This is a genomic window from Xenorhabdus szentirmaii DSM 16338 (genome assembly GCF_002632585.1).
Classification (GTDB): Bacteria; Pseudomonadota; Gammaproteobacteria; order Enterobacterales; family Enterobacteriaceae; genus Xenorhabdus; species Xenorhabdus szentirmaii.
This window is the reverse complement of record NZ_NIBV01000001.1, coordinates 722,674-934,842: the sequence shown is the minus strand read 5'-3', so window position 1 is coordinate 934,842 and position 212,169 is coordinate 722,674. Positions and strand designations below refer to the sequence as shown.

General features: G+C 42.9%; 175 protein-coding genes, 3 tRNA genes, 3 rRNA genes and 2 pseudogenes (1 of these 183 only partly in view). 96 read left to right on the top strand and 87 right to left on the bottom strand.

Annotation, left to right across the window (positions count from 1 at the left end; genetic code table 11):
• The 11 genes from Xsze_RS22595 to cml all read left to right on the top strand — a co-directional run.
• Positions 1 to 571 (top strand): transposase (locus Xsze_RS22595; RefSeq protein ID WP_244590061.1); only part of this gene is annotated, 571 nt, incomplete at its 5' end.
• A 213-nt stretch (positions 572 to 784) separates the two neighbouring features.
• Positions 785 to 2,170, top strand: a complete 1,386-nt coding sequence (glmU, locus tag Xsze_RS04400; RefSeq protein WP_038240072.1) for a bifunctional UDP-N-acetylglucosamine diphosphorylase/glucosamine-1-phosphate N-acetyltransferase GlmU — start codon at positions 785 to 787, stop codon at positions 2,168 to 2,170.
• 222 nt (positions 2,171 to 2,392) lie between these two features.
• Positions 2,393 to 4,222 carry a glutamine--fructose-6-phosphate transaminase (isomerizing) gene (gene glmS, locus Xsze_RS04395; RefSeq protein ID WP_038239732.1) on the top strand — a complete coding sequence of 610 codons (1,830 nt, stop codon included), beginning with the start codon at positions 2,393 to 2,395 and terminating at the stop codon, positions 4,220 to 4,222.
• A 473-nt stretch (positions 4,223 to 4,695) separates the two neighbouring features.
• Entirely contained in the window at positions 4,696 to 7,803 is a 3,108-nt protein-coding gene (locus Xsze_RS04390; RefSeq protein ID WP_038239734.1) for a type I restriction endonuclease subunit R, read from the top strand.
• Complete coding sequence (locus Xsze_RS04385; RefSeq protein WP_038239737.1) at positions 7,797 to 9,434, top strand: HsdM family class I SAM-dependent methyltransferase; 1,638 nt, start codon at positions 7,797 to 7,799, stop codon at positions 9,432 to 9,434. The genes Xsze_RS04390 and Xsze_RS04385 overlap by 7 nt, the downstream gene beginning before the upstream one ends.
• Positions 9,424 to 10,683 carry a restriction endonuclease subunit S gene (locus Xsze_RS04380; RefSeq protein WP_051462458.1) on the top strand — a complete coding sequence of 420 codons (1,260 nt, stop codon included), beginning with the start codon at positions 9,424 to 9,426 and terminating at the stop codon, positions 10,681 to 10,683. Before Xsze_RS04385 ends, Xsze_RS04380 begins: the two co-directional genes overlap by 11 nt.
• Entirely contained in the window at positions 10,683 to 11,225 is a 543-nt protein-coding gene (locus Xsze_RS04375; protein WP_176553641.1) for a hypothetical protein, read from the top strand. The genes Xsze_RS04380 and Xsze_RS04375 overlap by 1 nt, the downstream gene beginning before the upstream one ends.
• A gap of 3 nt (positions 11,226 to 11,228) precedes the next feature.
• Positions 11,229 to 12,065, top strand: coding sequence for a hypothetical protein (locus Xsze_RS04370; protein WP_038239741.1), 837 nt, complete (start codon positions 11,229 to 11,231; stop codon positions 12,063 to 12,065).
• A gap of 251 nt (positions 12,066 to 12,316) precedes the next feature.
• Positions 12,317 to 12,622 (top strand): type II toxin-antitoxin system TacA family antitoxin, encoded by a 306-nt coding sequence (locus tag Xsze_RS04365; RefSeq protein ID WP_038239744.1) that lies wholly within the window; start codon positions 12,317 to 12,319, stop codon positions 12,620 to 12,622.
• Positions 12,603 to 13,145, top strand: a complete 543-nt coding sequence (locus tag Xsze_RS04360; protein ID WP_038239746.1) for a GNAT family N-acetyltransferase — start codon at positions 12,603 to 12,605, stop codon at positions 13,143 to 13,145. The genes Xsze_RS04365 and Xsze_RS04360 overlap by 20 nt, the downstream gene beginning before the upstream one ends.
• 317 nt (positions 13,146 to 13,462) lie before the next feature.
• Positions 13,463 to 14,656: a CmlA/FloR family chloramphenicol efflux MFS transporter gene (gene cml / locus Xsze_RS04355; RefSeq protein ID WP_038239749.1), complete on the top strand. Its 1,194-nt coding sequence runs from the start codon at positions 13,463 to 13,465 to the stop codon at positions 14,654 to 14,656.
• 103 nt (positions 14,657 to 14,759) lie between these two features.
• On the opposite strand, the gene Xsze_RS04350 is transcribed toward cml, so the two are convergent.
• Positions 14,760 to 15,392 (bottom strand): LysE family translocator, encoded by a 633-nt coding sequence (locus Xsze_RS04350; RefSeq protein WP_038239750.1) that lies wholly within the window; start codon positions 15,390 to 15,392, stop codon positions 14,760 to 14,762.
• 98 nt (positions 15,393 to 15,490) lie between these two features.
• The gene (locus tag Xsze_RS04345; protein ID WP_209435294.1) at positions 15,491 to 16,426 is read right to left on the bottom strand and encodes a LysR family transcriptional regulator; all 936 of its coding nucleotides are present in this window, start codon (positions 16,424 to 16,426) and stop codon (positions 15,491 to 15,493) included.
• A 194-nt stretch (positions 16,427 to 16,620) separates the two neighbouring features.
• Between Xsze_RS04345 and Xsze_RS04340 the strand changes: the two genes are divergently transcribed.
• Positions 16,621 to 18,072 carry a flavin-containing monooxygenase gene (locus tag Xsze_RS04340; protein ID WP_038239752.1) on the top strand — a complete coding sequence of 484 codons (1,452 nt, stop codon included), beginning with the start codon at positions 16,621 to 16,623 and terminating at the stop codon, positions 18,070 to 18,072.
• 109 nt (positions 18,073 to 18,181) lie between these two features.
• Here the strand turns inward: Xsze_RS04340 and Xsze_RS23090 are convergent, their stop codons facing one another.
• Positions 18,182 to 18,316 (bottom strand): hypothetical protein, encoded by a 135-nt coding sequence (locus Xsze_RS23090; protein WP_280113409.1) that lies wholly within the window; start codon positions 18,314 to 18,316, stop codon positions 18,182 to 18,184.
• Between the two features lie 1,320 nt (positions 18,317 to 19,636).
• Between Xsze_RS23090 and Xsze_RS04330 the strand changes: the two genes are divergently transcribed.
• The gene (locus Xsze_RS04330; RefSeq protein ID WP_407078817.1) at positions 19,637 to 20,449 is read left to right on the top strand and encodes a DUF817 domain-containing protein; all 813 of its coding nucleotides are present in this window, start codon (positions 19,637 to 19,639) and stop codon (positions 20,447 to 20,449) included.
• Between the two features lie 44 nt (positions 20,450 to 20,493).
• On the opposite strand, the gene Xsze_RS04325 is transcribed toward Xsze_RS04330, so the two are convergent.
• Positions 20,494 to 21,054, bottom strand: coding sequence for a rhomboid family intramembrane serine protease (locus tag Xsze_RS04325; RefSeq protein WP_038239758.1), 561 nt, complete (start codon positions 21,052 to 21,054; stop codon positions 20,494 to 20,496).
• 358 nt (positions 21,055 to 21,412) lie between these two features.
• On the bottom strand, positions 21,413 to 22,360 hold the full coding sequence (locus Xsze_RS04315) for a hypothetical protein (protein WP_038239760.1): 948 nt from the start codon (positions 22,358 to 22,360) through the stop codon (positions 21,413 to 21,415).
• A gap of 107 nt (positions 22,361 to 22,467) precedes the next feature.
• On the opposite strand from Xsze_RS04315, the gene Xsze_RS04310 reads away from it, so the two are divergent.
• The gene (locus Xsze_RS04310; protein ID WP_038239762.1) at positions 22,468 to 22,710 is read left to right on the top strand and encodes a hypothetical protein; all 243 of its coding nucleotides are present in this window, start codon (positions 22,468 to 22,470) and stop codon (positions 22,708 to 22,710) included.
• Here the strand turns inward: Xsze_RS04310 and Xsze_RS23185 are convergent.
• The 3 genes and pseudogenes from Xsze_RS23185 to Xsze_RS22580 all read right to left on the bottom strand — a co-directional run bounded on the left by Xsze_RS23185 (position 22,686) and on the right by Xsze_RS22580 (position 30,567).
• Positions 22,686 to 27,628 (bottom strand): annotated as a pseudogene (locus tag Xsze_RS23185) (DNA repair ATPase). The gene Xsze_RS04310 and the pseudogene Xsze_RS23185 sit on opposite strands and share 25 nt — an antisense overlap.
• A gap of 175 nt (positions 27,629 to 27,803) precedes the next feature.
• Entirely contained in the window at positions 27,804 to 30,017 is a 2,214-nt protein-coding gene (locus Xsze_RS04300; RefSeq protein ID WP_038240079.1) for a flotillin family protein, read from the bottom strand.
• A 184-nt stretch (positions 30,018 to 30,201) separates the two neighbouring features.
• Complete coding sequence (locus tag Xsze_RS22580; RefSeq protein ID WP_244431827.1) at positions 30,202 to 30,567, bottom strand: hypothetical protein; 366 nt, start codon at positions 30,565 to 30,567, stop codon at positions 30,202 to 30,204.
• Between the two features lie 669 nt (positions 30,568 to 31,236).
• On the opposite strand from Xsze_RS22580, the gene Xsze_RS04290 reads away from it, so the two are divergent.
• The 3 genes from Xsze_RS04290 to asd all read left to right on the top strand — a co-directional run bounded on the left by Xsze_RS04290 (position 31,237) and on the right by asd (position 33,033).
• Positions 31,237 to 31,494: a type B 50S ribosomal protein L31 gene (locus Xsze_RS04290; RefSeq protein WP_038239764.1), complete on the top strand. Its 258-nt coding sequence runs from the start codon at positions 31,237 to 31,239 to the stop codon at positions 31,492 to 31,494.
• Positions 31,495 to 31,543: 49 nt separating this feature from the next.
• Positions 31,544 to 31,684, top strand: a complete 141-nt coding sequence (gene ykgO / locus Xsze_RS04285) for a type B 50S ribosomal protein L36 (protein ID WP_038239766.1) — start codon at positions 31,544 to 31,546, stop codon at positions 31,682 to 31,684.
• Between the two features lie 230 nt (positions 31,685 to 31,914).
• Positions 31,915 to 33,033, top strand: coding sequence for an aspartate-semialdehyde dehydrogenase (gene asd, locus Xsze_RS04280; protein ID WP_038239768.1), 1,119 nt, complete (start codon positions 31,915 to 31,917; stop codon positions 33,031 to 33,033).
• 467 nt (positions 33,034 to 33,500) lie between these two features.
• Here asd and Xsze_RS04275 read toward each other — a convergent pair whose 3' ends face one another.
• Both Xsze_RS04275 and Xsze_RS04270 read right to left on the bottom strand, forming a co-directional pair.
• On the bottom strand, positions 33,501 to 34,136 hold the full coding sequence (locus Xsze_RS04275) for a LysE family translocator (protein ID WP_038239769.1): 636 nt from the start codon (positions 34,134 to 34,136) through the stop codon (positions 33,501 to 33,503).
• A 3-nt stretch (positions 34,137 to 34,139) separates the two neighbouring features.
• Positions 34,140 to 35,369, bottom strand: a complete 1,230-nt coding sequence (locus Xsze_RS04270) for an ATP-grasp domain-containing protein (protein WP_038239771.1) — start codon at positions 35,367 to 35,369, stop codon at positions 34,140 to 34,142.
• Between the two features lie 127 nt (positions 35,370 to 35,496).
• Here Xsze_RS04270 and Xsze_RS04265 point away from each other — a divergent pair, with 127 nt between their 5' ends.
• The 6 genes from Xsze_RS04265 to Xsze_RS04240 are packed head-to-tail and all read left to right on the top strand — an operon-like array spanning position 35,497 to position 42,901.
• Positions 35,497 to 36,708, top strand: coding sequence for a PLP-dependent cysteine synthase family protein (locus Xsze_RS04265; protein ID WP_244431828.1), 1,212 nt, complete (start codon positions 35,497 to 35,499; stop codon positions 36,706 to 36,708).
• A complete protein-coding gene (gene argG, locus Xsze_RS04260) occupies positions 36,698 to 37,879 on the top strand; it encodes an argininosuccinate synthase (RefSeq protein WP_038239773.1) in 1,182 nt (393 codons plus the stop codon). Before Xsze_RS04265 ends, argG begins: the two co-directional genes overlap by 11 nt.
• A gap of 1 nt (position 37,880) precedes the next feature.
• Positions 37,881 to 38,684, top strand: coding sequence for a dimethylarginine dimethylaminohydrolase family protein (locus Xsze_RS04255; protein ID WP_038239775.1), 804 nt, complete (start codon positions 37,881 to 37,883; stop codon positions 38,682 to 38,684).
• Between the two features lie 11 nt (positions 38,685 to 38,695).
• Positions 38,696 to 40,390: a carbamoyltransferase family protein gene (locus tag Xsze_RS04250; RefSeq protein WP_038239777.1), complete on the top strand. Its 1,695-nt coding sequence runs from the start codon at positions 38,696 to 38,698 to the stop codon at positions 40,388 to 40,390.
• A gap of 41 nt (positions 40,391 to 40,431) precedes the next feature.
• Positions 40,432 to 41,589 (top strand): MFS transporter, encoded by a 1,158-nt coding sequence (locus Xsze_RS04245; RefSeq protein ID WP_244431829.1) that lies wholly within the window; start codon positions 40,432 to 40,434, stop codon positions 41,587 to 41,589.
• 16 nt (positions 41,590 to 41,605) lie between these two features.
• Positions 41,606 to 42,901 (top strand): ATP-grasp domain-containing protein, encoded by a 1,296-nt coding sequence (locus Xsze_RS04240; protein WP_038239781.1) that lies wholly within the window; start codon positions 41,606 to 41,608, stop codon positions 42,899 to 42,901.
• A 2-nt stretch (positions 42,902 to 42,903) separates the two neighbouring features.
• On the opposite strand, the gene Xsze_RS04235 is transcribed toward Xsze_RS04240, so the two are convergent.
• From Xsze_RS04235 to dnaA, 5 genes are all read right to left on the bottom strand, one after another.
• Positions 42,904 to 43,608: a helix-turn-helix transcriptional regulator gene (locus tag Xsze_RS04235; protein WP_051462459.1), complete on the bottom strand. Its 705-nt coding sequence runs from the start codon at positions 43,606 to 43,608 to the stop codon at positions 42,904 to 42,906.
• 567 nt (positions 43,609 to 44,175) lie between these two features.
• Positions 44,176 to 46,590 carry a DNA topoisomerase (ATP-hydrolyzing) subunit B gene (gyrB, locus tag Xsze_RS04230; RefSeq protein ID WP_038239783.1) on the bottom strand — a complete coding sequence of 805 codons (2,415 nt, stop codon included), beginning with the start codon at positions 46,588 to 46,590 and terminating at the stop codon, positions 44,176 to 44,178.
• An 18-nt stretch (positions 46,591 to 46,608) separates the two neighbouring features.
• On the bottom strand, positions 46,609 to 47,700 hold the full coding sequence (gene recF / locus Xsze_RS04225; protein ID WP_038239785.1) for a DNA replication/repair protein RecF: 1,092 nt from the start codon (positions 47,698 to 47,700) through the stop codon (positions 46,609 to 46,611).
• A 32-nt stretch (positions 47,701 to 47,732) separates the two neighbouring features.
• Positions 47,733 to 48,833: a DNA polymerase III subunit beta gene (gene dnaN, locus Xsze_RS04220; protein WP_038239787.1), complete on the bottom strand. Its 1,101-nt coding sequence runs from the start codon at positions 48,831 to 48,833 to the stop codon at positions 47,733 to 47,735.
• A 4-nt stretch (positions 48,834 to 48,837) separates the two neighbouring features.
• Entirely contained in the window at positions 48,838 to 50,226 is a 1,389-nt protein-coding gene (gene dnaA / locus Xsze_RS04215; RefSeq protein ID WP_038239789.1) for a chromosomal replication initiator protein DnaA, read from the bottom strand.
• A gap of 731 nt (positions 50,227 to 50,957) precedes the next feature.
• On the opposite strand from dnaA, the gene rpmH reads away from it, so the two are divergent.
• The 5 genes from rpmH (at position 50,958) to mnmE (ending at position 54,792) form a co-directional block, all read left to right on the top strand.
• Positions 50,958 to 51,098 carry a 50S ribosomal protein L34 gene (gene rpmH / locus Xsze_RS04210; protein WP_000831330.1) on the top strand — a complete coding sequence of 47 codons (141 nt, stop codon included), beginning with the start codon at positions 50,958 to 50,960 and terminating at the stop codon, positions 51,096 to 51,098.
• Positions 51,099 to 51,116: 18 nt separating this feature from the next.
• Positions 51,117 to 51,476 carry a ribonuclease P protein component gene (rnpA, locus tag Xsze_RS04205; RefSeq protein ID WP_071991809.1) on the top strand — a complete coding sequence of 120 codons (360 nt, stop codon included), beginning with the start codon at positions 51,117 to 51,119 and terminating at the stop codon, positions 51,474 to 51,476.
• Positions 51,440 to 51,697 carry a membrane protein insertion efficiency factor YidD gene (gene yidD, locus Xsze_RS04200; protein WP_038239797.1) on the top strand — a complete coding sequence of 86 codons (258 nt, stop codon included), beginning with the start codon at positions 51,440 to 51,442 and terminating at the stop codon, positions 51,695 to 51,697. Before rnpA ends, yidD begins: the two co-directional genes overlap by 37 nt.
• Before the next feature lie 2 nt (positions 51,698 to 51,699).
• Positions 51,700 to 53,343 (top strand): membrane protein insertase YidC, encoded by a 1,644-nt coding sequence (gene yidC / locus Xsze_RS04195; RefSeq protein ID WP_038239799.1) that lies wholly within the window; start codon positions 51,700 to 51,702, stop codon positions 53,341 to 53,343.
• A gap of 84 nt (positions 53,344 to 53,427) precedes the next feature.
• Entirely contained in the window at positions 53,428 to 54,792 is a 1,365-nt protein-coding gene (mnmE, locus tag Xsze_RS04190) for a tRNA uridine-5-carboxymethylaminomethyl(34) synthesis GTPase MnmE (RefSeq protein ID WP_038239801.1), read from the top strand.
• An 83-nt stretch (positions 54,793 to 54,875) separates the two neighbouring features.
• On the opposite strand, the gene fdoI is transcribed toward mnmE, so the two are convergent.
• Genes fdoI through fdnG form a run of 3 tightly spaced genes read right to left on the bottom strand, consistent with a single transcriptional unit; the run spans position 54,876 to position 59,500 of the window.
• Complete coding sequence (fdoI, locus tag Xsze_RS04185) at positions 54,876 to 55,517, bottom strand: formate dehydrogenase cytochrome b556 subunit (protein ID WP_038239803.1); 642 nt, start codon at positions 55,515 to 55,517, stop codon at positions 54,876 to 54,878.
• The gene (gene fdxH / locus Xsze_RS04180) at positions 55,514 to 56,440 is read right to left on the bottom strand and encodes a formate dehydrogenase subunit beta (protein WP_038239805.1); all 927 of its coding nucleotides are present in this window, start codon (positions 56,438 to 56,440) and stop codon (positions 55,514 to 55,516) included. Before fdxH ends, fdoI begins: the two co-directional genes overlap by 4 nt.
• Before the next feature lie 12 nt (positions 56,441 to 56,452).
• Positions 56,453 to 59,500, bottom strand: coding sequence for a formate dehydrogenase-N subunit alpha (gene fdnG, locus Xsze_RS04175; protein ID WP_084616296.1), 3,048 nt, complete (start codon positions 59,498 to 59,500; stop codon positions 56,453 to 56,455).
• A gap of 150 nt (positions 59,501 to 59,650) precedes the next feature.
• Between fdnG and fdhD the strand changes: the two genes are divergently transcribed.
• From fdhD to Xsze_RS04150, 4 genes are all read left to right on the top strand, one after another.
• Positions 59,651 to 60,505 (top strand): formate dehydrogenase accessory sulfurtransferase FdhD, encoded by an 855-nt coding sequence (fdhD, locus tag Xsze_RS04165; RefSeq protein WP_038239812.1) that lies wholly within the window; start codon positions 59,651 to 59,653, stop codon positions 60,503 to 60,505.
• A gap of 294 nt (positions 60,506 to 60,799) precedes the next feature.
• A complete protein-coding gene (locus tag Xsze_RS04160; RefSeq protein WP_038239815.1) occupies positions 60,800 to 61,513 on the top strand; it encodes a Slam-dependent surface lipoprotein in 714 nt (237 codons plus the stop codon).
• A 146-nt stretch (positions 61,514 to 61,659) separates the two neighbouring features.
• A complete protein-coding gene (locus Xsze_RS04155; RefSeq protein WP_038240085.1) occupies positions 61,660 to 63,195 on the top strand; it encodes a surface lipoprotein assembly modifier in 1,536 nt (511 codons plus the stop codon).
• Positions 63,196 to 63,334: 139 nt separating this feature from the next.
• On the top strand, positions 63,335 to 64,519 hold the full coding sequence (locus Xsze_RS04150; protein ID WP_038239819.1) for an MFS transporter: 1,185 nt from the start codon (positions 63,335 to 63,337) through the stop codon (positions 64,517 to 64,519).
• 40 nt (positions 64,520 to 64,559) lie between these two features.
• Here the strand turns inward: Xsze_RS04150 and Xsze_RS04145 are convergent, their stop codons facing one another.
• Complete coding sequence (locus tag Xsze_RS04145) at positions 64,560 to 65,324, bottom strand: GNAT family N-acetyltransferase (RefSeq protein WP_038239822.1); 765 nt, start codon at positions 65,322 to 65,324, stop codon at positions 64,560 to 64,562.
• Positions 65,325 to 65,852: 528 nt separating this feature from the next.
• Here Xsze_RS04145 and Xsze_RS04140 point away from each other — a divergent pair.
• From Xsze_RS04140 to tolA, 4 genes are all read left to right on the top strand, one after another.
• Complete coding sequence (locus Xsze_RS04140; protein WP_038239824.1) at positions 65,853 to 66,593, top strand: Slam-dependent surface lipoprotein; 741 nt, start codon at positions 65,853 to 65,855, stop codon at positions 66,591 to 66,593.
• A gap of 90 nt (positions 66,594 to 66,683) precedes the next feature.
• Complete coding sequence (locus Xsze_RS04135; protein WP_038239826.1) at positions 66,684 to 68,150, top strand: surface lipoprotein assembly modifier; 1,467 nt, start codon at positions 66,684 to 66,686, stop codon at positions 68,148 to 68,150.
• Between the two features lie 59 nt (positions 68,151 to 68,209).
• Positions 68,210 to 71,176, top strand: a complete 2,967-nt coding sequence (locus Xsze_RS04130; protein WP_038239829.1) for a TonB-dependent receptor domain-containing protein — start codon at positions 68,210 to 68,212, stop codon at positions 71,174 to 71,176.
• Between the two features lie 17 nt (positions 71,177 to 71,193).
• Positions 71,194 to 72,030 carry a cell envelope integrity protein TolA gene (gene tolA / locus Xsze_RS04125; RefSeq protein WP_038239831.1) on the top strand — a complete coding sequence of 279 codons (837 nt, stop codon included), beginning with the start codon at positions 71,194 to 71,196 and terminating at the stop codon, positions 72,028 to 72,030.
• 37 nt (positions 72,031 to 72,067) lie between these two features.
• Here the strand turns inward: tolA and Xsze_RS04120 are convergent, their stop codons facing one another.
• From Xsze_RS04120 to Xsze_RS04110, 3 genes are all read right to left on the bottom strand, one after another.
• Positions 72,068 to 73,498, bottom strand: coding sequence for a DUF3999 family protein (locus tag Xsze_RS04120; protein WP_038239833.1), 1,431 nt, complete (start codon positions 73,496 to 73,498; stop codon positions 72,068 to 72,070).
• Positions 73,495 to 76,452, bottom strand: coding sequence for a DUF2339 domain-containing protein (locus tag Xsze_RS04115; protein ID WP_244431830.1), 2,958 nt, complete (start codon positions 76,450 to 76,452; stop codon positions 73,495 to 73,497). The genes Xsze_RS04120 and Xsze_RS04115 overlap by 4 nt, the downstream gene beginning before the upstream one ends.
• 348 nt (positions 76,453 to 76,800) lie before the next feature.
• Positions 76,801 to 78,870: a plasmid pRiA4b ORF-3 family protein gene (locus Xsze_RS04110; RefSeq protein ID WP_038239835.1), complete on the bottom strand. Its 2,070-nt coding sequence runs from the start codon at positions 78,868 to 78,870 to the stop codon at positions 76,801 to 76,803.
• A 271-nt stretch (positions 78,871 to 79,141) separates the two neighbouring features.
• Here Xsze_RS04110 and fdhE point away from each other — a divergent pair, with 271 nt between their 5' ends.
• The 4 genes from fdhE (at position 79,142) to Xsze_RS04090 (ending at position 85,384) form a co-directional block, all read left to right on the top strand.
• Positions 79,142 to 80,092 (top strand): formate dehydrogenase accessory protein FdhE, encoded by a 951-nt coding sequence (gene fdhE, locus Xsze_RS04105; protein WP_038239837.1) that lies wholly within the window; start codon positions 79,142 to 79,144, stop codon positions 80,090 to 80,092.
• A gap of 18 nt (positions 80,093 to 80,110) precedes the next feature.
• Entirely contained in the window at positions 80,111 to 81,502 is a 1,392-nt protein-coding gene (selA, locus tag Xsze_RS04100) for an L-seryl-tRNA(Sec) selenium transferase (protein ID WP_038239840.1), read from the top strand.
• Between the two features lie 141 nt (positions 81,503 to 81,643).
• Complete coding sequence (gene selB, locus Xsze_RS04095) at positions 81,644 to 83,545, top strand: selenocysteine-specific translation elongation factor (protein ID WP_038240089.1); 1,902 nt, start codon at positions 81,644 to 81,646, stop codon at positions 83,543 to 83,545.
• A 189-nt stretch (positions 83,546 to 83,734) separates the two neighbouring features.
• The gene (locus Xsze_RS04090) at positions 83,735 to 85,384 is read left to right on the top strand and encodes an LTA synthase family protein (RefSeq protein ID WP_038239842.1); all 1,650 of its coding nucleotides are present in this window, start codon (positions 83,735 to 83,737) and stop codon (positions 85,382 to 85,384) included.
• Between the two features lie 190 nt (positions 85,385 to 85,574).
• Here the strand turns inward: Xsze_RS04090 and Xsze_RS04085 are convergent, their stop codons facing one another.
• On the bottom strand, positions 85,575 to 86,231 hold the full coding sequence (locus tag Xsze_RS04085) for a helix-turn-helix transcriptional regulator (RefSeq protein ID WP_038239844.1): 657 nt from the start codon (positions 86,229 to 86,231) through the stop codon (positions 85,575 to 85,577).
• Between the two features lie 93 nt (positions 86,232 to 86,324).
• Here Xsze_RS04085 and Xsze_RS04080 point away from each other — a divergent pair, with 93 nt between their 5' ends.
• The 4 genes from Xsze_RS04080 to Xsze_RS04065 all read left to right on the top strand — a co-directional run bounded on the left by Xsze_RS04080 (position 86,325) and on the right by Xsze_RS04065 (position 90,310).
• On the top strand, positions 86,325 to 87,737 hold the full coding sequence (locus tag Xsze_RS04080; RefSeq protein ID WP_038239846.1) for an MFS transporter: 1,413 nt from the start codon (positions 86,325 to 86,327) through the stop codon (positions 87,735 to 87,737).
• Between the two features lie 249 nt (positions 87,738 to 87,986).
• Positions 87,987 to 88,385: a DUF350 domain-containing protein gene (locus tag Xsze_RS04075; RefSeq protein WP_038239848.1), complete on the top strand. Its 399-nt coding sequence runs from the start codon at positions 87,987 to 87,989 to the stop codon at positions 88,383 to 88,385.
• A gap of 24 nt (positions 88,386 to 88,409) precedes the next feature.
• On the top strand, positions 88,410 to 89,252 hold the full coding sequence (locus Xsze_RS22575; protein ID WP_071991810.1) for a DUF1190 domain-containing protein: 843 nt from the start codon (positions 88,410 to 88,412) through the stop codon (positions 89,250 to 89,252).
• Positions 89,159 to 90,310: a glutathionylspermidine synthase family protein gene (locus Xsze_RS04065; RefSeq protein WP_244431831.1), complete on the top strand. Its 1,152-nt coding sequence runs from the start codon at positions 89,159 to 89,161 to the stop codon at positions 90,308 to 90,310. Before Xsze_RS22575 ends, Xsze_RS04065 begins: the two co-directional genes overlap by 94 nt.
• 96 nt (positions 90,311 to 90,406) lie before the next feature.
• Here the strand turns inward: Xsze_RS04065 and Xsze_RS04060 are convergent, their stop codons facing one another.
• The 5 genes from Xsze_RS04060 to Xsze_RS04040 all read right to left on the bottom strand — a co-directional run bounded on the left by Xsze_RS04060 (position 90,407) and on the right by Xsze_RS04040 (position 94,684).
• The gene (locus Xsze_RS04060; RefSeq protein WP_038239852.1) at positions 90,407 to 91,039 is read right to left on the bottom strand and encodes an SMI1/KNR4 family protein; all 633 of its coding nucleotides are present in this window, start codon (positions 91,037 to 91,039) and stop codon (positions 90,407 to 90,409) included.
• Between the two features lie 209 nt (positions 91,040 to 91,248).
• Positions 91,249 to 91,785: a hypothetical protein gene (locus tag Xsze_RS04055; RefSeq protein WP_038239854.1), complete on the bottom strand. Its 537-nt coding sequence runs from the start codon at positions 91,783 to 91,785 to the stop codon at positions 91,249 to 91,251.
• Positions 91,786 to 92,049: 264 nt separating this feature from the next.
• Positions 92,050 to 92,517: a Panacea domain-containing protein gene (locus Xsze_RS04050; RefSeq protein WP_038239855.1), complete on the bottom strand. Its 468-nt coding sequence runs from the start codon at positions 92,515 to 92,517 to the stop codon at positions 92,050 to 92,052.
• Positions 92,510 to 93,508: a hypothetical protein gene (locus Xsze_RS04045; protein WP_038239857.1), complete on the bottom strand. Its 999-nt coding sequence runs from the start codon at positions 93,506 to 93,508 to the stop codon at positions 92,510 to 92,512. Before Xsze_RS04045 ends, Xsze_RS04050 begins: the two co-directional genes overlap by 8 nt.
• 312 nt (positions 93,509 to 93,820) lie before the next feature.
• Complete coding sequence (locus tag Xsze_RS04040; protein ID WP_038239860.1) at positions 93,821 to 94,684, bottom strand: YicC/YloC family endoribonuclease; 864 nt, start codon at positions 94,682 to 94,684, stop codon at positions 93,821 to 93,823.
• 127 nt (positions 94,685 to 94,811) lie between these two features.
• Here Xsze_RS04040 and rph point away from each other — a divergent pair, with 127 nt between their 5' ends.
• Together rph and pyrE are read left to right on the top strand one after the other, a co-directional pair.
• On the top strand, positions 94,812 to 95,558 hold the full coding sequence (rph, locus tag Xsze_RS04035) for a ribonuclease PH (protein ID WP_038239862.1): 747 nt from the start codon (positions 94,812 to 94,814) through the stop codon (positions 95,556 to 95,558).
• Positions 95,559 to 95,655: 97 nt separating this feature from the next.
• Entirely contained in the window at positions 95,656 to 96,297 is a 642-nt protein-coding gene (gene pyrE, locus Xsze_RS04030; protein ID WP_038239865.1) for an orotate phosphoribosyltransferase, read from the top strand.
• A gap of 260 nt (positions 96,298 to 96,557) precedes the next feature.
• Here the strand turns inward: pyrE and slmA are convergent, their stop codons facing one another.
• The 3 genes from slmA to coaBC all read right to left on the bottom strand — a co-directional run bounded on the left by slmA (position 96,558) and on the right by coaBC (position 98,981).
• Positions 96,558 to 97,157, bottom strand: a complete 600-nt coding sequence (slmA, locus tag Xsze_RS04025; protein ID WP_038239867.1) for a nucleoid occlusion factor SlmA — start codon at positions 97,155 to 97,157, stop codon at positions 96,558 to 96,560.
• Between the two features lie 158 nt (positions 97,158 to 97,315).
• A complete protein-coding gene (dut, locus tag Xsze_RS04020) occupies positions 97,316 to 97,774 on the bottom strand; it encodes a dUTP diphosphatase (protein WP_038239870.1) in 459 nt (152 codons plus the stop codon).
• Entirely contained in the window at positions 97,752 to 98,981 is a 1,230-nt protein-coding gene (gene coaBC / locus Xsze_RS04015; RefSeq protein WP_038240091.1) for a bifunctional phosphopantothenoylcysteine decarboxylase/phosphopantothenate--cysteine ligase CoaBC, read from the bottom strand. The genes dut and coaBC overlap by 23 nt, the downstream gene beginning before the upstream one ends.
• A 253-nt stretch (positions 98,982 to 99,234) precedes the next feature.
• On the opposite strand from coaBC, the gene radC reads away from it, so the two are divergent.
• From radC to Xsze_RS03975, 7 genes are all read left to right on the top strand, one after another.
• Positions 99,235 to 99,927 carry a RadC family protein gene (radC, locus tag Xsze_RS04010; RefSeq protein WP_051462461.1) on the top strand — a complete coding sequence of 231 codons (693 nt, stop codon included), beginning with the start codon at positions 99,235 to 99,237 and terminating at the stop codon, positions 99,925 to 99,927.
• A 245-nt stretch (positions 99,928 to 100,172) separates the two neighbouring features.
• Positions 100,173 to 100,409 (top strand): 50S ribosomal protein L28, encoded by a 237-nt coding sequence (rpmB, locus tag Xsze_RS04000; protein ID WP_038239873.1) that lies wholly within the window; start codon positions 100,173 to 100,175, stop codon positions 100,407 to 100,409.
• Between the two features lie 11 nt (positions 100,410 to 100,420).
• Entirely contained in the window at positions 100,421 to 100,588 is a 168-nt protein-coding gene (gene rpmG, locus Xsze_RS03995; protein ID WP_010847629.1) for a 50S ribosomal protein L33, read from the top strand.
• Between the two features lie 169 nt (positions 100,589 to 100,757).
• Complete coding sequence (locus tag Xsze_RS03990; protein ID WP_038239876.1) at positions 100,758 to 101,876, top strand: glycosyltransferase family 4 protein; 1,119 nt, start codon at positions 100,758 to 100,760, stop codon at positions 101,874 to 101,876.
• Positions 101,877 to 102,094: 218 nt separating this feature from the next.
• On the top strand, positions 102,095 to 103,084 hold the full coding sequence (locus Xsze_RS03985) for a glycosyltransferase family 9 protein (RefSeq protein WP_038239879.1): 990 nt from the start codon (positions 102,095 to 102,097) through the stop codon (positions 103,082 to 103,084).
• A 16-nt stretch (positions 103,085 to 103,100) separates the two neighbouring features.
• Positions 103,101 to 104,204, top strand: a complete 1,104-nt coding sequence (locus tag Xsze_RS03980) for a glycosyltransferase family 4 protein (protein ID WP_038240095.1) — start codon at positions 103,101 to 103,103, stop codon at positions 104,202 to 104,204.
• The gene (locus Xsze_RS03975; RefSeq protein ID WP_038239881.1) at positions 104,204 to 105,382 is read left to right on the top strand and encodes a glycosyltransferase family 4 protein; all 1,179 of its coding nucleotides are present in this window, start codon (positions 104,204 to 104,206) and stop codon (positions 105,380 to 105,382) included. Before Xsze_RS03980 ends, Xsze_RS03975 begins: the two co-directional genes overlap by 1 nt.
• 81 nt (positions 105,383 to 105,463) lie before the next feature.
• Here the strand turns inward: Xsze_RS03975 and rfaL are convergent, their stop codons facing one another.
• A complete protein-coding gene (rfaL, locus tag Xsze_RS03970) occupies positions 105,464 to 106,708 on the bottom strand; it encodes an O-antigen ligase RfaL (RefSeq protein WP_038240099.1) in 1,245 nt (414 codons plus the stop codon).
• A gap of 115 nt (positions 106,709 to 106,823) precedes the next feature.
• On the opposite strand from rfaL, the gene mutM reads away from it, so the two are divergent.
• Positions 106,824 to 107,633 (top strand): bifunctional DNA-formamidopyrimidine glycosylase/DNA-(apurinic or apyrimidinic site) lyase, encoded by an 810-nt coding sequence (gene mutM, locus Xsze_RS03965; protein WP_038240101.1) that lies wholly within the window; start codon positions 106,824 to 106,826, stop codon positions 107,631 to 107,633.
• A gap of 64 nt (positions 107,634 to 107,697) precedes the next feature.
• Here mutM and coaD read toward each other — a convergent pair whose 3' ends face one another.
• The 6 genes from coaD to rfaQ form a co-directional block, all read right to left on the bottom strand.
• Positions 107,698 to 108,183 carry a pantetheine-phosphate adenylyltransferase gene (coaD, locus tag Xsze_RS03960; RefSeq protein WP_038239883.1) on the bottom strand — a complete coding sequence of 162 codons (486 nt, stop codon included), beginning with the start codon at positions 108,181 to 108,183 and terminating at the stop codon, positions 107,698 to 107,700.
• A 1-nt stretch (position 108,184) separates the two neighbouring features.
• Entirely contained in the window at positions 108,185 to 108,955 is a 771-nt protein-coding gene (locus Xsze_RS03955; protein WP_038239885.1) for a glycosyltransferase family 2 protein, read from the bottom strand.
• Entirely contained in the window at positions 108,955 to 110,232 is a 1,278-nt protein-coding gene (waaA, locus tag Xsze_RS03950) for a lipid IV(A) 3-deoxy-D-manno-octulosonic acid transferase (RefSeq protein ID WP_038239887.1), read from the bottom strand. Before waaA ends, Xsze_RS03955 begins: the two co-directional genes overlap by 1 nt.
• 102 nt (positions 110,233 to 110,334) lie before the next feature.
• Positions 110,335 to 111,438, bottom strand: a complete 1,104-nt coding sequence (locus Xsze_RS03945; RefSeq protein WP_038239889.1) for a glycosyltransferase — start codon at positions 111,436 to 111,438, stop codon at positions 110,335 to 110,337.
• The gene (locus tag Xsze_RS03940; protein WP_038239891.1) at positions 111,438 to 112,565 is read right to left on the bottom strand and encodes a glycosyltransferase family 4 protein; all 1,128 of its coding nucleotides are present in this window, start codon (positions 112,563 to 112,565) and stop codon (positions 111,438 to 111,440) included. The genes Xsze_RS03945 and Xsze_RS03940 overlap by 1 nt, the downstream gene beginning before the upstream one ends.
• Positions 112,565 to 113,632, bottom strand: coding sequence for a putative lipopolysaccharide heptosyltransferase III (gene rfaQ / locus Xsze_RS03935; RefSeq protein ID WP_038239893.1), 1,068 nt, complete (start codon positions 113,630 to 113,632; stop codon positions 112,565 to 112,567). The genes Xsze_RS03940 and rfaQ overlap by 1 nt, the downstream gene beginning before the upstream one ends.
• Before the next feature lie 200 nt (positions 113,633 to 113,832).
• Between rfaQ and Xsze_RS03930 the strand changes: the two genes are divergently transcribed.
• On the top strand, positions 113,833 to 114,795 hold the full coding sequence (locus Xsze_RS03930; RefSeq protein WP_038239895.1) for a polysaccharide deacetylase family protein: 963 nt from the start codon (positions 113,833 to 113,835) through the stop codon (positions 114,793 to 114,795).
• A 566-nt stretch (positions 114,796 to 115,361) separates the two neighbouring features.
• Positions 115,362 to 116,252, top strand: coding sequence for a GNAT family N-acetyltransferase (locus Xsze_RS03925; protein ID WP_038239897.1), 891 nt, complete (start codon positions 115,362 to 115,364; stop codon positions 116,250 to 116,252).
• Here Xsze_RS03925 and rfaC read toward each other — a convergent pair.
• The 3 genes from rfaC to rfaD are packed head-to-tail and all read right to left on the bottom strand — an operon-like array spanning position 116,232 to position 119,209.
• Positions 116,232 to 117,209: a lipopolysaccharide heptosyltransferase RfaC gene (rfaC, locus tag Xsze_RS03920; protein WP_038239899.1), complete on the bottom strand. Its 978-nt coding sequence runs from the start codon at positions 117,207 to 117,209 to the stop codon at positions 116,232 to 116,234. The genes Xsze_RS03925 and rfaC overlap by 21 nt on opposite strands.
• The gene (gene rfaF, locus Xsze_RS03915; protein ID WP_038239900.1) at positions 117,209 to 118,261 is read right to left on the bottom strand and encodes an ADP-heptose--LPS heptosyltransferase RfaF; all 1,053 of its coding nucleotides are present in this window, start codon (positions 118,259 to 118,261) and stop codon (positions 117,209 to 117,211) included. The genes rfaC and rfaF overlap by 1 nt, the downstream gene beginning before the upstream one ends.
• Before the next feature lie 9 nt (positions 118,262 to 118,270).
• Positions 118,271 to 119,209 carry an ADP-glyceromanno-heptose 6-epimerase gene (rfaD, locus tag Xsze_RS03910; RefSeq protein ID WP_038239902.1) on the bottom strand — a complete coding sequence of 313 codons (939 nt, stop codon included), beginning with the start codon at positions 119,207 to 119,209 and terminating at the stop codon, positions 118,271 to 118,273.
• Between the two features lie 235 nt (positions 119,210 to 119,444).
• On the opposite strand from rfaD, the gene kbl reads away from it, so the two are divergent.
• Both kbl and tdh read left to right on the top strand, forming a co-directional pair.
• Positions 119,445 to 120,641, top strand: a complete 1,197-nt coding sequence (kbl, locus tag Xsze_RS03905; RefSeq protein ID WP_038239904.1) for a glycine C-acetyltransferase — start codon at positions 119,445 to 119,447, stop codon at positions 120,639 to 120,641.
• Positions 120,642 to 120,650: 9 nt separating this feature from the next.
• Positions 120,651 to 121,676, top strand: coding sequence for an L-threonine 3-dehydrogenase (tdh, locus tag Xsze_RS03900; RefSeq protein WP_038239906.1), 1,026 nt, complete (start codon positions 120,651 to 120,653; stop codon positions 121,674 to 121,676).
• On the opposite strand, the gene Xsze_RS03895 is transcribed toward tdh, so the two are convergent.
• A complete protein-coding gene (locus Xsze_RS03895; protein ID WP_244431832.1) occupies positions 121,673 to 122,644 on the bottom strand; it encodes a divergent polysaccharide deacetylase family protein in 972 nt (323 codons plus the stop codon). The two genes, tdh and Xsze_RS03895, sit on opposite strands and share 4 nt — an antisense overlap.
• 198 nt (positions 122,645 to 122,842) lie before the next feature.
• Complete coding sequence (envC, locus tag Xsze_RS03890; RefSeq protein ID WP_038240106.1) at positions 122,843 to 124,156, bottom strand: murein hydrolase activator EnvC; 1,314 nt, start codon at positions 124,154 to 124,156, stop codon at positions 122,843 to 122,845.
• Between the two features lie 341 nt (positions 124,157 to 124,497).
• Between envC and Xsze_RS03885 the strand changes: the two genes are divergently transcribed.
• The 4 genes from Xsze_RS03885 to cysE all read left to right on the top strand — a co-directional run bounded on the left by Xsze_RS03885 (position 124,498) and on the right by cysE (position 127,338).
• The gene (locus Xsze_RS03885; protein WP_038239908.1) at positions 124,498 to 124,935 is read left to right on the top strand and encodes a rhodanese-like domain-containing protein; all 438 of its coding nucleotides are present in this window, start codon (positions 124,498 to 124,500) and stop codon (positions 124,933 to 124,935) included.
• Positions 124,936 to 125,007: 72 nt separating this feature from the next.
• Positions 125,008 to 125,478, top strand: a complete 471-nt coding sequence (gene secB / locus Xsze_RS03880; protein ID WP_038239910.1) for a protein-export chaperone SecB — start codon at positions 125,008 to 125,010, stop codon at positions 125,476 to 125,478.
• Complete coding sequence (gene gpsA, locus Xsze_RS03875; protein WP_038239911.1) at positions 125,478 to 126,491, top strand: NAD(P)H-dependent glycerol-3-phosphate dehydrogenase; 1,014 nt, start codon at positions 125,478 to 125,480, stop codon at positions 126,489 to 126,491. The genes secB and gpsA overlap by 1 nt, the downstream gene beginning before the upstream one ends.
• 25 nt (positions 126,492 to 126,516) lie before the next feature.
• On the top strand, positions 126,517 to 127,338 hold the full coding sequence (cysE, locus tag Xsze_RS03870) for a serine O-acetyltransferase (RefSeq protein ID WP_038239913.1): 822 nt from the start codon (positions 126,517 to 126,519) through the stop codon (positions 127,336 to 127,338).
• 206 nt (positions 127,339 to 127,544) lie between these two features.
• Here cysE and trmL read toward each other — a convergent pair whose 3' ends face one another.
• The 5 genes from trmL to Xsze_RS03845 all read right to left on the bottom strand — a co-directional run bounded on the left by trmL (position 127,545) and on the right by Xsze_RS03845 (position 132,316).
• Entirely contained in the window at positions 127,545 to 128,048 is a 504-nt protein-coding gene (gene trmL, locus Xsze_RS03865; protein WP_038239915.1) for a tRNA (uridine(34)/cytosine(34)/5-carboxymethylaminomethyluridine(34)-2'-O)-methyltransferase TrmL, read from the bottom strand.
• Between the two features lie 526 nt (positions 128,049 to 128,574).
• Complete coding sequence (locus Xsze_RS03860; protein ID WP_038239917.1) at positions 128,575 to 129,342, bottom strand: hypothetical protein; 768 nt, start codon at positions 129,340 to 129,342, stop codon at positions 128,575 to 128,577.
• 71 nt (positions 129,343 to 129,413) lie between these two features.
• A complete protein-coding gene (locus Xsze_RS03855) occupies positions 129,414 to 131,030 on the bottom strand; it encodes a DUF6056 family protein (RefSeq protein ID WP_038239919.1) in 1,617 nt (538 codons plus the stop codon).
• Positions 131,023 to 131,946 (bottom strand): glycosyltransferase family 2 protein, encoded by a 924-nt coding sequence (locus Xsze_RS03850; RefSeq protein ID WP_038239921.1) that lies wholly within the window; start codon positions 131,944 to 131,946, stop codon positions 131,023 to 131,025. The genes Xsze_RS03855 and Xsze_RS03850 overlap by 8 nt, the downstream gene beginning before the upstream one ends.
• A gap of 4 nt (positions 131,947 to 131,950) precedes the next feature.
• Complete coding sequence (locus Xsze_RS03845; RefSeq protein WP_038239924.1) at positions 131,951 to 132,316, bottom strand: GtrA family protein; 366 nt, start codon at positions 132,314 to 132,316, stop codon at positions 131,951 to 131,953.
• Between the two features lie 844 nt (positions 132,317 to 133,160).
• On the opposite strand from Xsze_RS03845, the gene Xsze_RS03840 reads away from it, so the two are divergent.
• Positions 133,161 to 133,604, top strand: coding sequence for a helix-turn-helix domain-containing protein (locus tag Xsze_RS03840; RefSeq protein WP_051462464.1), 444 nt, complete (start codon positions 133,161 to 133,163; stop codon positions 133,602 to 133,604).
• A gap of 193 nt (positions 133,605 to 133,797) precedes the next feature.
• Here the strand turns inward: Xsze_RS03840 and Xsze_RS03835 are convergent, their stop codons facing one another.
• From Xsze_RS03835 to cpxR, 13 genes are all read right to left on the bottom strand, one after another.
• Positions 133,798 to 134,751 carry a DMT family transporter gene (locus Xsze_RS03835; protein WP_038239927.1) on the bottom strand — a complete coding sequence of 318 codons (954 nt, stop codon included), beginning with the start codon at positions 134,749 to 134,751 and terminating at the stop codon, positions 133,798 to 133,800.
• A 97-nt stretch (positions 134,752 to 134,848) separates the two neighbouring features.
• On the bottom strand, positions 134,849 to 135,808 hold the full coding sequence (locus tag Xsze_RS03830) for an NAD-dependent epimerase/dehydratase family protein (protein ID WP_038239930.1): 960 nt from the start codon (positions 135,806 to 135,808) through the stop codon (positions 134,849 to 134,851).
• A 42-nt stretch (positions 135,809 to 135,850) separates the two neighbouring features.
• The gene (locus Xsze_RS03825; RefSeq protein ID WP_038239932.1) at positions 135,851 to 137,308 is read right to left on the bottom strand and encodes an oligosaccharide flippase family protein; all 1,458 of its coding nucleotides are present in this window, start codon (positions 137,306 to 137,308) and stop codon (positions 135,851 to 135,853) included.
• A 1-nt stretch (position 137,309) separates the two neighbouring features.
• Entirely contained in the window at positions 137,310 to 138,467 is a 1,158-nt protein-coding gene (locus Xsze_RS03820; RefSeq protein WP_051462465.1) for a glucosamine inositolphosphorylceramide transferase family protein, read from the bottom strand.
• Between the two features lie 222 nt (positions 138,468 to 138,689).
• The gene (locus Xsze_RS03815) at positions 138,690 to 139,499 is read right to left on the bottom strand and encodes a glycosyltransferase (protein WP_209435295.1); all 810 of its coding nucleotides are present in this window, start codon (positions 139,497 to 139,499) and stop codon (positions 138,690 to 138,692) included.
• Positions 139,500 to 139,561: 62 nt separating this feature from the next.
• Positions 139,562 to 140,683 (bottom strand): adenylyltransferase/cytidyltransferase family protein, encoded by a 1,122-nt coding sequence (locus Xsze_RS03810; protein WP_051462466.1) that lies wholly within the window; start codon positions 140,681 to 140,683, stop codon positions 139,562 to 139,564.
• A gap of 12 nt (positions 140,684 to 140,695) precedes the next feature.
• The gene (locus tag Xsze_RS03805; RefSeq protein ID WP_038239936.1) at positions 140,696 to 141,721 is read right to left on the bottom strand and encodes a sulfotransferase; all 1,026 of its coding nucleotides are present in this window, start codon (positions 141,719 to 141,721) and stop codon (positions 140,696 to 140,698) included.
• Positions 141,721 to 142,191 (bottom strand): glycerol-3-phosphate cytidylyltransferase, encoded by a 471-nt coding sequence (gene tagD, locus Xsze_RS03800; protein ID WP_038239938.1) that lies wholly within the window; start codon positions 142,189 to 142,191, stop codon positions 141,721 to 141,723. Before tagD ends, Xsze_RS03805 begins: the two co-directional genes overlap by 1 nt.
• Positions 142,192 to 142,207: 16 nt before the next feature.
• Positions 142,208 to 143,284 carry an EpsG family protein gene (locus Xsze_RS23290; protein WP_038239940.1) on the bottom strand — a complete coding sequence of 359 codons (1,077 nt, stop codon included), beginning with the start codon at positions 143,282 to 143,284 and terminating at the stop codon, positions 142,208 to 142,210.
• Entirely contained in the window at positions 143,274 to 144,362 is a 1,089-nt protein-coding gene (locus Xsze_RS03790) for a glycosyltransferase (protein ID WP_038239943.1), read from the bottom strand. Before Xsze_RS03790 ends, Xsze_RS23290 begins: the two co-directional genes overlap by 11 nt.
• The gene (locus Xsze_RS03785; RefSeq protein ID WP_038239946.1) at positions 144,359 to 145,522 is read right to left on the bottom strand and encodes a CDP-glycerol glycerophosphotransferase family protein; all 1,164 of its coding nucleotides are present in this window, start codon (positions 145,520 to 145,522) and stop codon (positions 144,359 to 144,361) included. The genes Xsze_RS03790 and Xsze_RS03785 overlap by 4 nt, the downstream gene beginning before the upstream one ends.
• A 781-nt stretch (positions 145,523 to 146,303) precedes the next feature.
• Positions 146,304 to 147,680, bottom strand: coding sequence for an envelope stress sensor histidine kinase CpxA (gene cpxA, locus Xsze_RS03780; RefSeq protein ID WP_038239948.1), 1,377 nt, complete (start codon positions 147,678 to 147,680; stop codon positions 146,304 to 146,306).
• On the bottom strand, positions 147,677 to 148,369 hold the full coding sequence (gene cpxR / locus Xsze_RS03775) for an envelope stress response regulator transcription factor CpxR (RefSeq protein WP_038239951.1): 693 nt from the start codon (positions 148,367 to 148,369) through the stop codon (positions 147,677 to 147,679). The genes cpxA and cpxR overlap by 4 nt, the downstream gene beginning before the upstream one ends.
• Positions 148,370 to 148,521: 152 nt before the next feature.
• Here cpxR and Xsze_RS03770 point away from each other — a divergent pair, with 152 nt between their 5' ends.
• The 4 genes from Xsze_RS03770 (at position 148,522) to Xsze_RS03755 (ending at position 151,857) form a co-directional block, all read left to right on the top strand.
• Positions 148,522 to 149,031, top strand: coding sequence for a Spy/CpxP family protein refolding chaperone (locus Xsze_RS03770; RefSeq protein WP_038239953.1), 510 nt, complete (start codon positions 148,522 to 148,524; stop codon positions 149,029 to 149,031).
• Positions 149,032 to 149,408: 377 nt separating this feature from the next.
• Positions 149,409 to 149,687, top strand: a complete 279-nt coding sequence (locus Xsze_RS03765; RefSeq protein WP_038239955.1) for a hypothetical protein — start codon at positions 149,409 to 149,411, stop codon at positions 149,685 to 149,687.
• Between the two features lies 1 nt (position 149,688).
• Positions 149,689 to 149,994 carry a type II toxin-antitoxin system RelE/ParE family toxin gene (locus Xsze_RS03760; protein WP_038239957.1) on the top strand — a complete coding sequence of 102 codons (306 nt, stop codon included), beginning with the start codon at positions 149,689 to 149,691 and terminating at the stop codon, positions 149,992 to 149,994.
• Between the two features lie 543 nt (positions 149,995 to 150,537).
• Positions 150,538 to 151,857, top strand: coding sequence for a phage tail protein (locus Xsze_RS03755; protein WP_038239958.1), 1,320 nt, complete (start codon positions 150,538 to 150,540; stop codon positions 151,855 to 151,857).
• 597 nt (positions 151,858 to 152,454) lie between these two features.
• Here Xsze_RS03755 and Xsze_RS03750 read toward each other — a convergent pair.
• Complete coding sequence (locus Xsze_RS03750; RefSeq protein WP_143707571.1) at positions 152,455 to 152,700, bottom strand: hypothetical protein; 246 nt, start codon at positions 152,698 to 152,700, stop codon at positions 152,455 to 152,457.
• Positions 152,701 to 153,080: 380 nt separating this feature from the next.
• Here Xsze_RS03750 and Xsze_RS03745 point away from each other — a divergent pair, with 380 nt between their 5' ends.
• From Xsze_RS03745 to Xsze_RS03725, 5 genes are all read left to right on the top strand, one after another.
• The gene (locus Xsze_RS03745) at positions 153,081 to 153,722 is read left to right on the top strand and encodes a lysophospholipid acyltransferase family protein (RefSeq protein ID WP_038239963.1); all 642 of its coding nucleotides are present in this window, start codon (positions 153,081 to 153,083) and stop codon (positions 153,720 to 153,722) included.
• Complete coding sequence (locus tag Xsze_RS03740) at positions 153,719 to 154,663, top strand: phosphatidate cytidylyltransferase (protein ID WP_038239966.1); 945 nt, start codon at positions 153,719 to 153,721, stop codon at positions 154,661 to 154,663. The genes Xsze_RS03745 and Xsze_RS03740 overlap by 4 nt, the downstream gene beginning before the upstream one ends.
• A gap of 30 nt (positions 154,664 to 154,693) precedes the next feature.
• A complete protein-coding gene (fieF, locus tag Xsze_RS03735; protein ID WP_038239968.1) occupies positions 154,694 to 155,593 on the top strand; it encodes a CDF family cation-efflux transporter FieF in 900 nt (299 codons plus the stop codon).
• Positions 155,594 to 155,798: 205 nt separating this feature from the next.
• Positions 155,799 to 156,776: a 6-phosphofructokinase gene (gene pfkA / locus Xsze_RS03730; protein ID WP_038239970.1), complete on the top strand. Its 978-nt coding sequence runs from the start codon at positions 155,799 to 155,801 to the stop codon at positions 156,774 to 156,776.
• Positions 156,777 to 157,073: 297 nt separating this feature from the next.
• On the top strand, positions 157,074 to 158,039 hold the full coding sequence (locus Xsze_RS03725) for a sulfate ABC transporter substrate-binding protein (RefSeq protein WP_422645797.1): 966 nt from the start codon (positions 157,074 to 157,076) through the stop codon (positions 158,037 to 158,039).
• A 79-nt stretch (positions 158,040 to 158,118) separates the two neighbouring features.
• On the opposite strand, the gene tpiA is transcribed toward Xsze_RS03725, so the two are convergent.
• Together tpiA and Xsze_RS03715 are read right to left on the bottom strand one after the other, a co-directional pair.
• Positions 158,119 to 158,886, bottom strand: a complete 768-nt coding sequence (gene tpiA, locus Xsze_RS03720) for a triose-phosphate isomerase (RefSeq protein WP_038239974.1) — start codon at positions 158,884 to 158,886, stop codon at positions 158,119 to 158,121.
• Between the two features lie 151 nt (positions 158,887 to 159,037).
• Positions 159,038 to 159,658 carry a DUF1454 family protein gene (locus Xsze_RS03715; RefSeq protein WP_038240112.1) on the bottom strand — a complete coding sequence of 207 codons (621 nt, stop codon included), beginning with the start codon at positions 159,656 to 159,658 and terminating at the stop codon, positions 159,038 to 159,040.
• A 58-nt stretch (positions 159,659 to 159,716) separates the two neighbouring features.
• Here Xsze_RS03715 and Xsze_RS03710 point away from each other — a divergent pair, with 58 nt between their 5' ends.
• On the top strand, positions 159,717 to 160,163 hold the full coding sequence (locus Xsze_RS03710) for a DUF805 domain-containing protein (protein WP_038239976.1): 447 nt from the start codon (positions 159,717 to 159,719) through the stop codon (positions 160,161 to 160,163).
• On the opposite strand, the gene fpr is transcribed toward Xsze_RS03710, so the two are convergent.
• A complete protein-coding gene (gene fpr, locus Xsze_RS03705) occupies positions 160,164 to 160,910 on the bottom strand; it encodes a ferredoxin--NADP(+) reductase (protein WP_038239978.1) in 747 nt (248 codons plus the stop codon).
• A gap of 321 nt (positions 160,911 to 161,231) precedes the next feature.
• On the opposite strand from fpr, the gene emrD reads away from it, so the two are divergent.
• Entirely contained in the window at positions 161,232 to 162,419 is a 1,188-nt protein-coding gene (gene emrD, locus Xsze_RS03700) for a multidrug efflux MFS transporter EmrD (RefSeq protein ID WP_038239981.1), read from the top strand.
• 89 nt (positions 162,420 to 162,508) lie between these two features.
• On the opposite strand, the gene glpK is transcribed toward emrD, so the two are convergent.
• Together glpK and Xsze_RS03690 are read right to left on the bottom strand one after the other, a co-directional pair.
• The gene (gene glpK, locus Xsze_RS03695) at positions 162,509 to 164,032 is read right to left on the bottom strand and encodes a glycerol kinase GlpK (RefSeq protein WP_038239983.1); all 1,524 of its coding nucleotides are present in this window, start codon (positions 164,030 to 164,032) and stop codon (positions 162,509 to 162,511) included.
• Positions 164,033 to 164,116: 84 nt separating this feature from the next.
• The gene (locus Xsze_RS03690; protein WP_038239985.1) at positions 164,117 to 164,914 is read right to left on the bottom strand and encodes an MIP/aquaporin family protein; all 798 of its coding nucleotides are present in this window, start codon (positions 164,912 to 164,914) and stop codon (positions 164,117 to 164,119) included.
• A gap of 315 nt (positions 164,915 to 165,229) precedes the next feature.
• On the opposite strand from Xsze_RS03690, the gene zapB reads away from it, so the two are divergent.
• The gene (gene zapB / locus Xsze_RS03680; RefSeq protein WP_038240000.1) at positions 165,230 to 165,472 is read left to right on the top strand and encodes a cell division protein ZapB; all 243 of its coding nucleotides are present in this window, start codon (positions 165,230 to 165,232) and stop codon (positions 165,470 to 165,472) included.
• A gap of 75 nt (positions 165,473 to 165,547) precedes the next feature.
• Here zapB and rraA read toward each other — a convergent pair whose 3' ends face one another.
• The 7 genes from rraA to priA form a co-directional block, all read right to left on the bottom strand.
• On the bottom strand, positions 165,548 to 166,060 hold the full coding sequence (rraA, locus tag Xsze_RS03675; protein WP_038240114.1) for a ribonuclease E activity regulator RraA: 513 nt from the start codon (positions 166,058 to 166,060) through the stop codon (positions 165,548 to 165,550).
• Between the two features lie 108 nt (positions 166,061 to 166,168).
• Positions 166,169 to 167,086 carry a 1,4-dihydroxy-2-naphthoate polyprenyltransferase gene (locus tag Xsze_RS03670; RefSeq protein ID WP_038240003.1) on the bottom strand — a complete coding sequence of 306 codons (918 nt, stop codon included), beginning with the start codon at positions 167,084 to 167,086 and terminating at the stop codon, positions 166,169 to 166,171.
• 177 nt (positions 167,087 to 167,263) lie between these two features.
• A complete protein-coding gene (gene hslU / locus Xsze_RS03665; protein ID WP_038240005.1) occupies positions 167,264 to 168,595 on the bottom strand; it encodes an ATP-dependent protease ATPase subunit HslU in 1,332 nt (443 codons plus the stop codon).
• A gap of 11 nt (positions 168,596 to 168,606) precedes the next feature.
• Positions 168,607 to 169,137, bottom strand: a complete 531-nt coding sequence (gene hslV, locus Xsze_RS03660) for an ATP-dependent protease subunit HslV (protein ID WP_038240007.1) — start codon at positions 169,135 to 169,137, stop codon at positions 168,607 to 168,609.
• 159 nt (positions 169,138 to 169,296) lie between these two features.
• Positions 169,297 to 170,118 (bottom strand): cell division protein FtsN, encoded by an 822-nt coding sequence (gene ftsN / locus Xsze_RS03655; protein WP_038240009.1) that lies wholly within the window; start codon positions 170,116 to 170,118, stop codon positions 169,297 to 169,299.
• Positions 170,119 to 170,188: 70 nt separating this feature from the next.
• Entirely contained in the window at positions 170,189 to 171,211 is a 1,023-nt protein-coding gene (cytR, locus tag Xsze_RS03650; protein ID WP_038240011.1) for a DNA-binding transcriptional regulator CytR, read from the bottom strand.
• Positions 171,212 to 171,470: 259 nt separating this feature from the next.
• Entirely contained in the window at positions 171,471 to 173,666 is a 2,196-nt protein-coding gene (gene priA, locus Xsze_RS03645) for a primosomal protein N' (RefSeq protein ID WP_038240014.1), read from the bottom strand.
• A gap of 209 nt (positions 173,667 to 173,875) precedes the next feature.
• On the opposite strand from priA, the gene rpmE reads away from it, so the two are divergent.
• Positions 173,876 to 174,091, top strand: a complete 216-nt coding sequence (gene rpmE, locus Xsze_RS03640; RefSeq protein WP_038240017.1) for a 50S ribosomal protein L31 — start codon at positions 173,876 to 173,878, stop codon at positions 174,089 to 174,091.
• Between the two features lie 84 nt (positions 174,092 to 174,175).
• Here rpmE and metJ read toward each other — a convergent pair whose 3' ends face one another.
• Entirely contained in the window at positions 174,176 to 174,493 is a 318-nt protein-coding gene (gene metJ / locus Xsze_RS03635; RefSeq protein ID WP_038240019.1) for a met regulon transcriptional regulator MetJ, read from the bottom strand.
• Positions 174,494 to 174,849: 356 nt separating this feature from the next.
• Between metJ and metB the strand changes: the two genes are divergently transcribed.
• The 3 genes from metB (at position 174,850) to ppc (ending at position 181,368) form a co-directional block, all read left to right on the top strand.
• On the top strand, positions 174,850 to 176,010 hold the full coding sequence (gene metB, locus Xsze_RS03630) for a cystathionine gamma-synthase (protein ID WP_038240021.1): 1,161 nt from the start codon (positions 174,850 to 174,852) through the stop codon (positions 176,008 to 176,010).
• A 9-nt stretch (positions 176,011 to 176,019) separates the two neighbouring features.
• Entirely contained in the window at positions 176,020 to 178,455 is a 2,436-nt protein-coding gene (locus Xsze_RS03625; protein ID WP_038240023.1) for a bifunctional aspartate kinase/homoserine dehydrogenase II, read from the top strand.
• A gap of 276 nt (positions 178,456 to 178,731) precedes the next feature.
• On the top strand, positions 178,732 to 181,368 hold the full coding sequence (gene ppc / locus Xsze_RS03620) for a phosphoenolpyruvate carboxylase (protein ID WP_038240025.1): 2,637 nt from the start codon (positions 178,732 to 178,734) through the stop codon (positions 181,366 to 181,368).
• 132 nt (positions 181,369 to 181,500) lie between these two features.
• On the opposite strand, the gene Xsze_RS03615 is transcribed toward ppc, so the two are convergent.
• The 7 genes from Xsze_RS03615 to argE all read right to left on the bottom strand — a co-directional run bounded on the left by Xsze_RS03615 (position 181,501) and on the right by argE (position 189,186).
• Positions 181,501 to 181,995: a hypothetical protein gene (locus tag Xsze_RS03615; protein WP_038240028.1), complete on the bottom strand. Its 495-nt coding sequence runs from the start codon at positions 181,993 to 181,995 to the stop codon at positions 181,501 to 181,503.
• Positions 181,996 to 182,290: 295 nt separating this feature from the next.
• Positions 182,291 to 183,976: a WD40 repeat domain-containing protein gene (locus Xsze_RS03605; protein WP_038240033.1), complete on the bottom strand. Its 1,686-nt coding sequence runs from the start codon at positions 183,974 to 183,976 to the stop codon at positions 182,291 to 182,293.
• A gap of 4 nt (positions 183,977 to 183,980) precedes the next feature.
• Complete coding sequence (gene ribA, locus Xsze_RS03600; RefSeq protein ID WP_038240035.1) at positions 183,981 to 184,598, bottom strand: GTP cyclohydrolase II; 618 nt, start codon at positions 184,596 to 184,598, stop codon at positions 183,981 to 183,983.
• A 43-nt stretch (positions 184,599 to 184,641) separates the two neighbouring features.
• Positions 184,642 to 185,643 carry a formylglycine-generating enzyme family protein gene (locus tag Xsze_RS03595; protein ID WP_051462467.1) on the bottom strand — a complete coding sequence of 334 codons (1,002 nt, stop codon included), beginning with the start codon at positions 185,641 to 185,643 and terminating at the stop codon, positions 184,642 to 184,644.
• Positions 185,644 to 185,700: 57 nt separating this feature from the next.
• Positions 185,701 to 186,438, bottom strand: a complete 738-nt coding sequence (locus Xsze_RS03590; RefSeq protein WP_038240039.1) for a class I SAM-dependent DNA methyltransferase — start codon at positions 186,436 to 186,438, stop codon at positions 185,701 to 185,703.
• A gap of 442 nt (positions 186,439 to 186,880) precedes the next feature.
• A complete protein-coding gene (metF, locus tag Xsze_RS03585) occupies positions 186,881 to 187,768 on the bottom strand; it encodes a methylenetetrahydrofolate reductase (RefSeq protein WP_038240041.1) in 888 nt (295 codons plus the stop codon).
• Positions 187,769 to 188,028: 260 nt separating this feature from the next.
• Positions 188,029 to 189,186 (bottom strand): acetylornithine deacetylase, encoded by a 1,158-nt coding sequence (argE, locus tag Xsze_RS03580; protein WP_038240043.1) that lies wholly within the window; start codon positions 189,184 to 189,186, stop codon positions 188,029 to 188,031.
• Positions 189,187 to 189,295: 109 nt separating this feature from the next.
• Here argE and argC point away from each other — a divergent pair, with 109 nt between their 5' ends.
• The 5 genes from argC (at position 189,296) to oxyR (ending at position 194,858) form a co-directional block, all read left to right on the top strand.
• Positions 189,296 to 190,300, top strand: a complete 1,005-nt coding sequence (gene argC, locus Xsze_RS03575; RefSeq protein ID WP_038240045.1) for an N-acetyl-gamma-glutamyl-phosphate reductase — start codon at positions 189,296 to 189,298, stop codon at positions 190,298 to 190,300.
• A 67-nt stretch (positions 190,301 to 190,367) separates the two neighbouring features.
• Positions 190,368 to 191,141: an acetylglutamate kinase gene (gene argB / locus Xsze_RS03570; RefSeq protein ID WP_038240047.1), complete on the top strand. Its 774-nt coding sequence runs from the start codon at positions 190,368 to 190,370 to the stop codon at positions 191,139 to 191,141.
• Positions 191,142 to 191,158: 17 nt separating this feature from the next.
• Complete coding sequence (locus tag Xsze_RS03565; RefSeq protein WP_038240050.1) at positions 191,159 to 192,370, top strand: argininosuccinate synthase; 1,212 nt, start codon at positions 191,159 to 191,161, stop codon at positions 192,368 to 192,370.
• An 80-nt stretch (positions 192,371 to 192,450) separates the two neighbouring features.
• Positions 192,451 to 193,824: an argininosuccinate lyase gene (gene argH / locus Xsze_RS03560; protein WP_038240051.1), complete on the top strand. Its 1,374-nt coding sequence runs from the start codon at positions 192,451 to 192,453 to the stop codon at positions 193,822 to 193,824.
• Between the two features lie 116 nt (positions 193,825 to 193,940).
• Positions 193,941 to 194,858 carry a DNA-binding transcriptional regulator OxyR gene (gene oxyR / locus Xsze_RS03555; RefSeq protein ID WP_038240053.1) on the top strand — a complete coding sequence of 306 codons (918 nt, stop codon included), beginning with the start codon at positions 193,941 to 193,943 and terminating at the stop codon, positions 194,856 to 194,858.
• Here oxyR and sthA read toward each other — a convergent pair.
• Positions 194,850 to 196,247, bottom strand: a complete 1,398-nt coding sequence (gene sthA, locus Xsze_RS03550; protein ID WP_038240055.1) for a Si-specific NAD(P)(+) transhydrogenase — start codon at positions 196,245 to 196,247, stop codon at positions 194,850 to 194,852. The genes oxyR and sthA overlap by 9 nt on opposite strands.
• 207 nt (positions 196,248 to 196,454) lie before the next feature.
• Between sthA and fabR the strand changes: the two genes are divergently transcribed.
• Both fabR and Xsze_RS03540 read left to right on the top strand, forming a co-directional pair.
• Positions 196,455 to 197,117: an HTH-type transcriptional repressor FabR gene (fabR, locus tag Xsze_RS03545; protein WP_038240057.1), complete on the top strand. Its 663-nt coding sequence runs from the start codon at positions 196,455 to 196,457 to the stop codon at positions 197,115 to 197,117.
• 21 nt (positions 197,118 to 197,138) lie between these two features.
• Positions 197,139 to 197,516: a YijD family membrane protein gene (locus Xsze_RS03540; protein WP_038240059.1), complete on the top strand. Its 378-nt coding sequence runs from the start codon at positions 197,139 to 197,141 to the stop codon at positions 197,514 to 197,516.
• A gap of 66 nt (positions 197,517 to 197,582) precedes the next feature.
• Here Xsze_RS03540 and trmA read toward each other — a convergent pair whose 3' ends face one another.
• On the bottom strand, positions 197,583 to 198,686 hold the full coding sequence (trmA, locus tag Xsze_RS03535; RefSeq protein WP_038240061.1) for a tRNA (uridine(54)-C5)-methyltransferase TrmA: 1,104 nt from the start codon (positions 198,684 to 198,686) through the stop codon (positions 197,583 to 197,585).
• Positions 198,687 to 198,870: 184 nt separating this feature from the next.
• On the opposite strand from trmA, the gene btuB reads away from it, so the two are divergent.
• The 6 genes from btuB to rrf all read left to right on the top strand — a co-directional run bounded on the left by btuB (position 198,871) and on the right by rrf (position 206,872).
• Positions 198,871 to 200,685, top strand: a complete 1,815-nt coding sequence (gene btuB / locus Xsze_RS03530; protein ID WP_038240067.1) for a TonB-dependent vitamin B12 receptor BtuB — start codon at positions 198,871 to 198,873, stop codon at positions 200,683 to 200,685.
• On the top strand, positions 200,630 to 201,493 hold the full coding sequence (gene murI, locus Xsze_RS03525; RefSeq protein WP_038240070.1) for a glutamate racemase: 864 nt from the start codon (positions 200,630 to 200,632) through the stop codon (positions 201,491 to 201,493). The genes btuB and murI overlap by 56 nt, the downstream gene beginning before the upstream one ends.
• 366 nt (positions 201,494 to 201,859) lie before the next feature.
• A 16S ribosomal RNA gene (locus Xsze_RS03520) occupies positions 201,860 to 203,402 on the top strand.
• A gap of 84 nt (positions 203,403 to 203,486) precedes the next feature.
• Positions 203,487 to 203,562: transfer RNA gene (locus tag Xsze_RS03515), tRNA-Glu, on the top strand.
• Positions 203,563 to 203,757: 195 nt separating this feature from the next.
• A 23S ribosomal RNA gene (locus tag Xsze_RS03510) occupies positions 203,758 to 206,667 on the top strand.
• A gap of 89 nt (positions 206,668 to 206,756) precedes the next feature.
• Positions 206,757 to 206,872 (top strand): 5S ribosomal RNA (rrf, locus tag Xsze_RS03505).
• Together the 16S, 23S and 5S rRNA genes with 1 tRNA gene alongside form the textbook arrangement of a ribosomal RNA operon.
• A 122-nt stretch (positions 206,873 to 206,994) precedes the next feature.
• On the opposite strand, the pseudogene Xsze_RS03500 reads toward rrf, so the two are convergent.
• Positions 206,995 to 208,416: pseudogene (locus Xsze_RS03500) on the bottom strand (IS1182 family transposase).
• A gap of 227 nt (positions 208,417 to 208,643) precedes the next feature.
• Here Xsze_RS03500 and murB point away from each other — a divergent pair.
• Both murB and birA read left to right on the top strand, forming a co-directional pair.
• On the top strand, positions 208,644 to 209,684 hold the full coding sequence (gene murB, locus Xsze_RS03495) for a UDP-N-acetylmuramate dehydrogenase (RefSeq protein ID WP_038242186.1): 1,041 nt from the start codon (positions 208,644 to 208,646) through the stop codon (positions 209,682 to 209,684).
• Positions 209,681 to 210,640 carry a bifunctional biotin--[acetyl-CoA-carboxylase] ligase/biotin operon repressor BirA gene (birA, locus tag Xsze_RS03490; RefSeq protein WP_038242188.1) on the top strand — a complete coding sequence of 320 codons (960 nt, stop codon included), beginning with the start codon at positions 209,681 to 209,683 and terminating at the stop codon, positions 210,638 to 210,640. The genes murB and birA overlap by 4 nt, the downstream gene beginning before the upstream one ends.
• 37 nt (positions 210,641 to 210,677) lie before the next feature.
• Here birA and coaA read toward each other — a convergent pair whose 3' ends face one another.
• Together coaA and Xsze_RS03480 are read right to left on the bottom strand one after the other, a co-directional pair.
• Positions 210,678 to 211,628 carry a type I pantothenate kinase gene (coaA, locus tag Xsze_RS03485; protein WP_038242191.1) on the bottom strand — a complete coding sequence of 317 codons (951 nt, stop codon included), beginning with the start codon at positions 211,626 to 211,628 and terminating at the stop codon, positions 210,678 to 210,680.
• Positions 211,629 to 211,810: 182 nt separating this feature from the next.
• A complete protein-coding gene (locus Xsze_RS03480) occupies positions 211,811 to 212,032 on the bottom strand; it encodes a hypothetical protein (RefSeq protein ID WP_038242194.1) in 222 nt (73 codons plus the stop codon).
• Positions 212,033 to 212,066: 34 nt separating this feature from the next.
• Between Xsze_RS03480 and Xsze_RS03475 the strand changes: the two genes are divergently transcribed.
• Together Xsze_RS03475 and Xsze_RS03470 are read left to right on the top strand one after the other, a co-directional pair.
• A tRNA-Thr gene (locus Xsze_RS03475) sits at positions 212,067 to 212,142 on the top strand.
• Between the two features lie 16 nt (positions 212,143 to 212,158).
• Positions 212,159 to 212,169 (top strand) — tRNA-Tyr (locus Xsze_RS03470); it runs 74 nt beyond the window's last position.

Below are 212,169 nucleotides of genomic sequence, written 5' to 3'. Positions count from 1 at the left end.
CATTTGCCACCTGACCCTGCAACTGGGGCTCACCCCGGTCATCAGCTATCGTCGCCCAAACAAAGGCCCTAATACGTTCCAAAAGAAACAGTTTATTTATGACTCGCAACACGATTGCTATACCTGCCCGCAGGGCGAAAAGCTGATTTATACCACCACCGACCGCCAGGGATACCGCCATTACCAAACAGCCGCCGGCATTTGCCAGAACTGTCCACAGCGGTCGGCTTGTACACGGGCTAAAAAGGGAAAAACCATCACGCGGCACCTCTGGGAAACGAGCAAAGAAAAGGCTCAATACATTCGGTTAACGCCGTGGGGCAAAAAAATGCATAAGCGACGAAAAGAAACGATAGAGCGCAGTTTTGCGGATGCCAAACAGCATCACGGGCATCGTTACGCCCATTTTCGCGGGTTGCTGAAAGTGCAGATACAGTGCCTATTGGCGGCCACCGCGCAAAATATCAAGAAGATAGCGTTACTGGTGGCCACGCTTTGTTGGTTTTATCTGGGGTTCAGCCGTGAATGTAGTCGATCAACCATCCCATCACGTTCTGGAAAAGGGGAATAACGGGCATGAATCAGAAAAAAAACGAAGAGGAGGGTTGATAATGGAGACGGCAATGGTATGGTTTCAACGCGGTTTGTCAGCAGTCTGAAGCCAGTTAGTGAAAACTAACTGGCTTTTTTGCTTTTATTGCATTTTTGCGTTGCGAAATATGTGGCAATTTATTTTGCAAACGAGTTTACTTTCATACTTAAAATTGGAATTGTCAGGTTTCTTATGTCTATTATCTCAAACAGTCACAGTGCTAAAAGTGTCGTTCTCCTTGCCGCAGGAAAAGGAACCCGCATGTACTCTGCTCTTCCCAAGGTTTTGCACTTGCTGGCAGGTAAGCCGATGGTTCAGCATGTCATTGACACAGCAATGGAACTGGGTACCCAAAATGTTCATCTCGTCTACGGACATGGTGGTGACTTGATGAAACAAACACTTTCCAACCAAAATTTAAATTGGGTACTGCAAGCTGAACAGCTTGGAACAGGCCATGCCATGCAACAGGCAGCACCGCATTTTGCCGATGATGAAGATATCCTGATCCTCTACGGTGACGTACCTTTGATTGCCAAAGACACTTTAGAGCGTTTAATTGAAGCTAAACCAGAAGGCGGTATTGGCTTACTGACGGCGATTTTGGATAACCCCACGGGATATGGCCGCATCATCCGCGAAAACAGTGAAGTTACCGGCATTATCGAACAGAAAGATGCCACGGAAGAACAGCGTAAAATCAACGAAATTAACACCGGTATTTTAGTTGCGAATGGCGGAGACTTGAAACGTTGGTTATCCGGGCTGGAAAACAACAACGCACAAGGTGAATATTATCTTACTGATATTATTGCACTGGCACATAAAGAAGGTCGTCAAATCAAGACTGTGCATCCAAGCCGTTTAAGTGAAATGGAAGGCGTTAACAATCGCCTGCAACTTTCGGCATTGGAGCGAATTTATCAGTCTGAACAGGCTGAGAAACTCTTGTTGGCTGGGGTAATGCTACTCGATCCGGCACGTTTTGACTTACGTGGAACACTGGAGCATGGCCGTGATGTTGTGATTGATACTAATGTGATTATCGAAGGTCATGTGACATTGGGAAGCAACGTTCATATCGGTTCTGGCTGTATCCTGAAAAATTGCGTTATTGGTGATGGTGCAATAATTAGCCCTTATACCGTCATTGAAGATTCAGAGCTTTCAACTGAATGTACCGTCGGGCCTTTTGCACGTTTACGGCCGGGTACCAAACTGGCTGAAAAAGCTCACGTTGGCAATTTTGTTGAAATGAAAAAAACCTCACTGGGCAAAGGCTCTAAAGCGGGCCACCTGACTTATCTGGGTGATTCAGAAATTGGTGCGAACGTGAATATTGGTGCAGGAACCATTACCTGCAACTATGATGGTGTAAACAAATTCAAAACCATCATTGGTGATGATGTCTTTGTGGGTTCCGATACTCAATTTGTTGCACCTGTGACGGTAGCGAAAGGAGTGACCATTGGTGCAGGAACAACAGTCACAAAAGATGTGGCTGAAAATGAGCTGGTTATCAGCCGAGTGAAACAAACACATATTAAAAACTGGCCACGACCAGTTAAGAAAAAATAAATAAGATATACCCATAAAAAAATCCCCAATAGATTTCAGGTTGCGGCGCGGCGGTCAATGAACGAAGCCAACAACGCTGCGGCTTGAAAGATGAAGGGGATAACCCCCAATCTCTACAAAGCTCGGGGGCGGCAAACGCCATAACGCGAGTTGCTGTAAAACAATCAGGTTGTGCGACATAAAAGGGGCGTTTTAATCGCCCTGCTTTTAGGAATAAAACACATGTGTGGAATAGTTGGTGCTTGTGCACAACGAGATATTGCAGAAATACTGATCGAAGGTCTTCGTCGTCTGGAGTACCGTGGTTATGACTCTGCGGGCATAGCTGTCGTTGACAGTGAAAACCGCATGACTCGTCTGCGTGAAGTCGGCAAAGTGCAAATGCTGGCGGATGAAGCAGACAAACATCCCGTCATTGGTGGTACAGGGATTGCCCATACCCGTTGGGCGACTCACGGAGAGCCTAATGAGCGCAATGCTCATCCTCATGTTTCTGAACATATCGCCGTCGTGCATAATGGCATTATTGAAAACCACGAAGAACTGCGTGAAGAATTAAAAGCGCGTGGTTATATCTTCTCTTCTGATACGGATACAGAAACCATTGCCCACCTTGTGCATTGGGAACAACAACAAGACGGCTCACTGCTGGAAGTGATCCAGCGTGTGATCCCGCAATTGCGCGGTGCTTATGGCACTGTCATTATGGATAGCCGTAACCCTGACGTGCTGGTGGCTGCGCGCTCTGGCAGCCCATTGGTTATCGGCCTTGGTGTCGGTGAAAACTTCCTGGCCTCTGACCAACTGGCGTTACTGCCAGTAACCCGCCGTTTTATCTATCTGGAAGAAGGTGATATCGCAGAAATCACGCGCCGCACGGTTCGCATTTTTGATGTGAACGGCGAAGCCGTTGAACGTGAGCAAATTGAATCCAACGTTCAGTACGATGCCGGTGACAAAGGTGTTTATCGTCACTACATGCAGAAAGAGATTTACGAACAACCGATGGCTATCAAGAGCACATTGGAAGGCCGTTTCAGCAACGGTCAGGTCAACCTGTCAGAACTGGGCGCTAACGCGGCAGAACTGCTGTCTCAGGTTGAGCACATCCAAATCGTTGCTTGCGGAACCTCTTATAACGCGGGCATGGTTTCACGTTACTGGTTCGAATCATTGGCGGGAATTCCATGTGACGTAGAAATCGCTTCTGAATTCCGTTACCGCAAGCCAGCACGCCGTAAAAACAGCCTGCTGATCACCTTGTCCCAATCGGGTGAAACGGCAGATACCTTGGCCGCCCTGCGCTTATCCAAAGAACTGGGCTACCTGACTTCGCTGACCATCTGTAACGTCGCAGGTTCCTCTCTGGTGCGCGAATCCGAATTTGCCCTGATGACCAAAGCCGGCGCTGAAATCGGCGTAGCCTCTACCAAAGCCTTCACGACCCAGTTAACCGTACTGTTGATGCTGGTGGCTTACATGGGACGCCTGAAAGGTGCTGATGCAGCATTGGAGCATGACATAGTTCATGCCCTGCACGCCCTGCCAAGCCGCATTGAAAGCATGTTGTCCAAAGACAAACTGATCGAAGCATTGGCGGAAGACTTCTCTGAAAAACACCACGCCCTGTTCCTCGGCCGCGGCGATCAATACCCGATCGCAGTTGAAGGTGCGCTGAAACTGAAAGAGATCTCCTACATTCACGCAGAAGCCTATGCTGCGGGTGAACTGAAACACGGCCCATTGGCGCTGATTGACGCGGACATGCCAGTGATCATCGTTGCACCAAACAACGAATTGCTGGAAAAACTGAAATCCAACATTGAAGAAGTCCGCGCCCGTGGTGGTGAGCTGTACGTCTTCGCGGATCAGGATGCCGGTTTCACCAACAGCGAAAACATGAAGATCATCCCCCTGCCACACGTAGAAGAACTGATCGCCCCGATCTTCTATACCGTTCCTCTGCAATTACTGTCTTACCATGTTGCTTTGATCAAAGGTACGGATGTGGATCAACCGCGTAACTTGGCGAAATCAGTGACGGTGGAATAAGGTTGGTTTTTTTAAGGTAATTGATTAACCCTTAAGTATATAAAATTGAAGTTTCCTAAATCCGGTTATGCAAAACATAGCCGGATTTTTTTATGTTCTTTGTGGTGATTTACAGGATATATATGGGTTTTGATTTTTATAAATTAAATGTCATATAAATCAATTAATAATGTGATTTCATTTGTTTTTTTATATTTTAAACCAGCAATTAGTCGGGATTTAAACATACAAATAGACGGAACTACAGCCAGCAATTGGACGGAGTAACCTCTAGCAAATAGTTAGCGTTGAACTCGAAAATTAAATCTGCCTTATTACCGATATGTGTTACTTTTTTATTTTATATCTTTCAATTAATTAGATATTGAACGATGAATTTATAATATATTAGGAAATTAGTTGTAATTTTTAACTATGGCAGGTGAGTTATCACTAATGCTTACTTATAAAATTAAAATAATCAAAGGCATATAATGAAATTCAACGAAGATTCCCGTGTAAAAATCCCCGTTATCTTGCACTTGATGAGATTAGGTTATCGCTATTTGTCACTTAAGAACCAGACTTGGGATGTAGCAACAAATATCTTTCCTGAGCTCTTTAGTAACGCGATTACCCGTATTAACAACGGCATTGAAGACGATGAAGTCTATCGTTTGCTCGAAGATGTAAAACTGCTGCTCGATAATGACGATCTTGGACGTGCTTTTTTTGAGCGCCTGACAGATCGCTCAAATACCAAGCTGCTCGATTTTGAAGATTTTAACAATAATAGTTTCCATGTTGTCACTGAGTTAACTTGCCAGAATGGTGATGAGGAATTCCGCCCAGACATCACGCTATTAATAAACGGTATGCCATTGGTATTCATTGAAGTGAAGAAGCCAAACAATCGTGAAGGCATCTTGGCGGAACGTGATCGTATCAATAAACGTTTTCGGAATCCAAAGCTTAAGCGGTTTGCCAATATCACCCAATTCATGATTTTTTCCAATAACATGGAATATGATGATGGTGATCCTGAGCCGATTCAGGGGGCATTCTACGCAAGTAGTTCATACCATGAGCCAATATTTAATTACTTCCGTGAAGAGGAAGTGCTGAATCTTACCGCACTACTTAAGTCGCTATCGGATGATGACGAGATCAATGTACTAAAAGACAATAACCTTGAAGTTATTCGTTACAATCCAGAGTTCCTGACGAATAAAGACCCAAATCGCCCAACCAACCGTATTTGTAGCTCTTTGCTCAGTAAAGAGCGCCTTGCTTTTATACTGCGTTATGCGTTGGCTTATGTGTCTGAAACGGATGGGCTACAAAAGCACATCATGCGTTATCCACAACTGTTCGCGACGAAGGCAATCGAACATAAGTTAAGCCAAGGAAGTAAAAAAGGTATTATCTGGCATACCCAAGGTAGCGGCAAAACAGCATTAGCGTTCTACAACGTCCAATTTTTGACGGATTATTTTCAAAAACGGCAGATTATTCCAAAATTCTACTTTATCGTTGATCGTCTGGATTTGTTGCAACAGGCGCAGCGCGAGTTTACTGCCCGTGGCCTGATGGTACACCTCATCAATACCCGTGAGGACTTTGCGCGTGACATCAAAGCCATGCAGGTGATCCACAACCATTCTGGTAAACCGGAAATCACCGTCGTTAATATACAAAAATTTCAAGATGATCCTGATGTGGTTTCGACTAAAGACTACAATATAGCGATCCAGCGAGTCTATTTCTTAGATGAAGTGCACCGTAGCTATAATCCAAGAGGCAGCTTTCTGGCAAATTTAAGTCAGTCAGACACCAATGCCATTAAAATTGGTCTGACAGGGACGCCATTATTGGGAGACGATTACAATTCTCGCGCCTTGTTCGGCGATTATATCCACAAATATTATTACAATTCTTCCATTGCTGATGGTTACACTCTGCGCTTGATCCGTGAGGAAATTGCCACCAACTACAAAATGACGCTGCAAAAAGCATTGGAAGAAGTTGAAATAAAAATGGGTGATGTAGACCGCAAAGAGGTTTATTCCCATCCAAGTTTTGTGGAGCCGATGCTCAACTACATCATTACTGACTTTGAGAAAAGCCGTGGTGCATTAAATGATGCCAGCATCGGTGGCATGGTTATCTGCGATAGCGCTGAGCAAGCTAAGCAGATGTTTGAAATATTTAATGCGGTTTATGCCGAAAAACCTTTGCTGCCTAAAAAAGAAGCTGTTCGCGTACTGGAAATGGCTGAACCTCAGATAACGTCTTATGGTGAGTCGCTCAAACAGGCGCAAAAAGTCAAAAGCGCAGCGCTCATTCTTCATGATATCGGCACTAAAGAAGAGCGTAAAAACTGGGTGGAGGATTTCAAGGCCGGCAAAATTGACTTCTTATTTGTCTACAATATGTTGTTGACTGGCTTTGATGCCAAGCGTCTGAAAAAACTATATCTTGGGCGCATTATCCGTAAACACAATCTGTTGCAGGCACTGACTCGGGTTAACCGAACTTATAAAGACTTCCGCTACGGCTATGTCGTGGACTTTGCCGATATCCGCAAAGAGTTTGATGCAACCAACAAAGCCTATTTTGAAGAGTTACAATCAGAATTAGGTGACGAAATGGAACACTACTCACACCTGTTTAAATCTCAGGAAGAGATAACGCAGGAAATTGAAAATATCAAAGATGTGTTGTTCCGTTTCGAGACTGAAAATATGGAAGTATTCTGTGATCAAATCAATCAGATTCAGGACAGGGAAACTGTACTGGCACTGAAAAAAGCACTGGCTGATGCCAGAAGCCTGTATAACCTTATTCGTCTGCAAGGTGAATACCGTTTTATAAATGAGCTGGATTTCGCCAGACTGAATATACTTTATCGTGAAACCAGTAACCATCTGGAGCTACTTAACCTCAAGCAGGACTTGGAACAAGGTACGGACACCAGCAACTTGCTAAACCGCGCGCTGGAAGATGTGATCTTCAAGTTTGTAAAGATTGGTGAAGAAGAGCTGGTCATCGCCGACAAACTAAAAGATACCCTGCGCCAGGCTCGCGAAGCGTTGGCCGATAACTTTGATCAGCAAGATCCCAAGTTTATCAGCTTAAAAGAGGAGCTTGAGCGTTTGTTTAAGAAAAAGAACTTAAGCGCAGTGACTCAGGATGAAATGGTGGCTAATATTAACGCCCTGAACAAAATTCATGTTCGCATTAAGGAGCTGAATCGTCAGAATAACCAACTGTGTCAGAAGTATCATGGTGACACCAAATACACCCGTATTCATAAACGCCTGCAAGAACGCCAGCGGGATAAAAGTGACATTAGCGAATCTGAACGTAAGATTTTTATTGCGTTGATGAATGTAAAACAGGATGCCGATGAGCAAGTGCTCAATAACAACCAAATTTTAAATCATGAAATTTATTTTGGACGTCAGATGATGCGGCAGGTGTACAAGCGCTTTATAAATGAACAACAGATTGAATTGAGTAATGATGCTTTACATTTTGTTAATCAATTAGTTGTAACAGAATACTTGAAAGAATTTCATACAGGAAGTAGTACGTGGTAGAAGTTAAATTTAGAAAAGAAACAAAGGATTTGATCGACAGCCTGAAAAGCATTTGTGCCAACTATGGACTTGGCAATGACGGTAATGAATTTAAAATTATTACCCAAGTTTTTCTGTACAAATTTTTAGTCGACAAGTTCGCCTTTGAAGCGAAAAAGATCAATAAAGATATTGCGCGAGCTGAAAATGGGGAAGCGATGCTGGCGCAAATGAGTGAAGACGATTTAGATGATTTGCAAAACCAAATGGGTGGTGATACTGCATGTCTGGAGCCGGTATACTTTATCAGCCGTTTGTCCAGCCGACAAAATGAGCCTAATTTTGCCAAGATGTTTGACGATACCCTGATGGGTATCGCTGCCATCAATAACGATGTGTTCGCAGTGAAAACTGATGGTGGTGCGAAAGTGGTGCTATTTGACCGCATTAGTCAATATGTTGCTGATGAATCCAAGCGGGATGACTTCTGCCGCGCCATCATCAACCAGTTGGGGAAATTCAGCTTTGAGCGCATTTTTACCCAAAAATTCGATTTTTACGCCACCATCTTTGAATATTTGATTAAAGACTACAACAGTAACGCTGGTGGCAAATATGCCGAGTATTACACGCCCCATGCTGTAGCGCGGATTATGGCCGCCATACTGGTGCCGGAAGAACAGCGAGGTGTTGTTCGTAATGCCAGTTGTTATGACCCGTCTGCGGGTTCAGGTACCTTGTTGATGAACCTCGCCCATGCTATTGGCGAAGATCGTTGCAGCATCTATACACAGGATATTTCACAAAAATCTTCCAGTTTGTTGCGGCTGAACCTGATCCTGAACAATCTGGTGCTTTCTATTCCCAATGTCATTCAGGGGAATACGCTACTGCATCCGTACCACAAAGATGGTAAAGAATTAAAGCGCTTTGACTATATTGTCTCTAATCCTCCATTCAAAATGGATTTTAGTGATTATCGTGATGATCTGGATAGCAAAGAGAATAAAGCACGTTTCTTTGCTGGAATTCCAAAGATTAAAGCTAAATCTAAGGACAAAATGGAAATCTACCAATTGTTCTTACAGCACATCATTTACTCGCTAAAACCTGATGGTAAAGCGGCAGTAGTGGTACCGACGGGGTTTATTACTGCTCAATCAGGTATTGATAAAGGGATTCGAGAATATCTGGTCAAGCACAAAATGCTGGCGGGTGTAATCTCTATGCCATCGAATATTTTTGCGACCACCGGGACTAACGTCTCTATCCTGTTTATTGATGCCAGCAATAAAGATAAAGTAGTGTTGATTGATGCTTCGAATTTGGGTGAAAAAGTCAAAGACGGTAAGAACCAGAAAACCGTTCTTACGCCAGAGGAAGAGCAGCAAATTATTGATGTTTTCAATAAAAAATGGACAGAGGACGATTTCTCTGTAGTTGTTGGTTATGACGAAATTGCTGCAAAAAACTACAGCTTAAGTGCTGGTCAGTATTTCGATGTCAAAATTGAGTATGTGGATATTACCCCAAAGCAGTTTGCTGAGAAGATGCAAACATTTACCAATAATCTGGATAATATGTTTAACCAATCACGAGAACTGGAAACTGAAATTAAAAAGCAGTTGGCAGGGTTGAAGTATGACTACTAATCTCTGGCCAAGGGTAAAGATATCTAATTTATGCGAGCTTATTGTTGATTGTGTAAATAAAACAGCTCCGAGCGTTGACTATGAAACCCCCTACAAAATGATTAGAACTCCGAATATCAAAAACGGAAAAATTAACTTAGCTGGTTGTCGTTTCGTCGAAAAAGAAATATTTCAAAAATGGATTCGACGCGCAACTGTAGAAAGGGGCGATGTTTTGCTAACTCGCGAAGCTCCAATGGGGGAAGTAGGATATGTTAATTTCGAAGATACTGTATTTCTTGGCCAGAGAATAATGCAGTACAGAGTTAACCCTCAAAAGTTAGATTCAGACTATCTTCTATACGCATTTCTATCACCAGATTTACAATCTCAGTTTCGTCGGCATGATAGTACTGGGTCTATAGTTAGTCATATTAGAGTTCCTGACTGCTCAGAGTTTGAGATAAACACGCCACCTATAAATGAACAAAGGAAAATCTCAAAAGTATTGAGGAAAATTGATGACAAAATCGAACTCAATAACAGCATCAATTCTGAACTGGAATCAATGGCCAAGACCCTGTACGACTACTGGTTTGTACAGTTCGATTTCCCCGATGCTAATGGTAAACCTTACAAAAGTTCAGGTGGTAAGATGGCCTACAACCAGATTCTGAAACGGGAGATACCGGAGGGGTGGGTAGTGACCACAGTTGGTTCAATTGGCAAGACTGAATTAGGGGGAACGCCATCAACAGCAATAGAAGAATACTGGAAAAATGCAGACATTCCATGGTTGAGTTCGGGAGAAATGGCCTCTTTTCCGATCATAACATCCGAACAGAAGATTACTCAGGCAGGAATTGATAACTCGGCGGCTGTTTTGCTACCTAAAGGAACTGTGGTAATTTCCATTGTTCGTTATATTCGTCCTTCGATATTGGGTATCGATGCTACAACGAACCAATCTGTAGTAGGAATTCGAGAATGTGGCTGGCTTAAGAGTTCTTTTATCTATCCGTATTTTTGCAGTGAAGTACCAAGATTAATGGGGCTCAGGACAGGAGCTCAACAGCCACATATTAATAAAGGCGTTATTGATGAAAGTCCGATAGTTATACCCCCACTATCTATATTGAATAACTACTACAAAGTAGCCGATCTGATTTTCGAAAAAATAATGAATGTCGCTTTTCAAAAGCATGAGCTAATCAAGCTTCGAGACTGGCTTCTCCCAATGCTAATGAACGGTCAAGTAACGGTGAAATAATGAACTTAGTGTTTCGGCTACTCTTAACCTTTAATGCTACGTCATTGCTGGTCATTATCTTTCTGGTTCAGAAAGGCTATACCTTGGGGCATTTTTTAGCTAAATGTTCCTATTTGGTCGGGCTGCCGAACGCTGTCTCTTATATTGCTTACTTACTGGTGCCAATTATCCTTACTTGGCTAAGCATCCGGCTCAGCCGCTGGCTTGGTAAAGACAGTTTTGAACCTGGTCAGATAATCAGTATTGAACATGCTAATAACAGCTTCTTACCCAGTTACCTAGGCTACTTTTTTGTCGCACTAAGCGTTGGTAATTGGGAAACGTTACTGTTTGTTTACGGCATCTTGTTTGTTTTTACGTTTTTATCACAAGCTCTTTATTTTAATCCGCTATTCTTATTATTTGGCTTTGATTTTTACAATATCACCACTAAAAATGGTGCTGTGGTATTTTTAATCAGTCGGAACAAATATAAGACGCCTGGTAGTATCAGCATCAAAGAGGCAGGTCGTATTAACAATTATACTTTTATTGAGCGGTGATTAATGAGTCATTTAATTGCACAAATAAAAACGAGAAAAAAGGAAAAGCTGTTTAAGCTTATTACTGAACAAAGCAGGATATTTGAAATTGATACCGATAATCTTGCCTTAATAGGTTACGATGTTGACCATAACCTTGATGAAGGTGCTTGGTTTAAAGTAGATCAATTCAGTTGTCAAGATTATTATCCTGATTATCTAAAGCGTGATTTTGTTGCAGCGGAATATAATTCTCTACCTAAAAATGAGTTTACTAAAATAGCTTATTTATGCTCAGTTCAGGATGGAAACTTCTTTTTTCAGAAGGTTTCGCCTTCCGTTTATCTCACTAAAAAACTCCTCGGTTTCGGTGACATTGCCTACCTTGAAAATAGCGAGACGCGTCTCTGTATTAACCGATACCCTGACGCTATTTATTTTCCTCAACAGGACAGATTAGTATTTAAGAAGTTGGCAACAATCTCGAGTATTTTCATTGGTATTGATGTCCTGTATAAAGAAGCCACTAATGAGGAAGTTCAGCAATTCTTAGAACAGAATTTTATTGAATTGGCTGATGGTTATAGCCTGAGTAAAGTATCTAAACCGAATCGTGCTCGTATTGCTTTAATCAGGGACACATTATCTTCTATTATAGAACCAGACAATCGAGAAAGAATGCTGGCTTATATACGAAGTTACAGTGATGAGTCTCTTACATTTGATGAGGCCAACCAGAAGTTTGAGGTTAAAAATGATGAGCAACTCAAAACGTTACTATATGGAATTGCGGAGCGATTTTACACAACGGAATTAGGGCACAAGAAGCGTTTAGCTAACTCTGTACAAGACTTGAATTAGAGAGAAGGGTGAATGAGAGGGCCTGTTCAGCCAGTTTGTCGCCCATTTTCTTTGATCGGATCAAACAGAGGGAACAGCCTGAAACCGACAATTAGTCGGCGCTAAAACCAGCAAATAGACGCCATTAAAGTGTCAAATTTTCACCTTGCATGTACGGCTAATAGCCGTACATATTTGCTTATAATCCCACCAAATGCTATTCTCCGTCAGTACAATAAACAAACACCACAGGAATAAACCGGAGTTACCCTATGGCAACAATATCGGTAAAAAAACCTCACAAAGAGGTTAAAAATGCCCGTGTAGAGTTAAAAACCAGCACTGAACTAAAAGAAACTTTGCGTCAGGCAGCACAGGTTGCGGGTGTGGATTTAAGTGCTTTTATTCTGAATGCGGCTTTTGAACGGGCTGAAAAGGTTCTGGAAAACCAAAAGCGCCGCGAGTTAGATGAAGAAAATTGGCGTAATTTGAATATGCTGATTGCTGAACCTGCGTCACCGACCCTTGCTTTACGTGCTTTGATGAGGAAGAACAAAGATGGAAAAGCTGCTAAATGAAATTAGGGTTGAATACATTTGTGAAAACTATCAAATGAATATGACATACCCGGGGCAAAAGCACTTCGATTGTGGCAATCCTATTATTAATCGTTATGTTCGCAGCAGCCTTAAAAGCAATGTCGCTAACGGAAACTGTGTTTCTAAAGCTTTAATTGATGCACAAACTGGGGAGTTACTTGGTGTATGCAGTTTCACCGGTTATTCGCTGGCAAAATCTCGTTTGAGTGGGGTTTTAACGGGTTCAATGCCAAGTGACCTTTCTGTTGTTCGTTTGATAATGCTGGGAGTCTCGGTTAAGCATCAAAAGCAAGGATATGGTCATATTTTAATGAAGGAATTTTTAGATCACGCGATTAAAGTTCATCATGTGATGTCGCTTAAAGGAATATTTTTGGATGCCGATCCTGATGCCTTTGCGTTTTACACGCTTCTTGGATTTGTTGAATTGGGCGTTCCTGCATCCAATGGAACAACGCCCATGTTTTTAAAGATTCAGGATTTATTGGCAGTTGTAAAGTGACTTTATGGGTTAACCATCCCCCACATTTAAATAGCGAACCACGATTAAAATAATTAAATCAGGGAATCGGTGAATATTAAGACAATATTTGATTTTACCAATAAAAGTACATAGGCTTTATGGCGAGTACGTAAAAACGACAATTTGGATAAAAACGATTAAATATCACAAGGATATAAATATGGCTCCCGCCTTACAAACAGTTCGCTAAACCGCAACAACCTTTTTCATTAGCAGTTGTTGCGGTAATCTCCTCTCTTATTAATCATTAATAGGCAGGTTGCCGCCAGATCACACTTTCTGAGCGGATTTTTGTCATGTCTAATAAAACTTCCCCCGTTTGGGGTTACTCTTTATCGTCAGCACTTGTGCTGATGGCACCTTTTGATCTTCTCGCTTCGCTGGCAATGGATGTGTACTTGCCCGTCATTCCGGCTATGCCTGCTGCGCTTGATACATCCCCCGCCATCGTTCAATTGACGCTGAGCATTTATATGATTTTACTTGGATTTGGTCAGCTGATTTTTGGCCCGTTGTCGGATAGCATTGGCCGACGCCCCGTCGTATTAGGGGGCGCATTGCTTTTTGCTATCGCCTCCTTTGCCCTTGCGATGACAAGCCGTGGTGAACTGTTTGTCGCATTGCGGGTTTTGCAGGCGTTGGGGGCATCTGCGGCGCTAGTGGCGACTTTTGCGACGGTGCGGGATGTTTATGCTGACAGGCCTGAAAGTAGCATTATTTACAGTCTGTTTAGTTCAATGCTGGCGTCTGTTCCTGCGCTCGGGCCTGTTCTCGGTTCAGTCATTGCGCTGGCTTTTGGCTGGCGGGGGATTTTCGTGATGCTGGGTGTGCTGGGATTGTTGGCATTTGCTCAGGCTCTACTGCGATGGCATGAGACTCGGCCACCCAAGCAGGATAAACAGGGGCTGGCGATTGCGCTGATTTTGTCTAACAAGTCGTTCTGGATCTATACCCTCGGATTCAGTGCTGCATTGGGATCATTTTTCGTGTTCTTTTCTACTGCGCCCCGTGTACTCATGAGCCTTGCAGGTTTTTCTCAGATAGAATTCAGTATCGCCTTTGCGACAGTTGCTCTGGTCATGATCGCTGTGACGCGTTTCGCGAAATTGTTCGTGGCACGTTGGGGTATTCAGGGAAGTTTCTTGCGAGGTTTATTGGTTATGATGGCGGGAGCGATTATTTTAGCGGCTTGCGCTGTTTTCTCTAAACCCTCGTTTATGACATTTGTGATACCAATGTGGTTGATTGCGGTGGGTATGGTGACAGTGGTTTCGGTGACGGCAAATGGCGCGCTTCGGGATTTTGGGGATGCCTCGGGTACGGCTGTTGCGCTGTACTATTGTATTCAAAGTCTGATTGTCGGTGGTGTGGGTACGTTAATGACGTTGGTGCTGTCTGGTGATACCGTTTGGCCGCTGGTGGCTTATTCCTTCGGAATGCCAGCTATCAGTTTCATCGCATTCGCTGTCTTGAAACAGAAAACAAAATGAAAAAACAGTTGTTTTCTTCGGCACTCTTGCTGTTTTTTCATCGTGATCAAAGCATTTTATTGTATGTGCAGCCGGAAGGCTGCACAACGGGCAATCGTCACCGTTAAAACTGGCTGATCGCTAAATTAATGGCTAGCGCGATAAAGATGAAACTGGTTATTTTATTTAAAACAGTTTGTATTGAGGGTTTGTTAGCTAAAATATCATTTAAAAAACCCGATAAATAAGAGATTAATGTAAAAACGAAAAATGCAATAATGGCAAATAGTAGCCCCAAATATAATAGTTGAAATGGAATGGGTATTGTATTCTTGCTGTTAATGGTAAATTGAGGGAGAAAAGCCAAAAAGAAAATAATCACTTTAGGATTTGATAAATTCATTATCAATCCTTTTTTAATTAATTGATTTGTCTGGTTAAATTTCTCATTACTGGTTTTTAAGCAAGCAGGCTTTGCATTGAAAGCTCCCCAAGCAAGATAACTTAAATAAATCACACCCAATATTCTGATGATTTCAAACGCGACAGCATTTGCGCGTATCATGGCTGAAATACCGAGTGAAACCAAAGAGGTATGTATTAATAATCCAATACATAGCCCAATGGTAATTGATACCCCTGCTTTACGCCCATTTATCGCTGATTGACTCAGCACTAAAATATTGTCAGGGCCGGGCAACAGACATAAAAATGTTGAGATACTGATGAATGCAATAAGTGTTTCCATGGGGATCATTGATATTTCCAATATTATAATTAGTTAATTTTTTTGAATTTAAAATTATGCTTATCATTATTTTATTGAAAGTGATTTTGATATAAAAATGGGAAAATCTACTGATCAGCATGAATTATTTTCATACCCTGTTTTATTGTTCTGTCCAGATGAGACTGGATTAAAGGAAAGCAAATCTCTCTGAACCATTGATGTTCTGGATCTTGGTGATGTTTGGCGTGCCACAGTAAGTAGTACCTATGTGCCTGAACTTCAAAGGGTAAGCGCTTTACCCGCAAATCATGATGTTGGGCGAAATCCGCAGCGATATGAAGTGGTAGGGTTAACAAGGTATCTGTCTTTAATAATAATTCTATAGCAGATTGGAAAAATGGAACGGTGGCGAAAATATGACGTTTTAGGTCCATCATCGCTAACTCATGATCTACAGGGCTATTTTTATCTCCGCCCCCGCTGATCAGGATATGCCGCCCATTGATATAATCATCAATCGTCATCTCTTTATCAGAGTGGGCTGCGGTATTTCTGAATACAACAGCCAGTTGATCTTCTGCCATTAACTTACCGTATAAATTATCCGGTATCGTATCAGCAATTGTCGTGACTAAATCGATATGTTGTTCGGCAAATTTATTTAAATTTTCTTTATGCCACAATGTATATTCAAGGCTTGCATTAGGTGCATCGGTTTCAATGCGGTGAAATATAGACGGTAAAATGGATTGGGCAACATAGTCACTGGAAGCTAAGGTAAATACCCTTTTGCAAGAGCCTGGCTCCATTGATTCAGGGGCATATAAATCATCTAATTGCTGCATCAAAATAGGAAGTTGCGCTTTCAGTTTTTCTCCTTTTTGGGTGAGGATGAATTTATTTGCTTCTCTCACAATAATTTTGTCATGAAAGTCTTCACGGAGCTGATTCAATGTCTTGCTCATTGCAGACTGCGTGACATTTAATTGCTTTGCGGATTCAGTCAGATTCAGTGTTTGCAGTATTGAAACTAAAGCAGGGAGTAATTTGTAATTATTCAAGATGCCATTTCCATGAAGAATCATGAGATTATGATAATAAATAGATATCATTAACGATTAAATTTCTTAGTGAGTCACCATAGTGATACTCCCCCCACATAAATGCAAATGGTTACCTCAGAAAATAAAAAATAATATAACAAATTACGTTGAATACTTGTTTGTTTAAAAAAGCATTTTGCAGGAGAAGTTATATGAATGACCATTATGATGTTTTGATTATGGGAGCGGGAGTTTCTGGCATTGGTATGGCTTGCCATTTAGCCAGAGAGTGTCCCAATAAAAAAGTTATTCTCTTGGAGCGTCGTCAGGCTATCGGTGGTACATGGGATTTGTTTCGTTATCCGGGGATTCGTTCAGATTCAGATATGATGACTTTTGGTTATAAATTCCGTCCTTGGACCGGGATCAGTGTGTTTGCTGACGGAGATTCAATTAAACGTTATGTGAATGAAACAGCAAAAGAATATGGGATTGATAAAAAAATACAGTTTGGTTTAAAAATCACTCATGCAGATTGGTCTGGCTCGACGGGTCAATGGCGTGTGACGGCGCTTGAGGAAGCCACGGGTGAAACCCATACTTTTACGTGTAATTATCTGATCGCGGCGACAGGTTATTATAACTATGATGAGGCTTATTTACCTGACTACCCAGGCATTAATGACTTTAAAGGGCCGGTGGTTCATCCTCAGCATTGGCCGGAGGAATTGAATTATAAAGGGAAGAAAGTCGTTGTTATTGGCAGTGGTGCTACGGCTGCAACATTAGTGCCGGCAATGGCGAAGGATACAGCCCATATCACGATGCTGCAACGTTCGCCCAGTTACTACTTATCTGTTCCTGAAAAAGACAAAATATCTCAATTTCTCGGTAAATTCATGCCGGAACGCTGGGTTTATACCATCAGCAGAAACCGTAATCTTTTTCTGCATCGTTTACTGTATAAAAGCAGCCGGCATGTACCGACCTTGTTAAAATCGTTCTTGCTGTCATCGGCCCGCAAAAGGGTTGGGCCAAATTTCAATATGAATCATCTGACGCCTAAATACATACCTTGGGATGAGCGCTTGTGCGTAATTCCTTCCGGTAATTTTTTAAAAGTCCTGAAAGAGGGTAAAGCCTCTATTGTGACTGATTATATTGAACGTTTTACTGAAAATGGCATCTTGCTGAAATCCGGTCAAAAATTACCGGCTGATATTATCGTTTCCGCCACAGGGCTGAAATTATCCGTCCTTGGTGGCATTGAAATTTCCATTGATGAGAAAAAATTACAGGGCAACGAACGTATGCTCTACAAGGGAACATTAGTCCAAAACATCCCGAATTTTGCTTATTTATTTGGTTATACAAACAGTTCCTGGACATTGAAAATTGATCTCTCTGCAAATTACGTTTGTCGTTTATTGCAAGAAATGGATCGCCGTGGTGCCAAGTCAGTTATTCCTTGCGCCCAATCGGATGAAATGCTGAAACATGAAAATATTTTTGGCGAGTTGCAGCCGGGTTATGTTAAACGTGCAGATGAAGGTCTTCCGCGTCAGGGAAGAAGCCCAAACTGGCATGTACCACATGACTATAAAAAGGATGTAGAGGTACTGATTAAGCAGCCAGTGGATGATGCAGCATTAAAGTGGACGTAATCACTGAATTCGATAAAGTATAAAATTAATTATCATGAATTGATGTCAGGGCGCTTTCGGCTGTGGTTGAACACGATGATCAGCCTGTAATAGAACGGGCTGAAATCGACTAATCAGATTGGATCTGATTCAGCGCATGGCGAGCATGTGCCGCTTGAAGGCATTCATGAAGCATCTTGATGAGTTCTTCATCAGAAAGGCGTTTATTATTTGCTTTGAGCGTGCCGAAAAACTTGCAGACCATACGGTTTCTTTTCTTTTCTTTTGTAATGAAAATCCGCCGGAAAATGTTTTATGTATAATTTCCGGGTATTCCACATGATCGGCAGATTTAAGCATTAATACCTTGGAACCATTCATGCTGACTCAATCAAAATCGGCAATATTGTGAAGTGGATAAGCTTTCTTAAAGCCAATCCCGCTTATGGTGGCAGCAGTGAGGATGATGGCTTCATTTTGGCTGCGTTTTCTTATCATGAATGAACATAGGGCGACAAAACAGCGGCAATGAAACCTATCCATAGCCCTGAGAAATCACCCCTGATGAGAAGCTAAACAGCATAAATCCTATTGTTGCCGCGATAATAAGGGCCGTTGCTGATACAAGGATGAATGCCAGTTGCGTTTCAATACGCGCTTTCGTGGTTGGATGGGTATCTGTCGGGTGGGTTGCCCCGATTCAGGAATGCCATTTTTGCGCAGATTATTGATATTGCCATAATCCGGGGGCTTCTTCTGGGGTAACAGACTTACCTAAAAGGTGGGAAGCTGAAGGTTAGAACATGGCAAAACAGTATTTAAGTTTTGCTATGCCTTTGATAATGCACCGTAGGATTGCCAATCCACCCAGCAGCAATGACAATATGCTTCCCCCATGTGTTTATATATCATTTGTTTTTTATTCACTTGAACACGCTTATATCCTTCGTTTTTCAATCTGTATCTTGAAATGCATTGGCTATATAAATAATTTTTTCAAAAATACCGATAATATCTCTGGTTAACGCCCAGTGAAATTGATTTTTTAAGGTAGTGTGAAATAATTTTATTAATTTAGAGTAGAGCTGGTCGTTAAAATTTGCATATCATATGATTAAAAGTATCGTCTTTTTATTCTATTTTAGATATGAAAGTTTCTATGGTGAGAGTAAAAATAACCAAAGGTGACTTTTTTATAGTTTATTATTCATAATTCTGTGGAATGGGAATAATATAATATTCCTCATTATCTTAATCTGACGGTTTGTCATGCTTTAAATTACTATTAATCGAAATATCAATCATATAGTGTTAGAAAAAGTACATTAAATAAGGAATGCGTGATGCGGGCAGACAGGATGGTTTCTTTAAGCTCATCTTGGGCAGTAAGTCATGTACCCATCAAAAACGGTTAATTGTGTTGCTATTATGTCTGCTAGTGAATGGTTATTTAAATCCTGTTAGAATTCGCGGGATGAAATAAACATTATCGTAGTGAATTAACATAAAATAACACTAACAGGTTAATTGAATGGAAAGTAAGTACCTGAAAATTAATGTGCTACGCAAGATTGATGATTTGTTAATGGCTCATGAGCCGAATGGCAGCACAGGGATAAAGCGATTTATTTTAGAATTTCTTTTCTTTGGGTTGATTAATGCGCGATCGTGCTTATTTGCGGGTTTCTTTTTTTTGGCTTTATTTCTGGTTCCGACGAAGGGCATCTTAGGTATACCGCGTTATGATGTGCTACTCATATTTGCAGTCTCTTTTCAAGCATTCCTGATGTGGTCAAAACTCGAAACATGGGATGAGCTGAAAGCGATTTGCGTCTTCCACTTGGTGGGTTTCATCATGGAGCTATTCAAAACATCAGCAGCAATAAGTTCGTGGCAATATCCTGATCCCGCGCTGACTAAACTTTGGGGAGTCCCGTTATTCACGGGTTTTATGTATGCCGCCGTAGGGAGCTACATTATCCAGTCATGGCGCTTTTTTAAGGTACGTATTGAGCATTACCCGCCGTATTGGATGGCAACGCTGGTGGCACTGGCAATTTATATCAATTTCTTCAGCCATCATTATATTAGTGATTACCGCTGGTACTTAACGGCATTTATTTTTGGTTTGTATGCGCGTGGTACGGTTTTTTACACGCCATTGGATAAAGAACGCAAAATGCCGCTATTACTTGCTTTTATACTGATTGGCTTTTTTATTTGGCTGGCTGAAAACTTCGGGACGTTCTTTGGGATCTGGCAATATCCTCATCAGTTAGGTGCCTGGTCTGCTGTCCACGCAGGAAAATGGGGGGCATGGTCATTATTGGTCGTTGTTACCTTTACGATTGTTGTTCACCTTAAACATATCAAAGCGAATGTCGCCATCTCCCGTTAATGTTGTGAAATGGGAATACGGTAATATTCCCAATTCATCTCACATCAATGGTTCGTCATATTCCATTTTTTGGATAGCCAAGAGAAAGATAATCCTGCGATTGCACCAAAAATATGCCCTTCGGTTGAAATGTCTTCTTGTAATGGCAATAGCCCTAAAGCAATTCCGCCGTAGTAAATGAACACCAAAATGGCAAAGAATAAATCTTTCGCCCTTCTCAGAAAGTAAGCATTCGCCAGCAATAATCCCCACAAGCCAAAGATCCAGCCACTGGCCCCGATATGAATGGCGGTTCGGCCAAATAGCCAGACCAGAATGCCTTCCATAAAGATAATAAACAGACTGGCGAGCACATAGTAACGGATGGAGTGAGTCATCAGTAATGCGCTGAGGACTAACAACGCGGGAAGATTACTGAACAAATGCCCCCAGCTACCATGCAGGAAAGAAGAGAATGGAATGCCAATCAGCCCTTGGGTGTAACGCGGAATAATACCGAACTTATTTAATGAACCATAGGTTAAGGTATCCAGCAGCTGGATGATGATAAATATTGACGCGAGCCCGATTAGGATGTAAAGGCGTTTTTGTAGCCATATTTTCACTGTAATTATTACCTTGTCATTTAGACTTTATCCCCTTTGTCTTTCAAGTTGCCTCTTTGTTGGCTGCGTTCATTCACTCCGGCCACCATTTTTATAAACACACGGTTATCTATGCTTCCGGGGATGTCTGAGAGGCACCTGCCTCTCGACCCCTGGCCAGCCTTTGGCCGGGCAAATTCGTTCCCGACGAATTTGTCACTCTCTTGCCGCCGCGATGCAACTTGAAATCCATTGGGTGTTACTAAAAAGTAACGATTTTCCGAGGAAATTATTTCCTGTCAACCAGTTTCCAACATGCTGGTTTGTTGGGCTAAAGAGAGTGCTCATCTTTATTCTGACAACAATAAGTTCACTCAATCTATTGATTCAGCCACGGGGAATGGGTACTCCAAAAAATAATATTAACGCCCAGGTATTCTTCTGCAAATTTGATAAATTCTTGCTGAGTGAATTTCTTTTTAGTTTGAGGGTTTGTATAAGTGAGAGTGGGTTCCTGAATCGCCATTGCAACAAGAGCCAGTTTGTTTTTGTATTGATGGAAAAAAGGGTATGAATTTTTCATTTGTCCCTTCTTATAAGGAACGATATCAGGCCCTCCCAATCCAATATTGTTTTTCTGTGCAATCTCAAACAGGCGGGACATATAGTTATGGTCGTTATTCCATTCGCAGGGCCAGAAATTAACATATTGTACAACATACGATTTTTTAAAGACTTTTCTGGCAAATAAAATGTTATCGATAGTGGCTGAAAAGTATTTATCGCAAGTAAAGCCGGCATTTTCTTTTTTCAGGTCAATATCAATGGCTGTTTCAGGGAGATTAATGCCCGTGATTTTTCCATCCAATTCGGTAGCCAAGGCCGACAAAAGATGTTGATACCGTTCTCTTAATGCCTCATTCCACTGTGCCGCAGCCCAGCCTTGAGCAGGCGATTTACCTTCACCCGGATTGTCAGATTGCGCGATCAAACCGCCACGATATTGAGGTTCTTGCAATAAGTAGAGCGGAATGTTTCTGTGGGTTGGTTCAAAAAAACGGTCTTGGATCTGAATAAAAAGCTTTTTATTCATTTTGTTAAGTACTGATAGATCCTTTTTTATCGCGGAGAAATCATATTCGCCTTGTGATTTTTCCAATTGTTTCCAAGTATAGATTATCTGTACGCCGTTAATATCTGCTCTTGCAAGCAACGGGCCTAATTCTTCAAGTTCTCCTGAGGATGTATATAGATAATTTTGGGGAGTTACAGCCAGCGAGTTACCCCCATAAAAGCAAAAAATAAGAAAGATTGTAATAATTCGCATATCCGTGTCCTTTTCATGGTGATGCTACAATTTTTAGCAACAACAAAAGGCAACTATTCCCCGCAGGCATTGTTTTTTATCATGAATGTGAATTCAGGTGATCCTGAATGCAAGCGTTACAGTTGCCCATTGACGCCAAGATTATCGACGCTGCCTTGCACTCTGTAAATCCCCAACTTATTCCACAAACCAGCAGAATAAAAATCACCACAGCCGTAATCATTATTTCCATTTCTTTTTGTGGCCTTAACGAGTTTTTTAAACTATCAGCACCCAATTCCCCCGTTGTTTTCGACGGGGTTCTTGATGACATGGCTTTATTACACTACTTTGAATTCCCCAATGCCTGAACACTCTCAACTAAATCCGCGAGTTGAGCGACAACACGATCCCCAACATCTGCATTGTCGCCACCCAGCGCTTTATTGCGCATGAAATCGCGTTTGATTTGTTGCCAGCGCAGTGCTTCTTGCGGGGTCATTGTGCCGCGGATTTCTGCCAGTTTGAGGAGGTTTTCTTCCGCTCCGCTGGTCAGCAGTTGGGCTTCACCCAAATAGTGATCATCAATGATGCGCCGAATTTCCGCATCATTCATGACAGCAGAAACTTTTTCACTGAGCTTGTTCATATTGCGGTAGCTGCCCTGCAATTTGAATGGCGGCTCTGTCCGATATTTATCCGATTGCGCGGCGCTGATGATGTATTGTTGGTTCACCTTGAATACGATATCCCGCATCATCAGCAGGCGTTCAAGTATCGCGACGATTTCAGTGATCTCCGCTTCACTGTAAGGATAACTCAGTTCATTGGTGGAGAAGGGTTTACCCATCGCTTTGTCGATAAACCGGTACAGATCGTTCATATCGCGCAATGCCAGAGGCGCCAGTACCGGGTTTGATGTCAGGCTGTTCTCGATATAGCTCAGCGTAAATGCCTCTTCCATGCCGCCCAGCACTTCACCGAGGTTATAAATATCGGCGCGGTTTGCCAGCATATCCGGTATTTTGAACAGCTCACCAGATTCGGTATAAGGGTTGCCCGACATAACGACACAGAACTTTTTACCGCGCATATCATAGGTTTTTGTCTGGCCTTTCCAGACCCCTTCAATGCGCCGTGTACCATCACACAGGGAAATAAACTTTTGCAGGAATTCCGGATTGGTGTGCTGGATATCATCCACATACAGCATGACGTTGTTACCCATTTCCAACGCCAAATTCAGTTTTTCCAATTCTTGCCGGGCGGTCACATTTGGCGCTTGGGCGGGATCGAGTAACAAGACATCATGCCCCAATGCCGGTGCGTTGATCTTCATAAAGATCAAACCCAGCCGATTGGCGATATATTCCATCAAGGTTGTTTTGCCGTAACCGGGCGGGGAAATCATCAGTAACATCCCCATTAAATCTGTTCGCTTGCCCTCACCGAGAGCACCTATTTGTTTGGCAAGGTTGTCACCAATCAACGGCAGATAAACATCGTTGATGAGTTTATTGCGCACAAAGGAGCTGAGTGGCCGGGCTTTGAATTCATGCAGTCGCAGGGACTGGCGTTGCTGGCTTAAAACCTGTTGGCGCAATTCCTGATAATGATGGTAGGCAGGAATAAACACTTTTCGCTGGTTGCGCATTCGGCAGAAATAATCATCAAGGCTCAGGGTCAGTGTCTGGTTGACGATAGAAGGGTGTTCCCCGATTAAATCGGTGACGGTAAAGTGCAGGTCGGCCTCACTGAAACGCGTATTTATTGTTTTATCCAATAAAACCAGTGCCACGGATTCAGAAATATAACCTTTCAACGGCGCGAATTCAGACAAAGTACAAAGCCCGTTCAGCCAGTTTTCCACCAACATCCAGCGCTGAGCGAAACGTTGCCCGAGATTCTGCTGTGAGTGGTTGAAATCTCCCCACATATGGGCTTTTTCCAGTGCAGATTGCAACCCTTCCAGTAACGTTCTGGCATATTTGCTGAAATTGAATTCCACGGTGGCCCGGCTTAATGCCAGACTCAGATACTCCGCTGCCTGTGTCTGCTGGTAAGGTTCACACTTGAGCGGATGGCGTTCAAGGAACAGGCTGAGTTCCGCTTCAATTTCAGCCTGTAGATCCAGTAAACCGGCATCATTGCGGAAAAGCTGATAAATGTTGGTACAGGTACGGGCACGTTCAGGCCACAGTGCTGGCTGCTCTTCGTGTTGGATTTGTTCCCAGAAAAGCACGGCAATTCCTCTGGCATGAGGGTTGAAACGCAAAAGATCGGCGCTTTCTCCGACAGGAATGAGTTTACGCAAGATTGCGACGGCGTCATGGTCATGAATTCCTTTTTCATGGCCCTCTTTATAGCGGGGAGCGGCAAAATCACGCACGGTTTTTTCCAGCATATCTGGTTTGCTTAACAATGACTTAAGCCCGTCCAGCGTCAGGCTATCCAGCTCTTTACTGGCTGCGTAAATCATGGAATAAGCCAGATACTCAGCGCGATAGACCTGTGGTGATTCTGATTCAAGGGCTATGGACCAATAGGGTTTCAGTGACTCAGTTCTGGGCTGTCGATGGGTTCCTGATAATCCGTTCCGGTCAGGTGCAGATAGAGGTGATCGCCCCGTGGCAGGATTGTGAGATCCAGCTCTTGGGTATTGACGCTGAAACGGTGGCGCGGGCCAAATTTGATAACGTTGCCGCCATTTTCATAGATTTCTGTTTTGTCCCGCAGGCTGCGAATGGCCTGATCCCTCGCGGCCTTGAATTTGGCATCGATATCGTCCGCTTTTACGCTGTCTTTCAGTTCCCGTAAGCGTTCAATGATTTCACGGGTTTTCAGCGATAGGGTATCGGAAGCAAAGAAGGCATTCAGTTCATCGAGGGATGAAAATTTTGCTGTCCGGCGGATGATGCTGTCCAGCAAGCGCTCTGCCGCCACCTGCAAATTCTGGGTCTTGCGCTGACGCTCATCCAGCAGTGACTGTTTGTGCGTTTCAAAGGTTTCCAGCAGCTCTTCACGTTTGTCCAGAATGTCATTCAGGAACTCATCGTGATCACTGAATTGGGTTTCCAGCTCTTCCAGCTGGACTAACAGGCGGGAAAGTTGTTCATCACAACGTTCCGGATCGGTGGAGAGGGTCAGGGCATTGGTGATCCCTTGGCTGAACAGTTTAAATTGAGCGCCAAATTGGGCTATGGATTCAACTGCCCCTTGCTCTTTTCTGCGTTGTTGCAGTCTGGCCCGGGCTTGGTTCAGCAAGGCATAAATTTCGGAAATTGACTCGATGATGTGGGTTTGCTGGGTTGTGTCCTCGAATTTCAGTGAGGCCATCAGGTTCGACAGCATATCCAGATCGGCGGACATTTTTTCCATGCCTGCCAGTGGCTCGGCGAGCTGGGATCGGTTGGCGGCAACCTGAACCTGTTGTGCCAGTTCCTGTAATTGCAGGGTAAAAGGCTGTAATGCTTTTTCGCTGGCAAGGAATTCTGCGGTCGCCAGTGAAATGCGCTGCTGGCTGCCAGCCAGCTGCGTTTCCATTTCATCAAGGAGAGACAGGTCAATATAGCGATGATCGCGAAGTGTGATTAAGTGACCACGCTGGATGCTCAGGCTGTTTAAGGCGTCGATAAATTGATGCGTTTCTGTCCAGCTTTCCGGCAGCATCGCAGACAGCAATGCTTTCTGGCGCGATGTCGCTTCATTCATGGCGCGGGTAGACTGACGGCGGATGCTTTCTACTTTTTCGTATTCATCCAGAACCTTTTCACCCGTATTGGCAATCTCTTTCAACAATAAAGAGATATTCAGGCTTTGTTCGTCATTCAGCCAATAATAGATATCGACCAGACGGCGGGCATCCTGACAGAGTTTTTCGTAGAGCAGGGAGGAAATTTGCTGTTGTTCGATTTCCTTGGCGATATGGTAAAGGTCGGAAATCCCCCGAACCAACTCTGCATTGCCGATGCGCCCCAAAAAGCTGTTTTTTGCCGGCTGGCGGGCCGCATATTCGTCAGAATAGAACGGTGTTTGCCAGATTTGCATGGGATGAATGCGGGTCGGCTCTTCTGATTGCCCTTCAAACAGTACCATCTGACCGTTTTCCAGCATGGCATAGCCATGGCCAAACAGCGGATTTTGCAGTTTGCGTTCGATCAGGTTGTAATTGAACAGAGCCAGCCGTCCCCCTTTGGGTTCGTAAAAAATGTACATGACATCTTCGCCATTCGGAGAACGGCGAACACGGCGGAAACGCATGCCATCCATTGATTGGTCGAACGTTTTATATTCCCCATTTTGCAGATAATAGCCACCGGGAAAGATAATGCCGTGATCTTCCGGCAATTGAATGCAGGCTAAACCGATGGCATCAATACGTTGTACGGTCTGGGCCAATGTGTTGTAGACCAGATAACGCCAGGATTCTTCGCGATAAGGCCGGATTTTCAGCAAGATCAGGCTGCCGGTCTGAGCATATTCAATCTGGGCATCATCCAATGACTGGGTTTTATCCAATACGGATTCCCGATAGATCCCCAAACCATCTTCGGTGTTGTTTTCACATTTAATGGTCAGATCGCCGCCAATGGTTTCCACAAACACGGTATCCAGAATGTTCATATGTGGATAACGGCCATTCACGGTGTTTTCCCGCGTGGTTTTCTGCCATTCAAAATCATAAGCAGGGGGCAGGGCGATATCGCGTTCGCCGCGATTATCGATATAGGTTATTTCTGTTTTATCGCTGGAAATGGCCCAACGAAACACCCGGATATCCGTAATTCTTTCACCAATCTGGAAGCTGGCGAGAAGTTTGCCATCACGCTCAACCAATTCCAGCAATTGGGTGTTTTTGTAGTAAGTATAAAGCTCGTGGAAGTCTTGTACGAAGCTGGTGATATTGAGGAATGTGCCTGCCAGCGGAACGGATTCCGCATCATACTCGTCATTTTCTTTCTTGAGTTTGTACAGGGAAAACACATCTTCAACCCGTGTCTCTTTTTTTAAGCCGAGGAATACGTTGTAGCCAAACAGCAGCCAATTGCCGACGCGCACAATATCACGGGCAACACAGTTGTTTTCTGTCCGGATGCGGATGCGCCCGATAACGTCAGTTTGGTTTTTGCCGAATTCTTCCAGACGGCGTGTATTCAGCAAGCTGACTTTTTCATGCAGTTGCTGGCCTTGCTCAGACAGGCGATTGCGTAAGATATCGTAGGCACCGCCTTCTGCGACGGCATTATCCAATAATTCCTGTTCACGATTATTCACTTGGCTATCTGACATGGCGTATCACGTTTCCTTGCTCAAGATTGATTTTAATGACGTAAAAGCGGGTTTTGGGTGCACTGTACAGATATTCCGGAGGGTCATTTTTTTTATGATCATTCCGTAGGGAGTAGTGCAGGGAAAATCCGCCACAGATAATTTTGTAAAGGGTTCTGTGACGGATGAGTGTTGTTTATGACTCTTCAGAGATGCCTTTGTTCGGGGTCTTTTTATTTGAACCGAACATGTTAACCAGAGATTGCACTTCAGGGTTTTGCAGGAGTGAATCGAGGTTCAGCTTTGATTCCCCAACTTCTTTCCCTTCGTTTCCTTTCTCTCCGTTTCCTTTTTCTCCTTTGCCTGCCAGCAGTTTCTGCACGGCATCTTTTACCAGCGGGCTTTTATCTACGACACCATTGATGGCTTTGCCCACACTGAGTGCCTTGGAGAAGGTATTGAAGAAGCTGCCGTCACCCCCCACGATATCAATATTGGTTTTGCTGAGTGCTGCTGCCAGTACTTCGGCTTGTTCTTTGGCAATTTCTTTGTTGGCTGCAATCGAAGCCATTGCTTGCTCGAAGTTCTTCTCAAGCTGCATGCGGAATTCTTCATGATCGCGAGCGGTATCGTTGAGATTGCCCATTGCGGTGAATTTGTCAGTCAGACCATCGGCTTCGGCTTTCAGACGCTGACGGATAACCTCAGCTTGCGCTGAACCAAGCTGGCCCTCCCCACGAGCCTGCGCCACCAGTTTTTCTTCCAGTACCTTCGCGTCTACCAGACCCAGTTTTTCTTTGGCGTTGGCTTGCTGTTCATCGCCCCGCGCCTGTGCTGCCAATTTCTCTTCCAACACTTTCGCCTCAGCAAGGCCTTGTTTTTCGGAGGCGTCGGCCTGAGCTTCCAGAACGCGGGCTTCTGCCAGCCCTTTTTCTTGTGTACCACGGGCTTCTGCCAACAGTTTTTCCGCAATCACATGCGCCTGCACCAGCCCTTCTTTTTCTTCCGCTTCGGCTTTGGCTTGGCGGATACGCGCTTCGGCCAGACCTAACGCCGCTTCTTCGGCTTCAATACCTTCCGCCATGCGTTTTTTCGCTTCTGACTGTTTGGCGGCAGCTTCCAGCTCGGCCTGAGCCATGGTACTGATTTCCAGTGCCTTGAATTTAGCACTGTTTTCATCTGCCTCGGCTTGTTTGACCTGACGCACCAGCTCTTGTTCTGCTTTGGCCTGAGCCTGAATAATCGTGATTTGTTTCTGGCGATCCGCATCAGAAATCAGGCGGACTTCTTTAATGCGTTCTTCTTCCTGTGCGACGGTTTTCTCAACGGCAACACGTTCACGGATCACGTTAGAAATATTTTTACGTTCTTCTTCCAGTACTTTTTCTTTATCGATCCGCTGGAGTTCGACTTCTCGTTCACGGGAAACAATTTCCAGCTCCTGTGCCCGAGTCACTTTCTCCATCTCGATGATAACGGCTCGTTCGCGGTTTTGTTGTGCCACTTCCACTTCACGCAGACGGTTTTCCTCGCGAATTTCGATTTCTTGCTGAGTCTGGATACGTGCCTGTTCTGCTTTCAGGCGCTCTTCTTCTTTGACTTTCAGTGTCTCGGCTGCTTCTCGGGCACGAATGCTCTCAATTTCACGTTTCTGACGAGCTTCAGCATCTGCCTGCTGGCGTTCCAACGCCAAACTGGCTTCACGGGTTTCTACGTTTTTCTTCTGGATAGCCAGTTCTTGGTCGCGCTCTTTCTGGTTGGTTTCAATATTGTGGATGGCGGTGATTTCGGTGATTTTGCGAATACCTTCCGCATCGAAAATATTGTTCGGGTCCAGTGAGTTTTTCGGGGTTTGCTCCAGATAGTCGATGGCAACATCTTCCAGCGCGTAACCGTTCAGATCTTTGCCGATGACATCAACAATGCGGTCACGGAAGTTCTGGCGATCTTCAAACAATTTTGACAGTTCAAATTGTTTACCAACGGTTTTCAGCGCTTCTGAGAATTTGGCGCTGAACAGTGCATTAACGGCATTATGGTCGGAAGCGCGATCAACACCGATAGATTTAGCCACTTTCAGGACATCTTCAGTGGTTTCATTAACACGCAGGTAGAAGGCAACCGTAATGTCTGCACGCAGGTTATCTTTGCAGATCAGGCCATCTTTACCACGGCGATCAACTTCCAGCGTCAGCAGAGAAATGCGCATAAATTCTTTTTTGTAAATCACCGGATAGACCAGCGCACCAGTGAAATGGACTTTTGGCTGTGCTGACATATCATTGACGATCAGCGCTGTTCCTTGTGGCACTTTGATATAAAACGCTTTAAAAAGGCCAAAGAAACCGAGAATGACGATAATCACCGTTGCAATGATGATCAAAAAAGGCATGAAATCTGCCAAGGCAATATCCGACATGTATTTCTCCATTTTATTTTGAGGCGAACTGGTTTGGGGTTGGCGGATAACGCACCAGAAACCCCAGAACTTAAGTTGCTATTCATCCATGACCAGAATGTTGAATGAGACATGTCAGATAGCAAGTTTTACGGCAACGATTAAATCGTAAATAGCGGCGGGTTAACCGTGACTATTACAATTGAAATTCATCTTCACTGACTACGGTGTAACTGTGCGTCGCAGCGTCATAGCTAATGAGTACGACACGATCACCGCGGGAAATACCATCACTTTCCGGGGCGCGTACCTGTAAGATCAGACTGGCACCGTGATTATCCATCAGGGCTTCACCACGTTGTTCTGTCACAATCGGGGAACGGACTTCAGCGACTTTGCCGAGTAGATCGTCAGCACTGTTGGTGTGATTGAGTTTGGCCAGTTTCGGTTGCAATGGGCGCAATAACATTGTTGTCAGCAGTAATGCAACGAAACACACGATAAAGAAAGTGGCGGTTCCAAGTAAATAACGGATCACATCAGTTTCAATGAAACGCAGCATCAAATGTACGCTGAAATAACTTAAGGGCCAGCCAATCAGGGTAATCAACGTAATAATGACAGTAACCGGAATTCCTATAAGGCCGAGTTTTGTCAGCCAGCCAGGGCAGATGCATCGAAACTATCTACATCGATGTTTAAGATATCAATATCGAGTAAACCAACAGCAGCGCATATCCAATAAAACAAAACAATCAACAGTAGCCCACTGAAAATCACAACAGGGAAAGCTAAGCAGTTTTGAAAAAAAAGATCCATCAGAATGCTGTCTCAATATGATAATGATTATTAAATAATACTTAATTAAAACATTTTTTGAAATAAGTGAATCGAGGAAAAAAGGGCTTTTTTGAAGCATATCGCAGAATAAGATGGGACTGATTCATTTATTTTAATTATAGATTTTTGGGGGCTAAACAGGATTGGCTTTTACGTTTAACCATATTTTCAATATTGGCTGTTGTTATTTTTTTATTCAGTTTGAATGGCGCTCAGATGCAGAAGCCTTTCGGATGGTACAGAACGGGCCTTTTCCCTTCATTCCGGTTGTCACTGAACCGAACACATTCAAGATAAACGATATAAAAATGTTCAAAAGAAAGTTGTCAGCACCAGAAAGTTGATTTATTGTAATGTTATATTGTAACATTTTATGGCAATTGAGAGTTTTATGAACCAGGGAATCCATCCTAACTATCGGGTTGCTGTCTTTCATGACGCAAGTGTTGACGCTTATTTCAAAGTGGGATCAACGATTAATACACCGAAAACCATAACGTTGGAGGGAAAGGAATACCCTTACGTGACAATCGAGGTTTCAGCAGAATCGCACCCTTTTTATAGCGGTAAACAACGGAGTGTCTCGCAAGAGGGGAGTACGGAACGTTTCCAGAAAAGGTTTGGCCGCTTTTTGGCAGTAAATAAATAAGTAAATTAAGTAAATAAATAAATAAGTAAATAAATGAAGGATAGGACCCATGCAGGTACTGAGTTCACTGAAAACCGCAAAGCAACGTCACCCTGATTGCAAAGTTGTTCGCCGCCGTGGTCGGTTGTATGTCATCTGTAAAGCTAATCCGCGTTTTAAGGCGGTTCAAGGCAAGAAAAAGAAACGCTAATCAATAAGCCTACAGCTCTGCTGTAGGTTTTTCCTTCTATTTTATCTATTCTGGAATTTATAAACCTACTTCAATGGATTTGAAAAAACAGGCCTGAAAATATCCAACGCATCCAAGTAAAAATAGGGCGGCCATCGTTCATAAATATACTTGCACCTTTCGCTATATTTTGTCAGTTTTAGTGCTGTCAGCGGTGTCTGACGAACATCTTTCAAGACAGGGTAAATATGATGAAAAACGTAGGTTTTATTGGCTGGCGTGGTATGGTCGGCTCAGTATTGATGCAGCGGATGATGGAAGAACGGGATTTTGACGAAATAAATCCGGTTTTCTTTACCACGTCCCAGCATGGATTATCTGCACCGCAGTTTGCAATAAATAGCACTGGTAAATCAGGTACATTACAGAATGCTTTTGATATCGACGCATTGAGCGCACTGGATATTATCATTAGCTGCCAGGGCGGGGATTATACCAATGAAGTTTATCCTAAACTGAGATCAACGGGTTGGCAGGGATATTGGATTGATGCCGCGTCTTCCCTGCGTATGAATGATGAAGCGGTCATTATTCTCGATCCGGTTAACCATCAGCACATTCAAAGCAGCCTGAATAAGGGTATTAAAACGTTTGTTGGTGGTAACTGTACGGTCAGTTTAATGCTGATGTCATTGGGGGGATTATTTGCCAATGATTTGGTTGAATGGGCGTCGGTATCAAGCTATCAGGCGGCTTCCGGAGGTGGTGCGCGCCATATGCGCGAATTGCTGGTGCAAATGGGAATGCTGCATCAGCAGGTTGCTGGGGAGTTACAAGATCCGGCTTCTGCAATTCTGGATATTGAAAAACGTGTCACGGATTTTACCCGCAGCGGTGCATTGCCGACGGATCAGTTTGGTGTCCCTCTGGCTGGCAGCCTGATCCCATGGATTGATAAGGCGCTGGAAAATGGGCAGAGCCGTGAAGAGTGGAAAGGTCAGGCCGAAACCAACAAGATCCTGAACACAGGCAATAATATTATTCCAATTGATGGCCTGTGTGTCCGTATTGGCGCATTGCGCTGCCATAGTCAGGCATTTACCCTGAAATTGAAAAAAGACATCCCGCTCCATGAAATTGAAACACTGTTGGCTTCGCATAATGATTGGGTTCGTGTCATCCCCAATGATCGTGAGCTGACAATGCGGGAACTGACGCCAGCAGCGGTGACAGGTACGTTGAATACCCCTGTCGGGCGCCTGCGCAAACTGAATATGGGGCCGGAATATTTATCTGCATTTACTGTTGGGGATCAGCTGTTGTGGGGAGCGGCAGAGCCTCTGCGCCGTATGCTGAAGATATTGTTGTAATCACCACTGAATCATTATTGGGTTTTTGATAACAGGCCGCCAATTGAATCAATAAATTGGCGGTCAGCGTTTTGCCATTCTGGTTTGGGTAACTTGTATCATCATTAAATTAGTTAATTTCTGTAAATGGATTAGAGCTATGCCCTGGGTTTTTTGCCCAGAAAAACTTGCGGAAAATAATCTCAGAAGGTATTTCTCAGGGCCTGATGTATACATCCCGGATAATATAGACTATCAGGGATGTATACTTTTATTTATCAATCTACAACCTTTGGTTGGGAAAATATGTTTCCTGATGAATTGCTGATCCTTTGCGGTGCTCTGCATCTTGAAATCCATTCAGTATAGTTATTTATTAGAATACAGAGAATTTATAACGACGAAGCTATAGATTAATAGCCATCAATGCTGTCCTAAAGTTTTCAAGCCTTATTGTCATTATTTTGATATTGATGGCATTTGTTTTTTTATAAAATTAAGGCGGCATATAATGTTTTTAAACCTAAAAATAGCATTAATGCTCCGGCCAGATAATCGAACCACATTTTGTAGTTGAGATAAGTATTCCTGGGCTTGGGATATGATAATACTATGGCGACAAAAATATACCATAATGAATCAATCATGAAGGCAATAGAAGGTAAAACAAAATACATGCCTAAAGTCAGGGCATGACCTAATAATACAGAAAATACACTGACAAAAATTAACGCTGTATTAGGGTTGCTGAGCTGTATTATCAGCCCTTGAAAGTAACTTTGTAAAAAAGATTGTCGTTCTACTATTGTACTGCCATTATTTACAATGGCTTTTTTCTTTTTAATAGAAAATTTATAAGCAAGGTAAATGAGATATAAGCCACCTAATATTCTAATAAACAAATAGAAATCAGGGAATGCCTTAATAATTCCTTGCAACCCAAAAATAGCAATGAGAGCAAAAATTAAACTGCCGGTTCCCATACTTAATGCTGTTGCAATACCGTTGATACGAGAAGTCGCTACTGTTGTACGAGCAACAAGGAGGAAACTTTCTCCTGGATTCATCGCTCCCAGTAGTAATGTTCCCGCAATGGCGATGAGCGAAAAAGTTAAATCTTCCATTAATTAATTTTCCTCCATTTTGGGAGAATGATAACTATAGGTGAATTTAATTTGAGATAATGCATGCTGCGCTGAGTGCAATGCTTCACTTGCCGTTGGGGCTGTTGCAATAGCTAAGGCACTTCTGTCAAAACTATTTGTTGCATGGCGTGCATTTTCTCCCGGTTGTATAAGGAGCGTAATATCCTCTATATGATCTATTTTTCTTGCTTCTTCTAATCCCTCAATATGTTCAAGAATGAAATGAGAATCGCCTTCTGGTATTGAATACCAGACAGCTGAATGGCATTGATTTTTTGTTCTCTTTATATCTTCTTCTTCTAAAGTGCCGGTATTGATCTTCGCCACAATATTCATTAAATCGATACCAGTGGAAAACTCGAGTAGGCGATAGATATTATCACCACCAGGGCGAGTGTGGCTTTCAATGACGACAGGGCCAGAATTTGAAAGAATTATTTCAGTATGGGATGGGCAATTGTTGAAATTCATGACACTAAGGAATTTTTGAATATACGTTTTTATCTGTTCTTCCAGTTCATGGGCCAGTGGCGCAGGGAGAACATGGCCTGTTTCAATAAACCTTTTATTTTTATATTTTTTGGTAATCGCCAGAATATGATGCTGACCCTGATAAGAAACGGCTTCAACACTATATTCGTCTCCATAAATAAATGATTCGAGTAGAAATTCTTCGTTGAAATTATTTTTCAGGGCAGAGGCAATTTGATGATAGCTGAATTCGTCTTCAATCAGGTAAATATCTTTGCTTGCTTCCCCCGACAGTGGTTTGAGTATTGCCGGAAAACCAATACGGTGCAATGCATCTGCCAACTCATGATAATGCGTTATTTTCTCGAATTTGACAGAAGGAACACCCGCTCGCTCCAGATGCTTGCGCATAGAATATTTATCAACGGTCAAATTAACCAGATGCTCATCAATAATGATAGGCAGGTTAGTGCGTGAAGCTACACGCGTAGCTGTTAGCTGCCATTTTTCATTGAATGCTATAACTCGGTTGATATTAAAAAGGATAGGATCAGAACATATTTTGATTGCCAGCTGCTCAATATGGTCGACGTCATGAACGAATAGGATCGCCTCATAAAGGCCATTTTCGTTAGCTGGCATTTTTTTAGATGGATCAGGGATGATGAATAAACGGTGACCCAGTGCTTTAAGTTTATGATGTACGGGAGAAAAGCCGCTCCCAATAATGAGTAAGTTCATACTGGATATTTCTCTTGAATTTTTTCCACATTGTAGCTTTGCTTGAAATATAAAAGCGGGCAACTGGCAAAAATGACAGTTGAAAAAAATCAGGAGAAACTTAATGTATTTTTAGGAAAAGTACGGAGTGGAAAATAACGACAATAAGCCGGGAGAATTAAAGTTGAGTATAAAAAGCGCGAAGGGAAAAATAGAAAAATATGCCAATCTTTTCAAGCTCCCAGAAAGCGTGAATTTTATCTATCAAGCTAATCGGTATGCACCGGTTGTTGTTAGCCAAATTAGAAGCTCAACTTATATAGAGAATAACATGATGAAAGCGAATAATATTTTAGAAACAATAGGTAATACACCTTGTATATTACTTAATAAAACTAATACACAAGGTGTAAAAGTCTATCTTAAAATGGAAACGACTAACCCTGGTGGAAGTATCAAAGACAGAATAGCCGTCGCTATGCTGGAAAAGGCAGAAAAGAAAGGGTTGCTTCGCCAGGGAATGACTGTTATTGAGCCATCATCAGGAAATACTGCTATTGGGTTAGCAATGGCATGTGCATATAAAGGGTATAAATTTATTGCCATCTTAGATCGGATGGTTCCGAGTGCAAAAGTTGATAAAATAAAGGCTTATGGCGCTGATGTTGTTTTTTTGCCAGAGTTTGAAGATGGTATTGATACTGTCTTATATAGAATTGAATTAACCAAGAAAATTACTGAATTATATCCAAATTCTTTTAGTCCGATGCAATTTGAGAATGAAGATAACCCTATAGAGCACTATCATTCAACTGCGCGTGAAATTTACAATCAGTTTTCAGACCGATTAAATGGGATTTTTATTACAGCAGGAAGTTGCGGAACTATCACAGGGGTTTCAAAATATATTAAGACAGTAAACCCTGAAACAAAGATATTTGCTGTAGAGCCTCAAGGTTCAATTATATTTGGTGGTGAAGCGGGTAAATATTTTGTACAGGGTGCGGGTTTAGCATTCCGCCCAAGTATCTTGGATGATAGCTATATTGATGATGCGATAAAAATTTCCGATTTAACTGCCTTCAAAACAGCAAGGGAATTAGCGCGGCAAGAAGGGATATTAATTGGTGGAACAGGTGCTTGTGCATTGGCAGCAGCATTACAGAATCTACATCTCTTCAATAAAGGCGATCATCTTGTTGTCGTTATTCCAGATAGCGGTGAGCGTTATGTCGATACGATCTATAATGATACATGGCTTGCGGAGCATAATTTTTCTGAGCTGATTGAAGAAAGCCTCTGTGACGATAAATTAAAAGAACTTGTATATGAATTAGGATGCACATTTAATGAATTTTAATAGTGTTATTGTTATTTTTTATAATAGACTTTACAACCCTCTTGTTATAAAAGAATTAAAAAAGAATTTTAAAAGCGTTTATTCTTTATTTATCGATGAAGGGAAAATATGCGATATAGAAGAAATTGAATTAGAATGCATGGCCGCTGGAGCAGATTATTTTATTTATAAAGATTATCGGGCAGAATTTTCTCATAATATCATCGCCAAAGCTATTAAAGCTAATGCGGTATACCAGGATGGTTATCATCTTAGCGCGGCATTATCCCGTCCGGCGCTGGCTGAGGCTGCGGTTGAAGTTGCTGAAGAATTGGGTGTTGATTACATAGCACATCAATTCCGTGGAAATGATCAGGCCAGAATGGATATGAATATCGAGATCCTTGGTAAAAAACCATTGGCTTCGTTGCGTAATTTTCCATATACGGATAAAGATGCTTATGAGTATGCATGTAATTATGGCATACCTTTAGAATTTGGCTGTAATAATCCCTATTCAACCAGTGAGAATATGTGGGGATTAACGATAGAGTGCGGCAATTTAGAACATCCAGATCGTGTTGTGCCTGAAGATGTCAAACAGGTAGTGACCAGAACCGCTAAGGATAATGCTGAGCCGATTGTGGTGAGTGTCACGTTTGAAAAAGGCATTCCTGTTAAGTTAAATAATGAAGAGAAAGAACTTCACCAAATTATCAAAGAATTGAATGTCATTGGTGGTAATTATTTAACGGGAGTTTTTGATATGGTTGAAGATGGTATTGTGGGCTTAAAGAGCAGAGCCATATACCAATCTCCTGCGGCACATATCTTAATTACAGCGCATAAACAATTAGAATTATTTTGTTCGAATAGAAACGAAAACTGGTTCAAAGAAACTATTGATAAAAAATGGACAGAAATGGTCTATTCGGGGCTGTGGTATGACCCGCTTATGGATCACTTGAATGCCTTTATTGATAGTATGAATTTGAGTGTTAATGGTGTCATAAATCTCGAAGTTGGAAGAAATTATGTGAATGTCATTTCACGTTATTCTGATACCTCAATTTATGATCCAATGATGGCTATTTATAATTGTGGTCATCTTTATAGTCAAAGTGATTCGGAAGGTTTTTCGCGAATCTTTAATATTCATAGTAAATGTAGCGCAATTAAAAAGAGGAAATAATATGATTCATGAATTGCTAATGTGTAAACCTGACTTCTATGATATTGAGTATGTTATAAATGATTGGATGGACACAGAAAACAAAGTAGATAAAGTTTTAGCACAAAAGCAATGGGATTATGTTTATGACAGATTGACTGAACGTGGCGTGAAAGTTAAAGTCATTGAGCCAGTTAAGGGTTTGCCTGATATGACCTTTGCTGGAGACTGTGGCATGATACACAACAATAAATTCCTGGCAAGTAACTTCAGGCATCCTGAGCGTCAGGGTGAAAGACAGCATTATGTTGACTTCTTGCAGAATGAAGGTGTTGAGATTCACAGTGTAGAGCCGGGTGTTTATTTCGAAGGCTTGGGTGATGTTATCTATTGGGAAGACAGCATTATTTTCGGGTTTGGTCCCCGCTCAGATAAAGAAGCCATCAAAGCTATCCGGGAAACCTATCCTGAATTAAAAGTTCTTGGCGAATTACATATTCAAGACAATACATTTTTCCATGTTGCACTGGCTTTCTCTTTTATTGATAAAGATACCATTATTTATTATCCGGAAGCATTTACCCAAGAAAGCCAGAAATATATTGAAGATAATTTTAGTCGTCGCATTGCTGTTTCTGAACATGATGCAAAAGAGTTATTCGTTTGTAATAACATTCCTATTGGCAAAGACATTTTATTGCACGACTGTACACCAGACGTTGAGAAGAAAATTAATGATTTTGGCTTTAATGTCGTGAAGTGTGATATGAGCGAATATCTTAAAAGTGGTGGTAGCTTGCGCTGTTTAGTACTCAAGTTGAATTAAGAGATTACAATATGTATATATTAGGTATTAATTCTGTATACCATGAAGCGGCGGTTTGCCTTATTAAAAATGGTGAAGTTATTTTCGCTATTGAAGAAGAACGTTTAAACAGACATAAGCATGGTAAATCAGCAAATTTAGACAATCCCGATGAATTGCCATTGGCCTCTATTCAGGCCGCTCTCTCTTTCGCAGAAATACAATTGTCTGATATTGATTGTATTGGCTATTCGATTGACCCTATAGAGAGACATAAATCAGCCTATATTGATGAGGTTAAACAGCCTAATGATTGGGCTACCGAATCAGGGGAAGAGCTGTTTTATCGTCAGACCACCAATGTACCGTTGAAACTGCATAAAATGGGTTTCCGTGGTGATTTTCACTGGGTTGCACATCACACAGCTCATGCGGCTTCAGCTTATTACCCTTCTCGGTTCAATGAATCGTTAATTCTTTCTATTGATGGCATTGGAGAAGATAACACCAGCGGTATCTTTATTGGTAAAGATAATCAAATATCAAAACTATCAACCATCGCTTATCCAAACTCAATAGGATTTATGTGGGAAAAAATTTCGGAATATTTAGGCTTTTCCGAATATGACGCTTGTAAAGTCATGGGCATGGCTGCTTATGGCGAGGCAACAAAATTTAAAAAACCGTTTGCCGATATAGTGAAATGTCTGCCAGAAGGGCAGTTCACCATTGATAATAATATCCTGGAATTTCGCAGTAAGTCGTTTTCTAAGCTGGAAGAGCTATTTGGTTTACCACAACGTCATAAAGACGATGAGTTACGCCAAGAACATTATGATATAGCGGCTACGTTGCAAGTTGTTACAGATGATATCGTCATGAATATGGCGCAACACTATCTATCTGTGACGGGAAGTCGGCATATCTGTTTAGCTGGCGGTGTGGCATTGAACTGCATTACTAACCAGCTCTTGTATCAAAAATGCGATATTGATGACATTTATGTCCAACCTGCCGCTCATGATGCTGGTACAGCAATTGGTGCTGCATTGTACATTTGGCATCATATTATGGGGCATCAGGAACGTTCCCCGATGATGAATGCTTATCTTGGCCCTGAGTATTCGGATTCACAATATGAAGAAGCACTGTCAAAATATGATTTGACGTGGGAAAAATCGGAAAATGTTCATGAGTCAGTGGCTTCTTTGATTGCGAATAATAATGTTATTGCATGGTTTCAGGGGCGCATGGAATTTGGCCCGAGAGCACTGGGTAATCGCAGCTTACTGGCTGACCCAAGAAACAAAGATATTCGCGATTTAATGAATCTTAAAGTCAAACACCGGGAATTTTTCCGCCCCTTTGCGCCAAGTGTTTTGAGGGAATATACCAATGACTGGTTTATTTCGCGTGGCCTTCCTGATGCCTCTCAGTATATGCTGCTGGCAATGGATGTAAGGCAGGATAAGCAAGATGTCATTCCGGCAGTGACTCATGCGGATGGTACAGCCCGTGTACAAGTCGTTGATGAAAAATCAAATGCAAGTTATGCTCAATTGATTCGTTCATTCTATAAACTGACCGGTGTACCTGTTGTACTTAATACTTCTCTTAACGACAGTGAACCTATTGTGTGCTCCCCTGAAGATGCTATTAAGACATTTTTGAAAACGAGAATTGACTTTTTAGTATTGGGTAATTATATCGTTAAGTCTCGCCATTAATAATATAGATAGAGGTTACATCAGTGATCATACGAATAGTTTTGGCACGTTTTTTTTCTATCTTTTCAGAAGCATTTATTATTTTTGCTGTGCCTGTACTGGTGTATACCTCTACCAATAGCGCTTATTTATCTTCACTTGCTTTCGGCTTGGAAAGGTTAACCAGAGTTTTATCATTGCCTCTTTCAGGCTGGATAGGGCATAAGATACATCCTTTGAGAATGCTTTATTTTAGTGATTTGATACGTGGTGGTGTCTGTCTATTTTTATACTTTGGATATCCCTATTTTGATTCTCAATATGTGATAGTTTTGATTATTGCCATAGCGTGTATTTTGTCTTTTTTTAGTGGGGCGGGTTATGTAAACCTTGAAGGTTTTGTCTCACAAACCGTGTCAGGGCATAAATTATCATCCATCTATTCTCAACTTCAATTTGTTGAGCAATTTACTTATATCGCAGCGCCTGTATTAGTTGGTTTTATCACTTTAAAATTCTCCATAATACAAACTTTTATTTTTATAGCCATTCCTTTTTTTATTAGTGTTTTCCTCTGGCTGTCTGTCCATAAAACTGAATCTATATCGAATAAATCGTCAGATATACAACATTCACTTAAGCAAATCATTTATTATATTTTTTCTAACAGAGAACTTAAGAAAATTATCAGTCTTACCTTCCTTGTTAATGTTATGCAAGGTGCTTTGTTATCGACCGCTGTTTATGTGATTACGGATGTTTTTAATCAACCAGAACAAGGTTATGCCAAAGCTTTAGCGTTGGCGGGTATGTTAAACTGTTTATTGTTCTTCATCGCCCCTAAATTAATTCGTCGTTTTCATATACGAACCGTTGGGTTGAGTGCTTTTCTTATTGCAGCTTGTGGCCTGTTCATTACAGGCATGGCGGAAAGTTTCTATTTTTATTTGTTAGGGTTTTTATTTATTATCGGTTCGGAAGGGTGTTTCAATCTCTTTTCTCGATTCTATCGAGCCAGGCTTTTACCAGCAGAAGGATTTTCACGTTATCTTGGTATCGTACTCGTCCTTAATCAGCTGGCTGTTCCCCTGGCCAGTTTCATCTGTGCGAGGCTATTATTATTAATTGATTATAAATTTATTTTCTTACTCTTTTTTCTATTCGTCGTGGCATCTTTTTTAGTTATTAAACCATTTCGTTATTTTAAAACAAGCGACTAATTTCAAAGGGAACAATATGTTTATTGAAAAATATCTTCTGGTTCTGGATTATTTGCCATCTCGTATTCATGAGATAAAACTGATTAAAGATTATATTCAGGACAAGTACAATCTGGATATGGTTATCATCAGTGATTTTCTTTCAGGAGAAGAAGGCAAGTTGTGTGATCATGTTTACCATGTTCCTGTTTCTTCTCCTAATTATCAGGATGAGGTATTGAAATTAATTGATAGCTTGGAAATGAAATGTGTTGGTATTTTACCATTTATGGATGCGGTATCAGGTCATGCTGCATCCCTTGCAAAAAAACTGAATGTATATGGTGATGACGCAGTATTAAGCTTTGCAGGGATTAACAAACTGCAATTCAGAGAACAGGAGAAGGTGCTTTCACGTTTTTTATTGGCTCAGGATATCGTCATTCCAAACTTAGCCAGAATCAATAGCTACGAACAATTGAGTGATTTCTTTGGGTTATGTGCATCAGGAGTTGTGATTAAACCTGTTGATGGACGAGCCAATATTGGTGTGAAGATTGTAAAGGATCATGAACTATTGAAATCCTCTTATGAGGAAACATTACAGACGACTCCCAATAGCGTCATTATCGCTGAAGAATTAATTGAGTTTGACTCAGAGTTTTCATACGACGGTGTTGGCTCGCTTCACCTTTTAACGCAAAAAGTGAATCAGGTGGGTGAGTATCCGGTGGAATTAGGTCAAATTGTGCCAGCGCAGTGCCCTGCAATAAATCAGCTTGCTTTAATGAAAGCCGGGCAGAGTATGAATTTAATATCTGGTCAACGTTATGGTGCTTTTCATAACGAGATTAAACTCAACTCGTCAACAGGCGAAACCTTTTTAGTGGAGACAAATCGTCGTCCGGCAGGTATGCACATCTGGGAGATGGCCGCTAAAGTTTTTAATATTTCATTGCATAAAATTTGGGCTGATCATCTGATTCAGGGATATTCAGATACCATGACTCTACCTCAGGCTAATGGCAGCGCATTTATTATAAATTTAGTTGCACCCAAAGATGGCGTGATAAAGGAAGGATTTGATGGTGTCCTGCTCAAGGAAAAAACCACGTCGTTAGTTCAAGAATTACTTTATAAATATCAATATGAGATTCTCTATACAAAAATTAAAATTACAGAAAACTCTATGGTTTATAAAATACCTAAAACTAACAATGATTTTTGTGGGTATGTCTGTGTTTATATCAATAATGCAGAAGTGAATCATCTTGAACTGATGCAGATGATTAATTCTTCATGGCAATTGCTGATTCAAGAATTTATCGTTTAATATTATATTAAATTATAACATATAGCTTTAGCTATGGCGGCAACCTTATTGGGTACCGCCAGTTTTTCGAGAATATTGGCAATATGGAAATTGACTGTTCTGGTTGAAAGTTCTAATATCTTGCCAATATCTGCGGATGTTTTCCCTTCTGAAGCCCAACGCATTATTTCTATTTCACGAACGGTGAGAGGAGGTATGCACATATCATCAGTGACTAATCTAGAAAATTTATTTGCTATCAATTCTGATAAGAAAATTAATTGTCTTGTATCTTCAGGTTTTTCTTTTATATCTTGATGGCTATTTTTTTTAAAAAAGGAACACAATGTTTTTTCACTTTTTTTCGTGTTATGGACTGTTGAATGAATTAATATATCATCATTAAGATTAAAGTTAGACCAAGTTTCGGGGTGGTGACTATTAAGACTTTCATTCCATGAAATAAGATGTGAAACTGTGGTGGATGAAATAATATCAAATGAGTGAAGTACAGTTCTATGTGAATCCTCACTAATATTGAAATATTCATCAAAACTGTTAATGTAATAAGACTTTCGTTTTGTTAATGGATAAGGGTTTTCTTGGTATAGTGAGTAATATTGATAGTTATATTTATTTATGATGTTGAGGATAGATTTTTTAAATTGTGTTATTGTATATGTATTGTTTATACATTCATAATCACCTTGGTAAATTAAATTTGTCATAATCCCTCCTGTTATTTATATGTAAAGACATAATAAAAACTAAACTATTATTATTGTGAAAACAATATGTTTTTTTCAAAGATTTCTCGGAAACAATATCTATATCCCAATAATTAAAATAAAGAGAAAAATTCCAGAATAACATTTAATTTTTTTGTTTGTGCTTTGTCTATTATTGGATTTTAGTATCATTATCCTAATCTTTATTATTGTGAGTTAATTTTTATATATGGAATTTTTTTTGTAACACCCTTTCATTAATATCATTTTCTTTAGAATTAATGCCATGTCTTTTTTCCTATTTCTGTTGGATTTTAAGAGGTTGCGAGGCCGTAAGGTAATAATAAATTCCACAGGAACGGATTTATTCAGCCAAAGGTTTTATGACTTTTCGGAAATTATAGATAACTGTATGTTTATAAAACGATGACCAAGGTGAATGAGGAAATCCAGCCAGATTGTCACTTGAAAGATGAAGGGTATAGAACGGTAAGGGTTTTATTTGGGATATGGATTGTTGGGGAATGACCACATCCCAGATAGCCTGGGATGTGGATAATGGTGCGATTAAATATCTATATTCGCTGCTTTCAGGGCATTCTCTTCAATAAATGCACGGCGAGGTTCAACGGCATCACCCATTAGGGTTGTGAACAGTTGGTCAGTTGCAATTGCATCTTTCACCGTTACGCGCATCATCCGACGAGTCTCTGGATTCATGGTGGTTTCCCACAGCTGATCCGGGTTCATTTCTCCCAGACCTTTATAGCGCTGTACGGAAAGACCACGGCGTGATTCTTTAGCCAGCCATTCCAGGGCCTGTTCAAAACTGCTTATTGCTTGGTGGCGTTCACCACGTTCGATATATGCGCCTTCTTCAATCAGATTGCCAACGGATTCACCCAATTTGGCGATGCGGCGGTATTCGCCACCGTGAATGAAATCGAAATCCAGATTGTAGTTGGTATCGACACCATGTGTACGAATGCACAGAACAGGTTCGAAAACCTGACGTTCACGATTTTCATGGATGTGATAACTGTAGGTGCTGCCATGCTGTTCTTTGTCATTCAGACGAATAGTCAGCGCGCTTACCCATTCTTCCACTTTTGCCTGATCGTTCAATTCAGCTTCGGTCAGTTTTGGATGGTAAATCAGGTTGTTGAGCAGCGCCAGCGGATACAGGCGCTCCATGCGACGGATGATTTTCTGGGTCGAGTTGAATTCTGTTACCAGATTTTCCAGCGCTTCGCCTTTTAGTGCCGGAGCATGTGGGTTGGTGTACAAAGACGCGCCATCCAACGCGATGGACATTTGGTACGCTTCCATTGCATCGTCATCTTTGATGTACTGCTCTTGCTTGCCTTTTTTCACTTTATACAGAGGCGGCTGGGCGATATAAACATAGCCACGCTCGATAATCTCCGGCATTTGGCGGTAGAAGAAAGTCAGCAGAAGAGTACGGATGTGAGAACCATCGACGTCAGCATCCGTCATGATGATGATGCTGTGATAACGCAGTTTATCCGGATTGTATTCATCACGACCAATACCGCAGCCCAGTGCTGTGATCAGGGTTGCGACTTCTTGTGAAGAGAGCATTTTGTCAAAACGCGCCTTCTCAACGTTCAGGATTTTACCTTTCAATGGCAGGATTGCCTGATTTTTACGGTTACGTCCCTGTTTTGCTGACCCACCCGCAGAATCACCCTCCACCAGATAGAGTTCAGATAGCGCTGGATCACGCTCCTGACAGTCAGCCAGTTTACCCGGCAAACCTGCCAGATCCAGTGCACCCTTGCGACGGGTCATTTCACGGGCTTTACGCGCCGCTTCACGGGCACGGGCCGCATCAATAATTTTGCCGACAACGGTTTTGGCGTCGTTCGGATTTTCCAGCAGGTATTCTACCAGTTTCTCATTCATCAGCGTTTCGACGGCGGTTTTTACTTCGGAAGAAACCAGCTTGTCTTTAGTCTGGGAAGAGAATTTTGGGTCCGGAACTTTAACGGAAATCACCGCAATCAAGCCTTCGCGGGCATCATCACCCGTGGCGCTGACTTTGGATTTTTTGTTATAGCCCTCTTTATCCATATAACTATTGAGGGTACGGGTCATCGCGGTACGGAAACCCACCAAGTGAGTTCCGCCATCGCGCTGAGGAATGTTGTTGGTGAAGCAGTAAATGTTTTCCTGAAAACCGTCATTCCATTGCATGGAGATTTCAACGCCGATACCGTCTTTTTCTGTGGAGAAATAGAAGATATTCGGGTGAATCGGGTTTTTATTGCGGCTCAGGAATTCAACAAATGCTTTGATCCCGCCTTCATAATGGAAGACATCTTCGGCATTGGTGCGTTTATCCATTAATTGAATGGAAACACCGGAATTCAGGAATGATAATTCACGCAGGCGTTTAGCCAGAATATCGTATTCGAATTCCGTATTAATCTTGAACGTATCCATGCTTGGCCAGAAACGGACAGTGGTGCCTGTCTGCTCGGTATCACCGACGATGTTCAGCGGAGACTGTGGAACACCATGATGGTAAGTTTGTTCATGGACTTTACCGTCACGACGGATAGTCAGTTCCAGTTTTTCCGATAAGGCGTTAACAACAGAAACCCCTACGCCATGCAGACCGCCGGAAACTTTATAGGAGTTGTCATCGAATTTACCCCCCGCATGCAGCACGGTCATGATAACTTCCGCCGCTGAAACACCCTCTTCCTCGTGTATGCCGGTAGGAATACCGCGGCCATCATCCTGTACAGACACTGAGTTATCTGCATGGATTGTGACGACTATTTTGTCACAATGACCTGCGAGGGCTTCGTCGATAGCGTTGTCAACAACCTCGAAGACCATGTGGTGCAGACCAGTGCCATCATCGGTATCACCGATATACATGCCTGGACGTTTACGGACGGCATCCAGCCCTTTTAATACCTTGATACTTGAGGAGTCATATGTATTCGACATCAACGTTTCTCGCTCATTCTAATCCTGTGGTTGAATCCCTATTTTGCCATGTTCTACGCGAAACATCCTGCTATTTACATCAATCATGTCTGTAACTTGCCCAGGAGTGATTGCACTGACAAACACTTGGGCTTGCGTAGATTTTAGACGCTCGGCTAATAGCTGACGACGACCGGCATCCAATTCTGAGGCAAAATCATCAAGCAGATACAGGCATTGTTGCCCGCTCTGTCGGGTGAAATATTCACCCTGTGCTAACCGCAACGCGCACATCAGTAATTTTAACTGACCACGGGAAAGCATGTCCTCTACTGGTGTGCCGTCCGCCCTGATCCGAAGATCCGCTTTATGGGGGCCGGAAGCGGTGTAGGTTAGCGCCCTGTCACGCTCAAATTGCCGTTCGAGCAATTCAGCGTATTCACTTTCTTTGTCCCAGCCTTGTTGGAAGCTGATACTGAGGGTGAATTCAGGTAAAAATTGTTGGCAGGTTTTTTCGATATCTTCAGAAATACCTGCAATGTATTCAGCCCGCCATTGGCTTATTTCAGTCGCCAGCGGAGCAAGCTCACGATCCCAATGCAGGATCTGGCTGTAGCGGGTCACTTGCCGCAATGCGGCATTGCGTTGTTTGAGCAGCCTTTTCAGGTTGCTCCAGGCCATAAAAAAACGGGGTTCATTGTGAAAGCAGCCCCAATCAATAAATGCCCGGCGATATTTTGGGCCGCCGTTCAACAAAGTGAACCCTTCAGGGGTGATAAGCTGCATTGGCAGCATTTTTGCCAATTCAGCTATTTTATGCCCATCACTGCCATCTATCCTGACTTTGCTGTCGCCCTGACGGTTTTTGCTCAGTCCTACCGACAAGGAGCGTTCATGGCATTGTTGATCAAGCCGCCCATGAAGAATGAATTCTTCACAATCGTGGCGGATCACCCTTCCTGCCTGAATGCTTCGGAAAGCCCGGCCGTGGCCCAATGTATAAATGGCTTCCAATATACTTGTTTTGCCGCTGCCATTTGGCCCAACCAGAAAATTAAAACCAGTTGCCAGTGGTAAGTCAGCATCCGCGATATTGCGAAAATCGCGGATTAGCAAACGTGAGAGAATCATATATATGAGTTAATGTTGTTACAGGCGCATTTTTACAGACGCATTGGCATCACGACATAAGTGGCAGCCTGACTGGCTGAATTCTCAATTTTCACGCTGGATGTGGCATCTGTCAGCAACAAGCTGACCTGCTCGCATTTTAATGCGTTTAAAACATCCAATACATAGCTGACATTGAAACCAATTTCCATTTCAGTGCCTTGGTAGCTGACATCTACGATTTCTTCAGCTTCTTCCTGCTCAGGGTTATTGGCTGTAATTCTGAGTTGGTTTTCGCTTAAGTAGATGCGGACACCCCGGAATTTTTCGTTGGATAAAATCGCTGCCCGTGAAAATGCTTGTTTAAGCGTGTCACAATTGGCGACCAGTGTTTTATCTGGATTTTTCGGCAGTACACGGCGGTAGTCAGGAAAACGGCCATCAACCAATTTTGATGTGAAGATGAAATCACCAACGTGGGCGCGAATGTTATTGCTGCCAATCTGAAGTTGCAGCGGATTGTCACCGCCATCCAGCAGACGCATTAATTCAATGACCCCTTTGCGGGGAACAATCACTGAATGAGAGGGGAGGTTTTGCCCGATCCCCATGGAACAAACGGCCAGACGGTGACCATCTGTTGCAACGGTACGCAATTCTTCCCCTTCGGTTTCGAATAACATGCCGTTCAAGTAATAGCGGACATCCTGATGCGCCATGGAAAATTGAGTGGATTCAATCAGACGTTTCAGTGTGGCTTGTGGCAGAGAAAATTCAACTTCGCTCTGCCAGTCGTCGAGATTGGGGAAATCGGAAGCAGGCAGGGTTGAGAGTGAAAAGCGGCTGCGGCCGGATCGCACGAGAATGCGATCGCCGTCCAATTCCACGCTGATTTCTGCACCATCAGGCAACCCGCGCCAGATGTCAAAGAATTTACGCGCAGGAATAGTGGTTGCACCTTGTTCATGTGGTTGAGTCAGTGCAACCCGCGCTTTCATTTCCATTTCTAAATCGGTGCCGGTTAACAGCAGAGAGCCTTCTGTGACCTGCAATAATAAGTTGCCTAAAATAGGCAGGGTAGGGCGGCCTCCCAAGGGGCTGCTCACCTGCTGCAAAGGTTTTAATAATTGCTCACGTTCAATGATGAATTTCATAGCGCTAGGAAGATAATGTTCTGATTAAGTTGGAAAAATCTTCTTTGATGTCATGACTCTCTTCACGCAGCTGTTCGATTTTACGACACGCGTGAAGTACCGTTGTATGGTCACGTCCACCAAAGGCATCCCCGATTTCAGGCAAGCTGTGATTGGTCAGCTCTTTTGCCAGCGCCATTGCCATTTGTCTCGGGCGGGCAACGGAGCGCGAACGACGTTTGGAAAGCAGGTCTGCAACCTTGATTTTGTAATATTCAGCGACAGTTTTCTGAATATTATCAATAGTGACCAGCTTTTCCTGTAGAGCCAATAAATCACGTAATGCTTCACGTACAAAATCAATGGTAATTGCACGACCGGTAAAGTTGGCGTTGGCGATGACCCGATTCAAAGCGCCTTCTAGCTCACGAACGTTGGATCGCAGGCGTTTGGCAATAAAGAAAGCCACTTCGCCCGGCAACTGGATTTGGTTTTCGTCTGCTTTCTTCATCAGAATAGCGACGCGTGTTTCCAGCTCCGGTGGTTCGATAGCAACGGTCAATCCCCAGCCAAAGCGGGATTTTAACCGGTCTTCGACGCCATTGATCTCTTTCGGATAGCGGTCTGATGTCAGAATAATCTGTTGATTACCTTCCAACAGGGCATTGAACGTATGGAAGAATTCTTCTTGGGATCGCTCTTTATTTGCAAAAAACTGAATATCATCGATCAACAGGGCATCCACTGAGCGATAATAACGTTTAAATTCTTCTATCGCATTGTTTTGCAATGCTTTGACCATGTCCTGAACAAAACGTTCAGAATGCATGTATACCACTTTTGCATTGGCTTTGCGTGCCATGATGCTATTGCCAACGGCATGCAAAAGGTGGGTTTTACCCAGTCCGGTTCCGCCATAGAGGAACAGGGGATTGTATGCGCCCCCCGGATTGTCGGCAACTTGCCTCGCGGCAGCTCTGGCGAGTTGGTTGGATTTACCTTCAACAAAGTTATCGAATGTGTGCTTGGGATTCACATTAGAGCGATAGGATAACTCTGGCTGGGCTTTTGCGGTGTCCCAGCTCGGGCGTACAGATGAACTGGACGGCACAACAGCAACCGGCATATCGGCAATGATTTTCTGAGATGTAGACTGGTTGGCTGAAATAGGTTTATTTCCTACTTCAAAACGCAGCAACGGTACTTCAGGACCACAGAAATCATTTAATAACAAATTGATATTGTTGATATACTTCTCTCTTACCCAATCCAGAACAAAACGGTTGGGGGCATAGAGAGCCAAAGTGTTATCACTCAGTTCTGCCTGAAGGGGTCGTATCCACATACTGAATTCTGTGGCAGGTAACTCATCCTGCAAACGGGCAAGACATTGCTGCCAAAGCGAAAGTGACACGGCGAACTCCCCTTAAAACGAGACCAATAAAAGAAACCGGAATAATACATAGATACGTTATACTTGGGCACAAGGCGTCTTTCACAGCGGTGAGGAAGATGGCATGTACCTTGTGGCGACTTTTAAATCATCGCTCCCCCAACGATTCACTGACAGAGAGATCGGGATCGCGGCCGACGATCATAACGCAAAAGAAGATATAAATCCTCATTCTTTTACACAGCTTTGACGCTTTTTATCCACAGGGAGCTTATGGCGCTTCAGGACTTGCAAATATCAAGGCCCATAAAAAATACTGTAGTTTAATCATGGTATATATCAAACTTTGTTTAGGTATAGTTTAAAATTCAGCGCGAAAATAATACAGTGATCACGTATCCAAAACATAACGATCTATGTATGATCCTTGCGCTTTATTGCACAGTCCGTATAATCTTGCACCCTGCGTGTGATGCCAACGATTTTTTCCGGTTATGTCTGGTGAGGATTTGGGGTAAGCACTTCGGGTAGCAAAAAGTCTGGCTATCATGTCTGATTGGCTAAAAAAATCAGTCAGGAAAGTTATCAGGCTCGCGTCATCTTGGATTGACTAAGGGTAGTACATTTTATTACAATCCTGCCTCTTTCTATATATTGATGTTGCGATTGAGGCATCGGTGTCTACTTATTCTCACTGGTCGCCAACGCATTTGCTGAATCAGTAACAAATTTTAAGTTAGGTAGAAATCGCTATGAAACGCACTTTTCAACCATCCGTACTGAAGCGTAACCGTTCTCACGGCTTCCGTGCTCGTATGGCCACTAAAAATGGTCGTCAGGTTCTGGCTCGCCGTCGTGCGAAAGGCCGTGCTCGTCTGACCGTTTCTAAGTAATAAAGCTAACCATACCACGTGGTTAAGCTCGCTTTTCCGAGGGAGTTACGTTTGTTAACTCCCGAGCATTTCACTTATGTTTTCCAGCAGCCACAACGGGCAAGCACCGCAGAGCTCACTATTCTCGGGCGCTTGAATGAGCTGGGGCATCCCCGCATCGGTCTAACTGTCGCCAAAAAAAATGTTAAACGAGCCCATGAGCGTAATCGTATCAAACGACTGGCTCGTGAAAGTTTTCGTTTAAACCAACATAAATTACCGTCAATGGATTTTGTGATTTTGGTGAGAAAAGGGGTCTCTGAGCTCGATAACCGTGAGCTGACGGAAGCTTTGGGCAAATTATGGCGTCGTCACAGTCGCTTGGTTCGCGCATCCTGATTGCTTTAATTAGAGGCTACCAGTTGGTGATTAGTCCACTGCTGGGGCCTCGCTGTCGTTTCAACCCTACCTGTTCCCAGTATGGCATTGAGGCATTGCGCAGGTTTGGAATGATAAAAGGCAGTTGGTTAACAGTGAAACGCGTATTAAAATGCCACCCTTTACACAAAGGTGGTGATGATCCCGTCCCACCTAAAAACGACGATAACAGAGAACATTAACGATGGATTCGCAACGCAATCTTCTTTTCATCGCTTTGCTGTTTGTTTCGTTCTTGGTCTGGCAAGCGTGGGAGAATGATAAGAACCCACAACCAGCGGCCCAGATCACGCAACAAACAAACACTACGCTGGATAGCGAAGTAAGCAGTGGGCAAGGTAAACTTATCACCGTGAAAACCGATGTGCTTTCATTGCATATCAATACCCGTGGCGGTGATATCGAGGAGGCTGATCTGCTGGCCTATCCAGATACCCTTGGTTCTAAAACACCATTCAAACTGCTGGAAACGACCCCTGAGTTTACTTATCAGGCTCAAAGTGGATTAACGGGTATCAATGGTCCGGATAACCAGGCTGAACGTCCGCTTTATCATACCACCCAGAATAGCTTCACCTTGGCTGATGGTCAGGATGAATTGCGAATTCCGATGACTTACACTGCGCCAGATGGCGTTGTTTACGTTAAAACCTTCGTTCTGAAACGCGGTAATTATGCAGTCTCTGTTGATTACAGCATCGATAACGTCACCGATAAACCCTTGCAGATGGCGTTCTTCGGTCAGCTGAAACAGAGTGCTGAGCTGCCGAAACATCGCGATACCGGCAGCAGTAATTTTGCCTTGCATACTTATCGTGGTGCTGCTTATTCTTCTGATGAAGCAAAATACGAAAAATACAAATTTGATGATATTGAAAGTAAGGCGCTTTCCGTAACCACACAAGGCGGCTGGGTAGCAATGCTCCAGCAATACTTCGCCACAGCGTGGGTTCCGGAGAAAGACAAAACGAGCAATTTCTATACCATTGACCTGAAAAACCAAAAAATGGCGATCATCGGGTACAAAGGTGAAAACATCAATATCGCACCAAAAAGCCAACAGAATATCTCTTCTACCTTATGGGTTGGCCCTGAAATTCAGGATCAAATGGCAGCGGTAGCACCACACCTGGATCTCACCGTGGATTACGGTTGGTTGTGGTTTATTTCCCAGCCACTCTTCAAGCTGTTGAAATTCCTTCATGAATACATCGGCAACTGGGGCTTCTCCATCATTGCGATCACCTTTATCGTGCGTGGTATCATGTACCCGCTGACCAAGGCGCAATATACTTCGATGGCGAAAATGCGTTTGTTGCAGCCAAAAATCACGGCAATGCGTGAACGTTTTGGTGATGACCGTCAACGCATGAGCCAGGAAATGATGGCGCTGTACAAAACAGAGAAAGTAAACCCGCTGGGCGGTTGTTTACCTCTGGTCATTCAGATGCCAATCTTCCTTGCGCTTTATTACATGTTGATGGGTTCTGTTGAACTGCGCCATGCTCCGTTCATTGGTTGGATTAATGACTTGTCTGCACAAGATCCTTACTACATCCTGCCAGTGCTGATGGGCGTGACCATGTTTGTTATCCAGAAGCTGTCACCGACGACGGTAGCAGACCCAATGCAGCAGAAGATCATGACTTACATGCCAGTCGTGTTCACCGTCTTCTTCCTGTGGTTCCCGTCTGGTCTGGTACTGTACTATATCGTCAGTAACTTGGTGACCATCATCCAGCAGCAGGTTATTTTCCGCAGTCTGGAAAAACGTGGTTTACATACCCGCGAAAAACGCGAAAAGAAAGTCGACCTCAATAAAAAGTAAGTCTTTCAAAAAATAAGCAGAAGGCGGTCAATGACCGCCTTTATTATTTCCGTGACATCAGTGAAAAGAAAAAGAGAGAGTTTTATGAATACCACCGATACGATAGTCGCTCAGGCCACCCCTCCGGGACGAGGCGGTGTAGGCATTCTGCGTATTTCTGGCCGCAAGGCGGCGGAAGTCGCTGAGGTGGTATTGGGAAAACTCCCGAAACCCCGTTATGCCGATTACCTCCCCTTCCGTGATGTTGATGGTACGGTACTTGATCAAGGCATTGCGCTTTATTTCCCCGGCCCTAACTCTTTTACGGGAGAAGATGTGCTGGAGCTTCAGGGGCATGGCGGGCCTGTTATCCTCGATTTACTGTTAAAGCGTATCCTGACGATTTCAGGGGTGCGCATTGCCAATCCGGGGGAATTCTCGGAACGGGCCTTCCTGAACGATAAACTTGATTTGGCACAAGCAGAGGCTATCGCCGATCTGATTGATGCCAGTTCCGAGCAGGCGGCGCGCTCTGCGATGAATTCCCTGCAAGGTGCATTTTCGAATCAAGTCCATCAATTGGTTGAAGCTCTGACGCATTTGCGGATCTATGTTGAAGCTGCCATTGATTTTCCCGATGAAGAAATCGATTTTCTTTCTGATGGCAAGATAGAAGCCCAGTTGGACGGGGTCATTGCGGAATTGGCAGAGGTTCGCTCACAGGCTCGTCAGGGCAGTTTATTGCGTGAAGGGATGAAAGTGGTGATTGCCGGGCGTCCGAATGCGGGTAAATCCAGCCTGCTCAATGCACTGGCGGGGCGTGAAGCCGCGATTGTCACGGATATTGCGGGAACAACACGCGATGTTTTGCGCGAACACATCCATATTGATGGAATGCCGTTGCATGTGATTGATACAGCGGGATTACGTGAAGCCAGTGATGAAGTGGAACGTATCGGCATTGAGCGGGCATGGCAAGAAATTGAGCAGGCAGACAGGGTATTGTTTATGGTGGACAGCACAACCACAGACGCGGTTGAGCCTGCACAAATCTGGCCGGAGTTTATGGCGAAATTACCGCCTTCCCTGCCCATTACCGTGATCCGCAATAAAACAGATATGACCGGAGAAGAAACAGGCGTTGCAGAAATCAGTGATTACACATTAATCCGTCTTTCTGCCCGTGAAGGAAAAGGGATTGATTTACTGCGAGAGCACCTGAAAGAAACAATGGGCTTCAACAGCAATACTGAAGGCGGGTTTCTTGCGCGCCGCCGCCATTTACAGGCATTGAATACAGCGGCAGAGCATTTGCATGAAGGCCATCAACAGCTCGTATTTGCGCGTTCAGGGGAATTGCTGGCAGAAGAATTGCGTCTGGCGCAGCAGGCACTGAGTGAAATCACGGGTGAATTTACATCAGATGATTTGCTTGGCCGGATTTTCTCAAGTTTTTGCATTGGAAAATAAACAAACTTATTTTATCCGGACAAGAAAACCCCAGAAACATCGTTGGCTATGTTTCTGGGGCATATCAAGACCTTGCTCCAAATTTACTTTTTCTCTTTCTGCTGTTCTTGCTTCATGATTTCACGATACCAGCGAGGATGGTGTTTCTTTGCCCAGCCGCGTGTCACCCAGCCTTCAACCATGGCCCGTACCGAGCCTTTCACCCAGATAGCCGCATAGGCATGTACGATAATGGTCAGGATCAAGCCAATGGCGGCCAGTGAATGAACCAGTAAAGCAAGCCGGATGAGTGGGATAGGAAAGTATTCCGCAAAATAAGGGCGCCAAATGATAATGCCGCTGACCAATAACAACAGCAGGCAAACACTGACTGACCAGTAAATGCCTTTCTGACCGAGATTGTATTGACCGATATCTCCGGCTTCTTCATTTTGCAGCACTTTGTGAATATTCTTTGCCCACACAATGTCATCCCTGTCTATTAGGTTATGTTTGAAATACCTGAAAAACATAAAGATAAACAGAAAAAACATGACTGAACCGGAAAATGGATGCAAGATTCGCGATAGTTGCGGCGTACCAAAGATATTCATCATCCAGTTCAGGGAAGGAAAGAAAAACCCCAATCCGCTGATGGCGGTGAACAGAAAGCAGATAACAACGGCCCAATGATTGACGCGTTCAACCGGAGAATGGCGAATGATGACATCGCGACGCTGTTTCATTTTTTCACCTCCTCATTTTTTACCTTGTCCGAATCAAGGGAGGCAAGGGCACTTTCTTCCTCTTCTTTAGAAACCCGGTTCGGGCCGATACCCACGTAATGGAAAATGGAGGCGGCAAAGGTTGCAGCAAAGCCAATCGCTGCCAATGGCTTCCAGATCCCTTTCCAGAATGTCACGGTGGGGCTGATAGTGGGATTTTCAGGCAGGCCGTGATAGAGCTGCGGTTTGTTGGCATGATGCAGCACATACATAACATGTGTACCCCCTACGCCTTCGGGATCATACAGGCCGGCATTGTCATAACCGCGCCCTTTCAGTTCCTCAACCCGTTCAGCTGCCAGTGCTTTCATATCCTGCTTGCTGCCAAAATGAATGGCGCCTGTCGGGCAGGTTTTCACGCACGCTGGCTCTTGCCCCACACCAACACGATCAACACACAGCGTGCATTTATAAGCGCGGTTATCTTCTTTGTTAATGCGCGGCACATCGAATGGACAGCCTGCAATGCAGTAACCACAACCAATGCAGTGCTCTGACTGAAAATCGACAATGCCATTGGCATACTGAATAATCGCCCCTTCCGCAGGGCAGGCTTTCAGGCATCCCGGATCGGCGCAGTGCATGCAGCCATCCTTGCGGATCAGCCATTCCAGTTTGCCGTGTTCTTCAACTTCGGAAAACCGCATCACTGTCCATGATTTCGCCGTTAAATCGGCCGGATTATCATAAACACCGACGTTGTGCCCGATTTCATCCCGGATGTCGTTCCATTCTGAACAGGCTACTTGACATGCTTTACAACCGATACAGGTAGTGACGTCGATAAGCTTTGCCACTTCTTGCTGACTTCCCCGCACACGAGGCGCGGGAGTCAGAGAGTTGGTGGCTGAGCGGCGAATGATGTCCTGAGATTGCAATGACATAATTTTTCTCCCCTACACCTTTTCCACATTAACCAGAAAAGCCTTGAATTCTGGCGTCTGCGTATTGGCATCACCCACAAACGGCGTCAGGGTATTCGCCAGAAAACCTTTCTTCGCCGCGCCTTCAAAGCCCCAGTGAATGGGAATACCGATGGTATCCACTTCACGACCATGAACATTCAGGGTACGGATGCGCTTAGTCACCACCGCCTTGGCTTTGATATAACCCCGATTGGAGCTGACTTTAACGGTATCGCCCTGTTTAATGCCTTTTTCCGCCGCCAATCGCTCTCCAATTTCCACAAACTGCTCTGGCTGGGCAATCGCATTCAGCAAGGCATGTTTTGTCCAGAAGTGGAAATGCTCGGTCAGGCGATAAGTTGTACCGACGTAAGGGAATTTATCCGCTTTACCCATTGCGTCAAGATCGTTCCTGAACACGCGGGCTGCCGGGTTGGAAATGACATTCGGATGCAGGGGATTCGTGCCCAATGGCGTTTCAAATGGTTCATAATGTTCAGGGAATGGCCCTTCTGCCATTTTATCAATGGCAAACAGGCGTCCCATGCCTTCAGGCTGCATGATAAACGGCCCGACTTCCGTTCCCGGAGCCGCATTGCTGTAATCGGGAATATCCACCCCGCCCCATTTATCACCATCCCATTCGATTAACCGGCGTTTGGGGTCCCACGGGTGACCCTGTGGATCAGCAGAGGCACGGTTATACAGGATACGGCGGTTCAGTGGCCACGCCCATGCCCAACCCAGTGTATTACCGATGCCGGAGGGATCTGCGTTGTCACGGCGCGCCATTTGGTTACCTTCGGGTGTCCAGCTGCCGGCAAAAATCCAGCAGCCACTGGCGGTTGTCCCATTATCACGCAGTTGTGCAAAAGACGATAATTGCTGCCCTTTTTGCACCAAAATATTGCCTTTGCCATCCAGCACATCCGCCAGTGCAAGCCCGTTATTTTCCTGCGCGACTTCTTCCGGAGTGGGGTTATCGGGGTCCAGATAATCCCATGCCATGCTCAGAACTTGCTCTGGTGCCGCTCCTCCTTCTTCGCGGTATAAGTCACGCAGGCGCCTGAAGATGCCAGACAGAATTTCACCATCACCGATGGCTTCACCCGGTGCATCTGCCCCTTTCCAGTGCCATTGCAACCAGCGGGCTGAATTGACTATTGACCCATTTTCTTCGGCAAAGCAACAACATGGCAGCCGGAAGACTTCCGTTTGAATAGAAGAGGGATCGACGTCGTTGAATTCACCGTGATTTTGCCAGAATGACGATGTCTCGGTACTGAGCGGATCGACGGTAATCAGGAACTTCAATTTCGATAACGCCGCTACGACTTTATTTTTATTCGGGAATGAAGCAATGGGGTTGAATCCCTGACAAATATAGCCGTTCACTTCCCCTTTCGACATCATTTCGAAATATTGCAGGACGTCGTAAGGTTTATCCCACTTAGGCAGAAGATCAAAACCCCAGTCATTCTCTTTACGGGCATGGTGGCCATAAAAGCTTTTCATCAGGCTGACAAAGAATTTCGGATAATTTCCCCAATAATTGACTTGTCCCGGTATAGTGGATTTTGGCGTATTCGCCTGCAAATAGGTCTGCAAATCAGCCTGTTTTTCTGAGGGCAGGGAGAGATAGCCGGGCAGGCTCTGCGATAACAGCCCGAGATCTGTCAGCCCCTGTATATTGGAATGACCACGCAGTGCATTAATCCCGCCGCCGGCCATGCCCATGTTGCCGAGCAACAATTGGATCATCGCCATGGTGCGGATATTCTGTGCGCCGACAGAATGCTGCGTCCAGCCCAACGCATACAGGAAAGAGGCTGTTTTATCTTTCGCACTGGTTGCTGCCAGATATTCACACACTTTGAGGAAATCTTCCTTCGGTGTGCCACAAATATCCGTGACGACATCCGGTGTATAACGGCTGACATGGGTTTTCAGCAAATTCCAGACACAACGGGGATGGGTCAGCGTTTTATCGCGCTTGGCAAACCCCTGCTCATCCAGTTCATAATTCCATGAGGTTTTATCGTACTGACGGCTTTCCGCATCATAACCGCTGAACAAACCCTCATCGAACGAGAAATCTTCCCGTACAATCAGGCTGGCATTGGTGTATGCCTCAACATATTCACGATTAATTTTTTCGTTGGTCATCAGGTATAAAATCACACCTGACAGAAAAGCAATGTCCGTACCGGACCGGATAGGCGTGTAGAAATCCGCCACGGATGCCGTACGGGTAAAACGTGGATCGATAACAATCAGTTTGGCATTGTTGTGGATTTTGGCTTCCATCGCCCAGCGGAAACCAACAGGATGTGCCTCTGCGGCATTCCCGCCCATCACGACAATCAGGTTCGCGTTCTTAATATCCACCCAGTGGTTGGTCATCGCACCGCGACCAAATGTTGGAGCAAGACTTGCTACCGTTGGTCCGTGTCAGACACGCGCCTGGTTGTCTACGGCAAGCATGCCGAGAGCGCGACTAAATTTTTGCGATAAAAAACCCGTTTCATTACTGGCCGCAGAGGCACACAACATACCTGTTGTCAGCCAGCGGTTAACCGTAACGCCATCCTGATTGGTTCTGATGAAGTTGGCATCTCTGTCTTGTTTCATCAATCTTGCGATGCGATCGAAAGCTTCATTCCAGCTTATGCGCTGCCATTGGCTTGCGCCCGGGGCACGATATTCCGGATAGTGCAGGCGGTTTTCACTGTGGATAAAATCGACCAACCCGGCTCCCTTAGGACACAAGGCTCCCCGGTTCACCGGATGATCCGGATCACCTTCAATATGAAAAATAGTCGATTTGGCATTTTTGGCACCATCGCCAAGGCTGTACATCAATAATCCACAGCCGACAGAACAGTATGTACAGGTATTTCGGGTTTCACGCGCACGCAGCAGTTTATAGTTACGTGTTTGTGCCTCCGCAGCGGCGGGGGCAAACCCCAGCACGGCAGCCGTCGTACCCGCCATACCGCCAGCGCAGATCTTAAAGAACTGCCTTCTGCTGACTTGCATGGGGGATCTCCTTACTCACATTGCTCATTCAAACACTTTCTGACGACAAGATCGTCGGTGTATTTGCTTTTTTATTAATTCGTGTGATCAGGTTAATAACCTGATAAGGTTTGCCGGTATTATGAATTAATCTGCTGGAGAATTCATCTAATGGATAATGCAAGGTCAGGAAATCAATTAGCCATTGAGGGTATCTGCGGCGCTTTTCACGTCAATGTAAAACATAAAAATAACCTCAACAGCCCCAAGCCGGACTGGGTCGCGGAAGAAGTTCCTATCGCATTGGTCTATAACGGCATTTCACACGTTGTGATGATGGGCACACCTAAGGAGCTGGAGTATTTTGCCATCGGTTTTTCATTATCAGAAGGGATTATTTCTTCTCCTCAGGAAATTCGTGGGATTGATGCCATAACCAGCTGCCACGGGGGAATTGAGCTGCATATCGAACTTTCCAGCCGCCGTTTTGCGGGATTAAAAGAACGCCGGCGCAATATGGCAGGCAGAACAGGCTGTGGGATCTGCGGCACTGAACAACTGACTGAGGTTTTCCGCCCAATTAAACCATTACCTTTCACCCAAACATTTTCACTCGATTATCTTGATGCCGCACTTGCCCAATTGTCGCATATCCAAGAAATCGGGGCGCTGACTGGCTGTACCCATGCGGCAGGATGGATAAGTTCAGAAGGAAAGTTTTTGGGGGGTTGTGAAGATATTGGCCGTCATGTTGCTTTGGATAAGTTGTTGGGAATTCGGGCCTCAATGCAGAAAGAAGTGGGCTGGCAACAAGGTGCCGCCTTGGTTTCCAGTCGTGCCAGCTATGAAATGGTCCAAAAATCAGCCAGCTGTGGGGTGGAAATCTTGTTTGCTGTTTCTGCCGCAACCTCACTCGCCATTGAAGTCGCACAAAAATGTAATCTGACACTGGTCGGGTTTTGCAAACAGGGAAGAGCGACAATTTATACCCATCCGCAACGATTGATTGAGACAATAATCACTTAAACTTTAATTCCCTTTTGCCACCTTCCGCATAAAAACCACATATATTCAAAAAGATATGGTTTGGTTACCTCAATTTCCTTATTAACAAATAGTAAACAATTTTATTACTTCTGGTTTACATGATTTTTTGTTCAATGTATTTTTTATGCGTGTTTCGCTTAGCACTTAGGGTTTCGCTCAGCACTTAAGTTGTTAGCTTAGAAGGTTCAGGACGCTTTTATATAACCAATAAGCTTCAAAATACACGGGTATAAAGAACAAAAAAATACCCTTTAATACTCAGTGAGGCTGCTAATGAAAAAGATCAATATATTCATCGCTACATTAGGTGTTTTTGGATTGATTGCACAGGCTCAGGCAAAAGTCGGCTGGGGGATCAGTCAAACAGAAACCAATCCCCATCTCTTGATTGGAGAGAATAAAGGGGAACCTGCCATTGGTATCTCTCTTCCTCTGTTCGGAAACCAGCTTTATACGGCTTCTGAATTAAAAGATTTGGCCACTCGTGATAATAATGGCATCTATCGTTACAAACTGGAGGATGTTGTTTTGGTCGAGAACCAATATATCGATGTGGGTCAGGTTCCCAACGAGGAAATCTACTTTGGGGAATGGGCACAGAAAACACCCGATAAATCGGATATCACCCATACTGTCTTTTATGTCGGCAAAGATGTTACGACCAATATGCCAAAAGGTGGCACGGCTATTTATACGATAAAAGGACTCAATAAATATAACGGTAACAACCTCCTTGACGGTACGTTTACCGCGAACTTTGATAAAAACAAAATCAACGGTTCATTGAGCAACGATACATTGAAGATAAATATCAATGCCGATATCAATGATGATGCTGGTTTTGCAGGCGAAGCCACGGCCAATGAGAGTATACACGGGAAAACTGATGGAAAATTTTACGGCGACTCTGCTTCTGCTCTGGCTGGGTATGCCAAATTTGAGAGTGATAGATCCAAAGATACCGCATTCGGTGGTTCTAAACAGTAACACCTGATTTTTCCCAGAAAACAGTGCCATTCTTGGTGCTGTTTTCTTCCTTGTCAATTTCATGTTTTTTGCTCTGCTCCCTGTTTCTTGCCGTCAGATCCTGACGGATTGTCAATCATGGGGCTGTGTTAATGGATTTTGCTGCTATGACTTGCAAGAAAAAGACCGCTGTTTCTACATTATTGTTCATGGCATCACTGGCCTTATTTCACTCTCCGGCAGCCTATTCCCATCAAGATGGTAGTCATGAAGCGTTTACAAGTGAAGAAAGTACCCATTGGATCTGGAAAGAAATACGGCACAATCAACAGCAAAACCAACAAAAACATGAAGCGGGCCTGAGTATACCGGCTGTTGTTTCGACGGAAGAGGATGAATCAAAAGAGGGTAAATCGTCGGGCACAGGTCATGGGCAACCCTTTGAGATTGAAAATAATCCTGAAAACCTGGCGAAGGCACTGTATTTTGCTATTAACTATCAACGCTGGTCAGAAGTTAAACGCTTGCTGGCGGTTTATCAGAAAATACCTGAGAGCAATCCGTTACTCGTCGATTTTGCTCAGGGCGGGCTGGCCCGCATCGAAGGAAAGTTGGCACTTTCTGCCGCTCATTATCAAAAGATACTGAGTCAACAACCTAATTCAACACGCATAAAGCTGGAACTGGCCCGTGTCTATTTTGAAGATTACAACAATCGGGAAGCTGAAAAATTATTTAGTGAATTAAGAGAACAGCATCAGTTACCGAAAATAGTTCTGGAGAATATTGACCGTTACCTCCACGCAATTCCCCTGAGAAGCCGTTGGCACAGTTCATTTTCCATCAGTTCTGTCTATGATGATAATTTAAATATGACGCCAAATCAGGAAGCCCAATGTCTGCTTATTCTGGAAGGACATTGCCTCATGCAACGAAAATTACCCAAAATCATCAAAGAGTGGGGGAGTACATATACTGCGACATTGAGCCGGCGCTATTCATTTGCTGGTCATCACGGTGTTTTTGGCCGTGCCCTGATTTACGGGGAAAATTACCCACACTATCATGACGCAAATGAAAACATATTCTTGCTGGTCAATGGCTACAATTATAAAAACAGGACTCATGACTTATCCTTTGGTCCCTTGTTTGAATATAAACAGAGTGCAGGAAAGACGGAATATTACGCGCTCGGCGCTAAACTCGAGTGGCAATGGGCAATGACTGCCCAGACTGGCCTGAATGTGGAAATATCAAATAAGCGGCTGAATTATCAGCAAAATGACAGTGTTAAAAATGGCTCACTTTCCTCATCCTATTTCAGCTTATCCCACTTCATCAACGACAAAGTTATTCTGTTTGGCGGGGGGCAATGGAGCTATCAGGACAGCCAGCGCCCCTCATCCCGTTATCAGCAATGGGGGATAACTGCCGGGATTGCAGGACAAATTTACTCTGGCATTAATGGCTCGTTGGTTGCCACACTAAGGCAGCTGCGTTTTGCAGCCTACAACGCCGTATTGGAGGCCAGACGCCAAGATAATGAGCAAATTTATACAGCGTCCATTAAATTTCCAAAAGCCAAGATCGTGGGCATGACCCCCTCTTTAATTTTCCGGCATCGACATAATCGCAGTAATGTGGACTGGCTTTACAGCTATGATAAAAACCAAGTGCAAATACAACTGGAGAAATATTTTTAACCTATATTCGCTGTGACATTACGCCCACAATTCAAAAAAGTATGGTGAAAATGGAATTAATGGGAGTGCTTGTTACCAAAGAATATATCAATATCTGGCTTAATCATATAATCGAATAAATAGCAGGTAAAAAGATAAAATGACAGCCAGTGTTAATAAATTATACATGGTGTCTATCATATTGGGGGCATCTCTCGTAGGGTTGGCCATGGGATATACACTCCCAATGGTCAGTTTAAAGCTGGCTGGGCAACAGTACACATCAACACTTCTGGGTATAATGTCAGCGCTGCCGGCGGTGGGAATGCTCATTTCTTCCATGGTGATCCCAGCAATTAGCCGTTTATTTAGCTTAAACAAATTACTGAGCTTTAACTTATTATTACTTACAGCTTCTACTTTCTTTTCTACTTATTTCAATCAAGCTCATTACCTCGCGCTTCCCCGGTTTTTGATGGGGTTTGCCTGTGGTGTCATTGTTGTTATCGGTGAATCCTGGGTCAGTGCCAATACCACCGATAAATACAAAGGTACACTGATGGGACTGTATGCTTCAGCGTTCACAGGATGTCAATTGCTCGGGCCATTGCTGATTTCTCTCTTTGGCATAACATCATTCATTCCAGCAACATTGCTGGCTATACCTGCCCTTTGTTGCATTGTTCTGATACTGGCAAACCCTTCTGCCTCCCTATCATCACAGGCAGAAGAAGGAAAAGGCGGGTTTCCTGTATTTCCGCTCATCATGTCTGCCCCTTGCCTAATCATTGGCGTCATTTGTTTCTCCTCTTTTGATGCCGTCGCACTTTCTATGTTCCCTTTGTACGGGCTATCGCTGGGGATACCTGAAACGATTACGATTACGCTAATAACTTTAATTTTCTTAGGGGATGCGATTTTTCAGGTTCCTATTGGATGGCTGGCAGATAAAACGGATTTGAAACGAATGCATATTATTTGCGGCATTGTTTTCACTCTTTCCCTATTGGCATTGCCCTTTACAGTGAATTCTATTTTCTTATGGATTGATGTCATTATCATGGGGGCTTGCGGAGGCGGAATTTACACGTTATCTCTGGTGAGAGCAGGAAAAAAATATTCAGGACAAATGCTGATTGCGATAAATTCTTTATTTGGCATTGTCTGGGGAATAGGTAGCCTTACCGGGCCATTGGTCACAGGTATCGCAATGGATCTCTTTGACGAAAAAGGATTTATTATCACGCTTTCTTTTGTTGGGCTATTGTTTATTCTTTCACACTGGTTTCCCGGCAAGCCGATATCCGATGGGCGTCAGGTTGCAGCCAACAGAACGACAACGTGAAAGCGGGAGAATTTATTGTTGATACAGAATATTTAGTCGATTAATCAAGGCGATGAAACATCCACAGGTTGGGTTCAATGTAATAGGCCATCTGTTTCTCGGTATCGACCACCAACGGCACCAACCCATCCGGAATAATATACTCTCCGCTTTGTGGAAACGTCATGCCGGTCCACGCCTGCCATTGTTCTACCGAACCATAGATATCCATGGAGCGGAGGGCTGGCCTGATAATCTTTGCGCCTAAACGCCAATGTGTGCGGACCCACGGATCAAACGGTTCGCCTTTGTCATTTTTCCACCCACAATACTCTGCAAAATTTTGCAAAGGATACCGGCTTTTCAGACTTGGCCTGACAGGGACGACCAACCCTTCCAATCCCTCATCCCGGGCGGTTTGCTTGACGCTATTGATTAATAAGGCCGGGATGTTTTTACCCCGGAAATCAGGGGCAACTGTGACTCCCAACGCAGATACCATATTGGCTTTTTTCTTTCCTTTTGCTTCCCCCCCAATGCGCAATACCGCATCCCAACCTTCATCCGGCAGTTGATCTAATGGCTTATTTTCCCAAGGAAAAGGAATTGAAGTCATCAGGCCAATCAGCCGTTCTTCGTGCCCTTGTTGCAGAATGGCAAACTTCTGGAAATGGCTGAAACCGGGTTCATATAATTTATGCCAATATTCTTCAGCTACTGCATCGTTATCCATAAATATCGGCCAATTAGTTTCAACAAGACGACTAATTTCTTCATTTAAATCTGTTCTTTCTTTGGCAGATTGAATAATGATTTTTGCTTCCATGATGAATTTCCTATAAAAAAAGCAAGCCGAAATTATATTTTTATATTAATCGTCATAATTATAAGCATTTATTTATTATCCGGAATAAACGTATTTTTTATATTCATCTTTTCCCATGATAACCAATTATTTCATACAATGAAAAATAAATTATTATTAAGCATTGATGAGGGTGATTTTAATTTAAAATATCGTTATTTCTTTCATTGAAATAATTGATTTCATTGATAACTATTTTTATCCAAATAATATTATTGTTTACATAAAAACAGAGTGTGATTAAATCAACTTACGTCACATTTTTGATAAAAAAATTGAACATGGCAATATTCCAAAAATAAAATAAAAACAAATATATTCAAAAGGTTAAAAAAATACCCTGACTCAAATCCCCTTTCTGAAATAATTGAATGGTAATAATTATCATTTACATTATCATATTAACGGTGTACGTTTTTCCCGCGCAATAAATCAGGCCATTTTTAAGATTGGGTAACGAGGGGCCCCCCTTTCCAAACGAGGGTAATAATGAAAAAGTTCAACGTATTAATCGCTACTTTAAGTGCATTGGGATTTATGGCACAAGCTCACGCCGCCGTAGGATTTGGTCAGAGCCAGCAATACACAACACCTCACATTGAAGTCGGCCCGACTTTACCGGGTGCAAACCCTCACGGAGGGCAACAGATTGAACCCGGCATCGGTGTCAGTTCCGTTTATAACGGCAAGATAGTTGGCTTTGCCGGCCTGACTCGCATGGCACCGGCTGACAGCAACGGTATTCATAATATTTCCATGGCAGGGAAACCTGGCTCTCATGGCGGTATGGGCGTATTCAATTTCAGTAAAGTGGCCAGTGACGATGTTTATTTTGGTGAGTGGTCAGAGACCGGAAAAGCCTCGGATAACACCCATACGGTTTATTACGCAGGAAAAGACATTACGACCAATATTCCGACGGATGGCACCGCAACCTATACCGTGACAGGGATTAACAAATACAGTGGCGATAATGCGTTATCCGGTACATTTATTGCCGATTTTGGTGATAAGACCTTAATAGGCTCAATGGAGAATACCGTCATGGCTATTGATGTTGCTGCCAATATTGGTGCTGATGCCAAATTTGAAGGAACCGCCATGACGGGTGATTTGATTGGTGAAACCACGGGACACTTCTTTGGCGATGGTGCATCCAGCTTGGCCGGATATGCCACATTTGAAGATGATAGCAGCAAAAATACCGCTTTCGGTGGCTCGAAACAGTAATTACTGACTTTTCAGAGAACAGTACTCTTTGAGCGCTGTTTTCTGTTTTTGTCGTCAATCATAACGTGAACTTTGTGATCCGATTTATCGATGCCTGACAATAAAACAAGACCAACATTATCCGCGGCACTTGCTGTGCTATGTCTTTCCCTGACGGCTCATGCCGATGAAGATATTTCACGGAAAATCTGGCAGGAAGCACAACATAACCAGCAGGAAAATGAAAACAATCTGGTCACGCCAGACCCTGTTTTTATCGAAGATGACGCTTCATTGATTGTGATTGATGGGCAACCGTTTAAGGTAGAAAATAATCTGAGCGATATGGGACAAGCACTTTACCTTGCCACTAACCATCGGCAGTGGCCGGATGTCAGGCGTTTTCTCGCTGCTTACCAAAAATTATCCGGGCATGATGAGATGTTGCTTCATTTTGCCCAAGGCGGATTGGCCCGTTTTGAAGAAAATTTTGATCTTGCCGCCTATCACTATCAGCAGATTTTAAACCAACAACCTGATTTCACCCGCATCAAACTGGAGCTGGCCCGCGTTTATTTTGAGGATCATAAGACTCGGGAAGCCAGACAGCTGTTTTCTGTGTTGAGTGAACAAAGTCAACTACCGGAAACCGTCTTAAAAAATATCAACAGCTATCTGGAAGCTATAGCGCTGAGAAACAGTTGGCGCGGCTCTTTCTCTGCGGGTTATGGCTATAACGATAATGTGAATATGTCTTCTGATAGTGGCGCAATCCGGTATTGCGGCGAAAAAAGCTGTGTATTGGTTCAAGTACCAAAAGCCGTTAAAGCGTGGGGTTTGTCTTATGACGCCATCCTGAACCGCCGTTATCAGTTTGTCGGCCATCACGGCATTTTTGGCCGTGGTCTGATGTATGGGGAAAATTACCGGCATTACCATGACGGGGATGAAAATACGCTGTTGCTGGTCGGGGGATATAACTATAAAAGCAGGCATCACGATGTTTCTTTGGGTCCCTTGTTTGAATATAAGCAACTTGCAGGTGATATTTTTTATCGTGCAAACGGTGCCAAAACAGAATGGCGATGGGCTTTGACCTCCCAAACAGCCTTCAATGCAGAAATTGAACATAAACGACTGCGCCATCAACAACAACTTCAGCGGAAAGACGGCACACTTTCATCAACTTACTTTACTTTATCCCATGCCCTTAATCGCGACATGGTTCTGTTTGGCGGCGGGGATTGGCTCTATCGCAGCAATGATAAATACGACATGGACAGCTACCGGCAATGGGGAGCTCGGGCAGGTATTGCCGGGCAACTCTACCCCGGGATCACCGGATCACTGTTTGCCACGGTGAAGAAACGGCAATTTGATGCCAAACACCCCATGCTGAACATCCTCCGTGAGGATAATGAACAAATTTATACTGCTGTCATTAAAGTGCCTGCCGCTGAAATCGGGGGCATGACCCCTTCTCTGACGTTCCGCCACCGGCGCAATCACAGCAATGTGGCTTGGCTGTACAGCTATAACAAAAACGAAGTGCTGTTCAGGCTGGAAAAGTATTTTTAATCAATTGGTTATTTTTAATTTGCGTGATGATAATCGATAAATAGAGGCAAGGGACATCAATGGCATTCCAAGTTAAAACACAGCTCACTCCGATCACAATGGCGTTATCTTTGGCCTTGTCACTAACCACACCGCCCTTGTTTGCTGAATCAGCATCTTCCGGCAAAAAAACAGACTTGGGTAAAATCAGTGTCACAGACACCACTGACAAAGATGCCGCAGGTTATGATGCCGTTTATGATAAAGATATTTCTAATATTTATATTGGCAAAGATCAGATAGAGCGCTACAAGGGAACATCTCCCGCTGATTTACTGAAAGGTGCCGTGGGCGTCTACAGTGGAGATGCACGTAATAGCGGGGCCTTGGATATCAATATCCGCGGTGTTCAGGGGCAAGGGCGAATTCCCGTTACGATTGATGGCACAGAACAGGCGATTACTGTAGGTCGCGGTTACAATGGCGCCAATAACCGCAATTATATTGACCCAAACTTAATCAGCAACATTGAAATCGAAAAAGGCCCTTCCCTCAGCCGTGACATCAAAGGCTCTGTCGGTGGTGCTGTTTCCATCAAAACACTATCCATTGACGATATCGTTCCGAAAGGGGAAACCTTCGGTATCAATACCAAACTGGAAACCAGCAGTAATTCAGTCAGGGAGCGGGAGCCTTCCCTGCAATTGGGGCAAGACTACCGTGATATCCCCAATTTTACCAAAGGAAATATCGATAATGACCCGGCTTTAAAGGTGACTCCTCACTCATCAAAAGACAATAAACTGTTTGGTTTTAAAGATAATGCCTTCCGCATTGCAGTGGGAACGCGTCAGGAATATTTCGACCTCATGCTGGCTTATGCCTATCGCCGTCAGGGTAACTATTTTGCCGGTAAAGGTGGCGCACATCGGTATGATGAACCCATTACAAAAGCTGACAGGGAACTGCTGGAAAAAGCCAGAACGACATTAGATCCCTATGTGCCGTTTGCCGCCAAAATCTATCGTCCCGGTAATGAAGTCCCTAATACCTCCAGTGAAATGCGCTCCGTGTTAATCAAAAACAGTTGGCGTTTCAACGACGATCAGGCTTTACTGCTGGGCCTTCGCGATACCCGCATGGAGTTTGGCGATATTATGCCCTCACGCTTGGGGAAGGTTGAGCCGGCAGAAAATAAGGTTCCTCAATGGCCGCTGGCTCATGTCCACCAACAAGCCGCTAATCTGAGCTATAAGTGGCAGCCTGCCCATAATCCTTATGTTGATTTCGACCTGAATCTGTGGACAACCCGTACCACCAGCAATACCAATACAGCAGGAGGGTATCCCCGAAGCCCTGAGGAGAAAGATTGGGACTGGGAAAGCGGAAAAGCACCCAGAAACAATAACATTAATGGCATTTTGATTGATTCTGCTACCACGCATACCCAAAACAATCGTTGGGGGCTCGATCTCTCCAATAAATTTACCCTGCACCCGAGCCTAGACCTGACCCTGATAGGTAATTTCCAACGGGAACGGCTTGATTCTGATGATGATTACAATCGCAAAGGCATGTACTTTTTCCAGTCCCCAGCCCGGAAAGGACAGCGTCAGGAAATTAATCTTGCCTTTAACTTTGATTGGCGCCCCACTTCATGGCTGGCATTGGGGGCGGGAGCAAAACGTGTTTCTTACTGGTCCCAGGATGATTTGCTCAATGAACGACGTGCAGCAAGAGATTCAAGCTACGCAAAAACGGCGGATATCACCGAGCATCAGATGAATTACTTTCGAACGCTGACTGAGAACGAAGCCGATTCCATACGGAAAAAACAGGAATTTAGAAACTCACACAAAATTTCTAAAATGAGCCCGACAGAATTAAGAGCCTACCTTGCAAAACTCAAGGAATTCCCGGACATCAGGACAGAAGATGCCCTTTCTCGGAGCGGTCTGAAGCGTAAAATGATAAGTGAAGAATTTACTTGGAAATACGGCTCCCGCAACGGCAAGCTCAATAAAAACGATAACCCTTATTTCAATGGTCAGTTGGATATGAATGAAAAAGTTATCGATCCAGTCAGCGGTCAGGAAGTCTATAAATATGAATACGGTACAAAAAAGCCGAACGCAAACGCTGTGCCAGACGGCCATGTCGATGACCCTTGGGAACCGGCAGCCAAGCGTAAAGATCATGCATGGGCTCCGGCATTTTCAGCGACCGCTTATGTGACGGATGATTTCCGCATCTATGCACGCTATGCCGAAGCCGTCAGAATGCCCAGTATTTTTGCCGACACCGTGGGCTTTTCAGGCTCCCAAAATCATTACGCAGGCCATCAATTTAAGCCTGAACGCGCAAAAAATACGGAAGTCGGCTTTGTCTATGATTTTAGCCGGTGGGTTGATGCAGAGCGCCATGCTGACATTAAGTTTTCTTACTACAATACCGTGATTAAAAATGTGTTCGACAGGGACGGCAGTTATTTATTCTCCCAAATGGACAAACAAAAACTTGCGGGTCTGGAGCTACAGGCGCGTTATGACAACGGCGGCTTCTTCACGGATATGGGGCTCACCTACAATCTGAAAAATAAGGTGTGCGACAATAACTCTGTGGTAAAGATGGACTCACAAAATCGCTATCACCTCTCCGAATGCATCAATGGGGGCTTCCCCGGCGGTTATCTGCGTACATCTATTCAACCTCAATATTCCGCTAACCTGACTGTCGGCGGGCGTCTGCTCAATGAAAAACTGGAGCTGGGCAGCCGGATGCTCTATCACAGCAAGGCGAAAAACAACGATGAGCAGCGGTTAATGGAATTATTGCCTGATTTGTATAAAGGCCAGTCCAATAATCCCATGCGCTGGCATCCCGTGTTGACGGTGGATGCTTATATCAGTTACCAAATTACGCCTTCCACATCCGTGGAGCTGGTCAGCACCAACCTGACCAACCGCTATTATCTTGATCCCCTGACGCGTTCGATGATGCCCGCCCCCGGAAGGACCTTCAAACTCAGTCTGACCAGTCAGTTTTAAGGAGCAAAAGGAACAATATGCGTAACCCGGCCATATCGGAAAGTTTTATCAATCATGTCCCACCCAGATCCCGGCGTGGTTTGCTGGTGGGCATTCTGGCAGCCTTGTTGCTGCATATCAGTCTGATATGGCTATTCAACCGACATACTCCTTACAAGGATACTGCTCACCATCTCAACAACAATACACCTGTCATGGGGCTGTCAATGACAATGCTTGCTTCGTCATCATGGGAATCATGGGAAAGCGAACCCGGGCTTGTTTCTCCGCCAGCCCCGCTTTTAACGGTAATTGAGTCACCGACAAAACCTAAGATTCAGTTGAATAAAGCCGTTGTCCCTGAAATCAGGAAAGAAAAACCCGCAGAGCCTGTTAAGCCCAAGAAAATAAAAAAACAGGCCGGGAAACCTCAGGAGATGAAAAATAAACCTTCCCTTCAACCGGAGTTGAAGTCAGAAGACAAGCCAAAAGACAATAATGCCGATCAGAAAACCGACGGCAATGATCAGGCTCATTCACAAGGTGCGATGAGCCATGCCTCAACCACAAAACCTTTGGTTGGACAGGGCACGAGTGAAATCGATAATTATACCGTGAGGCTGCGGCAGGAAATTGAGCGCCATAAGGTTTATCCCCGCAAGGCCAAAAGAATGAAACAACAGGGTACCGTCACCATCAACTTTACCTTGCTGGAGAATGGGGCATTGACGGCGGCCAGAGTCGTTAACTCCTCCGGCAACAGCGCCTTGGATGATGCCGCGCTTTCTGCCGTCAACCGCGCCAGTCCGGTAGGCACCAAACCGGCGGGGATGACACCAGAGATCACGCTGACACTCGATTTTACGCTAAATTAATCTGCGTTAAATATACGTAAAAGCAACCGAATAAGGGCTATGACTCCTGATTCGCCGTCATTTCTTTAATTAACTTGAATGTCACGAATGCCAGCCCGAAGACACCCGAAATCAAGATCCCCCATAACAGCCATTTTTGCCATTGAGCGGCCTTTTCCGTTGGGGATAATGCATCAAGCCGCCCTTTTCCGCCCAAAACAACGTCTGTTTGCTGTTTCGCTACCGGTAAGCCACGAACACCATTTTCGGGCATTGCGCCTTTGGGGATCAGTTCATTAATGTCCATTGCCGCCGAAGAGACGTTATTCGCTCCCCACACCAGAACATAGGGCGCATTCCCCTGAGCATTAAACACCACATCAATTTGGTTGCGTTTACCGACAACGACAGGGGTATCATTTCCCCAACTGCCACTGACCGCCCTGATGCGCAGTTCCTGAACCAATAAATTTTTCAGGGGCAGTTGATCGGACATGTTCTCCCCTTTTGTGCCATCAATATGATAAATCACGCTATTGCTCAATTGATGCCATGCGCTCTTGGGGTGGGTGCGATATTCAACATTGATGGGCAATACCGCATTGTATTGTTTGGGATAAATCAACAAATTTGACAGGACCTGCGGTTTATCAAATCGGTAAATCGCTTCAGTTTCAGATAGCCTGTCGACATTAAATGACAGATTGACAGACTCTGTCTGGGTATAGTGCGTGACCGAAACCCCTTTTGCACCATTGATGATCGGAAGTTGGGCGGGGGCGTTTTCCAGGATCAAAACCCAGTAACGGTAGCGGTGCTTGTTATTGTTTGGGATCTCAATGTGATTGAGCAGGACATGGCCGGCATCCGATTTTAATTCCATCAACGGCGCATCCTTAACTTGCCGAGTCCAGGCTTTTAAATCGTCACTGCTGTAAACCCTGGCTCTTGTTTGCCAATTATCAGGTAATGACGTCCAGTCCAAAACAATCTGATTAATGGCCTTATCGGAAGGCAGCTCGCTATTTTCATCCAGTTTCAATAAATAAGTGGAATCAAATTTATCCCCTTCTCTGTCATAAAGATTGATTTCCACCCCTTCGGGGGATTTCAGCGTAACGTAGTGATTTCCGGTAGCATAACCATCCGGCATTCCCCGTTCCTTTTGCATGGGAAATACTTGAAAAGCCACTTCTTGCCGTTCTGAACGTGACATATTCGCTTCTGTCATTGAATACGTCATGGGTTGCCCCAATTTATTGAAGATCCTGATATCCCGCAAATCAGAGTATGCCGTTTCCAGATAAACCGGTTTAGGCAATATCACTCGGTAAAAAGGGGAGTCGGATGAGGTTTCCAACTCTGCGCCTTTATAAAAATCCTGCGGCGCCAGCATGGTTTCGCTGGCATACGCTTGAAACTGATTGGCTATCCCTAATGCAGCACATAATATAAGGGTTGTTTTTCTTATGTCCTTTAACAAGTTCATGCTGTTTTTTCCTGTTTGTCTGATCTGAGAGGCGGGATCGGAGAAAAATAGCCGATAATCAGCAGCAAAACAGCGACGCCCAAAAACGCAAAGGCACGCGCCAATCCACCACCAACAGCACTGTCGACCAAAAATAATTTCACAATGACAATGCCCAGTACGCCCGCACCGGCAAACCAAACTTTACGACGCATTGTACGTGTGGCGTACAGCATACAAACTAATGCAGCAAGTGCCCAAACCACGGCAAAAATCGCCTGAATCAGACGGGATGCCCACAATGTTTCAAATCGCCATGTAATATCCGCATAATGGGACAATGCCCGCAGCAGGGCACCATTCGCCCACCACACTAAAAGCCCCAGTGTTACCCATCGTTTCAGCTGCTTGTGTTCATTGTTTGAGAAAGCACTACCCAAAAATGGAATGGCATGATGCAACCCTATGTACAGCATAAGAATGCCAAACAAACTGGCTTCTTCCAGGGGATTGACCAGTGGGAGGTAGTGCCCGCCAACAACCTGCCCATCCATATCGTTGCCATACACCAACATAACAAACATCACGAATGCCAGCGGCAATATTCCCAGCCAGTAAGTTTTTGCATGTTGCGAGAGTGGCCACCAACCATACCGCTGAACAACCCACAGCAACAGAATGACCAGTGACATGGCGTTCATGTGGATAAAGTAACCCCACTCTTCCATTCCCCAGGGAAGTTGTTGGCTTTGCCAGTAAACTTCACTGCCAATCAGGGCCAGTCCCAGCCACAACAGGAGTAAATGAGCCAGCTTCTCCATGGGGGGAGTCAGTAAAGCCCGGGCGTCACGTTTCAGGATGAAAGCAGAAATGGCGATAGCGACTAACCAGCAGATGCTCCATCTGCTGTCTGATAATAGGTTCGTGTCATACTCCCATTGAAGAAAGAAACTGAGCCAAGCTATCGGCCACAGCAACCAGACTGTTTGCCGCAATTCCGGCCACATCAGGCGTAAAGCGGCCCAACGCCAAATCAGTACGGACAGGCTAAAGATAAGCAGCAGCAACAATACCGGTTCAGAGAAAATGGAATAGCGGGAGGAAAGATGGGTAACCATTTCAAAAACCCACCAGAACCAGATAGCGATGCCTGCTCCCATCATGATAAAGCTAATTTTTTTCCATCCCGTATTTTCCAGCCGATAATGGCGCCAAAGTGCACCCGCGCAGATAAAGCAAAGAGACATTACCAGTAAGGTGAACAGCAAATCATAATGGGACCCCGCATGAAAAAACGGATAGGCGAATAACTGGGAGATTAAGCCCATGACCAGTAACGCATTCCCCGTATAGCTGAAACGGCGCTGATTTTGCAACAAACCGCACCACAGAATGCCCAGTCCTTCCAGTGACCATGCGAGCGCTGTCCATTGTGCAGATAGCGCCAATGGGATAGACAGCGTGACAAAACAGCTGCCCAGAGCCAGATATCCCATTGCAATGCGTTTGCCAGCCTGTGGGAATCGCCGGAGTGTTGCCCATGCACTGCCCAGATAAAGCAGGCCGAATCCCAATGCAGAAAATGCAGGGCCAAACTCCCACTGAATTGTCATTGCGTATTGCAGGGTAAAACCAATAACCGGCGGACCAAATAACAACGTGCCATCAACCGCCATTTTCTGTTCCGGACGGTTTTTCAACCCAAACAAGACCGTCAGCAAACTGAAAAGCACTAAGTTAATGATCAGGAAAATCTGACACGAAAGGTAATATTCTGATTGATAGCTCTGGCTGCCCCAAAAAGTACCGATACCGAATGTAAATATAAAGCCCAGCAGATTCAGTGAGCGCCAGGACTGCCAGAGGCTTATCACCAAAATGCCGCAGGAAATCAGCAAATAATAGGAAAATAGCGCGATGTGGCTACCACCGCCGGTTGACAGCAATAAAGGTGCAAGATAACCACCGATGCAGGCCAGCATCGCTAAACTCTGCGCCCGCTGCAATACCGCCAATGCAACACTGGCAGCACAGATAATCAGCATCAGGGCAAACGCAACGGTGTGGGGCAGGAGTAAATAGAGCCGGAAAGTTGCAAAAACGGTGATATAAAATCCCCCAATGGAACCGCCTTGCAACAATAGAGCATAAAGTGGCTGTTTATGGCGCAACCACCAACCGATACCCAATAACACAAGGCTGCCCAGCGCGGCAGAAGCCAAACGCAGTTCAATCGGCAGGACATTTCTCTCAACGGAATATTTGAGCAAGTAAGCAATACCAAAAAACAGTAACAAGACCCCGAGTTTTGCTACCGGATTCCCTGTTAAGAACCAGCTGATTATGCCGGAAAAAAAGGAAGGGGGTGTTTCCAGGGCTGTTGTCGAACTGCTTCTTTGTGGTAGTTGTTGTGGTGATTGTTGCGGTGATTGAGTTGGTAACGCAGAGGAAGAAGGGCTGCTTGTTGGCAATTTATTCATTTGTACATTATTCAATTGCGCATTATTCAATTGAACAATAGGCGGCTGACTTTTTTCAATTTCTGCTGGTTCAGTGTTGGTCACGGGGTTGGTTGAGATCGTTTCAATACTTTCCTTGAGTGTCGGTTGAAATCCATCAGGTACAACTTTAAACACATTGTCTGTTGTATTTATCTCAGGCTCAGATAACTCGGACTGTGTTTCCATCCTGGCTTGATCACGGCGTTCCCTATCCCATTCTTGTAGTTTGCCATTGGGCTGTAAATAAGCAGGAGGATTATTGAGACTATCAAGCGTGGAAATATCCTCAGATAATACCGCCGTCTTTTGAACAGGTGGTGAAGATGGTGATGAAGGCTCCGTATTTGAGAGTACAACCTGTTGTTTCAGTTGTGCTATTTGGTTTTTTAAATTTTTGATTTCATCTTTTGCTTCATTACCTGTCCTCAAGGCTATAAAAGCCACAATGGGGGATATGATAATGGCTACAATCATGATAGACCCTAATACAACCCATAACTCCATATAGTTTCATCCCAAAAACATTAGGTGACTTTCACAATAATAAAATAATCCGATTGTTAATTCATCAAAAAAATACAAAAAATAACAAGGTGGTGATATTGATATCATATGAAAATAATGGTGTTACCCGGAAATAAGCGGCAATAAATAGCGGTTATAGATATTGATGTAAAAATAAATAAAATTAATAAATGTTTGGAGTGAAACCCTGGAAAATTAGCTCAGGATAGCGCTAATCTGGTTCTTGTTGTAACGCGAGTTGCACCTCTTTGAGTGAAACCGGAGGCAAGGTTTTTCCTCCGGCTTTGCAAGATAGGATTAATGACTGAACCAGGCTTTGAGACAATCATTAGCGTGTCGTTTATCAAAAGGTTCTGGTTGTTCATCCGGGTTAAATCCGAACCAGTCGAGCCTTGCTGCTTCCTCTTCCGTGAGCGCTTTCTTTTTCCACCGCTTGATTAAATCATTCCAACTCTGGATGCCGCCGGAATCCTCAAGTGGACACAGACCATTGCCTGCGGTGACTTCAAGTCGCTTAACCGGTTTCTCGAGTACTTTTTCTACGGTAACCTGATGGAACCAATCATCGCCAAAGTCGTATTGATAGCCGAGTCCATCTTCGGCTTCACGCAGAAAAACGCCAATGGATAAGTGGTCATAATGCTCTTCCGGGATTTCCATCTCACCGACCTCAAAGCGGAACAAGTGGGCGTCTCTCCAACCCATTGCGGCTTGTATGACATCATGCAGTTCAGACAGGCTTATCTGGTTGCTTATCCGTATCCGGCGCCATACCGGGGGATTCGCTCCTGCTAAACTGACCTTAATGACCAATCCTTGCTCGGGTATTTCTTCAAGGGTGGAATCTAATTCTGCATGAAATAATTCAAAACTGGCTTCTGCCAACGTTTCAAATAAGGCAAATTTCTTGCGATTCAACGCAGGATCGTTGAGTGCATGGGCCAAATCCAAATAATCATTGGTGAAGCGTGGCGCGTCTGAAGGTTGTTTATATCGCTCAACCACAGCAGAATAAGTCAGGCGTTGAGTAAATAACTCCCGGTTTGCATAGTAGTAAAGCTTCAGCAAATCCTGCGGTTTTTTCGCTTTCAGCAAGTCTTCTTCCGGTGGCAGCCAACTCAGTATTAATGGCGATCCCATCGTGAGATTCAGGCGATTCTGCTCTTGGCGTTTTGGATCTTTCTGATAATCCAGTTTCTGATCCCAGTGTTCAAGTTCAAAGGACTCTGGCTGTGTCCATTCAAAAGGCAACTGTGATAACCAATAAAGTGAGTAGAGATCGAGCGGTGTATTTTTCTCTTGTTGCACGGAGAGTATCCACGGCAAAACTTGCCCCAACCACTCCGGCGATACGGGATTGAAGTCAATTTCAGGGCTTAAATTTGCCACCAGATCAGCAATTGATTGTTCAGGCTCAGGGTTCAGAAAGGATTCCCGGATGCCGGATTTAAAATCCAGCATGATACTTGTCTGATATAACTGCTTTTCCAGTGTGGCCTTCAGTATGATGCTGGTGCAATCATTGCCATCAACATGGGAAGAATACAATTCGTGTATTTTTGCTGTCGCCCGAACGGTATTGTGTACCATTGCGCGTTTTTTCCAACGCTTGAAACAAGGCTTGATGGAAGGATGACGGTTGAATCGTGCACACAGGTTCAAAAGTTGAAGATAGGATAAATGCTTCCATGCGGAGGATGGGCAATTATCCAATGCCTGTGCACTGGCAAGTGCAATCGGCTCTTCAAAATACTGAGTCAGCAGAAGCAGCGCATCAATGCCCCATGAATAATGAGTGACTTCTGAGAATAAATAGGAAACCGCTTCCGTCGGTGCCACAGAAAAGCCATTTTCGAAAAACTCAATGAATTCGATACCGGATTGAAGGTCGAACTGAGCAAGCAATTGGCTCAATGTGGGCTGTTTCTGGGGAAAGGGAGCGATATTGGTGTCATCGGCATATTCGGGGTTATCCAGCAACTGAGCAATGTTAACGTTGATACTGAACTGATGTCTTTTCAATATCGACAAGCATAAAAACACGCACTCACTGTTGAGCCAGGATTTTTCTTGTGTCTGGATCAGAAGGTGCTCGATGGCCTCTTCAAATTGTCGTTTGGTTTCTGCGGGCAATGCGTTTGTTGCGAATGCCAGTTCTGCTACTGCAATATCAACCCATGTATTAACGCTGTCGCCTATCTTGTCCATCGTCTCTTCAGATAAGGTGAGCACTAACGCAATCAAGAGGAAGATATTTTCTGGTTCATCAAACCATTGCCTTTGTTCTTCAGTTAAGATTTTTTGTTTTTCAGGCAGTCGGGCGTATTCTTCTATTGCGGCGATTAATTTTTCAGGAGTGAGTTTCATCATCAATCTCTTCAGGCATGAATTATTAAATCCAGAAGAGTGCTTATGATTGTGCTAATAAACTCACCCTTCCCTTGTCGTAAATATTAACAGCCCACTCAGAATTTGACACCTTTCCGGCCTTTGTTATACCCACAGGGAATGGTTTTTTTCGATATCCGGGTAAATTTGATGCCAGTAAACTGACGCGTAATTTAACGTCAATGCCATTTCGTTGTTTGGCAGGGTAAGATGAACGGATACTGAGGTATCAACATATTGGGAGGGTTAAATGAGTATTCGTATCGTTCCTAAAGAACAGTTGGGCAAAGCCCATGTTAATGAAAGGGGGGCTGGCTTCATTCCTCCTTTGCTGTTTGCCAACCTGAAAAACTTGTATCAACATCGTGCTGAGCGTTTGAGGGCGTTGGCTACAGAAAATCATCCCTTTTCCAGCTACCTGAATTTTGCCGCCGACATTGTGCAGGCACAGCAAAAAGCGTTGTATGACAACCCGCTGAATGTGGTGCTGGATGAAATTGTTCCGCCGCATTGCAATCAAGAGCATGCCCCTCAAAAAACCGACGTTCCATTGGATTGCAAAACCTTGCCCCGAACTCTGCATTGGCAAAATATCCTGCATTCCCTGATTGCAGAATTGCAACCTACTGTGCCCGGGCATGTGAAACCCACCCTTGAGAATTTGGCAAAATACTCAGAACAAGAGCTGGAAGAGATGGCCAGTGCATTGCTTCACAGTAAATTCAGTAAAGTCAGCCCTGATCAGGCCGTGTTTATCTGGGCTGCGTTATCGGTTTATTGGGCTCAGATGACCAGTTTGATCCCAGGTCAAGCACGGGCGGAATATGGTGAGCATCGCCAGTTCTGTCCGGTCTGCGGCAGCATGCCTGTTGCCAGTATTGTACAAATCGGGACGAGTCAGGGGCTGCGTTATTTGCATTGTCATCTGTGTGAAAGTGAGTGGCATGTTGTGCGGATCAAGTGCAGCAATTGTGAGCAAACCGGCGATTTGAACTATTGGTCGCTGGACAGTGAACATGCAGCAGTAAAAGCAGAAAGCTGTGGTGATTGCGGAAGTTACCTGAAAATCATTTATCAGGAAAAAGATCCGAATGTGGATGCGGTTGCGGATGATCTGGCTTCACTGATTTTGGATGCCAAAATGGAAGAAGAAGGTTTTGCCCGCAGCAGCCTGAATCCTTTTTTGTTTCCCGACGAATAAGTCATTAAGGGGAAAGCGATGACACAAACTATAAATTCGCTGTACCGTCAGTTGCCCTCCATTGACAAGTTACTGCGGGAGCCAGAAATCATTCCGTTGGTTGAAGTGCACGGGCAAACACGGGTAGTGAATATGTTGCGGGAAATGCAGGAACAGGCGAGATTCAATATTCAGCAACATCACTCCTTGCCGGAATGGAGTGATAACTGGGTCGCTTCATTGCACCAACGGGTCAGACAAGATCAAGCATCAGCCCTGAAGCCCGTCTTTAATTTGAGTGGCACTGTTCTGCATACCAATCTGGGGCGGGCATTGCTGGCAGAATCCGCGATTGATGCCGTAACGCAAGTGATGCGTTCACCGGTGACGTTGGAATATTCCCTTGATGGGGCAAGCCGGGGGCATCGTGATCGCGCGCTGGCTGATTTGCTGTGTGAGCTGACCGGAGCCGAAGATGCTTGCATCGTTAATAATAATGCCGCTGCGGTGTTATTGGTGTTGGCGGCGGTGGCTCAGGGAAAACAGGTCATTGTTTCCCGTGGTGAGCTGGTGGAAATTGGCGGTGCGTTCCGTATTCCTGATGTGATGGTGCAGGCGGGTTGCCGTCTGGTGGAAGTGGGTACGACGAATCGGACACATTTGAAAGATTATCAGCAGGCAATCAATCCGGAAACCGGGCTGTTGATGAAAGTGCATGCCAGCAATTACAGCATTGAAGGTTTTACGGCTGACGTTTCGGGAGAGTCATTGGCGCAACTGGGCAAGGTATCGCAGATCCCGACTGCCATCGATCTTGGCAGTGGCTCTATGATTGATATGACGAAATATGGTTTGCCCGCTGAACCGATGCCGAAGGATTATCTGAGCCAAGGTATCGATTTAGTGACTTTTTCCGGTGATAAATTACTGGGTGGCCCACAAGCCGGAATCATTGTTGGCAAGAAACCGTGGATTGAGGCGATTCAGCGGTATCCGCTGAAACGGGCTTTGCGGGCGGATAAAATGACGTTGGCTGCATTGGAAGCAACACTGCGCCTTTATCAATATCCTGAGCAATTGCCCCAAAAGTTACCGACGCTGCGTTTATTGACGCGTGCGCAAAATGAAATTTATGACATGGCTCAACAGCTACTTCCCCGAATTCAGGCATATTACAGCGAAAAGTTTCTCGTGCGTGACGAACCTTGCCATTCCCAGATTGGCAGCGGCTCTTTGCCTGTCGATCGTTTGCCCAGTTGGGCGTTGACGTTCACTGCCATTGATGGGCGGGGCAGTACATTGGAAAAATTGGCATGTCAATGGCGCAATCTGAATAAGCCTGTGATTGGGCGCTTGTATGATGGGCGGCTATGGCTGGATTTGCGCTGCCTTGAAGATGAAAATGCATTATTGCAGGCATTGTCGTTATGAGTCCTATTGTCATCAGAAGCGGCCACCATGAAACGTGTTGTTATAGAAACAAATAGCTATATAAAAAATTTTTATATAAAAAATAGTTATACAAACGAATCGCTACAGAAAAGAATTGTTACAGAAATAGGCTTGATGACTATGATTTTTGCTACAGCGGGACATGTTGATCATGGAAAAACCAGCCTGATTAGAGCGCTGACGGGAGTTGATACAACCCATTTGCCGGAAGAGAAAAAACGGGGCATGACTATCGATCTCGGCTATGCTTACTGGCCACAACCTGATGGTTCTTCGGTGGGGTTTGTTGATGTGCCGGGACATGAAAAATTCCTGTCTAATATGTTGGCAGGGATCGGGGGAATTGAGCATATTCTGCTGGTCGTCGCCTGTGATGATGGTGTGATGGCCCAGACGCGGGAACATCTGGCGATTTTGCGTTTAATCGGGCGGCCTGATCTCACGGTTGTGCTGACCAAGGCAGATATTTTCGGGCAGGCCCGGGTCGAGGAAATCCGGCAGCAAGTGACGCAATTACTGGTATCGCAAGGCTGGCAGGTCAGCCCTCTGTTTGTCACCGCAGCGACAACGGGAAAAGGCATTGCTCCGCTCAGAGAGTATTTATTGTCTGTCCATCAACGCGAGCAAAGCCATCCGTCTGTTCATTATTCTCCACTTTCCCAACACCCGCAGCATGAAAAATTGCATCAGCGTTTTCGCTTGGCCATCGATCGCGTTTTTACTGTAAAAGGGGCGGGATTGGTTGTCACGGGTACGGCATTGGCGGGGAGTGTCAATGTTGGTGATACGTTGTGGCTGACCCGTCATGTTAAAGAGGTGAGAGTTCGCGGGTTACATGCCCAGAATCAATCTGTCCCGTGCGCCCGGGCCGGCCAGCGAATTGCACTGAATATCGTCGGAGATATTAGCAAAGAGCACCTTTTCCGTGGTGATTGGTTATTGTCAGAAAAGCCGTTGCCGGCGGTCGAAAAAGTCTTGGTAGAGATTGAAACTGATGAACCGCTGCAAAACTGGCAGCCTCTCCATATCCACCATGGCGCCAGCCATCTCACCGGACGCATTTCACTCTTGAATTCACTGGAAAACACGCCTGTTCTGGCTGAGCTGGTGTTGGATCGCCCTTTATGGCTGGTGGAAAATGACCGTCTGATCCTGCGGGACATCAATGCCAGAAAAACGCTTGCCGGGGCCAGGGTCATTAGTCTGCATTCCCCACGCAGGGGAAAACGCCAGCCTGAGTTTATTGTCTGGCTATCCCGGTTAGCGCGAGCGGTCAGCCATACAGAGAATCTTTCTTTGCATTTGCTGCGCGGAGCATTGTTAATCAGCGATTTTGCATGGGCACGTCAGCTGACAGAAAGTCAGCTCAATCTTCTGTTGTCAGCCATGGACCTGATGATGACAGAAGAGTGGGTTATGTCACGACATAACGCAGAGCAGGCGCAGCAAGCGTTATTGCAAATTTTGGCGGAATACCACGAGAAGCATCCGGATCAGCAAGGTGTGGGCAAGGCTCGCTTGAAACGTATGGCATTACCGGCGCTGGATGAAAAGTTGGTGTATGGCCTTATCGATCGATTATTGGCGCAAGGTACTCTTAAACAGACTCATGGGATACTGCATTTGCCGGAACATGGGCTGGCATTTACCGCTGAACAGCTGGAACTGTGGGAAAAAGCCGAACCCTATTTTAAAGCGGAAGCATGGTGGGTGCGTGATTTGTCTGCCGAAATGGATGAAGATGAAGGATGCCTGCGCCCACTTTTGAGAACAGCCGCGCAACTGGGGTTCATTATCGCCATTGTGCCCGATCGCTACTACCACAGGCAGCGTATTCAACAGTTTGCTGATGTGATCCGTCGATGTGCCCGGGAGAATGGCGGAATTACGGTGATAGATTTTCGTGATGAGTTCGGCATCGGGCGAAAATTGGCAGTCCAGATTTTAGAGTATTTTGATCGCACGGGATTTACCCGCAGAAGGTCTGATTTACATATTTTGCGGGACAGTAGTCTGTTTTAGCCTTAAGTTATTTTATTTTCAATATGTTACATAGCGATGATCGATTGAACTACTTGTGATGGCAGGTGTCTTCATTGGGCTGGTTTTATGAACTGATTTGCTATTAATTTGACAATTAATGTTTTTTAATCCCGCAGTGTGTCAAATTGATCTCATATGTGGAATTCAACAAAATATGAAGAAAAGAATATGAAGAAAAAGATAGTGTTGGGAATTTATCTGGGATTGCTGTCGATTGCTTCTTTGATATTAGTCTTTGAAAAAGGCGGTGATATTTATCCTGCGCTGATTTCTGTCAGTATGTTTGGCATCATTTTTGGCTTACTTTTTTTTGTGTCAGCGCGCGGGTTATTTTCGGCTGTGTTGACCGGTACCTTGTTTATTATTCTCAAATTACTCAATCAGATAAAAGTCCATTACTACAAAGAACAACTGTTGTTTTCCGATTTTAATGTGATCCTCGACCCGTCAAATCAGGGCACCCTGTACCATTATTGGCTGGCCGGTATCGCGATAGCGGCAATGATTGTCTGGTTGATATTCAACATGATATTGAGTTGGAAGGCTGCAACGCCGGTATGCGGTATTAAATGGCGTTTTGCCGGCCTTGTTGTGATGGCGGCAGGTGCCTGGGCTATCAACCTGACGGCCCATGCCTATCATGACCAGTGGCAGGGAACATTGCCGAAAGGGCGGGGAACGATGACCAATATGGTCATGTCTGCGATGGATGTGCAATACCAGCCACCGAAATTCGGCCTATCTGCTGACTATTTCTTGCAGCAGGCGAAAAAAGTGACGTTGCCTGAGCCACAATCAGATGTTAAACCTGATGTTGTTGTGTTATTGCAGGAATCAACCGTTAACCCCCAGCTCTACCAATTACCCGCCAATGTGACATTGCCACATCTTTATATGTTTCAGCGAGATGCGGGTGTCAGCGCCCAAAGTCCGCTCAGGGTACAAACGTTCGGAGGGGGAACATGGCTGTCTGAATTCTCTGTTTTAACAGGCTTGAATACAGATGATTTTGGTTCACGCAAAAATGCAGTCTTTTATTTTGTCGTCGATCATCTGCAAAACAGCCTGTTCCGTGCTATGAAAGACAACGGCTATTACACCGTTGTCCTGACGCCGTTTAATAAATCGTCTTATCATTCAGGGCATGCTTACAAGACGCTGGGCGTTGACCGAATTATCCAGCCACAGGAACTGGGCTATCCGGGAAGTCTGGATGAAAATCTATGGACTATCCCGACACAGGATATGCTGTCTTATGTGAAAGAAATTCTGGGCAAGGAGACAGATAAGCCGATTTTTATTTTCTCCCTGACAATGTATGAACACGGCCCTTATAAAGAGAGCCATCATGATGATTACGGTTTAACCGGCAAGACAGAGAATTCAGTGACAGTAGGGAAATTCAGTCACTACATGGAAAAAATTGTGGCGTCTGATCCTGCCATCAGGGATTTCAGCGAGTTCGTTGCCAAGCGGGATAAACCCACCGTTTTCCTCTACTTTGGTGATCATCAACCCAGCATTCACTTTAATCGCTATCATTCTCCGTTATCTGATCCTGCGCATCTGACTCAATTCACACTGCGGGATAATTTAAAACAAGGGACACCAATCACAACAGGAAAACTGACGGATATCTCTTTCCTGGGGGGAGTGATTCTGGAACGTGCCCGTTTATCAGCCCCGCCGTTTTATCGGGCCAATATGATGATGCGTCATTTATGTGAGGGGGCATTGAATGATTGCTTTGATCATGAGTTGGTGGATAGCTATAAGCATTATATTTATCAGCAGCTAGGCGCAGCGGGTAAGGAATAGTTTTTACTGTTGTTTAAAATCCCCCTGTCAGCTTATATCACCGACAGGGGGCAGGTGAAAAATACCGTAAACGATGGCCCAATATGAGAAGGAATAGACAAATGACTTTGGTGTAAACAAGGGACTGAACTTGCTCTCCAAATCGTCATTAAAAAAACGATTCAACAGAGATGGGTCGTTTTTGCTGATGTTATTCCAATGGTGTGACGCGATAAGTACAACGTCGATTGCCACTGAGGATATATTCGACTCTTTCTACTTTCGCCTGCAAAACTTCGTTAAACAATTGCAACTCTGCCCGACAAAATTTTTGGCATACTTTGGCTGCGGAACAAATCGGGCAGTGGTTCTCAAAAAATAGAATAGAACCATCCTCCTCAACCGTATAATGAGCCATATAACCTTCTTTGCAGCGGATATCGACCAGACGTTTTACTCGCTCTTGCAATCCATCAGCACCTTCCAGCACTTTTTGATAGTTAGAGAACATTTCTTTTTCGCGGGCGCTTATGAGCAAATCCATGGTTGTTTCACCCAGCTGATTGCGGATAATCGCAATCAGCTGAGTTGCCAGCTCTGCATGAGCATCCGGGAATTGATCATGACCTTTCTGAGTGAGATGCCAAAGCTGAATAGGCCGACCGACACCTCTCGCTTCTGATTTCGCCTCAACTAAGCCATCTTTCGCCATTTTAACAAATTGCTGGCGGGCAGCTTCTCCCGTTGTACCCAACAGCTTGCCGGCATCAGAGGCTTGTAGTGCACCTTGGGTTTTTAGAAGTATTAATAACTTCTCACTCACTGTTTGACCCGCGATTGTATTATTTTCCAAGTCACTGCTTGACATATTATTGATCCCGACATTAATTTATTCCAAGATTTATCTTGTTTAATTTAGCGCAAGACTTTTCACAACTCAACCGATGTTCAGGACAACAGCATGATAATGACAGAGGAAGGCCGCTGGAGGGATTTATTTTCGAGCAAAAATGCTCCAAGTGCGGTAGTGCTTTCATTAGGTGTAGGATTGATGGCAACCAACACCTTAATTGCGATTACCATTTTGCCATCGATTGTCAAAGAGATAGGGGGGCTTAACCTCTATGCCTGGAACACAACATTGTTTGTTATGGCATCCATTATTGGCTCCATTCTTTCTGCAAGATTATTGAGTTCATCAGGGGCAAGAAATGCTTATCTGGTCGCCGCCGCCATCTTTTTCACCGGCAGTTTACTGTGTACCTCTGCACATACGATGGAAATGATGCTGATAGGCAGGACCATTCAGGGGTTAGGGGGAGGATTTCTATTCGCTCTTTCCTACTTGATGATCAATCAGGTTTTTGAGCAATCACTCTGGACTCGGGCCATGGCGCTGGTTTCGGGGTTTTGGGGCGTTGCAACGCTAATCGGGCCTGCTGTCGGGGGTATTTTTGCTGAAATGAACGCATGGCGTTACGCATTTGGCATTATGCTGCCTTCCATCTTACTGTATGCCTTGTGTGCTTATTGCATTTTGCCTAAAAAACAGGCACAAAATAAAACCAAAGTGGCGTTGCCGATTGTGCAATTGATTTTGTTGTCAATTGCGGTACTGGCGGTTTCCTACGGAAGTTTATCGAAAGATGTCCGGATCAATATCTTTGGGGTTGTTGCCGCAGTGGTATTGTTATTGTTGCTGGTTATCCATGAACGTCGTGCTTCAATACGGTTATTGCCGAAAAATGCATTCAGCCGCAGCTCTCCCCATCTCGTTTTGTTTGCGACAATATTCCTGTTGATGATAGGGTTGGCGGGAGATGTTTTTATTCCTTATTTCCTGCAAATTCTGCATGGGAAATCTCCTTTGATTTCTGGTTATATGGTTGCTACCGCTGCGCTTGGCTGGACTGTCGGAGAGATGATCAGTGCCAGTTGGAATGGGGCAAAAATGCGTTTTTCGATTGTGAGCGGCCCGGTTTTCATGCTGCTTGGCATGGTGATCCTGATCGTAATGCTGCCATCCCAATCGGCAGGCGAATGGGACATCATATTGCCAATCCTGTTGGGACTGGGATTATTTGGCTTTGGGATCGGCTTTGGCTGGCCTCACCTTCTGACCCGTATCTTACAAGTTTCCGATGATGCGGATAAAGGCATTGCCGGTTCATCCATCACGACCATTCAATTATTTTCTTCTGCATTCGGTTCTGCATTGGGGGGAATGGTGGTCAATATATTTGGCTTCTATGAACCCGGGGGCGTGGAAGGTGCCGCAGCCTCTTCTTATTGGTTATTTTTAATCTTTACTATTGCGCCGGTAATGGCATTATGGACGGCATATCGAGTAGTTAAAATTAAAATAGATAACTAGCCTGACTGTCAGTGGAAATAATTTCCACTGACAGCATTAAATTCTATATTAAAGTAATTAAATTATAAATAATAACCAAATTACATTATATTGCAATCTGGTAAATATTGCTGACATAAACCTGACTTTCAAGAATGAAATGTTCTTAATCAATGAAAGTATAAAGTGGAAGTTATAGCAGAGCTATCTTAGAATGGTTCACTGCTCTAATTAACCTTTAAATAAAACAAAAGTTAGGATATTTATCATATGGAATCATTGCCATTATTCATCGTATTTGCATCCTATTTTTTTATTGGCTGTGCAATGGTGTTGATCTTCTTATTTATCTATACCCATATTACCCCCCACAATGAATGGCGCTTGATTAAAGAAAATAATCAGGCAGCCGCCATCGCGTTTATTGGTGCTTTTATCGGTTATATCTCCCCATTGGCCAGTGCAGCGGTTCATGCTGTCAGTATTTTTGATTATTTAATATGGGGTGTTATCGCGCTGATTGTACAATTGTTGGTATTTGGCGCAGCGAAGATTTATATGCCAAAGATCAGCCAAAGAATTGAGAACAATGAATTGGCTGCGGGTATTTTCCTTGGTGGTATTTCAATTGGTAGTGGAATTTTAAATGCGGCCTGTATGAGTTATTAAGGATGATAATTAGGGGTATCTGTTATGAGCAAGAAAAAACAGAGTGTTAAACATGCCGGAAAAAAAACAGAGAAAGTTCATATTGCGACAACAACAACTCAAAACTTTCAATGCTATTCCAAAGAGCCGTTCAGAAAAAAAACTAAATCCAGAAAACCTTCCATTCTGACATTGGTTATTATGGGAGGAGCGGCTGTCATTGTGGTGAAAAGTTGCAGCAGTGATGAAAAAACGTCTTCTACCAAAGAACAAAAGACGGAAATTTTTCGCAATATGAAGGAGTGTACTGCGGCAGGGTACAGAGTGACTGACTGTTATGGTCAGCAACAAGCCGCAATCGATGAATTGAGCCGAACGGCAAAATCCTACCATACGCTCAATGTTTGTGAATTGGATTATGGCAGGAATAACTGCTACCACAATATTTCCAATGGCGTTTACTCCCCGGTCCTGGCTGGTTTTACCATGGAAAAAAGGCCAAACCCGTCAAATGAAGAGCAAAGTACCTATAGCGGGGGAGGCGGGGCAGGTGGAGGGGGAGCGGTGGGTCACTCGGGAACCTACCATTCCACCGCATTTCATTACACCGCTCATGACAGAAATGCTTTAAAGTCACCCGGCAACGATAAAAAGTGGTATCGCTCACACGGCAGCAAGTTTACCAATACCCCAAAAACCGTTTCTCGTGGTGGTTTTGGTGGCTCTTCCCGTGGCAGTTGGGGGGATAATCCATGTTACGTTTACCTTGTCAGCCTCGTCATAACCTTGATGCGATTGCCGCCCATTATGGTTTCAATTTCCATACCATCAACAATGAAATTTACTGGGATGAATCACGGGCCTATCGTTTCACTCTCAACCAGATAGAACAAAATATTGAAGAGCCGACTGTAGAGCTTCATCAAATGTGTCTTGATTTGGTTGATCGTGTGGCAGGTGATGAAGCGTTGTTGGATCTGCTGGAAATCCCTCAGCTCTATTGGGAAACCATTGCAGAAAGCTGGCGTCGTCGCGAACCTTCTCTGTACGGACGAATGGATTTTGTCTGGGGAGGGCAAGGCCCGGTCAAGCTGCTGGAATACAATGCTGATACACCGACTTCATTATATGAGGCTGCTTTTTTCCAATGGCAATGGCTGGTAGATGTCGCCGGTTCAGGTGGCATTCCCCGTGGGGCAGACCAATTCAACGCGATACAGGAGAAGTTGATCCAGCGATTGGCACTGTGGCGCAATGAAAACCCTTTTTATTTGTGTTGCTGTCGTGATTCTGTGGAAGATCGTGGGACGGTGCTCTATCTGGAAGATTGTGCGATTCAGGCAGGGTTGGATACCCGATTTATCTACATGGAGGATATAGGCCTCGGCACAGCGGGCGTATTGACGGATCTGAATGATAATGTCATTAAGCAGGCATTTAAACTTTACCCTTGGGAATGGATGCTGCGTGATGATTATGGACCGGTATTGCGGCATGGTCGTGAACGTTGGGTAGAACCTATTTGGAAAACTATCCTGAGCAATAAAGGGATCTTGCCTTTGCTGTGGCGTTGGCATCGTGGTCACCCCAATCTATTGCCTGCTTACTTTGCGTCAGAAGTTGACAATCCGGGCTGGCGTTTGGAAGAGGAGATGGGGAGTGCATGGCAAGGGTTTGTGTGCAAGCCGATGTTTTCTCGTGAAGGGGCCAATATCACGATGTTTTCTGATCGAAACGGTGAACTCCAGCTTGTCAGTGCACCGGGAGAATATGGTGATGGATCGGTGATTTATCAGGCAAGTGCGTTACTTCCCCGTTTTGGTGATGATTATACCTTGGTAGGCAGCTGGCTTGTGGGGGATGAAGCGGCAGGCATTAGTATTCGGGAAGATAACAGCTTGATTACCCGCGATACCTCCCGGTTTGTTCCACACTTTATTGCTTGAGATTTATTGCTTGAGATGAGCGGGTAACAGGTGACTTTGAAGCCTGAGTGTTCACTCAGGCCGTCAACTTAACGTGATGCACTTTTTCCGGAAACATCACACTTCTGGGAACATCACCGCCAAGGAATCTAAGAAATGATATTTTTCAGGTCGTAAGGTATTAAAGCTTCTTCCATCATCATCTTCTACCTGAATATTGAAGTTGCCTGATTTTAGCTCGTTGAGCATCCAATTCACAAACGACATGATATCAGGTGCAATCACAATCTTTCTTTCTTCATCACGACCGAAACTAATAACCTGTCCCCATGTACCTTTGTGGCCAGGATCTAAATCGATGCCAAGATGATTACCCGAGCTGTCATGTGCAAAAGGTATCCATAATTTATTGGCATAAACCTTTTTGACAAAATCGGGAGGGGTCGATTTCGCATCATTGCTGAGAGCGGTCATGACCTCTGTATCATCGACAATATTGCGCCATATCTGCCATTCACGCTTAACTCGCTCGAGCGGCAAGAATTCAAGCCCATACCATGGCCCAGTAAAAATATCCATTTTCTGGCCGTTATGCCATTTATATAACTCATTGAATTCATTTGGTAACTCAATGCCAAGTTCTGATGAAAATGCCTGGAGTTCTTCGTCTGTGGCACCAGGATTTAAATCTAAAACAACTTCATTAAGATTGTTCTTTAACCATTCTTCAAATTCATTGAGTAGAGACATACGAATATTACCATGTTGTTAATGTTACAAGTTTTGTGCTTTTATAGACGGGTCTAAATATACTTGATAATGCAGTAAATCACAGTGATTAAATAGTGAATTTCCTGTGATTCAGATTTATCCGGTATGCTGAAAAACCCCGTCTTTCAGGACTGTCTCTTGTACTCTACTGTTTACCCAGAATATTAACTGTAAGACGGGGAAAGCGCTTAATTCAAAGGAATGGGATATTTCAGTTCAATATCCGGAGCATCGGGTAAATAGCGCCCAGAACGTGCTATTGCGTAGCCCAATATTTCCTCTGTAGTGAGCTCAGCTTCTAATTCATTATCTTGAAACCAATCATTAGGCCAAAAGATGAGATCTGAAATATCGATATTCGGGAAATTTCTTTCCAATAGATCTTTTGCATAATATACATCGGGTTCATGAAGATGAGTTTCAAAGAAGATATTGATGAGTGCAATGGCTTCCTGAAAACTCAGGTCGTCGATATATTTTATCTGATAAAAAGCGGAGTGAATGAAGCTTTCACTGTCAGTGTAGTAATGTAAATCCCGGAACTCATGGAATTCAAACTCTCGGCTTGCATTTTTATTCCATTCATTGATGAGCTCTTGGATTTCCGGAACATTTTTATTTTTATGATCAAAGATCTTATCTTCTATTTGTCCCAACAACATTTCCATCCTGACGAATTCTTCATTGCTGGGTTTATAGGGCGCTAATCGGTGAGGGATTGGCATAATGATTTACCTGTATTTCCGTTGTGTCAAACTATTTTTGAATTTAAATCGTGTTATGCCGATGTGTCCGACATATGGGAACCAATATGTCGAAAAATGTCAGGGAATTAAACGGAATGCGATTTGCTGATGAGTCACACAATACATTGCGATGTTTAGTGCATTGTGATGTTTTATGACATCAGTATGGGGGATTAATGAGAATAGAGGTATAAATGAAAAACGAAGCCTGTTAATGAACACAACAGGCATGATGATGATAAATTAATTTGAATCTTTATACTCTTCAGCTAATTTTGGTAAATCAAGAATTGAATACCGCGTTCTGCTTCTTATTGGATATGTTGAATATACATAATCAATAAAATCATTGAAATATAAGCTTTTAGTCTTATTTATCACGGTGTTCAATATCGTTATTTCATCTGTTGTTAAAGAGATATCATGCTCATTGCCAATGAAATGAATTGTGTGTTTTTCGGAACCATATATGTTTAATTCATTTTTAATATGAAAATTTTGACGAGAGCGGGTTATTGCCTCAAAAACATCATCAACATAAGGCCCATAGTGATTAAAAACCCATTTTATATCAGTTAACTGCTTACCCTGAACCAATGAGGAAAACCAGTCTGCTAAGTAGACCATTTTTGTTAACCTGGCTTTAGACAGCTCACTCTGAATGGGGTATTTAGTACAAAAGTAAGCGGTAATTTGTTGTAATTTATCCATTTTTCGCCTCCTTTTTCGCTAGTTTAAGTAGCTCCTCTTCGTCACCCATTGTAGCATTGCTTGGTGTTTTATTCATCATTTCCTGATCGAATTTCTTTGATGCCTTAATAAGGTTAGTCAATAAGCTAGAGCTTGATTCTAAAAAGCTTTTTACTTCGTCTTTTTTACCATCATCGAATAAATTTGGGTTGTAACTTTCAAAAATTATTATTCCTATATGATCATCGGCATCAGTAATCGCTTTAGCAAAGTATAATTGGCTTTTCATTGTTAATGATTTAATTTCATCCTCATCATACCCGAAAATAGCTTCACAATGCTTTATATATTGACTGGGGCTATCGGAATAAGATACGGGAATGACTTTATAACAAACGCCATTTTGCCAAGCGTCACTGATTACGCCTTTATCCAAAGGGAATTTTTGTTTGTGAATTTCCTTTAATCTTGGGTTGATAGAGTACCTTGAAAGGATATGCAGGTTTTTGTTGTCCTCGTAGTAAAGGGACACGCGATCAGAGTTTGTGAGCTCTAATTGTTTGGAGTATACTTTTAACCAGATTTCAATGGAGTCTAAATTTAACTTCCTAATCGTTGTTTTTGTTTCGACTAACTCTTGCTCTGCTTCATCAATTTTTTCTTTTAAATTGGTTTCTGCTTTTTTTAATATATTATTATCATTTGATAGTTTTTTTATTTTACCTTTCAGATTAGATATCTCTCTACTGTTACCGACAGAACCCACTATCAATAATAAAATACCTAGTAATATTAAATAAATCCAATAGGAAGAAAAAATCAGTGCTAAAGAACCGATAAAGCTCTCTGAGTTTTTGATGTTATTTAACACGTCAGAAGTCGGTATAAATAACCCCGTAATGCCAAAAATCACAGAAGATAATCCATTGAGTATATTGTAGATTGAGTCATCTACACGGGTACCTATCCTTTCAAAAATACCTTTTTTTCTTGCAGATTCATTTTTATCCATTGTTAGCTCTTATTTTCACCAATGTATAAATATTTCTTAAATATCATTTAAATCAATTTAGATCAATTTAAATCCAATAAATCTGAATAAAAATGTGTTGTTAAAGCGTATGGCAGAGGTAAGGGTAATAAATTATTGGCTATATATCAGTATGTTATATTATGGTGTTAAAAGGAGGATCAGGTTAAATGAAGATTCCCATTACATTATTGTGCAGTTCCCAATGTAAAAAAGGAGGGTGTACCCAAAACGATTTTCTCAATGTGTCTTGGGTACCACTAATCATTCGCTATTGTGACTAGCTAAGAAATACTACTCAATATTTTGGATTTGTTCGCGCATCTGTTCAATCAGCACTTTCAACTCAATTGCAGAGTTGGTTACATCAGCATTAATGGATTTTGAAGCCAGTGTATTCGATTCGCGGTTAAATTCCTGCATCATAAAGTCCAGCCGGCGACCTACCGCCTCTTTTTTCTGTAGGATATTACGTGTTTCTTTAACATGGGCATCCAGACGATCCAGTTCTTCCGCCACGTCAATGCGTTGTGCCAATAAAATCAGCTCTTGCTCAAGGCGGTTATTCTCTAACTGAATTTGTGCATCTTCCAGTTTGGTTTGCAGACGTTCACGTTGCCACTGGAGTATTTCCGGCATTTGTGCACGGACTTTCGTTGCTTCCGCTGTTACAGAATCCAAACGTTGTTCGATAAGCGCCTTAAGAGCCTGACCTTCGGTTTCGCGGCTTTGAATGAAAGCATCCAGAGTCAGTTCCAGCTCTGCCAGCAATTGTGTGCTGATGGCATCCAAATCCTGTTCTGCGGCAGACATCACTCCCGGCCAACGCAGGATATCCACGGGATTAATTTCACCTTCCCCACTTTGCTGTTTAACCCAGCTTGCGGCTCCAACCAACTGTTTCGCCAGTTTTTCGTTTAACATCAACGAACCCTGAGCACGGCTATCCAATTCAAAACGCAGGTTACACTCTACTTTCCCACGAGTCAGGCGGGAACGAATTCGCTCGCGGATGACAGGCTCGAGACTTCTGAATTGTTCTGGCAAACGAATGTAGGTTTCCAGGTAACGTTGATTGACGGAGCGCAGTTCCCATGCGGCATTTCCCCAATCTGCTTTGATATCTCGCCGTGCAAAAGCGGTCATACTACGGATCATGATACGTTCCCAATTTATAAATAATGATGAGCAGATTATAACGTTCCATGTAGATGCAGGATAGGCATTCTCCGAGTTAGGTCGTATAATGCGCCCCCAATAATGTTTTAAAAGCGGAGATAACACTATGAGCTTAGTAGGAAAACGTCCGGCGGGAAGAGCAGCAGGGCAGGTGCGTCCTATTAAAATGACCCGTCATTACACCAAACACGCGGAAGGTTCGGTGCTGGTGGAATTTGGGGATACCAAAGTGTTATGTAATGCCTCCGTTGAAGAAGGAATTCCGCGTTTCCTGAAAGGTCAGGGACAGGGTTGGATCACCGCTGAATACGGCATGTTGCCGAGAGCGACAAATAGCCGTAATGCACGTGAAGCGGCCAGGGGCAAGCAAACTGGCCGCACAATGGAAATTCAGCGCTTAATTGCCCGTTCTCTGCGTGCCGCAGTCGATTTGAAGAAACTCGGTGAATTCACTATCACGTTGGATTGTGATGTTATTCAAGCCGATGGCGGTACCCGAACTGCTGCCATTTCTGGGGCTTGTGTGGCCTTGGTGGATGCCCTGAATAAGCTGATTGCAGATGGCAAGCTGAAAGAAAGCCCGCTGAAAGCGATGGTTGCTGCCGTTTCTGTCGGTATTGTTGAAGGTGAAGGGCTTTGCGATTTGGAATATGTGGAAGATTCTGCCGCTGAAACAGACATGAATGTTGTCATGATGGATGATGGCAGAATGATTGAAGTTCAGGGGACAGCAGAAGGCGAACCGTTCAGCCATGATGAGTTACTTTCGTTGCTCTCTTTGGCGAAAGAAGGGTTGGAAACAATTTTCAAAGCACAGCGAGATGCGTTGGAACAAGACCCGTTAAAAAAATAAAGTTATCAGGCGGCTGAAGAGTCGCCTTTTTTATGCCTGCAATTATGGCTGTAATCAATAAGGTAATAATGAGAAGAATCGAAGAGGAGAAACTTCAATGAAAGCCTATCAGCGCGAATTTATTGAGCTGGCACTGAAGAAGCAAGTGCTGAAATTTGGCGAGTTTACGTTGAAGTCAGGTCGTAAAAGTCCGTATTTCTTTAATGCGGGCCTGTTTAATACCGGGCGTGATTTGGCGTTGATTGGTCGATTCTACGCAGCAGCATTGATAGATAGCGGTATTAAATGTGATTTGTTGTTTGGGCCCGCTTATAAGGGCATCCCCATTGCAATAACTGCTGCGGTTGCTTTGGCGGAACATCTCGATATCGACATGCCTTACTGCTTTAATCGCAAGGAAGCCAAAAAGCATGGTGAAGGCGGTTCGCTGGTAGGCAGCCCTTTGCAAGGTAATGTTGTTGTTGTGGATGATGTTATTACCGCCGGGACGGCTATCCGTGAATCAATGGAAATCATTAAACATCATGGTGCAACGCTTTCCGGGGTGGTTTTGTGTCTGGATCGTCAGGAACGCGGGCGTGAAACGCTTTCCGCCATTCAGGAAGTTGAGCGTGACTATGGCTGCCAAGTTTTCTCTATTATTACTTTAAATGACTTAGTGAGCTATTTACGTGAACACCCAGAAATGAAATTACATTTGGAAGCGGTGGAAGCTTATCGCAAAGAATACGGTATCTGATAGGTATTGATCGCAAGAAGAGTGACTGAAAAAAATCCCCTCGCCCAAACGTGGGCGGGGTGAGTAGTAGAAATGGCATTCCACATGCTATGCCAGCGTATACTATACCTGCATATTGCCCCTTCATCCTATACCTCTCAGACCGTATAGTCAGGGTGTGCTGGTGGTGCCATTATTGAGCTACTTTGCAGCTAACCCAATGAATCCGGATATGCTAACACATTTCAATAAAAAAAACGCACGTTATAATTTCATATGCACTATTGTAATTGAGTCGATATCAACGGCCAGCGCAGTTCAAATTCAGTTGTCGGGCGATAGCGAAATTCGGAACGAACAAAGCGGGAAAGCATTCCCTCACAAAATGCCAGCAACTGTGAGGCCAATAAGGTTTCATCATAGTTGAACCCTTGCCCATCCCGGATTTTTTTCTCTTTTAAAATCTGACGAAGTTGTACTTCAATGCGTTCAAAGAGCTGGTTAATACGATTTTGCAGCCTGTCTTGTTCAAACATCAGGGCATGACCCGTCATAATGCGAGTTAATCCCGGGTTCTTTTCTGCAAAGCCTAAAATCAGGACAAGAATTAACCGAACACGTGTGATGGTGTTTTTTTCATCTTGCAGGATCAGATTGATACGTGAAATTAAGGTGTCTTCAATAAACTCAATCAAGCTGTCAAACATCCGGGTCTTGCTCGGAAAGTGACGATAAAGTGCTGCTTCAGAAACACCAACATTTGCGGCAAGTTTTGCAGTTGTAATGCGTTGGCTGCCATCACTGGACTCAAGCATATGAGCCAATGCCTGCAAGATTTCCTCGCGTCGGTTTTTCTTTTTTGTACGTTCTTTTTCTGCCATATCTGATGAGATCCCAGCTAAAACAGCAAAACAAATCCAGCCATCTTTGCCACAATGTTTTTGCCACTCGCTGAAATATCTTCAACAAACATATTGCAAGCAAAACATTGTGAGCAAAAATATGAAAATGGGTTGACGGTATCAGGCCTTACGGAAAGTTATTGACGACCGGAATGACCAAAACCACCGCTACCACGTTTGCTGGTTTCGAAATCTTCAACCAAATTGAATTCCGCCTGGACAACAGGCACAAAAACCATTTGGGCAATGCGCTCACCCGGTTCGATGGTAAATGTTTTATCGCCGCGATTCCAAACTGAAACCATTAATTGTCCCTGATAATCAGAATCGATTAACCCCACCAAATTACCCAGAACAACACCATGTTTGTGGCCCAGACCGGAGCGGGGAAGGATAACGGCCGCTAGTTGCTCATCGGCAATATGGATGGCGATCCCGGTTGGCAGAAGTTCAGTCTGGCCGGGAGCCAGCTCCACTGCATTATCCAGACAAGCACGTAAGTCCAAACCCGCAGAGCCGGGTGTAGCATAAGTCGGTAAAGGAAATTCTTGTCCGATGCGGGGATCAAGGATTTTAACGTCGATTTTTTTCATCATAGCGTTTGAGTATCTCGTCTAATAAGCAGTGGCTGAGTTGTAATTTACCTCTGTGGGGTAAATGAACACTGCCATCATGCCAGAATAGCTGTAATGCGTTGGTATCACTGTTGAATCCGTGTCCGGCCAGGGATACATCATTTGCGCAAATCAAGTCCAGATTTTTTTGCTTGAGTTTTCCGCGGGCGTATTCTTCCACATTCTGGGTTTCGGCTGCAAATCCAACGACGAATGGCCGCTGTTTTTCCATCGCGGCAACGCTGGCGACAATGTCAGGATTTTTCACCAGTGTAAACGTAACTTCATCACCTTGTTTTTTGATTTTTTCAGCTGCGATTTGTTTGGAGCGATAATCAGATACGGCAGCGCATCCAATGAAAATATCTTGTGAAACAACGGCTTCCTGTACCTGCTCATGCATTTCCAATGCACTGGTGACATTAATCCGTTTAACGCCCGGTGGTGTCGGCAGATTAACCGGGCCAGCAATCAATGTGACTTCCGCTCCCCGCTCTGCCGCTGCTTGTGCAATGGAAAACCCCATTTTGCCGGAGCTGTGATTGCTGATAAAGCGGACGGGGTCTAAGGCTTCACGGGTTGGGCCGGCAGTGATGGTGATGCGGATATCAGAAAAATCTTTTCGGATGCTGAAATGTTGGCTTGCCAATTCGACAATTGCCATCGGTTCCAACATCCTCCCCGGCCCGGTGTCACCACATGCCTGGCTGCCTTCATCGGGGCCCCAGACCATAACATTGCGTTCTTTAAGTATTTTCAGATTATTCTGGGTCGGCAGCGCCCGGTACATTTGCTGGTTCATTGCGGGTACAACCGCAATGGGCGCAGCCGACGCAAGACAAAGAGTCGTTACTAAATCATTTGCCATACCGGCAGTTAAACGAGCAAGCAAATCCGCGGTGGCCGGAGCCAAAATAATTAAATCAGCCCATTTTGCGAGTTCAATATGCCCCATGGCGGCTTCGGCCGAGGGGTCGAGAAGATCATCTGAGACGGGATGACCTGACACGGCCTGTAGTGTGAGAGGAGTAATAAACGCTTCTGCAGCGGGAGTCATGACAACACGAACCTGAGCGCCACGATCGCGTAAACGGCGTACAAGTTCTGCCGTTTTGTAAGCGGCGATCCCACCGCTGATGCCGAGAATGATTTGTTTACCAGAAAGATGATTGCCGGAAAATCCTGCCATTTTGATTGTCCAGATGTAAGTTGCAATTCCCTGAGATTCTATCATAAGAAAATATGGAGTTGAGAATCCCCCCTTAACAGAGACATCCGAAATGGTAAGTTTGCGAGGCGTTGCGCAAGTGATGAAAATCAGGCTGGCGATGATTTTTTCATCATGGGATAGTGATTTGCAAATATCAGGTTGATGGCTTGCATCGTGATGATTCATGCAGGCGGACTAGGCTGTCAGGCGCAGGATAGAAAGGGGAGGGGATATGGAGATTACAGCAATGGAAGGAAATGACGGGCTACATATAAATCTTGCTCCTCGGGAGAAGTTATTGGCCTATGGTGCTGTATCCCTGACGGATGCTGAATTATTGGCCATATTTTTACGAACGGGGACGCGGGGAGTTCCTGTTGTGCAAATGGCAGAGCATTTGTTGGCGTCTTTTGGCTCACTTTACTATTTGTTATCTGCGGATTATGCCGATTTTTGTGCGCATAAAGGGATGGGGGTATGCAAATATGTTCAGTTGCAGGCAGTCTCTGAACTGGCGAAGCGTTTTTTCTCCAGCCAGTTTATCCATGAGGATATCATGAGCAGCCCTACCATGACCCAGAATTATTTGCAGGATTTGCTGTCCTGGCAAGACAGGGAAGTATTTGTCGTACTGTTTTTGACGAACCAGAATAAGGTTATCTGCCATGATGAAATGTTTAAGGGGACAATAAATAAAGTTGAAGTTCATCCTCGTGAAATAGTGAAGCAGGCAGTGAAAGTCAATGCAGCGTCAATTATTCTTGCCCACAATCATCCTTCCGGTAACCCTGAACCCAGTCTGGCTGATAAATTAGTGACCGAAAAAATTATTGAGGTTTGTGAGTTGGTTGGTGTTAAGGTTTTGGATCATATCGTCATTGGTAAACAAAGCTGTGTTTCATTTCTGGAAAGGGGTTGGATTTAATACGATTTTTTCACGATCCCATCAGATCTTAGCTGTTCGGGACTTGAGCATCGGCGAATGAGGGCGTATACTACGCCACCTTTGAGGATCTTGGGTTTGGCGAGAAGAGCCTATCTCAGTAATTTTTTATTGAGGAAAAGTGTATCTTTTTAGCAAAGAAAATTTGCTGAGATGGGCTCCTAAGCCTGACGAGGCGGCCATACTCAATACAAAGCTCGAGCTGATTTGATTTTTGGAGAATAGACATGTCCCGAGTCTGCCAAGTTACCGGCAAGCGCCCGGTGAGTGGTAACAACCGCTCCCACGCATTAAATGCGACTAAGCGTCGTTTTCTGCCTAACCTGCACTCTCACCGTTTCTGGGTTGAGTCTGAGAAACGCTTTGTAACTCTGCGTGTATCTGCTAAAGGTATGCGTGTGATTGACAAAAAGGGTATCGACACAGTTCTTGCTGAACTGCGTGCCCGTGGTGAGAAGTACTAAGGAGCTGAAAAATGGCTAAAGGTATTCGCGATAAAATCAAGCTAGTTTCTTCTGCTGGTACAGGTCATTTCTATACCACTACGAAGAACAAGCGTACTATGCCAGAAAAACTGGAAATGAAAAAATTCGATCCAGTTGTTCGCCAGCATGTAATGTACAAAGAAGCTAAAATTAAATAATTTTAGTGGATTAGAAAAAACCCAGCTTAATGCTGGGTTTTTTTATATCTGAAATTCATGAAGCACATGTATTAATTAGTTTTATAAATAAGGTTATGCGTGGACCTCATTCGAGGTTCAGTTATACTAACGCCTTTTCGAATATTAACGTCAGGCGCAATTCTGAAAAATGGTTAGAAACACCTTAAATATCTTACACACAGAATCATCATGTGGCTGGGGAGGGCAGGAAATCCGTATCCTGACTGAATCTCAGGGCATGATACAACGTGGTCATCATGTGGTTATCGTGTGTTGCCCAACCTCAACGCTTTATCGCGAAGCTCATCGTTATGGTGTGCCTGTTGTCGCACTCCCAATTGAAAAAAAACGCTTTTCCTGCCTGAAGGCAATGCGTAGCTGGCTAAAATCGGAAGGCCGTCAATTTGATGTGATCAATACCCATAGTTCTACGGATTCTTGGCTCGTGGCTGCGGCATGTGCCACATTAAAAGGCATGCCGGCCATAGTCCGAACCCGCCATGTTTCAACGAATGTTTCGAAATCCCTGGCGACTCGCTGGCTATATCTGAACGCCAGCCAGCATATTGTGACAACCGGGGAAAAATTGCGCCAATATTTACATACAAACAATTCTTATCCCCTCTCTCACATGACTTCAGTACCGACTGGCATCGATTTGACGCGGTTTCGCCCAGAAGACAAGTACCAGAGCCGCCAGCGTATCGGGATCGAAAATAAACCAACGATTGGTATTGTGGCGACAATGAGAACCTGGAAAGGCCATCGTTATTTGCTGGATAGCTGGAAGATCCTTCATCAGCGTTATCCCGATTGGCAATTGTTGTTTGTGGGAGACGGTCCTCAACGAAAAAATTTAGAGCCGAGAGTTCAGCAGGAAGGGCTTGCAGACAGTGTTATTTTCCTCGGTAACCGTCAGGATGTTCCGGATTGTTTGAATGCGATGGATATTTTTGCGCTGCCTTCATTTGGTAACGAAGGTGTGCCACAGGGTATTATGCAAGCAATGTCATGCGGCTTGCCTGTGGTATCAACTTCTGTGGGTGCAATTACCGAAGCTGTCATTGACGGAGAGACAGGGTATATTGTTTCCCCCCAGAATGTTGAGCAATTAACAGAGAAATTAGATTTGTTGATGAGTCATGCTGAGTTACGTTCTCAAATGGGAAATGCATCATTAAATCGAGCTACTCACTTATTTGGCATGAACAACATGCTGGAAAAAATGGAATCAATTTTTCATCAATGCATAGAAAACAAAAGATAATTATTTTGTGATTCCATATAAGTCAGATTTTTGTTAGATAATGGTATTTTTTATTTAAATACAATGGGTTATTTTTTTATTGATACTCGCTTTATCTATTGATAAATAGAATATTGAGTTGTTTTATTCAGTCGTTTTATTTAGTAGTTTTATTGAGTGGTTTTATTGTATAGTGCCAAAAGGCCAATTACAGAGTTGATAAGCTAATATTCATTATCATGCAGCCTAAAAATATTTTAATCATTAATATAGCCCGTTTTGGCGATACTCTGCTTGTGACGCCGGTTATTCGCGCATTGAAAGAAAAGTGGCCAGACGCAAATATTGATGTTTTGGCACATAAGAAAACTAAAGAAATCCTTGAAAACATCGACTCCATTAATCAATTGAAAGCATTTTCAAAAGGAAAAGCTAAATGGAGTGGATGGTTTTCCCGCCGGAACTATGATTTGGCATTGATATATGGCCATGATGATGCCTTGTGGAATTATGCCAAACGCAAGGCAAAGGTGACGGTTCACTTTTCTGATACCTCTGGCGTGAAATCCAATGAATATATCGTGGCCAAACCCCGAGAGCTGATGCAGGCGCAGCAGGAGCGCGCATTATTAATTAATGTGCTTGGGATCGAAGTGAATGACTGGCGTTTACACTATTGTGTGAGCCGGCATGAAGAGGAATATGCTGTAGATTTTCTGCGCCAGCATGGGCTTGAGCAACGATTGATAATTGGTTTTCAGTTACAAAGTTTCCCGGCCAAAGCCTATCGTGATTGGCCGGTCGAACATTTTGATGAGCTGGCTCAGCGTATTTATCGTGATTATCCCCATGCGCATATTTTGTTGCTGGGCAGTAAAGAGGGTGAAGGCAGTGCACAAATGCTGGCTGACAAGCTGGGATTAAACAGGTGCACTCCATTGGCAGGCAGAACGACAATGCGACAGAATGCCGCGATTATGAAGCAGCTTCATTTATATGTTGGGGTGGATACAGGGCCAACCCATCTGGCTGGCGCGTTAGGAATTCCAATGGTTGCGTTGTATCACAGCTTTCATCCGGGACGTTTTCTGGCTCCTCAGCAACATCCTAAACTGGCGGTCATTGAGCATCCAGTAGATTACAAGCAGGCAACTCGTCAGGATGCCATGTCAGCAATATCGGTAGAGCAAGTTTGGACGGCTGTTCAGCGTTTACTGAAAGATAAATAAAAAGGCCATGAATAAAATGAAAATAGGATTTATTGATGTTACCGTCACCATGTCTTACGGAGGCATTCAAACCGCAGTTTGGGAGCTGGCCAAGGCATTGACTGATGCGGGGCATGAAATCCATATTTTTGGTGGAACAGGTGATGTTCGGCCAGCATTGGGGGAGCGGAATATTCATGTCCATACGTTTCCGTTTGTCCCCAGAGAACGGGTGCTTAATCTCGGCCGTCGTTTTCAGCGCATCGTTGAACGCTACTCTTTTGCCCGTCATGCCCGTGAAAGAGTGATTGCCGAAAACTTCGATTGGGTGATTCTGACCAAGCCTTTCGATTTTTTTTGGCCCAGAATGATGCCTGAAACATCCCGTACTCAATTTTGCTATATGAGTGGGGGAACCAGTTTTTTCAAAGGCGATCGTGTATTAAGCAAAAAAATATCTGCATGGGTTGCATGCAGCCACTTCAATGCCTGGCAAATCCAGCATCATTTTAAGCAGTTTCCCAACATCATCTATAATGGTGTAGATATCGATAAATTTAAATTAACGCATTCTGATATCCGCACTCGTTTAGGAATGAGTGAAGAGACGTTCCTGCTGACATTTGCGGGGCGATTGGTGGGTTGGAAAGGGATGAAGGTCGCCATTGATGCAATGGCTTTATTGCGGGACAAAGATGTAAAGCTATTGATCATCGGTGCGGGCGAAGATTTGACATTGCTTGAAAACAGAGTTTCAGATTTGCAACTGGGAAAATCTGTTATTTTTCATGATTCTGTTAGTCATGATCAATTGCCTGAGTTTTACGCTGCGGGAGATGCCGGTATTTTCCCCAGTATTGGCGATGAAGCATTTGGTATTACCATTGCTGAAGCCATGGCGTGTGAACGTCCGGTTATTGCCAGTTATATTGGTGGGATACCTGAAGTTGTGGGTAATGAAAACCATTCGGGTATCTTGGTGACGCCCGGTGATGCTACGGCTATTGCCGATGCAGTCAATCATCTGATGTCTTTGCCGGATAGAGGAAAAGGCATGGGTAAAAATGCTCGTCAGAGAATTGAAATGATGTATACCTGGGAACATTCTGCGAATCGTTTACTGAGCGCCATTAAAAAATAATGAAAATTGCGTACATAGACCCTTATCCGGTACCAGATTACCGAGTTGCATCACTGCAAATTTTGCAGAATGTTGATGCTTTTGCTCGTCAGGGGCACAGTATCTGTCTGATTACGCCAGAAGGTAACAATCAAGTTGAAGAGATTATTGGCAGATCATTGCCACCTTTGGTGGAATTAATTGCACTACACAATATCCGTAGAAAATGGTATTTCCCGCTAAATACCCAGAAATTGTTTTATTTACAGGTTTCTCGCTGGCTTAAAGAACATCAGGTTGATGCTGTTTTCACCCGCAATATTAAAATGGCGAATTATCTGTTGTGTAAGCACCCTGAAATTCCTCATTTTTTCGAAAGTCATGAAGTATTTTCTCAGTCATTCAAAGAATCCCATGACTTGCTAAAACGTAGAAACCAGCGCAAATACCAAAAGCTGAAAAAAATTGAACAGCAAGTTTATCATTCCTCTAAGGTTGTTTTTGCTCTGACGTCTTTGTTACGGGATGACATCTATCAGGAATACGGTATCAAAACCCCTATCGTGGTTGCACCTGACGGTGTTGATATGCTGGCCGTTGAAGCCGCGAAATCGTCTCATTCCGTTAGTCAGCATGAACATGATGCTCCGGTTCAGGTGCTTTATTTAGGCAGTTTGCATCGTTGGAAAGGTGTTCCTACTGTCATGAAGGCCATGTCTTATCTTGATAACGCGACATTGAACATTGCAGGGGGCAAACCTGAACAAGTTGAACGATTGCAGGCCATGGCAGAACAAATGGGAGTGAGCCATAAGGTGAACTTCCTTGGTTTTGTTCAACCGAATAATCGATTCCGGATAATCGCTGATAATGATATCTGCGTGTTGCCATTGATGAAAACAAGTATCGGCAGTCGCTATACATCGCCTCTCAAGCTTTTTGAATATATGGCCATGGGAAAACCCGTGGTTATTTCTGATTTTCCTTCCATTCGTGATGCCGTTGATGAGAAGGCGGTTAATTTTGCCAATAGTGAAGATGCCGAGAGTTTCGCAGAACAAATTCGTTGGTTGATGGATAATCCCACTGAAATGATGGCAAAAATTGATTGCTCACAGAAACTGGTTAAAGAGCGTTTTAACTGGGACCAGCGTGCCAATTTGATTATGAAAGTGATAGCAGAAACGTTATCTCAATAATTTTCTCACTGAAATGCGCAAAATATAAAACCCAGCCCAAAATAATGCGTTTTTGATAGGCTGGGAATTAACTTGATTAGCTTAACTTTTCTCGTGATCTTTCTTATGGCATAACGCAATCATTAGACCAAATAAGAGGCCTAATTCATTGATATAGGCATTTTCAAAAGCCCCCCTGACAATGAAAATGCCGATAAAAGCCGCTAAAAGTATCAGGCCTGCTTGCCGGGTAACACCACGGTGTTGGTGGATAATGCAGTTACCTGCCACTAATCCTGAAATTGTCATCAGTAACGTTGTGATTAAACCAATCACACCCGCAGAAAACCAAAGAGATAAAAAGATATTATGTGGGCCAATAGAGGTCCTGAATGTCCACCCAGGATAGTCATTGACACGGCTGTTGTAGACTTGATGATACACCTTATTGCCGAAGCCGTACCCTTTTATGGGGTTTTCCATGATTAAGGACCATGCAGAGCCTTGGGTGCCATTGTTATAACGATGAGAGCTATCTGTCTGGGTGAGTTTATGGAGCAGTAATTTGGTTTCAGGGTTGTATGCGGCTGACCAATGTGTCACACCAACCAATAGCCCCAGGCAGAGTGTAGCGGCCATGGTGAGTTTCCATTCCCGGTTAATGATAATAATAAAGACTGTCACAACGGCAATGGCTACCCACGCTCCGCGGGAAAGTGTACCGAGCAATAAAAACAGGCTGATTGCAGAGGCTATAACCAGCAATAACCAACTCATTAAAGAGTGTTTTTTCCATAAGGCCCAGGTACATAACAACACCGGAAAATAAAAAATAAACCCATAGGAAAATTCACGGTGATTGTAATTTGTAAACGGTTTTTCCCCTGTTGCATAATAACTGACGATATATTTCGCAATATCTGTCAATGAGATAGCAACCATACCGATAATAAAGGCCACCAGAATCATCTTGGCGATGTTCTCTCTACTTTCTTGGTAGAGCACAATGGGTAAAGCGAAGCTGAATAACAGTAATCCATTTAAGATAGGCTTGTTCATTTCTTTAAAACTCAAGGCAGGGTCTATTGAAATCCCAATGGAATAGAACATTGCCATAACGAACAATAAAATGCATAAAAACAGGTGGTTACATAGAGATTTTGTGACTTGGTGAAAATCTTTTGTTAAATAATACAATGCGGTTATGCAGATCAAAATCATGACCAGGTTTTTATATCTTGTGATATCTGGCAGATAAACAAGAATAATGTATAGCCCAGTAATGGATAAATTCCATAAGGACTGTTTGCTGTCATTTGTATTAAATTTATTTCTTATATTAAGCATAGTGATTAATCTATTTTCAGCTATCCCAATTAAATCTGGCTGCAAATGATACATGAAAACGGTATTGTTATCTGCTCATATAAAATATCGCAGAGAATTTATTCGAGGAGCCGGTATGCCGGAATTGCCAGAGGTAGAAACCAGCCGCAGGGGAATTGAACCTCATTTGGTTGGTAATATTATTCAATATGCTGAAGTCAGAAATTCACGGTTGCGCTGGCCTGTTTCTGAGCAAATCATGGCACTTTCGGACAAGCCAGTGATTAGCGTTCAAAGGCGGGCTAAGTATTTACTGCTTGAGCTGACTGAAGGGTGGATTATTATTCATTTGGGGATGTCCGGGAGTTTGCGTATTTTGTCGAACGAGCTTCCTCCCGGAAAGCATGATCATATTGATTTGGTGATGGCTGATGGTAAAGTTTTACGCTACACAGATCCCCGACGCTTTGGCGCATGGTTATGGAGTGACAATCTTGATGAATGTTCCGTTCTGTCACATTTAGGCCCCGAACCGCTTTCGGATCTGTTTGATGGTGAATATCTTTATACGCTTTCTCGCAATAAAAAAATGCGGGTGAAACCTTGGTTGATGGATAATAAAGTTGTCGTTGGCGTTGGCAATATTTATGCTAATGAAGCCTTGTTTGTTGCTCATATCTTGCCAGAGCGGCCGGTGCATACACTGACACAGCAAGAAGCGCATTTATTGGCCAGCACGATTAAACAGATTTTGTGCCGCTCTATTGAGCAAGGCGGAACGACATTGAAAGATTTCCTGCAATCAGATGGCAAACCGGGATATTTTGCTCAGGAGCTGTTTGTATACGGCAAAAAAGGCGAATGTTGCCCGGTATGCGGCGAGAAAATTGAGTGTGTGAAGTTAGGGCAACGCAGTACATTTTTTTGTCGCCAATGCCAGTATTGAGTGTGTATTTGGGGGCCGATGGCATTGGCCCTCATTGTTTCTGGCGCTTCTGGAGGTTATCGAGTTAATTCTTGCCTAATTTCTGTCGCATTGCCTGTATAACCGGCTCAGGCAGGAATGATGAAATATCGCCATCATGGCGGGCAACATCCTTGATTAAAGATGAAGAAACGAAAGAAAGATCTTGGGAAGGCAATAGAAAAACACTTTCTAACTCTGGCATAAAATGCCGGTTCATATTGGCGAGTTGCCATTCATATTCAAAATCAGCAAAAGAACGTACACCGCGAATTAAGATAGTGGCCTGCTGTTTCTTTGCAAAATTCACCATGAGTTCGCAGAACCCAATAACGTCGACATTATCCAGATGAGCCGTGACTTCCTTTGCCAGGGCGACCCGCTCTTCTAAATTGAACATGGGATTTTTTCTTTCGCTGTTGGCGATCGCCAGTACAACATGGTCAAACATATTTGCGGCACGCGTCACGATATCAAGATGACCATAAGTAATGGGATCAAAAGTGCCGGGGTAAATTGCTTTTCTCTTCATCTTATTTACTCTTTTTTTGAGTTAATTCCCAAAGCGCAGCATATTTATTGAAGGTATATTGTGCATTCACAATAGCTAAGAGCAGCCCTTGTTTTCCATCAAGAAACCCTACTCTCAACAGCCAGGTTTTGAAAAATGCGCCCAGCATATGGCTGAAAATTGAAAAGTAATGGGTTTTTTTGCCTTGTTCATGGCGATGCTTTGCCCAATCCCTTGCGTAGTTGAGTTGCTTTTGTTGGAATTCCATCAGGCTGCGGCAGGTTAAATGTCGTAAGTTTCCTTTGAGAGTCACGACAGAAGCCGCTTGAGTATCAAGGGATTCATGAACTTGATTGTCGTTGTACTGATAACGCTCACGACAATAAAGACGAATAACTCTGTCAGGATACCAGCCACTGTGTTTCATGAATTTCCCCATAAACAAATTAAGGCGGGCACAGCGATAGACTTTATTATCGTCAGGGTTGTCCAAAACTTGTTCAATGGCGAATTTGAGTTCAGGCGTGACACGTTCATCGGTATCAATCATGAAAATATAGTCACCACTGGCGTAGGATTGTGCAAGTTGCCGCTGGCGGCCAAAGCCGGGCCAATGTGCATTCGTGTAGACTTTGGCTCCCATTTCACTGGCAATACGGCACGTTTCATCAGTACTTCCTGAATCCAAGACGATGATTTCATCAGCCCAGCCGACAGAAAGCAGGCAATCTGCAATCAAGTCAGCGGCATTTTTGGCAATCATGACAACGGATAGGCGTTTTCTTGCACTCATCAGTGGCTCCGTGGCGGAAGGTAGGGCTCCAAAAGTTTCAGTAAGCGCTGAAGCGCCCCTTGATTCTCATGCAGGACTTCAGCCGCATGGTGACCGTAATAGCGGCAATAGTCTTCATCTTTCAGCAAGCTACTGATCGCTGAGCTTAAGGATTGGCTGTCCGTGACGGTAATCAGCCCATCGGCTTTATCCAGCTTGGCACAGATATCCTTAAAGTTGAATGTATGTGGTCCCATAATGACGGGGATAGCATGGGCTGCGGCTTCCAAAGGATTGTGTCCGCCACGTTCAATCAGACTCCCCCCGACAAAAGCTATATCAGCAATGCCATAGAGAAGCATCAATTCTCCCATTGTATCACCAACAACGACTTGAACATGCGGTTCAGGGATCGTGCCGGAACTGCGTAATACTGCATTCAAACCTGCTTTTTGTGTTAGTTCCAGCGCTTTTCCGAAGCGTTCTGGATGGCGGGGCACGAGAATTAACAAGAGGTCAGGAAATTGTTGCAGCAGTTTGCAATGTGCATCCAGAATAATGGTTTCTTCACCATCATGAGTGCTGGTTGCAATCCATACTGGGCGGTGGGGAGCCCATTGGCGGCGCAATGTCACCGCCTTGGCCGCCAGCTCTGGTGTAACAGAAATATCGAATTTAAGGCTGCCAGTTACAGAGAGTTGGGCTCGTCTTAATCCCAGTTCGATAAAACGTTCTCCGTCTTCCTGATTTTGCGCTGCAATCAGTGTTATCTTATTGAGAATCGTTTTAATAAAGCTGCTGATCTTCTGATATCCGGCGGCAGAACGGGCTGATAATCTTGCATTGGCGATGACCAAGGGGATTTCTCGCTGGTGCAATTGCGTAATCAGATTTGGCCATAACTCAGTTTCCATAATGATCACCAATTTCGGATTGACGTGATCCAAAAAACGGCTCATGGAACCGGGTAGGTCATAAGGAAGATAGACGTGATTAACATCATTGCCCAGTGCAGACAGGACTCTTTCAGAGCCTGTCGGTGTCATGGTTGTTATCGTAATGGGCAAAGCAGGATAATGATGCCGTAAGATCCGCACTAACGGAATGGCGGCCAGTGTTTCTCCGACAGAAACAGAATGAAGTAATATTCCTCCCGGAGTGACTTTCTTGGCGCAGAAACCATAGCGCTCTCCCCAGCGTTTGCGATAGGCAGGGGATTTACGGCTGCGCAGCAACAGACGTAACCAGATGACTGGTTGGATAAGGTAGAGAAGTACCTGATATAAACGAAGCAACATTCTATCAAATTCACTGACATAGACTGCGGGTATAGTACCACATTGGCTTGAAGAAAGTGTGCAAAATGCGGCTCCGTTTATCTATAGACAAGTACTGAGCGGCTATTTTTCTATTAATTCAATATATTGTTTCTGTATATGGTGCGTTTCAAACTTGTCATACATCTGATTTGTGATTTGTGGTGGCTTCTCGTAAACGAGCTGCATTTTTTCAGCCAAAGCATCTTCATTGAGTTCGGACAGGTAATTTTCCAATTCTCCGGTCATTATTTCTCTGACACCACCGGGACAGTCTGTGCTGATGACAGGAACGTGACAAATTAATGCCTCAATTAAGACGGTTGGTAAACCTTCACTGTCTGAACTGATAGCAACGGCTTTTGCTCCCTTGATAATCGGATGGGGGTTAGAGTGAAAGCCTGCCAGAATGACTTTATCCTCAAGGCCATGTTCATGGATTTTGTCTTTAAGATAATCCTCCATCTTTTTAGAACCTTGTCCTACGATGAGCAATTTACATGGAATATTGGCCTTGGCAAAGGCACTGATTAGCCTATCCTGGCGCTTAACCTGATGAAAACGGCCAACATGCAGGATGTAATCCATGCTGTGGTAAGGGTTTTTTTCTGATGCTTTTTGTCGTATTTGTTCAAAATTAAAGGGATTGTAGATAGTTTTGATATGTTGCGGCTGTATACCAATATTGTTTAATAAGTCGTTGCCAACCGCGTTGGAAACACAAATCAGTTTCCTATTTTTATACGTTTTCTTGATTTTTTCTTTTTTCACCCAACGGGAAAGGCCACTTTTATTGCTCAAGTATGATTGGGAAAAAATTCCGTGAATACAATGCCATACATTGCAATCTTTTAGTGATTTTGCTTTTGCGACAATACGGTCAGTTTTATGCAAACTAGAAATGACCAGAGCGGGTTTACCTTTCTGTTGAAACAATTTCAACAAAACTTTATCCATTGCTTTCGCTCTGCGATTTATTTCACAGAGTCTTCTGAACGGCCCTTTGTAGTCATCCGAGCTAACGATGTAATTAACACCTTCTGGTATGGTGTAATCTAACTGAGTATTGAGTGAAAATAATGAAATTTGATAGTTTGATTGATTTAAACCCGCCGCAAGTCGGAGGGTAACATTTTCCGCTCCCCCGCCAGGTAATCCATCAATAATAAAAAGAATATGTTCTTTCACTATGCTAAAACTCGTTGATAAAGCTCAATTAACTGTTTGGATAAATGAGTAGGCGTCGCTGCCATTATCTGATTTCTGGCTGCAACAGACATATCTGTTCCAAATACATTATTAGGGATCCCCTGTACCGCATCTCTTATTGTACTGATATCAAGTGCGTCGCAGACGAAGCCATTTTTCCCTTCAGTGATGAATTCTGCTCCACCGCATGTGGTACTGGTAATGACCGGCAGTCCGCATGCCATCGCTTCCAGAACTACATTGGGAAATGGATCATAGAGTGTTGGCAATAGTAATCCATCAGACAATTGATAGAAGGGGAGTGTGTTTTTTTGTAGCCCCATAAATCTGATGCGATGAATACAACCTAACGCATTGGCTATTTCCTGATATTTTTTTTGTTCTTTGTCTTTGCCGATAACCAGAAGATAGCTATCTGTTTTCGCTATGGCTTGAATAGCCGCAGACAGCCCTTTGCGTTCAAACCCTGAACCAACATAAACCAGACATTTGGCTGTTGCAGGGATCTGATATTGTTGCCTGAGCTGTAAACGGGATTGTTCATCAGCAGGAAAAAACTTTGTGCTATCAATGGCATTATATATCACGGCAATTTTATCTTCGGCCAAGCCGAACTCGTCGATAATTTCTTTTTTTACCATTTCTGCGTTACAGATCACTTTCTTTAAGGCAGGGTCTGCATACATTTCTGCTTCGGCATCCATGACATAACGATGATACCGATCATTCAGCAGCCATTTTGCTTTCCATTTTGGCAAGATACGTGTGCGCTGATGCAGCCAGCTTTTATGAACACCGTCACCGGCACGATAAATATCGCAGCCAGCAATGCGCTCATGGCTTTGAACTAAATCAAATTGTTCCTTTTTCCATATTTTTTGCGCTGATTTGGCAAAGCCACTTTCACGACTGATGCGCCCAAATTTGAAAGGGTTGCAGAGATGGATATGCCAATTCGGATTATTTGTACCCTGCCAAGAGCGTGTAATGACATTGAGCTCAAGCTGTTCGCTTTCCAGCGCTTCTAAAGCCCGTGAGATAAAACGTTCAGCCCCTCCATCCGGGCGGTACTTTTGACGGACAATTGCTAAACGTAATGGCTTCATTAAATATATTTCCTTGCTGCTGCAATGACCGCATCTACTGGTATCAGGTCTAAATAACGTTCATTTGTATGAGTTTTTATATCGTCTGGATGTGGGATATTGCCATAATCACCGGCCCAAATCACTTCTCCAATAGATTGCCAGGGTTTCCAAAACGTGAGTTTGGAGGGACCGAATAACGCTAAGCAAGGTGTTTTTAGTGCCGCAGCCATATGCATGGGGACTGAATCTACACCAATAAATAGTTTGGCATGATCAATCAATGCTGCAAGTTTAGGTAATGTTAAATTTCCTGCCAGAGAAATCATATTTTTTTTATCATCAGCACAATACGATAAGATAGTTTCTACCATTTCCCGTTCCCTTTGATCAGGTCCGGAAGTGATAATAATGGAATGCCCATCTGCTTGTAATGAAGTGATCACCTCTGCCATTTTCTTTTCATCCCAACATTTGAAAAACCATCGAGAAGTCGGTTGAATCATAACATATTGCGCTGAGAAATGGTGTCTGGTAAGAGTTTCCTTTACCCATTGCAAGTCGCTGTTGCTATAACTCATTGTGACTTTTGTAATATATGATGTGAAATTCAGTGGGGTCAGGATAGAAAGGTTTTGCTCTACGATATGCAAGGAATCGTGGTCATCGGTGGGAATAACATCGGTATGGAAAAAGCGCCATTTCCAATTTTTCCTTTTCGGATAATCCAATGCCAGACGCATAGGCGCTCCTGTAAAGCGCGTGATAAAGGCACTCCTCCATTGATCAGCAAGATTAATCACTAAATCATAGTGTTGTTGCCGCAACGTTTTTAATAACTTCCATTCATGTGATAGTTTTTTCTTTGAACTCAACTTCTTCCATTCGCGGTCAATCGAAAAAATACGGGAGATTTCAGCTGAATTTTCCAACATGGGAGAGGTTTCTTTGTAAAGAAGAACATCAATTTTTGCCTCTGGATAATAATGGTGCAGGGTACTAATAACCGGTGTGATAAGGAGAATATCACCATGATGTTGTAGTTTTATCACCAGAATGCGTTTGATTTCATTGTTTTTTTTAGTCATGAGTCGTGTTCTTCTGAAGCCCGGTGTTATATGGTGAAATTAAGTCATATGAAAATTATAGCGTGTTACCTTTAACTGTATTATTAAGCCGATGATTAACGGCATTGATCCCAATTATATTCCTGGGATTCTCTCATTGCGCTACATGTTTGCTATGCGTACCATTGGGATTATTGTTATCACATTTTGGTAAATTATTAATGTCATTACCTGCTTTTATTATCACGATTGACACAGAAGGTGATGATCTGTGGCAAAACAACGAGCATATCTCAACGAAAAACATACAGTTTCTGCCAAGGTTTCAGAATCTGTGTGAGCGCTTTGGCTTCAAACCAGTCTGGTTGACCAACTATGAAATGGTAATGGATGATAGTTATATCGAATTTGCCAAAGATGTTATTGCCCGGAATACCGGTGAGATAGGTATGCATTTACATGCTTGGAACAGCCCTCCGGTTATTCCTTTGACCAAAGATGACATGCGCAATAAGCCTTATCTGATTGAATACCCAAAAGAGCAGGTGAAAGCAAAAATTGATGTTATGACTCATCTGTTGGAAGAGAAACTGCAAACTAAAATGCTGAGTCACCGTGCAGGCCGTTGGGCATTCAATGAGTACTATGCTCAACTATTGATTGAGTATGGCTACCAAGTGGATTGCTCTGTTACGCCAAAAATCGATTGGAGCCTGACGAAAGGTAACCCTGACGGGAATGGTGGAACAGACTATAGCTGCTTTCCTGAGCATGCGTATTTTATGGATTTGCAGAATATCGCTAAAGAGGGAGATTCTTCCTTATTGCAAGTACCAATGAGTATTCAGTATAAGCACTCGCCAATGATGAATTTTATCAAACAAAAATATGATCAGTTGAGAGGAAAACAACGTTCGGCCTCGGTCAATTGGTTACGCCCAAAAGGCGGAAATTTGCAGCAGATGAAATCTGTTGTTCAACAAACTCTAGCGAATGGCAGTGATTATGTTGAGTTTATGCTACATTCCTCGGAGTTTATGCCAGGCGGAAGCCCGACTTTCCAGAATGAAGCGCAAATAGAGCAGTTGTATCAAGACTTGGAAGGGTTATTTGAGTTTTTGAAACCGAAAACTCAGGGAATGACATTGGCGGAGTATTATCAGTTGAAAATGTCATCAAGATAAGTCAGGTGATTTTTTTGATAGTGAAAAATTCTGTATTAGGGTAATGGTGAATGTAAATTATTATCAGTAGGTTATCAGTATCATGAATCATCAATATATTTGAAATTTCTCTGGGAATTCTGAAGGATAAACTGATAACCTCCATGACAATTATGGGTTATCTAAAGGAAATGTTGTTATATTTTAATTAAATGTAAGGTTATCATTATTGATGATGTTGATAAGCCAGTTTATGAAAGAGAAGTAAATTTGCTTAAATGATCATTAAGATAATGTATTAACTGTAATATGGGTATTTAAGTCAATGTAGTGTTGGATGGACGGTGGAATGATACAATTATTCTGTGTTTTTATCTTAATGAGTAATTTGTTAAGAAAATTGCAATGGGTAAACTTTAAAAAATAAAATTTATTCATGTGAGATAAATGATGATTCTGTTTTATAGTAATTAAAATCAGAAGTAAGTGATTTGGTAAGTTATTGAGAGATGCTTTTATAGTTTGGGTTGTTATTTTTTGGCGCTAGATTTTATGTGCTAAATTAAATTGATTTTATGGGATTGGATATGACAAAATTAAAAGCATTCCTTTCAGGATGGAAGGAGTGTAATTTCGAACAGTATACAGAAGCTCATACCCTTTTAGGAGGGTGTATATTAACGCATCCTAATATTATTGCTTTTTTGAAAAAACGCATTGAAGGAAGAAACATCTCTTTTTATATAAAGAAAAGAGGTAATTTGCTTGATGGGGCATTTTTTTTCATTAGCAAACAGAAGTTAGTCGAGAATATACAGGGTAAATATCCATTACCCAATGATGAAGTTATCTTTCCTATTTCAGCAAACAAGAGAGTTTTTTTGCCTATAAAATCAAAAAGGCTGTCACCTATTCACCAAGATAATTTTATCAATGCTAGTTATAAGCCTCTTTTCAGTAAGCGTCAAATTTGTTTGATAAAAGATAATTTTTCTTACAAAACTCGCCGTAATCGCAGCAATGAAATAAACCGATTTAAACGAGCAGGAGGTGAAATTCGATCTGCGAGTGAGTTCAGTGCTGAAGAATTAGTCAATATCTATATCGAATTATACCAAAAACGTTGGAATTGCAGTCATTCATTTGAGCAAAGGCAGTTTTTGCTTGAAATATATACAGAGCTACGTGAGCATATATTTGGCTATGTATTACTTATCAATGATACTCCCTGTGCGTATGATTTTGTTATGCGGGCGGATAGTCCCAAATGGATTTCCTTTGACGCTATTAATGGGGGTTATGACCCTGAATACTCACACCTGAGTGTTGGTAGTGTTTTGATGTGGGTTAATATCCAAGAAGCAAAGGCACAGTGCCTGCAGGGAGATAAAACCATGCGTTACTCCCTGGGAAATCCTACTTTTGAATATAAAAATCGTTGGTGTGAAACTTTACCATTAGGAAAGATGCTTTTTTAATATATCTCTTAAGAGTAGCCTAACCTCCGATGGCTTAATACTTTGCATTGTGCCATCTGCTGATTTTAGGGGATGCTGCTCTTTACCATATCCACCGATCAAACCCGGATCGGTCGGGCCAAACAGCGTAATATTAGGCCGGTCAAGTGCGGCAGTCAGATGACTTAGCCCGGTATCAACAGAAATTACCGATTGTGCGCCAGCAAGGACTTGGGCGACTTCACTTAGTGTCAACTTTGGCAGTACATCAACATGAGTGAACCCTTCCGCCAGCCTTAATGCCCGTTGATGCTCATGCTCTGCCCCCCATGGTAATTTGATACGCATGCCTGTATGTTCAATGCTGGCAATCAGTTGCCGCCAATGCTCTTCAGGCCAGTGTTTTTCATCGCGGGTTGTTGCATGCAGGAAGACGAGATAGTCAGCAGCGCTTTTCGGTGGTTGGGTCAGAAAATGTCGGGCAATGGCGTAATCACCTTGGCCTGAAGGTTTTGCATAGCCCAAACTGTCAGCAAATAAAGCCCGAATGCGTTCAACGGCATGTTGTTGTTTGCTAATAGTATGGCAATGATCGTAAAAAAAGCTGGCGATAGGTTCGCGGATGCTTTTTTTATCATAGCCATGTTTCGGCCCGTGAGCCAAACGTGTCACTAAGAAAGCACTTTTTAACAGGCCCTGGGCGTCGATGATAGCGTCATATTGGTATTGTTGCAGTTGTTGCCAAAACGCCGCGCGCTCTTCGCGAATATCTTTTCTGAACCAGTTTTTCCGCCAGCGCCGGATAGCAACAGGAATGACATTTTCGACAGCATCATGCCAAGTGGGAATTTGAGCGAATCCCTCTTCGACTACCCAATCAAACCGGATATCAGGCAGATGCTGCTGTGCATCGGTTAATGCTGGCAGAGTATGTAAAACATCTCCCATTGAAGATGTTTTGACCAGTAACACACGCATTAATTCTGGTTCTCCACCTGCAACAGTTTTTCTAACGAAGCGATAACCTTTTCAGGTTGGATGTCGATCAAGCTTTGATGATAGCCACCATCACTATCACCTTTTCTGATTTTGTGGTAACCCGTAATCAGACGAATGACTTCAGCTTTATCTGATAGCGGTGGAGTAAAATCCGGGCTACTCGGGCCATATAGTGCGACCAACGGACGATTCAGCGCTGCCGCAACATGCATCAATCCTGAATCATTCGTGACGATTGCATCACAGGCGGCGATGATATTGACGGCTTGCTCAAGTGACGTTTTTCCTGCCAAATTGAGGCATTCTTCACGGGCATCATTACTTAAAAGTTTGCGGATATCTTCACCAGCTTCATGATCTTTAGCAGAGCCGAATAGCAAAATTTGATAGCCTTTTTGGGTGATTAATTCTTCTGCGGCGGCGGCATAGTGATAGTGCGGCCAGCGTTTAGCCGGACCGAATTCCGCACCCGGGCAAAAGCCAATGATAGGGCGGTGATCAGAGATGTTGAAAGCCGATGTTGATTCTGCAATCTCTTCGTCGTTAACACTTAATTGTGGCCATAAAATCGGTTGAGGCAGAGCCTCTGCGTTGCAGGCTGTTTTCCCGTCACATGCAAGAGCGACATAGCGTTGAACCATGAGTGGAAAGGCGCTCTTGTTCAAGGTTCGGATATCGTTCAATAGCCCGTAGCGCATTTCTCCGCGCCACCCTGTGCGCAATGGAATATTGGCGAAAAACGGCACCAGCGCAGATTTGAATGAATTGGGCAATACATAAGCGCGATCGTATTTATTTTCACGCAATGAGATCCCGAGCCGGCGGCGTTCACCCAAAGCAAGAGCGCCATGTCCAAGGGGCATGGCTATGGCCTGATTCACTTCCGGCATTTTTGCCAGTAATGGACGACACCATGCTGGTGCCATCACATCAATTTCTGCATTAGGGTACAAAGCTTTCAAAGTACGGTAGAGGCTTTGTGACATCATCATGTCACCCACCCATGATGGGCCGATCACCAATATCTTCATAGACGTCGATTAATTATCCTGATTAAGCCATTGCATATATTCAGTGACACCTTCTGCTACAGTTTTGAATGATTTTTCATAACCTGCTGCACGAAGTTTTGTCAGATCTGCCTGAGTAAAACTCTGATAACGGCCTTTTAATTTCTCTGGGAAATCAATGTATTCTACAGCAGGCGATTTTTCTTTATGGAATACAGTAACCGCATCTGCAACAGCTTGGAAAGATTCAGCTCCGCCTGTTCCACAGTTAAAAATACCGGAAACACCGTTTTTCCAGAACCACAGATTCACCGCGGCAACATCACCGACATAAATAAAATCGCGGCGGAAGTTTTCGCTGCCTGAGAATAATTTCGGATTTTGCCCTTGTTGGATTTGATCATTTAAATGAAAGGCAACACTTGCCATGCTACCTTTATGCCCTTCACGTGGTCCGTAAACATTGAAGTAACGGAAACCACAAACTTGGGAATCAGCATGGGGCAGGATATCGCGAACATATTGGTCGAAAAGGAATTTTGAGTAACCATAAACGTTGAGAGGCTTTTCGTACCGGCGTTCTTCAATGAAATTATCACTGCGGCCGCCATAAGTGGCAGCAGAAGAAGCGTACAAAAAAGGGATCTGGCGATCAAGGCAATAATGCAGCACATCTTTGGAGTACTGATAGTTATTGTCCATCATATACTTACCATCCCATTCCGTTGTGGATGAACATGCACCTTCATGGAAAATGGCATCAATATCACCTAAATCATCACCCGCAACGATACTGGCAATAAAATCTTCCTTATCTATATAATCGGTGATGTCCAAATCAACCAAATTGGCGAATTTTGTGCCATCTTTCAGGTTATCAACAACCAGAATATCCTTATAGCCTTCGTCATTCAGTGCTTTGACAATATTGCTGCCAATAAACCCTGCACCACCAGTGACAATAATCATTTGGCTCACCTCTAAATAGTCAGTTCACTTTACTTTGGGGCGTATAATAGCACTTAACCCTACTGACGACAGCAGCTTAAACAGGGTAATATCCTGAAATGTTGCCCTGTGGCAGGCTCCAAGCCGTGATCGACTTTACAAAGTTGATATTATCTTTTTCGTTATGTCGTCACTGGCAGGATCTATCAGTAAGATATAGCTCGCCTTTCACTTTGTAGGTATTCAGGAGAGAAAAATGCCAGCGTCGTTTTACCAGAAAATTAATGATCAGTTGGAACAAACACGTTCCGAAGGGCTATTTAAAAGTGAGCGCATTATTACATCTGCTCAACATGCCAATATCGCTGTTTCTGAAGGCAGCCAGGTTATTAATTTTTGTGCCAATAACTACTTAGGGTTGGCCAATCACCCTGACCTAATCGCTGCTGCAAAAGCGGGAATGGATAGCCACGGTTTTGGTATGGCTTCCGTTCGCTTTATTTGTGGTACACAAGACTCCCATAAGGAATTAGAAAATAAGATAGCTGAATTTTTGGGTATGGAAGATTCCATTCTGTACTCTTCATGTTTTGATGCCAACGGCGGTTTGTTTGAAACCTTGTTCGGGCCGGAAGATGCGATTGTTTCAGATGCCTTGAACCATGCCTCCATCATTGATGGCATCCGTTTATGCAAAGCAAAACGTTACCGTTATGCGAATAATGACATACAAGAATTAAGGGCGCAGTTAGAGAAGGCAAAATTAGAAGGTGCTCAAAATATCCTGATCGCGACTGATGGGGTTTTTTCAATGGATGGTGTCATTGCTGACCTGAAATCCATCTGTGATTTAGCTGACGAATTTGGTGCATTAGTCATGGTTGATGATTCGCACGCAGTTGGCTTTGTGGGCAAACATGGCCGTGGCACACATGAATATTGTGATGTTATGGGGCGTGTTGACATCATCACCGGTACACTTGGGAAGGCTTTGGGTGGCGCATCTGGTGGTTATACCGCAGCACGCAAAGAAGTTGTTGAGTGGCTGCGTCAGCGTTCACGCCCTTATTTGTTCTCCAATTCATTGGCCCCTGCTATTGTCTCTGCATCCATTAACGTGTTGGATATGCTGAAAAATGGCGATGGCCTGCGTGAGCGTCTCTGGAAAAATGCGAATTTGTTCCGTGAAAAAATGACTGCCGCAGGCTTTACCTTGGCTGGTGCTGATCATGCAATCATCCCTGTTATGTTGGGGGATGCTAAATTAGCACAAGAATTCGCAGCTGAATTACTGAAAGAAGGCATTTATGTGATTGGCTTCTTCTATCCTGTCGTTCCTAAAGGTCAGGCGCGTATCCGGACCCAAATCTCTGCTGCCCATACTGAAGAACAAATTGAGCATGTGGTAGAAGCATTTATACGCATTGGCAAGCAGTTAAACGTCATTGCATAGGGTATCACTATGAAAGCTCTGTCAAAATTAAAGTCAGAAGAAGGGATTTGGATGACGGATGTGCCCGTTCCGGAACTTGGGCACAATGATGTGATGATTAAAATCCGTAAAACCGCTATTTGTGGTACGGATGTGCACATCTATAACTGGGATGACTGGTCTCAGAAAACGATCCCCGTACCAATGGTCGTAGGGCATGAATACGTTGGTGAAATTGTTGCACTTGGCCAGGAAGTCAAAGGGTTCAAGATTGGAGACCGTGTCTCTGGTGAAGGGCATATTACCTGTGGTCATTGTCGCAATTGCCGTGCTGGGCGTACTCATTTATGCCGCAATACCACGGGCGTGGGTGTAAACCGTCCGGGAGCATTTGCTGAATATCTGGTTATTCCGGCATTCAATGCCTTCAAAATTCCGGACAATATTCCAGATGAACTGGCGGCGATTTTTGATCCATTCGGCAACGCAGTGCACACAGCCCTGTCTTTTGATCTGGTCGGAGAAGATGTTCTGGTATCCGGTGCTGGTCCTATCGGAATTATGGCGGCTGCGGTGTGTAAGCATGTGGGTGCTCGTCATGTTGTGATTACCGACGTGAATGAATATCGCCTTGAACTGGCCCGTAAAATGGGTGTTACCCGTGCCGTCAATGTCAGTAAAGAGAGCCTGACGGATGTCATGGCCGAATTGGGCATGACAGAAGGTTTTGATGTTGGATTGGAAATGTCTGGTGCGCCACCTGCGTTCCGGACTTTGCTGAATACCATGAATCATGGCGGGCGTATTGCTTTGTTGGGTATTCCGCCTTCGGATATGGCAATAGACTGGAATCAGGTTATTTTTAAGGGGCTATTTATTAAAGGTATCTACGGACGAGAAATGTTCGAAACGTGGTACAAAATGGCAGCTTTGATCCAGTCAGGTTTAGATCTGAGCCCCATTATTACTCACCAATTCTCAATTGATGAGTATCAGAAAGGCTTTGATACCATGCGTTCAGGTCAATCTGGTAAAGTTATCCTGAATTGGGATTAATTTGTTGGGCAGGTATCTGAAGTCTTATGGATACCTGCTTTCTCACTTTTCTGTTGTGACTTTTTTTTACCCGAGGCTTGTCCAAGGTCTTGTTTCGGGGGATTACCCGGGTGTTTTTCCAGGTATTGCCTCAGAGCATTAGAGCTACCTTCGTGTACCAGTGTGCTCGCCAATGCTTTCAAGTCATCCCATTGAATTATTGAAGCAAATTTTGATTTATTGGCTTGTGCACATTTGCGTTTTGTTTGCTGTATATGCAGGGATTCTTTTTTATCTGCACGAATGGGATGCAATAGCATACTGGGGGAAACCAGTTCAATATCACGGGGCAATGCCGCAACTGTTTGTTGTAAAACACGCATTGTTGTGGGATGAGGGTGACCAATTGCAATGGCAGCTCCTTGCTTACGAGCAAGTGCAATTGCACGGTTAATTTGCTGTCGTGTTTCAGCTTCTGTCTGAACATTATCTAAGAAAATATTGCGGCGGAGTACCGGAACGGTTGTTCCCATTGCGGCTTTAGTAACTTGCGTATTACCAATTGTCACACTATCCAAAAAATAAAGGTGGTATTGAGATAACACCTGCATCACTTTTTCCATCCCGCTGAGATTGGATGTCATTGCACTCCCCATATGATTATTCATCCCGGTAGCATGGGGAACTTTCTGTATTGCGTCTTGAATAATGCGGCTAATTTCTTCCTGAGTCATGGCAGGATGTAATGTATTTTTTTCCAAGGGCTGTTTACTTAACGGCGCCATTGGCAAGTGGATTAAAATCTCCCGCCCTTGTTGATGGGCTTTTTCTGCCATCTTCCTGCCATATGGTGAATCGGGCAGTATTGCGATAGAAACCGCGACGGGCATTTGTAATATTTTGTTTTCCTCATGAACACGATAGCCAACATCATCAATGACGATAGCTAGACGGGCTGCCTGAGCATTTAGGGTAAACAGCAACGGCATGAAAAATAACAATATCGACAATAACAGAGTAAATGCACTGTCTGGCTTTTGGGGGCGATATTGCTTTTTTATCATTATGCTGTTCATCCTAATCTTGTTCACCCTACGTTTTGTCTATCCTTACATTATGTTGTGCTGATATCCGTTCGGTTTCAAGTCGCTGCCAAAAAGCAGCAACCCGAAAATGGAAAATACATCTTATTTTCCTAGCCACGGCAATGGGTTAACAGCTCGGCCTTGGCGGCGGATCTCAAAGTACAGAGAGGGTTGTTGTTGCCCGCCGCTATTGCCGACCAGCGCTATTGGCTGACCCGACTTAACTTGCTGACCAACGTGGACCAGCGTGCTTTGGTTGTAACCGTAAAGGCTCATATCACCTTTACCATGTTCAACGACAACGACTAAACCATAACCCTGCAACCAATCTGCCAATAATACTCGCCCGTCAGATATGGCTCTTACTTCAGTGCCTTCTGCGGCAGAGATAACAATGCCTTTCCAGCGTAGTTCACCTTGAATGGCTTCACCAAAACTGTGAATAACACGCCCACGGACGGGCCAAATGGCTTGCCCTGCTGGTCTTCCAAGGCCACCTGTCCTGGCCATGAGAGCCCGCTCTTCTTCTGTTGGTTTATAGCTGGCTCCTTTTTGTTTGGCCTGTTTTTGCTTAGCTGCAACTTGTGCACGGACACGAGCGGCTTCACGAGCTTCACGTTCGGCACGGGCTCTGGCTTCTCGCTCTGCTTTGGCAATCTTATTTCTCAGGCTTGTCTCATTTTGCCGGAGCTCCGTCAGGCTTTGTTGATCCTTTTTCAGCGAAGATTCCAGTACGTTTAACGTTTTTTGTCGTGCAGTACGTACGACTTCCATTTTTTGTTTTTGCTGTTTTTGGCCACTCAGTATTTCTTTTTGTTCACTTTGTTTTTTGAGTCGCAACTTTTTTTGCTGACTCAGTGCGGCGGTGGTTTTTTGCAGTTTTGTTATAGTTTCCTGACGAGCTTGGTTTAAATAACTGTAATAAGCAAGGATCCGTTCTTTGCGTTGAGTTTCTTGCCCATTGAGCAGTAATTCTAATCCTTGATGATTTCCTTGCCGAAAAGCTGCATCCAATTGTTTGGCGAGTAATTCGCGTTGTTCACTTTGTTGTTCTTGCAGGCGTTTGATATTGGCATCCAGTGTTGAAACTTCATTTTCCAGTTTATTTAGGTGAGATTGTGTACTGTGTAGCGAGCGCCCGACTTCTGAAATGATATTTTCTTGTTCCTTTAATTGATTCAGTAGATCAGAACGTTGTTTTTGCTGTTGTTTTACACTTTTTTCTTTCTCGACAATATCTTGTTGAATATCTTTGAGCTGATTTTTATTCTCTGAAATTTGGTTTGCAAAAGTATTGGTACTGATACTGAAAAAGGCGAATAACAAGGCACAGAGTGAGAACACACTGATTTTTTTTTGCCATTGATACTGTTTCAGTCGATGAATACGACGCTTTAGATCCTTATTTTCAGTCATCTTATTGAGTACCTTACCGCGATGTAACAACATCAGATTATTTCATGAGGAATCTCACCTGACCAGAGAGCGACCTGTTTTTTATCATTAATATAAATTTTAGTTAATTTAGCTCATTTATTGTCTAATATCTTGCCTCGGTCCAGTGTGACATGAAATATTTTGATAATGCATACAATCAGGTGATTGTTGGTGAATTTTTTATTTTTTCTCGAAACTCTCCGCAAAATCAGCACAAATGTGCGCGGTGTTAGTGCTAACTGGCTGTAATTAACGCAACACATAGGTATACTCTGCTACCTTAGATATTTGTTATTAACTAATGGGAGTTGTTGCCCTCCATGCTGCAAGAAATCATGCAATTTATTAGCCGGAACACGATCCTGAGTCTTGTCTGGATTGCATTACTGGTGGCTGTCATCGTTATGACGGCAAAAAGCCTGTTCTCCAAGAGTAAAGAGATCCCCCGCGCACAAGCCATCCATTTGATTAATAAGGAAGATGCTATCGTTGTGGATTTACGTTCCCGTGACGATTTCCGTAGAGGGCATATCATTGGTTCCGTTAACCTGACGCCATCTGAAATTAAAGATAATAATCTGGGTGAGTTGGAAAAACATAAAAAACAGCCTGTTATTGTCGTTTCAGCGAATGGAATGGAATCCAGAACACCAGCGGAAAATTTGGTTCGCTTCGGCTTTGAACAGGTTTATTCCCTGAAAGAAGGGATTGCTGGATGGGCAGGTGAAAATCTGCCATTAGCGCGTGGCAAGAGATAATGACATTGATGTGGGCAGTATGCTCGTATCACTAAGGTTCAATAAGGACATCTGAAAAAGGTAAACATAATTATGTCAGAACAAAACAACACAGAAATGGCTTTCCAGATCCAGCGTATCTATACGAAAGATGTTTCTTTCGAAGCACCAAAAGCGCCTCAGATTTTCCAACAGGACTGGCAGCCGGAAGTCAAATTGGATCTGGATACTGCTTCCAGCGAATTAGTTCAGGGAGTTTACGAAGTCGTTCTGCGTGTTACCGTTACTGCGACATTAGGAGAAGAAACTGCATTTCTGTGTGAAGTTCAGCAAGCGGGTATTTTCTCTATTGATGGTATTGAAGGAACACAATTGGCGCATTGCCTGGGTGCATACTGCCCGAACATCCTGTTCCCGTATGCCCGTGAGTGCATCACTAGCCTGGTTGGTCGTGGTACTTTCCCACAACTGAATCTGGCTCCAGTTAACTTTGATGCTCTGTTCATGAATTACCTGCAGCAGCAAGCTGAGACTCAGCCTAACGAGGCTGAACAGGAAGCCTAATGAATACTGCTTCTATGACAGTAATCGGTGCCGGTTCATACGGCACCGCTTTAGCCATTACCTTGGCGCGTAATGGGCATGACGTTGTGCTTTGGGGACATAATCCTGAGCATATTCAAGCCTTGCAGCAGGCGCGTTGCAACCAGACATTCTTACCGGATGTTTCTTTTCCTGATAGTTTACGGCTTGAGGCTGATTTAAAGAGTGCGGTTTCAGCCAGTCGCAATATTCTGATCGTGGTTCCCAGCCACGTTTTCGATAGTGTCTTACAGCAAATAAAGCCATATTTGCAACATAATAGTCGTATTGTTTGGGCAACCAAAGGCCTTGAGGCTGAAACAGGGCGTCTATTGCAAGATGTGGCTCGTGAGATATTAGGTAATGAAATCCCCTTGGCTGTTGTTTCTGGCCCAACTTTCGCAAAAGAGCTCGCGGCGGGTTTACCAACAGCAATTGCTGTTTCTGCCACAACACCTGAATTTGGTGAGGAACTCCAGCAATTTTTCCATTGCGGAAAAAGTTTTAGAGTATACAAAAATCCAGATTTCATTGGGGTTCAGCTGGGTGGAGCGATAAAAAATGTTATTGCTATTGGTGCAGGGATCTCAGATGGAATGGGATTCGGTGCTAATGCCCGCACTGCACTGATTACCCGCGGATTGGCAGAAATGAGCCGTCTTGGAGTGGCGTTGGGTGCTGATCCTTCGACATTCATGGGAATGGCTGGGTTGGGTGATTTGGTTCTGACGTGCACGGATAATCAATCCCGTAATCGTCGTTTTGGTATGATGCTGGGCCAAGGTATCAATGTCGATGACGCACAGCAAGAAATCGGGCAAGTCGTTGAAGGATACCGCAACACTAAAGAAGTTTGTGCATTGGCGGAACGAGCGGGTGTTGAAATGCCCATCGCAGAACAAATCTACCAGATACTGTACTGCAATAAAAACGTGATTGAAGCTGCCCAGGCCTTATTGGGAAGAGCTACAAGAGATGAGGGTGAAGGCTCTTAATCTTAAATCTAGTGGGAACACTGATATGTCGCGAGAAGAACTGAACGAAGTTTGGAAAAATATAAAAAATGAGGCGAAAGCATTGGCAGATTGTGAGCCAATGTTAGCCAGTTTTTTCCACGCGACACTACTCAAGCACGAAAATTTGGGTAGTGCCCTGAGTTATATGCTGGCAAATAAGCTGGCCTCACCGATTATGCCTCCCATAGAGGTCAGAGAAGTCGTTGAAAGTGCGTATCGCAGTGATCCTAAAATGATCGGATCAGCAGCACGCGACATCAAGGCGGTGAGATTACGTGATCCGGCTGTAGACAAATACTCGACACCATTACTTTACCTTAAAGGTTTCCATGCACTACAGGCCTACCGTATTGCGCATTGGTTATGGAAAGAAGATCGCAAAGCGTTGGCGATTTACCTGCAAAATCAGATCTCAGTTTCATTTGGCGTAGATATCCACCCAGCTGCGAAAATTGGCTGCGGTATCATGCTTGACCATGCAACAGGTATCGTTATCGGTGAAACGGCAGTTGTAGAGAATGACGTTTCCATCCTGCAATCCGTGACACTTGGTGGTACGGGGAAAGCGGGGGGAGATCGCCACCCGAAAGTTCGTGAAGGGGTCATGATTGGGGCTGGCTCCAAAATTCTCGGCAATATTGAGATTGGCCGCGGAGCCAAGATTGGGGCGGGCTCAGTTGTATTAAGGCCTGTACCACCTCATACAACAGTCGCGGGTGTACCCGCTAGAATTGTCGGAAAACCGGAAAGTGATAAGCCATCGCTGGATATGGACCAGCATTTCAATGGTATCAATAACGGATTTGAGAATGGGGACGGGATTTGAAATCCTGCGTTCTTTTTATCCTTATCAATATATATCCAATGAATTTCAAGCTGCTTCGCGGCGGCAAGGGAATGAGTCCCCGGGAACATAGATAACTATGTGACCGGGGTGAATGAGCGCAGCCAACAAAGAGGCAACTTGAAAGACGAAGGGTATAAGTAGAACATTCAGTGTAAGCTATGCACTGAATGTTCTACTTATTAATCTTAATCCCGCAATAAAGCACCTGGATAACCCAGTTGCCGCCATGCTTCAAACACAACGACAGAAACAGAATTAGACAGATTCATACTTCGGCTATCTGGTAGCATGGGGATTCTGATTTTCTGCTCAGGTGGCATATTATCTAGCACATAAGGCGGTAGCCCACGAGTTTCAGGACCAAACATCAGATAATCACCATCACGATAACTGACATTACTGTGTGCCGGTGTACCTTTGGTTGTTAAAGCAAATAAACGCGCTCCAGAAGGAGATTGTGAATTGACCGAACTCAGCCCTTCACTTTCCAAGAATGCGTTATAGTCATGGTGTTGTTTAATGTTGGCGAACTCATGGTAATCCAACCCCGCACGACGCAAGCGCTTATCATCCCATGTAAAACCCAAAGGTTGAATGAGGTGAAGCTGGCAGCCTGTGTTGGCACAAAGACGGATTATATTGCCTGTATTAGGCGGGATTTCTGGTTCGAATAGGACGATGTTTAGCATGGTTTAATTACTTTTGTACTGCTCAGGGGCTAATGCCGTTTTGAATGAATATTTTCTGAAATTCGTTTTTGTATCGCTTTAAGATATAGATTATTTTGGACAACCGTTTACTTTAGATAGACAAAAGTGTCATGTATAATCTAGCAAGCATCGCAAGATGAAACTCAAAATCAGGGAAAGATTCAAATTAACTAGAGATAATTATTCTCAATATTTTATTGAAAAGGCTAAGTTTATATTAAGTTGGAAAATATCAATTTTTTATATACAACTGGGTAAAACTTCCTTTATAAAAATTGTAGCCAGATTTACGATGGTATAATTTATTGATGAATATCTAATTCTACCCAATAATTTACTGATATTTGAAACTTACTCTCTCAGAGTATAGGCTATAAGGTATTCATAATTACCCACTATCCATTTGAAGATAAATATTTATTGAATATACAAGGTGAGTATTTTTAACAATTATAGAGGTTGATATCTTAACCGCATCAGATATACAATGACAAAATAAAGTTTTTTATCTTCTAAATTTCTCTTGCAGACGATATATCCATATAAATAGTTTTCCTTTTAAACTAAGGGGACAATTTCCTTCATACTCAGTAACTAAGATACCACCAAATTTAGACTTGAAAGAGTCGATATTTTTTTTGTCCTTATCATTAATCAGTGAAATCCCTCCCATATCAAAAATTTTGCAACCTTTTTCTTTGAAAAAACGTATGGCTTCAAAACATAAAGTTCTGTTAGCTCTACCTATTAAGTTTCTTTTTTGATTGTTGTCATCACGAATAGAAACAGAGCATTTTAACCTAGCTCTATTTTGATCAAAATAGTAAACGTTAAAAACGAGGATGTTATTGTCTTTAACAGCTTTAAATAAAACTACATTTTTTTTATTTCGAATAAGGCTATTTCGCAGCTCATTGACATTAACACCAAGTTTTTTAAGTTTATTAAATTTATCAAATAAAACAATAAAATCATGGATATTTTTATCACTAACATGCATATTTATTATGAATGACACGTTATCATCACGGTAACATTTATTAATTTCATTCCGAGTATTTTTAGAAAATTTTTTAAATATATCATCTAACTGCTGCTGTAAATCAACCTGAAGCGTGTGAAACTCTTGCAAATTTGGCAAACACTTATTTACTTGATAGCATTTTAGAATATCATATTTCCCTTTATTGTTGTTGTATAATTCTTGAATGTTATCATGGTAATGAACTTCTAATACTTTTAACCAATTTCTATTATATTTGCATGTGAACATATTTTATTTCATACCTTATAAATTATTTAACTTCTTAAAATTAAAACTAGCGATTTGTATTATCAAACTTATTAAATATCTATATGAGTGTTGTTGATAATGATTTTATTTATATTGTTTTGGTTGATGTTACTTGTAAATCCAATTAAATTTTTTCCTAATATTGTATTGATTTTGAACGAGTTATCATTATTGTATGGTATTTCGAATTTATTTCCATTTTTATCCATTAAAATAATTGAAATGTTTGCATTGGATAATTTATGTGGGTTATTAATGACTAAAGCTATTGATGAACCACCTATAAATCCATTTTTCCCAATGTAAATTCCAGTAACATTTAGATTTTTATCTATTTGAATATCAACACTTTTTATTTCACTTTCAATGAGAATGGAATAGTCGAAGTAAGGATTAAATGCATCGATATTATCTACATTATATAGTTTGCCTAATGCTGAGCTAGGGCTAAATGTATCAACAGAATCACCTTCACTAAATGACTTAGGCCAATAAAAATTAGGAATAGAAAAGATAACATTACCAGTTTTAATATTATCTATGATACTTTGTTTACGAATGCTCTCTTGTATAACAAGTTTGTTTGATGAATAACTAATTAGGATATAAGAATAAAGAAACAATAAAAAATAAAACAAAACTATTATATAGATAAGTGAGATTGATATTTTAGATTGACTGTTTTTAATAATATTAAACGAAAATGAGCATGATATTATCATGAAAATGCATGACCCAATAAGAGCTCTTGCCGGAAAAGTAGGAGCTAAAATCATTGAAAATATACTCATTAATCCTGCAAACAAGAATAATAAAGAAATTATAGTGCTTTCTTTATTCTTTGTATTTGCAAAATAAGCCATTATTAGCAGTATAATTGTTGTAGCTAATAAAGTATAAATCCGTTTAAGTGATATTGGTAGTGTATACCCTATAAAATATCCTATTTTTTCAGAAAAGGGCATTTTAACCCACCATTCAAAAGCAGAATTAGCAGCTCTTGCGAAATTACCAGGGCTACATATTAATAAAATTGTTCCAATGATAACAATAAAAGAAGAAATAAATAACTTTTTATCTTTGTTTTTTATGAGATTGTATATGGATGCACATAGTGAAATGCATACAACAATAACACTGGTATTTTCATTGCTTAGCCCAGAAAAAAATGAAAAAATAAGCAGAGGTAAGAATGATTTTTTATTTCCTGAAATGTATAGGCTAAGAAAATATAGATAAATACAGATGAATAAATTTGTAAACAAATAATTTGCAGCACCAACAATCCAAAATACCGTTTGACCTAATGTTGGGTTTACTATCCAATAAAGTGAGAAAATAAATAAAAAACTATATATATTGTTTTTATTTTTATACAGTGTAGACGGGATAATCGAAATGAAAAATGTCATACTTACTAAAGCAATTGCAATAATTATTGATTTTATAATATTGTTATTTAGAACAAGTAGTAATGAACTAATATAATCAGAAACAAACCTGCCACTCCAGTATAAATAATGATTGATATGGGTTTGTAGATTTAATCCTTTTAAAAGATAGGAATAGTCGTCTGATTGTAGGGGAGTTAAATAAGAAATGTAAAAAACCATTGAAGCCATTAAAATCATTATTAATAAATATATTTTCTTTGTATTGTCAAGCATTTTTATTACCTTTAATAATATATTTAGGTCTTTTCTTACTTTCAGTATAAATACGACCAATATATTCGCCTAAAACACCAATTCCAATAAGTTGGATACCGCCTAAAAATAAAACTGATACTAATAATGATGGGTATCCTGGAACTGGATTACCCCACATTAATTTATCGATAATCATCCAAATACCATATATGAAAGATAGTATAGCGACGCTAAGCCCTATGTATGTCCATATTCTTAATGGAAAGGTAGAAAAACTAGTTATTCCTTCAAGAGCAAGGTTCCATAACTTCCAGCCATTAAATTTAGATTTACCAACTGTACGTTCTGCTCGGGTGTATTCCACTATATCAATAGTTCCTCCAACCCATGATAAGACACCTTTCATAAAGAGATTGCGTTCGGAAAGTAGTTTAATGTTTTCTACTGTCTCAAATGACATTAAACGAAAATCACCAACATTTTCCTCGATCTTTGGCGAGCTGATTTTATTATGGAATTTATAGAACCATTCAGCTGTTTTTCTTTTTAACCAGCCATCTGTTGAGCGATCTGTTCTTTTGGCTAAGACTACATCTGCTCCATTCTGCCATTTTTTAATTAATTGTGGTATAACTTCAATAGGATCTTGTAAATCTACATCAATAGGGATGATAGCATCACCTGTTGCATGGTCTAACCCTGCGAATAAAGCAGGCTCTTTACCAAAATTGCGGGTAAAACTTAAGGAAATTATAGAGTTATCGGAGAAGGAAAGAGAGTTAATAATATTTTCTGTTGCATCTGTACTACCGTCATTAATAAAAATGATCTCAACATTATATTGTTTTAACTCCTCATTTTCTCTGACTGCCTTATAGAAAACAGGGATCGCTTCTTCTTCATTGAAAACAGGAACAACCAATGAAATTTTCATTATTCTATTCCTTAAAAATAAATATTTTTGAATATAAAAAACCAAGGATTAAGCTTACAATAGAAAAAAATAACAAAGTGAATAACGGATACAGATTAATATGGTCAGATAAGTGTCCAAGTAAAAAACTTAGTGATCCCATAAAAGTAATGAAAAAAATATACTTTCTAGCGGTGGCTTTCTTTTCGAAAGTAAATTTAGCATTAGCTAAAAAGGAAAAGGTCACAGAGATTATAAATCCTATTAAATTGGCTATTGATTGCGTTGTATTAATTACGTAAAATAATATGCCGAAAGTACCCCAATGTATGAGTGTATTAATGATGCCAATTGTAACATATTTCGCAAAAAATTTATTTATGAAGTTCATTCGAAAAAAATCAGAATATGAATTTATATAGTGAATAGGTTCGTAATAGCATGTAATGATTAAATTTGTATTTTACAATATATACCTCTCGTCATATTTATATTAACCCTCATTAAGAATATAGGTTGGAGTACTCAGATACTTGCCCAAGTATTGCATATTCGAATTGCTATTCCATAGATTATAAAAGTTAGGGAAAGCTGGATACTACTAATATAGTGGTTTTGAAAGCCATTTTTTGCTGAATTCATTTATTATCTACCCGAGCATGAGCTTCCTAGAATATTTAATTGACTTCAGCAGCAAGAGGATAGTTGCAAGAAGGTACAAAAGTGTACTTAGATAACTCCATTTTATCTATTGATTCTGTTTATTCATTTTATTTAATCATGGCTAGATTATTGATACCTTGAGAGTAATAAATGAATACTCAATGCTATGTGCATTGAGGATGTAGCTATTTGTGCATTTTCTTGTATCAATTGATAAACTATTTCATGATGTAAAAATATTTTTTCATTCAATTTGAGGTGGCTTTCACCTTATTAATAAATTAAATATTGTAAAATTAAATAGTTGATCTGTATTTCTATCGTTGGATACACTTTTATTGATTTTATAGTAATATGTCGTTGTTCTATAGCTTTAAGCTGAGCTTGCCAAGTGTATATTTCTTTGTTTTCTGTTTTTTAGTTCCTTGCCTAATCGTTTTAAGCGAAACTAATATTCATTAGATGAACTCAAGAATTATTTAATATTGGTTACTTATAATTGAATCTAGAATCTATACCATCGTAATTGAAGATGCTTGATTTTTCATTCATCTCAGATCAAGATTGTGCCCATGAAAATGACCCTGACAGATGCCCAAAAAGAAGTTCTCGAATTGAGGCATGATACGACTCGTGATGGACACGTACGTGACCGTATCAAGGCTGTGCTTTTGGCATCAGAAGGCTGGACTGCTCAGATGATTGCTCAGGCTTTGCATATTCATGAAAGTACGGTGAGCCGTCATCTGAAGGACTACTTCTCTGAAGAAAAACTCGCGCCTGAAAACGGCGGCTCTGAAAGCCGTTTATCTGCCGAACAAACGGCAGAATTAGTGGAGTATCTGACGGCAAATTTGATGCACACCACCGCGCAACTTGTTGATTGTGTCTGGGCATGTTGGCAGGTCACTTTCACGGTAACCGGGATGACAAAATGGCTCCACCATCAGGGGTTCAGCTACAAAAAACCGCTGGGAACACTCATCAATTCGACGCGGATAAACAGCAACAGTTGATTGAGACCTACAACGCGCTGAAGGCTGAATGCGGTCAGCATGAGCCCATTTTGTTTATTGATGCCATGCACCCTACCCAGCCCACAAAATTAAGTTACGGTTGGATGAAACGCGGAAGGGAGCATGTCAAAGTGGTCGAAGCCACAGGCAGCCATACCCGCCTTACGTATAGAGAAAAATTAAATTTGTTTTTTTATTTAATAAAATACGTTAGTTTTTTTATGTTGATAGGATTAATTGCTGTTAAAAAAGAGCCAACAGAAATTCCTGTGCATATGAACAATAAGTTTATAGATATTGGCTCATCCATAATTAAATACGCAAAGATAACAGCCCATACAGAATAAGTTATATTTAAAGCCATCGCTCTAATAGGGCGTAATCTTTCTATAGCACGATAATAAAAAAGGTAGGAAAGTGTAGCAATTAAAGAAGTTGTAAGTAATAAGGTTGTTAGTTTTATGTCTGAGAAAATATGAGTTACACCAGGGAAAGAATGAATGAATACCACAATAATAATAAAATAACCTAATGATGATGATAATTGTCTTATAAGATAAGCTATATCTGAAGGAATATTTTTGTTCATACCGTAGGAGCTGATCACTACTTCTGAGCCCCACCCTAATGCACATAAAAAAGCAAAAAGAAAACCAATCCATCCAAATATAGTTTGGGTAGTGGTTGAATAACCTAAAATAATTGTACAAGTTATAGCTAATGCCAAGCCGAATAATCCTATTTTATGAATTTTATCTTTAAGTAAAAAAAATGATATCAAAGCTCCAATCGCTGGATATAATGCAGAAATAGCAGCTGTATATCCAATGCCAATATATTTTATTGATAAAATATAAAAAGACATTCCTAGTGGGCCTCCAAATATAGCAGCCATGGTGATAATGAAATAGTTTTTGTTCTTTAAAATAGAGAGTATTTTGCGATATGTTTTTTTATATGAGAGATAAAAAAACATATATACGAATGAGATTAAGTCATTCAAAAATGCAATAATTATAGGAACAAGAATGTAGGAAGAAAGTATATCATTTCTTAATAAAGAAGCTAAAAGAACACCACTTAGCCCCCAGAAAACACCAGAAAATAATCCATAGAAATTTGCAGATAGTTTATCATTAACGTACATGGGCGTTATGGTTTACCTAAAATAGATGGCATCGCTACGGGCAGCTAAGAAAATATTTAGATACTGCCCGAATAATTATAATGGAAAGTCTCACAGATTATGTATTATTTTTTTGAAATTCAGTTGTCACTGTGTTAGCTATTCCTTGTTCGAGTGTTATAGGAGGTACAAATCCTGTTTCAGAAATACTACTGGATTTGAATTGGGTTTGAGCACAGAATTTTTTCACGCGAATGCTGCTAATAGGGAATTCTTTACCTATTATTTTAGATAATAAATCAAAAAAATATCCTCCTAATATTCCTATTGAGTATGGAATATGAATATTAGATTTAGGTTTTTTTAGGGTGTTGCAAATAACTTCTGTTAATTGATTCATTGTGAAATCAGGTTTGTCAACATAATTGAAAACATAGCGACCCGATTTAAAATTAGTTGAAAACTTTAAAAATGCAGCAACATTTTCAACATATGCCATTGATTTTTTATTCTTTCCTGAGCCTATCATTAAAAAATGACCAGAGGCAATTTGTCTAAATAAGTTATAAACGTTGCCTCTATTTTTTTCACCAAAAACTACAGTTGGCCTAATAGTTACTAATGTTCTATTAAGCTCTTTTGCCTGCCAGGTATCATAGATATGTTCTGCTTCTAGTTTTGATTTTCCATAATCATTGAAAGCATTGTAATCACCGTTTTCATCTGTTTCGTTTTCTACAAAACCATAAACTGCAACAGAAGAAGTAAAAATGATATGTTTTATATTTAATTGTTCGGCAACTTTACAGATATTTCTAGCTCCATCAACATTCACATCATAATACAGTTTAATGGGTTTTACGTTATCCTTATGCTCTGCAGCTAAATTAATTATGATTGATGCATTTTTTAAAGTCCTATATAAAGTTTCTGGCTTAGTAACATCTCCATATTCCCATTGTTCAGGAAAAAGTTCACTTTTATTTTTATCTATTATTTGAAATGGGATATTGTCAATTTTTAATTGAGTCGCAAGGCGAGAGCCTATAAATCCTGAACCACCTATTAATTTGATCATTTTATGCCTTATTTATAGATAAAATAGTTATGTATCCATTAATCAATTATGAATCTTTTTTAGTATTTTTCTTATTAATTTTTGAGAAATTTGTTCTTTTGTAAATAGAAGGATAAGAGTATATGAAACAGAGGAATATATCACGCTTAATATAACAAAAGTAGGAATGTTATCGCAATATTTATGAAGAAATGGTATCATCACCATTGGCAAAGATGCCAAAATATAGATGGTAATACTTCTATTAATAATTTTGAATTTTATTTTTGCTATATAATATGTATAAATGTAGAGAAACAAGGATAAAATGGAAAGAAGTATCATTGTTATTAATATACTATTTTGTGCCGTTAATTGTTCTTTCATATATAACTTTATGCATATATTTATAAGGCTAAAAAATATTAATAGCTTTATAAAAAAACGCTCTTTATTCAAAGCGAATAAAATTTGACTTCCTAATATTTTTAATAGAGAGAAAATTAATATATAAAAAACAAAAATCTTTATCACTGGATTGGCGTTTGTATATTCAGTTGCACCAAATATATATAGAATTTCTTTAGATAAAAAGAAAACACCAAATAAAGAAGGAATTATTAGCATCATTAGTGCTGTGAAAATATGCTGTACTAATTCTACAAATTTGTTTTTATCAGAATTAGCAAGGATGGATAATCTAGGTAAAGTCACTTGAGTCAGGGTAGAAGAGAAAACAACTATAATTAATATTATTTTTTCTACAAGGGTATAGAAAGCAATTTCCTTAGCTGATGAATATGAACCTAGCATTATTTTATCAAAACTGAAAAAGAAAAAGCCGATGTCGATAATAAATAATGTTGATAATATTTTTATAAAGTGCTTTTTTAAAAGATCTATTTTTATTGATTTTAGAGAAAAGAAAATATTCTTTTTATAAAAGAATATGTATAAGAATGAAATTAATCCGTTAGTTGCATCGAAAAGAATATTTAACCAAACATATGTGATATAATCGTCTTTTGTTGTTACTAATAAATACATTAATACTAATGAGACTGTTCTGCAGCATATTGTTTTTAATGATATAAATTTATATTCTTCATAGGCTTCATTTACCCATTCAATGTCTAACGTAAGAAGTAATAGTTTAAATATTAATATAATCGATATAATATGAGCTTTTTGATCTGTTATAAAAAACAAAATAATAAATAAATATATTATGACAGAAAACAATATTGTAAATATATTTATTAGGTATAAATTAGAAAAAAGTTCGGAAGACTTTTCTTTATTATTTCTTATTTTACCTAATTCTCTAATTGAATAATAAGATAATCCTAGTACTGCTATAGTGTGAATATATGAGTAAATACTTTCCGCATAATTAACTGCGCCAATATTATCAGGAGATAGTGTACGATATATATAAGGTACAATTAACGCTGGTAGAGTAAATCTAAATAAATTTAAAATTAATTTAGATACTCCATTTATTGTGATTGATGTATTCATGTTAACGTTTTTTTACTATTCTTTTTAAAATTCTAAATGTATTTTTTATTAATGAGTAAATATCTTTATTTATTATTTTTAGATCAGTTATTTCTATTTCTTTGGAAGCGTTATAGGTATGCATTGCGATGGCATTTTTAGGTAAATCTAATTTTGACACAAGCTCTTCAGAATATACAGTCTGGGATAATTGTTTAATTTTCAATATGTTAACTCTATAACCATATCGGCGAGAACAATCTTGAGATACTCTATATAAACTTCCTTTATCATCCATATAAATAGCACCTGCATTACGTGACAAAGAAATATCATTAACAAATGGAATATCTGACATTTTTCTAAATGGCAGTGTTAATGGATCTTTTGTTGTAAATATAGTTAGTTCATCTCCGTAAGATGCACCAGAAATTTTTTCACTTGTGAATAAATACCACATACCTTCTTTTTCAATCAAGATTGAATCAACTGCCTGAATGTTATTAATTAGCGTTTTTATTTTATGCCAACGATGTGGAAATTCAAGGCATTTATAGAGGTCAATTGTATTATTTTCTGATGATTCAGGAATCATATACAGTTCATCATTTATTTTACATAAGTAAGGAAAAGATAAATGATAATCCTCATTAATTACTGTTTTTATATTTTTAAGCCTGTTTTTATTTACGTCTAATTCACCAACAGCGATATATCCTTTATTTACATCATAATTTAGCGCTTCATAGAATACGTAATATTTATTATCGTGATGATAAATAAAAGGGTCAGCCATTAGTTCATTTTTTTTGTATTTTAATTTTATCCATTTAGTGTCACCCAATCTTCTATATGCAATAATCCATTGATTAGGCATGAAAAACTTAGTTATTATATTTTTTAAAATTAAGCATAAGTAGAAAAAAATAGAACCTAGAAATAATGTTCTATCATAATTAGTTATGATGACCTTTTCGTTAAATCTTTTTTCAAACAGCGATATTTTTTCATAAATTAACTTTCTATTTTTTGAAAAAGAGACTCTATTAGGTAATAAAGATGTTTCGAGAACTTTACCATCAGAAAAGGAAAATGTTAATGATAATTTATTGTAAAATAAACAAGAGGCAATGCTCTCATAGTTGATGGATCTACCTTGGCCAATTTTTACATAGATCAAAATCATCTCCTAAATAGTAAAATTTTTTTATTGTTAAGGTAATACATTTGACATTATTAATAATTGATTTTTATTTTGGTATAATCTAATGGCAGTGTTGCTAAGATATAATTCTGGCCACTTATGATTCTATATGAAGAATTATATATTCCACCTGCACATATTTTATAAGTATATTCTTTAATTTATTTAATATTTTTCTTATATTAATTAATCTTTGAACTATTTTTTTCTTAGAAAATAATATAATTTAGAAAGAACTAAAGAAGGAATTAAGCGAATTGCGGCTCTAGCAGAAAAATACATGATTGTACTATATTTATTGCCTATGTCTAATTTTAATAATTTAGTTAGCATATTTATTTCAGATTTGAAATACACTATTCCTCTTCTTCGCCTGAGCATATTTTTTCCTGTACGAGCAAGTACAAGTACTTTATCTAAATTTTCTAATTTAAAACCTTTTGAGTATAGCCTAACCCAAAGATAATAATCTTCCATATATTGTAAGTGTTGATATCCACCAACACTAAGAACCTGTTTTTTTCTGAAGCAGGCTGTCATGTGGTTGATTGGATTACGTTTATTGATTACTGAGTTAATTTCATTCTCTAAAGGTACACGCCGATATCCTTTTATATCTGAAGGATTCTCATCAAATTCAGCAATATGAGAGCCACAAACTGTTATTTGAGGGTTGTTATTCATATAAATATATTGGACTTCAAATCTATCGCACTTATTTATATCATCTGTGTCAACTCTCATAATTAAATCATTAGTACAGGAATTCAATCCTATATTCAACGCTTCACCTAAGCCTTGATTTTTTTCTAAGATGACATCTTTTATTGGTAATTTTTCTCTCCATTCTTCTATGACGTTGTATAGTTCTTGAGTCAATTTTCCATCTTGGACAATAACAATCTCATTAGACTTGTAAGTTTGCTCATAAACACTTAAAAGCGCTTGATCAAAAAATTCTGGTTGCTCTTTATTATAGACAGACATTAACACTGAAAAATTATACACTTATATGCCTTTTTTTATTTTTAATGATGAAATATATGTAATGTTTTATAAAGAAATGAATATTAATTGAAGGATTTAATTAGTTTTTTGAATTCTTTGAATTTATTATGATAGTATGACGAGATATCATCATTATATTTTTTAGGATGTTGTTGATACCAGTTAATCCAGACTCTACATTGAAACATTACAAGTATGCTTATAAATTTTAAATCAAATTCATTGGCTTTTAAATCAGAAAAATCAATAGTTCCATTAACTATGCAGGAGGCTATATCCATTTCAAAGGGAGCTAAGTCAGCGTATTCCCAATCAATAAATTTAATTCCATTTTTTGTTTTAATAATATTTTCTCTTACAAGGTCGTTATGCGACCAACACCATACTATTTCTTTATTGAAAATAACTTCAATAAAATTATATTCTTTAAGAAAATTTTCATTTTTAGGATCAATATATTTCATAAGAGTGGGAAAAGGTGTTTTTATTTCTTTTTTTATTTTATAAGCTGAAATGAAATTTTTATTGGATTTCTTTTTTTCTAGAAAATATTCTATAAGCTCTTTGCTTGTTACCTGACCTACGATACCATCTATATACTCATATAATGCAAATGTTCCACCTAAAATAATACAGTCATGTCTTAATGAAAAAGATTCAATACTTGATGATTGCAAATATTTTAAAACATATTTTTTTTTAGAATTTGGAGATGATACTTTCCAAGTCATGTTTGATATACCACCATGTAGTGGCTCTACAATAAAATCGGGACCAACAATCTCATTTAGCTTTGAAATGCATGAAGTAGTTGATTCTATTGGATCCCTTCCAATAAACTTCATGATTTCAATATCTTTACCTCCTTTATAATAATCAATTTTTCCTGCATCATCACTGCCTTGAACATGTAAATTAATACTAAAAAAATCATAAAATTGTTTATTGGTAAAAAGAGGGGCGGTAATAACTTTATCAACAAAATCTAGGGAATTAATCATTTTTACTCTTTGCTCATAAGGAATTACAGGTTTTCTTTTATAAGCTTGAGTATCTTCGTCTGTAGCAACTCCTACAATTAAAATTGTATTGTCGTTGCCTTGAGATTTGGCTGCTTTTAGTGCTCTTATGTGGCTAGCATGTAAGAGATCAAAAACACCAGAAGTATAAATAATATTATTCATATTTTGATATCTTTAATTTTTATGTGGAAATGCATAACAAAAATCAGAAAGCTCTTCTTCTATTATTTTTATTTCTTTTTCATGTTGAAAGTATTTCATTTTTAAATTTGTATTATTTATAGATATTTTTGGGTTAAAAAATTTGTATTTCTCAACATGTGTTTTATTTTCAATACCTAAAAAATCAATTACTTTTCGAATAGTTTCACTATATTTATAGACAAAATCTTCAAATGGTAATTTGAGCACTTTGCCTTTATTATCTATGTCAAATTTTTGATGTTCTCTAAGAGTTCTAAACCAATAGATATAATTGTGAATATCATCTGAGGGTATCCATTTCTCATTCCATTGGCATTTATTTAATAAATACAAATCACGAGGATCCCTATCAATTATGATAATGGCCAAATCATCAAAATATTTTAAATAGTGATTAGTGTCATTGGGAGGAATAAGTTGATCAAATACCACATATTCCTTTGAATTATAGTCTGTTGAGTTAATTAATTTTCGTAGGTATTTTTGAGTTTCTAGATAAAATTTTTCTCTTGGATAAGAGTAATACATTTTTTTATTGAAAAATTCACTATAAATCTCCGCGCCTCCTTCTTTTTTACCTAATATTTTTTTCTGATAAAACCTCTCAAAATAATATATTAATTTTTTAATTAAGTTATCATCAATAATATCTTGATGCCAGAAACCATTCCATTCCACATCAATAATGTTTTTTATATATTCATCTGTGATTTCTTTGAATCTATTATTAAAAAATTTTTCATAGGGGTATATATTGCTTTTACTTAAAAAGTTTGTATATTTTATATAATTATTTATGTGATAGCTTGTGGTTAACCTATTATTGTTTTGAATAATCCCATAATCTAAATCTCTAATTCCATGAGGGTCTTGTAAGAATCTAAACTCAAAATTTCCGAATGAACAAATATTAGAGAATTCTTTTAATAAATCTGAAACCACACTTGAACCTGTACCACCATAACCAGTACATGTAATAACTTTTGGCCCTAACATTATTTATTAGCCTCAGAAATTGTTTTTACGATATCAAAAACATTATGCACTGATTTTTCTAGTTCTTGCAGTCTTTGAGGAGTAATAATTGATAGTTTATTTTTTATTTTAGTTGTCGATATGTTTTCAGTTCTTTTCAAATAAATAACTTCGCAAATATCCTTAAGATCATCGAAATGACCAGCCCAGTCATCCCCCATTCCTAGTATATCTACTTTATGATTAATAATATCCATTCTTTTTTGTTCCCATCTGTTTTCAGGAATTACCATATCAACATATTTGCAGGATTCGACAATCTCTTTTCTCTCTTCATAGGAAAAAAAAGATTTTTTTCCTTTTATTTGATTAAAATCATCAGTAGAAATTACAACTATAAGATAATCTCCAAGGGCTTTTAACCTCTTTAAAAGACGGATATGCCCTACATGAAATAGATCATATGTCCCATAAGTTATAACTTTCTTCATGATGTTGCCTTATATTTTATTGGATAATATTACCTAAAAATTGGTCGGTGAACCATGGCCGATTTAGCAAATAGTAGAGATATAGCATAGTATAGCTTGCGAATAGTATGCTAAATATTATTTTTTGCTTTATGCATACGGATATATAAAGATAAAGTATAGGGATAATATATTGCAATAATATATAATATCGTAAGGACATTTCTCTATTAAAGGATAAAAAAATAGAAAGTGATAGCATTAACCCATATGTTTTTAATATTTTTAAATATGCATTATTATTTTTTAATTTTCTGTTAAAATACAGAAATAATAAAAATTGGAATGAGTATAATAGGATATTAATATATATGGTTTCTATTGAGCGACGCTCATTAAAATATATATGCCTAGATAATGTTTTTTGTATTATATAGTAATCACCATAGTTATTGATAATTGTTTGCCCAACATCAAAGAATAGTGACATAAGAGATATAATATAAATAATAATTATACCTCTTATACTAACATATCTTAATATAAGTATTATGAATATTAATATTGCATTCGAATTATGAATTAGCAGGGAAGATAAAAATAAGATACAAGATAGAAAATTTAATTTTTCTTTATTTAAAAATGTTACCAATCCCAATAGAAAAAATGAAAATCCGAGTGCTTGCCTAAATAAATTAATTGTACCTGTTAACATCCCTTGGCTGAATAAAACAGCCCATATAAAGATAATTATATAAGACTGAAAATTTTTTCCTAATATGAGATAGGAAAGATATATATTAATACCATAAATCAATGACAATATAATTAAATATATAGTAGGATCATTAATAAATAATTTTATTGTATACGTTATAAGTGAAAATAACGGCTCAAAATCCCAATTGGAATAAAGAAAATTATCTATATACGCTTGAGTATCGGAACCTATTGAATGGCTTCTAAGCCCAAATAAGACAACATAAACTATAACTAAAAATAATGAAATAAGACCTGAAATTGCTTTATTTTTTAAACCGGCAATTAAAATTGCTGTTAACAAGGAAGTTAAGGAAAATATTAATAAAAAAATTGGCGTATATTCAGATATCATTATTGAATATATTCTCCCAATTTTTAGCTAGATGGGCAATTTCAAAAGATGGCATATCTGAGTAAGATTGATTTATTAATTTGTATCTTAATTCATAGTCATCAATTAAAAGTATTATTTTATTAGCTAAGTCTTCTACATTAGCTATATCAACCAATATACCATTTTCCATGTTTTTAATTAATTTTTTTCCTCCATTTGTTCTAGTTGAAATAACTGCACACCCTTGGGACTTTGCTTCTATTATGCTTAAAGGTAATCCTTCAAATAAAGATGGCAAAACACTTATCGTAGCTCTTCTAAAATAATGTGTTATATTATTTGTAGATTCAAAAAATGATATATTCTTTAACTTTAAATTTTCAGATAGCTCAATAAATTCCTTTTTATCATGACCATCACCAATAATTTCTAATTTCCAATCTTCATATTTTTCTTCAATTATCCCCCATGCTTTTATTAAGTTATCAACGCCTTTTTCTTTAGTTATTCTTCCTATATAAGTTACTATTTTATTACATTCATCTTTTTTCCTTATATAAGTTGGAAGTGGGCACGGATTTGATATAAAAGTAATTTTTTCATCCTTTACAATTTTAGGAGTATTTTCTGTATTTTTAAAGAGACATATTACATGATTAAATACGTCAAAGATCATTTTTACACGATGCTTTGTGGTTCTTCTAACCATATAAAAGCTTTCAAATTCATTGTTTCCACCATGGGCGAAATAGACCAATCTAATATCTTTAAAAAAACCCAATTTTCGCCAAAAATATATTGGCTCTATGTAAGCAGATTTATTAACAACGAGATATGAATTTCTAGCCTCTTTTAATATAGGCAAGATAAGAAATAAATTTATTGGTAGAAATAATATTTTTTTATTAAAAAAATATTTTCTTATATTGAAAGATACTCCTATTTCTAAAGGAAAATATGGTTCACCAGGAACAACGGATATTATTTTACAATTAAATCCTATTTTCGAAAAATAATTGGCCCATGTGCTAATTACTCTGACAACTCCACCTGCACCAACCATACTTTCAGTTAGAAATACTAGTTTTTTGCTCATACTTTATTTTTTAATTTGGTAATTATAAAATCATGGATTCTTTGACAGTTATTATATTTGACTTCATTAAAGAATTCATTTGTTTTTATTCGTTCCAATTGAAAATATTCTTTCTCTGATAACAACTTAGAAATCTCATAAATAAATTCATTTTGATTGGTTGGTTTAGGGCCGGGAGTAATTGTTTGATAATCAAAATTTAAACCTACATTTTTTTCATATAAATCTAAGTCATATGGTAAAAATAAAACAGGTTTATTTAATATTAGAAAGTCGAAGTAAATACTGGAATAGTCAGTTATTAGAAGATCAAACTCTCTAATGACATCCATAATTTCATTGCAGATATTTGATGAGAAATCTTTAATCCATGTGGAGTTTGTTATTTTTATTTTTTGTAAATGATGAGGTCTTAATAATAGTAAAATTTTATTTTTTTCTAAATACTTCTCAAGTTGACTTTGATCGAAATCAGCGAATGGAAAAAATTTTGTATCTTTTCCTAGCCACTCATCTCCGTAAAGTCCTGCTCTCCAAGTAGGAGCATATAAGATGACTTTTTTGTATTTAGGAAAATCTTGAAGGTAATCATTAAGTGTGTTGTTAGTTTGAAATAACAGATCGTTTCTTGGTTGACCTAATGGTTTTATCTTATCTTTATTTATTAGAAAGCTTTTTGAATAAATTGATGATAGATTAGAACTTGTTGAAGACAGTAAAGAGTAATGTTTAGAAAACATTTTTAATGTTAAGTACATTCTTATTTTTGATAATCCTGAGTAACCCATTATTCCTATTTTCTTAAGCGGAATACCATGCCATAAATTAATAAGAACTCTTTTTTTATGCCCAAATGGAGTTTTAAGAGGAAAGCCACCATCTGTAATCCAAACTTTTGAATTTGAAATTTTTATTATATCTTTTATTTTTTTCGTGGTTATAAAGAAATCACCATATTCTTTTGTTAGATGTTTTCTTAAGTAATCATTGTTTATTATATACTTTACATTTAATGATTTTGCTTTTAATGAATATTCAAATAATGCTTTAGAATTAAATTTTATATGATTCTTATCAAATGTAAATATAATTAAATCTTTTTTTGGCCTATAAAATAAAGGGATAATAAAACAAAGTAGATGGTTTAATAAATTTTTCATGTTTAAAATAGAAATATACCCATTTAATTTGAAGCTGCAGATTTTAGGATTAGAAAATTATCAGTTAACAATCTAATAAATTAGTTTGTTTTTTTCGGGAGTATATTGATAAAAGAATAGCCAATACCTGTTTGAAACGTTTTTAGATTTGTACAGTACATACTATTTTGTATTTCTTTTTAGTTCATTATATGTACATAATTGTTTTATTATGCATTTATAAATACGTAAATTCCGAGTATTCATTGGAACTATTCAATATTCGGATACTAAAAGAACACTTTTTATGTGTTTGTGTATCCTCATTCACCCTCATCTTGTTAAAATTTGTTTTGCTCAGGATTGAGTACTATTTCCATATTAAATATAATGTTTTTTAGTGATTATAAAACCAACTATCTCCATCAATGGCTAAAGGAATTTGTTAGTAATGGCTGTATTTTTTGCCTAAATAACTTTATATCTGCTTATACAAACTTTTCATTGATTAAGTTTAAGACGATATTTTTATGATGCAGAAAGACATGTTAATATGATACACAGGATGCTTTTGTGCAAAGCTACCGCACTAGGTTATGGCTCCCAGAGTGCCCTCAGTATCTAATTTTTCTCATCTATTCCATTAATATAAAAGGATTTTATGACCTCTTGGAGGCTAAAGTATCAACAACTTACATTAAACTGCGAGAAGGTTAATCCTCTGATTTACCTAGGTCAAGTATAATCGCTTTTTTTTAAATTGTAGTCTTTTTTAACTATTTAAATTTAAAGAAAAAATCCTTTATCTTCCATGCAGTGGCAACCAAATCACCAACCGTAAACCGCCCAAAGGGCTATCTTCTGCTTTCACCCAGCCTCGATGTTGGCTTACTGCTGTTTCAACAATTGCCAATCCCAATCCTGTTCCGCCGGATTCTCTGTCACGGGCTTCATCGGTGCGATAAAATGGTCTGAAAATTTGTTCCCGATCTTCAGGGCTGACGCCTGGGCCATCGTCATCAACGGTAATCGTTACTCCTTGGTTATCAGCTTTAAATGCAACAGCGATATGGCTACTGGAGTAGCGCAGTGCGTTGCGAACGATGTTTTCCAGTGCGCTACCGAGTGTTGCCGGGTTGCAGTAAATGATCCAAGGGCCAGGAGGCGAGACGATATCCAATGTTTTGTGCATCTGCTCAACTTCGAATTTGGCATTTTCCAAGATGTCATGCCAGATATCGTAAGCTTTGGCATTTTCCCTCAGTAATTCATTTTTGTGTTGATTGCGGGAAAGAACTAGAAGGTCATTGATCATGCCGTCTAAACGCTGTGTTTCCATTTCAATGCGTTCGAGTTCCTTACTTTCACCATGGCGGCGGCGTAGTAGCGCTGTCGCCAATTGTAAGCGGGTAAGTGGTGTGCGCAGTTCGTGAGAAATATCGGAAATCAGACGTTGCTGGGCGCTTACCATCCTTTCTAAGGCACTTATCATGTGGTTGAAACTGCTGCCCGTCGCTAAAAACTCTTGGGGGCCAGATTCCAGTTCAGGGTGCTGTCTCAGGTTGCCCTTTGCAACTTCATCTGCGGCATGTTTCAATTTACGGGCAGGTTTTGCCAAACTCCATGCCAGCCATAACAGTAATGGAGCACTGATTAACATGGTTGCAGCCGGCAATAAAAACGGCCGGTCAAACATGAGGTTGATAAAGTCTGATTGCGGGCTGCTTGCAGGCCTTACAAGATAGAGCTGGTAGTGATCCTCTCCGTCACGAATAGAAAAAGGGCCAAGGATCTCCGTGCGCCCATATTTTTTCTTTTTAGGGTTATCTGAATTATTGGATTGCCCAATAAAATTTCGGATAGTCGGTATTTGGTGTGTAGGTGTTTCAATGTCGATAATGCGCCCTTCGGTGGTGACAAGGAGCAAGCGCTGGCCTGATGGCGTCAACTGGGTAATTGTGCGATCCAATCGTAGCCACCAGAATAAATCATTTGCTGGGTAACGGGTTAATTCTTCTTCTATTTGTGCTGCCAGTTTTTTCCCTTGCTGATATTCACTGTCCAAAAGTGGGGTCAGTTGTCGTGAGTCCAGTTTTGGAGCCATTAAAGCGACCATCAAAACAAGGGCAAGAGTAAGCCAGAAAATTGCAAATATTCGTGCTGTGAGGCTATTAATCATTTTGCGGAAACCATTAAGTATCCACGGCCACGTAATGTCTTAAACCATGGAAGTTCGTCTGTTCTATTTGGTAACTTGCGGCGTAGATTAGATATATGCATATCAATGGCACGATCAAAAGGTGTTAAACGTTTCCCCAATACTTCCTGACTTAAGTGTTCACGGGAAACAACTTGACCCAAGTGTTGCGCCAATAGGTAGAGTAGAGTGAACTCTGTTCCTGTCAAATCCAAAATGACACCATCAAAACTGGCTTCTTGACGTCCAGAATTGAGCTGTAGTTTATCAATCTCAAGTATAGGTGTCCCGGTATCAGCCTGTTGCTCGCTCCAGTTGGAACGACGCAAAATTGCGCGTATACGGGCAACCAGTTCGCGATCATTAAAGGGCTTGGGAAGATAGTCATCTGCTCCCAGTTCTAATCCCAAAACACGGTCTAAATCGCTCCCACGAGCAGTTAACATGATTACGGGTGTCTGGTGGTATTGCCTTAATTCTTTAAGTGTCTCAATGCCATTCTTGCGAGGCATCATGATGTCCAGCAATAACAGGTCGATTGAAGAGTCTATATATTGTAATGCTTGTTCGCCATCATGGGCGATAACAACATTGAATCCTTCCATCTCTAGCAATTCTTTTAATAGAGATGTCAGCTCGCGGTCATCATCAACTAATAAGATTTTATGCATTAATTCTTCCTCCAAGAGCAAAATACGATAACAAACTTCGCTATTCCATGACTTTACGTTCTTTTACATGCTCTGACGCTAGTTTGCAGCCGCAGGGTTATAGTTGACCGCACTGAATCGAATAACGTTGTTCGAGAAAGCGAGGAATTTTAATGCGTAACATAGCAATATTGGCTTTGGGGTCAATAGTTGTTCTTGGAGCAACGTTGACCTTAGCTGAAACTGCTGATACGGATGATTTTCCTGAAGCTGCACGTTCTTCACCGTCAAATGCTTCACAGTATTGTAGGCCATATAGCCACCGGAAGTACGCTGGTTATCACCATGGTGATGAGCATAACTATAGTTATCTCTTTGACGGGATAATATTAACAGAACAGCAACGCCAGCAAATGTGGGATTTGGTAAAGCAAAAATATTTGCACGAGAGCACATTGGCTGATATACGAGATGAGCATCAGAAGATGCATAATCTATTGATTGAACAGAATTTTGATGAGACAGCTGTCAGAGAACAGCTTGAAAAGATAGCAAAAAAGAATGTTGAACTGGGTATCGAGATCGCTCGTATCCGTAACCAGCTGTACCAGCTGTTAACACCAGAGCAGAAAGAACTATTACAGAAACGCTGTGAAGAGCGTATGGCTCTTGGGATAGGCTGAATTAACTAATGTACACACATCGTGTCCATAACAGCGTCAACAACGATTTTCCTTGCCATAGACACCATCCCTGTCTTTCAGCCCCCTTGAGGGGCTTTTTTTTATCCCTGCCTAAATTTAATTTAAAATCAATAAGATAATTTTATTTCAAGCAACTGTAGACGAGTTAAAAATTTTCAAGTGTGGGCACTATTGTTGTTTACAGTTCCTTGGGAATTCTTGGTCTATGATCCTACTAATTCAAGTAGTTGTCCAAAATTTACCCCATCATTAAGTTTGTTCTCGTTGAAAGCAACATTGTTGTTTTGTATTGTTATGCTAATATGACAACACAAATGACAACATTTTTTAAGGCAAAGAGAACTAAGGGGGAGTGAATGGAGACGATTCATTTTCGTATTGATGAAGAAACCAAGCGTTTAGCTATGCAAGCGGCTAAACGTCATCAGACAGATTTGACAAAGTTAATGAGACAAAAAGCGGAAGAACTGGCGAACGAAGAACGTGAGTATCAGAAAAATACCCATGCCCACTGGTTAGAAGCGGAAATAGAGAAAGCGATTGACCAATGTGAAAACGGTTCAGCGCATTTTATTGATGATGCTGAAAGTCATCGCCGGATGGCTCTGCTGCGTAATAAGCTGAGTAGGGGATAAAGTGATCACGATTTCATGGGAAGAAACAGCACAAACTGACCGGGAGCAAATTTATCTCTACTTCTTTGAGCAGGCAGGGCTGTTATTGGCTGATGAAATTGACGCAAAGTTTATGGAAATGACTGAGCTTCTGAAAATTACCCCATATGCAGGCGTAAAGGCTCGGAACAACCGAGATGAGCGTTATAGAAAACTGGTTGTTCCACATTTTCCTTTCATCATTCTCTACCATTACGATGAGGAGATAGAAAATATAAAGACCCTCAGAATATTGCACACCGCCAGAAAAATAACTGGACTTTTTTAAACGCAATGACCCGACCTAAATAAAACGCCCTTATTTTCATAAGGGCTTTGGCTGATATATGTCGATGTGGTCATAGTGTGGTCACTTTTATTATTAAGTCATTTTATTACAACTAGTTGTATTTTAAAAACAAGCGCAACCCCTACCTTTCAGTCTCTTTGAGGGACTTTTTTTATCCTCGAAAAAAATAATTCAATTTAAAATCAAATTGATATGATTTTTATGCCATAAATGACAGGTACTGTTTAACCGAGGTTCTCTATTACAGGTAAATGGCTTGAATTGTCGATACCTGAACACATTTCCCGCTTTTTTCCTCCCGGATTTGTGTGCTCCTTCATACAAATCCAATCAATTAAAAAGTTCCGATGGGTTGGTTAACATGAACGGACTGTTGAGGAAACAGTCTGTCAATGTATTTAACCCTCTAAAGATAAGTAAGAGAGATAACATGAGCGAAAGTATGAGCACATCAGCCCTGAATACTGATGTGATGAGAGCGGCGGCGATGGATCTTATTGATGACGATATGGGGATTCAATCATGAGCACAAAATACTTTGCTCTGTTAACCCAACTGGGTGCGGATAAATTGGCTAATGCTGCGGCTCTGGGTACGAAACTGGCGATTACTCAGATGGCGGTCGGTGATGGCGGTGGTGTTCTGCCGACTCCGGATACAACACAAACCAAATTGGTGAATGAACGCCGTCGGGCCACTATCAATACCCTGAATGTTGATCCGAAAAACGCCCATCAGATTATTGCCGAGCAGGTCATCCCTGAAAGCGAGGGCGGTTGGTGGATACGGGAAATTGGTTTGTTTGATCAGGATGGCGTGCTGATTGCTGTGGGTAACTGTCCCGAAACTTATAAGCCGCAGTTACAGGAAGGTTCTGGCCGTACACAGACTATCCGTATGGTACTGATTGTCAGCCATACGGATGCTGTAACTCTGAAAATTGACCCGTCCGTGGTGTTGGCGACACGGGAGTATACTGACGCTACGGTTAAAAAAGCGATAACTGAGCATGAAAAAAGCCGCCGGCATCCTGATGCTACATTGAAAGAAAAAGGATTGGTGATCCTGAGTAGTGCATTGGATAGCCAGAGTGAAAGCCAAGCTGCTACATCGAAAGCGGTGAAAGCCGTGCATGATTTAGTTATAGCAGCTAGCAACAATGCCAATACCCGCCTCGAAAAAGAAAAGAACGGTGCGGATATTTCCGATAAAAACGCTTTTATCAATAATCTCGGATTAGCGGCAATGACAACTATGGGGAAACATATTGTCACTTTTACACAGGCAGGCGTGCATACATGGGATGTCCCTGATGAACTTCGCAGTGGTGCACTAAATGCTCACATTACTGTCTATGGTGGTGGGGGAGGCGGTGGGTTCTATCATCACGGTGGAGGAGGAGGTGGTGGTGGTGGATTAGCTGAGAGTTCACTTTCGTTGCGAGGAATTAATAGTATCACTATTACAGTAGGGAGTGGTGGGCGAGGTGCTACCTCGCATAAAATGATAAACAGTGGGAGTACATCCTTATTCGGTAATTATTTATCCGCAACTGGCGGGCATGGTGCTTCCGCGTGGTTAGGTGGGCGTTCGGGGATTGGTATTAGTGGACAAGTGAATTGTGGAACAGGTGCAGGTCATAATGCAACGCGCCATGACAACAGTAATTCACAATACGGTGGAGGTAATGGCGGGGGAATGAATGGGGGAGCAGGTTCGGGTTCTGGTACTCCGGAAGCCTTTGGTTATGATGGTGAGCTGATCGGTTCTGGTGGGGGTGGGGGTAATGAAAATGGTATCGGTGGAAATGGTAGTGCGGGTGCTGTCATTATAAGATGGTGAAATGAAAATAGTTGGATGAGATTAGGGGACAATATTGTTACTGAATTGACAGATACAAATCCGGGCTGCCGATTTCAGCCGATATTAGTATAGGTAAGATTTAGTAGACACTCGAATAGGTTGTATTCCCTAAAAGTGAGGCCGGTTGATGAATACGGGAAATTGGCCCATATATGTTGATTGCAAACTAGGCAGACAGTGGCTTTGAAGATTGCTCCGTCTGCGGTGTAGGAGACGTGTTAATGGCCGATTCTGTGGTTAAAACATACTGATGAGTATAAGAAAAGTTGTAATCATTCCGGATATACTATGTGACTTCAACATTGCCACTGACGCTGAAAGCCCATCTTAGCCAAATAGCGTAAATGTAGATATCGGGTACTACTCCATTGAATTGCTTGCATTAATGACCCCAATATCTCATGGCTGGAATAATAATGATAGGGGCGATATGCCCCTTTTACGCTATCCCCTCATAATATCTCTTAATGTTGCCACTTGGACATCCATGTCCTGTTACAAGAAGATTCTGAATGGAACCAACAGCCGCAAAAATCAACTGAAACCAAATAGCAATGAAAGGCTATCATTCTGATTTCATGGCGCTGGGGTGACGTCAGTGAATGAATAAGCATACACCTTCCCTTTCACCGCAAAGTCAGGGGATGTTGGTGAAGTTGCCATATTCGACAAATCATTAACAACAGCGCTGCCTGACGCAAAAGCATTTAAAATGACACCTTGTGCAAAAGGACCTATTGCGATGTAAATATCATAGTTATCGCCGGAGGTATTGACGGTTGCTATATCAGTCGGTGCGCTGGTATTGGTTGTATACATCACGGCATTGATTCCGTGAGGATAATAATTCCCTCATTTAATCAACAATACACATTGCTAAGTAACATGAAGGCGGGTGACATCTCCGCCGGTGAACATCAGTAAAATGGGTTAATCAATACTGGAGAATGCATATGACTTCTGACAGCTGAATAGGTACTTCAATGAGTGGCATGTTTTAATGGCAGGATGACATAAAATAACACAATAGGTGACCAAGCAAATTTATTCATCTGTTGATAAAAACCCTTTTGTATTTGATTAATTTTTCTTTCAATCTGTTGTTATCTTAACCAATCTTGATTATCTTACTTCCCATCTCGCCGCTAATAAAAAAATCTTATCGCTGTCATTTCATACAAAAGGGGATAAGGATACCCAACATGGACAAAAATAATAAAATCAGTTTATTGGCGAAGTGCTTAGGGGCTTCGCTATCCGGCTTATGCCGTCTTTTAACGGGGGTTCAGGCGCGATGGATTGGTTGTGAACCCTCTGTTGCGAGCCGTATTTATTATGCTAATCACTCCAGCCATCTTGATGGGTTAGTGATTTGGTCTGGGCTTCCGCCAACACTGCGTCATTTAGTTCATCCTGTTGCTGCCCGTGATTATTGGGATAAAACGAAGCTACGCCGTTATCTCGTTCATAAGGTATTTCGTGCGGCATTGATTGAACGCAATGGCGAAAATACACCGAAAGAGAAGCTGCTTACTCCATTGGAAGCGGTTTTGGCACAACAAGAATCCTTGATTATTTTTCCTGAAGGAACCCGGGGGGATGGTGAACAAATCAATCCATTTAAAAGTGGTTTGTATCATCTTGCCCGTAAATATCCGGATGCCGAAATTGTGCCGGTCTATCTGGAAAACCTGAATCGTGCCCTGCCGAAAGGAAAGACGTCGCTGATCCCCATTATTTGTTCGGTCACTTTTGGCAAGCCATTGGACAAATTGGAAGAGGAGGAAAGCAAGGAATCATTCTTGCAACGTGCTCAGTCTGCATTAGAGGAGTTGGTGCTATGACAAAAATAGATCATGATTTAATGCTGTTGCTGGGGGGTGTATTTGGCTTGTTGATCATTGCCAGCATAATTGGCGGGATTCTGGCACTTTGGTATTCAGGAGAAAAGAGCAACGCGACGATTGATAATCTGAACGCCCGAATTCGGGGCTGGTGGATGATGTGTATCATCTGTGTCATCGCCATTGTTGTCGGGCCTGTGGGATCGGTTATTTTGTTTGCGGTGATGTCATTTTTTGCCCTGCGTGAATTTATTACGCTGACGCCCACCCGCCGCAGTGACCATGAAGCCCTGTTCTGGTGTTTCTTTGTTTTTATGCCGGTACAGTATGTGCTGGTTGGAGTGCAATGGTATGGGTTGTTTTCCGTATTTATTCCGGTTTATGTCTTCTTGTTTTTGCCTGCCCGTACTGCGTTGGTCGGCGATACCACGCACTTTCTGGAGCGGACTGCCAAAATTCAGTGGGGAATGTTGGTCACCGTGTTTGCCATCAGTCATGCACCCGCGTTGTTGATGTTGGATATTCCTGAATATCAGGATCAGAATATCAAGTTATTGCTGTTCCTGATGATTGTGGTGCAAATGTCGGATGTTTTGCAGTATGTATTCGGCAAGCTATTTGGTAAGCACCCGATTGTGCCAAAGCTTAGCCCCAATAAAACCGTCGAGGGATTTGTGGGAGGTGTTTTAGCCTCTGTGTTATTGGGTGTTTCATTGTTTTGGGTAACGCCTTTTTCCCCGTGGGTCGCGGGATTAATGTCGTTGGCGATCACGTTGATGGGATTCATTGGCGGTTTGTGTATGTCGGCAATTAAACGAGACAGTGGGGTGAAGGATTTTGGCGGGATTATTGAAGGCCATGGTGGAATGCTGGATAGAATCGACTCGCTTTGTTTTGCTGCCCCTATATTTTTTCATCTGACGCGCTATTTTTATACCTAAGGCTAATTGAATAACCTAGGGTGATAGTCGATGAAGATAAATTATGGGCGATGGGTCAGTGCTGCTGCATTGGCGGCGGCAGTACTGGCCGGCGTGTTGTTAATCATAAAGATTTTTTCATGGTGGCTTACGGGGTCCGTCAGTTTATTGGCTGCATTGGTGGATTCTTTAGTCGATTTGGTTGCATCCCTGACCAATTTCTTGGCTGTGCGTTATTCACTTCAACCTGCTGATAAAGAACATGCTTTTGGTCATGGTAAAGCGGAGTCACTTGCAGCGTTAGCCCAAAGTATGTTTGTCTCCGGCTCTGCGATTTTCTTGTTTTTGACAGGGGTCCAGCATCTCTTTTCGCCCAAGCCATTAGAGCATGCGACGATAGGTATCTGGGTCATTATCTTTGCACTGATATCGACATCCTGTTTGTTGGTGTTCCAGAAATGGGTGATCAGTAAAACACAAAGTCAGGCAATTCGTGCTGATATGTTGCATTACAAATCTGATCTATTGATGAACGGGGCAATTTTGGTGGCGTTGATTTTGAGTTTGTATGGTTTTAAACGTGCAGATGCCCTGTTCGCTTTAGGAATTGGAGGCTACATTCTCTATAGTGCATTGCGGATGGGGTATGATGCCGTACAATCGTTGCTGGATAAAGCATTGCCGGATGCAGAGCGGCAAGAGATTATTGAAATTATCCAGAACCATCCCGGTGTAGAAGGTGGTCATCAATTGCGGACCCGACAATCAGGGCCGACACGTTTTATCCAGTTTCACCTGGAAATGGATGATAGTTTGCCGTTGGTGCAGGCTCATGCTTTGGCGGAAGGACTGGAAAATAAATTGAGAAACAGGTTCGCTGGTGCCGATATTATTATTCATCAGGATCCTTGTTCTGCTGTTCCTGAAGAGAATAAAAATCGCTGGGATTGATGGAGAATTTATTCATAATCAAAAGATCGTCAAAAAATAGGCATAATCTTGATGCAGGTTGGGTATTTTTCCGTATCATAGATTCTGTTGAATCAATTCAGCCAGTAAAGTGACAATCAGGTTTTGTAAAATCGCCATAAATATATCCCGTTAGGGAAATCGTCAGCAGATTGGTAAATATTATATCTATAAGTCAGAGGTCATCATGATCAACAAGATTAAAAGAATCGGAGTCTTAACGAGTGGCGGTGATGCGCCTGGCATGAACGCCGCTATTCGTGGTGTTGTTCGTGCCGCTTTAACCGAAGGGTTGGAAGTTTATGGCATTTATGATGGCTATCTGGGGCTGTATGAGAATCGCATGAAGAAACTCGACCGCTTTAGCGTTTCTGACATGATCAACCGTGGCGGTACGTTTTTGGGATCGGCGCGGTTTCCGGAGTTCAGAAATGATAAAGTGCGGGAAACTGCCATTGAAAATATGCGTAAAAATGAGATTGATGCGCTGGTGGTGATTGGTGGTGATGGCTCTTATTTAGGTGCGAAGAAGCTGACCGAAGCCGGTTTTCCTTGCATTGGCCTGCCGGGTACAATTGATAATGATGTTGCGGGTACAGATTACACCATTGGTTATTTCACCGCGTTGGAAACGGTAGTAGAAGCGATTGACCGTTTGCGTGATACCTCCACATCCCACAAACGAATTTCTATTGTAGAAGTCATGGGGCGTTATTGCGGGGATCTGACTTTATCTGCTGCAATTGCGGGTGGATGTGAATTTATCGTTTTGCCAGAGAGTGAAACACCGTTTGATCGTGAAGAGCTTTTGGCTGAAATTAAGGCTGGAATTCAAAAAGGCAAGCGCCATGCCATTGTTGCCATTACGGAACATGTTTGTGATGTCAGTGAATTGGCAAAATATATTGAAACAGACACTCGCCACGAAACGCGGGCTACGGTATTGGGGCATATTCAACGTGGTGGCGCACCGGTAGCTTATGATCGCATTCTGGCTTCGCGAATGGGAGCTTATTCCGTTCAGTTACTGTTAGAAGGATATGGTGGTCGCTGTGTTGGTATCCAGAACGAGAAACTTGTTCATCACGATATCATTGACGCAGTCCAGAATATGCAACGTATCTTCAAGAAAGATTGGCTGGAAACAGCGAAGAAACTCTACTGACCCTGATAACCACCTGCCACATTCTGCCTCAGAGACAGCCATATCAGGTGGCTGTCTGCTTTCCCATATTCCCCTTGTGTATAAGCAGAAATTTTAAATTATTTCAGCGTAATAACTCTTTCTGTCAGCTTTTGTGGTTCTGTCAGTTCTTATGACGAAAACTCCAATCATAATAGCTTAGGGGAGCAGATCACCGTGGTTATGAACGCAATCATTATAAAGGCAAGACCGTCAGGAAGACGGGATGCTGAAAAATATTCTGCAATGAGGCAGTTCATCGTAATAGCAGCATTCTTGATGTGCAGTCTGTGGGGAAACAGTGTGTGGGCAAAAGAGGTTCAACTTTTGAATGTTTCTTACGATCCGACCCGTGAGCTGTATCAGCAATATGATCAGGCATTCAGTGAATATTGGCATCACAAAACCGGAGATAATGTGAAAATCCGGCAGTCACATGGAGGCTCTGGCAAGCAGGCAACTTCTGTTATTAATGGTCTTCAGGCGGATGTTGTCACGCTGGCGCTGGCGTTTGATGTGGATGCTATTGCCGAGCGAGGGAGGATTGATAAAAATTGGATCAAACGTCTGCCTGATAATTCAGCGCCTTATACATCAACGATTGTCTTCTTGGTGAGAAAGGGCAACCCTAAGCAGATAAAAGATTGGTCTGATTTAATTCGTCCCGAAGTTTCTGTTGTGACGCTGAATCCGAAAACGTCGGGTGGCGCCCGCTGGAATTATCTGGCGGCCTGGGGATATGGATTAGCGCATAACAATCAGGATCAGGCCAAAGCCAAAGCGTTCGTGAAAGCATTGTATAAAAATGTTGAAGTGCTGGATTCAGGGGCTCGTGGGGCGACAAATACGTTTGTGGAGCGTGGGATTGGTGATGTATTGATTGCATGGGAAAATGAAGCGTTGCTGGCGATTAATGCCTTGGGGAAAGGAAAATTTGAAATTGTCACACCCAGCATTTCCATTCTGGCTGAGCCAACAGTGGCTGTTGTTGATAAAGTGGTTGATAAGCGAGGCACGCGCAAGTTGGCGACGGAATATCTGCAATATCTTTATTCGCCTGTTGGACAGGAAATTGCGGCTGAAAATTACTATCGTCCCCGTGATAAAGCCATCGCAAAGAAATACCATGCTATTTTCCCTGATTTAAAACTCTTTACGATTGATGATGTCTTTGGTGGCTGGGATAGCGCACAGAAAAAACATTTTGCGACAGGGGGTGTTTTTGATGAAATTATTCGCCGCTAAAAGGGCTGGCAGCTGATTCTGTTAACCGCTGCTAACCGCCGCGAGCTATCTCGTGGCGGTTGGGCGAATGAATGCCAAATTATGCTTTTTTGGCTTCAGCAGCGGCTTTAACGATCACCGCAAAGGCATCGGCTTTCAGGGATGCGCCACCGACCAGTGCACCGTCGATATCGGGTTGGGTGAACAGTTCAGCGGCATTGCTGGCGTTGACAGAACCACCGTATTGAATAATCACTTGTTCAGCGATAGCGGCATCTTGTTTTGCGATGTGATCACGGATGAACTTATGAACGGCTTGAGCTTGCGCAGGTGTTGCAGATTTGCCCGTGCCTATCGCCCAGACAGGTTCGTAGGCAATCACGGTATCTTTGAATGCTTCTGCACCCAGCGTGTTCAAGACCGCATCGATTTGGCGTGCACAAACAGCTTCGGTCTGGCCCGCTTCATTCTCTTGTTCTGTTTCACCAATGCACAGAACAGGGATCAGACCTTGTTCTTTCAGGATTGCGAATTTCTTGGCAATCAGCTCGTCGCTTTCTTTGTGGTAAGTACGGCGTTCAGAATGGCCGATAATGATATATTTCGCACCGACGTCTTTCAGCATTTCAGCGGACGTTTCACCAGTGAATGCGCCAGAAAGGTTCACGCCTGTATCTTGGGCACCCAGGGCGATTCGGCTGCCGGCCAGTGCATTTTTGGCCAGAGAAACATAAACTGTTGGTGGTGCAATAGCGACGCCACAGCCGTCAACGTTGCTCAATTCTTCACGCAGGCCTGCAATCAGGTCGTTAACCATGTGGGTACTGCCATTTAATTTCCAGTTACCCATAACGAGTGGATGTCGCATGTTTTTTCCCTCCAACCAGAAAATAATCAAATTGCGAACTGAATTAATACGCTTTCTTTGCCGGAATGGCGCTTATGGCTTATGCCATTCCTTGCAAGCGGAATCCCGACAGTATAAAGATCATCGACGGGAATAGCTCTGCGCTGTGTCACTAATTTTCATTTGTTAAGGTATCAGATAGTGATAGCTTAATCGGTTCAATTGCGAAGGTCATTATATTTTCGCTGCTGTTTACGATGATATAACGCATTGCCCCTATTTTTTGGCTGAAAGAAGAATGACTTTCGGCGGTCTTCAACAGCTTCTCTAACTGGATTTTTGCCTGCGCAATAGTCAGAGTCGGTTCAAATTGATTGATTAAGGCGACGATATACTGTTGCGCCAATAGAAGATTTTTCTCATCTTCTTGTTTATTTCCCGAGGGCAGCACTGTAATTTGCAGGCTTTTGATTTTTTCACTACCCCGTTCCAGTACTGCTGAAGAGTAGATTTTCTCATTGATTTTACTGGCTGCACGGATAAACGGCAGAGAAATATTTTTACTCGCGACGACGCGGTATTCATACAATGGTATTTCGGGGTGGTTTTTGTTGTATTTTTCCCTGAAGGCCGGAATTGTGACTTCAAAGGTGGGCGAATTGGGCATGAGATAGATCAGCCGTGAGTCAGTGAAGGGTGTGACAGAAACCTCACCCGCAAGGGCAGATAATGGTAAACCAATGCCAAAAGAGATTAATATTGTCACCAGAAGTTTATTTAGTCCTGTTTTCATCTTTTTACTCACTGAGTTAACGGCTGGAAAAACAGCATCTACAATTGGAAAAGAGTACATGACATTACAACAATGGGGATTCTCATTCAAAGGCCGAATTGGTCGACGGGAGTTTTGGATTGGCATTGGTATTTGCTTCGCATTGATTTTAATTCTCCTGACACTGCACGGAATGCACATTCTGCCCATTAATTATGCGATAGCAGCGGTTGTTTTACTATTTTATCCAACGGCGGCAATTTTTTCGAAACGCCTGCATGATCGTAATAAAAGAGGGGGCTGGGTATTATTGCTGGTCTTGGCTTGGGCGCTGTTATCCTTTGATTGGAGTGCTGTGGCGCCAATATGGCAATGGGGGATTGGCCGTTTTGTGCCAACGTTGATTTTAGTGATGATGGCTCTTGATTGTGGTGTGTTCCGGGGGATTGAAGGCGCCAATCGCTTTGGTGAGGCGGCAGAAATGGTAGATTATATTTCTGCCGGGAAACCTGCCTCAAGACGCTGATTACCAGTATTGCTCACTGGTTATATGGCCGGGTTTGCGGCGCAGGTGTTTTGTCATGTTGCGTTGCTCTTTCAGTAATTGTTGGGTATCTCTGACCATTTGGGGATTCCCGCACAACATAATATGGCTGCTGCTTGCTTGGATGGGTAAACCAACGGCAGCTTCCAGTTCGCCATTTTCAATTAATGCCGGAATTCTGCCCATCAGTGAATCCGGCCATTTTTCTCTGCTGACGATAGTTTGTATTCTTAGCTTGCCCTGAAATTTTTTTTCTAATTCTTTCATTATGGGGAGATAACTGAGGTCTTTGCCCCATCTGACAGCATGAATAAGAACGATGTTTTCAAATCTATCCAGGTTATCCCCCAACTGAAGAATAGAAAGATAAGGGCCAATGGCTGTACCCGTTGAAATCATCCAAAGTGTTTGGCTGTCAGGGACTTCATCAAGGACAAAAAAACCGGCAGCCTGCTCTGTAACCAAAAGCTCATCTCCGGCTTTTAAGGTTGCCAGTCGGGGGCTGAGCTTTCCTTCAGGTACAGTGACTAAGTAAAACTCAAGGTTATTGTCATTGGGCGAGTTGACGTAAGAATATGCACGTTGGATGCGTGTACCTTCAATTTCGAGTGCAAGTTTTGCAAATTGTCCGGCTGTGAATTTTTCAATTGGTGCGTGGACCTTGATGCTGAAAAGTGAATCAGTCCAATTGGTTATGTCGGTAACTTTTCCTGTAACCCAGTTTGCCATTACGAGTAACCTCTCTACACAATGATGATGCCAATCAATACGAAATTAATACAATGGGAATCAATAGGTGGAATTAGCACTGTTTGAACGGTGATCAAGGAGAGATTTTACGTGATTGCCTGAAATAGCATTATCGATTACGTGTCACAGTCAGATTGACTGCAAACTGGCGAGTATTCTGGACTGATATGTACATTTTTATTGACAATAAAGGGGAATTTGACTGCCATATTTTAGTCTTATGGAATTGTATACTATCGGGAAAAAATATAGATTTGGGCAATCAATAATTATATTTTTTTTCGACAGTATGTAAATGCGATGAGAAAAGTAGAACATTTTAATTTATTGTTGATGTTGATTGCTCTGGCTGCTGTCGGGCAGATGACCCAAACAATCTATGTGCCGGTCATTGCAGATATCGCTAAGGATCTTGGGAAGCCGGCAGGTGAAGTTCAGAGGGTCATGGCGGCATACCTGTTTTCATATGGGTTTTCACAACTTTTTTATGGTCCACTATCCGATAAAATCGGACGTCGTCCGGTCATTCTGACGGGAATGTCGATTTTTTTGATTGCGACGGTATGTGCATTATTGTCTCCCAACCTGTCGATGTTGGTGGTAGCCAGTGCCTTCCAGGGATTGGGAACAGGAGTTGCGGGGGTGATGGTGCGTACTATGCCACGGGATTTATATACCGGCACACTTCTGCGTTATGCTAATAGTCTGCTGAATATGGCAGTATTGGTGAGTCCTCTGGTTGCCCCGATGATTGGCAGTTTGGCTGCGCACTATTTTGGCTGGCGAGCTTGCTATTTATTTTTGTTGATGTTGGGGTGTATTGTCGCTTTTTGTTTATTCCGTTATTTACCGGAAACGCGGCCCGACCAAACGAAACATAGCTCAATGTTGGCCTCTTTCCATCAGCTGCTTTCGCATAGTTCTTTCGTTGCTTATTTAATTATGCTTGTGGGGGGATTGGCGGGTGTCGCGGTTTTTGAAGCCAGCAGCGGTGTGTTGATGGGAGCGGTGCTGGGGCTGGATAGTTTAACCGTGAGCATTTTGTTTATTTTGCCGATCCCTGCTGCGTTTTTTGGGGCATGGTATGCAGGGCGTGAAGGTAAAACATTTTATCGGCTTATGTGGAGCTCTGTCATTTGTTGCTTATCAGCCGGCATACTGATGTGGTTACCTGGCTGGTTCGGCATAATGAATATCTGGACGCTGTTAATGCCTGCTGCTCTTTTCTTTTTTGGTGCAGGGATGTTGTTTCCGTTGGCAACGACAGGCGCCATGGAACCCTTCCCTTATCTGGCCGGAGCTGCTGGTGCTTTAGTTGGTGGCTTCCAGAATGTCGGTTCGGGAGTCGTGACATGGTTATCGGCGATGTTACCGCAAAATAGCCAATTCAGTGTCGGTATGTTGATGTTTACTATGTCGCTGTTGATTTTGTTCTGCTGGTTGCCTATTTCCCAGCGGGTGCAGCGGCAAGAGCATACTGCTTTTTGATATCTCTTTTCTGCGCAGAAAGAGGATGTTCATTAAAAAGGCTCTGACATCGTTGCAATGTCAGAGCTTTTGTTTGTCTGATGGTTAAATCAGGCGCGATCTTCCCACTCCTGGGCACGTACAACCGCTTTTTTCCAACCATTATATTTATGATTGCGTTCAGTCGTTTCGATGCTGGGGCGGAATTCTTTTTCAATTGTTGCTTTGCTTTTCACTTCATCCAGATCTCGCCAGAAACCAACGGCCAGACCAGCAAGGAAAGCCGCTCCCAATGCAGTACTTTCACGTACTTCAGGGCGTTCCACACGTGTGCCGAGAATATCAGACTGAAATTGCATCAGGAAATTGTTGGCAACAGCACCACCATCTACGCGCAGCGCTTGCAGACGCGTTCCTGAATCGGCTTGCATTGCATCAAGAACATCACGGGTCTGATAAGCAATGGATTCCAGAGTCGCCCGGATAATATGGTTGCTGTTTGCACCACGTGTCAGTCCGAAAATAGCGCCACGGGCATAAGGGTCCCAATAAGGTGCGCCAAGGCCAGTAAATGCAGGGACAACATAAACACCATTGCTGTCTTTTACTTTGGTCGCGAAGTATTCTGAATCGGTAGCATCAGCGATGATTTTCAGTTCGTCACGCAGCCATTGGATTGACGCGCCACCCACAAATACCGCCCCCTCCAATGCATAGTTGACTTCGCCACGCGGTCCGCAGGCGATGGTCGTCAGCAACCCATGATTGGAACGAACAGCATCAGTGCCTGTATTCATTAACAGGAAGCAACCTGTACCGTAAGTATTTTTTGCCATGCCGGGGTGAACGCACAGCTGGCCGTACAGGGCGGCTTGTTGGTCGCCTGCAATGCCCGCGATAGGGATACGTGTCCCTCCTTTACCGCCGATATTGGTTTGACCATAAATTTTTGAAGATGCAGCGACTTTTGGCAGCATGACGCGAGGGATCGCCAATTCATCCAGAATTTTTTGATCCCAATCCAGATTATGGATATTGAGCAGCATGGTGCGGGATGCATTAGTATAATCGGTGACGTGTACGCGCCCCTGAGTCATTTTCCAGACCAGCCACGTATCGACGGTTCCGAATAACAGCTCCCCATTTTCGGCACGTTGGCGGGCACCTTCAACATTATCCAAAATCCATTTAATTTTGGTTCCGGAGAAGTAGGGATCAACGACTAGCCCTGTATTCTGGCGGATATATTCTTCCAGGCCTTCTTTTTGTTTCAGCTTGGTACAAATGTCTGCTGTACGACGGCATTGCCATACGATCGCATTATAAACAGGTTTACCAGTCTCTTTTTCCCAGATAATCGTTGTTTCCCGCTGGTTGGTAATACCAATGCTGGCAATTTGGTCAGAACGGATATCGGCTTTTGCCAGCACTTCAACCAATGTTGAGCTTTGGCTTGCCCAGATTTCCATTGGGTCATGTTCTACCCAGCCTGGTTTGGGATAAATTTGCGGAAACTCGCGTTGTGAGATGCTGACAATATTAGCATCATGATCAAGGATAACAGCCCGTGAGCTGGTTGTGCCCTGATCCAGAGCGACGATGTATTTCTTTTCAGTAATATTTTCTGTGGTCATAATTATAGCCTGGTTTTATTCATTCATTTTTATTGTTTTATTGTTTAGGTAATTTGTCATAAATATAAATGTAGTATGACAAACTCAAACCTCGCGAGGTAAATGGCGAGAAATCAATTTCCGGTAACCCAGCGCACCTAATATTGCACCGACAATAGGCGCTGTTAGCGGAACGAGGCAGTAAGGGATATCCTTACCTCCCGTCAGGGCAATGTCCCCCCAGCCTGCTAAATAAGCAACCAATTTAGGGCCAAAATCACGGGCCGGATTCAGGGCAAACCCGGTTAGAGGGCCAAATGAGCCACCAATGACAGCAATAAGAATGCCAATTAACAGAGGAGCTAAAGGCCCGCGAGGAAGACCGTTCCCGTCATCTGTCAGCGCCATGATTAAGCATAGCAAAACGGCGGCGATGATAACTTCCACGATAAATGCGTGTAAAACGGAAATCTGTGTGGCTGGGTAAGTAGAGAAAACACCCGCGGTAAAGAGACTTTCCTGAGAGCCTCGAACAATGTTATGAGCTTGCTCATAGTCCAGGAAAAGGTTGTAATACATCATGTAGACGAAAAGGGCCGCGACAAACCCACCTAGCATCTGGGCAATGATATAAGGCAGCACTTTTTTTCTGTCAAAATTGGCAAATAGGCATAAGGCAATCGTCACGGCCGGGTTAAGATGAGCACCCGAAATACCGGCCGTAAGATAAACAGCGAGGGCAACACCAAAGCCCCAAATGATACTGATTTCCCATAAGCCTAGTTGTGCACCGGCAAGTCGGGCAGCCGCAACACAGCCTAAGCCAAAGAAAACGAGCAGTGATGTGCCTAGAAATTCTGAAATGCATTGACCTGATAATGTTGGCGCTGTGGTCTGGCTCATTTCTATATCCTATAAAAAAGTACAGGGAAAAGACTAATTATTAGTCCTTTCTTATATGTTAAGAAAAAGGTTCCTGTGAATTTATCGTTAATGCGCGTAAACGAGAAATAGCGAAATTGAAATCTGCGTGTTGCGTCAACAAAATGAGCGAATTCGCATTTGATTTTGGTTTTGTTCAGCTCTTAAATGTGATCTCATATACATTTTGCTTTAGTCGCTATATTTCGCGTTATACTGCACATTGAAAGGATGAAACTAGACAGGCGCTAATCGGCTAAATACAATCAAGGCATTGCTTACAAGAGGGCCCCGAGAATGTCATTTGAAGTTTTTGAGAAGCTAGAATCTAAAGTTCAGCAAGCGATTGATACTATCACTTTGCTACAGATGGAAATTGAAGAATTAAAAGAGCAGAACACAGTGTTATCTCAGGATGTCCAAAATGCGACAACGAGCCGTGAAGCACTGATTCGTGAAAATGAGCAGCTCAAACAAGAACAATCAGCATGGCAAGAACGTTTGCGTACTCTGCTGGGTAAAATGGAAGACGTACAATAAGGTATCCGGCGGATTAATTGAAAAAGGGCGGATGATTACGCCCTTTTTTACATGCTCAATCAAAGGTGATGGAGCTTACATCTCATCATCTTCATCGCTGTCGTCATCAATCTCCAGCGGGACATCAGACAATACGATGCCGGTATTGTCGGCATAGAGATAGTCGCCAGAGAAGAACGTCACGCCACCGAAATTCACCCTAATATCGCTTTCTCCTATTCCTTCACTGTTAGAACCAGCAGGAATGGCGGCCATGGCCTGAATACCGATATCAAGTTCAGCAAGGTAATCAACTTGGCGCACTGCGCCGTAGACGACAATGCCTTCCCATTCATTATTGGTGGCAAGTTGAGCTAATTCAGCATCAACAAGTGCCTTGCGTACCGATCCACCGCCATCAACGAGCAGAATCCGGCCATGCCCATTTTCTTCAAGTAAATCGTAAATGAGGCCATTGTCTTCAAAGCATTTCACCGTGATGATCTGACCACCAAATGAAGTACGCCCACCAAAGTTGGAGAATAGCGGCTCTACCACGTTTATATCTTCTTGATAGATATCACAAAGTTCGGAAGTATCATATTTCATGGGATTTACGTCTGGTTTATGCAAGGAACGCACAGTATATCCTTTTAACGCTAGCGTTGGCAAAATCATCAATCTTAAAACGTGTGGACAAAATTGATGTTTACTCGCCTAATTAAGTACCAATCCAATCGAAAATAGCACATTGGTCAATAATGCCGCTTTAACCATTTGTACCAGTTTAGGGCGCATGCCTTCAGGTGTCGGATCATTCAGGACCTGGAACAGGTGCTGCAACAACAAAGGGCAGGCAAGTAGGAATAACCAACTGAGCCAGCCGGTCAAATATAACAGTTTAAAAGCAACAAGGCAGGCAATCGCCCCGATTATCAATACGGCATGGTAATAACGTGCTTTTTTTCCGCCTAACCTGACCGCCAGTGTATTCTTTCCGTTTTGGCGATCGCTTTCTATGTCGCGCAAGTTATTAATATTTAAAACGGCAACCGAGAGTAAACCACATGCCGTTGCGGGCAGAATGGTGTTCAGGGAAAAAGTATTGGCTTGCAGATAATAGGTGCCAAGAACACTCAGCCAGCCAAAAAAGATCAAGACTGAAAGATCACCAAGCCCGATATAACCATATGGCCGAGTTCCCACGGTATACGTAATCGCGGCGGCAATCGCCAGTAATCCCAGAAGCAGGAAACCTATCATGTCGCTCGGGTTATTACAGGCCACAATGATGAGGGAAATGCCTGACAGACAGGAAAGCAGCACAGTGATCATCAATGCATTCTTCATCTGCTTTGCGGTGATTAGCCCTTTTTGCATACCGCGCATTGGGCCAATCCGTTTTTCTGTGTCGCTGCCTTTGGTGACATCGCCATAATCGTTGGCGAGGTTAGAAAGAATTTGTAACATTGTGGCGGTGAGCAGTGCCAGCAAAGCCACTGGCCACTTGAAGTGCCCCGTCCATGAGGATAGGGCTGAACCGGTGATGACGGCAGTGACTGCCAATGGGAGCGTTTTGGGGCGTAAGCTTTCCAGCCATGCTTGCATCCGACTGATAGACGTTGTTGAGCTCATATGGTCACTCTTGGTCATAATAGTTGGCAGTGATTAGACTATGACGGATTTTATAACATTGAAATAAAAAAAATGGGAGGCAAAAAGTCTCCCATTTTGATTTCTGTTACTATTTTTCGCCGTATGTGTATTTAGTTATCCAATGCGCCGAAAAACATTGTCCCTCAGAGGGGGGTATTACAGAATGAACCGGCTCAGATCTTCATCTGCAACCAGTTCATCCAGATGCTCTTTGACGTAGTCAGCATTGATTGAAACTGATTGCCCCTGGCTTTCGCTTGCATTGAAGGAGATATCTTCCATCATGCGCTCAAGTACAGTATGCAGACGGCGTGCGCCGATGTTTTCAGTCGTTTCATTCACTTGCCATGCCGCTTCCGCAATTTTACGAATGCCGTCTTCCGTGAATTCAATATTCATGCCTTCGGTCGCCATCAATGCTTTGTACTGTTCGGTCAGAGAAGCATTAGGCTCCGTCAGGATGCGTTCAAAGTCTTCCGTCGTCAGGGCTTGCAATTCAACGCGGATTGGCAGGCGGCCCTGAAGTTCTGGGATCAGGTCAGAAGGACTGGAAACCTGGAATGCACCGGAAGCGATGAACAAGATGTGATCAGTTTTGACCATGCCATGCTTGGTAGACACTGTACAGCCTTCGACTAATGGCAGCAGATCGCGCTGAACACCTTCACGGGAAACATCCGGACCAGAAGATTGGCCGCGTTTACAAATTTTATCGATTTCATCGATAAAGACGATACCGTGTTGTTCAACTGCGTCAATCGCCTGCTGTTTCAGTTCTTCAGGATTAACGAGTTTTGCCGCTTCTTCTTCCACCAGCAGCTTGAAGGCGTCTTTGATTTTCAGTTTACGGCTTTTCTGGCGCTGTCCTGCCATATTCTGGAACATAGACTGCAACTGATTGGTCATCTCTTCCATGCCTGGAGGGGCCATGATTTCAACACCGACTGGCGCAGCAGAAAGCTCGATTTCAATTTCTTTATCATCCAACTGGCCTTCACGCAGTTTTTTACGGAATGCCTGACGGGTTGAAGAAGGTTCGGATTGGGTTTCAGACTGGCCCCAGTTATTTTTCGCCGGTGGCAGCAAAACATCCAGAATGCGTTCTTCTGCCAGCTCTTCAGCACGATAGCGGTTTTTATCAATAGATTGCAGGCGAACCATTTTCACTGCGGCATCCGTCAGATCGCGGATGATGGAGTCAACTTCTTTGCCAACATAACCGACTTCGGTGAATTTAGTTGCTTCAACTTTGATAAAAGGCGCATTGGCAAGTTTTGCCAGACGGCGGGCAATCTCAGTTTTACCAACACCGGTTGGGCCGATCATCAGAATGTTTTTGGGTGTGACTTCTTGACGCAGGGATTCATCCAGCTGCATACGGCGCCAGCGATTACGCAGAGCAATGGCAACAGCACGTTTCGCTTTATCCTGGCCGATAATGTGATTGTCGAGTTCACTGACAATTTCACGAGGAGTCATTTCAGACATACTATCTATCCTTACGCTTTCGAAGGCAGTTCTTCGAAGTTATGATTATGGTTGGTATAAATGCAGATATCGCCAGCAATGGACAATGCGCGCTCTGCAATTTCCCTGGCGCTGAGTTCAGTTGTTTCCAACATTGCACGAGCTGCTGCCTGCGCATATGAACCGCCGGAACCAATAGCGATAAGATCATTTTCAGGCTGAATCACATCACCATTACCTGTAATAATCAAAGAAGCATTTTCATCGGCGACAGCAAGCAGGGCTTCCAGCTTGCGTAGCATGCGATCCGTGCGCCAGTCTTTGGCAAGTTCAACGGCCGCTTTGGTTAGATGTCCCTGATGCATTTCGAGCTTGCGCTCAAATAGTTCAAACAGCGTGAAAGCATCAGCAGTACCGCCGGCAAAACCCGCGATGACTTTATCATTGTAAAGGCGGCGTACTTTACGGACATTACCTTTCATTACGGTATGTCCCATTGTTGCTTGTCCATCACCACCGATGACAACTTTGCCATTACGGCGAACACTTACGATTGTAGTCACGAGTTAGCCCCTGGTTACAAATAGAGTAGATGGGTACATACGGCGTGTTGGCCTGTTATGTCGCAATGTCCTGTTTATTTAACAGCTCATTGCAAAATTGCCGGAATAAGCGCCGCATGTAGGTTATTAGCGATTAAGATGGGGGAATCTTTTGATTTTTCAACCCCCGGCCGGGCGGAGAATACAATTAGGCACGCCTGCATTTGTCACATTCTCCCGCATTTTTTCAGCCCCTTCTTTGTTTTTGTAAGGGCCAACAATGACGCGGTTCCAATGATTTTGCGTGGTAATCTGGCTTTCTATGCCCGCGAACGCAAGGCTGGCACGGACTGACTCAGCCTGTTCCATCGCTTGGAAAGAGCCGCATTGCAGCACCCAGCCGGCTCCCTTTGTTGTTGTCTTCGGATTGTTGACTGGGAGGTTGGCCGCAGGTTTATTGTCTTGCTCAGCCCTTGGTGTCAGTTCTGGCAAAGACGGCTCCGATTGTGCTTTTGCCATGTGTTGCTGTGCCGGAGGAATGATTTCAACGCGTGAACGTGGAACTGGTTCGCTGTTATAAGGGACTTCCTTCAATGAAACCGGAGGCTGGCGCATGTCTGCCTGCATTTGTTCAAGCAGCTGTTTCTGTTCCGCTGTTAATTGAGTTGCATTGTTGAGTGGTTGATTCCATGTTGCACTGGGCTCCTGGATCGAAGACTCATTGACCGGGCGATTCTCCAATTCTTTAATATAACTCCAACGCTCTTCTGGTTTTGGTGGCAGACCATGATTTTTAGTTTGTTGAGTGGGGTGAGGCGCATTTTGTACACTTTCTTTTTTGTTGTGCACGATGAAATAAAGGCCACCAACAAACGTGACCATCAAGGCCACAGCAACGGCTAATGTAGTTTTGGGTAATCCTTGAGACTGATTTTTTTTCTTACCAGTACCTTTCCGACGGGGATTGTTACGCCCGCGACTCACATAATCTCGTTGTGCCACTGTTTAATTCGCTGATTTATTAAAAATTAAAGAATAGGTTATTAATGTTACTTAACCTACTGTTATTTGGCTAGCTTTTAGGCGAACAACTACTTTCACGAATGATTAATTCGGCATCCAATAGTCTTGAGCCTTTAGAAACCAGACGTCCCTGAAGTTGCTCCAGTAATAAAAGCATGGAATGATGGCCAATCTCATAACGAGGCTGCGCCACCGTGGTCAGAGCCGGGTCACAATATTGAACCAAGTCTAGATTATCAAAACCAACAACAGAAAGATCTTCTGGTAATTTTAACCCCATTTTTTTAGCTTGCCACATGGCTCCCATCGCCATGACATCGCTGTGGCAGAAAATGGCAGTTGGGGGCGTAGGTAAAGTCAGCAGGGTTTCTGCCAATTTGGCTCCGCTTTCATGGGTAAAATCACCACGGATAATGTATTCCTTGCGAATATCTTCGCCGGTACGCCGCAATGCTTGAATGTAGCCTTGCAAACGATAGTGGCAGAGTGGCATGTTTTCAGGCCCGGTAATGCAGGCGATGCGTGTATGTCCCAACTTCTGCAAATGGTGGGTGGCATTGAAGGCGCAGGTCAGGTTGTCAATATGAACGGTGGGTAATTCCAGCTCTGGTGCAAATTCATTGGCCATGACCATCGGCGGCAGGTTTTTTTGCTCTTCTTTGGAGACACCGAAAGGAATGTTGGAGCCTAGCAGTATCATGCCATCAATGCGTTTGGTAATAAGAAGATTAATGAATGCATGCTCTTGTTGCTGGTGTTTGCAGTCACCAATTAAAACTAAATAGGCATGCTCTGCCGCGGTTTCTTCAATACCACGAATCACTTCAGTAAAAAAAGGATCGCTGATGCTGGGCACAATAACCAAAATGGCCCGGGATTCATTGCGCCGTAAGTTTTTGGCAAGATTATGAGGATAGTAACCCACTTCCAGTACGGCATTTTCGACTTTCTGGCGTGTCCGTGCTGAAACTTTATCAGGATTCATAAGCGTTCTTGATACAGTTGCGGTAGAAACACCAGCCACTTTGGCGACATCTTTCATAGTTGCCAACGTGCAATTCTTTTTTTCCATAGTTCACTCCTTACCTTAACTACAGGCAGCGAAACGATTGCTCTCCGGCAGCTAAAAAAAAGCCAGTCATTCCAGAAAAGGGAAAACCGGCGGGTTGCTTTCTACAGTCATTCTAATAATTTCATTTTAAACTGAACAACCGGGCAATCAGTTACTTTGTTTGCATAAAAAATGTGATATGAATCATTTCTTAGAGATGCTTCGCAAATTAAGGAAATAATTATTTCTATTTATGTTATTCGCCAAAGTTTTTCTGTTATTACCCCTCGATAGGGTCAACATCAATGCTCCATTTCACCTTGCGGACTTGAGGCAGCTTGGAGATTTGTGGGTAGATCCCTGCCATCATTTTCTGTAGGAAAATACGTGAAGGGTGCTGGATCATTAATTGCCAGCGATAACGGCCGCTGCGTTTGGCCTGTAATGCGGGGACGGGTCCCATGATCCATAAATGTTCGTCACATTGCGGATGATGTTCAAATAGTTGGCGCAATTGCCGTAAGAATGCGGCAGCATGCTGATTGTCTTGATCATCTGACCGGAGCAAGATATGACTGGCAAAAGGGGGAAGGTGCACTTGTTGCCGTTCTTCCATGGCTTGTTGGGCAAATGCATCGTAGCCTTTCTCCAGCAAAATCTGCAAAAGAGGATGCTCCGGATGGTGAGTTTGCAGGACAACTTCTCCCCGTTTCCCCGCCCGCCCAGCCCGACCGGAGACTTGTGTATACAGTTGGGCGAAACGCTCAGCAGACCGGAAATCGGCAGAAAAGAGAGCACCATCGACATCAAGTAAGGCGACCAGCGTCACATCCGGGAAGTGATGGCCTTTCGCTAACATTTGAGTGCCAATCAATATGCGGGCCCCGCCTTGGTGTATTTCAGCCAGTTGTTGTTCGAGTGCGCCTTTGCGGCTAGTGGTGTCCCTGTCGATGCGAGTCACGGGAACATCAGGAAACAGCTTTGTAATGCCATCCTCCAACTGTTCAGTGCCCAGTCCGACAGGGATTAAGTTGGTGGAACCACATTGTGGGCACTGATGCGGAATGGGTCGCTGGCTGTCACAGTGATGGCAACGCAAATGACGGTAGTTCTGGTGCAGGGTATAGTAGTGATCACAACGTCGGCATTCTGCTATCCATCCACATTCATGGCAGAGCATGGCAGGTGAATAGCCACGGCGGTTCAGGAATAAAATGATTTGGTTATCCGCCTTGAGATGTTCCCTGATGCGGCTAATGAGGGGTTGTGACAATCCGACCGTTAACGGCAATCCTTTCAAATCCAGCAAATGCTGTACCGCAGGTTGAGCATGGCCTGCCCGCTTGGTTAAGGTGAGCTGACGGTATTTCCCCTGCTGTGCATTGTAAAGTGTTTCCAGAGACGGTGTGGCTGTTCCCATAATGATGGGAATGTTCTCTTTTTTGGCACGAAAGACCGCCAAATCACGGGCATGATAACGCCAGCCTTCTTGTTGTTTGTAGGAGCTGTCATGTTCTTCATCAATAATGATGACTCCCAGCTGTGCAAAGGGAGTGAAGAGTGCCGAACGTGTCCCTATGACAATGGCATTTTCTCCCCGTTTTGCCCGAAGCCAAACCGCCAGTCGTTCGCTGTCGTTCAGGGCAGAGTGAAGGACATCAACGGGAGCATTGAAACGACCTTTGAATCGGCGGATAGTCTGGGGAGTTAAACCGATTTCAGGCACTAAAATCAGCGCTTGTTTACCTTGTTCAAGGATGTTTTCCAATATACTGAGGTAGACTTCTGTTTTGCCTGATCCTGTGATCCCTGCCAGTAGCCAAGGAGAAAAGGTTTGGTCTTCTGCCCGGACGGCTCCCACTGCGATAGCTTGTTCGGTATTGAGGGTTGGCCGCTCCCCGAAGGTTTTAAAATGGGCTTGCCAGTCTTCTGCTGCCGGTTGTATCGGATATAAGTCAATCAATGCTTTCTTTTGCAAAGACTTTAATGCACTTTCACTCAATTCCAGTTCAGAGACTTGATGGCGGTAAACAGGATGCTGGCGCAAGGCGGCCAAGGCCTGTTTTTGCTTGGCTGAACGTATTTGCCCCAGAGGGAATTCCTGCCCGTCCCCCGTGATTTTCCATTGCCAGAGAGGGGCAAATTCAGCGGCTTTGCCTTGGCGCAGCATGACCGGCAAGGCATGAAACAACACTTCACCCAGTGGATAATGGTAATAACTGGCTGACCATAGAAGTAATTGCCAAAGGTCATCAGGAAAAACTGACTGGGTATCGAGAATGGAAGAAATTGACTTGAGTTGTTCAAGGGGGAACTCACTGCTGTCTGCAATCCCGGCTACGATACCTATCGCTTTGCGAGTGCCAAACGGTACGACGACCCGCACCCCGAGCGCTGGCAGAGGCAGTGCAGGCGGTAATAGATAGTCAAAAGCGCGGGCTAGGGGGACAGGTAACACAACCTGAACAACTGTCATAAGGTGATTTCCGGATGATGAAAGGTGAAGGGTATAGTGATAAGGATATCATAGCAAATCGGCAGATCTCATTGCACAATAACCAGATATTCTGTATGATCCGCCGCCTTTGGTATAGAAATTACCGATACTTATTTTAATCAACACGACGTGTGGTATCTGGCGGCAACAGGGCTGGATGGCGACACGGCCTTAACAGAGGTTTTCCCATGAAAGCAGGTATCCATCCTAAATACGAAGAAGTTACTGCATCTTGTTCTTGCGGTAATTCAATGAAAATCAAATCCACCGTAGGTCACGCACTGAACCTGGACGTCTGTGGCGAATGCCACCCATTCTATACTGGTAAGCAGCGTGATGTTGCAACAGGTGGTCGTGTTGATCGCTTTAACAAACGTTTCAGCGTTCCAGGCACTAAGAAGTAATGACTTTTTCCTGCCTGCAATCAATGCAGGCAGGTTAGTTGAAACAAAAACGCCCGTTGTTTTGCATCGGGCGTTTTTGTTTCATCAGTATTCCCATGTATCAGGATCAATACCGAGTTCGCGCATCATGGTTTTTGCCGCTTCGGGGATTTCATCATGACGCTCCTTGCGCAAATCATCATCATCAGGCAGTGGTTGTCCAGTGAACGCATGGAGAAAAGCTTCACACAGCAATTCGCTGTTTGTTGCATGACGAAGATTATTTACCTGACGGCGAGTGCGTTCATCGGTCAGTATTTTCAATACCTTTAACGGAATTGAAACCGTAATTTTTTTTACTTGTTCACTTTTTTTGCCATGTTCAGCATAAGGGCTGACATACTCACCATTCCACTCAGCCATGAGATACCTTAAATAGTCTTAAATCAATTCATTGTAACCAGAAATCGGAGAATATTTCTGGTCTGTTGCCATGTCGGTTATGCAGTAGTCTAGCATAATTCCCCCACTGACTATATTGTTCCAATCGCACGAATTCATAAAATATAACCAGAAACAATATAAGGAATATGGGCAATGGCTTGATAGGGTGTATTAAAGCGTAAGTTTGTTTGGATGTCTAGATGTGTTGACGTCTATCTTTCTGGCCGTTATTCTTGCATCTGATTTATTTGGCATAGCACTGATTTTGCATATTTCTAATTTTGCATAGTTCTCATTTTGCATAGTTCTAAGAACAACGACAGCGGGTAAGGGCCATGGAATTCAAACAAGCGACGATAGCAGTTCAGAGTGGTTCAAATATTGATGAACAATACGGATGTGTTGTTCCACCTATTTACCTTTCCAGTACCTATAACTTTACCGGTTTCAATGAACCAAGAGCGCATGATTACTCTCGACGGGGTAATCCCGGTCGCGATGTTGTCCAGCAGGTGCTGGCAGAATTGGAAGGTGGAGCGGGGGCGGTGATAACCAGTAGCGGCATGTCAGCGATTCACCTGCTATGTACTGTTTTTTTGAAACCCGGAGATGTGTTGGTTGCCCCCCATGATTGCTATGGAGGGAGCTATCGTTTGTTTGACAGTCTGAGCAAACGTGGTGCATATCAGGTCATTTTTGTTGATCAGGCGGATGATCAGGCGTTGAAACACGCATTGGCACAAAAACCTAAACTGGTGCTGATTGAAACGCCGAGTAATCCTTTGCTGAGGATTGTGGATATCCAATATATTTGTGGGTTGGCACATGAGGTGGGTGCACTGACGATTGTGGATAATACTTTTCTTAGCCCGGTACTGCAAAAACCACTGGATTTCGGGGCTGATTTAGTGGTCCATTCTTGTACGAAATATCTCAATGGGCACTCTGATCTGATTGCCGGTGCTGTTATTGCCAAAGATCCGGCCATTGCTGAAGATTTAGCATGGTGGGCAAACAACATTGGTGTGACAGGAGCCGCTTTTGACAGTTATCTGTTATTGCGGGGCATCCGCACTTTATCTGCCCGGGTTTTGCTCCAGCAAAATAATGCGGTTGCCATTGCTGATTATTTGCAACAGCAGCCGCAAGTGCAAAAACTCTATTACCCTGCCTTGCCGGATCATCCCGGGCATGACATTGCCATTAAGCAGCAGAAGGGTTTTGGGGCGATGCTGAGTTTCGAATTAAAGGGCGATGAACAGACAGTACGTCGTTTTTTATCTGCGTTAAAATTATTTACTCTGGCCGAATCTCTTGGTGGTGTGGAATCGTTGATATCGCATACAGCAACCATGACACATGCGGGAATGTCGGCTGAAGCAAGGGCTCAGGCAGGGATTACGGATTTGCTTCTTCGTGTCTCTGTGGGAATTGAAGATAGTCAGGATTTAATTGCTGATCTGGACAATGCGTTTCAGGCAGCGGCAACGAGGTAATCATTAATCATGAGTGCACTGGCAACAGCGGGGGCGGAATCTGGCCGCCAGTTACATAAGTTTGGCGGCAGTAGTTTGGCTGATGTGAAATGTTATCAGCGAGTTGCGAATATTATGGCGAACTATAGCCAGCCGGGTGATTTGATGGTGGTATCAGCGGCAGGCAGTACGACCAACCAGTTGATTGACTGGCTGAAAATGAGCCAAAGTGATCGCATCTCGGCACATCAAATCCAACAATCGTTGCGGCGCTATCAGCAAGAACTGATTCGGGGATTATTGCCTGAAACCGTAGCGGAAGAGCTGGTGGCAAAATTTGTTGCTGATCTGGAAAGATTGAGTGCATTGTTGGATAAACCTGTAACCGAGATTACCTATGCAGAAGTCGTTGGCCATGGTGAGATTTGGTCTGCACGCCTGATGGCTGCGGTGCTTGAAGAGCAGGGAATTGCCAGTGAATGGTTGGATGCCCGTCAATTCCTGCGGGCAGAGCGGGCTGCCCAACCGCAGGTTGATGTTGCTCTGTCCCAACCTTTGCTCCAGCAGTTATTAATTCAGAATCCCAGTAAACGCTTGGTCGTGACCGGTTTTATCTCCAGCAATAAAGAGGGGGAAACCGTACTGTTGGGGCGTAATGGCAGCGATTATTCAGCGACTCAGGTCGGCGCATTGGCCGGAACGAAAAGAGTCACGATTTGGAGTGATGTCGCGGGGGTTTACAGTGCAGACCCGCGCAAAGTAAAAGATGCCTGTTTATTACCCTTGCTGCGTCTGGATGAGGCAAGTGAATTAGCGCGCTTAGCTGCGCCGGTACTCCATACCCGCACATTGCAGCCGGTTTCTGTCAGCGATATTGATCTGCAATTGCGTTGCAGCTATCAGCCTGAGCAGGGCTCTACCCGAATTGAACGTGTTCTGGCGACAGGCACGGGGGCGAAGATCGTCACGAGTCATGATGATGTCTGCTTAATTGAATTGCATATTTCCTCATCCCATGATTTCAAGCAAATATACAAAGATATTGACCTGCTATTGAAACGAGCCCAGCTCCGGCCGTTGGCGACAGGGTTGCATACCGACTGCAATTTGATCCAGTTTTGTTATACCTCTGAAGTTGTGGGCAGTGTGATTGAGGTATTGCAGGATGCTTCCTTGCCGGGAAAACTTTTATTACGTGAAGGATTGGCATTGGTTGCGCTGGTGGGAGCGGGAGTGTGCAAGAATCCATTGCACAGCCACCGTTTTTATCAACAGCTCAAAGATCAGCCCGTTGAGTTTATTTGGCATGCAGAAGATGGCATCAGCCTTGTTGCTGTGCTTCGATTGAAACAAACCTCACATTTGATCCAAGGATTGCACCAAAGCCTATTCCGGGCAGAAAAGCGCATTGGCTTGGTGCTATTCGGCAAAGGAAACATTGGTTCGCGTTGGCTGGAACTGTTTGCCCGGGAGCAGAAGAATATTTCCGCCCGCAGTGATTTTGAATTTATTTTGGCGGGGATTGTCGACAGTCGCCGGAGTTTGCTGAATTATCAGGGGATTGATCCCAGCCGTGCACTGGCTTTCTTTGATGATGAGGCGATTGAGCACGAATATGACGCCCTGTTTTTATGGATGAGAGCACATCCTTATGATGATTTGGTTGTGCTTGATGTGACGGCAAGTGAAGACATGGCAAAGGAATATGTTGATTTTGCCAGCTATGGTTTTCATGTTATCAGTGCCAATAAAGTGGCAGGCTCTTCTGACAGCAATACATACCGTAATATTCGCGATGCTTTTGCCAAAACAGGCCGCCATTGGTTATATAACGCCACAGTCGGGGCGGGTCTGCCGATTAATTATTCTGTCAGAGACTTGCGAGAAAGCGGGGATAAGATTTTATCCATCAGCGGGATTTTTTCCGGGACATTATCATGGCTGTTCTTGCAGTTTGACGGAACTGTACCTTTCAGCGATTTAGTGGAACAAGCTTGGCAGCAAGGGCTGACTGAACCTGATCCACGGATTGATCTTTCCGGTCAGGATGTGATGCGTAAGCTGATTATTCTGGCACGCGAAGCGGGTTATGACATCGAGCCTGATCAAGTGCGCGTTGAGTCTCTGGTTCCGCAAGAGGCCAAAACAGGCTCCATTGAAGAGTTTTTTGAAAACAGTGCCGCCATTAATACACAGATGCTACAACGCTTGGAAGCTGCACAGGAAATGGGCATGGTACTCCGGTACGTCGCACGCTTTGATGCCAGTGGTAAGGCGAAAGTTGGCGTAGAAGCGGTACGCAGTGAGCATCCATTGGCGGCATTATTGCCGGGAGATAATGTGTTTGCGATAGAAAGCCGTTGGTATCGTGACAATCCGTTGGTGATCCGTGGGCCGGGCGCAGGGCGGGATGTCACTGCGGGGGCTATCCAATCGGATTTAAATCGCCTGTCACAACTTCTGTAACTCATTCACTTCCCAAAACGGGATTGCAGGCAGGGATATAACATCGATCCCTGCCTTTTTCTCAACCCATCAAACTCGCTCATAAAAGCTTATCAAAAAGAAATCTTGACGAAATTTCATAAAAATCTACTCAAAATAATTCATATTCTGATATGAATAGAGAGTCAAAGATAAACAAAAGAACAGTGATAATCTTGACAGATGCAGGGTAAATGCCGATTGAACCAATTATCAGGTGAAGTGGGCGATATACAGTAACACAAGGCCAGGAACCATATGAATCAACAATATTCCGCAATGCGAAGTAATGTCAGTATGCTCGGCAAGTTGCTGGGCGACACCATCAAAGAAGCTTTGGGTGAAGATATTCTTGAGAAAGTTGAAACAATCAGGAAACTATCCAAATCTTCCCGTGCAGGTAACGAAGTTCATCGCCAGCAACTGTTATCAACATTGGAAAATTTATCCAATGATGAGTTACTGCCTGTCGCCCGTGCGTTTAATCAGTTTTTAAACCTGACTAACGTTGCTGAACAATATCACAGCATTTCGCCACATGGTGAGGCTGCCAGCAATCCGGTAGCACTGGCGGTATTGTTCGAGCGCCTTAAGAAAAAACATTTCAGTCATGATGAATTGGTGCAAGCCGTTGATGACTTATCGATTGAATTGGTCCTGACGGCCCATCCAACAGAAATCGCCCGCCGTACTTTAATTCACAAATTGGTTGAAGTGAATGGTTGTCTGGCACAGCTGGACCACGACGATTTAGCAGATTATGAACGCAATAATATCATGCGTCGATTGCGCCAATTGATCGCCCAGTCATGGCATACCGATGAAATCCGTAAAATTCGCCCCACCCCAATTGATGAAGCAAAATGGGGTTTTGCGGTGGTTGAAAATAGTTTGTGGGAAGGTGTGCCCGCATTTCTGCGTGAATTTAATGAACAGTTGGAAGAATCCATTGGTTACAGTTTGCCGGTGGAGAGTGTGCCGATCCGGTTTACTTCTTGGATGGGGGGAGATCGTGATGGAAACCCTAATGTAACGGCTGAAATTACCCGTCACGTTTTGCTGCTCAGTCGCTGGAAAGCCGCAGATTTATTCTTGAAAGATATTCAGGTATTGGTTTCTGAGCTTTCCATGTCGGAATGTACGCCTGAACTGCGGGCAATGGCCGGAGGTGAACATGTTCTGGAACCTTACCGTGAAATTGCCAAGCAATTGCGGACACAATTAAACAATACACTGGCTTATCTGGAAAAGCACCTCAAGGGTGAGCAAGCATTGCCACCTGCTGATTTGCTCTTGCATAACGAGCAGCTATGGCAGCCGTTGTATGCGTGCTATCAATCATTGAAAGCTTGCGGCATGGAAATTATCGCGAACGGACAACTGCTGGATACCTTGCGCCGAATTCGTTGTTTCGGCCTGTCATTAGTGCGCATTGATATTCGGCAGGAAAGTTCCCGCCATACTGATGCGATTGCAGAACTGACGCAATATTTGGAAATGGGCGATTATGCAAGCTGGCCGGAAATGGATAAACAGGCGTTCCTGCTGCGTGAGCTGAATTCGAAACGTCCGCTTAGCCCGCGTGACTGGCAACCCAGTGCAGAAACTCAAGAAGTTTTCGAAACGTGTAAAGTGATTGCAGAATCGCCGGAAGATGCGATAGCCGCTTATGTTATCTCCATGGCAAAAGTGCCTTCTGACGTGCTGGCAGTGAAATTATTGCTGAAAGAAGCGGGATGCTCGTTGAAACTGCCGGTTGCTCCGCTGTTTGAAACCCTTGATGACCTGAATAATGCAGAAAGCGTTGTTCGGCAACTATTGGGGATTGGATGGTATCGTGATCTGATCCAAAACAAGCAGATGGTCATGATTGGTTATTCTGATTCAGCTAAAGACGCGGGAGTGATGGCAGCGTCCTGGGCACAATACCGGGCGCAGGATGCCCTGATAAAAGAGTGTGAACGGGAAGGGGTCACCCTGACCTTGTTTCACGGGCGTGGCGGTACAATCGGGCGTGGGGGCGCACCGGCGCACTCAGCGTTACTTTCCCAGCCTCCGGGCAGCCTGAAAGGCGGATTGCGGGTAACGGAACAAGGCGAGATGATCCGCTTTAAGTTTGGTTTGCCGCAGGTAACAATCAGCAGCCTTGCGCTGTATACCAGTGCAATTCTGGAAGCAAACTTATTACCGCCACCGGAACCCAAAGCAGAATGGCATCTGATTATGGATACACTTTCGGATGTTTCCTGCGATATGTATCGTGACTATATTCGTGAACAACCGGAGTTCGTGCCCTATTTCCGGGCGGCGACGCCAGAACAAGAGCTGGCGAAATTACCGCTGGGCTCGCGGCCGGCGAAGCGCCGTCCGACGGGGGGGGTTGAGAGTTTGCGTGCGATCCCGTGGATATTCGCCTGGACACAAAACCGTTTGATGTTACCGGCATGGCTGGGCGCTGGGGCGGCGCTTCAACAAGTGATTGATGCCGGTAAGTTATCAGTATTAACCGATATGTGTCATCACTGGCCATTTTTCAACACGCGTATTGCGATGCTGGAGATGGTATTTGCCAAAGCAGATTTATGGTTGGCGGAATATTATGATCAACGGTTAGTAGAGCCTAAACTTTGGCCATTGGGCCAAAAGCTGCGTAACCAGCTTGCGGAAGATATCAAAACAGTACTGACTATTTCGCAGGATGAGCAGTTAATGGCGGATTTGCCGTGGATTGCAGAATCCATCGCATTACGTAACGTGTATACCGATCCGTTGAACGTATTACAGGCGGAATTGTTGCAACGTTCCCGTCAGCAGGAAAATCCTGAACCCCGCCTCGAGCAGGCCTTGATGGTGACCATTGCAGGTGTTGCAGCAGGTATGCGCAATACAGGCTAGTTCTGGCTCTTGCCTGTTTTTAAATAATGAAAGCCGAACAGGAAACTGTTCGGTTGATTTTTTAGCAAAATTAAGAGCCTGATGAAATAGGCTCTTAACATATATGCTTGAGTTGAATCAGAGCAAAATACTCTAAATTTTATTATCGCTCAGTGTTGAATCAACTTGACTCTTATTGTTATTTTTTTTGAGGTAATTTGCTGTCCTCTTGGAGAAGATCAAGTTTATTAATACGGAAAGGTAGAGAGTGAATTGGATAGCAGCAGCAATGAGAGCTCCGGCCCGCTCGGAATCATTGTCGTATTTAAGGTATCTATCATCGATTTCATAGTATGCTTCATATTGCCTAATTAGAAATACGAAGATGAATATTGTCCATGCGAGTAAAAGCACTTTTTTGGCATGTTTTTTGGGTGATAATGTTGAGATAAATCCTAAGATAAATATGCCGAAAACAGCGGTCTTCACGACTAAATAAACTATGAAATAATGTATTGTAGATGTTGATTCGAGCTGCTTGAAGTACACCTGTATTACATTGACTAACTTAATTATGCCGATGAAGTGATCCAGTGAAAAAATTAACAATCCAACTAGCATTACCCAAACACTAAATGGTCTTTTCATTATAAATCCTTTAAAAAATTGATGCGCTCATTCTGTTTTGGGATAGAAATATATCATTATTACAATGTTAGATTAAAATCATTTATGCCCATCTTCATTCAAAAAAGTGGTAATGAAAGCAATCAATAACAGTAAAAAAATTGCAGAATTAAATTTATTTTCTTCTGGGAAAAGCCGAACTATAAGCGATACTTTTGGCTCGGCTTTAGTCAGGTAATCAGGCAGGGCGTACCCCAATGTATGACAGATAGCATAACGCGACTCAGCCCGTTTCAGGGTATAAAAATGAAAATCTTTATGTTCTAACTTCAATTGGATATAGGTTTCCATCATAAGAACTGGCAATAAATGCGTTATCTTTTGATGAATAAGTCATGCATGAGATGCCACTGGTAGTCGGTTTATGGGTAGAAATCCATTTACATTCCCGCAAATCGAATAAGCTAACAGTTCCGCCATAACTTCCCGTTGCAATAATTTGTTGGTCGTCAGAAACAGAAATACATTTTACTGAATGTATATGAGGCGTTTTATGGATTTCAACGTTATTACCTCTCCAAAGCCTCAGAGTGAGATCTCTACCAATGCTTGCAAATCCTTCATTGATAGACGTACAGTCATTGGAAATACGGTCGTGTGCTTTTTCGATATAAGAATGTAATTTAAAATTGTCTATTCTGTGGAATGCAGCGGCGGCATCAGCACATACACTGAATATATATTTATCATTGGCTGCCAGTCCTTTGATTGCATTATCATGCAAAGGCACTGTTTGCAGGAAACACACAGCGCCATTCTCATTGAGATTAAAGATAAGAGCTTCGCCAGTATAAGTTCCTATAGCTACATGGGGTTGCCCATTGCGGGTAAAAGTGACACCACAATTCAGTGGAGAACGGTGTTGATAGATTAATTTACCGCTGATTGCATCAAAAACTTGTCCCATTTGACCACCGGTCAGTATATTTTTCCCAAAAAGGAGAAGGAAATTGCAGAGGGTGCCCATCACAACTTCTGGCTTTCCGTCGATGAATAATATTCCTGCATCGCCAATTGAGTAGGTTTTGTTTTCATAGATTGCTACTGCATTGAGGCTGATCGCGTGTTCAATGCCAGCAAGATCCCAAGTATTTGAGCTATGATCCCAGACGGCATAAGTAGAGCCAAAAGTGACAAAAGCAACCCGCTCTTTACCAAGGAATGCACAACTTCTAGGCCATATAAGGCTAGGCAGAGAACTTTCAGCAAGTTTTTGCAGCGAATTATTGACGAATTCCCATAAAACGACTGAACGATCATAGCTGAGGCTGATTAGGCGGTTATTCTGTTCATCCCAGACTATACGCTTAACACCCGCAGCATGTGCTTGCATGCTTTCTTTGCCTGTCGCATTAACGATGATGAGTTTACCTTCGTCATTGCCAGCAAAGATTGTTCCATCTTTAGCTAAAGCAATAGTATCCGTTTCTACTCCGTTGAGGTCGATACATTCAATTTCGGCCCCTTTGATAGTATCCCAACGACGAATAGTGCCGTCATCACTACTTGATACTAACGTATTACCATCTGTGCTCCAGCTGACAGAAATAACATCAGCATCATGCCCACGCAGGATATGCTGACATTGCCCATTATCAACGCGAAATAGTCGGATGCTTTTATCCCGTGAGCAAGTCGCAACAATATCGCTGGTCGGATTGAAAACCGCCATTTCGACATCGTCTTCATGTCCGAGTAATGCGGTTTTTAGCTGCATGGCAGGAACTTCCCAAATTCGGGCACTATAATCACTACTGGCACTGACTAACCAACGACCATCAGGGCTGAATGAACACTGGTTGGCTAGATGATCATGATTGACGCGATGTATCGCTTGCTTGTTTTGCGCATCCCAAAGGATAACCTGATTATCATAACCAGCGGTGGCTAAGTAACGTTCTTGAAAAGAGGCGATACCACTTATTGGAGAAAAATGTTTCATTTTATTATGACCTTCTTGTAGGAGGGGGATTTAGCTTTATTGAATGGTTTTTCTTATTAACTTTGGTCATAAGATAAAAATGGTTATGTTTAGTGATATAAATACCTGTAGATATCACTTCATCCACCTGTATCCCATGTTCTTTTAATGCAGTCACTTTTTCTGGATTATTTGTGATTAACCGGCAATGAGTAATACCCAGAGCAGTTAACATATTTGCAGCAATAGAAAAGTCTCGTCCATCTTCTGGGAAGTTAAGTTGCTTGTTGGCTTCGAAGGTATCTAATCCTTTATCTTGTAATTTGTAAGCATCTAATTTGGCGTATAATCCAATTCCGCGCCCTTCTTGGCGGAGATATAATAGAATTCCACCTTCTTGACTCATCTGATTTAACGCTTCATGTAATTGTGCGCCACAATCACAACGATGAGAGCCAAAAACATCGCCAGTTAAACATTCAGAATGAATGCGTACGAGTGGAGATTTATTTCTATATTCACCCATGATAATAGCAATGTGTTCATTTGGTGATGTAAATCCTTCAAATGAAACGAAGGAGGCAATATGCCCTTCTGAAAGAATGGGAATATCAACTGAGTTTCTTACGCGGCATGTGATCATAATTTATATTTCTTTTGTTGTAGTTTATGAAAAATATCTACTTTTATGAGCAGACGCTTTCGGCAAGGCGAAAACCCATAACGTAAATTTCTCTGGGGAATTTTCCATGGCGGCGAGTATTTCTGGTGAGATCTCGAAAGCGGGTATAACTTCCTCCCCGGGCTACACGGTGTTTACCTTGAATATTGACTAAATCGTCTTGTACGGTTATTCCTCCAGGATAAGCTGTGTAGTTTTCCATAACATATTCTTCTACGTTGCCGGCCATATCTAAACATCCGAAAGGTGATGCACCGCAAGTGAACATACCTACTGGCGTTGTGGTAAATATCCCGCTTTCTGCTGTATTGGCATGGTTTGGCAGAAATTGATCCCCCCAAGGAAATTGCAGATTGGCAGGGCCTGCTGCTGCATATTCCCATTCTGCTTCACTGGGCAGCCGGAATGTTCTTCCTGTTTTCTCTGATAGCCATTTGCTATAGCAATCGGCGTCTTCTGTGGTAATTCCAGAAACTGGATGATTAGCAATTTCAAAAGGGTAGCGTCCTAAAAACCAATTATCAGGTAATCGGCTCTCACCACTGTCTTGCAAAAAAGTAATATATTCACCATTAGTCACAGGGTATTTCCCTATGCGATAAGGATTCACATGAACTTGGTGGCGAGGTATTTCTTTGGCTATCCAGTCACGTTCTAAATTTAAATCAGCAAGCTCAGCCATGGTGGGATCTAGATTTTCAGCAAGTAATCCAATATTAATATTCCCGCCAGGCACATCTATCATTTGGGGAGCCAGTGGTTTTAGTCTTGGATCTCCTGCATATGAAAGTAAATTCCCCGCGGCATAACGATATTCCAGAGGGTAATCTGTACTTTCAAGTATTTCTAACCAGTTATTTATAGATCCTTTTGCCAGCTTTCGGAATTCATCTAAATTCAATTTTAAATTTCGTGATGGAGTATAGCTCTCTGGCAATCCAAGTAACTTTCTGTCAGTTAAAAAAGGCGAGGCTTTTTCTAAATATGGTGAATGAAAGTGTTTCATATCAATTAGCCATTTCAATGAAATAGATTCGGTCAATATAAATAACAGATGTCAAATCTAAAATTGGCAGATAAAACCAGTTTGAAGACAATTGTTCTGATAGGTATCCCAGAATCCTTCTGGGTATTTCTCTATATCACTATTTAAAATCAGTGGCTTTCTCCATTCAAAACTTTTGAACCCGGATTTTTTACTGGTAAGCTCATACTGTTCTCGGCTCCATTTATAAAATGTGAAAGGAACCGGTGGCGTAGATACATATTCTGCTTTATAACGAAAACCTCCATTCCAGTTTTCCTCTTTAAGAATATTGATGCCATAGGGGGTGCAATTTCCTTTGCTTAATTGATAATCTGGCTCAATTGTGTAGGAAATTAATTTCCCAGAAAGTTTCAAGTTATTGGCAATAACTTGAAACATTTTTTCAAGATTTGCTATTGAAGTTGCATAGTTAAATAACCATACTGCATTTACGATATCGAATTTTCCAAATGACCCCATATTGCGGACATCAATGACATAAAATTCAATGTCATCACCATTTATTCTGGATTTCTCTCTTGCAATTTCTATCATTTTTTCTGAAATATCGACGCCAATAACTTTAGATGCACCGTTCTTTCGTAGTTCACGGCCGTAATAGCCAAATCCACAAGCTAAATCTAGTATGGATTTTCCTTTCACATCGCCGAGCATATCTAATATAGTCTGGACTTCGATTTTACGTTGAGGAATTGTCTCCGTAATTTGTATATAAGATTCTCCAATAGAATCATAGGACTCTTCATTTTTCATTATTATTTTCCCTCGGAAATATATTAATTAATAAATGTTTTTTGTTGTTTTATAGTATGATGAGTTTGATAATTTAATTGCTGAATGGAATAAGGTAGGCGTTGCTATGTATTTTTTATTGTATAAAAATACTGGTATGACATCTTATCTATATTAAGAAATATTAATGAGGTGTATTTTTGTTGTTTTTACTTTGTCTGCTAATACTAATTTTGCGAAATGAATTTTGCAATTTTATTTATTATATAAGGATGATTAAAAAATATTATTAACTTTGATGGTTCAATTAAATAAAAAACCATGTGTGGTAACATATAGGGTTTCTCATCGAATAAAAGCACACAGTTGATATTGGTGTAACGATTTGATGGCTTTGTTGCAGATGTTATTGGCATAAAGCCGAACTATCATTCAGTCCGGCTTTTTGGGTTAAATGGGGCAATTATACAGGGCGTACCCCCAATGTATGACAAATGGCATAACTCAACTCAGCCCGGTTCAGGGTATAAAAATGAAAATCTTTCACACCTTCGCGACTGAGAATTTTCACCATATCCATTGCAATGGATGCCCCAACTAAATTACGGCTTTCCGGATCATCATCCAATCCTTCAAACATTCTGGTCATCCAGCTTGGAATGCGGACATTGGTCATCGTGGCAAATCGTTGTAACTGACGGAAGTTTGAAACAGGTAAAATACCCGGCACAATTTCTACATCAATTCCTGTTGCGACACAGCGATCGCGAAAACGCAGATAGCTTTCTACATCAAAAAAGAATTGAGTAATGGCGCGGTTGGCACCTGCATCAATTTTACGTTTCAGGTTAATTAGATCGGCCTGTGCACTTTTCGCCTCCGGGTGTACTTCGGGATAAGCTGCGACGGAAATATCAAAATCTGCCTCTTTTTTTAATAGCTCAACTAAATCAGCCCCATACATTTCGGGTTTACCGCAATGATTGGGCAAATCCCCGCGTAGCGCCACAATATGACGAATACCACTGTGCCAATAGTCATGCGCAATATTGCGCAGTGTTTCACGGCTGGCATCAATGCAAGTCAGGTGCGGAGCTGCATCAAGGCCGGTTTTCTCTTTGATCCCTTTGATAATGCTATGGGTACGATTGCGTTCGCCTGAGTTGGCACCATAGGTGACAGAAACAAACTTAGGTTTTAGTTTGCTCAGTCGATCAATGGATTTCCACAGGGTCTGTTCCATCTCAGCAGTACTGGGTGGAAAGAATTCAAAAGAAACGTGAATTTGCCCGTCAAGTTCAGCCAAATTCTGATTCAGCGCCTCTCGCTGATTAGCGTGAAAAAAACTCATACCCTGTGCCCTCTTGAATAAGCGGCGTTTTTTTGTGATATCCGCTCTAAAATAGATGCTTAAATGTTTAAATGTCTATACGTTTAGATGTCTAAAAGAATGAGCGAAGAGGGATTTTTAGTCAATCGAGAAATGGCTTATTCCCAATGAGGAATATTCAAAGTGATCAGGAAATAAATTCATGTTGGGGAAGACAATATGAGAATGTCAGTTAATTATCTGTATTAACAACATAAATTGTCATCCTTATATAGTGAAAACTAACCTGCATCCAAACAAAAATGTACGATAAGCTGTGCAAGCAGTTTTCTTGTCGGCTCAATAAATGCCATATCCAAAAATTCATCGGGCTGATGTGCCTGTTCAATTGACCCCGGCCCTAAAACCAATGTTGGGCACAGCTCCTGAATAAAAGGTGCTTCAGTACAGTAATTGACGGTATCGGCTTTTGCTCCCAGTAATTTTTCAATGACACCTACCAGTTTGTGATTTGTCGGGCACTCATAACCCGGAATGGGGGGATGGAGTTCTGTCACGCTCAGGTGCCCCGGCCAACGCTGTTTCACCGGCGCCAATGCGTCATCCAGCAATCCATTCAAATCCTGCAAAGTCAGGCCAGGCAAGGGGCGAATATCCATATGCAATTCACAGCAGGCACAAATGCGGTTCGCGGCATCTCCACCGTGGATATGGCCGAAATTCATGGTTGGATAAGGAATGACGAAAGCGGGATTGTGGTAGCGCTCTTGCAGGGTATTGCGCAGCTTTATCAATTGAGTGATGGATTCGTGCATCAGGTCAATGGCGTTGATGCCTCGTGCCGGATCACTGGAATGCCCCGATTTCCCTTCAATGCGGATTGCTTGGGCCATATGCCCTTTGTGGGCGCGGATAGGTTGTAATGATGTGGGTTCGCCAATAATGGCGAAATCAGGCCGAATGGTGGCATTGGCGGTAAAATAACGGGCACCGGCCATTGAGGTTTCTTCATCAGCAGTGGCCAGAATATAAAGAGGGTGGGAGAGTTTTTGGGTATCAATATTTCGCAGTGCATCAATAATAAACGCAAAAAAGCCTTTCATGTCCGCACTACCCAGCCCATACAGTTTGCCATCGCGCTCGGTGAGAGTGAAAGGATCTTGTGTCCAGCGTCCGGCATCAAAAGGGACGGTATCTGTGTGACCACAGAGCAGCAATCCTCCCGGCCCCTTGCCTAATGTCGCAAGCAGGTTGAATTTTTTTCTGGTTTCGGGCACAGGTTGAATTTCTATGGTAAAGCCAATTTCTTTCAACCACTCAGCCAGCAGGTGGATAACTATTTCATTGCTTTGATCGAGTTCATTGTCAGTTGCACTGATAGACGGAGCTGCAATGAGTTGGTGATATAATTCAATAAACGACGGTAATTTAATCTTCACTAGTTGACAGCCTTTTCTCATAATAGTATTAATACTTATTCATAATAAATGAATATAAATTCATTGTCATGTTTGGGCTAATACTATTTCATAAGGTGAATAAAATCCCATGCTGAATACACTGATCGTTGGGGCTAGTGGTTATACCGGAGCTGAATTAGCCGTTTATCTGCAACGTCATCCTCATATTCATCTCTCCGGCTTGATGGTTTCTGCTCAAAGCTCAGACGCAGGAAAGTGTTTTTCAGAGCTTCATCCGCAATATAAGCGCATCCTGGAATTGCCTTTACAGCCATTAACAGACATATCTGAGGCAACAAAAAGTGTTGATGTGGTTTTCCTTGCCACTGACCATGCAGTCAGCCATGACATTGCGCCGATATTTTTGGACGCGGGCTGTATTGTGTTTGATTTATCGGGTGCTTACCGAGTACAAAATACACAGTTTTATAAAAAATACTACGGGTTCGAGCATAAAAATGCCGGGTGGTTGCAGAAAGCGGTGTATGGGTTGGCGGAATGGCAGGCGGAAAAAATTAAACAAGCCCAGCTGATTGCTGTTCCTGGCTGTTATCCCACTGTTTCCCAACTTTCATTAAAGCCGCTGCTCGAGCAGGATTTATTGGATGTTGAACATTGGCCCGTCATTAATGCGGTCAGCGGTGTCAGTGGCTCAGGGCGGAAGGCATCAATCACAAACAGTTTTTGTGAAATTAGTTTGCAGCCTTATGGAATGTTTAATCATCGTCATCAACCTGAAATCGCAACACATTTGGGTACAGAGGTGATATTCACGCCTCATTTGGGGAATTTTGCACGTGGCATTCTCGCCACCATTACCTGCAAGTTAAAACCTGGTGTGACAGAAGAGCAGATTAGGAGCGCTTATCAACAAGCTTATCATGATAAGCCGCTGGTACGTTTATACAGCAAGGGTGTTCCTTCCTTAAAAGCGGTTGTCGGCTCTCCATTTTGTGATATCGGCTTTGCTATTCAGGGGCAACACCTGATTATCGTAGGGGCTGAGGATAATTTGTTGAAAGGAGCGGCAGCACAAGCAGTGCAGTGCATGAATATTCGGTTTGGTTATGACGAAACTCAAGCGTTGATGTAATTGCTAAGGCTAACTTCTGAGAAATTAAGATTCTGACTGATTTCAATAACGATAGAGGATAAATCCGATGAAGCCGTTAGTTATCAAATTAGGTGGTGTGTTATTAGACAGTAAAGATGCTCTGGAACGTCTATTTATCACACTTCAGTCATATCGGAAAAATCATAAACGCCCGTTGGTCATTGTACATGGCGGAGGCTGCCTGGTTGATGAACTGATGCAGCAATTGAAGCTTCCCATTCTGAAAAAGCAAGGTTTGCGGATCACGCCGGAAGATCAAATCGATGTGATTACGGGGACACTGGCAGGGACGGCCAATAAAAAATTGCTGGCATGGGCAATGAAATTGCGTTTGCCTGCGATTGGGCTATGTCTGGGGGATGGCGGAACGGTACAGGTTTCACAGATAGATAAAGAGTTTGGCCACACCGGCAAGGCGCAAGTAGGAAATCCTGATCTTCTGAAACTGTTGTTGGATGTGGGCTATATACCGATTATTAGCTCAATCGGTATGACTGACGATGGTGTATTGATGAATGTCAACGCAGACCAGGCCGCGACAGCTATTGCGCAAACAATAGATGCAGATTTGGTCCTGTTGTCTGATGTCAGTGGTATTTTGGACGGAAAAGGGCAAAAAATCGCTGAGGCAACCGCAGAAAAGGTCGAACGGCTCATTGAGCAGGGCATTATTACCGATGGCATGATTGTGAAAGTCAATGCGGCATTGGAAGCAGCAAAAATATTAGGGCAACCAGTAGATATCGCGAGTTGGCGGCATACAGACCAATTGATTGCGTTATTTAATGGCATTCCTGTCGGTACACGAATTTTGGCGTAATTGGAAAGGTTATCCCTATGATTAAAAATATTAAAAAAATCGTTTTGGCATATTCAGGTGGTTTGGATACTTCAGCCATTATTCCGTGGCTGAAAGAGAATTATGGCAATTGTGAAGTGATCGCTTTTGTTGCTGATGTCGGTCAAAGTCGCGAAGATCTGGAAGGCATAGAGCAGAAGGCGTTGCGTTCTGGTGCTTCCGAATGTCATGTTGCCGATCTGCGTGAAGAATTTATTAAAGAATATGTTTACCCCGTATTAAAAACAGGGGCATTGTATGAAGGTAGTTATTTGCTTGGCACTTCAATGGCCCGCCCAATTATTGCCAAAGCTCAGGTTGAGCTGGCGCTGAAAATTGGGGCAGATGCTGTCGCTCATGGCGCAACAGGAAAAGGGAATGATCAGGTGCGGTTTGAAACGACGTACACTGCATTGGCACCTCATTTGAAAGTTGTTGCGCCGTGGCGGGAATGGGATCTGCGTTCTCGTGAGGCATTGCTGGATTACCTGAAAGTTCGTGATATTCCTACGACGGCCACGCTGGAAAAAATTTATAGCCGCGATGAAAACGCATGGCACATTTCAACAGAAGGGGGCGTTTTGGAAAGCACATGGAATGCCGCCAATAAAGATTGTTGGGTGTGGACGGCAGAGCCGGAAGATGCACCTTCTGAACCAGAGTATGTCACAGTTGCGGTGGATAAAGGTGAAGTGGTGGGTGTGAATGGTCAGGCGCTTTCACCGTATCAATGTCTGAGTGTTCTGAATGAACTGGGCGCCAAACATGGTATTGGCCGGATCGATATTGTGGAAAACCGCTTGGTGGGTATGAAATCCCGTGGCTGCTATGAAACGCCGGGTGGAACCATCATGATGGAAGCACTGCGTGGAATCGAGCAATTGGTGCTGGATCGCGATAGCTTTAAATGGCGGCAACAACTGGGATTGGAAATGTCTTATGTTGTCTATGATGGGCGTTGGTTTGCCCCATTGCGCCAGTCAATTCAAGCCGCAGCAGAAATGCTGGCAACTCATGTCAGCGGCGAAGTGGTTTTAAAACTCTATAAAGGGCAGGTGGCGGCGATACAGAAAAAATCTGTTCATAGTCTCTATTCTGAAGAGTTTGCTACGTTCGGAGAAGATGAAGTCTACGATCACAAACATGCCGAAGGGTTTATCCGCCTCTATTCGCTTTCTCCGCGCATTCGCGCACTGAATAGCAAAAAGTAATTTTGGCGGGCAGGCGGTAGAAGCAGCTAATGCAGAAGCCGCTATAAAGAAAAGCTAATAGAGAAAATAGGAACGATATTATGGCACTTTGGGGTGGGCGTTTCAGTCAAGAAGCCGATCAGAGGTTCAAACAATTCAATGATTCATTGCGTTTTGATTATCGTTTAGCGGAGCAGGATATCGTTGGCTCGATAGCATGGTCAAAAGCATTGGTCACAGTAGGCGTACTGACTTCTGAAGAGCAGCAAAAACTGGAGTCGGCATTGAATGAACTATCGGATGAAGTACGTAACAATCCCAAGGCCATTTTGCAAAGCGATGCAGAAGATATTCACAGTTGGGTTGAAGGGCGGCTTATTTCTCAAGTAGGGGAGTTGGGTAAAAAACTCCATACAGGGAGAAGCCGTAATGATCAGGTTGCAACCGATCTTAAATTATGGTGCAAAGATCAAATTTCCCGGATTTTGGATGCAATCGTTCAGTTGCAGCACGCATTGGTGATGACCGCAGAAAATAATCAGGATGCAGTGATGCCGGGTTACACCCATTTACAACGGGCACAACCGATTACTTTTGCGCATTGGTGTCTTGCTTATGTGGAAATGCTAGGGCGTGATGAAAGCCGTTTGCAAGATGCATTAAAACGGCTGGATAGCAGTCCGCTGGGATGTGGTGCGCTGGCAGGTACAGCTTACGATATTGACCGGGAGCAACTGGCTTCATGGCTGGGGTTTGCTTCAGCAACACGCAATAGTCTGGATAGTGTTTCCGATCGCGATCATGTTTTGGAACTGCTGTCAGATGCAAGTATTAGCATGATCCACCTTTCGCGTTTCGCTGAGGATTTGATTTTCTTTAATAGTGGGGAAGCGGGATTTATTGAGTTGTCTGATCAGGTTACTTCCGGTTCATCCCTCATGCCACAAAAGAAAAATCCCGATGCATTGGAGCTTATTCGCGGTAAGTGCGGGCGGGTTCATGGGGCATTGGCAGGAATGACGATGACCTTAAAAGGACTGCCTCTCGCCTACAATAAAGATATGCAGGAAGATAAGGAAGGCTTGTTTGATGCGTTGGATACATGGCTTGATTGTTTGCACATGGCATCAAAGGTATTAGAAGGTATTCACGTCAGGCGTGCCCGTTGTGAAGAAGCGGCAAAACAAGGGTATGCCAATGCAACTGAGCTGGCCGATTATTTAGTGGCAAAAGGCATTCCATTCCGTGAGGCACATCATATTGTTGGTGAAACAGTTGTAGCGGCGATTGAAAAAGGCAAGGCTTTGGAAGAGCTTTCCCTGCTGGAATTACAGAAATTTAGTGAAGCCATTTCTGTGGATGTTTATGACGTCTTGTCACTGAAGTCTTGTCTGGATAAACGTCTGGCAAAAGGGGGTGTCGCACAGGCACAAGTTAGGCAGGCAATCGCTCAGGCGAAGTTAAAATTTAGGTAACATATTCCATTATCGCCTGTGGTTGATAGTTTTTCTCCATCGTGGATATAATGATTTATTGGTCAATACTATCATTGATATCAAATACTCACTGATATCAAATACCGAGGTTGGGAATGAATATCCGCGATCTGGAATACCTTGTGGCACTTGCTGAACATCTGCATTTTCGCCGGGCCGCTGATGCCTGCCATGTCAGCCAACCGACACTGAGCGGGCAAATCCGCAAGTTGGAAGATGAGTTGGGTGTGATGCTGCTGGAGCGCACGAGTCGCAAGGTATTGTTTACCCAGCAAGGAATGTTGTTGGTAGAACAAGCTAAGACTGTATTGAGAGAAGTGAAACTCTTACAAGAAATGGCATCCCTTCAAGGAGAAAGTATGTCAGGGCCTTTGCATGTCGGCCTGATCCCAACGATTGGTCCTTATCTCCTGCCACTTATTATCCCTGAACTGCATAAGTTATTCCCCAAGCTGGAAATGTATCTGCATGAAGCTCAGACTCAACATTTGTTGGCACAGCTTGATAGTGGAAAGCTGGATTGTGCCATTCTTGCGTTGGTGAAAGAAACAGAGGCATTTATTGAAGTTCCGCTTTTTGAAGAGCCAATGAAACTTGCAGTATTTGAAGAGCACAAATGGTCTGAACGGTTGCAGATAAATATGAACGAGCTTTCCGGTGAAAAATTATTGATGCTGGAGGATGGGCATTGCCTGCGTGATCATGCAATGGGATTCTGCTTTCAGGCCGGAGCAAAAGAAGATACGCATTTCAGGGCAACCAGTTTGGAAACGCTGCGTAATATGGTGGCGGCAGGGAGTGGGATTACATTGTTACCTGATTTATCGGTTCCGAAAGAGCGCAGGCGTGATGGCGTTTGTTATCTGGAATGCGATGACCCTCAACCTAAACGCTCTGTGATATTAGTCTATCGTCCGGGCTCACCTCTGCGTGGTCGCTATGAGCAATTAGCAGAGGCAATTCGGACAAAAATGGGAAATCATTTCGATGTTAGTGGGGAAATATCAAAATAATCGATTTAACCCATTGAGTGCTGCAACACGATAGGCTTCCGCCATTGTTGGGTAGTTAAAGGTAGTATTAACGAAATATTCGATGGTATTACCTTCCCCTTTTTGTTCCATAATAGCCTGACCGATATGGATAATCTCGGCAGCACGTTCCCCAAAACAGTGGATGCCCAATATCTGTTTGGTTTCACGATGGAATAAAATTTTGATACTGCCAACGTTCATCCCCGCAATTTGTGCTCTAGCCAGATGCTTGAATTGAGCGCGGCCAACCTCATAAGGGATTTTCATGGAGGTTAATTGTTGTTCAGTTTTTCCTACTGAGCTGATTTCTGGGATCGTATAAATCCCTGTTGGGATATCTTCCACCAGATGTATATCAGCATCTCCTGTTGTCATTGCTTTTGCTGCAATGCGACCCTGATCGTAAGCCGCAGAGGCTAAACTCGGATAGCCAATGACATCCCCAACTGCGTAGATGTTTTCCGCACTGGTTTGATAAACGCGGTTGACTTTCAGCAAACCACGGCTGTCTGTTTCCAATCCGACATTTTCCAAACCTAAAGTGTCTGTATTACCTGTTCGGCCGTTGGCATACAACAGGCAATCTGCTTTAACTTTTTTGCCTGATTTCAGGTGAATAATGACACCATCATCAACACCTTCAATTTTTTCATACTCTTCATTATGGCGGATGATAGTGCCGCTATTCCAGAAATGGTAAGAAAGGGCATCAGACATTTCTTGATCAAGGAAAGAGAGCAGATGATCACGGGTATTGATTAAGTCTACTTTAACGCCCAGCCCCCGGAATATAGAAGCGTACTCACAACCAATCACACCGGCACCATAAATGATAACGTGACGTGGTTCATGGTCCAGTTGCAAAATGGTGTCGCTGTTATAAATTCGGGGATGGGTAAAATCAACATCAGGAGGGCAGTAAGGGCGGGAGCCGGTGGCAATAATAATTTTATCCGCCGTCAGGACATCAACACTGTCATCGGCATAACGGACACTTATCCGATGTTCATCAATAAATGTTGCTTCCCCTGAAAACATTCTGCACCGATTACGTTCATAAAACCCTTGGCGCATTTTGGTTTGCTGATTAATAACAACTTCAGCATGGCGCAGAATTTCGGAAAATGAAGAACGAAGAATGCGAGAGCTATCACTGTAGAGGGGGTTTTGATTAAATTCAATAATACGACTAACCGCATGACGAAGTGCTTTCGATGGGATTGTTCCCCAGTGAGTACATCCGCCGCCAACATTATTGTAACGCTCTATAACAGCGACGTTTTTACCTTGTTTCACTAAACCCATCGCGGCTCCTTCCCCACCGGGACCTGAACCAATTACGATGGCATCAAAATGAGTATATTGCATAGAGGAAAGACCTATTTTCACACAAAATAACAACTCTATCTTAACATTGCTTGGTGTAATAACCCAATAAACATACGGTTTTTATCTCACTGTTGAGAAATAGATTAAGAAAATATCGGGTAATATCTTTAAGAGAACAATCACAGCAAACTTAGCTGAATCTGTTATATTTGCCACATGATAGAGTTGAGATAGTTCAGGATTGTTGTGAGTAACATAACCGGTGTTAGAGCAAAACAGAAAGAAAAAACTCGTCGTTCCCTGATTGAAGCCGCATTCAGCCAACTCAGTGCTGAGCGCAGTTTTACAAGTCTGAGTTTACGTGAAGTCGCTCGGGAAGCGGGAATTGCACCGACTTCCTTCTACCGGCATTTTCGGGATGTTGATGAGTTGGGGCTGACGATGGTGGATGAAAGCGGCCTCATGTTGCGCCAGCTAATGCGTCAAGCACGCCAACGCATTGCAAAGGGTGGCAGCGTCATTCGTACTTCTGTTTCGACATTTATGGAATTTATTGGCAATAATCCCAACGCCTTCCGATTATTGCTGCGCGAACGTTCAGGAACATCTGCTGAATTTCGTGCGGCTGTCGCACGAGAAATTCAACATTTTATTGCTGAACTGGCAGACTACCTTGAACAAGCAAGCCATATGCCACGTCACTTTACCGAAATTCAAGCAGAGGCGATGGTAACAATCGTATTCAGTGCAGGTGCAGAAGCGCTGGATATTGATGAGGAAAAAAGACGTCGTCTTGAAGAGCGCCTGGTTTTACAGCTTCGTATGATTTCTAAAGGCGCTTATTATTGGTATCGTCGTGAGCAAGAAAAAAATACTGTCCCTAAAGCGATCCCTAACCCCTCTGAATAATAATGAAAGGAGAATAATACGATGGAACAATACCGCCAAGATAAAAGCGCAATGTTGCTGGCCCTTATTGTTGGGTTGTCAACACATGGAACCTTCTCAGTATTTTTTAATTCGCATGTTCCTTTTTCCATTTTTCCGATTGTTTCACTGGCACTCGCCCTGTATTGCCTCCATCAACGTTATTTGAATTATCCAATGGCTGAAGGTTTGCCAAAATTAGTCACGGGTTGCTTCTTCTTAGGCATGTTTATGTACAGTGCGTTTATTCGGATGGAATATCCAGCGATTGGTTCTAACTTCTTGCCTGTTACGATTGGTACTGTTTTGGTGTTTTGGATTTACCTAAAAGCGAAAGGACGCAAGCAGCTGGCTATGTTGGCTTCAGGTAATCAGGGGTGATATTTCCTGTTAAAGTTTATAAAAACGCCACGAGGTTAACTCTCTGGTGGCGTTTTTCCGGGGGGATTAACCCCTTTTTTCCAGTAATACACCACATTCCATATGGTGGGTATAAGGGAATTGGTCAAAGAGAGCCAGTCTGCTGACTTTATGAGTTTGTGTCAGTGCTTCCAGATTATTGCTGAGGGTTTCCGGATTACAGGAAATGTACAGAATACGGGGATATGCCTGCACCATTTTAACGGTTTCTTCATCCAAACCACTACGTGGCGGGTCAACAAAGATGGTTTCGCATTGATAACTCTTTAAATCAATCCCTTGAAGTCGGTTGAATTCGCGTTCACCGTTCATCGCCTGTGTAAATTCTTCTGCCGACATTCGGATAATCTGTACATTATCAATCTGATTCGCAGCAATATTAAATTGAGCCGCGGCAACAGAAGGTTTGGCAATTTCTGTCGCCAATACCCGCTCAAAATTTTGTGCCAGTGCCAGAGAAAAATTACCATTGCCGCAATACAGTTCAAGCAAATCACCTGTAGAACCTTTGGTGATATCAATCGCCCATTCCAACATATGAATATTGATGCTGGCATTGGGTTGCGTGAAGCTGTTTTCAACCTGACGATAAATCATGGTGTTACCCGCAACCGGTAATTCTTCATCTATATAGTCATGATCGAGCATGATCTTGGTTTTTGATGCGCGCCCGATAATTTGGACATTAAAACCGTCTGCAATTAATTGGGTACGCAGCGCAATAGCCTGTTCGCGCCACTCATCCCCCAATTTTTTGTGGTAAAGCAGGGAAACAATGATTTTGTTGCTGCGGGTGGAGAGATAATCCACCTGAAATAATTTATGGCGTAATATAGGATTATTTTTTACGCCAGCAATAATTGCCTGCATCATGCTATTGATGAGCTGATTGGCAACGGGAAATTGATCAATGCGGATACGTTGTTTGGTCTGCTGATCAAACATAATGTGGTAGAGGTCATCTTCCTCATGCCAGATACGGAATTCTGCCCGCATTCTGTAATGTGATGCCGGGGAACGGAAAACTTCAGGCTCTGGTGCGCTGAATGAGGCCATCATTTCTTTCAGACGGTGGGCTTTCTCCATCAATTGATTTTCATAATTTTCCGTTGGCAAGGCATTCTGCATCATTGGGTTCTCGTAGGGTCGCGTTAAGAAAAATTTCCGAGCGGCATTTTAGGGCAAGCGGGAAGTATGTCCAGTTTTCTAGTGCATCATCACCTTTTTTTGATAATGGCGCCATTCTGGACAGCCTATTGGCTTCATCGTAGCATGACATTTTGTAGTCAGATGCCACTTTCTCGTTATAAATATCATGTTAAATAAAAAATCTATCCTTTTACCTGCTGTGTCTGTAGCAGTACTTTCTGGTTGGAGCGATCTTGCAACGGCTGATAATCAAGATCGGTTGATCGTGACGGCCAATCGCTTTAAACAACCGGTTTCTTCGGTTCTCGCGCCAATGACGGTAATTACCCGTGAAGAGATCGACCATTGGCAATCCAGTAGCTTGGTTGATGTCCTGCGTCGCTTGCCAGGTGTTGATATTGCCCAAAATGGCGGGATAGGCCAGTCCTCGTCTTTATTTATTCGTGGTACGAATTCAAACCATACACTCGTGCTGGTGGATGGGATTCTTTTAAATCAGGCAGATATCACTGGATCGGCTGATTTTGGACAGATCCCGATAGCTATGGTGCAAAGAATAGAATATATCCGAGGGGCTCGTTCTGCTGTGTATGGCTCTAATGCCATTGGTGGCGTTATTAATATCATCACAAAGAGAGAATCGCAGGGAACCACGTTGAATGCCGGGGTTGGTTCGAACGGATATCAAAACTATAACGGCTCAACTCAACAAAAACTTGGTGAAAATACCCTGCTCACTTCAGCCGCAGGTTATACCTATGCCAAAGGGTTTGATGTGATAGTTGATGGTGAAACAGGAAGGGAACGCCAGCCAGATCGCGATGGCTTTATGAGTAAGATGTTATGGCTGGAAATAGACCATAACTTCAATGAGCAAGCGAGTGGATTTGCTCGTGTTTATGGTTTTAATAACCGAACTGCTTATGATGCATGGAGTAAAGGAGACACTGATACTCGCCAACTGTTCAGTCGTACCTACGATGCTGGATTTCAATTCAATCAAGGTCGTTACTCTTCTCAATTCATCGCCAGTTATAGTCATGCGAAAGATTATCATCATGTCACTGGCGATGGACGTTATGGTAAAAATACCAGCCTGAGTGATTCCAAACAATATAATGTTCAGTGGGGAAATGTATGGCAGGCTGGCTATGGTGCGATCAGCAGTGGTGTGGATTGGAAGCGAGAATCAGTAGCCGCAGGCTCTAATAACACCGGCGAACAAAAAAGCGTTGATAACACCGGTGCGTATTTAACGGCGCAGCAAAAAATTCATGATTTCACATTGGAAGGCGCAGTACGCTCAGATCATCATTCTGAATATGGCTGGAATACAACTTGGCAAACTGGAGCCAGTTGGGAATTTATCGAGGGGTATCGTTTTATCACCTCCTATGCTACGGCATTTAAAGCACCGACTTTGGGCCAGCTTTATAGCCAATGGGGAAATGAAAGCCTTAAACCGGAAAAAAGTAAACAATGGGAAGGTGGGATAGAAGGAGTGACAGGGGAGCTTAATTGGCGTTTGTCTGTTTACCGTAATGACATTGAACAGTTAATAAATTTTGCCAATAATCGCTATGAAAATATTGGTAAGGCGAAAATTAAAGGGGCTGAATGGACAGGAACAATGGATACCGGCATATTTCAGCATCAATTGACTTTACAGTATGTCGATCCGCGTGGTGGCAATAATAAAAGATTAGCCCGTCGGGCCAAGCAGCAAGTGAAGTATCAATTGGATTGGGAAGCCTTCAATGTCGACTGGGGAGTTTCTTATCAATATATTGGTCAGCGTAATGACCAAGGGCATAAATTGGGTGGTGTAAGTTTATGGGATGTGAATGCCTCATATCCAATCACTGACCACCTGACAATACGTGCTAGAATAGCTAATCTGTTTGATAAAAATTATGAGACAGCCTATGGCTACCACACTCCAGGAAGAGAATACTACCTCACCGGCAGCTACAATTTCTGATTTAAACAAAACCGCCCGTCCAACAATTCTGGTTTTTGATTCCGGGGTGGGTGGTTTATCCGTCTATAAAGAGATTAGGCAGCTCTTGCCGGATCTCCACTATATATATGCATTCGATAATGAAGCATTCCCTTATGGCGAAAAAACGGCTGAAGTCATCGTTGAAAGAGTGGTGCAGGTTATTGAGGCTATCCAGAAAAAACACCCCTTAGCGATAGTTGTCATTGCTTGCAATACTGCCAGTACAGTCAGCTTACCCGCTTTGCGTGAGCGTTTTTCTTTTCCTGTTGTTGGAGTTGTGCCCGCAGTCAAACCTGCCGCCAAGCTGACGTGTAACCGTGTTGTGGGATTATTGGCAACGCGGGCTACGGTAAACCGTGACTATACCAAAGAATTAATCGCCCGATTCGCTACGCATTGCCAGATGCATCTAATAGGCTCAGCTGAGTTGGTGGAGTTAGCAGAAAGAAAGCTACACGGTAAAGATGTCCCGTTGGAAACTCTGGAGAAAATATTAAAGCCGTGGCTGAAAATGAAAGAACCACCGGATACCGTCATTTTGGGTTGTACACACTTTCCTTTGTTAGCAGAGGAACTTTCACAAGTCTTACCTAATGGAACAAGGTTAATTGATTCGGGGGCCGCAATTGCCCGCAGAACGGCCTGGCTGATTAAAAACTTGGAAGATTTGTTTTTAACAACGACAGATAATTTGGCTTATTGCACAAAAATAGACTCGGATAGCGAAGCCTTGCGCCCTATTTTATATGAATATGGCTTCTTATCGCTGGAAAAACTAGCAACCTAAGTAAAATTTGATGAAATAATCATCGGTCGGTAATTTTTTTGAAAAAAACTATTGTCACATCCGTAAAACTCCCTATAATGCGCCACCACTGACCGACGCTGAGCTGAGACATGCCGCTGAGGGAAGTGAGAGAAAAGCGAAAATAAACGCTTGACTCTGGAGGCGAAAAGCGTAAGATACGCAGCCTCGCAACCCGGAAGAGCCTTCCGGTTGCCCCGCTCTTTAACAACTGAATCAGACAATCTGTGTGGGCACTCGCAGGACACTATCAAACGCCGAAAGGCGAAAAGATTAAAGTCTTGAAGAGTGAACAACAGTTAATTCATTACGAACTAACAGTATAATTCTTTGAGCATCAAACACTTTTAATTGAAGAGTTTGATCATGGCTCAGATTGAACGCTGGCGGCAGGCCTAACACATGCAAGTCGAGCGGCAGCGGGAAGAAGCGTGCTTCTTTGCCGGCGAGCGGCGGACGGGTGAGTAATGTCTGGGGATCTGCCCGATGGAGGGGGATAACCACTGGAAACGGTGGCTAATACCGCATGACCTCTTGGGAGCAAAGTGGGGGACCTTCGGGCCTCACGCCATCGGATGAACCCAGATGGGATTAGCTAGTAGGCGGGGTAACGGCCCACCTAGGCGACGATCCCTAGCTGGTCTGAGAGGATGACCAGCCACACTGGGACTGAGACACGGCCCAGACTCCTACGGGAGGCAGCAGTGGGGAATATTGCACAATGGGCGCAAGCCTGATGCAGCCATGCCGCGTGTATGAAGAAGGCCTTCGGGTTGTAAAGTACTTTCAGCGGGGAGGAAGGCGTGAGTCTGAATACGGCTTACGATTGACGTTACCCGCAGAAGAAGCACCGGCTAACTCCGTGCCAGCAGCCGCGGTAATACGGAGGGTGCAAGCGTTAATCGGAATTACTGGGCGTAAAGCGCACGCAGGCGGTCAATTAAGTTAGATGTGAAATCCCCGGGCTTAACCCGGGAACGGCATCTAAGACTGGTTGGCTAGAGTCTCGTAGAGGGGGGTAGAATTCCACGTGTAGCGGTGAAATGCGTAGAGATGTGGAGGAATACCGGTGGCGAAGGCGGCCCCCTGGACGAAGACTGACGCTCAGGTGCGAAAGCGTGGGGAGCAAACAGGATTAGATACCCTGGTAGTCCACGCTGTAAACGATGTCGATTTGGAGGTTGTGCCCCTGAGGCGTGGCTTCCGGAGCTAACGCGTTAAATCGACCGCCTGGGGAGTACGGTCGCAAGATTAAAACTCAAATGAATTGACGGGGGCCCGCACAAGCGGTGGAGCATGTGGTTTAATTCGATGCAACGCGAAGAACCTTACCTACTCTTGACATCCACGGAATTTGGCAGAGATGCTGAAGTGCCTTCGGGAACCGTGAGACAGGTGCTGCATGGCTGTCGTCAGCTCGTGTTGTGAAATGTTGGGTTAAGTCCCGCAACGAGCGCAACCCTTATCCTTTGTTGCCAGCACGTGATGGTGGGAACTCAAGGGAGACTGCCGGTGATAAACCGGAGGAAGGTGGGGATGACGTCAAGTCATCATGGCCCTTACGAGTAGGGCTACACACGTGCTACAATGGCAGATACAAAGAGAAGCGACCTCGCGAGAGCAAGCGGAACTCATAAAGTCTGTCGTAGTCCGGATTGGAGTCTGCAACTCGACTCCATGAAGTCGGAATCGCTAGTAATCGTAGATCAGAATGCTACGGTGAATACGTTCCCGGGCCTTGTACACACCGCCCGTCACACCATGGGAGTGGGTTGCAAAAGAAGTAGGTAGCTTAACCTTCGGGAGGGCGCTTACCACTTTGTGATTCATGACTGGGGTGAAGTCGTAACAAGGTAACCGTAGGGGAACCTGCGGTTGGATCACCTCCTTACCTAAAGATAGTGGATTTTGTGCAGTGCCCACACAGATTGTCTGATGAAAGAAGAATGAGCAGCGTCTGCGAAGAAGACTTGATGTCCCCTTCGTCTAGAGGCCTAGGACACCGCCCTTTCACGGCGGTAACAGGGGTTCGAATCCCCTAGGGGACGCCACTTTGCTCAGGCCCTGGGTGAAAGACGGTGCCAGTCGATATTGCTAAGCGTGGCTTGCGAGCCGGTTTAGCAATATTTTGCTCTTTAACAATCTGGAACAAGCTGAAAATTTGAAACAATCAGCTTATCGTCAGCGACGGTAAGACTGATGAGTCTCTCAATAGACTCCAACCTGAAGACACCTTCGGGTTGTGAGGTTAAGCGACTAAGCGTACACGGTGGATGCCTAGGCAGTCAGAGGCGATGAAGGACGTGCTAATCTGCGAAAAGCGCCGGTAAGGTGATATGAACCGCTATAGCCGGCGATGTCCGAATGGGGAAACCCAGTGCAATCCGTTGCACTATCGTTTGATGAATTCATAGTCAAGCGAGGCGAACCGGGGGAACTGAAACATCTCAGTACCCCGAGGAAAAGAAATCAACCGAGATTCCCCCAGTAGCGGCGAGCGAACGGGGAGGAGCCCAGAACCAGCAACGGCTTGTGTGTCAGTGGAAACGCCTGGAAAGGCGTGCAGTAAAGGGTGATAGCCCCGTACACGAAGATGCACAGGCCGGGAGTTCGATGAGTAGGGCGGGACACGTGGTATCCTGTCTGAACATGGGGGGACCATCCTCCAAGGCTAAATACTCCTGACTGACCGATAGTGAACCAGTACCGTGAGGGAAAGGCGAAAAGAACCCCGGCGAGGGGAGTGAAAGAGAACCTGAAACCGTGTACGTACAAGCAGTGGGAGCACCCCTTGTGGGTGTGACTGCGTACCTTTTGTATAATGGGTCAGCGACTTATATTCTGTAGCAAGGTTAACCGCATAGGGGAGCCGCAGGGAAACCGAGTCTTAACTGGGCGTTAAGTTGCAGGGTATAGACCCGAAACCCGGTGATCTAGCCATGGGCAGGTTGAAGGTTGGGTAACACTAACTGGAGGACCGAACCGACTAATGTTGAAAAATTAGCGGATGACTTGTGGCTGGGGGTGAAAGGCCAATCAAACCGGGAGATAGCTGGTTCTCCCCGAAAGCTATTTAGGTAGCGCCTCGTGAATTCATCTTCGGGGGTAGAGCACTGTTTCGGCTAGGGGGTCATCCCGACTTACCAACCCGATGCAAACTGCGAATACCGAAGAATGTTATCACGGGAGACACACGGCGGGTGCTAACGTCCGTCGTGAAGAGGGAAACAACCCAGACCGCCAGCTAAGGTCCCCAAGTCATGGTTAAGTGGGAAACGAAGTGGGAAGGCTCAGACAGCCAGGATGTTGGCTTAGAAGCAGCCATCATTTAAAGAAAGCGTAATAGCTCACTGGTCGAGTCGGCCTGCGCGGAAGATGTAACGGGGCTAAACCATGCACCGAAGCTGCGGCAGCGACACGTTTGTGTTGTTGGGTAGGGGAGCGTTCTGTAAGCCGTTGAAGGTGGCCTGTGAGGGCCGCTGGAGGTATCAGAAGTGCGAATGCTGACATAAGTAACGATAAAGCGGGTGAAAAACCCGCTCGCCGGAAGACCAAGGGTTCCTGTCCAACGTTAATCGGGGCAGGGTGAGTCGACCCCTAAGGCGAGGCCGAAAGGCGTAGTCGATGGGAAACAGGTTAATATTCCTGTACTCGGTGTTACTGCGAAGGGGGGACGGAGAAGGCTAGGCCAGCCGGGCGACGGTTTGTCCCGGTTTAAGCGTGTAGGTGGGGCGTCTTGGTAAATCCGGACGGCCAATAACACTGAGGCGTGATGACGAGGCACTACGGTGCTGAAGTGGTTGATGCCCTGCTTCCAGGAAAAGCCTCTAAGCTCCAGGTAACATTGAATCGTACCCCAAACCGACACAGGTGGTCAGGTAGAGAATACTCAGGCGCTTGAGAGAACTCGGGTGAAGGAACTAGGCAAAATGGTGCCGTAACTTCGGGAGAAGGCACGCTGGCGTCAGGTGAAGGGACTTGCTCCCGGAGCCGAGGCCAGTCGCAGATACCAGCTGGCTGCAACTGTTTAATAAAAACACAGCACTGTGCAAACACGAAAGTGGACGTATACGGTGTGACGCCTGCCCGGTGCTGGAAGGTTAATTGATGGGGTTAGCGGCAACGCGACGCTCTTGATCGAAGCCCCAGTAAACGGCGGCCGTAACTATAACGGTCCTAAGGTAGCGAAATTCCTTGTCGGGTAAGTTCCGACCTGCACGAATGGCGTAATGATGGCCAGGCTGTCTCCACCCGAGACTCAGTGAAATTGAACTCGCTGTGAAGATGCAGTGTACCCGCGGCAAGACGGAAAGACCCCGTGAACCTTTACTATAGCTTGACACTGAACCTTGAGCCTTGATGTGTAGGATAGGTGGGAGGCCCGGAAGTGCGGACGCCAGTCTGCATGGAGCCATCCTTGAAATACCACCCTTGAATGTTTGATGTTCTAACGTCGGCCCGTTATCCGGGTCGCGGACAGTGTCTGGTGGGTAGTTTGACTGGGGCGGTCTCCTCCCAAAGCGTAACGGAGGAGCACGAAGGTTAGCTAATCACGGTCGGACATCGTGAGGTTAGTGCAAAGGCATAAGCTAGCTTGACTGCGAGAGTGACGGCTCGAGCAGGTACGAAAGTAGGTCTTAGTGATCCGGTGGTTCTGAATGGAAGGGCCATCGCTCAACGGATAAAAGGTACTCCGGGGATAACAGGCTGATACCGCCCAAGAGTTCATATCGACGGCGGTGTTTGGCACCTCGATGTCGGCTCATCACATCCTGGGGCTGAAGTAGGTCCCAAGGGTACGGCTGTTCGCCGTTTAAAGTGGTACGCGAGCTGGGTTTAGAACGTCGTGAGACAGTTCGGTCCCTATCTGCCGTGGGCGTTGGAAGATTGAAAGGGGCTGCTCCTAGTACGAGAGGACCGGAGTGGACGCACCACTGGTGTTCGGGTTGTCATGCCAATGGCATTGCCCGGTAGCTACGTGCGGAAGAGATAACCGCTGAAAGCATCTAAGCGGGAAACTTGCCTTGAGATGAGTCTTCCCTGACTCCTTGAGAGTCCTAAAGGAACGTTCGAGACGAGGACGTGGATAGGCTGGGTGTGTAAGCGTTGCGAGACGTTGAGCTAACCAGTACTAATGAACCGTGCGGCTTAACCTGACAACACCGAAGGTGTTTTGTGGAGTATAAAGAAGAGACGGGTTTCAGATGAGAGAAAACAGCTTGTTCGGGATTGAAAACAGGATTTGTCTGGCGGCAATAGCGCGGTGGTCCCACCTGACCCCATGCCGAACTCAGTAGTGAAACGCCGTAGCGCCGATGGTAGTGTGGGGTCTCCCCATGTGAGAGTAGGGAACTGCCAAGCTTTATATCCAAGTCAAAAGGCCACTCTAGCGAGTGGCCTTTTGCCAGACTGCTGACAAACCGCGTTGAAACCATACCATTGCCGTCTCCATTATCAATCCTCCTCTTCGGTTTTTTTCTGATTTATGCCCAATATGCCTCTTTTTCAGTCCGTGATGGGATGTTTGACCGATTACATCCACGGCTGAATCCCAGGTAAAGCCAACAAAGCGCAGCCACCAGTAACGCTATCTTCTTGATATTTTGCGCGGTGGCCGCTAACAGGCACTGTATCTGCACTTTCAGCAACCCGCGAAAATGGGCGTAACGATGCCCGTGATGCTGTTTGGCATCTGCAAAACTGCGCTCTATCGTTTCTTTTCGTCGCTTATGCATTTTTTTGCCCCACGGCGTCAACCGAATGTATTGAGCCTTTTCTTTACTTGCTTCCCAGATGTGTCGCGTGATGGCTTTTCCCTTTTTAGCCCGTGTGCAGGCCGCCCGCAATGGACAGTTCTGACAAATGCCGGCGGCTGTTTGGTAATGGCGGTATCCCTGGCGGTCGGTGGTGGTATAAATCAGCTTTTTGCCCTGCGGGCAGGCATAGCAATCTTGTTGCGGATCATAAATAAACTGTTTCTTTTGGAACGTATTGGGGTCCTTGTTTGGACGACGATAGCTGATGACCGGGGTGAGGCCCAGTTGCAGGGTCAGGTGGCAAATGGGGCGGTAAAATAGCCGGCATCCAGCACGATAGCGACCGGGTTAAGCGGAAAATGGGCCAACTGACGTTTCAGACGCCCAATCAACGGCTGGCTGTCATGGACATTGCCTGCGGTGGCGTAAGTATCCATGATAATATTGGCTTTCCCGTCCACGGTACGGTGGTCGAGATAGAAAAATCCTGTCGGTTTGTTCGTCCGGTGCATAAAACCGCTTTCCGGGTCAGTCGTACTGACTTTTATCTGTTTTTGCCGTTCCTTGTGGGTTGGCGTCAACTTTTTTTCCGGATTGAGCCCGGTCTTCACTTACGGCCTGTTCCAACTCGTCCAGATAGGCGCCCGGAAGAACAGGACGCTGGAGGCGCTCAGTTTTATGGGGATTGGCACTGGCTTTCAGATGGGTGCTGTCCGTATAGAGCACCCGCCCGCCCACAAAACCGCGGCGGATAGCCTGTTCGACAATATTGTCAAAAATGGATTGGAACACCTCGGAGTGGTTGAAGCGACGTCGCCGATTTTGGCTGAGGGTAGAGGCATCAGGGACTTTTTCAGTCAACCCCAGCCGCAAAAACCAGCGGTAGGCCATATTCACCTGGATCTCCTGAACCAACCGGCGTTCACTGGGGATCCCAAATAAATAGCCCAGTAACATCATTTTAATCAGCATCACCGGATCGATAGCCGAACGGCCATTATTTTGGCAATACAACGGGGCGACTAAATCTCGGATAAATTCGAAATCAAGGGCGGCATCGACTTTGCGAACCAGATGGTTTTGGGAGACGAGGTCATCAAGTGAGAGTGTTTCGGGCGGAAACGTCCGGGGAGAGGGAACTCTTAACATGGCGGCAGCTCCGTCGGGTGAACGGAATTTGATTAAAGCAAAGTACCGGATAAAAAACCAGCACTTTGTCAATAATCTGTCAAAAGGCCACTCTAGCGAGTGGCCTTTTGCATTTCTAATTCTCTTATATTTTTATTAGCAGATAGGTATTGGGTAACTACTTACTTATCTTTCAAATATAGAGTTTGATAGACTACAGTCAAAATTACTTATTGAGCTTGAAGTAAATGTCTGTCAGCCAAACTTACCAACTAAAAGCGTTCAACACATTTAATATACCAGCTTATGCTGAATATATTGGCATAGCGACCTCTATTGAATCTCTCCTGTCTTTGTGGCAAGCGGCAAAAGAAAAAACACACCCTATTTTATTGTTGGGAGGAGGGAGCAACATCCTTTTTACCGAAAATTTTAAAGGGACTGTGATCCTAAACCGAATTCTTGGTATTGAAATACAAGAATCGGATACTGCATGGCATATTCATGTTGGTGCGGGTGAGAACTGGCATCAACTGATCATCTCTTTGCTTAATCAACAAATTTACGGTTTGGAAAACTTAGCGTTGATTCCCGGAAATGTAGGTTCTGCCCCCATTCAAAATATTGGCGCATATGGCGTTGAATTTAAAGACGTCTGTGAGTATGTGGATCTTATTGAGCTGAAAACGGGAAATTCAATACGTTTAATGGCCAATATATGCCAATTTGGCTATAGAGACAGTATATTCAAACATCAATATAAAGATGGTTACGCTATTATTGCCGTCGGCTTACGTTTGAATAAAATCTGGGAGCCAACATTAACTTATGGTGGTTTGGCTAAATTCTCGCGAGAAGATGTGACTCCAGAGCAAATATTTAATATGGTGTGTGACATTCGCCAGAGTAAATTACCTGATCCTGCAATAATGGGTAACGCGGGAAGTTTCTTTAAAAACCCTATTATATCAGCTGCATTGGCTCAGAAAATTAAATTTACATACCCAGATTGTCCCCAGTATTGCGTTAATGAACATAGTATGAAGATTGCAGCAGGTTGGTTGATTGAACAGTGCGATTTAAAAGGATATTCCGTTGGTGATGCGGCTGTTCATACAAACCAGGCATTGGTACTAATTAATAAAGGAAGCGCCACAGGGCAGGACATTATTGCATTAGCTGCTTATGTACGAAATAAAGTGGCAGAAAAGTTTAATATTCATTTAGAACCTGAAGTACGCTTTATCGGTAGTGAAGGTGAGATAGATGCAGTGGAATGTATTTCATGAAAGATATTAGTATTCCGTTAAAATTAATTAAATTTTTATCAGATGGTGAAGTTCATTCTGGGCAGCAACTTGGTCAAGAATTGGGAATGAGCCGGGCAGGAATTAATAAACATATCCAGACAATCCGTGAGTGGGGAGTAGAAGTTTTGACTCTTCCGGGTAAAGGTTACTGCTTTCCAACCTCAATGGACCTTCTTGATAGCGAAATTATTGCGGATTATCTTCCAAATGATCACATTGAGGTAATCCCTGTTATTGATTCAACTAATCAGTATCTGCTGGAGAAGCTACCTGGGCTTAATTCAGGTGATTCCTGTGTTGCAGAATATCAGTATGCAGGGAGAGGGCGTCGAGGCAGGCAATGGATTTCAGCATTTGGGCGGAACTTATATTTATCCATGTACTGGCGCTTGGAGCAAGGGCCGGCAGCAGCAATAGGTTTAAGTTTAGTTGTTGGTATCGTGATTGCAGAAGTACTTAATCGTCAGGGAGCGAAAAAAGTAAAGGTAAAATGGCCAAATGATTTGTATTTAGATGATAAAAAACTTGCAGGAATATTAGTTGAGTTGACAGGAAAAACAGGGGATGCGGCTCAAATTGTTATCGGGATAGGTATCAATATTTCGATAAGTAATGAGCAACAGAAAATAATTAATCAACAATCGACCAGTTTATTGCATACAGGTATGACAGTTGAGCGGAATAAATTAGTTGCTGAAATTATCATCGAACTTAAAAAAGCGCTCATTCAGTTTGAAAAAGAAGGGCTATCTCCTTTCATTTCGAGATGGTTTGAATTAGATAATTTTATTAATCGACATGTGAAACTAATTATTGGTGATCAAGAAACTTGTGGAATTGCCCGGGGAATTGACCAACAAGGTGCATTGCTTCTTGATATTAATGGTATGGTTACACCTTATATTGGCGGTGAAATTTCTTTGAGAGGGATATGACTGCAAAGCCGGAATTAAATTACTTCCGGCTATTTAATTATTTTCTTAATCTGACACTCTCAATTGCGTGATTGGCACCCTTTGTCATAATCAAGCTGGCGCGTTCTCTGGTTGGTAAAATGTTTTGCTGTAAATTCAATCCATTAATTTCCTGCCAAATATTGGATGCAACGTTGACAGCTTCTTCTGTAGTTAATTTTGAATAGTTATGGAAGTAGGAGTCTGGATCGGAAAACGCCCCTTTTCGAAACTTAAGAAAACGACTGATGTACCACTCTTCGAGTAATTTTTCTGATGCATCAACATAAATTGAAAAGTCAACAAAATCAGAAACAAATACATGATGTGGTTCATGTGGGTAATCCATACCACTTTGTAACACGTTTAAGCCTTCAAGAATCAAAATATCGGGTTTTTCAATGATAATCTGTTCATTTGGGACAATATCATAGCTGAGATGTGAATATACAGGAGCGGTAACCTGTTCGGCGCCTGATTTGATATCCGCGACAAATTTGACCAGACCTCGCATATCATAGGATTCAGGGAATCCCTTTTTTTTCATTAAGCCACGTTCATTCAATATGTTATTAGAATGTAAAAAGCCATCGGTTGTGACTAATTTGACGCGGCGATGCTCGGGCCAGCGACTTAATAACGCCTGTAATAAGCGTGCGGTTGTACTTTTTCCTACGGCAACACTACCTGCAATACCAATAACGTAAGGTATTTTTTGCCTCGAAGTTCCTAAAAATTGATCAAGAACAGCCTGCCGTCGTAGGTTGGAACTGATATAAAAATTAAGTAGGCGAGATAATGGAAGATAGATCTCAACCACTTCATCTATTGAAATTTCTTCATTAATCCCTTTTAAAGCGGTTACTTCTTCTTCTGTTAATGTTAAAGGCACTGAGTCACGTAATGTTGCCCAATGCTCACGATCAAATTGTAAATATGGGGTCGTCAAAAAAGCTTCTTTCTTATTCATAAGTCAACATTTGCCTGTCAATGCAGGTTGGACAGGTTGTTGAGAACACCTGTATCCGACAAAAAATAAATCTCATCATATCGGTTGAACAATCGTAGGCGTAGATTTTTTTATGATTTTCGTGATTTTTTTGATAGCAAAGGCAAAAAGTGCAAAAAAATGTTCTATTTTTTATAACAACTTTATCTCGATATTGACCATTTTATTTCTTTTTTCAAAACAAAGAGGAAAAAAGCAGGAGAGATTTGCAAAAAGAAATCACCAAATGTATTTAACGATTCTTTTGTTATAAGATCTTCTTGTTTATTGTTTGAACTAATTTTTTTGAAAAAATAACCAAAATCATCGAAAGTGAGCGTTTTATGAGCAAAAGAACAAAAAAAGCAATTTTTTTGTTGCATCATGGGCCAACTCTACCTAGAATGCGCAGCACTTGATGCCGGCATAGCTCAGATGGTAGAGCAACTGACTTGTAATCAGTAGGTCCCGAGTTCGATTCTTGGTGCCGGCACCAATTAAAAATTTGGAAAGGTGGGGTTCC

What these genes read in the sequence shown, in the direction of transcription:
- glmU (WP_038240072.1), top strand. Translation starts at nt 785, where the DNA reads ATGTCTATTATCTCAAACAGTCACAGTGCTAAAAGTGTCGTTCTCCTT.
- glmS (WP_038239732.1), top strand. Translation starts at nt 2,393, where the DNA reads ATGTGTGGAATAGTTGGTGCTTGTGCACAACGAGATATTGCAGAAATA.
- Xsze_RS04390 (WP_038239734.1), top strand. Translation starts at nt 4,696, where the DNA reads ATGAAATTCAACGAAGATTCCCGTGTAAAAATCCCCGTTATCTTGCAC.
- Xsze_RS04380 (WP_051462458.1), top strand. Translation starts at nt 9,424, where the DNA reads ATGACTACTAATCTCTGGCCAAGGGTAAAGATATCTAATTTATGCGAG.
- Xsze_RS04375 (WP_176553641.1), top strand. Translation starts at nt 10,683, where the DNA reads ATGAACTTAGTGTTTCGGCTACTCTTAACCTTTAATGCTACGTCATTG.
- Xsze_RS04370 (WP_038239741.1), top strand. Translation starts at nt 11,229, where the DNA reads ATGAGTCATTTAATTGCACAAATAAAAACGAGAAAAAAGGAAAAGCTG.
- Xsze_RS04365 (WP_038239744.1), top strand. Translation starts at nt 12,317, where the DNA reads ATGGCAACAATATCGGTAAAAAAACCTCACAAAGAGGTTAAAAATGCC.
- Xsze_RS04360 (WP_038239746.1), top strand. Translation starts at nt 12,603, where the DNA reads ATGGAAAAGCTGCTAAATGAAATTAGGGTTGAATACATTTGTGAAAAC.
- cml (WP_038239749.1), top strand. Translation starts at nt 13,463, where the DNA reads ATGTCTAATAAAACTTCCCCCGTTTGGGGTTACTCTTTATCGTCAGCA.
- Xsze_RS04350 (WP_038239750.1), bottom strand. Translation starts at nt 15,392, where the DNA reads ATGATCCCCATGGAAACACTTATTGCATTCATCAGTATCTCAACATTT.
- Xsze_RS04340 (WP_038239752.1), top strand. Translation starts at nt 16,621, where the DNA reads ATGAATGACCATTATGATGTTTTGATTATGGGAGCGGGAGTTTCTGGC.
- Xsze_RS23090 (WP_280113409.1), bottom strand. Translation starts at nt 18,316, where the DNA reads ATGGTCTGCAAGTTTTTCGGCACGCTCAAAGCAAATAATAAACGCCTT.
- Xsze_RS04330 (WP_407078817.1), top strand. Translation starts at nt 19,637, where the DNA reads ATGGCTCATGAGCCGAATGGCAGCACAGGGATAAAGCGATTTATTTTA.
- Xsze_RS04315 (WP_038239760.1), bottom strand. Translation starts at nt 22,360, where the DNA reads ATGCGAATTATTACAATCTTTCTTATTTTTTGCTTTTATGGGGGTAAC.
- Xsze_RS04310 (WP_038239762.1), top strand. Translation starts at nt 22,468, where the DNA reads ATGCAAGCGTTACAGTTGCCCATTGACGCCAAGATTATCGACGCTGCC.
- Xsze_RS22580 (WP_244431827.1), bottom strand. Translation starts at nt 30,567, where the DNA reads ATGCTGCGTTTCATTGAAACTGATGTGATCCGTTATTTACTTGGAACC.
- Xsze_RS04290 (WP_038239764.1), top strand. Translation starts at nt 31,237, where the DNA reads ATGAACCAGGGAATCCATCCTAACTATCGGGTTGCTGTCTTTCATGAC.
- ykgO (WP_038239766.1), top strand. Translation starts at nt 31,544, where the DNA reads ATGCAGGTACTGAGTTCACTGAAAACCGCAAAGCAACGTCACCCTGAT.
- asd (WP_038239768.1), top strand. Translation starts at nt 31,915, where the DNA reads ATGAAAAACGTAGGTTTTATTGGCTGGCGTGGTATGGTCGGCTCAGTA.
- Xsze_RS04275 (WP_038239769.1), bottom strand. Translation starts at nt 34,136, where the DNA reads ATGGAAGATTTAACTTTTTCGCTCATCGCCATTGCGGGAACATTACTA.
- Xsze_RS04270 (WP_038239771.1), bottom strand. Translation starts at nt 35,369, where the DNA reads ATGAACTTACTCATTATTGGGAGCGGCTTTTCTCCCGTACATCATAAA.
- argG (WP_038239773.1), top strand. Translation starts at nt 36,698, where the DNA reads ATGAATTTTAATAGTGTTATTGTTATTTTTTATAATAGACTTTACAAC.
- Xsze_RS04255 (WP_038239775.1), top strand. Translation starts at nt 37,881, where the DNA reads ATGATTCATGAATTGCTAATGTGTAAACCTGACTTCTATGATATTGAG.
- Xsze_RS04250 (WP_038239777.1), top strand. Translation starts at nt 38,696, where the DNA reads ATGTATATATTAGGTATTAATTCTGTATACCATGAAGCGGCGGTTTGC.
- Xsze_RS04240 (WP_038239781.1), top strand. Translation starts at nt 41,606, where the DNA reads ATGTTTATTGAAAAATATCTTCTGGTTCTGGATTATTTGCCATCTCGT.
- Xsze_RS04235 (WP_051462459.1), bottom strand. Translation starts at nt 43,608, where the DNA reads ATGACAAATTTAATTTACCAAGGTGATTATGAATGTATAAACAATACA.
- gyrB (WP_038239783.1), bottom strand. Translation starts at nt 46,590, where the DNA reads ATGTCGAATACATATGACTCCTCAAGTATCAAGGTATTAAAAGGGCTG.
- recF (WP_038239785.1), bottom strand. Translation starts at nt 47,700, where the DNA reads ATGATTCTCTCACGTTTGCTAATCCGCGATTTTCGCAATATCGCGGAT.
- dnaN (WP_038239787.1), bottom strand. Translation starts at nt 48,833, where the DNA reads ATGAAATTCATCATTGAACGTGAGCAATTATTAAAACCTTTGCAGCAG.
- rpmH (WP_000831330.1), top strand. Translation starts at nt 50,958, where the DNA reads ATGAAACGCACTTTTCAACCATCCGTACTGAAGCGTAACCGTTCTCAC.
- yidD (WP_038239797.1), top strand. Translation starts at nt 51,440, where the DNA reads ATGGCGTCGTCACAGTCGCTTGGTTCGCGCATCCTGATTGCTTTAATT.
- yidC (WP_038239799.1), top strand. Translation starts at nt 51,700, where the DNA reads ATGGATTCGCAACGCAATCTTCTTTTCATCGCTTTGCTGTTTGTTTCG.
- mnmE (WP_038239801.1), top strand. Translation starts at nt 53,428, where the DNA reads ATGAATACCACCGATACGATAGTCGCTCAGGCCACCCCTCCGGGACGA.
- fdoI (WP_038239803.1), bottom strand. Translation starts at nt 55,517, where the DNA reads ATGAAACAGCGTCGCGATGTCATCATTCGCCATTCTCCGGTTGAACGC.
- fdxH (WP_038239805.1), bottom strand. Translation starts at nt 56,440, where the DNA reads ATGTCATTGCAATCTCAGGACATCATTCGCCGCTCAGCCACCAACTCT.
- fdhD (WP_038239812.1), top strand. Translation starts at nt 59,651, where the DNA reads ATGGATAATGCAAGGTCAGGAAATCAATTAGCCATTGAGGGTATCTGC.
- Xsze_RS04160 (WP_038239815.1), top strand. Translation starts at nt 60,800, where the DNA reads ATGAAAAAGATCAATATATTCATCGCTACATTAGGTGTTTTTGGATTG.
- Xsze_RS04155 (WP_038240085.1), top strand. Translation starts at nt 61,660, where the DNA reads ATGACTTGCAAGAAAAAGACCGCTGTTTCTACATTATTGTTCATGGCA.
- Xsze_RS04150 (WP_038239819.1), top strand. Translation starts at nt 63,335, where the DNA reads ATGACAGCCAGTGTTAATAAATTATACATGGTGTCTATCATATTGGGG.
- Xsze_RS04145 (WP_038239822.1), bottom strand. Translation starts at nt 65,324, where the DNA reads ATGGAAGCAAAAATCATTATTCAATCTGCCAAAGAAAGAACAGATTTA.
- Xsze_RS04140 (WP_038239824.1), top strand. Translation starts at nt 65,853, where the DNA reads ATGAAAAAGTTCAACGTATTAATCGCTACTTTAAGTGCATTGGGATTT.
- Xsze_RS04135 (WP_038239826.1), top strand. Translation starts at nt 66,684, where the DNA reads ATGCCTGACAATAAAACAAGACCAACATTATCCGCGGCACTTGCTGTG.
- Xsze_RS04130 (WP_038239829.1), top strand. Translation starts at nt 68,210, where the DNA reads ATGGCATTCCAAGTTAAAACACAGCTCACTCCGATCACAATGGCGTTA.
- tolA (WP_038239831.1), top strand. Translation starts at nt 71,194, where the DNA reads ATGCGTAACCCGGCCATATCGGAAAGTTTTATCAATCATGTCCCACCC.
- Xsze_RS04120 (WP_038239833.1), bottom strand. Translation starts at nt 73,498, where the DNA reads ATGAACTTGTTAAAGGACATAAGAAAAACAACCCTTATATTATGTGCT.
- Xsze_RS04115 (WP_244431830.1), bottom strand. Translation starts at nt 76,452, where the DNA reads ATGATTGTAGCCATTATCATATCCCCCATTGTGGCTTTTATAGCCTTG.
- Xsze_RS04110 (WP_038239835.1), bottom strand. Translation starts at nt 78,870, where the DNA reads ATGAAACTCACTCCTGAAAAATTAATCGCCGCAATAGAAGAATACGCC.
- fdhE (WP_038239837.1), top strand. Translation starts at nt 79,142, where the DNA reads ATGAGTATTCGTATCGTTCCTAAAGAACAGTTGGGCAAAGCCCATGTT.
- selA (WP_038239840.1), top strand. Translation starts at nt 80,111, where the DNA reads ATGACACAAACTATAAATTCGCTGTACCGTCAGTTGCCCTCCATTGAC.
- selB (WP_038240089.1), top strand. Translation starts at nt 81,644, where the DNA reads ATGATTTTTGCTACAGCGGGACATGTTGATCATGGAAAAACCAGCCTG.
- Xsze_RS04090 (WP_038239842.1), top strand. Translation starts at nt 83,735, where the DNA reads ATGAAGAAAAAGATAGTGTTGGGAATTTATCTGGGATTGCTGTCGATT.
- Xsze_RS04085 (WP_038239844.1), bottom strand. Translation starts at nt 86,231, where the DNA reads ATGTCAAGCAGTGACTTGGAAAATAATACAATCGCGGGTCAAACAGTG.
- Xsze_RS04080 (WP_038239846.1), top strand. Translation starts at nt 86,325, where the DNA reads ATGATAATGACAGAGGAAGGCCGCTGGAGGGATTTATTTTCGAGCAAA.
- Xsze_RS04075 (WP_038239848.1), top strand. Translation starts at nt 87,987, where the DNA reads ATGGAATCATTGCCATTATTCATCGTATTTGCATCCTATTTTTTTATT.
- Xsze_RS22575 (WP_071991810.1), top strand. Translation starts at nt 88,410, where the DNA reads ATGAGCAAGAAAAAACAGAGTGTTAAACATGCCGGAAAAAAAACAGAG.
- Xsze_RS04060 (WP_038239852.1), bottom strand. Translation starts at nt 91,039, where the DNA reads ATGTCTCTACTCAATGAATTTGAAGAATGGTTAAAGAACAATCTTAAT.
- Xsze_RS04055 (WP_038239854.1), bottom strand. Translation starts at nt 91,785, where the DNA reads ATGCCAATCCCTCACCGATTAGCGCCCTATAAACCCAGCAATGAAGAA.
- Xsze_RS04050 (WP_038239855.1), bottom strand. Translation starts at nt 92,517, where the DNA reads ATGGATAAATTACAACAAATTACCGCTTACTTTTGTACTAAATACCCC.
- Xsze_RS04045 (WP_038239857.1), bottom strand. Translation starts at nt 93,508, where the DNA reads ATGGATAAAAATGAATCTGCAAGAAAAAAAGGTATTTTTGAAAGGATA.
- Xsze_RS04040 (WP_038239860.1), bottom strand. Translation starts at nt 94,684, where the DNA reads ATGATCCGTAGTATGACCGCTTTTGCACGGCGAGATATCAAAGCAGAT.
- rph (WP_038239862.1), top strand. Translation starts at nt 94,812, where the DNA reads ATGAGCTTAGTAGGAAAACGTCCGGCGGGAAGAGCAGCAGGGCAGGTG.
- pyrE (WP_038239865.1), top strand. Translation starts at nt 95,656, where the DNA reads ATGAAAGCCTATCAGCGCGAATTTATTGAGCTGGCACTGAAGAAGCAA.
- slmA (WP_038239867.1), bottom strand. Translation starts at nt 97,157, where the DNA reads ATGGCAGAAAAAGAACGTACAAAAAAGAAAAACCGACGCGAGGAAATC.
- dut (WP_038239870.1), bottom strand. Translation starts at nt 97,774, where the DNA reads ATGATGAAAAAAATCGACGTTAAAATCCTTGATCCCCGCATCGGACAA.
- coaBC (WP_038240091.1), bottom strand. Translation starts at nt 98,981, where the DNA reads ATGGCAGGATTTTCCGGCAATCATCTTTCTGGTAAACAAATCATTCTC.
- radC (WP_051462461.1), top strand. Translation starts at nt 99,235, where the DNA reads ATGGAGATTACAGCAATGGAAGGAAATGACGGGCTACATATAAATCTT.
- rpmB (WP_038239873.1), top strand. Translation starts at nt 100,173, where the DNA reads ATGTCCCGAGTCTGCCAAGTTACCGGCAAGCGCCCGGTGAGTGGTAAC.
- rpmG (WP_010847629.1), top strand. Translation starts at nt 100,421, where the DNA reads ATGGCTAAAGGTATTCGCGATAAAATCAAGCTAGTTTCTTCTGCTGGT.
- Xsze_RS03990 (WP_038239876.1), top strand. Translation starts at nt 100,758, where the DNA reads ATGGTTAGAAACACCTTAAATATCTTACACACAGAATCATCATGTGGC.
- Xsze_RS03985 (WP_038239879.1), top strand. Translation starts at nt 102,095, where the DNA reads ATGCAGCCTAAAAATATTTTAATCATTAATATAGCCCGTTTTGGCGAT.
- Xsze_RS03980 (WP_038240095.1), top strand. Translation starts at nt 103,101, where the DNA reads ATGAAAATAGGATTTATTGATGTTACCGTCACCATGTCTTACGGAGGC.
- Xsze_RS03975 (WP_038239881.1), top strand. Translation starts at nt 104,204, where the DNA reads ATGAAAATTGCGTACATAGACCCTTATCCGGTACCAGATTACCGAGTT.
- rfaL (WP_038240099.1), bottom strand. Translation starts at nt 106,708, where the DNA reads ATGCTTAATATAAGAAATAAATTTAATACAAATGACAGCAAACAGTCC.
- mutM (WP_038240101.1), top strand. Translation starts at nt 106,824, where the DNA reads ATGCCGGAATTGCCAGAGGTAGAAACCAGCCGCAGGGGAATTGAACCT.
- coaD (WP_038239883.1), bottom strand. Translation starts at nt 108,183, where the DNA reads ATGAAGAGAAAAGCAATTTACCCCGGCACTTTTGATCCCATTACTTAT.
- Xsze_RS03955 (WP_038239885.1), bottom strand. Translation starts at nt 108,955, where the DNA reads ATGAGTGCAAGAAAACGCCTATCCGTTGTCATGATTGCCAAAAATGCC.
- waaA (WP_038239887.1), bottom strand. Translation starts at nt 110,232, where the DNA reads ATGTTGCTTCGTTTATATCAGGTACTTCTCTACCTTATCCAACCAGTC.
- Xsze_RS03940 (WP_038239891.1), bottom strand. Translation starts at nt 112,565, where the DNA reads ATGAAGCCATTACGTTTAGCAATTGTCCGTCAAAAGTACCGCCCGGAT.
- rfaQ (WP_038239893.1), bottom strand. Translation starts at nt 113,632, where the DNA reads ATGACTAAAAAAAACAATGAAATCAAACGCATTCTGGTGATAAAACTA.
- Xsze_RS03930 (WP_038239895.1), top strand. Translation starts at nt 113,833, where the DNA reads ATGTCATTACCTGCTTTTATTATCACGATTGACACAGAAGGTGATGAT.
- Xsze_RS03925 (WP_038239897.1), top strand. Translation starts at nt 115,362, where the DNA reads ATGACAAAATTAAAAGCATTCCTTTCAGGATGGAAGGAGTGTAATTTC.
- rfaC (WP_038239899.1), bottom strand. Translation starts at nt 117,209, where the DNA reads ATGCGTGTGTTACTGGTCAAAACATCTTCAATGGGAGATGTTTTACAT.
- rfaF (WP_038239900.1), bottom strand. Translation starts at nt 118,261, where the DNA reads ATGAAGATATTGGTGATCGGCCCATCATGGGTGGGTGACATGATGATG.
- rfaD (WP_038239902.1), bottom strand. Translation starts at nt 119,209, where the DNA reads ATGATTATTGTCACTGGTGGTGCAGGGTTTATTGGCAGCAATATTGTC.
- kbl (WP_038239904.1), top strand. Translation starts at nt 119,445, where the DNA reads ATGCCAGCGTCGTTTTACCAGAAAATTAATGATCAGTTGGAACAAACA.
- tdh (WP_038239906.1), top strand. Translation starts at nt 120,651, where the DNA reads ATGAAAGCTCTGTCAAAATTAAAGTCAGAAGAAGGGATTTGGATGACG.
- Xsze_RS03895 (WP_244431832.1), bottom strand. Translation starts at nt 122,644, where the DNA reads ATGCCGTTGCTGTTTACCCTAAATGCTCAGGCAGCCCGTCTAGCTATC.
- envC (WP_038240106.1), bottom strand. Translation starts at nt 124,156, where the DNA reads ATGACTGAAAATAAGGATCTAAAGCGTCGTATTCATCGACTGAAACAG.
- Xsze_RS03885 (WP_038239908.1), top strand. Translation starts at nt 124,498, where the DNA reads ATGCTGCAAGAAATCATGCAATTTATTAGCCGGAACACGATCCTGAGT.
- secB (WP_038239910.1), top strand. Translation starts at nt 125,008, where the DNA reads ATGTCAGAACAAAACAACACAGAAATGGCTTTCCAGATCCAGCGTATC.
- gpsA (WP_038239911.1), top strand. Translation starts at nt 125,478, where the DNA reads ATGAATACTGCTTCTATGACAGTAATCGGTGCCGGTTCATACGGCACC.
- cysE (WP_038239913.1), top strand. Translation starts at nt 126,517, where the DNA reads ATGTCGCGAGAAGAACTGAACGAAGTTTGGAAAAATATAAAAAATGAG.
- trmL (WP_038239915.1), bottom strand. Translation starts at nt 128,048, where the DNA reads ATGCTAAACATCGTCCTATTCGAACCAGAAATCCCGCCTAATACAGGC.
- Xsze_RS03860 (WP_038239917.1), bottom strand. Translation starts at nt 129,342, where the DNA reads ATGTTCACATGCAAATATAATAGAAATTGGTTAAAAGTATTAGAAGTT.
- Xsze_RS03855 (WP_038239919.1), bottom strand. Translation starts at nt 131,030, where the DNA reads ATGCTTGACAATACAAAGAAAATATATTTATTAATAATGATTTTAATG.
- Xsze_RS03850 (WP_038239921.1), bottom strand. Translation starts at nt 131,946, where the DNA reads ATGAAAATTTCATTGGTTGTTCCTGTTTTCAATGAAGAAGAAGCGATC.
- Xsze_RS03845 (WP_038239924.1), bottom strand. Translation starts at nt 132,316, where the DNA reads ATGAACTTCATAAATAAATTTTTTGCGAAATATGTTACAATTGGCATC.
- Xsze_RS03840 (WP_051462464.1), top strand. Translation starts at nt 133,161, where the DNA reads ATGAAAATGACCCTGACAGATGCCCAAAAAGAAGTTCTCGAATTGAGG.
- Xsze_RS03835 (WP_038239927.1), bottom strand. Translation starts at nt 134,751, where the DNA reads ATGTACGTTAATGATAAACTATCTGCAAATTTCTATGGATTATTTTCT.
- Xsze_RS03830 (WP_038239930.1), bottom strand. Translation starts at nt 135,808, where the DNA reads ATGATCAAATTAATAGGTGGTTCAGGATTTATAGGCTCTCGCCTTGCG.
- Xsze_RS03825 (WP_038239932.1), bottom strand. Translation starts at nt 137,308, where the DNA reads ATGAATACATCAATCACAATAAATGGAGTATCTAAATTAATTTTAAAT.
- Xsze_RS03810 (WP_051462466.1), bottom strand. Translation starts at nt 140,683, where the DNA reads ATGAATAATATTATTTATACTTCTGGTGTTTTTGATCTCTTACATGCT.
- Xsze_RS03805 (WP_038239936.1), bottom strand. Translation starts at nt 141,721, where the DNA reads ATGTTAGGGCCAAAAGTTATTACATGTACTGGTTATGGTGGTACAGGT.
- tagD (WP_038239938.1), bottom strand. Translation starts at nt 142,191, where the DNA reads ATGAAGAAAGTTATAACTTATGGGACATATGATCTATTTCATGTAGGG.
- Xsze_RS23290 (WP_038239940.1), bottom strand. Translation starts at nt 143,284, where the DNA reads ATGATATCTGAATATACGCCAATTTTTTTATTAATATTTTCCTTAACT.
- Xsze_RS03790 (WP_038239943.1), bottom strand. Translation starts at nt 144,362, where the DNA reads ATGAGCAAAAAACTAGTATTTCTAACTGAAAGTATGGTTGGTGCAGGT.
- Xsze_RS03785 (WP_038239946.1), bottom strand. Translation starts at nt 145,522, where the DNA reads ATGAAAAATTTATTAAACCATCTACTTTGTTTTATTATCCCTTTATTT.
- cpxA (WP_038239948.1), bottom strand. Translation starts at nt 147,680, where the DNA reads ATGATTAATAGCCTCACAGCACGAATATTTGCAATTTTCTGGCTTACT.
- cpxR (WP_038239951.1), bottom strand. Translation starts at nt 148,369, where the DNA reads ATGCATAAAATCTTATTAGTTGATGATGACCGCGAGCTGACATCTCTA.
- Xsze_RS03770 (WP_038239953.1), top strand. Translation starts at nt 148,522, where the DNA reads ATGCGTAACATAGCAATATTGGCTTTGGGGTCAATAGTTGTTCTTGGA.
- Xsze_RS03765 (WP_038239955.1), top strand. Translation starts at nt 149,409, where the DNA reads ATGGAGACGATTCATTTTCGTATTGATGAAGAAACCAAGCGTTTAGCT.
- Xsze_RS03755 (WP_038239958.1), top strand. Translation starts at nt 150,538, where the DNA reads ATGAGCACAAAATACTTTGCTCTGTTAACCCAACTGGGTGCGGATAAA.
- Xsze_RS03745 (WP_038239963.1), top strand. Translation starts at nt 153,081, where the DNA reads ATGGACAAAAATAATAAAATCAGTTTATTGGCGAAGTGCTTAGGGGCT.
- Xsze_RS03740 (WP_038239966.1), top strand. Translation starts at nt 153,719, where the DNA reads ATGACAAAAATAGATCATGATTTAATGCTGTTGCTGGGGGGTGTATTT.
- fieF (WP_038239968.1), top strand. Translation starts at nt 154,694, where the DNA reads ATGAAGATAAATTATGGGCGATGGGTCAGTGCTGCTGCATTGGCGGCG.
- pfkA (WP_038239970.1), top strand. Translation starts at nt 155,799, where the DNA reads ATGATCAACAAGATTAAAAGAATCGGAGTCTTAACGAGTGGCGGTGAT.
- Xsze_RS03725 (WP_422645797.1), top strand. Translation starts at nt 157,074, where the DNA reads ATGTGCAGTCTGTGGGGAAACAGTGTGTGGGCAAAAGAGGTTCAACTT.
- tpiA (WP_038239974.1), bottom strand. Translation starts at nt 158,886, where the DNA reads ATGCGACATCCACTCGTTATGGGTAACTGGAAATTAAATGGCAGTACC.
- Xsze_RS03715 (WP_038240112.1), bottom strand. Translation starts at nt 159,658, where the DNA reads ATGAAAACAGGACTAAATAAACTTCTGGTGACAATATTAATCTCTTTT.
- Xsze_RS03710 (WP_038239976.1), top strand. Translation starts at nt 159,717, where the DNA reads ATGACATTACAACAATGGGGATTCTCATTCAAAGGCCGAATTGGTCGA.
- fpr (WP_038239978.1), bottom strand. Translation starts at nt 160,910, where the DNA reads ATGGCAAACTGGGTTACAGGAAAAGTTACCGACATAACCAATTGGACT.
- emrD (WP_038239981.1), top strand. Translation starts at nt 161,232, where the DNA reads ATGAGAAAAGTAGAACATTTTAATTTATTGTTGATGTTGATTGCTCTG.
- glpK (WP_038239983.1), bottom strand. Translation starts at nt 164,032, where the DNA reads ATGACCACAGAAAATATTACTGAAAAGAAATACATCGTCGCTCTGGAT.
- Xsze_RS03690 (WP_038239985.1), bottom strand. Translation starts at nt 164,914, where the DNA reads ATGAGCCAGACCACAGCGCCAACATTATCAGGTCAATGCATTTCAGAA.
- zapB (WP_038240000.1), top strand. Translation starts at nt 165,230, where the DNA reads ATGTCATTTGAAGTTTTTGAGAAGCTAGAATCTAAAGTTCAGCAAGCG.
- rraA (WP_038240114.1), bottom strand. Translation starts at nt 166,060, where the DNA reads ATGAAATATGATACTTCCGAACTTTGTGATATCTATCAAGAAGATATA.
- Xsze_RS03670 (WP_038240003.1), bottom strand. Translation starts at nt 167,086, where the DNA reads ATGAGCTCAACAACGTCTATCAGTCGGATGCAAGCATGGCTGGAAAGC.
- hslU (WP_038240005.1), bottom strand. Translation starts at nt 168,595, where the DNA reads ATGTCTGAAATGACTCCTCGTGAAATTGTCAGTGAACTCGACAATCAC.
- cytR (WP_038240011.1), bottom strand. Translation starts at nt 171,211, where the DNA reads ATGGAAAAAAAGAATTGCACGTTGGCAACTATGAAAGATGTCGCCAAA.
- priA (WP_038240014.1), bottom strand. Translation starts at nt 173,666, where the DNA reads ATGACAGTTGTTCAGGTTGTGTTACCTGTCCCCCTAGCCCGCGCTTTT.
- rpmE (WP_038240017.1), top strand. Translation starts at nt 173,876, where the DNA reads ATGAAAGCAGGTATCCATCCTAAATACGAAGAAGTTACTGCATCTTGT.
- metJ (WP_038240019.1), bottom strand. Translation starts at nt 174,493, where the DNA reads ATGGCTGAGTGGAATGGTGAGTATGTCAGCCCTTATGCTGAACATGGC.
- metB (WP_038240021.1), top strand. Translation starts at nt 174,850, where the DNA reads ATGGAATTCAAACAAGCGACGATAGCAGTTCAGAGTGGTTCAAATATT.
- Xsze_RS03625 (WP_038240023.1), top strand. Translation starts at nt 176,020, where the DNA reads ATGAGTGCACTGGCAACAGCGGGGGCGGAATCTGGCCGCCAGTTACAT.
- ppc (WP_038240025.1), top strand. Translation starts at nt 178,732, where the DNA reads ATGAATCAACAATATTCCGCAATGCGAAGTAATGTCAGTATGCTCGGC.
- Xsze_RS03615 (WP_038240028.1), bottom strand. Translation starts at nt 181,995, where the DNA reads ATGAAAAGACCATTTAGTGTTTGGGTAATGCTAGTTGGATTGTTAATT.
- Xsze_RS03605 (WP_038240033.1), bottom strand. Translation starts at nt 183,976, where the DNA reads ATGAAACATTTTTCTCCAATAAGTGGTATCGCCTCTTTTCAAGAACGT.
- ribA (WP_038240035.1), bottom strand. Translation starts at nt 184,598, where the DNA reads ATGATCACATGCCGCGTAAGAAACTCAGTTGATATTCCCATTCTTTCA.
- Xsze_RS03595 (WP_051462467.1), bottom strand. Translation starts at nt 185,643, where the DNA reads ATGAAACACTTTCATTCACCATATTTAGAAAAAGCCTCGCCTTTTTTA.
- Xsze_RS03590 (WP_038240039.1), bottom strand. Translation starts at nt 186,438, where the DNA reads ATGAAAAATGAAGAGTCCTATGATTCTATTGGAGAATCTTATATACAA.
- metF (WP_038240041.1), bottom strand. Translation starts at nt 187,768, where the DNA reads ATGAGTTTTTTTCACGCTAATCAGCGAGAGGCGCTGAATCAGAATTTG.
- argC (WP_038240045.1), top strand. Translation starts at nt 189,296, where the DNA reads ATGCTGAATACACTGATCGTTGGGGCTAGTGGTTATACCGGAGCTGAA.
- argB (WP_038240047.1), top strand. Translation starts at nt 190,368, where the DNA reads ATGAAGCCGTTAGTTATCAAATTAGGTGGTGTGTTATTAGACAGTAAA.
- Xsze_RS03565 (WP_038240050.1), top strand. Translation starts at nt 191,159, where the DNA reads ATGATTAAAAATATTAAAAAAATCGTTTTGGCATATTCAGGTGGTTTG.
- argH (WP_038240051.1), top strand. Translation starts at nt 192,451, where the DNA reads ATGGCACTTTGGGGTGGGCGTTTCAGTCAAGAAGCCGATCAGAGGTTC.
- oxyR (WP_038240053.1), top strand. Translation starts at nt 193,941, where the DNA reads ATGAATATCCGCGATCTGGAATACCTTGTGGCACTTGCTGAACATCTG.
- sthA (WP_038240055.1), bottom strand. Translation starts at nt 196,247, where the DNA reads ATGCAATATACTCATTTTGATGCCATCGTAATTGGTTCAGGTCCCGGT.
- Xsze_RS03540 (WP_038240059.1), top strand. Translation starts at nt 197,139, where the DNA reads ATGGAACAATACCGCCAAGATAAAAGCGCAATGTTGCTGGCCCTTATT.
- trmA (WP_038240061.1), bottom strand. Translation starts at nt 198,686, where the DNA reads ATGATGCAGAATGCCTTGCCAACGGAAAATTATGAAAATCAATTGATG.
- btuB (WP_038240067.1), top strand. Translation starts at nt 198,871, where the DNA reads ATGTTAAATAAAAAATCTATCCTTTTACCTGCTGTGTCTGTAGCAGTA.
- murI (WP_038240070.1), top strand. Translation starts at nt 200,630, where the DNA reads ATGGCTACCACACTCCAGGAAGAGAATACTACCTCACCGGCAGCTACA.
- murB (WP_038242186.1), top strand. Translation starts at nt 208,644, where the DNA reads ATGTCTGTCAGCCAAACTTACCAACTAAAAGCGTTCAACACATTTAAT.
- birA (WP_038242188.1), top strand. Translation starts at nt 209,681, where the DNA reads ATGAAAGATATTAGTATTCCGTTAAAATTAATTAAATTTTTATCAGAT.
- coaA (WP_038242191.1), bottom strand. Translation starts at nt 211,628, where the DNA reads ATGAATAAGAAAGAAGCTTTTTTGACGACCCCATATTTACAATTTGAT.
- Xsze_RS03480 (WP_038242194.1), bottom strand. Translation starts at nt 212,032, where the DNA reads ATGATGCAACAAAAAAATTGCTTTTTTTGTTCTTTTGCTCATAAAACG.